The following is a 193742-nucleotide window of genomic DNA, read 5'->3' on the forward strand; positions in this document are numbered from 1 at the left end:
GTGAGCAGCGCGGGTGGCGCGAGACGCCGCGGCTGCGCCGCAGCGGGCGCACCGTTATTCGTCAACCGGCTCCTAGGACTGGTAGTCGCGCAGACCCGACCAGTACTGCTTCGCGCACCAGCGGTCGAACCGCCAGAACCCGAGCGCCACGTTGAAGCACAGCAGCAGGTAGCCCGCGAGCTGGCCGAACGCGTCACCGACGACCGGCACGAGCAGCATCAGCCCGATCAGCAGCGTGGCCCACATCAGGAACCGCCACGGAACACCCCACGTGCGGTTGCGCCGCTCCTTGTCGCCATCGCCGTTTCCCTCGGGAGGTTCCCACCTGGGGTCACTGACGAGGCCAACGAAAGGCATGCGATCGAGGCTACTCGAACGTCCCTTCGCTTACAAGGCGTTAGTTACTGCGACGCAACGAATCATGAGATGTCTAAAGACAGTGGCCGAATCTGGTGGTCTGATGAGCGCTCCGGGCGCATTCCTCGTGGCCTGACTGTTCGTCCTGAGCGGGTGTGGTGGGGCTAGTCCGCCTGTTCGGCGGTTGAGACCTCGAAGACGCCGTCGAGGTCGTCGAGGGCGGCGACCAGCTCCTAACGCGGTCCGGCCCGGCTCCAGCACGTCGGTGAACCCGTACTCGCCGGCCGCGCTCGATCAGGCGCAAGGCGCCACGATCCTCATGGCGCGAGCAGGGCGATCTTCTCCTCGGCGACGCCGGTCATCGCCTCGATGGCGAGCCGCTGCAGCGCACGGACGTCGTCGCCGACGTCGGCCTTCAGGGCTTCGATGTGCGCACGGCGCAGCTCGGCGTTGACGTTGACCTTCACGACCCCGGCGGCGACGGCGCCCAACAGGTCCTCGTCGGGCAGTCCGGACGCGCCGTGCAACACGAGCGGTGCGCTACACACCGCGGCGATCGCGCGCAGCCGGTCGAGATCGAGCCGCACCGGCTCGGGCGTGAAGCCATGGACGTTGCCGACGGCGACCGCGAGGGCGTCGACGCCGGTGCGCTCGACGAACTCCGCCGCCTCTGCCGGGTCGGTCATGCCTTCGGAGGCCGCTTCCCCGGACCGGTCCTCGTCGCCCGCCAGCGCGCCCAGCTCGGCCTCCACCCACGCGCCCGCGGCGTGCGCGCGGGCGACGACCTCCCGCGTGACCGCGACGTTCTCCTCGAACGGCAGGTGCGAGCCGTCGATCATCACCGAGCTGTAGCCGAGCGCCAGACAGGCGTCGATCTCGGCTCGATCGCGGCAGTGGTCGAGGTGGACGCCGACCGGAACGCTCGCGGCGCGGGCCGCGGCCAGAGCAGCGGCGGCGAGCAGCTCCCGCCCGACCGCGGCGTAGGAGCTGACCCCGGCGGACAACAGGACGGGTCGCCGCAACCGTTCGGCGGCGGCGACGATCGCCACCGTCGACTCCAACGTGTAGGTCGTGATCGCGGCGACGGCGCGGCCGCGCTGCAGCACGGAGGTCCCGGTGGCGAGCATGTCAGCGGAACCGTTCCACGATCTCGGCCAGCGTGTGCTCGTCGCCCACGTTGCCGGCGAAGACCACGTACGGGATGCCGACCGCGCGCGGGTCGGCCTCGGTCGGGCGGAACACGGAGATCATGCCCGGCAGCAACTGGCCCAGGACGGTCGCGCGGCGGATGCCGAGCCCGTGCACGGCGACGTCGTGCGAGGTGATGCCACCCTTGGCGATCACCCACCCGGGGCGGGCGTCAAGCGCGATCCGAACCACCTGGGTCACCGCGCGGGAGACCTCGCGGGCGGTCTCGAGCCCGCCGCAGCGCAGCGTCCGGCTGGTGTAGATGAGCACGTCATCGGTCGCGAGCGCCTCGCGCACGCGCGCGCCGATGCCCTCCGGGTCCAAGGCCTCGACGTCGAGCTCGAACTCGCGCAGCCCCGTCGTCGCCTCGACCTGGCGGGTCGTCAGCCCGACGTGCGAGCCGACGACCACGAGCCCGTGCCCGTCACCCGTGGCCACGTCGCGCAGCGGCGGCTTGGCCGGCAGCCCGGCGAGCGCCCGCACGAATGACGGCCCGGAGCGATACAGGAACCGGCGACCGGAGTCGCGGACCGCCCGGACGACCGCCTCGAGGTCCTCGTAACTCTCGGCGTTGACGACGATCCAGCCGCCCGCCGTCAGCGCATCGCAGTCGTCCGCCGAGACGCTGTGCGCGTCCTCGCCGGTCTTCTCGCGCACGAAGTCGATCAGGTTCGAGCTGCGGTAGCCGAAGGTGGCATCACGCGCGAACTCGGTCTCCCCCACCGGCACCTCGCCCGCGTAGTGGACGTCGCCGCGCGTGTACCGACCCGCCTCGAAGAAGGCCGGGACCAGGAGGACGCCGTCGTACGGCTCCGGGCTCGCGCGCCGGATCGCCGCGACCTCGGCCGCGACATGCCCGCGCAGCGTCGAGTCGCTGCGGCTCACGATCTCGACGCCGGGATCGCGCTCGAACAGTGTTCGAGCGACCCGTTCCGTCAGCTCGGCGGCCTCCGGCTCGCCCAGTGAGCGCGTGTTGGTGAGGAAGAACGTCGTCTCGCCGGCGAGATGCAACTCGTCCTCGTCGAGCGCCATGACGATCGCCACGTCATGGACGGTCTGCGACCCGGTCGGGTCGTCATCGAGGACGGCGATCGGCGGCATGGCTCAGGATCCGGCAATACCCGCCCGGACCTCGAGCTCAACGAGACCCTTGAATGTGCGCGGGTCCGATCCCGTCTCGTCGGCGATCCGCTCCAGCCGGTAGCGGACCGTGTTCGGATGCACGTGCAGCGCGGCGGCCGCCCGAGCGATGTTCAGGTCGGCCGCGGCGAAGGCGCGCACGGTCGCGGCGTCCTCGCCCGTCGCGAGCGGCTTGGCGGCGATCACGGCGCGGGTGGTCACGTCCGCTCCGACGAGGAGGCACTCGAACGCCGACAGCTCGGCGAGCGCGACGACGGGGCGCTCAGCGGTCGCGTAGGTCAGCGCCAGCGCGGCTTCGCGGTACGCCTGCGGGATGCCGGCGATCGCGCCGACGGGCAGGCTCACGCCCAAGCGGCCGACGAGACCGGCCGCGTCGGCGGCGATGATCACCACCTCGTCCTCGCGCACCGCCGCCAGCGCGCGCTCGGGCGCCTCGCCGTGCCCGACGGCGACGATGAACGGCGGGCGCGGGAGGCGCACGTGCTCGGCCGGCAGGCCCCGCAGGAGCCGCTCGATCGCGTCGCGCGCGAGCCGGCCGGACTCGGTCCGCAGCCGCGCTTCCTCGCGCAGGTATCCCTCCGCGGCGTGGGTGGTCATCAGGTCCATCGCCTCGAGCGCGGTGCGCGCCAGGTCCAGAGCACCGGCGCGGCTGAGGTGCGCGTGCTCGGCCTCCTCGGCACAGACGTCCCAATAGGCGAACAGCGCGACGCGGTAGGCGTGCAGGAAGCCGTCGAGGCTGACGCCCTGGTGGACGCGGCGGGCCGCCAGCTCGCGGATGACCGCGAGCTCTGCCCGCTCCAGGCGTCCGGCGAAGGCGCGGGCGAGCAGCCCGGCCGTCGCCGTCGCGCCCTGGACGAGATCTTCGATGACATCCTCGGGAGCGCGGGCGTACTCCGGGATCTCGGCGACGACCCGCTGGGCGATCGCGCGGCCGATCTCCTCTTGGCGGGCGGCGAGCGCGGCCTCGATCATTGGCCGATCCTACAAGGATCGGCGCGTACAGTTGGATCTCTCGCCAAGAAGCACGGCGCGGGTTGCGGGACGCTTCTGCCCATGGAACGAGCACTGATCACAGGAGCGACGTCAGGCATCGGCCGCGCCGTCGCCGAGAAACTCGCCGCCGACGGCTACGAGGTCCTCATCCACGGCCGCGACCCGGTGCGGGGCGCCGCGGTCGCGGCGGCGACGGGCGGGACGTTCATCGCCGCCGATCTCGGTGACGCCGACGACGTCCGCCGCCTCGCCGAGCAGGCCGGGGACGTGGACGTCCTCGTCAACAACGCCGGAATCTCCGTCTGGGGCCCGACGAGCGAGTTCGACCTCCCCGCCTACGACGCGATGTTCGCGTCCAACGTGCGCGCGCCGTTCATCCTCGTCGCCGCGCTCGCCCCGGGGATGGCCGAGCGCGGCCACGGCGCCATCGTCAGCGTCTCGAGCATGGCCGCACACGTGGGCATGGCCGGGGGCGCCGCCTACGGCGCGACGAAGGTCGCCCTCGAGGCGCTCACGCGCTCATGGGCGAACGAGTACGGCGAGGCGGGCGTGCGGGTCAACGCGATCGCCCCGGGGCCGGTCTACACACCGACCCCCAGCGGCCCGGCGTTCATCCGCGCGCTCGGTGAGACCACCGCGATGAAGCGCGCCTCGCAGCCCGAGGAGATCGCGGAAGTGGTGAGCTTCCTCGTCTCCCCGGCGGCGAGCTATGTCACGGGCGCGGTCCTGGCCGCGGACGGCGGCCGAACGGCGATCTGAAAGCTAAAGCCCACCTAAGGGGTCTGACCCCTTAGGTGGCGTTTAGGTTCAGACCACGAGACCGTGGCGGACGGTGTTCTCCGTCACCGCGCGGGCCTCGACGAACTGCAGCAGGTAGTCCGGGCCGCCGGCCTTCGGGCCGGTGCCCGAGAGACGCCCGCCGCCGAACGGCTGGCGGCCGACCATCGCGCCGGTGATCTCGCGATTGACGTAGAGGTTGCCGACCGGGGTGCGGTCGCTGACGTACTCGATCGTGCGGGGCGAGCGGCTGAACAGACCGCCGGTCAGCGCGAAGCGCGAGGCGTCGACGACGTCGCAGGCGTGCTCGACGCTCTGCACGGTCTCCAGCGAGAGGACCGGGCCGAAGATCTCCTCGTTGACGACGTCGTGGTCGGCCGGGAGGTCGTGGAAGATCGTCGGCGGGACGTAGAAGCCGTCCTCGCGGGTCTCGGCCTGCGCCAGCGGCGTGGCGGAGGCGATGTAGCGCTGGATCTTCTGCTGGGCGGCGACGTCGATCACCGGCGGGACGTCGGTGGCGAAGTCGGCGGCCGGGCCGACGCGCAGCGTCGTGACGGCGCCCGCCATCCGCTCGGCCAACTCGTCGGCGACCGCGGCGTGGACCAGCGCGCGGCTCGCGGCGCTGCACTTCTGGCCCGCGAACGCGAAGGCGGACTTCAGCAGCGCGGGGACGACGTCGTCGAGATCGGCGTCGGAGTCGACGATGATCGCGTTCTTGCCGCCCATCTCGGCGATGACCTTCTTGATGTGACGCTGGCCCGGGAGGACCTTCGCCGCCTGCTCGATGATCTGCAGGCCGACCGCGCAGGACCCGGTGAAGGCGAGCGTGTGGATGCGCGGGTCGGCGACCAGCGCCTTGCCCGCCTCATCGCCGCCCGGCAGCAGGTGCAGCGCGTTCAGCGGCACGCCGCCCGCGTGCAGGGCATGGACGACGGCCTGGGCGGACGCGGGGGTCTGTTCGGCGGGCTTGAGGACGACGGCGTTGCCCGCGGCCAGCGCGGCGGCGACCATGCCGCAAGCGATCGCGAGCGGGAAGTTCCACGGCGCGATCACGCCGGTGACGCCGCGGCCGACGTAGCGCAGCGCGTTGCGCTCACCCGGCAGCTGGAGCAGCTGACGGCCCTCGGCCAGCGCGAGGGCGCCCATCGCGTAGTACTCGAGGAAGTCGATCGCCTCGCAGACGTCGGCGTCGGCCTCGCCCCACGGCTTGCCGGCCTCGCGGACCGCGAGCGCGGCGAGCTCCAGGCGGCGGTTGCGCAGGACGCCTGCGGCGCGGGAGAGCGCGGCGGCGCGCTCCGCCGCGGACTTCCGCGACCACGCCTTGTGGCCGATCTCGGCGCTCGCGATCGCGTCCTTGACGTGCTGCTCGGTCGCCTCGTGGGCGTGGGCGACGATGCGGGTCGGCTGCGAGGGATCGACGGACGCGAACTTGCGGCCGGTGACCGTCGCGTCGCCGATCAGCATCGGGACCTCGAGCGGGAGCTTGGCGTCCAGCGCGTGGAGCGCTTCAAGCGCCTCACGGCGGACGGACTCGCGGCGCAGCTCGAGGAGGGGCTCGTTGCGGAAGGTGGTCATGGTGCCTCCAGGAGCTCGGCGGTGGTGATGCCGCTGGCGTGGGCGGCGAGGAAGGAGTCGTTGGCGGTGTTCTCGAGCAGGCGGCGCACGAGGTAGGCCATGCCGGCGACGAGGTCGCCGACCGGGCAGTAGCAGCGCACGCGGCGGCCGGTGGCGGCGATCGCGGCCTGCGTGTCATCGCCCAGCCCGCGCAGGATCTGGAACTCGAGCAGGTCGTTGCCGACGTTGCGGGAGTCCGCGTAGGCCGCGGCGGCGGCGATCGAGCGCAGGTTGTGGCTGGCGATCGCGACCTTGACCGGGCCGGCGTTGTCGATCAGGACCTTGGTCAGCTTCTCGAAGTTGCGGTCGCACTCGCGGCGGTCGGTGAAGACCGGCGGCGTCCAGCCGTTCTGGGCGGCCTGGACGACCTCGTGGTCCCAGTACGCGCCCTTGACGAGGCGGATCGTGAAGGGGTGCTTGCGCGGGGTATTGCGCGCCCACGTCAGCAGCTCGTCCAGGTAGTCCGGGGAGTCGACGAGGTAGGCCTGCAGGACGATGCCGGCGGACGGGCCGTTGGCGAACTCCGGCTCGCTGAGGAGATCGAGGGTGAGCCTCGTGATCGCCTCGCGGGTGTCGAAGGACTCCATGTCGACGTGCAGGTGCGCGTTGACGTCGCGGGCGACCTGCATCAGGTGGCGCAGGCGCGGGCGGGCGCCCTCGATGCCACGCTCCGGCGCCATCGGGTTGCGCAGGAGCGGCGTGAGCGCGGAGACCTTCACCGAGAGGTTGACGTCGCGGTTCGGGTACTTCTTCGCGGCGGCCGCCAGCGCGCGGAGCGTCTCCTCGCAGCGGCGCATGTAGGCGTCGGCCTCAGTCTCGGTGACCGTGGCCTCGCCGAGCAGGTCGACGGTGGCATCGACGCCGTTCTTCCACAGGCCGGTGATCGTCGGCAGCGAGTCCTTGGCGTCGGCCCCGACGATGAAGCGCTGCGCCATCTGCTTGACGCCGGTGGCGGCGATCGCGGCGACCGGGCGGGTCGCGAACTTCTTCGCGGTGATACCCGTGGCGCGGTTGGCGAGTTTGGACTCCTCCTCGGCCTCGGCGAGCAGCTCGTGGAGGTGGCGGGTCACGTCCTGCGGCGTCGCGCACGCGGGGCGGACGTCGACGAAGCGGAAGAGCGCCGCGCGCAGCGCGGGGTCGCTCATCAGGAGTTCCTGCATGCGCCGCTCGACCCGGGCCGTCGAGACGGCACGTGGACGCGGCATCTTCGTGGCGAGATCGGTCCCGATCTGGAGGATCGGGCCCTCGAGGTCTTGGGTCAGTGCGGCCATGGCGGAAATCCTCGTTTCCGGGGGCCGCGGGTCCCAGGGGCCGGTCGTCGCGGTTATCGCGGCGGGGGTGCGACAGTTGTCGCGTTCAGCTTGAGGAGTCTCAGGCCCAGGTGCGCGAGCAGGCGGTCGTCGCCTCGTTGCAGGTCGAGTCCGGTGATCTCCTCGACGCGCTCCAGGCGGCGGTAGAGCGTCGCGCGGTGCATGTTCAGGCGCTTGGCGGCCTCGGCGACGTCGCCGCCGTGCTCGAGCAGGCCTTCGAGCGCCTCGAGCAGCTGGTCGCCGCGGCGGTGGGTGGCGAGGAGCTGGATCTGTGTCGGCGTCGCGTGGTGGGTGCGGGTCCAGAGCTCGGCGATCGGCGCCCAGCTGCCGAGCTCGTCGTACGCGGCGACGGGGCCGAGTTGCGCTCTCGCGCACAGCGCGGCGATCTCGGCCTGCTCGCGGGCTTTGGGCGCGTCAGAGAGTTGCGTAAAGGAGGACGAGATCCCGCCGTTCCTTACGTTCAGCGATCCCTTTAGCTGGGCGGGATCACGGACGAGGATGGTCAACGTGTCGCCGTGTTCCAGGTAGGCGACGTCGTGCGCGGCGCGGCTGCGTCTGAGCTTCTCCGCGTCCTGGTCGGTTCCTGCACAGACGACGACCGCGTAGGAGCCAGCGACCGGCCACCGGAGGATGGCGGCGAGGTCGGCGGCGGCGCCGGTCGCGCCGTGGAAGAGCGCCGTCAGGTGCTCGCGGGTGCGGCGCAGGCGCTCGTCGGCGGCGCGATGGCGCGCCCACAGGTTCGCGGCGACCTCCTCCCCACCGCGCTTCAGGCTCTGCTTCTCCGCGTCGGTGAGCGGATGGTCGCCGACGATGACCCAGAGGAACCCGAGCAGCACCTCCCCGTGGCGGATCGGGAGGCAGCCGCGGCGCGTCATGCCGAGCGCGTCGTTGCGCGGGAGGTCCACCAGGTCGCGCGCCCTCTGCAGCCCGAGCCCGTCGAGCCAGGCGATGACGTCCGGCGAGGTCTCGCGGGTCAGGATCGACGACCGCCGGACGGCGTCCGCCTCGTCGGGCTGCGCGCTGTGGGCGAGCAGCCGCCAGCGACGGTCCTCGACCGAGATCGGGCGCCGGATCTCGGCCTCGAGGTCATCGACGATCTCCTGCAGGTCGGCCAAGGCGAAGAATCTACGATGCGCGGATGCGGGTCGCAGTCGTGGGCGCCGGAATCTGCGGGCTGGCCGCGGGTTTCGAGCTGCAGCGCCGCGGCGCGCGCGTGACGGTCTACGAGTCCGTCGGCGTCGGGGCGGGACAGTCGCTCGGGCTCGCCCGGATCTTCCGGATCGCCCACGCGTCGCCGCTGCTGTGCGAGCTCGCGTTGGAGGCGCGGGCGGGCTGGAGAGCGTGGGAGCGCGAGTTCGGCGTGCGCCTGCTGGGCGCGGAGGGGCTCGTCGTGGTGGGCGATGAGGCCGCGGCGGGCGCGGCAGGCGAGCCGGGCGGGTCGCGCGGTGACGCCATGCGGGCGGCCGGCGCCCCCGTCGAGGCCGTCGACGACGCGCGGGCGCGGCTCCCGTTCTTCGGCTACGACTGGGGCGACGGGATCTTCGACCCGCTGGCGGGCTCGCTGCGCATCCGCCGGGCGCTCGACGCGCTCGCGTCGCGTGTTTCGGTCGAGCCGCGCACAGTCACCGACGTCGACGCGCTCGAGGCCGACGCCGTGCTCGTCTGCGCCGGGATCGGGACGCACGCACTCGTGCCGGAGCTCGACTTCCAGCTCACCTACGAGCCCCACATCCGCATCACGTACGAGCTCGGGACGAGCGCGCCGTGCGTCATCTCACCCGAGCTCTACGGCTGTCCGCTCGGCAGCACCGGCCGCTACGCGATCGGGATGCACGACCAGGGGCGACACGCGGCGGTCTCGCTGCCCGCGGTCGGGCGCGTCGAGTGCGTCTCGCCGCACGCACCGTGGCTCGACGCCCACGGCGACGGCTTCCTCGCGCTCCGCCGCGGCCGCGTCACGGCGTTCACCGGCTCGAACCTCATGAAGTTCGGCCCGCTGATCGGCGACCGGCTCGCGGTGTCGGTGCTCAGCGGCGAGATCCACGCGGATCTACGATCCCGCGCCGATTAGCACCGCGCCGGTGACGGCCAGCAGGATGCCGAAGTACTGGACGCCGTTGAGCTTCTCGCCGAGGAAGGCGACCGAGAGCAGCGCGACGATGGCCGGGTACAGGCCGATGATCGGGACGACGGCGCTCGCCTTGCCGTTCTGGAGCGCGAGGTAGAAGGTGATCATCCCGGTGCCTCCCGAGATGGCGCTGATCACGGCGATCCAGAGCGCGCTGGGCGACCAGGAGGTCGTGCGCTGGCCGAGTGCGATCGCGACCAGGCCGACGAGCGTGGTGACGACGCCGAAGACGATCGCCGCCTGGACCGACGTCGTGTGGTCGAGGGCGATCTTGCCGAAGAACGACCACCCGGTCCATAGCGCGACGGTGATCAAGGTGTAGGCGAGCCAGGCCACGGCCGAGCAGTATGAATGGCCAGGCGCGGGGGATCCGCCTCAGGCGGGCGCTGTCGGAGCCGAAGACGTGGGTGTGCGCCTCACGCTCCTGCTCGCATTCGCCGCTCTTGCGCTGCCCGCGACCGCCCGGGCCGATGACGCCATCATCGTCAAGCGCGTGCCCGGCCTGGACCGGGCGGAGCGCGCCGCCGTGCGCGCCGATGCCGACGTCACGCTCGACGCCAAGCTCACGCTGCCGGACACGGAGGTCGTCGTCGCCGAGCCCGGTGAGCTCGACGCGGCGCTCGACGCGTTGAACGCCAATCCGGACGTGCTCTACGCCGAGCCGGACCTGCCGGTCGCGCCCGCGTCCCACGACGCGCTGTTCGGCAACCAGTGGGGCCTGAACAACACGGGGCAGACGATCGGGACGGTCGGGACGCCCGACGCGGACATCGACGCGCCTGAGGCGTGGCTGAAGAGCCGCGGCGCGGGGGCGACCGTGGCGGTCGTCGACACCGGCGCCGAGGTCACCCACCCGGACCTCGCGGGCCAGTGGACCGGCAACCCGGGCGAGCGCGGCGGCGGCAAGGAGACCAACGGCGCCGACGACGACGGCAACGGGTTCGTCGACGACTGGCAGGGCTGGGACTTCGTCCACAACGACAACTCGCAGGAGACCGAGGGGAACTTCCACTCCACGCACGTGTCGGGGACGATCGCGGCGCTGACCGACAACGGCCCCGGCGTCGCGGGCGTGGCGCCGGACGCGAAGGTCGTCCCGATCAAGATCTTCGGGCCGTCCGGCTCGACCGCGTCCTCGAGCATGATCGCGGAGGCCTTCGACTATGCGGGCGACCTGGGCGTGGACGTGGTCAACGCGTCGCTGGGCGGGGCTGGGACGTCGTGGACCGTGACCAGCGCGATGCTGGACCATCCGAACACGCTGTACGTGGTCTCGGCCGGCAATAGCGCCGACGACGCCAACTTCTACATGCCGTGCAACTCGCCGGCGCTGAACCTCGTGTGCGTGGCCTCGAGCGACAACCGCGACCTGCGCTCGGACTTCTCGAACGTGAGCGCGACCGTCGTCGACCTGTTCGCGCCGGGCTCCTACGTCCTCTCGACGGGCCTCAACGGCGGCTACACGTTCGCGAACGGCACCTCGATGGCCGCGCCGCACGTCAGCGGCGTCGCCGCGCTGCTGGCGGCGGACGAGCCGGACGCGACGGTGGCGCAGATCAAGGCCGCGCTGCTGTCGTCGGTGGACGTCAAGGCCGCGTTCAGCGGACTCGCGTCGACCGGCGGGCGCCTGAACGCCGCGGCCGCGCTGAACGCGCTGGAGGCCGCCGTCGCGCCGACCCCGACGCCCACGCCCACCCCCACGGCCACGCCTGAGCCGACGGCGACCTCGACGCCCACGCCGACGCCCACGCCCGAGCCGACGGCGACCTCCACGCCCACGCCGACGCCTGAGCCGACGGCGACCTCGACGCCGACGCCCACGCCGACGTCCACGCCGACGCCCACGCCGACGCCCACGCCCACGGCGAGCCCTTCCCCCACGCCCACCCCGGTCAAGACGCCGACGCCCACGCCGACCGCGACGCCCGTCACGACCCCCGCCCCCACGCCCGCCCCGCCGGTCGCCACGCCCACGCCCGCCCCCACCGCCGGCCCGCCCGCGCCCAGGAAGCCGCGCGTCTCGCGGCCGAAGATCACCGGGACGGTCACCACCAAGCAGGCCGCGAAGGTCACCTACACGCTCACCGAGGACGCGACGGTCACCTACACCATCCGCTGCGCCGGCTCGAAGGCGTGCGCCAGCACCCGCCCGGCCCGCGCGTCGCAGACCGCGAAGGCCGGAAACCGGTCCTTCGAGCTCACGCGCCGGCAGGGCGGGAAGCTCCTGCCCGCGGGCAAGTACACGCTCACGCTGAGCGCCGGAGACTCCTCCGCCGGCGCCGCCTTCACGGTGAAGTAGCCGCCGCGGCGGCTATTTTGGCCGCTGTTGTTGTCTGATCGCCGGACCCTGATCATCGCCCTCGCGGCGCTCGTGTGCGGGGCCGTGTCGGCGTACGTCGGCGCGACCAGCGAGCGCGCCGACAGCCCGATCGCCTGGGCGATCGCCGGCCCGGCGATCGGCCTGAACTTCATCGCCACCGGGCTCTACGCGTGGCGCCGGCTGCCCGACAACCGAACCGGGCTGCTGATGGTCGCGCTCGGGTTCGCGTGGCTGAACTCGACGCTCGCCAACGCGAACGCCGACCTCGTCCACGAGTACGCGGGCGTCACCGGCGGCCTGTGGGGCGCGGTCTTCCTGCACCTCGGGATCGGCTTCCCGCGCGGTCGCGTGACGACGCCGCTGGACAAGGGGATCGTCGCCGCCGGCTACGTGATCTTCCCGCTCGCGTTCCTCCCCGGCCGCGTGGTCGGCGCGGTGCTCTACGCGGCGCTGCTGATCGTCGTGCTGTTCCGCAGCGCGCACAACTGGCGTCACGCGGACATGTTCGAACGCATCCAGCTGGCGCCCGCCTACACGTTCGCGCTGGCCACGTTCGCGCTGGCCACGATCTCCCAGGCCGCCGACAGCGCCGTGCTCGGGTGGGCGACGCTGGCGACGACGTTCCTGATGCCGTTCGCCTTCATCGTCGGGCTCACCCGCAGCCGGATCAGCCACCTGGACGCCGAGTTGCACGTGCGCATGGAGGAGCTGCGGGCGTCCCGGGCGCGGCTCGTGCAGGCGGGCGACGCGGCGCGCCGCAAGCTGGAACGCGACCTGCACGACGGGGCGCAGTCGCGGCTCGTGGCGTTGTCGCTGACGTTGCGGATGGCGCGCAAGCGGGCGGACGACCCGGAGCTGGTCGAGTTGCTGGACCGCGCGCAGGACGAGCTCAAGACGAGCCTGGCGGAGCTGCGCGAGCTGGCGCGCGGCATCCATCCCGCGGTGCTGACGGAGCGGGGCCTCGAGGCCGCGGTGCAGACGCTCGTGCAGCGCGCACCGGTGCCGGTGACGGTCGAGGCGGAGAGCGCCGGACGGCTCCCGGAGCCGGTCGAGAGCGCGGCGTACTTCGTCGTCTCGGAGGGACTGGCGAACGTCGCCAAGTACGCACAAGCCACGCAGGCTTCGGTGGCGGTGCGGCGCGAGGACGGGAGAGTGACGATCGAGGTGGCCGACGACGGCGTCGGCGGAGCCGATACGGCGAACGGCTCAGGTCTGCGAGGGCTGGCCGACCGCGTAGCGGCGCTGGATGGCACCCTCACCCTGGAGAGCCCGGCCGGCCGCGGAACGCAGCTGAGGGCCGAGATCCCTATGTAGTGGGGGGCGGTTCGTCTCCGCTGGCTCGATCCCCGGTGTGGCGGATGCGCTTCATGCCCTCTATGACTGCGGCGCCCCTGGAAACTCATCGGACTTTGACGAGAAATTTCTGGAGCGTCTGCGTGGTGAGCGTCGGGGCGTAGTCCAGCGGCTGCCCTGCGACGGCTTCCAGGCCCGGATGGCGGTCGAGCAGCACGTCCAGCGCGACCCGCGCCTCGAGCCGCGCGAGCGGCGCCCCGAGGCAGAAGTGCGTCCAACGACCGAACGCGAGGTGGTCCTGCTTCGGGCGGTCCAGGTCGAACGCTCGCGGGTCCTCGAAACGCGTCGGGTCGTGATTGGCGGCCGCGAAGAGCACGTGGACGATGTCACCGTCCACAATCGTCTCGCCGCCGAGCTGCACCGACCTCGTCGCCCGGCGGAACAGGCCCTTGCTGGACCCGCGCCGGCGCAGCGTCTCCTCGACGGCGACGGGCACGAGCGAGCGGTCCGCCCGCACGCGTTCCCACCGTGAGCGGTCCTGCAGCAGGTAGCCGACCATGTGGGCGATCAGGTTCGCGGTCGTGTCGTTGCCGGCGATCACCAGCTCGAGCGCGAGGGTGATCGCGTCGTCGTCGGCGAGGTCGAGCGCCGCGAGCGCGGAGATGACATCGTCGCGCGGCGTCGCCCGGCGCTCCTCGATCAGCGCGCGGGTGCGGTCCATGACGGCGTGCATGCGGGCGATCCGCTCCGGGTCTCCCCCGTCCTCGTCCCCCGCCGGGGTCGCGAGGACGAGGAAGTCCTCCGTCCATTGCCGCAGCGCCGGGCCCTCGTGGGGCTCGAACCCGAGGATCTTCGTGATCACCCGCAACGGCAGCGCGTTGGCGTACTCGGCCATCAGGTCCGTTTGCAACGCGTTTGCCAATTCCGCGCACGTTTGCGCGATGAATGGCTCCATTTCAGCCACTCTTCGCGGCGTGAATGCTCGTTGCATGCGTTTGCGCAGCGCGGTGTGCTCGGGTGGGTCCTTGGCGACGAGCATCCGCGGGCGCGGGAAGCCGCGCAGGGCGAACGCGTCGGCCGAGGAGAACGTCGCGGTGTCGCGCAGCACGGCGAGCACCTCGTCGTAGCCGGTGACCGACCACATGCCGAGCCGGTCGTCATAGAAGACCGGCGGGCGCTCGGCCCAAGCCGGGTACGGGTCGCGGAGCTGCTCCGGCGAGAGCGGCTCGTAGGGGCAGGCGGTCATGGCTTGCGCGAGAGCCGGGCGAGCGTCACCGCGATCAGCAGCGCCGCGCCGTTGAACACCTGCTGCACGAACGGCTGCGCGCCTTCCTGCTGCAGCCCCGTGATGCCAGTCGCGACGAGGTAGACCGCGATCAGCGTGCCGATCGCGTTGAAGCGGCCTGGGCGGATCGACGTCGCGCCGAGGAACGCACCGGCGAACGCGGGCAGCAGCGAGCCGAGCCCGACGGTCGGCGACGACGCGCCGAGGATCATCACGCTCAGGCAGCCGGAGAGCGCGGCCAGGAGCGCGGCGAAGACGAACGCCTGGACCGTCCGCCGCTCCGTCCGCACGCCGGCGAGCAGCGCGGCGCGCTCGTTGCCGCCGGTGGCGTAGCACTCGCGACCCCACGGCGTGTACTCGAGCGCGAGCCACAGCACCGCGGTGGCCGCCAGCACGTAGACGAACGGGAGCGGGACGCCGAGGATCGCGTTGCGGCCGAGGTCCGTGAACAGGGCCGGCAACGCGCCCGTGATCGTCACGTCCTTGGTCAGCGACTGCGTGAGGCCGAGCACGAGGATGCCGACCCCGAGCGTCGCCACGAACGAGTTCAGCTTGACCTTGGCCACGAGCACGCCGTTGACGAGGCCGACGAGCGCGCCCGCGGCGAGCACGACGACGATGGCGAGCACCGGCGCCACGCCTTCGTTGACGATCAGGTGCGCGCAGAGACCCTGCGCCAACCCGAACTGGTAGCCGACCGAGATGTCGAACTGGCCGACGACCAGCGGCAGCATCGCGGCCAGCGCGAGCAGCGCGACCGTGGCCTGCGTGGACGCGATCGTCTGCGCGTTCGCGCCGGTCGCGAAGACGGCGGGGTTGAGCACGCTGAACAGCGCGACGATCGCCGCGAACACCACGATCAACGCGTACTTCTGGCCCGCGGCGCGGCTGACGCGCCGCCAGCGCCCGGTCTCGGGCCGAACGAGAATGGCCGTGCTCACGGCGTGACCTCCGATCCATAGGCGGCGCGCGCGAGGCGCTCCGCGGTGAGTTGCTCGCGCGAGAGCTCGTCGGCGACCCGCCCGTGACGCATGACGAGCGCGCGATCCGCGACCGCGGCGATCTCCTCGAAGTCCGTCGAGGCCAGCACGACCGCCGCCCCGTCCCCCGCGCACTCGCGCAGGAAGCCGTGCAGCTGCAGCCGCGACCCGACATCCACGCCCGCGGTCGGGTCGTCGAGCACGAGCAGCCGCGGCTTGCCGCGCAGCGCCCGCGCGAAGATCACCTTCTGCTGGTTGCCGCCGCTCAGCGCGGAGAGCGGCTGCTCGACGGCGCCGCGCGGGCGCACGTCGAAACGCTTCGACAGCGTCTCGGCCTGCGCGTGCTCGCCTCGCCAGGGCCGCCGGGCGAGGAACAGGTTCTCGCGCACGGACAGATCCGCGACCGCACCCTCGCGGACGCGGTCGCCGGGGACGTAGGCGACGCCCGCCCGGGAGAGGGCGAACGGATCGCCGAGGGGGAGCGGGCGGCCGAACAGGGCCGCGGTGGGCGGCGGGGCGGCGCGGGTGGGCAACGAGGCCGCGGCGGCGGCGACCGGCGCGGCGGCGGCGAGCGCCGGCGGGGCCGCCGGCGCGGCGGCGGCGACCGGCGCGGCGGCGGCGAGCGCCGGCGGGGCCGCGGGGCGCGTGGCGCGTAGCGGCTTCGTTGCTCCGCCCAGGAGGCGGGCGACGTCGCGGGAGCCCGAGCCGATCAGGCCGCAGATGCCGAGGATCTCGCCCGCGCGGACGTCGAACGCCACCGGGCCCGACACCCGCAGCGCGACGTCGCCCAACGGGCGCGCCTCGGTCGGCGGGGTCTCGAGCGCGTCGCCGAGGATCCAGCCGACGAGCTCGTCGTGTGACGTCGACGCGACGTCGGCCGTGGCCACGCGGCGGCCGTCGCGCAGGACGGTCACGCGGTCGGCCAGGTCGAAGACCTCTTCCAGCCGGTGGGTGACGTAGATGTAGGCGACGCCGGTGTTGCGGGCCGCGCGCAGCGACGCCGCGAGCCGCGCCATCTCCGGGGCGGGCAGCGAGGAGGAGACCTCGTCGAGGACGATCGCGCCCGCGCCGGCGCTCACCGCCCGCGTGACGGCGACCATGACCTTCTGATCCTGCGCGAGCGTGCCGACCAGTGCGTCGGACGAGACATCGACGCCGACGTCGGCCAGCAACGCGGCCACGCGGCGGCGGGTCGCGCTGAACGAGATCAGCCCGTGGCGGCGCTCGTAGCCCAGCTCCAGAGCGATGTTCTCGGCCACGCTGAGCTCGTCGATCAGGCCGAGGTCCTGGTGGACGAACGCCAGGCCGGCGTGCGCGTCGACCGAGCCGGCGTCGCGGGCGACGACGCCCGCGAGCACCTTGATCAGCGTCGACTTGCCCGCGCCGTTCTCGCCCAGCAGCGCGTGGATCTCCCCGCGCCGCAGGGTCAGCGAGACGTCGTCCAGGGCCCGCGCGCCGCCGAAGGACTTCGACAGCCCGCGGATCTCCAGCGCGGTGGTCACCGCCCCCAGAGCTCCTTGTAGGCGGCCTGGTAGTCGACGTCGCCCGTCCAGCCCTTGCCCGACGGCACGTTGGACTTGTCGAAGAGCCGCTGCGGGAGCACCGCGTTCTCGACCGGCGAGCCGGCCATGTGGCGGACGAGCAGGTCGACCGCCGCCCAGCCGCCCCACGGCGGGACCGTGGCGAGGTCGACGGCCTGGCCGCCGTTCTGGACGCCCTCGATGCCGTTCGGGTCACCCTCGGCGCCGACCATCTTCACCCGCCCCGACGCGCCCGCCGACCGGATGCCCTGGCCCGCGAAGATGCCACTCGAGTCGAACGGCGCGACGACGTAGGTCACGTCCGGATGCCGTTGGAGCGCCGAGGTCACCGCGCCCGCCAGCTGCGACGCCATCGTGCCGATGTTGAAGTCGACGGTGTCGACGACCGTGCAGCCGGAGCAGGCGGCCTTGAGCTCGTCCGTCAGCGCGGCGTTGCGCTTGACCAGTTCCGGGAACGCCTTCTCCTGCAGCATCAGGACCTTGGCCTTGCCGCCGGAGTCCTTGATGATCCAGTCGGCGAGGATCTTGCCGCCCTCGGCGTGGTCGGTCGACGCGTAGCCGTCGACGGCGGTCGGCCCGAGCTTGGGGATGAACGTCGACACGACCGGGATGCCGGCGGCCTTGGCCTTCGCCAGGGCGCCCGCGACCAGCGCCGGGTCGACGGCGAGCAGCACGATGCCATCCGCCTTGGCGGTCACGGCCTGCTGGATCGCGCTGCTCCACGTGGCGGGGTCGCCCTTGCCGTCGGCGACGGTGACGTTCCAGCCCAGCGCCTTGCCCGCCTCCTGCACCCCGATGCCACCCTGCACGCACCCGTAGCCCTGCGAGCTGCAGGTGATCGCGACGATCTTCTTGCCTGCGGGCGCCCGCACCGCGGCGCCCGGGGCGGCGAACTTCTGTACCGGCGCCATCGCGCCGCTGACGGTGTCCGTGACGGTGGCGCTCGCGCCACCCGCGGCCGGCGCTCCCCCGCCGGACTCCGCCGGCGTCGAGGACCCGCACGCGGCCAGGGTCAGCCCAGCCGCCAGCACGGCGACGAATCCACGCATGATCTCTCTCCTCTGTGTTGCGAGTTAGGCGATGACGGGTGCGCGCAGGCGCGCCGCGAGGTCGTCGACGAGCGCGCCGAGGTCCCCCAGCGACGGCGCGGTGCCGAAGACGTAGAAGTCCGGGCGGGCGATCGAGACCTCGATGCCACGCGCGGCGAAGTGGTCGGCGTACTCCCCGCCGACCTCGGCGAAGACGACCCCGAGCGACTCGAGGAACGCGACCTGACGCGAGCTCAACACGCTCCGCGGATCGCCGGCGGTCGAGAGCACCTGCCAGCGGCCGGCGGCGTCGAACGCGCGGTCGAAGAGCTCGCCGTCGACCCGCCCCTGCAGCGACAGCTCGCCCGCGCCCGCGGTGTCGGCGATGACGCCGTGCCGGACCTGCGGGAACTCAGGGAGCGGCGGCCGGAAGCCCGCGCGGAACCGAGCGTCGCGCTCGGCGGCCGCGACCGGATCGGTGATGCACGGCACGCGACCGGCCTCGAGCGAGATCACGGTCCAGTCCGTCACGTACGGGCGCAACTCCTCTTCGTACGAATCGAGGAGGGCGTCCGCCGCCAGCCCGCGCAGCACGAGGTCGAGCTTCCACACGAGGTTCTTGGCATCGCGCATCCCGCTGCACATGCCCTGGCCCATGAACGGAGGCATCGTGTGCGCGGCGTCGCCGATCAGGAACGTCCGCCCGCGCCGCCACTGCTCGGCGGTGCGCGCCTCGAACGTGTAGACGAGCTGCCGCACGATCTCGACGTCGTCCGGCCCGAGCCCGAGGTCGCCGAGCAACCGCCACGCGGTCTCCGGCCGCTGCATCTCCTCGACCGTCTCCCCCGGCAGCAGCGCCCACTCCCAGCGGCGGTGGCGCTTGCCCAGCGGCAGCACGGTGATCGGCCGCGCGGGATCGCAGATCTGGCCGCAGTCGAAGTCGAAGGTCAAGTCCCGCTTCATCCGCGCGTCGACGTCGAGCCACTGCTCGTTGAAGCCCAGGTCGGTGCGCTCGATGCCGAGCCAGCGGCGGACCGTGGAGGACGCGCCGTCGGCGCCGACCAGGTAGCGCCCGCGGAGCACCCGCTCCTCATCCGTGACCACCGGCCGGGCCTGCCCGGGGACGAGCACGGTCTTGCGCACCACCACCTCGACGTGGTCGTCGTGCTCGGAGAAGGCGATCGCCTCCCAGCCGGCCAGCACCTCGACACGCGGGTCCGAACGCACCCGCGATGCCAGTGCATCCTCGAGCACCGGCTGGTACTGCATGTAGTCGGAGTTGTAGCCGGAGACCGCCTTCGCGCCCCAGTCGAACTCCATCAGGGTCTCGCCGTCCCCGTTCACCCACACGTAGTCGAGCGTGGGGTACGAGTCCGCGAGCACGGGTCCCTCGCAGTCCAGGGACTGCAGGATGCGCACGATCTCGTGGTCGATGTGACCCGCGCGCGGCAGGCCGTACAGCCCGGCATGACGCTCGATCACGGCGACCGAGCGCCCGGCCTGCGCGGTCAGCGCGGCCATCGTCAGGCCGACCGGGCCGAGCCCGACCTGCACGACGTCATAGATCATCGGTCTCTCTCCATTCCAGCCGCTCTCTCAACAGCTCCACCGCCGCGTCCCAGACGCGCCGGGTGTCCTCCTCGGGTCGCTGATACGGCCCGCCTGACGGCCCGTCGCCGAGCAGCGCGCGGACCTCAGCCGGGTCCGAAACGCCCGCGAAGGCGACGACGTCCTTGCGCCCCGCCGGGATCTCCACGCCCGGCAGCCGCACGGCGGCGAAGTTCTCGACCCACGACGCGTGCCCGACGTCGTCGATCCCGCCCGCCAGCCCCCAGATCGCCGGATCGATCAGCCACGAGTGGAAGCGGACCTGCTCGTACTCGGAGGCCAATCGGGCAGCGACGAGGTTCCCGCCGTGCCCGTTGACCAGCAGTATCCGCCCGAAGCCCTGTGCGAGCAGCGACTCGATCACCTCGCGGATCACGGCGAGATAGGTCTCCTCGCGCAGCGTGATCGTGCCCGGGTAGGCCATGAACCCCGGCGTCAGGCCGAACGGCAGCGCCGGCAGGACCGGGATGCCGAGCGGCGCGGCAGCCTCGGCGGCCGCGAGCTCGCAGAGGATCGCGTCCGTGCCGAGCGAGAGCCGCCCGTGCTGCTCGGTCGAGCCGAGCGGGACGAGCACGCGGTCGTCGGTCCGCAGGTACGCCTCGACCTGCTCCCAGTGGGCGTCCCAGAGCCTCATGCCGCCACCCGCGCCATCCGCAGCCGCGCGGTGATCGCGTGGCCGTGCATCTCCTCGGCGTCGCAGATCGCGGCCACGACGGGAGCGATCCGCGCCGTGCCCTCGTCGGTGAGCCGCTGGTAGGTCAGCGTCTTGAGGAACTTGCCGACCCAGAGGCCGCCGGTGTAGCGGGCGGCGCGCTCGGTCGGCAGCACGTGGTTGACCCCGATCGCCTTGTCGCCGTACGCGACCGTGGCGCGTTCGCCGACGAACAGCGAGCCGTAGTTGGTCAGCACCCGCTCGAAGAACGCGTCGTCGCGGGTCTGGACCTCGAGGTGCTCGGGCGCATACCGATCGCTGACGCGTGCCATCTCGGCGTGGTCGGCGCAGATGACGATCTCGCCGCGCGAGTGCCACGCCGCCCCCGCCACGTCAGCGGTCGGCCACGTCTCCAGCCAGCGCTCGACCGCCGCGCGCACGGCGACGCCGAAGTCGCGCGAGTCGGTCACGAGGATCGCGGGCGACGTCGGCCCGTGCTCGGCCTGGCCCAGCAGGTCGGCCGCGACCAGCTCGGGGTCCGCGGAGTCGTCCGCGAGCACAAGGATCTCCGAGGGACCGGCGATCAGGTCGATGCCGACCGGGCCGAACAGCTGGCGCTTGGCCTCGGCCACGTAGGCGTTGCCGGGCCCGACGATCATGTCGACGGGCTCGAGCCCTTCGATCCCGAACGCCAGCGCGGCGAGCGCCTGGACGCCGCCGAAGCACCACACCTCGTCGGCGCCCGACGCGAGCATCGCGTACAGCTGCGGCGGGTGGATGCCGATGCCGTTGCGGGGCGGCGCGCAGGCGACCACACGACGCACGCCCGCGACCTTCGGCACCGCCACGGTCATGATCGACGACCCGATCAGCGGATACTTGCCGCCCGGCGAGTAGGAGCCGACGGCGTTCACCGGCACATGGCGATGCCCGAGCGTGACGCCCGGAAGCGTCTCGACCTCCAGGTCGGTCAGCGTCGCCCGCTGCGCGGCCGCGAAGCCACGGACCTGGGCCAACGCGTCATCGATGTGCTCACGCAGCGTGGCGTCGATCTCGGGGGCGGTGCCGACGCGCAACGACGCGGGCGACCAGCCGTCGAGCCGTTCGCTGTAGCGGCGCACCGCGCGCTCGCCTTCGCGCTCGACCGCGAGCAGGATCTCCGAGACGGTGTCACGCACGTTCTGCGTGACCGCCTCGGGCGCCGGCGCGGCGCGCTTGAGATAGTCCATGTCAACTCCTCACTGAGCGGTGTAGCCGCCGTCGACGACGAGGCTCGTCCCGGTGATCAACGAAGCCGCGGGAGAGCACAGGAACAGGACGGCGCCGGTGACGTCCTCGGGCTCGCCGATGCGGCCGAGCGGGATCGCCGCCTCGGTCGCGCGCTCGAAGGCCCCGTCGGCGAAGAACGGCGCGGTCATCGGCGTCCGGATGTAGGTGGGCGCGACCGCGTTGACACGCACGCCGGCCGGTGCCAGCTCGACCGCCAGCGCCTTCGTCAGCCCTTCGATCGCGTGCTTGGACGCGCAGTAGACGGTGCGGTTCGGCGCGCCGACGTGTCCCATCTGCGAGCTGACGAAGACGATCGAGCCGTGCCGGCGCTCGACCATCCCGCGAGCGACGGCCTGCGCGGTGAAGAACGCCGCGCGCAGGTTGAGCTCCACGACGCGGTCGAACGTGTCGGGCGCGACGTCGAGGAACGGCTCCGGGACGTTCGTGCCGGCGCTGACGACGAGGACGTCGGCATCGGGCAGCGAGGCGAGCGCCGCCCGGTCGGTGACATCGCACGGCAAGCCGCGGCAGCCGTCCAGCGACGCGAGGTCGCTCGCGGTCCGCGCGACCGCGGTGACCTCGGCGCCCGCCGCGGCGAAGGCCGCCGCGATGTCGCGCCCCAGGCCGCGCCCGGCGCCGGTGACGATGGCGCGCGTCATCACACGGGGACCGGGACCGCCAGCGGCGTGAAGGCGTCGACGAACTCGGCCGGCGGCGCCGGGTTGCCCCAGCGGTTGACGGTCAGCGGCTCGTCCGGCCAGACGCGCGGCTCGTAGGCCGCCTCGTCCTCGATCCGCTGGATGCCGGCCGAGCACTCGACCACGGCGCCGTCGCCGTCGCGGTAGTAGCAGAAGTAGTTGTCGCCGATGCCGTGGTGGCCGGGGCCCCAGAGGAACGTGCGACCGTGCTGGAGCAGATGGTCGCCGATGCGCGCGAACGTGCCGAAGGCGTCGAACTGCCACGCGTAGTGGTGCAGGGCGTCGACGTCGGCGCCGATCACGGACACACCGTGGTGCTCGTCGCTCGCGCGCAGCCAGGACACGGCGTCATCGGCGCGATCCGACAGGCGCAGTCCGAGGACGTCGACGAGGCACGCTTCGAGCTCGTCCTTGCGGGTCGACTTGACCGTGACGTGCTCGAACTTGAGCGGCCGCGGCGCGACGCTGTCGTAGTGCCGCGGCTGGTCGTGCGCCATGCCGTGCAGGACCTCGATCACGTGCCCGCCGGGCGCCACGAACCGGAAGGCGTCGGCGACACCCGCCGAGCCGCGCTCCACCACATCGACGCGCGCCTCGATCGCGGCGAACGACGAAGCGTCGACCTCGAACGCGATGTGGTCCAGCGCGGCCGCGCCACCCGCGTGCAGCGAGAGCTCGTGGTGGCGCTCGTTGCAGGTCAGGTACGCGATGTCATCGGCACGCTCGGACACCCGCAGGCCGAGGATCCGCTCTGCGAACGCGACGCTCGCGTCCAGGTCCGGCACCTGCAGGCCGACGTGGGCGACGCGCAGCATCACGCCTCCACGGCGACGAGCGCCGCGACCGGGTTGCGCAAGGTCCCGAGACCCTCGATCTCGATCTCGACCACGTCGCCGTCCTGCAGGAGGACCTGCGGCGAACGGGAGATCCCGACGCCCGCGGGCGTGCCGGTGGCGATGATGTCGCCGACCTCGAGCGTCATCAGGCTGGAGACGAACGCGATCGTCTCGGCGACCCCGAAGATCATCTGGCTCGTGTGGCCGTCCTGGACGGTGACGCCGTTCACGCGAGCGCGGATCGCGAGGTCCTGCAGGTCGCCGGCCTCATCCAACGTGACCAGTGCGGGCCCGCAGGGCGCGAACGTGTCGATCGCCTTGCCCGCCGTCCACTGCGACGTCGCGTGCTGGACGTCGCGCGCGGTCACGTCGTTGAAGACCATCGCGCCCGCGATGTGCTCCAGGGCGTCCGATTCGGCGATGTCCTTGCCACGCCGCCCGATCACGACCGCCAGCTCGGCCTCGTAGTCGATCAGCTCGCCGCGCGACGGCAGCACGATCGGGGCTGTCGGACCGGTCAAGGAGTTGCGGAACTTCGCGAACAGCAGCGGCGCCTTCGGCAGCGCCAGGCCGGACTCGGCGGCGTGATCGCGGTAGTTCAGCCCGAGGCAGATGATCTTGTCGGGGTCGGTGACGGGAGCCAGCAGCTCGACCTCGTCCACCGCGCCCACCCGCTCGCGCGGCGCGATCGACCCGGCTTCCAACGCCGCCCGGGTCGTCGCGAACCCCGTGTCGTAGACGTCGGCGCCCACGACGATCCCAGAGCGGCCAAGGCCGTTCCTCTGGTACGTGACCAGTCGCATCTCTCTCCTTCGTCAGGGCCGGCGAGGAAGGTGCCGGCGACAGGAAACAGCTTCGCGGCGCAACGCACCGAAGTCCAAGACCTTTGCCGCGCCGATCAATACGATCGCGACATGGATGCTGAGCCGACCGGCCAGCTCGACCTCGATCTGCGCAAGCTCCGCTACTTCGTCGCGGTCGCCGAGGAGCTGCACTTCGGGCGTGCGGCCGAGAGGCTCTTCCTCGCCCAGCCGGTCCTGAGCCGCCAGATCCAGAAGCTCGAGCAGGAGCTCGGCGTGACGCTGTTCGAGCGCACCAGCCGCAACGTCGCGCTGACCAGCGCCGGCCGCCAGCTCGTCGACGAGGCGCGCCCGCTGCTCGCGGCGGGCGAGGCCGCGCGCCGCCGTGTGCGCCAGGCGGCCGAGGCGCGCCCGACGCTCACCGTGGGCTTCTTCATCGGCGACGCCACCGTCACCCGCGCGATCCGCCGGTTCCGCGAGCGCCGTCCCGACGTCACCACCCAGGTCCGGCGGATCTACTGGTCAGACCAGGCGCAGGTGCTGATCGACGGCGCCGCCGACGTCGCCTTCGTGCACCTCCCGATCGACGAGCGCGGGCTCGAGCTGGTGCCGCTCTACGCCGAGGAGCGCGTCGCGCTGCTGCCCTCCGATCACCCGCTCGCCCGGAGCAAGTGGGTCGAGATCGCCCAGCTGGCCGACGACCCGGTCGTCCTGCACCGCGGTGCCAGCGACGACTGGGAGGCGTTCCACAACCAGAACCCGCGCCCGGACGGCCACGTCGCGCCCGAGGGGCCGACGGTGAGCAACCTCGAGGAGAAGCTCGAGGTCGTCGCGTCCGGCGCGGCGATCAGCTTCGTCCCACGGTCCGTCGCCGCCGCGGCGCAACACCAGCCCGGCGTGGCGATCGTGCCGGTGCGCGACATCCCACCCACCCAGGTCTGCCTGGCGTGGAACAGCACGCGGGTCTCCCCGCTCGTGCACGGCTTCTGCGAAGCCGCCCGAGAGCCAACCTAAAGGGGTCAGGCCCCTTTAGGTTGTGGCGAGCTCGCGGGCGCCCGGGCCCGGCTGGCGCTCGAGCTCTTCGACGGGCACCTCGTGGCCGGCGTCGCACATGATCTTCGCGTGCACCTGCGCGCCGCAGCCGGCGTGGGTGATGAGCGACTGCGGGCCCTCGGGGCCGACGAGGTACTTGTCGCCCCACTGACGCAACGCGGTCAGCACCGGGTACAGGTCGGCTCCCTTCTCGGTCAGGTGGTACTCGAAGCGCTTGCGCTGGCCGGGCTCCCGATACTCGCGACGCTCCAGCACGCCGTGCGTCACCAAGTGGTCCAGGCGGTCGCTGAGGACCGACTTGGACACGTTCATGTGGGCCTGCATGTCGCTGAACCGGCGGACGCCCCAGACGACCTCCCGCAGGATCAGGACGACCCACGGCTGCCCCACGAGATCGACTGCCCGGCCGAGCGAGCAGTTCTCGGTGTCGGTGTGGAGGTAGTCCATGCGCCTCATCATAGCTGGGTTTGACATCAGAACCTAGCCTGCTACTCTCCACCCCATGCTGAGTACGCAAATCGAACCCAGGACCGGCCGCCGCACGCTCTCGCCCCGCGTCGCTTACGCGCATGTCGCGGCGGTGATCGGCCTCGCGCTGTTCGCGTCCGGCACGCCTTCTCCCCTCTACGGCACCTACCGCGAGCTCTGGGGCTTCTCGCCGGTCGTGCTGACGCTGATCTACGCGACGTACGCGTTCGGCGTGCTCGCCTCGCTGCTGTTCGCGGGCCGGCTCTCGGACGAGATCGGCCGCCGCCCGGTCCTGCTCGCCTCGCTCGCCACGTTGATGGCCACGAGCGTGCTCTTCGCGCTCGCCGACTCGACCGTGTGGCTGTTCGTCGCCCGCGGCATCCAGGGCCTCGCCACCGGCCTCGCCCTCGGCGCCGCCGCGGCCGCGCTGCTGGACCTGCATCCGACGCGCAACCCGGCGTCGGTCGGCCTCACCAACGGCGTCGTCAGCGCCGGTGGCATGGGCCTCGGCATCGCGATCTCCTCACTGCTCGTCGAGCTCGCACCCGCTCCGCGCGTGCTCCCCTACGTCGTGCTCTTCGCCCTGTTCGCGATCGCGTTCTACGGCGCGCTGCGGATGCCCGAGCCCGTCGAGGCCACCGGCCGCGTCCAACTGACCCCGCAGAGGCCGAACATCCCCCCGGTGGTGCGCCGCCCGTTCTTCCTCGCCGCGATGGCCGTGACCGCCAGCTGGGCGATCGGCGGCCTGTTCATCTCACTCGGCCCGGCGCTCTCGGCGCAGCTGCTCGGCACGACCAACCACATCGTCACCGGCCTGGGCGTCTTCTCCCTCGCCGCATCCGGCGCCGCCGCCCAGCTCGCGTTCGGCCGCACCGCGCCGTGGGCCGGGACCTCCGGTGGCTCGCTCGCGCTGGCGATCGGCATGATCGCGATCGTGCTCGCCGCCTCGACGGAGACCACCGCGCTGTTCTGGTTCGGGACGGTCGTCGGCGGCGCCGGCTTCGGGGTCGCGTTCCTCGGCGGCCTCCGCGCCCTGTCGGCGGCGATCCCGCCCCAGCACCGCGCCGAGGTCATGTCCGCGTTCTACGTCGTCGCGTACCTCGCGATCTCCGTGCCCGCCGTGATCGCGGGCGTGCTCGTCACGCCGCTCGGTCTCGAGACGACCTTCGAGATCTTCGGCTCGGTCGTCGCCGCGCTCGCCCTCGCGGTCGCCTTCGAGGCCTACCGCACGCGCCCCACTCAGGCGCGGGTCGCGGTCGAGATGGCCTGAGCCGCCCGCTGCTCGCCGACCCACGCGTCGAGCCGCTTCCACCAGTCGAACAGCCACTCGATGCGGGCCTCCGTGCCGGCCGGGATCTCCCCGGCCGGCACGTGCCACATCTGGACCAGGATCGGCGTCCGCTCGGGGAGCTCGCGCCAGGCCTGGCCGAAGCCGTCGGGGAAGCCATGGTGGGCGAGGAAGACGACGTCGGCGTCCGGCGCGCTCTCCAGCGCGGCGAGCGCGCCGCCCGGGCGCGGCGCCGAGATGTTCGTCATCGCCTCGGCCTGCGCCGCCTGATGGTGATGGCCGCGCTTGAGCAGGCGCTGGATGCTCGCGATCCGCCGCTCCGGGGTGAAGTTGCCGCCCTCCGGGAAGATCAGGACCGCGTCGGCGGCGCCGAGGTCGCGGCTCATCGCGGCGATCTCGACCTCGATGTCGCCGCCGCGCGGGTCGATGAACCGGTTCGGCAGGCGGTTGCCGAGCATGTCGATCAGCGGGTCCAGCGCAAGCGCCTGGTGCATGACGATCCGCGGGTTGCGGTGGTGGCGGCGCAGGAGCAGGTCCAGGACGAGCAGCGAGTCGCCCTCGCCGGAGTGGATGCTGAGCGCCAGGACCGGCGTCTCGCGCGCGGAGAGCACGGCCTCGGCCGCCGCCGAGTCGCGGACCTCGACCCGCACGCGGGCGACCCGCAGCGCGGTGCGCGCGACCGACCCGACGAACCAGCGCATGACGCCGTAGTGCTCACGGTGCCCCGCCCCGGCGAGGACGACGCAGGCGCCGACGCTGGCGATGTGGGTGCTCGCCCACGCCAGGGCGAGCGCCAGCACCCGGATCGGGCGGCGCCCGCCGAAGATCAGCGACAACACCGCGGACGCCGCCGCGAGGAACGGGGCGAAGACGAGCACCCCGAACTCGACCGCGAGGATCAGCGGCGCGACCAGCGCCCGCCGGAGCATCGGCGACCTCACAGCTCGCGCTCCGCCAGGTACGTCGACGAGGCCTCGTACGCGCGGTCGATGCTCTCCCCCACGCCCGCCTGGACGCGGTAGCGCAGCGCCGAGAGGTCGTTGTACTTCGGCGGCTCCGGCTGGCCGGTCGGCAGCACGTGGATCTCGACGTTCTCAGGCAGCGACGCGAGGTCGCCGAGGAAGCGGTGCCGGCGCGCGATCTCGAACGCCACCAGCGCGACCTCCCACGGCCAGCGCGGCGGCTCCAGCGGGCGGTCGAGCCGGCCGACGTGCATGACGAAGATGCGCGTCGCGCCGAGCTGCACGGCCCGATCGACCGGGATGCTGTTGACGATCCCGCCGTCGATGTAGTGCTCGCCGCGCACCTCGACCGGCGGCAGGATGCCGGGCACCGCGGCGCTGGCGAGGACCGCGTCCACCACCGGGCCGTCGATGAACCAGTGCTCGGCGGCGCGCTCGATCGAGGCCGCGACGCACTGGAAGCGCACCGGCAGATCCTGGATCAGCGCGATCGGGAGCGCCTCGGTGATCGTGGCCCGCAACGCGTCGTTGCCGTGCAGGTGGGTGCCGGTGCGGGCGAGCGTGGCGAGGCGGTTGAAGAACGAGCCGGCGAAGACGTCCGAGCGCTCGATGTCCGACCAGGTGGCCTGCAGCCGCGCGACCATCGCGGTCGTCGGCTCCGACGCCACGGCGGCGCCGTTGATCGCCCCCACGCTGGTCCCGACCACGAGGTCGGGCGTGATCCCCCGCTCGAGCAGCGCGCGCAGCATCCCCACCTCGCTTGCCCCGAGCTGCCCTCCGCCGCCGAGCACGAACGCGTCCATGAGCCCGAACCTACCGGGTGGACGGATGGACGGGTTCGGCGGGCGGCCCGCAGTTCGTACGGTTGCGCACCGAAATGCTCGAGGTGCACATCGCGTACCCGCAGGACCCGCTCGCCGAGCACGCCCGCGCGCTCGAGCCGACGGCGTTCGAGGACGGATACGAGCGCGCTTCGCTGTTCTTCGTCGCGGTCGAGGACGGGCGCGTGGTCGGGATGATCCGCGTGATCGGAGACTCGCCCGCTGGGCTGAAGACCCTCAACGAGGTCGGTCCGGTGCCCGGATTGGACCCGTTCTTCACCTGGGACATGGCCTCGTCCGTGTCCGAGGACGCGGTGGTTCGCCATGCGCTGTACTCGGCGTTCCTGCGTGAAGGCCTCCGTCAGGGGGTCTACGCGGCGGTCGCGAAGATCGACGGCCAGGCCGTGGTGACGCGGCTGCGGCAGGTCCCCGCGATCCTCGCCGGGGACCCGCCGCTCTATGACCGCATCGTCCTGGGGACGGGCTTCGCGCGCCCGGTCAGGTTCCCCGCCCGACGCGAGCTCGCGCCGGCGCTCCGCTGACGCCGTTCTCCAGCACCGCCTTGACGCTGACCGTGCCGGTCGTGGCGCGCTTGACGCCGCCGACGGTCAGCGTGCGCTTGCGCGTGTGACGGACGATCCGGCGGCCGTCGGCGAGGCGGATCGTCGCCTCGTGCGTCCCGCGGTCCTTCCACGCGACGCGCACCCGCGTCCCGCGGTGGGTGACCCTCAGCCCGCGGGTCCTCCCCGGCCGCGCCGCCGCCGGCGCCGTGTAGCGGGCGACCTCGTACTCGCCACGGCCCTCGACGAGCGCGACGATCGTGCGCTCCTCGGCCGCGCCCGCCGCCGGGTGAAACGTCAGCTTGCCCTTGCCGTTCACGGTGCCGAGCGTGTTGCCGGTGCTCGCGCCGCGCTCGATGAACGTGACGCGCTGATCGGTCGCATACGTCAGCGCGCGCGTCTGGCCGCGGCCGGTGACCTTGGCCTGGAGCTTCGGCGGCTGCAGGCCCTCGGCGGACTTCAACGATCTCAGCGGTGCCGAGCCGGGCTCGACCACGACGCGCCAGCGGCCGGCGGACGGCTTGGCGATGACGAACTGCGTCAGGTCCGCGCGCGGGTCTTTGAGGATCAGGAACGGCGCCTGCTCGACAGGCTTGAGACCGTCCGGAGCGGTGATCCGCTCGCCCTTCGGGCCGATCAGCGTGACCTTGGGCGGCGCGCCCTGACCTTGCGCGACGATCGTGGCGCCGGGGAGCCCGGCCGGGAAGTCGATCGCCCGCTCGGTCTCGATCTGCGCCGAGTGCGCGTTGATGTGCTCCTTGTACGAGCCGACGTCACAGCCGGCGAAGTACAGGGTCGGCAGCGGGTCGCCCCACGCGTAGCCGAAGCCGGGGTGCCAGTCGTCGAAGATGAGGTCGATCTTCAGGCAGACGGCGACGCCCTTGGAGGACACGAGCGCCTTCCCGCCCGCGCACCAGTCGACGAACTCCAGGCAGGCGTCGACGTAGGCGGTCGCGTTGAACTTCGGCGCGAGCATCTCGAACGACAGCCCGCCCTTGAGCGTCGCCAGGTCCTCGATCCCCCAGTCGAACCGCGCGTGCATGCGGGTGTAGCCGTTGGTGTGGACCTCCATCTCGGCCTTGGCAAGCGGGATCTCGACGAGGCTGACGTCGCCGAACGCGCGGAAGACCGTGGGACGGTCGGCGTACGTGGCGACGCCGAGGCCGGCGTCGAGCCGGATCGCGGCCGCGCCGAGCACGGTCGGGCCGGCGGTCAGCCCGACCTCGCCGCACAGCGCGAACGTCGGGATGCCGTGGTCGATGCGCAGGTCGTCGACGTCGAACCAGCGGCCCGTGATGTCGTGCAGCATCTTGCGCATGTCGATCGTCTCGATGCCGGTCTTCCCCACGCATTGGCTCTGCTTGGGCTTGAGCTCGACGCGGAACGCGATCCGCTGAAGGAAGATCGGGCCGAGCGGGCCGATGCCCGGCGACGGGAACGTCAGCGAGGCCCCCGCGTGCTCGAAGTCGCCGTTGCGGATGCCGGCGTCGCCGTCGATCCGGGCCGCGATCGGCTCGGGCAGGGCGACGCCCGCGCTGATCGTCCACAGGTCCTCGCCGTCGAACGCGACGTCGAGGTGGTCGAGGCCGATCGGACCGATCTTCGCGTCCCGGACGGAGAAGTGCAGCGGCTCGGACGCGGCCGCGGCGGCCTTGCCGGGGGTGAGGACGATCGGGTCGTCGGAGGTCGGGCCGCCGAACTGGGTCGGGAGCGCGACCCGCACGCCGAGCTTGGAGGAGCTCTTGTCGGCGCTCAGCTCGGCGGTGGCGCCGGTGATCTCCAGGCCGTTGAGGCGACCGGTGGGCTTGACGCCGGTGAGGTGGATGCCGTCGGCGAGGCCCCAGGCGAAGTTCCCGTCGAGCAGCGTGACGGGCGCGCCTTTGGCGGTGAAGGTCACCTTCGCGCCGGTCGAGGAGATGCGGTCCTTGGCGATCGTCACGGTGCGGCCGGCGGCCGGTGTGATCGTCATGCCGTTGACCGTGATCGGGTCCTTGGAGGTCCACTGCTGCTTGCGGTGGCGCATGCAGAGGCCGGTGGCCCTCAGACGTCCGAGCTGGACGGTGGATTCACACGTCGGCTCGAGCAGCCGCAGCGTGATCGAGGTCTCCGCGGTCGCTCCCCTGTCGTCGGTCACCTGCAGGCGGACGGTCCGCTTGCGGTCGTCGACGAGCTCGTGGGGCGTGAAGGTGTGGGTGAGCGTCGGGCCGGCCTCCAGCGTCACGCCCTCGACGGTCCACTCGTAGCGCACGATCGTGCCGTCCGGGTCGTGGCTCGGCGTGCCGTCGAGTGTGTGCGGCCGCTCCTCGCGGGCGTAGAGGCCGGAGCAGACCCCGCCCGGCTGACAGCCGGTGGCGATCTGCGCGACGGGCGGTTGATTGGTCGACGTCGGCTCGGGCGGAGTGGGCGTGGCCGTCGCCGTCGGCGTCGGTGTGGGGGTCGGCGTGGGTGTGGGTGTCGGTGTCGGCGCGGTCGAGGTCGGCTCAGGCGTCGGCGTGCGCGTCTGCCCCTGCGCCGGTGCGGAGACCAGCAGCAGGAGCGCGAGCGCCACCGCCAGGATCAGTTTCGGGTTCATGAACGAGACCGTCTCGAAACGGCCACGTGACGTCATCGGGCATCACCCTGAGCCGAGCACCCTGAGTACGATCGCGGGATGGCCTTCCCTGCGCAGTCGGTCGCCGAGGTGCGGGCCCGCGCGGATGCGGAGCGCGGCGGACGGCCGTTCCTGCTCTACCGCGACGCGGACGGCCGCCAGCAGGTCTTCGTCCTCACCGGCGACGGTGCCCCGGTGCCGATCGGGCGTCGCCCCGACAGCGGGGTCACGCTCGGCTGGGACCGCGAGATCTCACGCGTGCACGCGGTGCTCGAGCCGGTCGGCGGCGCGTGGACGCTCGTGGACGATGGGCTCTCGAGCAACGGCACGTTCGTCAACGGCACGCGGGTCGTCGCGCGGCGCCGGCTCGACGACGGCGACGTGATCGCCTGCGGCAGCGTGCAGCTCACCTTCCGCAGCCCGGACGCGACGCTCGACGACGAGACGCACCGGGTCATGCGCGTGGCTCCGAGTGCGCTCTCACCCGCGCAGCGGCGCGTGCTGGTCGAGCTCTGCCGCCCGCTCCAGGACACGCCCTACGGTCCCCCGGCGACCAACAAGGCGATCGCCGCACAGCTGCATCTGAGCGTCGACGCGGTCAAGACGCATCTGCGACGCGTGGCCGACGTGCTCGAGATCGAGGACCTCCCGCAGAACCAGAAGCGCGCGCAGCTGGCCTGGAAGGCGCTCAACGCCGGGATCGTCACCACGCGCGACTTCCAGGGGTGACGAAAGCGCCACCCACGCCACCCCTGAGGGCGCGCGACTGACCCCCTAGGGCCTCTGGCCGGCAGGCCGCCGTGACGAGATCGTCATCGCGTCCCCCGACCAGGAGTCACGCGAATGTCCCCCAAGCTCCTCTGCCGTGCCGCCGCCGCGGCCCTGCTCGCCGCGGCCGTCGTCGCCGCCCCGGCGCACGCAGCGGCCGGCAAGCCCGCCGCCAAGCCGCGCTACCAGGTCCAGACCGAGACCGGCAAGGCGCCGCTCACGTTCAAGAACAAGGCCACGTTCGAGGCCTACGTGCGCGACACGATGAAGCTCGATCTCTCCAAGGCGCCGCGCAAGGCCACCAAGCCCAAGGCCAAGGCGACGTGGAACGGCGACTACGCCACCTTCTACCAGCACTACGACGGCTACGGCTGGGCGTTCAACATCAACTCCGGCTACGGCGAGAGCGATCTCTACCGGGTCGGCTGCTTCCTCTGGTTCTGCTCGAACTACAACGACGCGATCTCGTCGGTCTACACCCACGGCGTCCCCGCCGTCCTGTACTCCGAGACCGGCTACCGCGGCAGCGTCTTCGTCGTCGGCGCCAATGTGAAGACCAACATCCCGTACTGGTTCAACGACTACGCGTCCTCCGCGTACGTCTACTGGTCCTGAATCAGCCGCACCATCGACGTGATCCCGCTCGCCGCGTTGCGCGCGAGCGCGAGCGCGACGTGCTCGTCCGCCGCGGCCGCATCGCCGGCCGCGGCGGCCAGCAGCGCGAGATAGCGCTCGGCCGAGCCCCAGCAGGTCGCCATGCCCACCATCACGTTGCGCTCGCGGTGCGGCAGGATCAGCGCGTACAGGACACGAGCGCGCTCGGCATCGCCGAGCAGCGCGCAAACCTCGCCCAGCAGGCAGATCGCGCTGAACCACAGGATGTCGCGCGGGACCGCCGCGAACCCGTCGCCGGCCAGGGCCTCGAACTCGCGCCGGCAGCCGTCGCGGTCGCCCGCGCGGCCGAGCGCGAGCGCCAGGGCGGGCCGGTAGAGGACCAGGTGCGGGTTCGCCTCCACCGCCCCGGCGAGCATCGGGGCGAGCCCCGCGATCGCGCCCTGACGGTAGGCGAGCGCGAGCCGCTGCGCCGCGTACTCGGTGTCCGCCTCGGGCGCCAGCGCGCGGCGCCCTAGCTCGTGGACGCGTTCGATCAGCGTGTCCGCCGTCTCCAACTCGTCGGCCATCTGCGCCCACACGAGGTCCCAGCGCAGCGCGTCGTAGGCCAACCGCGGCTGGCGACGCTCCGCCGCGAGCGCGGCGAGCCGGGAGTGCGCGGTCCGCGCCGCGGCGACCTCGCCGCCTTCGATCAGGTCGTACACGCGCCAGTGGAGCGCGAGCCCTTCGAGCTCGCGGTCGGCGATCGACAGCGCCAATTCGAGCAACTCGCTCCCGAGCGCCAGGCGCTCGTCCAGGTGCGAGATGTGAAAGCGCGCACCGTGGCGGCTCTCGATGGCGGCCACGAGCGCGACCGGGTCCCCGCTCGCCTGGGCCGCCGCGAGCGCCCGGGCGCTCAGGTCGTTCACCCGCGCCTCGCCGGCCGCGAAGTGCAGCGCGTTCGCCAGCGCCGCGAGCACGCGCGCCGCCAGGGCGCCCGAGCAGCCGTGCAGCGCCTCTTCGAGCAGCGCAACGGGGCCCGTGTCGATCGACGCGCCCTGCACGCCGCGGCCGGCCAGCCCGAGCGCCGCCTCGGCCAGCCGGTCGCCGTCGCCGGCTTCGCGCGCCAGACCGGCCGCAGCGCGAAACGTCGTCGCCGCCGCCGGGTCGCCCGCCCGCTGCTCGGCCGCGCCCAGCGCCACCAGCAGCGCGGCGTCCTGCCGCTCCGCCGCCGCGACCCGCAGATGCGCGACCGCCTCGTCGTAGGCCAGCGATGCGGTCGCCTGCTCGGCCGCCAGGACCGAGTACCGGACGGCGGCGCCGCCCGTGTCGAGGTGGCGGGCCGCGCGGAAGTGGTGCGCCAGCTCGGCCGCGGGCGCGCGACCCTCGAGCGCGAGCGCGATCCGGTGGTGGGCGCGGACGCGACGGCTCGTGCTCTGGCGCTCGTAGAGCGTCTCGCGCACCAGCGCGTGCACGAACGCGAAGCGGTCGGGCACGTCGGGCAGCTCGCGCACCAGCCCCGCCGCGACGGCGTCCTCGAGCCCCGAGATCAGCTCCTCCTCCGGCGCGTCGACGAGGGCCTCGATCACGTCCAACCCGAACTCGCGGCCGACCACCGAGGCCAGCGTGAGCACCTCCACCGTGGTCGCGTCCAGCCGCGACAGCCGTGAAGCGATCAGCGCCTTCACGCTCTCCGGGACCTCCAGCGCGTCGAGATCACCGCCCGCGTCGGCGAGGCTGCGGAGCGTCTCCTGGATGAAGAAGGGGTTCCCGTCGGTGCGTTCGAGCAGGCTCGCGACATCGTGCTCGGCGCCGACGAGCGCCCGGACCTCGGTCGCGTCGAGCCCGCCCAGCGCGATCCGCTCCCAGTCGCGATAGAGCGCCGCCATCGCCGGCGCGGGCTCGCGCACCGTGCCGATCACGAGCAGGCACGACGGCTCGGCGTCGCGCAGCAGATGCGTGAGCAGCCGGACGGTCGACGCGTCCGCCCACTGCAGGTCGTCGAGCACGAGCACGACCGGCCCGAGCGAGTCGAGCACGCGCGCGACCGCCGCGAACAGCCGGTAGCGACGCATCTCGGGGTCGTCGGCGATCGAGTCGCGGACGCGGTGGCGCAACGCCGGGATCAGCCGCGCCAGCTCCTGCAACTCGGGCTCCAACCCGGTCGGCAGCTCAAGGTCGTTCCCGGCGGCGAAGTGGCGTGAGAGAGCGGTGACGAACGGCTGGTAGGGCACGAGCGAGTCCGCGTCGGAGCGCCCGTGCAGGACGACGGCGCCGGTGCGCCGAGCGGCCTCCAGCGCCAGCCGCGTCTTGCCGATCCCGGGCTCGCCCGCGAGCAGGACGAACTGCCGGCGGCGTTGCGCGACCAGCGCGAACTTGTGCTCGATCCGGTCCAGCGGCCCGGCGCGGCCGACGAACCCGGTCCCCGGCTCGACCGCGGCCAACGCGGCGCAGCCGAGCGCGCCCGCGGTCGCGTAGCGCTCGCCGGGCGCCTTCGCGAGCGCCCTGGCGACCACGGCCGACAGCTGTGCATGGCCGAGTTCGGGTGGCGGCGCCGTCAGGTGGGCGTGCAGCTTCGCGCCGAGGTTCTCGCGCGGGAACGGCACCGAGCCGGTGAGGGCGAAGTAGAGCACCGCGCCGAGCGCGTACACGTCCGTGCGCGCGTCGACCGGGCTCTCCTCGATCTGTTCCGGCGCCATGTAGTCGAAGCTGCCGAGCATCGTTCCCGCCGCCGTGGAGGAACCGTCCGCGCGCGTCGTCAGCCCGAAGTCGGTCAGGATCGCCTGCTCGCCGTCCAGGAGCACGTTCGCGGGCTTGACGTCGCGGTGAACGACTCCGCACGCGTGGGCGGCGTCCAACGCGCCGGCGACCTGGGCCACCACCGCGGCGGCGCGCGCGGGCGGGAGCGGCCCGTCGCGCGCGACGACCGTCGCGAGGTCGACGCCGTCGACGAAGCGCATCGTCACGTAGAGGCGGCCGTCCGCCTCGCCGGCGTGGTGGATCGCGACGACGTTGGGGTGCTGGATCGAGGCGGCGACTTCGGCCTCGCGCCGGAACCGCGCCCGGAACTCCTCGTCGGCCGACAGCGCCGGGGCGATCACCTTCAGCGCGACCTCGCGCTTGAGCGGGATGTGCCGCGCCCGGTAGACGACGCCCATCCCTCCGCGTCCGGCCACCGCCACGATCTCGTGCTCGGCGAAGGTGGAGCCGACCACCAGCTCGGTCATCGGAGCGATCCTCGCCGATCCGCGCCGCGTGGCGCAACCCCTCGGCGGATCAGGCCGCGCCCTCGGAGACCCGAGGGCGCGGTTGTGCCGTCTTTACGGGGTCGTGGTCGACAGCGTGAACGTCAGCGTCTTCGAGTACGTGCCCGTACGGAGCGCGTCGCTCGAGCCGATCGCCTGCTTGAAGGTGATCGGGACGGACTCGTTCGAGGTCGGCGCGGCCCAGGTCTTGATGACGCCGAGGCCCTGCAGCGGCTGCGGCAGGGCGAACGTCCCGTTGACCAGCCGGCCCGGGAACGTGGTGCTCGGATCGGCGACCGACAGGGTCGCGTCGCCCGCGGTGGAGATCACGTTCGCCGTGGTCGAGGCCGTGTACTCCTTGGCGACGCCGGGCGTGAACGGCCCGAAGTTCGCCGGGGCGCCCATCGTCAGCGCGAGCGTGGCCGGCACCGAGCCGCCCACCGGGGCGGTCGGGGCCACGACCGACGTCAGGTCGGCGTCGGAGACATCGAAGAAGATGTTCCCGACCGCCGCGACCTTGACGCGGGCGTGGGTGCCGGCGACGTTCGGCCAGGTGCCGGTCCACGTGCCCGTGTTGGGCACGTTGTCGGCGATCACGGTCTCACCCTGGTCGGAGATCAGGCTGATCTTCACGTTGGCCGTGTTGATCGGCGAGACGTCCGTGCCGGCGACGTCCCACGTGATCGTCTGCGCGATCGTGCCGTAGAGGACCTGCGAGACCGCCTGCGAGGTGACGCGGAACGGGCCGGCGAGCGGCGCGATCGTCACCTTGGTCTGGGCGAACCCGATCGACCCGCCGCCCGGCTTGCTGTCGCGCGCCGTCAGGCGGAAGTTCAGCGTGCGGTCGCCGAGGAAGCCGACGTACTCGCTCGTCGGCAGGTACTCCGAGAAGCAGTCGCGGGCGTCCTGCGAGGCCGTGGCCGTGACCGGCGTCCAGGTCGGGCACGTGCCCGTGGCCGCGTTCGTGTTGCCCGACATGATCTGCGCCAGGTCCGGGAACGTGCGGCTCGGGTTGCTGTTGACGGCGTTCTCGCCCGGCGAGTGGTACTTGAGCGTGTCGGTCGCCGAGACCTCGGCCGACGTCCCGAACTGGCGGAACAGCGGGCCGTTGGTCTTCGGCTGCGCGACCAGGCCGGTGCCCGCGGTCGAGCCGCCGTTGGGCAGGCCGCCGCGGTCGTTCTGCTCCCACATGTAGGTCAGCGGGTCGCCGTCGGAGTCGGTCGCCGAGCCGGTCAGCGTGAACGGCGTCCGCGGCGGGATCGTGAACCCGGCCGGCACGGTCACGTCCGGCGAGTGGTTGCCGGTGTCGGTGACGATGTTGCCGTTGTTGCCGGGCGGGCCGCCGTGGGCGGTCTCGCCCACGAAGCCGGTGCCGCCGGTGACGGTCAGGTCCAGCGACGGCTGATCCAGGCCGGCGAGCGTGCCGCCGAACGTCACCTGGAACCCGGTGTCGTCGAACGTGCCGGCGCCGAAGCCGGCGACGGTCGCCGTACCGCCCGCACCCACGATCCCGGGCGTGCCCTTGGTCGTCTCGACCACGGCTCCGGTCGCGCCGGTCGCGTTGGAGACGCTCAGCGGGTCGACGTCGACGCCGGCCAGCGTGCCGCCGAAGAGCAGGTTGTAGCCCGCGTCGGTGATCGTGCCGACCGTGACGGTGGCGCCCGCCGGCCACGTCGCGAGCGCCGGGCTGCCCTTCACGTTCTCGCGCACGGATGAGGTGCACGTACCGGTGCAGTTGACGATCGAGAGCGCCGCGATGTCGGTGTTGGCCGCGGTGCCGCCGAACGTCACGGTGAAGCCCGTGTTGCCGGCGCCGGTGACGGTCGCGGTGCCGACCCCGGTGATCGCGCTGATCGCGGTCTGCAGGTTGGTCGCGTTGACCGCCACGCCGCCGAGGCCGAAGACCGTCGGCGACGTGGTCGCGCCGACCGCGAGCTGGAACGACTGGGTGGTGGCGTTGAAGGAGCCGAGCGTGACGGCCTGGGACTCGCTCCCGCCCATCAGCGCGGCGGTGATGCCCGCTGCGGTGTTGTTCTGACCGCGGACGATCGGCACCGAGGTCGCGCCCTTGTAGGTGAGCGCGTACGAGTCGCCGTTCGCGTCATAGCCGGTCAGGACGACGTTCTGGACCTCCTGGCCGTTCAGCGCGCCCTGGATGTCGGCCGCGGTGTAGTTGGTGCCGCGGACGAACGGGCCGACGGTCGTGCCCTTGAAGCCGAGGGTCAGGGAGTCCGTGCCGTCGAAGCCGCGCAGCGAGATCGTCTGGACCTCGTTGACGTTCGGGCGCACGCCCGTCACCAGCGCCGTGATCTCGTCGTAGCTGCGCTGCGACCAGTACGGGTCCGAGTGCGGCTGCAGGTTGTCGGACTGGCAGATGCCGGCGTAGGCCATGATCGAGGAGCCCGAGCCCGGCTCGACGGACGTGCCCGCGTTGCGGTTGCCGGCCGAGCAGTTGGACTGCACGCCGTTGAAGGTGTGATTGCCGGCGAACTGGTGGCCCATCTCGTGCGCCACGTAGTCGACGGCCATGAAGTCGCCGACCGGGGTCGGCAGGCCGGTGCAGCCCTGGGCCTTCCCGTTCTGACCGATCACGCCGAGGCTGGCCACGCCGCCGCCGTTGCGGCCGAGCATGATGTGGCCGACGTCGTAGTTGGCGGCGCCGATGATCTGACCGAGCACGATCCGGTTGCGGCCGAGCGTGCCGCTGCCGCAGGTCGACAGCTGCGCCGTCGTGTAGCACGCGGCGGCGCCGCACGGCCCGTTCGGGTCGGTGGCGAGCGCGGCCGTGTCGAGGTTGGTCTTGTCGGTGTCGTTGATCAGCACGAGCCGGATCGCGGTCTCGTCCTCGTAGATCTGGTCGACCCGGTTCATCAGCGTGACCTTGGCCGGGGTCACATTGGCCGACCCGCCGAAGTAGGTGGCGTAGGTCGGGTCGGTGATCAGCGCCAGCCGGTAGGTGCGCAGCTGGACCGATGGCCCCGCGGCGGACTTGGTCTTGAACGGGCCGGCGCCGAGCGCGAACGGGTCGGCGTCGCCCTCGCGCTCCACGAACTGCGTGTCGTCAGGCGCGACGTCCTTGGCGAAGTAGCTGATGTAGACGCTGTCGTCGTTGCGGTAGTACGGGTCGATGTACCAGGCGCCGTCCGACGAGCGGACGCTGGCGTGGAAGCCGAGCGCGTTCGACGTGTCGGCGCGGATCGTGGACGTCGGGTCGTCGATCCCGCGGCCGGCGTAGGTCTTGATGTCCGGGTGCGCCGCGGCGAGCTTGGGCTCCATGATCGGTGCCTCGTAGACCTCGAAGCGCTCGAAGCCGCCCTTCGGGGACGGCAGCGTCAGCAACGTGGACCCGCTCGGCGCCGCCGAGCGCAGCCCCGCCTTCGGGGCCGCCTTCAGCCCGGCCTTCAGGCCGGCCTGGTCGAGCGTGAACGCCCGGTAGGAGGACGGTCTGATGTCCGCCGGTGAACCTCCCTTCGTGGCGGGGAGACTCCCCGACACCGCGTCCCAGACGCTGCTCCGTGCCTGCGCTGCGGCCACCGCGGGCGCAGCCGCGATCACCGCGAGTCCCAAGCTCAACGTCGCCGCGACCCGCATCCCTCTCGCCATCCTCGACCCCCCAGAGTCGTCCTTAACCTGCCCCTCCGCGGAGCATCCTTTCGGGTGCGAATCGTCAGGTCAAGTGGTCGGGATATCCAGAGCCAGCACGGCGGTGTCGTCGGCTTGATCGCCCTTCTGGAACGCGTTGAGCGCATTGTCGATCGCGGCGACGGCGCGGGCCGCTCCGGTGACGTCGCGCAGCGCCTCCAGCAGCCGTTCCTCGCCGAAGCGGCCGTCCGCGCCGACCGTGTCGGTGACGCCGTCGCTGAAGGCCACGAGCGTGTCGCCCGGCCGCAGGTCGATGCGCTCCGCGGTCCACTGGGCGTCGGCCCAGGCACCGAGCATCGCGCCGAAGCGGCCGACCGGGCGCACGTCGCCGTCGCGCAGGAGCAGCGGCTGCGGGTGCCCGGCGCAGAGGATCTCGGCGCTGCGCGCGTCGGGGGCGACGTGGATCAGCGCGACCGTGCACGGGGTCAGCTCGGCACGGTCGGCCAGGGCCCGGTTGAGCCGCTCGAACGCCGCCGCGGGATCGCCCAGGAGCATCCCGGCCGTGCGGAGCGTGTGGCGCGCCTGACCGGTCAGCGCGGCGGCCTCGGCGCCACGGCCGGTCACGTCGCCGACGAGGAGCATCCAGCCGGTCGGCGTCTCGAACGCGTCGTAGAAGTCGCCGCCGACGAGGTTCTCCTCCCCCGCCGGGCGGTACAGCGAGGCGACCTGGAGGCCGGGGATCGCGGGCAGCTCGTCGGGCAGCAGGCCGCGCTGGAGCGTGGCGGCGATGTGCGAGCGCTCCTGGTAGAGGCGGGCGTTCTCGACCGCGGTTCCCGCGCGGCGGCCGAGCTCCTCGGCGAGCTCGAGGTCGGCCGTGGTGAAGCGCCGGCCGGACTCTGAGCTGACGAAGCTGATCACGCCGATGATCCGCGGGCCGGCGACCATCGGCACGACCATCACCCAGCGCAGCCGGAGGCTCTCCAGAGCGGCGCGCTGCACGGGGTCGGCGATCGCCTGCTTGAGCAAGGCGTCGTCGATCGGCCCGATCAACTGGCTCGACCCGTCGCGCAGGACCTGGGGCGCGCCGATCGGCCCGTCGACCGGTGACGGGTAGTGGCGGTCGTACTCCGCGGCGAACTCGCGCTTGGCCGGGTCGACGTGCGCGACCGCGACGGTGCGCAGCCAGTCGCCGGCGGGGACCGTCACCGAGCACCAGTCCGCGAGCCCGGGCACGGCGAGGTCGGCGATCGCGGCGAGGGTCTGCTCGTGGTCGAGGCCGGAGGCGAGGACCGCGCCGGCCTCGGCCAGGAACCGCTGACCGAGCTCGGCGCGCTTGACGTCGGTCACGTCCTCGATCACGTTGACCGCCAGGCGCGGGTCCCCCTCGACGGCGGAGGCCTTCACCAGCCGCCAGCGCTCCTCGCCCGTCTCGCGGCTGATCGACCGGATCAGCCGCGGCTCCGGCGTCTCGCCCGCCAGCGCCTTGCGGCCGGGCAGGTCGTTCAAGTCCAGCGGCGTGCCGTCCTCGTTGAAGGAGATGAAGTCGGCGGGGATGTCCTGCGTGTTCCCGAACGCGGCGCGCGCGGCCTGGTTGAGGTAGATCGTCTTGAAGTCCGTGTCCTGGATCGTCACGGCCTCGGCGAGCGTGTCGAGCGCGGTGGTCAGGCGCAGCTGCAGCGACTCGAGCTCGGCGAACAGGCCGGCGTTGTCGAGCGCGAGGCCGATGCGGCCGGCGATCAGCTGGGCGAGCTCGAGGTCCACCGGGCCGTAGGAGCGGTGCACGCCGAGCAGCGCGAGCGTGCCGACGTTGCGCCCGCGGCTGCGCAGCGGGACGTTGATGTGCGAGCGCTCGTTGAGCGAGCGCAGGAAGCGATAGTCGTCCTCGTCGTGGGCGTTGGCGCGCAGGAACGCCTCGTCGACGTGCTCCTTGAGCACCGGCCGGACGAGCGCGGTGGCCTCGATCGTCGCCGGGCCGCGGGCTCTGAGCCGCTGCTCGACGTAGGCGGCGTCCGGCTCGCTGGAGATCACGCCGATGCGTTCGACGTGGTCGCCGCTGCGCACGTCGATCACGCAGATGTCGGCGAACGCGGGCACGAGCAGCTCGCCGACGCGCTCCACCACCTCGGGGATGGTGTTCGCGGTGTCGGCGAGCTCGGCGGCGCCCTTGAGCAGCGCGAAGCGGTGCTGGTCGGCGGTCAGGCGGCGCATCGCGTGGGCGGCGAGGATCGCGAACGCGCCGCCGGCGATCGTCGCGCCGAGCCGAACGAAGTAGTCTCTCGACCCGTAGTTGTCGTTGTAGCCGCCGCTGAGGATCGCGCTGAGGACCGCGAAGGCCGCCACCAGCGCGGTGTTGCGGACGCTGGCGAAGATCGCCGTCAGGAACGGGCCGATCACGACCGTCGCCGCGATCACCGTCCCCTCCCACGCCGCGTCGAGGTAGGCGAGCGCGAAGATCAGGACGACGCCTGCGACGGTGGCGTCGAAACGCTTCACGCGCCAGGCGGCGGCTCGTCGAGCATGTCGAGGCGCTCGTCGAGTCCGACGAGCCCGAACACCCGCTGGACCTCGCGCGGGCCGCGGACCACGCTGAACGGGGCGGCCTTGCGCGAGGTCTCCAGCACCAGGCGTAAGCCCGCGGAGTCGATGAAGGTCACGTCGCGCAGGTCGAGGACCAGCGCCGGCGTCTCGTCGATCGCGGCGGCGATCTCGGCCTCGACCACGGGGACGGTGGCGAGATCGATCTCGCCCACCGGGGCGACGACGATGGCGTCGCCGGCACGGCGGCGCGAGACCGAGAACTCGTCCACGGGCGCGATCTTCTCACGCCCATCGGGCGTCTAACTTGCCACGGCGATCATCCGGTACTCACCGAGGCGGTATTCCTGGGCGCCGTCGGGGCCCTTGAGCTCGACCGTTTCGAACCCGGCGTGGTGCAGCATCCGCACCACCTCGCCGGTCGTGTGGACGTGGTGGGCGCCGCTCGCGCACTCGGTGCGGCCGTCCTCGTCCGTGAACACCCACTCGCTCTCGAGCCGGCTCTTGCGCGGGTTGTAGGTGTTGGTCGCGGACATCGTGATGCCGCCGAACGTGTAGTCGGCGGTCGGGGCCAGCTCACGCGTGAGGAAGCCCTCCGCGACCGTCAGCGACTCGAGGATCAGGCGACCGCCCGGGTTGAGCCGGCGCTTGAACCCGTCGAGCGACCGCTGGGTCTCTTCGGGGGTGGTGTAGCCGAAGCTGTTGCCCCAGCTCAGGACGGCGTCGAACGTGCCGAGGCCGTCGGGCAGCGCGCGCAGGTCCCCCTGCACGAAGCGCGGGTCCTGTTGGACGATGTCCACACCGGTGACGTCGTAGCCCGCGTGCTGGAGCGGGTCGGCGATGCGCCCGTCGCCGCAGGGCACGTCCAGGACGCGCGCGGGCGGGGCGGGCAGGAGCTGCGTGATCACTGCGAGGTCGGCCTGCGCCATCGTGGCCCCCGCGGCGCGCCAGAAGCGCGCTGCCAGGCCCGTGTGGAAGCCGACGTACCACTCGTCTTGAAGCAATTCGGGTTCTCCGGAACGGGGCGCGGTGTCGCGCCCGTCATTGACTAGGACGGTGAGGTACTGCCGGTCCTAGCCGGCGGCGATGCTGTTCCGGTGGATGCGCAGAGGCGTCGAGACGGCATGCTAGGGCGCGTGAGTGTCCTCATCAACCACGCGATCCTCGGCGCGACCGACAAGCTCGAGTCCGCCCGCTTCCTCTGCGACCTCTTCGACCTGGCCGAGCCCGAGGAGGCCGGCCCCTTCGCCGTCGTCCGGTTGTCGAGCGGCGAACTGGTGCAGTTCGCGGTGCCGCCGGGCGGCGAGGTGGCGCCGATCCACCTCGCCTTCCTCGTCGACGACGCCACGTTCGACCACCTCGTCGCGCGACTGGAGGCGCTCGGCCTCGACCACTGGGCCGACCCGCGACGCTCGCAGGCGGGCATCAACCACAACCACGGCGGGCGCGGCGTCTACTTCCTCGACCCCGCCGGCAACTACTTCGAGGCGATCACGGCGCCGTATTCCGGCTAGCCGGTGATCACCATGCGCGCGACCTTGCCGCCGGGCGCGAGCGTGAACGTGAAGGCGCCGCCGCCGTTGTACCCGTCGCCCGAGACGGTGACGCCGACCTTGATCGCGTCGCCGTCGCGGGTGACCTCGCCCGGCTCGATGTGGGCGTTCACGCCGATGTTCTCGTTGGCGTTCCAGCCCGCGATCGCCTCGTGACCGGTGAAGGTGCGGCCCCAGTCGTCGATCGTGCCGTCGGCGGCGAAAGCGTCCACGAACGCGTCGGAGTCGGCGCGGTTGGTGGCGTCGAAGACCTGCTGGATCGCGGGCTCGAGGGTCATGGACTCGGATTCAAGCGCGCCGTCCGCATGCCCGTGTAGCGGACCGGGGCGCCGCGGCGGGCGGCGTGCAGCGTGAAGGTGCCGCCTCGCGCGTGCTTGCCGCGGATCGCGATGAAGAACGCCCCGCTGCGTTTGGCCGGGCGCAGGACGAAGGCGCCGGAGGCGACCGTGGAGCGCTCGACCAAGACGTAGCTGATCCGGTCGCGGTCGACGAAGCCCTCGAGAATCACGTCGCCGGACGGAAGGCGGGTGGCGTGGACGATGAAGCGCTCGGCCTTGAGCTTGGCGTCGGCGACGCAGAAGCGATGGGCGGACCCGCCCGCGCGCAGGCGCTTCTCGCTGTCGATCAGCAGGCAGCGGCGGCCGCCGTTGCGGGTGGTCGCGCCCGCGAGCAGCGGACCGGAGTCCTCGGGTTGCCAGCGGCTCGTGGTGAGCTCCAGCCGGGCGCCGCCGGGGAGCTCGGCGGGCGGCTCCAACCGTTGGCCGAGGCTCTGCTTCGACGGCGGTTCGCACGGCTCGTCGAGGTGGCGTGTCGTGCGCGGGTCGATCGCGTACTCGAGCGGCTTGGCCGTCGTGGTCGACGTGATGTGGGCGGGCAGGCCGGCGGGCGAGTCCGGGCGGTCGCGCTCGACGGCGACGAGGTTGTCGGTGGGCGCCGCCTGGATGATCCCGCCGTCGCGGGCGGTCACGGTGACCTGCGCGGCGCCGTCGGGAACGATCCCGGAGATCGTGATCCGGTTGCGCATCGGCCCGGTGCAGCCCTGGATGGTGAACGCGCGGCCGGCGACGATGTCGTCGGTCGACCAGGGATGCGCGGGTTGCCCGCCGGCGCTGACCAGCACGACGCCCTCGACCTGGGTGGGGTCGCGCAGCGAGGCGAGGACCTGCCGGCGCTGCTCGGGCGCCATCGAGCGCAGGCAGGTGTCCGAGGGCACGGGGTGGGCCGTCACGCTCTCGACCGGGACGATCCAGCCCCCTGCGACCCGGCGCGCGGAGCCGAGCATCACGCCGCCGACGAACGGCGCGTCGCGGAAGGCGTCAGCCGGCGGCGTGTCCTGGGCGGTCTTCGGGCGGCGCAGCACGCCGAGCGCCATCTGCAGGCGGGGGCTCGGGAACGCGGTCGACGGCGGCGGCGCCGGCGGCAGCTTCGAGCAGGCCTTGCTCAGCTGGGGCGATGTCGTGATCGGTCTCGGCGGTGCGGCGACCTGGGTCTCGGCGCCGCAGCCGGCGAGCGCCAGCACGGCGAGGGCGAGGATTCGCTTCATCGGCACAGCTCCTGGTCACAGCGCATCGTCGGGTGGCCGTCGGCGTCGGTGCCGACGACGGTGATCAGCCGCACGTCACCGCGCAGGCGCGCGACGTACACGGCGGTCCGTGGGTCGTCGACGGCCCGCGCCGTGATGCGCTGCAGGCGGGTCTTCCGGGTCGCGATGTCCAGCACCAGCGCGTCGACGTGCGTGGTCGCGGGCGGCGCCGCCCCGAACAGCAGGCCGGGCTCGACGAGCAGCGTCGGCGGCGGCACGACGCCCCGCGCGACCGCCGGCGACAGCGCATTGCACCGCCACCCCGCCCCACTCGTCGCGGTCGTGAGGAAGACCGCGACCGTCGTCCGGCCGCCGAACCGGCACGCCGACGCGCTCAGCCGCCAATCGCGGCCCGAGGCGACGTAGACGGGCCGCGACGCGGCGTCCGGCACCGGCGCGCCCTGAGGCCGCGCGGTCACGGAGACGCGGGGCGACGGCGCCCACAAGGAGCTCGTCGCGGCGGCGGTGGCGCCGCCCCCGGCGAGCAGGACCGCGGCGATCGCGAGCACGCGCCGCCACCGCCGTCGCCGCGGCACCTGCGCGCGCCGCAGGTCGCGCCCGAAGTCGGCGAGCACTTCCTCGGGAGTCCGGCCGCCGCTCATGCCGCGTCCCTCCGCGCCGCGCCGCGCGGGCGCGAGCTCCTTGCGCGCTCGCGGGTCACGTCGCCGGCTCCTGTTCCAGCGCGGCGGCCAATCGGCGCAGCCCTCGCGACACGCGGGCACGGGCGGTCGGCTCGGACACGCCGAGGTGGCGGGCGACCGACGGGTAGTCGAGCTCGTCGACGACGCGCAGGCGTAGCGCCTCACGCTGGTCGGCGGCGAGCGCGGCGAGGGCATCGGCGACGGCGACGCGCAAGGTCTCGACGCCCGCGAGCTGCTCGATGCGCTCGATCTCGTCGGAGGTCATCGCCGGGGGCTCCAGGCCGAGCCGGCGCAGCGCGCGCCGCTCGACCCGCCCGCGCTTGAAGAACTCGCCGAGGACGTTGCGGGCGATGCCCCAGATCCAGGCGGCGGCCTCGCCGTCGCTGTTGCCGCGGAAGCGCGACCGCGCCTCGAGCGCCCGCGCGAAGGTCTCGGCGGTCAGGTCGAGCGCGACCTCGCCGTCGTAGGTGCGGCGCGTGAAGAACACGAGCACCGACTGCGACATCGAGTCATAGAGATCGGCGACATCCACGCTCCGGTAGTAGCCGAAGGTGCGCAGACTGTGACCGGATAGTGCATGCTCCGAACGACGACGACGTCAGCGTCGGAGAGGAGGAGCGTATGTATGAACGTGTCCTGAACGTTGCTGCCCTAACGGCGGTGGCGCTCGCTGTCGGGTCGGCGCCCGCTCTGGCGGCGCCCGCGACGGACGGTCCGGGGGCGATGTCGCACTTCGACCTGGCCCGCAAGGACTGCGTCGGAACGGCGCTCACGGACCGCTCGAAGGTCTGGTTCACGGTCGCCGACGGCGTGCTGAGCGACGTCTACTACCCGACCAACGACAACACCAACAACGAGACGCTGCAGTACATCGTCACCGACGGGTCGACGTTCACGGACCTGCAGACCCGCGACATGACTTACACGGTCCAGGCGCTCGACAAGCGAGCGCTGACGTGCCGAGTCGTCGCGACCGCGAAGAGCCGCAAGTACCGCATCACGACCGACTTCCTGACGGACTCCAACCGCCCCGCGGTGATCCTGCACAGCCGCTTCGAGGCGCTGAAGGGCCGCGCGAGCGACTACAGGGTCTACGCGCGCTTCGACCCGACCCTCAACGGCAACGGCGGCGGCGGCTCCGGCAACGGCGGCCCCGACACCGGCGCCACCCAGGGCAACGTGCTCGTCGGCTCGGACACGGTCACGGCGACCAACGCCGCCAACCGCGACTACGCGCAGCCCGTCTTCTCCGCCCTCGACGGCGGCTTCACCGAGGTCTCCAACGGCTACGCGGGCGCCGCCAGCGACGGCCTCAAGCAGCTCGACACGAGCCGCAAGCTCACCAACCTCTACACCGACGCCGCGCCCGGCAACCTGACCCAGACCGGCAAGGTCGCGCTCGGCCACGACGGGACGTTCACGCTCGCGCTGGCGTTCGGCTCGACCGCCGCGCAGGCGGTCGGCACGGCCAAGGCCATCCTGCACACGCCGCTGTGGTTCACCGCGCTGCAGTACCTGCTCGGCTGGCACCGCTACGACAACTCCTTGGTCGAGCCCAAGCGCCCCAAGAAGGTCGACCACGACGAGTGGGAGAACCTGCTCGACACGTACTACGTCAGCGCGAACTACGTCAAGGCCGCCACGGACAAGACGTTCCCGGGCGCGACCTCGGCCGCGATGGCGTCCCCGTGGGGCCAGGCGATCGCCGCCGGCGATCCCGCCAACACGTACTTCGGCTCCTATCGCGAGGTCTTCGCCCGCGACCTCTACGAGGCGTGGACGGCGGCCTACCTCGACGGGGATCGCAAGCTCGCGACGGACATGACCCGGTTCCTGTTCGAGCGCCAGCAGCTGCCCGACGGCTCGATGCCGCGCAACAGCCTGACCAACGGCAAGCAGGCGCCGGACAGCTTCAACACCCAGCTCGACGAGTGCGCCTACCCGCTGGTGATGGCGCTCGCCGTGGGCCTCACGGGCAAGGACTACTACTCCGCCCACATCAAGCCCGCGGCGAACTTCGTCGCCACGCACGGGCCGAGCTTCGGGCCTGAGCGCTGGGAGGAGCAGGACGGCTACTCGCCTTCGACGATCAGCGCCGAGATCGCGGGCCTGGTCGCCGCGGCCAGGATCGCGGACATGAACGGCGACAAGGACTCCGCAGCGGTCTGGCGCGGCGTCGCCGACGAGTTCCAGCGCAACCTGAAGACGTGGACGCTGACGACCAACGGCCCGGCGAGCCCGCAGCCGTACTTCATCCGGCTCTCCAAGACCGGTGACCCGAACGCGGCGATCACGTACAACGTCGGCAACGGCGGCCCCACGCTCGACCAGCGCGCGGTCATCGACGCCGGCTTCCTCGAGTACGCGCGGCTCGGCCTGATGAAGGCCAACGACCCGGACATCGTCCGCTCGCTGAAGGTCGTCGACGCGACGATCAAGCGCTCGACCGTCAACGGCGACGGCTTCTACCGCTACAACGGCGACGGGTACGGCGACGGCTCGACCGACGGCCACCCGTGGGCGCCCTCGAACAAGGGCAACGGCCACCTGTGGCCGGTCCTGTCGGGTGAGCGCGGGCAGTGGGAGGTCAGCCAGGGCGACACCGGCGACGCGCTCAAGCGGGCGAAGGCGATGGCCGCGATGGCGTACGGCGTCGGGCTGATCCCCGAGCAGGCGTGGGAGCTGCCGGACCTCGCGCGCTCCCCGTTCGGCACCGACCCGACGATCGCGTCGATCGGCTTCACCAACGGCGAGTCGGTCGGCTCGGCGGCGGCGCTGACATGGTCCGCCGCCCAGTTCGTGCGGCTGATGCTGGTCATCGGCTCGGGCGATCCGCTCGACCGCCCGGCCGAGACGTACGACCGCTACGTCAAGCACACCCAGGGCACGACCGCGCTGACCGTCACCGGCCCGCCGGACAAGTCCCCCGCGACAGGCTCGACGACGGTCACGGGCACGAGCACGCCCGGCAACACGATCACCGTCAGCGCCGTCAATCAGGACGATCACACGTCGCTGACCCGCACCGCGACGGTGCCCAGCAGCGGCGCGTTCAGCATCCCGATCCCGCTCACCGGCGGGACCACGGTGCTCAACATCGTCGCCACGAGCAAGAGCGGCGGCACCGCGCGTGCGATCCGAACCGTCGTGTTCGACTTCGCGCCCGGCACGCTGCTGTTCTCCAAGGACGACCCGGACGGCGACGACAACGGCCCGGGCAACTTCGCCTATCCGACGTCGTCGAACTTCAAGCCGGGTGCGTATGACCTGCAGCGCTTCGAGGTCTATGACGCGGGCGACCGGATCATCTTCCGCGTCCGCACGCGTGACCTGTCGCCGACGTTCGGCTCGCCGCTCGGCGCGCAGTTGGTCGACGTCTACGTGAGCATCCCCGGCGCCTCGCCCACCTCGACGAGCGCCGCGTTCACGAGCCGCAACTACACGCTCGCGACTCCCTGGGCCAAGCGGATCGAGGTCCAGGGCTTCGGCCAGCAGTACGTCGACGCGAGCGGTGCGACGCTCGGCCAGGTCAACATCACCGGCAACGAGGTCAGCCGCTACATCACGTTCAGCGTGACCAAGGCGAGCCTCGGGACGCCGGCTTCCGGCTGGGGCTTCGCCGTCGTGCTGACCGGCCAGGACGGCTTCAGCTCCGACCAGGCCCGCGGGTTCCAGTCGACGCCGCAGGACTTCCAGTTCGGCGTCTGCGCCACGGCCAGTTCCGACCCGCACTGCACGGTGAACCCGGGCACGGTCCCGAAGGCGATGGACACGTTCACGCCCCCGGCCGAGCTCGACTACACGCTGCACCCGGTCGTCCTGACCCCGGTGACGATCCCGTAGCACGTTGCATACCGCTGGTATACCGGGGCCAGACCCCGGTATACCGTTGGTATCCACCTTGCATACCGGGGTCTGGCACCGGTGTGCAAGTCGTATGCATCAGCCGATGCGAGCCTTGCCCTTGCAGAAGGCGATGTAGTCCACGAGCGCGTCGGGGACGCTGTCGCCGGTCGTCAGCAGCACGCCGACCGAGCACTTGAGCAGGTACGCGCACGGCGGGAGGCTGGTGAACGTCCAGCCGTTCGGGTTGGCGGTACCGAACTGGTTGTCCGGCGTCGCGGCGCCGTCCGGCACGAGCGTGAACGCGTACGGGCCGCCCGGGCCTTCGAGCCACACGCTGACCGCGCCGAGGTGCGGGTGCGCGGCGGTGTACTTGACGGTGAGGCTGTTGGCCAGGGTCGAGCACGGCGTGCTCTCGAGCTCGGCGATCCCGATCGAGTCCACCGCGAGCTCATCGCTCGCCCCGAACAGGCCACCGGGCCAGTACGGGTGGTGCGAGATGTGGTCGTAGTGGGTGTTGTTGATCGCGATGTGCGAGCAGGTCCCGGCGTCGGTGCCGGAGCCGGACGTGCCCTGGTCGCGGATCCGCATGCGGACGCCGTAGTTGACGTCGCTCGCCGGCACGTTGGCCGCGTCGCCGGCGTCCACCCCGGTCTCGTCGACCGACGCCGTGAACGGAAGCAGCGCGCGCGTGTTGAGGTTGATCAGGTCCGAGCCGGGCACGAAGCGCCAGCCGGAGCCGGGGACCATCGGCGGGACCGGGAACAGCGGCGGGACCTGGATCCAGCCGTCCGGGTCGGGCGTGATGTTGAAGACGCCCGAGGCCGGGTTGTTGACCCACACCGGGATGACCTCGATGAACGGCGGGCCGACGATCGGCCGGATGAACGCGCCGATGTTCGTCGCCACGATCTTGCCGCCGTCGACCTTCGTCCAACTGCCCATGGGGTTGCCGGCCGCGTCGGTCGCGATCGTCTCGAAGCGATACTCGATCAGCGGCGCGCCGTCGACCACCGAGAGGCCGCCGTTGAGCCGCAGCGTCGAGAAGAACGCCCGCGAGTCGGCGACCGTCAGGCCGCTGCCGCCGACGCCGCTGTCGACATCCGTCGCGTAGAAGAGCCCGCCGATCTTCGTGAACACGCCGATCGTCCGCGGCGGGCAGACGCACACGCAGAACAGCTGGCACCGCAGGAAGCAGACCCAGTGGCAGAACTGGACGCAGAAGCGCTCGAACTGCAGCTCCTTGGCCAGCGACTGCACGAGCTCCGTGTCCTCGCGCAGGAACGCGGCGGTGAGCCGCTCGAGCGAGGGCTTCTCCAGCGCCCCGCCGGCGAGCGCGAACTCGCGCATCTCATCCAGCGGCGAAGCGAGCTTCTCCAGCGGGTAGATCCGGCACAGCCGCAGGCAGACGAGCATGCAGCGCCAGCTGCAGAACCACTCGCACAGGAAGAAGCAGAACCGCCCGAACCCGCCGCCCTCCAGCACGGAGCCGAGCTGTTCGCAGCTGCCCGCGAGCACGGCCTTGGTCGCCTCGGTGAACGTCTTCTCGTCGCGTGCGAGCTCGCTCAGCGCCGCGCCCGCCGCGACGAGCTCGGGCCCGAGGTGCGGCCGCTGGACGAGAATCGGCGAGCAGACGACCTCGCAGACCAGCCGGTAGTGCACGGTGCAGACCCAGTGGCACAGCAGATGGCTGAACCGCTCGATCCCGTTCTTGTCGATCAATGCCCGCCAGGACGAGATGTCGCGGTCCTCGACGGCGTCGACCATCAGCCGCACCATCGCCTCGTCGGCGGTCAACTTCGCCACCAGCTCCGCGAACTCGCGCGGGTCCGGCGGCTCGAGGTCGGGCAGCGGCGGGCCGGCGAGCTCCAGACAGAGGATCACCGCCTCCTTGCTGCGCAGCCAGTGACACACGACCTCGCAGCGCTCGGCGAGCTGATGGCGCTCCAGCAGCTTCGCCATCGACTCGCCGTCGTACGCCCGGAACGCGTCGACGGCGGCGCGGAACACTTCCTCGTCCCGCGCCAGCGCCGCCATCGCGTCCGCACCGGCGACTACCTCATCGAGCAGCGCTCGATCTTGTTCAGCCATGGCCGAACCTCCACTCTGGGATAGGGCTTCAATGCCTCCCGAGTACGAGCGAGCGTACGCCTGCCTGATACGTCGGCCGATGAGAGCGTGTTGATGTGAGTTACAGCACCTACGGTGTGGTGGTCGACAACGTGAACGTCAGCGTCTTCGAGTAGGCGCCCGTGCGCAGCGCGTCGCCCGCGCTCACGTGCTGCTTGAACGCGATCGTCACCTGGTCGTGGCTGACCGGCGCCGTCCAGGCCGCCTTGCTGAGCTCGACCTGCAGTGGCGACGGTAGGGCGAAGGTCCCGTTCATCAGCTTGCCCGGGTCGCTGAAGCTCAGCGCCGCGTCGCCGGCGCTCGACACGACGTCGGCCGTGGTCTGCGCGGTGTAGTCCTTGTCGACGCCGGGCGTGAACGCACCGAACGACGCCGGCGCGCCGAGCGTCAGCGAGAGGGTGGCGGGGACGTTGCCCGCCACCGCGCCCTGGCCGACCGCGGCGAACGGCGCCTGCGCCTCAGGCGTCGAGTCGTCCGACCAGGCCTTGTCGACGTACCAGCGCCCGTCGACCGACGAGACCTGGATCGCGGACTTGCCGGCGCGGAAGATCCGCGTGCCGAACGCGCTCGCGGTGGACCCGTTCACGAGCGCCTCGCTGAGGACGCGACCGTCCAGCGGCTCACCCGTCGCCGGGATGCCGGCCAGCGCGAGCACCGTCGGCGCGATGTCGGCATTGCCCGCCGGCACGTCGGAGACCGCGCCGCGCTTGATGTCCGGACCCCACGCCAGCAGCGTGTTGTGGACGTCCCACGGCGAGAACGAGCCGTGCTCGGAGCCGGGACCCGTCACGGGGCCGGTCGCGCCGCCGCCCGCGTAGGCCGCGCGGCCGGGCACGCCGTAGGCGTTGGGCTGCGAGGACCACGGGAACGTGACGATCACGTCGGCGCCGCGCTCCGGGTTGGAGTGATGGATCAGCTCGAGCGAGAACGTGCCGGGCACGAAGCCGTACGGCTTGACCGTGGCGGCGTTGTCGTCGCCGGGCGACTTCACGTACGCGCCGCCGGCGGGCGCCTCGGCCGCGGTGTAGACGCCGGCCGCCCACGGCTGGGTCTTGAGGAACTCGGCGATCGCGCGGATCTTGGCCGCGTCGCGGTTCTTGACGTGGACGAGCGCGGGACCGGTGTTGGAGACGATCACGTCGTCGGAGTTCGCCGACGTCTTCAGGCCCGCGTCGATCAGCGCCTGGGTGACGTTGACGTTGTAGTCGCGCAGCGAGAAGCCGTGATCGGAGGCGACGATCACGTTGGTGCGGCGGCCGAGCGCCTTCGCGCGGTCGATGACCAGGCCGAGCTCCTTGTCGGAGTTGCGGATCCCGCTCAGCGCCTGCTCGGCGCCGACGCCGTAGGAGTGCTGCGACCCGTCGGGCTCCGTGATCCAGTTCAGGACCACGTCCGGCCCGTCGGCGGTGAGCAGGCCCTCGCGGAGGACCTTCTCGGCGTACGTGACGCGGACGTTCGCGTTCGGCTGGCCGGACGTCGACGGCGGCTCGCCGAACTGGGCCTTGATCTGGTCGCCGAGCGCGGCCGGGTAGGCGAACGGCGCGGCGGCGTCGCCCGTGTTGACCATCTGGCCGACGCCCTTGGGGGCGCGCGGGTTGAGCAGCAGCGTCGCGCCCGACGTGCCGGAGCCCAGCGCGAGCACCTTCATGCCCGCGGCCTGGACGCGCTCGCCGAGCGTCTGGACGAGGACCATCTTGCCGCCGGTGACCTCGTCGAGCTTGGTCAGCTGGTTGGCGTCGCCGGTGCTGAAGGAGCCGGTCGGGTTCACGCCCGGCCAGTACATCGCGTTGCCGAGGATGCCGCTGCGCGCCGGGTAGGCGCCGGAGCCGATCGCGGTCGCGTTGCCGCGGGTGACCGTCGGCACGACCGAGTGGCTGTTGGAGAAGCGCGTGCCCTCCTGCGCCATCCGGTACAGGTTGGGGGTGTCGGTGGCGTTGATCGAGTCAGGCCGCAGGCCGTCGACGACGAAGACGATCGTCAGCGGCTTGGGCGTCTGTGCAGCGGCCGGTGCGGCAAGGGCCGCGGAGGCGAGCAGCGCGAGGAGCCCGCCTCGTACGGGGCGTAGTTGCATGCCGCGAAGCCAATGAGACCCGGGCGTCCGCGGTGTGAAGAAGTGGTCAGCGCGACGCGGTGACGTCTTCGATGATGTTGACCGCGAGCAGCTCGCCGCCGTCGTCGAGCAGCGTCGCCTTGGTCAGCAGCCACAGCTCGCGGCCGCTCTCGCGATGCACCGAGCGCGTCAGCAAGGGCGGCGCGTCGAGGCCGGCGAGCAGGCGCAGCGCCGGGAGGTCGGCGAAGTCGACGCGCCCGCCCTCGGCGTCGAACATGTCGAAGCGGGCGGTCAGCACCTCGGCCGGCGTCGCGAGCAGCTCCTCAGGAGTCGCGCAGCCGACGAGCCGGGCCGCGGCCGTGTTCGCGTAGACCATCCGCCCGGACGCGTCCTGCACGGTGACCGCCTCGCCCAGCACCTCGAGGATGCGCTGGAAGCGCTCGCGGGTGCGGCGCAGGTCCGAGATCAGCTGGGTGGTGATCAGCGCGCGGGCGGCGCGGTCGCCGACGGCGCGGTAGAGCTCGAGCAGCGGCATCGGCGGCGCCCCGCGGGAGGGGCGCAGCCCGAAGTGCAGCAGCCCGAGCCGGCGCCCGTCGGCGGCGAGCGGCACCACGATCCACCAGTGGATGCCGGTGGCGGCCATCTGCTCGGCGTCCTCGCCGGAGTTGGTGATGCGGGCGATGTGCTCGCGGGTGAGCTCGACGATGTGCAGCGCGCCATCGTCCATCGCCTGGCGGGCGGCGGACTGCGGGGCGTCGGTGCGCGGCTTCAGCGCGGCGAGCCACAGCGACTGCGCGGCGCCGTCCGGGCCGTCGATGCGGCCGGCGAACCGCTGCGGGCGCCCGGCCGCGTCCATCACGTCGAGCGCGCAGGCGTCGGCGAGCTCGGGGACGAGCAGGTCGACGAGCCGCTCGACCCCCTCCCCCGGCCACGTCCCCCCGACGATCCGCCCCACGGCTTCGAGCAGCTCGGCCTCGCGCGCCGCGGGGCGCGGGGGGCCTTTGACGCCGGGAGCCGCGAAGGTCATCGTGATCACGGTCCCGCCGCCCGGCGGGGCGTGCATGTCCATCGCCGTCGTCAGCGAGGCGATCGTCGGCAGCCCGAGCCCGAGCCCAGGAGAGTCCGCCCGCGGCTGCATCCCGCGCCCGTTGTCGGTCACGGTCACCACGAGCTCGTCCGCGCCGGCCTGGATCTGCGTGCGCACGAGCCCCGGGTCGCGGTCGATGAACGCGTGCACTACCGAGTTCGTGACCGCTTCGGTGACCGCCAGCGCGAGGTCGATGAGCAGCGCGTCCGTGGCGCCGTGCTCGCGGGCGAACTCGCGCACGCCGCCGCGGATCGCACCGACGCTGCCAGGCGCGGCCGGCAGCTCCCACTCGGCACGCGGCTCAGGTGCGCTGGGGGAATTCACCGCGTCACCGTCGCACACCGTGCCTGACATCTGGGCGACGAGTCTACGACCAGTCCTGATTGAAACCACCCATGTGCGGGTGCCACATCTCGTCGCCCGCGTGCTGGGTGAACTCGACCTTCACGTACGCGAGGCCGAGCACGGCAGCGCACGCCGCGGTCAGCCGCCGTGCGAGCTCGGCGCGCTGCTCGGCCGGCCGGCCGCGGCGCACGTCGCACATCAGCAAGGCGGACGGCGCGCCGTCGCGCCACACCGCGGCCTCGCGGATGACCACGGTGACGATCTCCGGCGGCGCCTCCATCACCTCGGCGTAGATCGCCGTCAGCTCCCCCGCGAGCGCGCGTCCCGTCTCGCCGTCGGGCGCCGTCGGGACGTCGAGCTGCAGCGACGGCATGGGCTACGGAACGGTCTCGGGGCCCTTGTCGACGTAGACCTTGCGGAACGCGCGGAGCGCGTCGAAGACCTTGTCGTTGAACTTCGGGCAGCCGAGCAGGTGACCCCAGGCGGTCGCGGCCACCTCGTACGGCATCTTGGTCGCGTTCTCGAACAGCAGCAGGTGGTAGCCGCTGTCCATCTCGTCGACGAGCTTCTCGAGCTGACCGACCGTGTCGGGCGACGTGCCCGGCTTGTACTGGATCTCGATCCGGCCGTGCTCGAGCGAGTGCACGAGCCGGCCGAGCTCCGGGGTGTCGCCCGGCGCGTACACGCCGTCCTCGTACCAGGTCGGGAAGTGCGTCCCGGACGTCGGCGGGTTGGAGTTGTAGTCGGCCTCGGTGAACTCGCGCGCCTCGTGCGCGACGCCCTGGAGCGGCGGGCTCTGGAGGGTGCAGCCGGCGGCCTTGGCGGCGGCCGGGAGCGACCGGATCTTCACCGCCGGCAGGTCCGGCACCGCGGACGGCGTCGGCGTGGCGGACTGCGCGGCGCCGGCGGGCGGCGCGGCGGCGGTGCTCGGCGTCGACGCGGGCGCCGGGGACGGCTCGTACGTCGCCAGATAGACGCCCAGCCCGATGATCCCCGCGACGAACAGGACGGAGAACATTCCGGCGAACATGGACCGCAGCACGGCGGCTTAGCGTAGCCGCGCCGCGCCCATGCCCGCCGTGGAGGTCTCTACTCGGTGGCGGTCACCGCGCTGGCGGTGACGGTGCCGTTGGCGTTGGTCTCCCCCTGGACGACGACGTTGTCGCCGGGCTCGACCGCGTCGCCGTCGGCGGCCGCGGTGCGGGTGACGTCGCTGCTCGACTTGAGCTTGACCTTGATCGTGTTCCCGTCGCTGTCCTTGACGTAAAGGACGTTTCCCTTGGTGTACTCGACCGTGCCCGTCGTGGCGGCGTCGGAGGTGGCGGCGCCGCCGGGCGGGCCGCCGCCCTGGATGCCGGCCGGGAGCTGCCCGCCGGGGAACGACGGCGTCGAGGTCGTGGCCTGGCTCTTCTGCAGCTGGACGCCGCCGATGAAGCCGCCCGCGGCGAGGATCACCGCCGCCAGCCCGCCGGTGACCGGGGTGAACGCCCGCCGCCGGGGTCGCCGCGGGGCGGGGTTGTCGATCGCGATGCTCATGGGTCTCCTTACTCGAAGCGGAGCGCCTGGACCGGGCGCATTCGTGCGGCGCGCGCCGCGGGATAGGTGCCGAAGAACAGGCCGCACAGGACGGCGGCGCCGAAGGCGAGCGCCACCGTGGAGGCGGCCACGGCGGGCTGGACGCCCGCGATCTCGAAATGGCTCGCGCCGAGCCCGACGGCGACGCCGAGCGCCCCGCCGATCACCGAGACGAGGATCGCCTCGACCAGGAACTGCTGCAGGACGTCGGCGCGGCGCGCGCCGATCGCCTTGCGGATGCCGATCTCACGCGTGCGCTCGGTGACCGAGACGAGCATGATGTTCATCACGCCGATCCCGCCGACCAGCAGCGAGATCGCCGCCACCGCGCCGAGCAGCGTGGTGAAGACGTCGGTGGACGCGCTGCTGGCCTCCCGCACCGACCCCTGGTTGATCACCCGGAAGCCGGGGTTCGACGTGTCGGTGACGTCCTTGCGCTCGTAGAGGATCGACTGGACCTCGGCCTGGGCGGCGTCCAGCGTGCTCGCCGACGTCGCCTGGACCGTGATCGAGGACAGGCCGCCATAGCCGGTCAGCGTGTCCTGGACGGCGGTCAGCGGCGCGAGCACGATGTCGTCCTGGTCGGTCGTGCCATTGGAGCCCTTGCTCGCGGTCACGCCGATGACGGTGAAGCTCGTGCCGTTGACGCGGATCGTCTGACCCACGGGATCGGACCCGCTGAAGAGGTTCTCGGCCACGGTCGGGCCGATCACGACCTTGCGGGCGTGGTCGGTCACGTCCGCGGACGTGAACAGCGCGCCCTCGGAGACCTCGATGTTCTTGGTCGTCGCGTAGGTCGGCGTGGTGCCGACGAACGAGCTCGGCGAGTAGCTGGTCGAGCCGGCGGTCAGCGTCGTGCTCTGCGCCGTCACCGCGGGCGCGACGCTCTTGACGTCCGGGGCGTCGAACGTGTCCGCCAGCGCGGTCACGTCCTTGGTGTCGAACGTGACGCTCGCGCCACTGCCGCCCGGCCCGAAGCGGCCAGGATTGGCCTGCACGACGAGCACGTTGGAGCCGAGCGCGTCGATCGAGGCCTGGACCTGCTTCTTGGACCCGTTGCCGACCGCGACGAGCGCGATCACCGCGGCCACGCCGATGCACAGGCCGAGCATCGTCAGCCCGGCGCGCAGCTTGTTGGCCGCGATCGCGCCGAGCGCGGTGCGGACCGTCTCGACCCCGTTCACGCGAGGACCGGGTGCTCGAGGATCTTCCCGTCCGCCATGCGAACGACCCGCTGCGCGCGGCGGGCGACCTCGTCCTCGTGGGTGATCAGCACGATCGTCCGGCCCTCCGCGTGCAGGGCGTCGAAGATGTCGAGCACCTCGGCGGTCGAGCGGGAGTCGAGGTTGCCGGTCGGCTCGTCGGCGAGGATCAGCGCGGGGTTGGTGACGATCGCGCGGGCGACCGCGACGCGCTGCTGCTGGCCGCCGGACAGCTCGGACGGCAGGTGGTCGAGCCGTTCGCTCATCCCCACGGCGGCGAGCGCCGCCTCCGCCCGCCAGCGACGCTCCTTGCGGCGCACGCCGGCGTAGGCCAGCGGGAGCTCCACCTGGGCCACGGCGCTCATCCGCGGGACGAGGTTGAACGCCTGGAAGACGAACCCGATCTTGGCGTTGCGCACGTCGGAGAGCTCGTCGTCCTCGTAGTCGCGGACGTCGACGCCGTCCAGCAGGTAGGTGCCCGCGGTCGGCGCGTCGAGGCAGCCGAGGATGTTCATCAGCGTGCTCTTGCCGGAGCCTGACGCGCCCATGATCGCGACGTGCTCGCCGCGTTCGATCAGCAGCGAGACGCCGTCGAGCGCCCGCACCGCGATCTCCTCGGTGACCTGGTACACGCGCTCGGCGTCCTGGACGTCGATGACGGGTCTCATCGGCCGATCCCCGCAGGCGGTGCGCCGCCGGCCGGTGGGCCGCCGGTGCCGCCGCCGAAGCCGCCGGCCCCGAAGCCACCGTTCTGGACCTGCGATGGCTGCTGGGTCGCGCTGTCGCTTCCGGTCGCGCCGGCGCCCGCGGCCGCACTCGTGGAGGTCACCACGACCTTGTCGCCCGCCTTGACGCCGCTGACGATCTCCGTCGTCGAGTCGCCCTTGACGCCGGTCTGCACCCGCGCCGTCGCGCCGGTCGAGAGCGTCAGGGTGTTGCCGCGCAGCGCCTGCGTGGGGACGGTCAGGCCGGTCGCCTGTGAGGTGACGATGTCCGCGCTCGCGGTCATGCCCAGCTTGAGGTCCTTGCCGGTCTGGGTCAGCCGCAGCGTCACGGGGTAGGCGACCGCACTCGAGGACGAGGACGACGTGGCGCCGCTGTCGGACGACGACGAGGACGACAGCACGCCGACGTCGATCACCTTGGCCGCCAGCTCCTCACCCGTGGCGCTGACCGTGACGGTCGCCAGCTGACCCGTCTTGACCTTGCCGATGTCGGACTCCGAGAGCGAGACCTGCAGGTCGTACTTGGAGAGCTTGGCCAGGGTGACCTGGGCGGTGGAGTCCGTCGAACCCGAGCCGGAGACGATGTCGCCCTTCGCCACGCCGAGGCTCGCGACCGTGCCGCTGAACGGCGCCCGGATCCAGGTCACGCCCTGGGTCTCGTCCGTCGGCTGCAGGCGCAGCAGCGCCTCGCCCGCGTCGACGTGCTCGCCTTCGGAGACGTAGACCCGCGTGATCTCGCCGGCCTGGTCGAACGAGAGGTCGGACTGCTTGACCGCCTCGAGGTTGCCGCTGCCGGACACGGTCTCCTGCACGACGCCGCGCTTGACGGTCACCGTGCGCGAGGTGGTCGTCGCGGCGCTGGAACTGCCGCCGCCGACGACGGTGGCCGCGCCGCCTACAGCCACGGCCGCGACCGCGGCCATGGCGACATTCATCGCCCTCAAAGAGTGCTCCTTCACAAAGTCGGGGGAGCCCTCAAGGTGCTGCCCGACCCTGCGAGAACCCTCCGTTGAGCCTCAGAGCTTCCTGAGAAATCTAAAGGGGTCAGGCCCCTTTAGGCTTCAGCGCGGCGGTCGCGGGCCGTCCGGCACGATGTCGCGCCCGGTCGGCGTGTAGCTCTCGTCCAGCTCGAGCTGCCAGAAGTAGCGCGTGAAGGTGAAGCCCGAACGGAACTCGCCGACGTGCGGCTCGACCGTCTCGCCCTGCGCCATCCGCACGATCAGCTCGGGGTAGCTGCGGCCGGGGTGCGCGGCGTACATCGGGCAGGCGAACGCGCCGCCGAAGCGGGCGTTGATGTCGGTCACGCGCAGCCCGAGCTCGGAGTCGCGGAACATCTGGACGGTGGCCGGCCCGCGCAGCGGCAGCGCCTCGGCGACGGCGCGGCCGAGGTCGATCAGCTCCGGGTCGGCGATCGCCTGGCCCTTGATCGACTCGCCGCCACGCGACTCGAGCATCGTCCGCGGGATCGCGTTCAGGCACACGCCGTCGCGGTTGCAGAGCAGGTCGACCGAGAACTCCGGGCCGTCCATCCTGCGCTGGACCATCACCGGCTCCTTCACGTAGCCGGCGAAGAAGTCGGCCTCGCGGGCATCGGCGCACGGGTGGATGGAACGCGAGCCCGAGCCCTTGCGCGGCTTGACGACGGCGGGGAACGCCGCGGCCTCCTCCCCCGGCAGCCATGTCGGCGGCGACGGGAGGCCGTGCTGTTCGAGCAGCTGGTGCGCGAGGTACTTGTCGAACGTTGCCTTGCAGACGTCGGCGTCGGGCACGAACGCCGGGAGGTCGCTGCGCGCCAGGACCTCGAGGTCGAGGTCGGTCAGCGGGATCACGGCGATGACACCGTGCTCGTCGCACAGCTCGGTCAGGAACGGGATGTACGCCGGGTCGTCCGCCCGCGGTGGGGCGACTCTGACGTCGGCCGCGTACTGGGCGGGCGCGAGCGGGCTCGGGTCCGCGGCGACGACGAACGCGTGCCGCGCGAAGGAGCTGACGATGTCGTAGCGCTTGCCGACGCCCGTGAGCAGGACGGCGGGACGGTCGCTCACCGCGCCACAACCGGGATGCCCGGAACCGCACGGCCGAGGCCGCGGCAGCCGGTTGCCGGGCTCGTCATGCGTGGAAGCGGGTCAAGGTGTCCGAGCGCAGGCCGAGCCGGAGGCTCTCGACGCCGATCAGGTCGTGCGGCAGGATGTTCCCGAGGCCGACGTTGGAGCCGAAGTGGCGCACCAGCCAGGCCTGCTGCGAGCGTCGCGGCGCCTCGAAGATCAGCCGGTCGAGCCCCGCCTCGCGGACGAGCGCGTCGACGAGCTCGTCGCGGATCGAGCCGTCGGGCCAGTACAGCCCGGCGTCCCCTGACACGCGCCCCTCGCAGATGATCGCGTGCGCCCCCGCGTCCAGCGCCTCGCTCGCCTGGCGTACCCACAACTCGCTCGCGGGCGCCAGGCGCCCGTCCTTGGAGCCGACCTCGACGAACACCGTGAAGTCCTCGTCGAGGCTCTGCACCAGCCGCCGCTTGTCGTCGACCGGCAGGTCGAGCGTGCCCTCGGAGACCTCGACGTGGCGGATGCCCAGCCGCAGCAGCGCGTCGCGCAGCTGCTCGATCCGCCCGTGCCGCCACGCCAGCTCGGTCAGCGTCCCGCCCAGCATCGGCGAGACGCCGTGGTCGAGGTACGTAGCGAGCTTGGCCTCCAGCGCCTGCGTGACCATGGCCGAGCCCCAGCCCAGCCGGATCACGTCGACGTGATTGGACGCGACCTCCATCAGGCCGGCGGCCTCGACGCACGTCAGACCGGGGTCGACGACGTGGGTGACGCCGGTCAGGCGCGGCTTCTCTGCCCGCTCGGGCAGCGGGATCAGGCCCTCGAGCCCCGCCGCCGTGGGTTGTTGGATGCGCTCCACGGGACTACATGATGGCGGCCCACGTGGTCGGAGCGTCACGATCTCGACATGAGGATCGCCGTGTTGCATCCCGGAGAGATGGGCGCCGCGGTGGCGGCGTGCCTGCCCGAACCCGCGATCTGGGTGCCCGAGGGGCGATCGGCGGCGACCGCCGAGCGCGCTCGAGACCTGGAGCCGGGCGACCCGCTGAGCGCCGACGTGATCCTGTCGATCTGCCCGCCGCACGCGGCGCGCGAGGTCGCCGCGTCGGTGGCGGACTTCGCCGGGATCTACGTCGACGCGAACGCGATCTCGCCCGCGCGCTCGCGAGAGGTGCGGGCATTGGTGCCGCGTGCGGACTTCGTCGACGGCGGCATCATCGGTCCACCCCCGACCTTCGAGGGGTCGACACGCCTGTACCTGAGCGGAGAGAGTGCGCACGTGGTCGCCGCCCTGTTCGAGGACACGATCGTCGAGGCGCGCGTCGTCGCGGATGCGAGCGCGCTGAAGCTGGCCTACGCCGCCTGGAGCAAGGGCAGCGCGGCGCTCTTGCTGGCCGCCCACGCGGTCGCCGAGGCCTACGGGGTCGGCGACGCGCTCGACGGCGAGTGGGGCGACCTGCGCGGACGATACGAGCGGGCGCAGACCGCCAAGGCGCAGAAGGGCTGGCGTTGGGTCGGCGAGATGGAGGAGATCGCCGACGCGTTCGCCGCGGTCGGCCAGCCGGAGGGCTTCCACCGGGCGGCCGCCGAGGTCTACCGCGGATGACGCTCCCCGAGCGCGAGCTCCACGGTCTGCTCGAGCTGCTCGGCGAGGTCCACCACGCCGAGAACGTCGCCGGCTTCCGCACGGCGCTACTCGACGTCCTGCCGCGGGTCATCCCCGCCGCCTACACGTCCTACAACGAGGTCAGCGGCGAGGGGAACCCGCTGGTGACGCTGGTCAGACCCCAAGCGCCGCAGCGGGTGATGGCGCAGTGGGGCCGCTACGGCCACCAGAACCCGCTCGTGCAGCACCACCTGGCCACGCGCGACCCGCGCGCCCACCGGCTCTCGGACGTCACGTCGATGGCCTCGTTCCGGGAGCTCGAGCTCTACCACGAGGTCTTCGTCCCGCTCGGCGTCGAGCACCAGCTCGCGGTCACGCTGCCCGCGCCACCGCGGCTGCTGATCGGGCTCGTGTTCGCCGACGCCGACGATTTCACCGACCCCCAGCGGCGGCTCCTCGACCTCGCCCGCCCGCACCTGATCCAGGCGCACGCCAACGCGACCCTGCGCGAGCGCATGCACGACGTGCTCAAAGCGGTCGAGGCCGGGCTCGACGACGTCGGCGAGGCGATCGTCGTCACCGACGCGAGCAACCGGATCGCGTTCGCCACCGAGGCGGGCCGCGCGGCGCTCGAGCTCGTCGACCACGACGCCGCGCACGATCGGCTGCCGGACCGGCTGCGCGACACGCCCGGCCCGGCGCACAGCGTCGTCCCGGTCACCGGGGGCACGCCGCTGATCGTGCGCACGCTCGCCCCGAAGGGCGGCGCGACCGTGCGCCTGTTCGAGCGCGGCTCGCGCGGCGCGCCGCGGTCGCTGCTCACCTCGCTCGGGCTCTCCCCGCGCGAGGCCGAGGTCCTGCAGGCGATGATGCGCGGCAACTCGACCGCCGCGATCGCCACCCAGCTCAAGGTGACGCCGAAGACCGTCTACAAGCACGCCGAGCGGATCTACGCGAAGCTCGGCGTCAACGACCGGATCGCGGCCGTGAGCGCGGCCTGGGCGGCCCTGGACTCAGGTGCGGAAGAGCCCCGGCCGAACGGCTAGGGGTACGCAATTCTCCGAATTGATCGGTGATGAGAGCGCGGAGACACTCGCGCCTCCATGGTCGCCGCTCTCCGCTCGCTGCTCGTCGCGACGGCGCTCCTCGCCGTCCTCGCCCCCACCGCCGCCGCGCAGGATCCACCCTGCGACAGAACCTGGAACGGAACCTCGGGCAACTGGAACGACGGGAGCAGATGGAGCGGCGGCGCGGCGCCGAACACGATCGAGCGCGCGTGCCTCCCGGCCGGCAGCTACACGGTCACGGTCACCGGCGGCACCTCGCCGAAGGGGGTGACGGTCGGCGCGGGCGTCACCGCCGTCATCAAGGAGTCCCAGTACATCGACGGCCGCGCCGCGAACGTCATCAACCACGGCACGATCCGCCTGGAGCAGAACGCGACCCTTTACGGCTCGCTCCTCAATGACGGCACCGTCGAGGACACGGGCACGATCCCGGCCGGCAACAACCGGCCGGTCCTCACCGGCGGCCCGATCACCAGCTCCGGCACGATCCGCGCCAACCAGGGCCTGAACATCAACCGTGAGGCCAACACGTTCGAGAGCACGGGCAAGCTCGAGACGGCCAACGCGAGCGCGTTGCTGAACGCCACGGGCTACGGCGACGCCGCGATCACGCTCTCCGGCACGATCGCGAACCCGGGCACGATGCAGTTCCAGGGCGGGACGATGCGGGTGCGGGCGATCACCTCGCAGACGGGCGTCCCGTTCAAGACCTACGACGCCAAGCTCGACCTCACGGGCGCGGGCGCCTCGACCGTGGAGACCAACAACACGGTCGACCTGGTGTCGAACATCCCGGCGGGCGTGACCGTGCGCGTCACGGGCCGCACCAACGACGGCTACCTGCGCATGGACGGCGACCGCACCAACAGCGGCACGCTCGTCTTCGACAGCTCCGATCAGTTCCACGGGACGTACCTGACCAACATCAGCGCCGCGGCTCGGTTGACCAACGCGGGCACGCTGCGGGTCACGGGCGTCGCGGGGACGGACCGCAACTTCCGGATCCCGATCACCAACACGGGCACGGTCACGGTCGACGCGGGTACCCGGATGGTCTTCCAGAACGACGCCGGCGAGACGATCACCTCGGGCGCCTGGAACGCCAACGGCAACGTCTGGGTCCAGGGCGGCGGCAGCAGCCCGGCCCAGATCACGCAGACCGGCGGCGCGATCACGGTCGCCGCCGGCGTCACGCTGTTCGTCACCAACGGCGGCCGCTACGTCCACCAGGGCGGCACGACCTCCGGTGAGCTGCAGTTCCAGAACGGCTCCACGCTCGACGCCTCGGGACCGGGCGCGGCGACGTACCACGTCGTGGGCTACGTGAACCTCGGTGGCGACATCAACGCCGCCGCCACGGTCAACCTCGACGCCAACGGCGGCCAACCGGCGAACCTCACGCTGGCCGCGCCGCGCACGCTCGCCGGCCGGATGACCTTCACCACCACCGGCGCCAACGCCCAGGACACCGAGCTCAACGGCGGCCAACGGCTGACGGTCACCGGCCGCATCGACGTCCAGCGCGGCGTGGGCGGCACGCGCCACTTCAAGGTGCCGCTGACGATCGCCGCCGGCGGCCAGCTCAACGTCGAGGCCCTGGCCACGGCGGTCATGGACACCGGCGGCACGACCGACAACCAGCTCGCCGGCACGGTGAACATCGCCGGCGGCGGCTACCTCGGCGTGCGGTCGGGCAACCAGACGGTGACCCAGACCGGTGGCACGATCCCCGGCGCGGGCACGTTCGGCTTCGAGAACGGCAACACGTTCGTCCACTCCGGCGGGACGGTGACCGGCGAGGTGCAGTTCTATAACGGCTCCTCGCTCGACGCGTCCGGACCCGGCGCGGCGACCTACCACGTCCTCGGCTACGCGAACCTGGCGGGCGACGTCAACGCCGCCGCCACGGTCAACCTCGACGCCAACGGCGGCCAGCCCGCGAACCTCACGCTGGCCGCGCCGCGCACGGTCGCCGGCCGCATGACCTTCACCACCACCGGCGCCAACGCGCAGGACACGGAACTCAACGGCGGACAGCGGCTGACGGTCACCGGCCGCATCGACGTCACCAAGGGCTCGGGCGGCAACCGCTGGTTCAGAGTGCCGGTGACCATCGCCGCCGCGGGGCAGTTCAACGTCAATGCGGACGCGAGGGCGTACCTGGGCAACGGCGCCGTGACCGATCACCAGTTCGCGGGGACCGTCAATGTGGCCGCCGGCGCGTACTTCGGGGTGCAATCCGGCACCCAGACCGTGACCCAGACCGCCGGCTCGATCACCGGGCCGGGCACGTTCAGCATCGAGAACTTCGGCACCTACGTGCACCAAGGCGGCACCGTCCCGGGCGAGCTGCAACTCCAGAACGGGGCCGCGCTCGATCCGTCCGGCCCGGGCGCGGCGACCTACCACGTCGTCGGCGTCGTCAAGCTCGTCGGCGACGTCAACGCCGCCGCGACGATCAACGCCGACAGCAGCAACAGCAGCACGGCGCAGCTCACCCTCACCGCGCCCCGCACCGTCGCCGGGCGGGTCAATCTCACGAGCACCGCCGCCAACGACACCACGATCAACGGCCTCGACGGCGCGTCGCACCGCCTGACCGTCACGGGCCGTCTCGAGGCCCAGAAGGGCGTCGGCGGCATCCGCAACCTCACGACGATCCCGCTGACGATCGCGGCGGGCGGCCAGTTCAACGTCGAGCCCGACACGCGCGTGTACGTCAACAGCGACGGCCGCACGCTCGACCACCAGCTCGCAGGCAACGTCACCGTCGGCGCCAACGGGCTGCTGCTGTGGCGGGTAGCGAGCCAGACGGTCACGCAGACGGCAGGCACGATCACCGCGACGGGCTCGTTCAACGTCGAAGGCAACACCTTCAAGCACCAGGGCGGCAGCGCGATCGGCCTCGTCACGATCTCCAGCGGCGGCCTGCGCGGGCAGCTGGACCCGTCGGGCCCCGGCACGATGGCCTACAAGATCGCCAACGGCGTCAACCTCACCGCCGACATCAGCGCCGACGCCTCCGTGCAGATCGGCGACGCGACCACCGGCGGTCAGCTCTTCGTGCGCGACCGCGACGTGACCAACAACGGCGCGATCCAGGTCGGCCCCGACGGCGCGGTCCCGGGCGCCCAGCTCAACGATGACGGCCAGCCGTACAAGCTGACCAACGCGGGCTCGATCGTCGTCGGCACGGGCGGCGGCCGCGAGCTCCACCTCGCGGTCATCAACACCGGCACGATGAACGTCAAGACCGACTTCGGTTCCGGCTTCCTCGGCTCGGCCATCCCGAGCCAGCCGCTGATCACCAACCAGGGCGGCACGGTCACGCTCGACCACGCCGGCGTGTCGGTCATGGGCGGCTACACGCAGACCAGCGGCACCACCGACATGACCGAGTCCTCGTTGAGCAGCTGGCGCGCGGCCCCGATCGCCGACATCAAGATCCTCGGCGGACGCCTGCGCGGCACCGGCGTCCTGACCGGGCCGGTGACCAACGCCGGCACGATCGAGGTCGGGCGCGCCGGGACCTACGGCAAGCTCCAGATCAAGGACGTGTTCGACCAGATCGTGCGCGTCGCCGCGTCCTACACGCAGACCCCCACCGGGAGGCTGGCGATCGACGTCGGCGGCAAGGTCGCCGGGACCAGCTACGACCAGCTCACGGTCGACGGCCCCGCGGCGCTCGACGGCGCGCTCGACGTGACCACCGCCGCGGGCTACACGCCGACCCCGAACACCGACACCTACCGGCCCGTGCTCTCGGAGACCCGCACCGGCGTCTTCGCCAACCTCACCGGTGGGCGCTTCTACACGCTCTCGCACGACGCGACCGGCGCGGTCCTGACCGGGCGCGTCCCGCCGCCGCCCACCGGCGAGCTGACGATCGGCGACGCCTCGATCCTCGAGGGCGCCGGGCCGCTGACCTTCACGGTGACGATGTCCAAGGCTTCGACGGACCCGGTCACCGTCGACTGGGCGACCGAGGACGACACCGCGACCGCGGGCGCCGACTACGTCGCCGGCTCGGGCACGCTCACGTTCCCGCCGGGCACGACGACCCGGACCGTCACGGTCGCGGTCGTCAACGACCAGGTGGTGGAGGGCGTCAAGCGGTTCCTGCTGCGGCTCAAGCGCCCGGTCAACGCGACGCTCGACGTCGCCACGGGCGTCGGCCGCATCGACCCGGACGACGTCGGGATCACCAACGCCGCCCCGACGAGCCTGGGCATCGCCGGCAACGCGACGGTCGTCGTCTCCGGCGGCGGTTTCGGGCCCGGCACGAAGGCCAAGCTCACCCGCGCCGGCCTCCCCGATCGCGTCGGCACGATCACCTCCGGCCCCGAGAACGGCTCGAAGTTCTCCGCCCGCTTCGACATGCGCGGCGCCGCCCAGGGCCAGTGGCTGCTCGTCGTGACGACGCCGTCCGGCACCGCGAACACGCCGATCACGGTCCAGGCCGGGTCGTCGGCGCTGTACGCCTCGCTCAGCGTGCCGGCGTCGCTGCGCTACGGCTGGGTCGGCCAGGCGCTCCTGTCGATCCGCAACGCGGGCAGCAACGACGTGCAGCTCGACGGCGTGCGCTTCACCGGCACCGACCTCGAGCTGCGGGCCGTCGGCGCGACCGACTTCGCCAAGCGGCTGATGGTCGCGGACACGCAGCTCGGCGACGCGCAGGTCATCCCCGCGCTCTCGACGCGCACCGTGATCGTCGAGGTGCGCTCGACCACCCTCGTCGGGCACGCGTTCATGAAGGTCGACGCGGAGCTCTACCCGACCGGCTACGCGCCCGTGGAGGGCTCCGATCCCGACCCGGGCAACGGATCGATCGCCGGCACGGTGACGTCCGCGGCGGGTACGCCCGTTCGCGGCCTGCGCGTCACCGCGTTCGACGGGGCGCACTCCGCCTCGGCGCTCACCGACGGGTCCGGCAACTACGTCCTGAAGCCGCTCAAGCCGGGGACGTACCGGGTCGAGGCGGGCGGCGCGAAGGGCAGCGCGGCCGTGAACGAGAACGCCCGCACGGTCGACCTCGTCACGGGCGTGACCGAGCTCTCCGGCTCCGTCGGCAAGGGCGACGCGACCGTCCTGCTGCTGCGCGACGGCTCGGAGGTCGCCCGCGTCGCCGCCGACGCGACCGGCGGCTTCCGGTTCCGGGTCACGCAGCCGGGCGCCTACACGCTGGTCGCCGACTCGCCCACGGGCGGGCGCGCGAGCCGCGCCGTGACGGTCGTGGCGGGCGTCGATCAGCCGGGCCTTGCGCTGACGCTCGGCACGCGCACGCTGACGGTGACGACGACCGCGGGCGCCCAGGTGCGCGTCTGGCCCGCGGGCGAGGAGGGCGCTCCGTCGGTGCGGACCGCGACAGGCACCACCGTGACGCTTCCCGGCATGCCCGCGGGCCTGCTGACGGTCGAGGCGCGCGCCGCCGGCAAGGCGTCCGCGCGAGCGACCACGAGCGCCAACGCGGTGACGGTCACGCCCACCGCCGGGTCACCGATCGGCGGCCGGGTGACCCAGGCCGGCACGCCGGTCGAGGGAGCGCTCGTCGTCGCCGACCATCGCCTGGCGACCACCGGCGCCGACGGGCGCTACTCGATCGCGGGCCTGACCGGGAGCCAGGACGTGTGGGTCCTGGCTCCCGGCGCGGCGCCACTGGTCAAGCGCGCGGTGGCCGCGGGCTCGACGACCGCCGACGCTGCCGTGGTGACGACGGGCGGCACGCTCGACGTCAAGGTCGGCGCGGGCGCGGTCGGGCGTCTGGTGGAGGTCGTCGACCCGGCGACCGGCGTGACGATCGCCGCCGCCGGCACCGTCGGACCGGACGCGGTCGCGCACTTCGGGCCGCTCCCCGCCGGGACGTTCGAGGTCCGCGGGGCGGGCGCTGGCACGCGCACGGTCACGGTCGGGTCGTCCGCCAAGGCCGTGCGGGCGGCCGCGCCGCGGGAGACGATCACGCTGGACGACGACGGGTACCCGGTCGTCGCCGACCCCGAGCACGATCCCGCCTACGACGAGTACACCTCCCCGTTCAGCGGGCTCAAGGCGCCGCAGCTCAACGAGAAGGACAAGGCCGGGTGGGATCAGGTGATCGCCGACTACCCCGGCCCGTGCCCGACCGCCGACCGGCTGATCGACACGATCCGCCTCAAGCAGCGGGCCAAGCTGGCCGCGTTCTCGGCGTGGGTCGAGGCGTGGGACGCGGTCGACACCCAGAACCGCGCCGACATCGAGAAGTTGATGACGATGTCCGCGCAGTTCACCGCCAACTCGTTCCTGGCGCTGGCGACGATGGCCGAGCTGCCGCCCAACGTGTCCCCGGCCTTGTCCCAGGCGCTGGGCAACCTGGCCAACTACGTGGGCACGCTCACGACGCAGGGCCAGGGGCTCCTCGACCCGCTCACGGCCGTCGACTACACGCAGTACTTCAAGGACATGGTCGACACGCTGGCGTCCTTCGCGGTCGAGTACGGCGCCGAGGGCGGCGAGCTGGCGAACTTCTCGAGCCTGATCAACATCCTCAAGGGTCTGATCGACATCAGCAGCGCGGCGGAGGAGTTCCCGAACGAGGTCGCGGCACGCGCCAACGGCTACCTCGAGGCGCAGGGCCGCTACGAGCAGATGCTCCGCGAGATCAACGACCTGCTCAACCAGTACAACGAGGCCAAGAAGCGCTGCCCGGAGCCGCTCGACCGCGGCCCCAAGCCGCCGGTCTCCAGCGGCGGGCAGATCGAGAACATCACCTCCAACGACCCGAACGAGATCCTCGGGCCGGCGGGCGTGGGCGCGCAGAAGTGGATCCCGCGCGCGCAGACGCTCGGGTACTCGATCCGCTTCGAGAACCTCGGCCCGGGCTCGGTCATCCCGCCCGGCCAGCAGCCCGCGAGCGCGCCCGCGACCGTCGTCAAGGTCGTCACGACGCTCTCGCCGTCGGTCGACGTCGACCAGGTCACGCTCGGCGGCGTCGGCTGGGGCAAGGTGGAGCTCGCCGTGCCGGCCGGGCTGACGACCTACCACAAGGACGTCCCACAGGACGACGGCGACATCGTCCGGGTCGACGGTGCGGTCAACGCCGGTGCGCGATCGATCACATGGACGTTGAAGACGATCGATCCGAACACGGGTGAGATCGACGGGTCCCCGACCGCGGGCTTCCTCCCGCCCGAGGACGGGACACGCCGCGGCCAGGGCCACGTCGACTACCGCGCGGGCACACCGGACAGCGTCGCTCAGGGCACGGCGATCGCGGCCAAGGCGACGATCACGTTCGACGTCAACGCGCCGATCGAGACCAACACGCACACGAACACGGTCGACGGCGCGGCGCCCGCGGCGACGCTGACGCTCGGCACCGCCACCTGCGAGGGCAAGCTACCGGTGTCCTGGAACGGCACCGACACCGGCTCCGGCGTCGTCAGCTACGACGTCGAGGTCTCCAAGGACGGCGGGCTGACGTGGAGCAAGTGGCTGGCGGACACGGCGACGACCTCCGGGACGTACCCGGGCACGCCCGGAAAGGCCTACGCGTTCCGGGTCATGGCGCGCGACGCGGTCGGCAACCAGGAGACCGCGCCGGGGACGCCCGACGCGACCGTCACGCTCGCGCCCTGCGACCTGACCCCGCCGCGGACGACGGCGACACTGCCGGGTGGCGCCGTGGGCGGCTGGTACGGCGGGCCGGTCGACGTGAAGCTGGACGCGGTCGACGCGCCCGGCGGATCGGGCGTGAAGACGCTGCGCTACGCGGGCAAGCAGGTCTCGGCCGCCACCGTGACGGAGCGGGTCGGCGCGGAGGGCGTGACCGACTTCGTGTTCTCGGCGGTCGACGCCAAGGGCAACGCGGAGGCCGACGCGCATCTGCCGGTCCGGATCGACACGACGGCGCCGGCGATCACGGGCACCGACGGCGTGGCGTACGCGCTCGGCCAGGCGGCCGTCCCGGACGCGACGTGTGCCGACGCGGGCTCGGGCATCGCGAGCTGCGACGTCCCCGCCGCGCTCGACACCTCGGCCGCGGGCACCTTCAGCTACACGGTGGGCGCCGCGGACAAGCTCGGCCACACCGCGACGCGGACGTTCACCTACACGGTGGCCGCGCCGCAGCCGGCGCCGTCCGCCACGCCGACGCCGACGCCCTCCCCCGGGCCGGCGTTCGGTGCCACGCCGGTCACGGTCAAGCTCGGCAAGGTCACCCGTACCAGCGCGGTCGTGACGCTCACGAGCAAGGAGGCATTCGCCTTCACCGGCAAGGCGACGCTGCTGACGGCCGCGAAGAAGCCCAAGGCGCAGTCCAAGATCGCGTCGTTCTCGCTGCTGGCCAAGGGCAAGAGCGCGAAGGTCACGCTCAAGCTCAAGCCGGCTCTGAAGACGGGCAAGGCGGTCAAGCTCGTGCTGCGTCTCGAGCTGAGATCGGGGAACGCGACGAAGGTGGTCGACGTGAAGGTCACGCTGCGGGCGCGGTAGCGTCCGCGGCGATGACCCTCCAAGGCAAGACGCTGTTCATCTCGGGCGGCTCGCGCGGCATCGGCCTCGCGATCGCGCTGCGTGCCGCTCGAGATGGCGCGAACATCGCGCTGATCGCCAAGACCGCCGAGCCGCACCCGAAGCTCGAGGGCACCGTGTACACCGCCGCCGAAGCGATCGAGACGGCGGGCGGGACCGCGCTGCCGTTCGTCGGCGACATCCGCGACGAGGGCTCGGTGGGCGAGGCGGTGGCCGCCGCGGTCGCGAAGTTCGGCGGCATCGACGTCGTCGTCAACAACGCCTCGGCGATCGACCTGCGCGGGACCGAGGCGCTCGACATGAAGCGCTACGACCTGATGCAGGACATCAACACCCGCGGCACGTTCGTCGTCACCAAGGCCTGCGTCCCCCACCTCCGCGAGGCGGCGAACCCGCACATCCTCACGCTCTCGCCGCCGATCGGCCTCAAGCCGCAGTGGCTGGGCCCGCACATCGCCTACACGATCGCCAAGTACGGCATGTCGCTGTGCGCACTCGGCTGGGCCGAGGAGTTCCGCGAGGCCGGCATCGGCTCCAACGCGCTGTGGCCGCGCACGCTGGTCGCGACCGCCGCGGTCCAGAACCTGCTCGGCGGCGACGCGGCGATGGCCCGCGCCCGCAAGCCCGAGGTCTACGCCGACGCCGCCTACGCGATCCTGACTCGCCCCAGCCGCGAGTGCACGGGCAACACCTACCTGTGCGAGGACGTCCTCGCGGAGGAAGGGATCACGGACCTCAGCCCCTACGCCTACGTGGACGGTGCCGAGTTGCAGGTCGACCTGTTCGTCGACCACGTGTAGGCAGTCGAACGACGTAAGCGAAGGCGCAGCGCGACGCGGCACGATCCCGCGCATGAACATCGTCCTCGTACATGGCGCATGGGCGGACGGCTCCTGCTGGAGCGCGGTCATCCCGGCCCTGCAGAACGACGGCCACCGCGTCACCGCGGTCCAGCTGCCCGAGACGTCGACCACCGCCGACGTCGCCCGCGTGCGCCACGTGCTCAGCCTGCAGGACGGCCCCACCGTCCTCGTCGGACACAGCTACGGCGGCCAGGTCCTGACGGCGCTCGGCGAGGACGCGCCGAACGTCGCCGCGCTCGTCTACATCGCCGCGTTCGGCCTCGACGAGGGCGAGTCGCTCGGCGCGCTGCTCGGCGGCGGCCCGCCGACGCCGGCGCTCGAGCACCTGTTCGTCGACGACCAGCAGCTCGCCTGGATCCCGGAGGACGACTTCGTCACCCGCTTCGCGTCCGGCGTGGACCCGGAGAAAGCGCGGGTGCTCTTCGCCACGCAGCAGCCGATCTCGCTGAGCACGTTCGAGGACGTCATCGGGACCCCGACCTGGAAGCTGCACCCGTCCTGGTACATGGTGGCCAAGGCCGACCAGGCGATCCCGCCCGACGCCGAGCGCCAGTTCGCGGCCCGCATGGGCGCGACCACCGTCGAGGTCGACTCCGGCCACGTGCCGATGGTCAGCCACCCCGACGAGGTGACCGACCTGATCCGCGCGGCGGTTAAAGGGGCCTGACCCCTTTAGATAAAGGGGTCAGGCCCCTTTAGGTTGCGGTGGGGAAGTGCATGTGCGCCTGGTCGAGCGACTCGGGCCACCGGGTCGTGACGACCTTGGCGCGCGTGTAGAACTTCACGCCCTCTGGGCCGTGCATGTGGTGGTCGCCGAACAGCGACTGCTTCCAGCCGCCGAAGCTGTAGAAGCTCATCGGGACCGGGATCGGCACGTTGACGCCGATCATGCCGACCTGGATCTTGCGCTGGAAGGTGCGGGCGGCCTGGCCTGAGGCGGTGAAGATCGCGACGCCGTTGGCGAAGGAGTTGCGGTTGATCAGCTCGATCGCCTCGTCGAGCGTCCCGACGCGGGTGACGACCAGGACCGGGCCGAAGATCTCGTCGGTGTAGACCGACATGTCGGTGGAGACGTTGTCGATCAGGGTCGGGCCGACCCAGAACCCGTCGCCCTCGATCTGGAGCTCGCGCCCGTCGACGACGAGGTCGCCTTCGCCGCGCCCGATGTAGTCGACGATCCGGTCGCGGGCGGCGGCGGTGACGACCGGGCCCATCTCCGAGCCGGGCTCGAGCCCCGGGCCGACCTTCACGGCCAGCGCCTTCTCGCGCAGCTTCTCGACCAGCTCGTCGGCCGCGTCGCCCACCGCGACCGCGACGCTGATCGCCATGCAGCGCTGACCGGCCGAGCCGTAGCCGGCGGCGGTCAGGTGGTTGGCGGCGAAGTCGAGGTCCGCGTCGGGCATCACGATCGCGTGGTTCTTCGCCCCGCCCAGCGCCTGCACGCGCTTGCCCCGCGCGCTCGCCCGCTCGTGGATGTACTTCGCGATCGGGGTCGAGCCGACGAAGGACACCGCGGCGATGTCCGGGTGGTCGAGGATCGCGTCGACCGCCTCCTTGTCGCCGTGGACGACGTTGAACACGCCGTCCGGGAGCCCGGCCTGCTTGTAGAGGTCGGCCACGAAGTTGCTCACGGAGGGATCGCGCTCGGAGGGCTTGAGCACGAACGTGTTCCCGGTCGCGATCGCGACCGGGTGCATCCACATCGGGACCATGATCGGGAAGTTGAACGGCGTGATCCCCGCGCACACGCCCAGCGGCTGCCGGAACGAGTGCAGGTCGACGTCGGTGGAGACCTGGTCGGAGAACTCGCCCTTCGTCAGCTCCGCGATGCCGCACGCGTACTCGACGACCTCCATGCCGCGGATGACCTCGCCCTTGGCGTCCTCGAAGGTCTTGCCGTGCTCGGCGGAGATGATGCGCGCGAGCTCGTCCGTGTGCTGCACGACGAGCTCGCGGAACGCGAACATCACCCGCGCGCGGCGCACCACCGACGTGTCGCTCCAGGAGGCGAACGCGGCCTTGGCGGCCTGCACGGCGGCGTCCACGTCGGCGGCGCTGCCAAGGCGGACCTGGCGCTGCTCTGTACCGGTGGACGGGTCGAAGACGGGGGCGGTGCGGGACGAGGCGCCCGCGGTCGGCGCTCCACCGATCACATGGTCGATGGTCTCGAGCTGGACGGTGCTCACGGAGGGTTCCTCACGGTCTCTCTGGTTTCGTCGCTCCCACGGTAGCGGCGGCCGTGTCGACGGCCTTCGCCACGTCGTCGTCGTCTGGATACAGCAAAGAACGCCCGATGACCAGCCCCCGCACAGGCGGGAGCGAGAGCGCGTGCGCCCACGCGTCGTACGCCGCCGGCCCGCCACCGCCCAGGATCAGCGACGGCAACGTGGTCGCCGCCATCACCCGCTCCATGTCGGCCACGATCGGGACCTTCAGCCACGTGTAGGCCGAGGTCGTCCCGAGCGCGGACGCGATCGAGATCGCCCGCATCGCGCCTTCCGGCGAGCTGTCGGACCAGAACGGCTCGACCATCGCGATCCGCCGTCGCGCGGCCAGGTCGGAGACCGCGCGGGCGGAGGCCTCGAGCGTGCGCGGCGTGCGCTCGTCGTCCGGGTCGATGCGCAACAGCAGCTTGCCGCCCTCGAAGTCGAAGGCCTCGATCGCCGCCGCGTCGTAGGCCGTGAAGCGATCGTCGATCGTCCACCGCGCGCCCGCGATCCCGCCGCGGTTCATCGACCCGAAGACGACCTTGCCGTCGAGCGCCCCGAGCAGCAGCAGGTCCTCGATGATGTCCGGCGTCCCGAGCACGCCGTTGACGCCGGGCCGGGCGAGCGCGACGACGAGCCGGTCGAGCAGGTCGCCGCGGTCGGTCATCGGCTTCCCGCCCGCCTCGATCATCCCGCGCGCGGTGTGGTCGGCGGCGATCACCAACAGCTTCGCCGGCGGCCACGTCGGCCGTTCGCGGGCGGCCGCGGCCTCGGCGATCGCCTCCGGGTGCTGCAGGCGGGTCTCGACCAGGTACGAGAGGTCGGGCAAACGCTCAGCTCGCGGCGCGCAGCGCGAGCTCGACGTCGGCGCGCGCCGGGTGATCGGCGGGCATCTCCTCGGTCGCGTGCCCGAGCAGGAGGCGGCCGTCCTCCAGATCCTGCGGCCGTCCGGAGAGCTCGTGGCGCGCGAGCAGCGCGCGGCCGAGGTTCGCCGCCGCCAGCGCGCCGGCGTCGGTGCCCAGCAGCATCGTCCAGATCGCGATCGCCTCGTCGAGGTCCGCCGGGTCGCGATCGGCGTGGAAGCGCAACATCAGCCACGCGGCCGTCGACATCCGCACCTGGAGGTCCGCAAACGAACCCGGCCGGGCGTGGGTGCGTGCGAACTCGAGCGCGCGGCGGGCCAGCGCGAGGTCCTTCGCCGTCTGACGCACCTCAAAGCGGCGGGCGTAGAGCATCGATGCGGCGAGGTGGGCGTCGACGAGCTCGGCGGGCTCGCAATCCCCCAGCCCGCCGTCCTCTACGAGGCTCTCCCACACGGCGATCCCCGCGTGGACGTCGCGGGCATCCTGAGTGCGCGCGAAGCGACGATCGGCCGCCGCCGCCGCGAGCACGAAGTGACGAAGGAACTCGTCCAGGCGCATCCCCGCGGCATGATCGCCCGGAGCGGCCGCATTCGCAAGGGTTCCCTCATCGGGCTCTCCGCGTGGCCCGTTTCGCCCGTTGCAGTCCGATCGCGCCCACCGGCGCCGTCTCTGCGCTCGTCGATCCGGCCGCGCCGTCGGCGTTGCCGGCGATCACCGTCACCCGCAGGCGACGACCGAGATCGGGGGCGCCCGGCGTGTAGCGCTGTCGCGTCGCGCCGGCGATCGCGCGCCACCCGCGCGCGGTCAGGCGCTCCCACTGGAAGCCGAAGGTCGTCGGGCGGTTCAGCCAGCGTCCGTTGCTGACGCTCAGCGCCGTTCCGCGGCGCGGGGTGCCGATGACGACGGGCCCGTCGGTCGCCGCCGGCGGCGACGGGACCCACAGCTCGCCGCCGCCGCAGCCAGGCGCGAGCTCGGCGCAGTCCGCGAAGAACGCCGAGTCGTAGGTGTTCCAGTGCGTCGCCAGGTAGCTGTCGGGCGGCGGCGCCGGGTTGAAGTAGTCGTCGCGCCCGCAGTCGTAGCTCTGCGGGATCATCCCGTCCAGGCGCGGGCAATCGGTGACCAGCTCGTGCGCGGCGCTCGAGTCCTCCGTGTAACACATGACGTCGGCGCCCTGCCAGCAGTGGCCGTAGCGGGGATCGCTGCCGCCGGCGGGCTGGGTCGAGTGCGGAGCGCTCCACTGCACGGCGCCGAGCGTGTGCGTGATCTCGTGCAGGAAGCCCTCGGGCCACCACCCGCGCGCGCCCGGCCCCGGCGCGGGAGCGCCGTCGCGGCTGAAGAGGATCGCCGACAGCCCGCCGCGGTTGTGCGGGTTCTCCGGCCCGGGCCGCTCGCCCGCCGCCCCCATGAACGTCTCCCCCAGCCCGTACTCGACCGCCCCGCCGGCCAGGCCGTCGGCGAGGATGACCGCGTTGCGCGCGGTCCCGTCGTCGCCGATCGCGGTCCGCACCGCGCTCGCCAGGGCGCCGAAGTCGTCGGCGTACTGCGCGCGCGGTCCGGGCAGCGCGACCGTCTGGATGTCGGCGAACGTCGGCCCGCAGCTCGTTCCCATGTCGAAGCGCAGCGCCTTGCGCCCGCCGGTCTGCGCGCTGAGGAAGCGCTGGGTGATCGCCACGTCGGCCTGCAGGGCGTCCGCCCATTCGGCGAACCGGTTCGGCCGGTCGGCGGCGAACGCGTAGACGACCTTGATCCGCGCGCCGGCGGTGGCGGCGTGCGCCACGTCGTCGTCGCCGCGCGGCTCCCCGCACCAGGCGACGGGCAGGCCGTCCGCGCCGCCCGCCTGCTCCTGCGCGGTCGCGACGGCCACCGCGAGGTTGATGTCGGCCAGCTCCGCGCGCGTGTCCCGATGGATCGACACCGCGGCGGGGCGCGACGTCGCCGACAGCGACGTCGCGACGAGCACCGACAGTCCGAACAGCCCGGCGCGGACCATGGTCATGACCGGACGCCGAAGTCGATCGTGTAGGTGGCGCCCACGCCCGCGTCCTGCGGGACCCCCAACCGGATGCCGACGCCGATGTCGCGGTAGGCCTTCTTGAGCAGGTTCGCGCGGTGCGCCGACGAGCGCATCCACGCGTCCACGACACCGCGCGCCGTCGACAGGTTGCCGGTCCCCCAGGCGAGGTTCTCGCCCAGCGAGTAGCCGTCGTTGCGCGCGACGTAGCGCGCGGCGAGGATCCGGTCGACGAAGTCCGAGCCGTCGGCCGAGTCGTGCGCGAAGTAGGACTCCTCGACCATCTCGTCCGAGTGTCCGGCGGCCGCGCGCCGCAGCCGGGTGTCCGCGCGCAGGGAACGGAGCCCGCGCTCGGCGCGCTCCTCGTTGTGCAGGCACACGACGGCGCTGCGCACCCGGTCGAGGTTGTCGGGAGCCGGGTACAGGTCCGCGTCAGCGCAATCCGCGCGAGCGATGGTGGGTGTGGCGAGCACGCAGCCCGCAGCGAGCGCGGCGCAGAGCGCCCCGCGAGGGGTGGGGAGGATCGACATGACTCACTCTCTGGACGCTCTCGCTTGCTTTCTTAAAGCGTCCAGATGTAAGGACGTGTTGCTCGCGTCAAACTTGCGGTAAACCACCGGAGCGCGCCCAAGATAGGGAACGGTTCCCGATGCGCTCCCTATATGGACGCCCGTAGCTTCGGTCCATGGCTTCAATCACTGATTCCGACCGAGAGCTCAAGGAGCGCCACCGCACGATGTGGGCCTCCGGCGACTACCCGGAGATGGTCGAGACCTTCCTGCTGCCGCTCGGCCCCCGCCTCGTCGAGGCGTGCCGCATCGGCGCGGGCGTGAGCGTGCTCGACGTCGGCGCGGGGACCGGCAACGCCGCGATCCCGGCCGCCCAGCGCGGCGCCCACGTCACCGCGTCCGACCTCACCCCCGAGCTGCTGCAGGCCGGCTCGCGCGTGGCCGAGGCGTCCGCGACCGAGCTCGAGTGGGTGACCGCCGACGCCGAGCACCTCCCGTTCGAGGACGAGTCCTACGACATCGTCATGTCCTCGATCGGCGTCATGTTCGCCCCCCACCACCAGCAGGCCGCCGACGAGCTCGTCCGCGTCTGCCGCGCCGGCGGGACGATCGGCCTCCTCAGCTGGACCCCCGAGGGCATGCTCGGCGCGCTGTTCCGCATGATGGGCCAGTTCGCGCCGCCGCCGCCCGCTGGTGCCTCCCCGCCTCCGCTCTGGGGCTCCGAGACCCACCTCAAGGGCCTGATGGGCGACGCCGTCGAGTGGCGTTCGATGGAGCGTCAGGTCCTCGACATCACCGCCTTCAAGCACCCGCTGGCCTACGGCGAGTTCTTCAAGGCCCGCTACGGCCCGACGATCGGCATCCGCGCCAACGCCGCCCGCAACGGGCGCGCCGAGGAGTTCGACGCCGCGCTGGACGACTTCTGCCGCGAGTGGAACGTCGGCACCGAGACCGAGGCCCGCTTCGAGATGGAGTACCTGCTCGCGGTCGGCACGCGCGTCTAGGCGATACCGAGGCGCTCCAACGCGGCGCCGGCTTCACGCCGCGAGGAGACGCCGAGCTTGCCCAGCACGGCCGAGACGTGGTGATCGACCGTCTTGGGCGCGATGACCAGCGCCTGGGCGATCTCCACGTTGGTGGCGCCGCGCACGATCAGGTCCAGGACCTCGGTCTCGCGCGGCGTCAACCCGGCCGGTCCGGACTTGGACGCGGCCCGCGGCCCGCGCGGGATCCGGCGCACGCCGTCGGCCCGCAGCCGCCGCCTGAGCCGCAGCGCCGCACGTTCGGCGCCGAACGCGTCGAACGTGGTCAGCGCTTCTAGGCGCGCCTGCTCATCGTCGCCCTCCGAGAGCGCCTCCGCGCGCTCGTACGGGTAGCCGATGTCGGCCCACGCGGCCGCCGCCGCGCGCCAGTCGCCCGCGATCGCCGCCGCGTACGGGACGGGATCGTCCTCGCGCGGCGGCGCCGGCGCTCCCGCGCGCCAGAGCCAGAACCCGAGCTCCGCCCTCGCCCACCGGTCGTTGAGCTCGTCGGCCAGCGCGTACGCGGGCCGCGCGATCGCGATCGTCGCCTCGAGGTCGCCTTCCAGCCATGCGTGCTCCGCGCGCGCCGCCGCGGCGGGCCCGAGGCGCTGGAGCTCCTGCGTCTCGACCGCGAGCTCCCATGCCTCGTCGAGGATCGCGCCCGCGGACGGGTCACCGCGCCGCGCCGCCAGGCGGCCGAGCACGATCAGCGACGGGCACTGGCTGACCCCGAACTGCTTGCCCATCGCGATCGAGTCGTGCGCGTCGACCTCGGCCGCGCGCCACTCGCCGCGCCGCACCCGCAGCGTCGCGCGCATCCCGAGCGCGTACTGGTAGTAGCCGTCGAGCTCGCGCTCGCGCGCGAACCGCAGCGCGCGCTCGATGTCCTCGTCCACGCGGCGGTCATCGCGGCGGCGCATCAGCGTGCCGGTGGCGAGGTTCACGAGCGCGCGCACCGCGTGCTCGTCGTGGCCGATCCCGGCCGCCAGCACGAACCCCTCCTCGATCAGCGCCCGGCCGCGGTCCCCGCCGGGGCCGAAGAACGTCGCCGTGCCGAGGTTCGTGAGGGCGTGGGAGATGATCTCGGCGTCGTCGAGCGCGCGCGCCAGCGTGACGGCGCGCACGCCGAGCTCGATCGCGTACTGCGCGTCCTCGGAGAGCATCGCGAGCTGCGAGCGGGCGCTGATCGCCATCGCCAGCTCGCGACTGTCGGGGAAGGCTTCGAGGACCTCGATCGCCTCGTCGCCGCGGTTGCGGGCCTCCTCCCCCTGTCCCGACCACCAGAGCACGCGCGAGAGCCAGCGCAACGCGTCGCCCTGCTTGAGCGGGTCGTGCTGGTGGTGGGCGAGCAGCGCGCGGGCGGACTGGACGGCGACGTCGAGGCGGCCGCAGAGGTAGGCCTCGCTGGTGATGCCCTCGAGCGCCTCGGGGTCCTCGCCGCCGGCGGCCGCGTTCGCCGCCTCCCAGTGGGCGAGCGCCTGCCGGTGGCCCGATGCGGCGCTCGCCGCCTTCGCGGCCTCGGGGGCGAGGCGGCGGATCGCGTCGACGTCGCCCGCCCGGCGCGCGTGATGGACGAGCCGGGCGAGGTCGGCGTCGCCTGAGTCCTCCAGGGCGCGCAGCACCTTCTGGTCGAGCTCGCGGCGGCGGACGGGCGAGATCGCCTCCTCCACGGCGAGCCGCGCGAGGTCGTGGCGGAAGGCGAGCGTCTCGCCCCGCAGCTGCAGCAGGCCGGCGTCGATGCAGGCGTCGATCGCCGCGGCCGGGCCGGGGATCAGCTTCAGCTCGGTCGCGCCCGGCACGACCGCGCACAGCTCGACGACCTCGCGCGCGGCGGCGTCGAGCATGGTGAGGCGGAAGGAGACCGCGTCGCGGACGCTCGCGGGGAGCTGGCCGGGGGGCGTGGCCAGCGCCTCGGTGACGAAGAAGGGGTTGCCGCCCGTGACCGTGTAGAGGTCGGCGGCGTCGCGACCCGCTTCGCGCGCGAGTTGCGCGACGGCGTCGGCGGACAGCGGGTCGGGCTCGATCCGGCGCACGCACTCCCGCGGCAGCGCGCTGAGGACGCGGCGGACCTCGGGCAGCGCCTCGTTGCGGCTCGTGATGATCAGGCAGCCCGGCGAGCGGACCAGCCGGCGGCCGAGCAGCGCGACGAGGTCCAGCGTCGCGTCGTCGGCCCAGTGCAGGTCCTCGATCACCAGGACGGCCGCGTCGGCGAGCTCGTCCAGGGCCGCGGTGAGCACGGGCTCGCGGCCGGCGTCGATCACCGCGGCGAGGCGGCCGCCCGCCTCGCGCGCGACGTCGCGCAGCGGGCCGAGCGGGCGCGGGGTGATCAGCGGGTCGCACGCGCCCCAGAGGACGCGGCGGTCGGTCAGGCTCGCCGTCACGGATGTGACCAGCGCGGTCTTGCCGATCCCGGCCTCGCCGAGCACGAGCGCGACCCGCCCGGCCTCGCGCGACTCCGCCAGCGCCGCGGTCAGGCTGCTCCGGTCGCGTTCACGCTCGAGAAGCTCCAACGTGGGCGGAGCCTAACCCGCGTTCGCATGAGGACGCAATGAGCGACTCGTACTAAATCCTGGAGCGCGCCGGCCGATAAGGGAACCAAACGCTCGGAAGGCAACTCCATGAACCCGCTGAACCTGCCTGCCGCGCTGATGGCGCGGCTGACCTACGCGCGGAAGTTCGCGCTGCTGGGCCTCGTCCTGCTCGCGCCGGCGGCCTTCGCGCTGCACGCGTACTGGAACGTCCAGGGCGACACACTCGCGTTCGCCGACTCCGAGCGGGTCGGCGTCCGGTACCTCGCGCCCGCGAACGAGCTGGCGCTGCGGGTCATCGCGGCGCGCAGCCTCGCGGTGCGGGCACAGACGGGTGACGCCGCCGCGGGCTCGGGGTTGCCGGACGCGCTGAAGGGCGTCGAGTCCGCCGTCGCCGCCGTCGACGCCACCGACAAGGCCGACGGCGCCGCCATCAACATGAACAAGGCTTGGGCGGACGCGCGCGAGACGATCCTCGCGGGCAAGGACGCGAAGTCGCTCGACGCCGCCGCGGCCGCCGCGGTCGGCCTGATCGTCTCCGTCGGCGACGGCTCCAAGCTGATCCTCGACCCCGACCTCGACTCCTACTACGTGATGGACACGCTCATCACGAAGCTGCCGGGGATGGCCGACAACGCCGGCCGCGCGGGTGACCTGCAGGTGGTCGTGACGGCCAAGGACACGCTCGATCAGCGGATCGCCCTCGCGGGTGCGCAGGGCGCGCTGCGGGCGACGACGGCCGCGATGGGCTCCGGCCTTCAGACCGCGTTCAAGAACACCGCGGACGCGGGACTCAAGCCCGCGCTGAGCGACGGGCTGGGAGCCGCGTCCGGCGCCGCCGAGCAGGTCGCCGCGGGTGTCGATCCCACCGGCTCCGGCAAGGTCGCGTCCGACAACGTCGCGCGTGGCGAGGCCGCCCTGGCGGCGATTGCCGCGCTGCAGAAGACCGCGGCGCCGCGCCTGGACTCGCTGCTCGTCGCGCGCATGGACAAGTTCTCCGCCGCGCGCAACCGGGTCGCGTTGATCGTCGTGATCGCCGCGGTGTTGGCCGGCTTCCTCTTCCTCGGGTTCTTCGTCTCGACCCGCCGCACGGTGGCGGACATCTCCGAGCGCCTGACCGACCTGCGCGACCACGACTCGCGCGATCTCTCGGCCGCGCTCGACGCGCTGGCCGCCGGCGACCTGACGGTCGAGCTGGAGCCGCGCACGCAGCCGATCACGGTCGCCACGCGCGATGAGCTGGGCCAGATCGCGGTCGCCGCCAACGAGATCATGGACGCCACGCACGCCTCGATCGATGGCTACAACCGCATGCGCGGTGAGCTCGCTTCGCTGATCGGCACCGTCTCGGCCAACGCCGGCACCGTGTCTGCCGCCTCGCAGCAGATGGTCGCCTCCTCGGAGGAGACCGGCCGCGCCGTCAACGAGATCGTGCGCGCGGTCAACGAGGTGGCGTCCGGCGCGGAGCGTCAGGTGCGGCTCGTCGAGTCCACGCGCACAGCGGTCGAAGAGGCCGCCCGCGCCGCCGCGTCCTCCGCCGGGATCGCCGTCGCGACCAACGAGGCCGCCGACAGCGCCCGTCGCGCCGCCGCCGACGGCGCCCGCACCGCCGAGGACGCGACCGACAGCATCCGCCGCATCGCCGACTCCAGCGCCGCCGTCGAGGCCGCGATGGACGAGTTCTCCGCCCGCTCGCGCACGATCGGCGGGATCGTCGACACGATCACCTCGATCGCCGAGCAGACCAACCTGCTGGCGCTCAACGCCGCGATCGAGGCCGCCCGCGCGGGCGAGGCGGGCAAGGGCTTCGCCGTCGTCGCCGAGGAGGTCCGCGGCCTCGCCGAGGAGTCCCGCGCCGCCGCCGCCCAGATCACCGGCATCGTCGAGGCGATCCAGGTCGAGACCGGCCACGTCGTCGAGGCCGTCGCCGAGGGCCACCGCCACACCGAGCACGGCGTCGCGACCGTCGCCCAGTCCCGCCAGGCCTTCGAGGAGATCGGCGTCACCATCGAGGAGATGGCCTCGCGCGTCTCCGACATCTCCGCCGCCGTCGAGCAGATCACCGCCGAGGCCGAACGCGCCTCCGGCGAGGTCTCCGACGTCGCCGCCGTCGCCGAGCAGTCCTCCGCCGCGGCCCAGGAGGTCTCGGCCTCCACGTCCCAGACGGGCGACTCCGCCTCTGAGATCGCGGTGTCCGCCCAGGGCCTCGCGACGACGGCCGCTGAGCTCAACGAGCTCGTGGGCCGCTTCGTTTTGACGCGTTAGACGCCGTGGCATCGGTGGGCGCCGCGGCATTGCGGCGCCGTGCCGACTCGCCGCGCGTGCAGGGAGACCGTCAAGGTACGGGCCACGGAGACAGTGCGAGGAGCGGTTGTGGTCGCTTTCGGCGGCTGCGGCGCTTCTCGACCACAATCGGACTGTTCGAGCTGGCGCGTTGATGGGGGTGCGGACGCTAAGTGCGGTCTGACCGCACTGGGCGTCCACACCCCCCTCGCCCAACCCGCCCGGGGACCGAAAAGCGATCACGCGCCCTCGGCGAGAGGCGCCGCTGCCGATCGGGGTCATCCGCCATCCTCGCTCTGTCTCCGTGGCCCGTAACTTGACGGTCTCCCTGCACGGCGCGGCGAGTCACCGTGGCCAGGCGCCACGGCGGACGGCGGCACGACCGGCGGGGCCGGGGCGCAGCAGCGTCCCCCCTCCCTCGGTGCTAGGCCGTTCCCGAAGACCGGTACGCCCCCGCAACAAGGCGGCGCCCACCGATGCCACGGCCCCTTAAACGACGAAGGCCCGCCACAACGGGCGGGCCTTCGAACGACGCAACAGGGAGTGCTTAGGCGAGCGCCTTCGCGACCGCCTCCTGCACGCGGGCCGGCTGGAAGGGCTTGACGACGAAGTCACGCGCGCCGAGCTTGATCGACTCGAGGACCTTGGACTCCTGGCCGAGCGCGGAGCACATGATCACGCGGGCGGTGGGGTCGAGGGTCATGATCTCGCCGAGGGCCTGGAGGCCGTCCTTCTCGGGCATCGTGATGTCGAGCGTGGTGAGCTCGGGCTTGAGCGCGCGGAAGGACTCGACGGCCTCCGCACCGTTGCAGGCCTCGCCGATCACTTCATGACCGGCCTTCGAAAGGGCGTCGGACACCATCTTGCGCATGAACGCGGCGTCGTCGACGACAAGAACGCGGGCCATGGTTAGGCCACCTCCTGAAGGGTTCGTGTGGGGAGCTTGTTGGAAGTTGAGGGGAAGAGTTGGCCGTCCTTGCCGCCGGCCTCGCGGACCAGGACGATGCCGGTCTTCGGGTCGACGCGGACGGTGCGGCCGCGCGAGCCGCCGGTGGCGGACGCGTGGACGCGGATGCGGGCGCTGGCGAGCTGGGCCTTGACGGCGGCCTCGTTGCGGGCGCCGACCTCCATCGAGCCGCCGATCGCGGCGAACATGCTCGCGCCGCCGACCAGCACGGCCTCGAGCATCGGGCGACGGGCACCCAGCGCGCAGACGCGGTTGATCAGCTCGGGCACGGCGTGGTCCGCGAACTTGAAGCGGTTGACTTCGGTGTGGCCGCCCGAATCGGGCAGGACGACATGGGCCAGGCCGCCGACGCCCATCCGGCGATCGAGCAGCACCAGGCCGATGCACGAGCCGAGGCCGAGCGTGACCAGCGTGTCACCAGGCGTTTTGGATGCGGCGAGTTCGCCCATCCGGACCATCGTGTCGCTCATGACACGCCCAAGCGGCTCAGCAGCTCACCGGCACCACCGTGGTCGGGAGACAGCAGGAAGACGATCGAACAGCCTTCGCCTTCGACGATCATGCTGGAGTCGAGCAGGAGCGCTTCGTCGCTGACCGCCGCGCGGGTGGCGAGGACGGTCTCCACGAGCGAGCCGAGCATGTCGGTCGCGGTCGCGGGCGGCGTCGGCTCGAGCGCGAGACCGGTCATGCCGGCGAGCGCGTTCAGGTACGAGGTGCCGACGACGTTGCCGATCTCGCCCAGCGCCGACTCGGCGTACTCCGAGTCCGGCTCCAGGCCGAGCAGGCCGCAGACAGCAGCGGCGTCCGCGGGTGTGAGGAGCATGAGCACGATCGACGGCATGTCGCCCTCGACGCCGAGCGCGATGCCCGTGACCTCGGACTCGGGCGCGCCCATCTCCTCGACGGCCTGTCCCATCGGGACGACACGGGCGTCGGGGACGGTGAGGTCGACCGGGCGGCCGAGCATGCCCGAGAGGGCGGTCGACGCGTTGCCCGCGCCGATGTTCGCGAGCTCGCGTAGAGCGTCGAGTTGGATGTCGTTGTAGGTCGCGCTCACGCGGCCACTACTCCTCGGGGTTGTGTGGCTTCCGCGACTGCGTCGCAGTCGACGATCAGGGCGATCTGCCCGTCTGAGAGCACGGCGGCTCCCGAAAGCGCAGATCCTTCGGAGACTTCCGGCGGCAGCGGGCGCGTCACCAACTCGCGCTGCCCGTCGAGGACGCTGACCGCGAACGCGAGCCGCTCGCCGTTGCCGCGCACCACGACCGCGTACGCGGCGTCGGTCGCGGGCGAGCCGCCGAACTGCTCGGCGGCGTCGACCAGCGGCAGGACACCGTCGTTGAGGACGAGCATCTGCCGCCCCGCGACGCTGCGGATCGGCAGGTCCGAGGTGCGGACGGTGCGCTCGATGCGATCGAGCGGGATCGCGAACGGGCGGCCGTCGGCCTGCACGATGAGCGCCGTCATGATCGCCAGCGTGAGCGGCAGGCGGATCTCGGCGGTCGTGCCCTTGCCGAGCTCGGAGAGCAGCGTGACCTCGCCGCCGAGCTCGCGGATCGCGACGCGGACGGCGTCCATCCCGACGCCACGGCCGGAGATGTCCGAGGTGGTGTCGGCGGTCGAGAAGCCCGGGTGGAAGAGCAGCTCGGCGGCGCGGGCCATGTCGATCTGCTCGTCGCCGATCAGGCCGCGCTCGCGCGCCTTGCGGGCGACGCGCTCGGGGTCGATGCCGCGGCCGTTGTCGCTGACCGAGATGAGCACGTTGCCGCCGGCGTGGCGGGCCTCGATCGTCACCTTGCCGGTCGGCTCCTTGCCCGCCGCCTCACGCTCTGCCGGCCCCTCGAGGCCGTGGTCGAGCGCGTTGCGGATCAGGTGCACGAGCGGGTCGCCGAGCGAGTCGACCACGGAGCGGTCGAGCTCCGTGTCCTTGCCGATGAGCTCGAGCTCGACCTGCTTGGAGAGCTTGACCGAGAGGTCGCGCACGAGCCGCGGGAAGCGCAGCAGCACGGCCTCGACCGGGATCATCCGCACCTGCATGACCATCGCCTGCAGCGCGTGCGACGTGCGGGTCAGGCCCTGGATCGCCTGCTGCAGGCCGGGGACCTCGGCGTGCGCCGCGAGAACCTCGACCTGGGTGCGGTTGAGGACCAGCTCGCCCATGGCGTGCATCAGCTGATCGAGCCGCTCGGCGTCGACGCGGACCGTGGAGGAGCCATGGTGCGGGCGGTTGGTCGTCTCGGCGCGGGCGGCCGGCGTGGCGGCGGCCGCCGCGGCGGTCTCGACCTCTTCGACGCCGTCGACGGCGGCGTCGGCGACGGCCTCGGTGACCTCGGCCTCGGCGACGTCAGGGATGCGGGAGACCGCGGCGTGCAACTCGCCGTCGGTGTTCTCGCTGACGAGCCAGGCGACGATCTCGCGGCCGTTGAAGGTGTCGACGTCGGCGGGCGCGGGCACGCAGGCGAGCGTCTCCCCCAGCTTCGCGGCGGCGGCGAGGACCATGTAGGCGCGCACGGACGGCATGTCGACGTCGTCGCGCAGCGTGGCCGTGATCTGGACGACGCGGCGGCCCTGAGCCATCTCGCTCAGGTCGCTCGGCGCCTCGATCTCGCTCGGCGCGTCCCCGTCGGCCGTCTCGCCCCCGTCCTCGCGGACGAGCGCTTTGAGCCGCTGGATGAGCGGGTCGGGGGCAATAGCCTCGGCGCCGGTGTCGTCGATCGCGTCCACGGCGGCCTCGAGCATGTCGAGACACTCGAGACAGACGTCGATCTCCTCACGCGAGAGACCATTCTTCCGCTGACGGAGAAGTTCGAAGACGTTCTCCATCTCGTGGGTGAGCGCCGCCATCCCGGCGAAGCCCATAGTCGCGCTCATGCCCTTCAGCGAGTGCGCGATCCGGAAGATCTCGTCGACCGTCTCGCGGTCGTCCGGGGTCTCCTCGATTCGCACGACCGCGAGGTTGAGCTCCTGAAGGTGCTCCCGGCCCTCGGCCAGGAACATCGGTAGGTACTCAGATACTTGATCCACGAGTGATCAATCGGCCGCAGCGCGAAAGACTGGAACGCAAAGCTTCCATTTGGGGCAGGGAACTGAGCGATCCGCCAGTTGGAACGGTTGCGCCGGCAACATAAGATCGCCCGCAGCTTGCCGCTCCGCCGTGCCCGACCGCCTCGCCTCAGCGTCCTCGAACCCGGACGCCGCCGCGCGCCACGGCGCCTCACACCAGCGCTTTTGACCGCCGCGCTCGTCGTCGCCGGCATCGCGGTCGCGGTCGTACTCGCGCTGTAACCGTCATCATTGCCGGGAAACCCGGGTCCTGGAGGGGTTCCCACATGATTGTTCGTCCTGGCGCGTTGCCCGCATTGCTGTTCGCTGTTCTCACCCTGCTCGTCGCCGGCTGCGGAGGTGATGACGAGAAGACCGCCTCAGCGACGCCCGCCGCGACCGAGACGCCGGCGTCGACGTCCACGCCGGAGTCCGAGGCCGAGACCGAGGAGGCCGAGGGCGAGGACGGCGACTCCGAGGCGGAGCGTGAGCGCGAGGAGCAGGAGGCCGAGGGCGCCAGCAGCAAGGACTGTGCCGAGGCCGGCGACCTCGACGGCGATCCGAAGGTCAAGCCGCCCGCCGATCTCTCCGTCCCAGCGTACGCGCACGTCTACAAGTCCGAGGGCCCGTTCGGCAAGACGACGCGCTTCTACGCCGTGCTCGACGGCACGCCCGACGATCTCGCGTCGCGGCGGGATGACGCCCAGAACGAGCTCGTCCAGAACCAGAGCTACCAGTCGCTGAGCACCGACCAGGAAGAGGGGGCCGAGGCCGAGGCGCACCTGAAGGGCCCGGAGCACACGGTGGACATCCAGGTCGCTCCGCTCTGCGAGGGCAAGATCCGGATCCGCTACACGGTCTCGTAGTTGAGCGGGCCGGTCGCGGTCCAGGCGCTCGTGACCGGTCTGGCCACGGGCGCCGCCTACGGGCTGATCGCGCTCGGCTTCGCGCTGGTCCAGCGGCTCACGGGCGTCCTGGCGCTCGCGCACGGCGACGTCGTCATCGGCGCCGTGTTCGTCGCCGTGCTGGCCGTGATCGGGACGACCCCGGTCGCGACGTCGCTCGGCGTCGGGTCGGTCGTCGCGCTGGCCGTGGTCGCGCTGGTCGCCGGCGCGCTGCTGTCGATGGCGATGTATGTGGTGGCGGTGCGGCCGTTCCGCGGTGACGTCCTCGGCTGGGTGGCGGGCGGTCTGGCCGCGGGGCTGCTCGTGCGCGAGTTGGTCGCGCTGCCGTTCGCGCAGCAGGCGTACGCGCTGCCGGACCCGCTGGGGTCGCCGGGAACGATCGCGCTCGGCGGCGGCGTCACCGTGCCGGTGCGCGCGCTCGAGGTGCTCGCGCTGGGCGTCGCCGTGGGCGTGGCGATCGAGCGCACCCTCGCGCTCACGGGCGCGGGCGCGGTCATGCGCGCGGTCGCCGACGACGCCCGCGCGGCGGCCCTGCTCGGCGTTCCCACGGAGCGGGTGGTGCTCGTCGCGTTCGCGCTGGCGGGCGCGCTGGCCGGCTTCGCGGGGCTCCTGATCGCCCCGCAGGCGCCGATCGGCCTCCAGGACGGGGTCCTGCTGGGCCTGAAGGGCATGACGGCCGCGCTGCTCTTCCGCCTCGGCTCGCTCCGGCTCGCTCTGGCCGGCGGGCTCGTCGTCGGCGCGGTCGAGGGGCTGATCCTGGCGTGGCCGGGCCTCGGCGCCCGCTGGGCGGACACGGCCGTGCTCGCCGCGCTCGTGCTGCTGGCGGCGACGAAGCCGCGCGGGCTCCTGGAGCGATGACCGAGCTCGCCCGCGACCTCTACCTCCTCGTCGCCGTGTTCGGGCTCGCGCCGGCGGTGCGGCTTGCGGGGTTGCCTGTGCTGGCGGCGAGCGCGTTCGCGGCTGTCGGCGGGGTCGGGGCGTTGCAGCTCGAGCGGGCGGGGTTGCCGATCGGCGGCGCCGTGCTGCTCGCGGTCGTTCTCGGCGCCGTCGCCGGCGCGGCGACCGGGGCGCTGGTGGCGCGGGCCGAGCCGGCGTTCGTCGCGCTCACGACGTGGGCGCTGGCCTGGCTGGCGTACGTCGTGCTGCTCGGGTTCCCATCGTTGTCGGGCGGCGGCGAAGGGCTGACGCGCCCCGCGCTGGACACGGTCGAGACGCCGCTCGGGTTGACACTGACGCTGACGCCGCGGGTGCACGTCATCGCGGCGGCGATCCTCTGCGTCCTCGCATACGGCGCAAGCGTGCGGTTCGGCCGGTCGCCGGCAGGGCTCGGCGCGCTCGCCGGCCGGGACGACGCGCAGCTCGCGCGCTCGCTGGGGATCGAGGCACGGCGGGTCGAGGCGCTCGCGCTCGCGGGCGCCTGCGCGGCCGCGGCGGGCGCGGGCGTCGCCGTGCTGCTCGGCGTGGCCGCCCCGGCGGACGTCTCGCCGCTGCTCGCGCTCCAGCTCTTCGCCGCGGCCCTCGCGGCGACCCGCAACCCGCTGCTGGGCATCGCCGTGATCGTCGCCCTCCCCCACCTCCCCGACTGGCTGACCGCGCTGGTCCTGCTCGCCGCCGCGGTGGCCCGCGCCCAGCGTTCCTCGCCGCCGGGCGTCATGGAACCCGGCGTCGCGCCGCTCCCGTCGACGCGTGGCGAGCTGAAGGTCCGCGACCTGCACGTGACCCTCGGCGGCCGCGAGATCCTCCGCGGCCTCGACCTCGACCTGCGCGCCGGCGAGATCCACGCGCTGATCGGCCCGAACGGCAGCGGCAAGACCACCGCGATCGGCGCCCTCGGCGTGGCCCGGACGTTCCAGCGCGATGCCGGCTTCGCCGCCCTGACCCCGCTGCAACAGCTCTCGCTGCTGGACGAGGACCGTGCCGTCACCTATCTGAAGTTGGTGGGACTCGATGACCGACGGGACCTGGAGCCGGCGGAGCGGCGACTGCTCGCGGTCGCGCTGGCGGCGGCGACAGGCGAGGGCGTGCTCGCGTTCGACGAGCCCGCCGCCGGGCTGACGAACGCCCAGCGCGAGACGTTGACGAGCGCGTTGCGCAAGCTCGCCGACAGCGGTCGCGCGATCCTCGTCGTCGAGCACGACCTGCGGCTCGTCTCGGCACTCGCGGACGTCGTCACCGTGCTCGACGAGGGCGGCGCGATCGCGCACGGCACGCCCGCCGAGGTGATCGCCGACGCGACGGTGCAACGCGTGTACCTGGGGGCCGCGGCGTGACGCGCGGGGGCGGCGCCGTCCCGGCGGGGCCTGGCGCGACGCGCGCGGGCGGCGCGGTGCCGGCCGGGCCCCGCGCGACGCGCGCGGGCGGCGCGATGCCGGCGGAGCCCCGCGCGACGCGCGGGGGCGGCGGGGTGCCGGCGGAGGCGCGCGCGTGATCGCGGTCGCGCCGGGCGAGCTCCTCGCGGTCGTCGGGCACGACGGCGCGCCGGTGCGCGCCGCCTCGCGTGTCGCCGCCGCGTACCGCGAGCGGCTCGGGCACGTACCCGCCGGGCGGCCGGTCTTCCCGTCGCTGACCGTCGCGGAGAACCTCGCGGTGGGCGCCTATCGCGACCGGCGCGACAAGGCCGCGGTCCAGGAGCGTCTCGCGCGCGTGCGCGAGCGCTTCCCGCGACTCGCCGAGCGCGAGGCGCAGCAGGCGGGGACGCTGTCGGGCGGCGAGCAGCAGCTGCTGGTGATCGCGCGGGCGCTGATGGGCGCGCCGGACCTGCTGATCCTCGAGGAGCCGAGCGCCGGGCTCGCGCCGCCGGCGGTGCAGGCGGTCGCCGCTGCCCTCGAAGGACTGACCGTGCTGATCGCGGACGAGCAGCTCGCGCTCGCCCGCCACGCCCACCGGATCGTGCTCGTCCAAGACGACGAGGTCGTGCTCGACGCACCGCGCGCCCAGGCGCTCGCGGACGAGCGCCTGGGCGTCGGCTACATCACGGGTTCGTCGTCGAGAGCGTGAACGTCAGCGTCTTCGAGTAGCTGCCGGTCCGCAGCGCGTCGGTGGCGCCGATGTGCTGCTTGAACGAGATCGTCACCGGGTCGTGCGACACCGGCGCGGTCCACGCCGACTTCGAGAACGCGACCTCGAGCGGGGACGGGAGCGCGAACGTCCCGTTCATCAGGTGGCCGGGATCGCTCACGGAGAGCGTCGCGTCGCCCGCCGTCGAGACGACGTCGGCGGTCGTCGACGCCGTGTAGTCCTTGTCGACCCCAGGCGTGAACGCCCCGAAGGACGCGCCCGGAGCGACCGTCAGCCCGAGCGTCGCCGGCACCGCCCCGCCGGTCCCGCCGCCGTCGGTCGCGTCGACCGAGAGCGGCAGCTTCCAGACGCTGCGGCCGAACGTCGCCGCGAACAGGTACTTGCCGTCGCCGCTCAGCTTCACGTCGAGCACCGGCACGGTCGGCAGCCCGATGCTGACCTTGTACCAGGCCACGTCGCCGTCCTTGTGGTCGAAGACGCCGACGTCGGTGGCCGCGAACAGCACGTCGTGCGCGGCGTCGTAGGTGATCATCTCGACCGGCCCGTTCGGCAGGTTCTGCGAGATGTTCGCCCACGTCGCGCCGCCGTCGTGGGACTCGTAGACGTTGGCCGCATCGCTTCCCTCGCGGTAGCCCGAGAACGCGGCGTAGACGTGGTTGGCGTCGGCCGGGTCGACGACGATCGCGTTCACCCAGCGCTCCGGCACCCCGGTCAGGCGCGTCCAGGTCGCGCCCGCGTCCGTCGTCTTCCACACGCGGCCGGTGTCGGTGCCGACGTAGAGCGTCTGCGCGTACGGGACCGTGCCGGCCGACTTCGCGGGCGCGATCGACGTGATCGTCGCGTACTCGTTCGCGTAGAACGGCCCGAGGTCGTTCTCGTCGGGCGGCACCGGGCCGGGCAGCGAGTTCGCGTCGTCGGCGGGCGAGATCATCGTGAACGCGCCGCCGCGGTTGACCGAGCGCCCGAGCACGGTTCCGCCGAGGTAGATCACGGCGTCGTTGTTCGGGTCGACGACGATCGGCGTGTCGGTCGTCCAGCGCTGGTTCGCCGGCCAGCCGTTGTTGGAGATCGTCAGCGACTGGGTCGCCGTCGCGGTGTCGTGGAACCCGCCGCACGAGTGCCGCGGCGGCGAGGGCTGGAAGCACTCGTAGTAGTAGCTCTGGTCGACGGGGTCGATCACGTTCCAGTGCCCGTCACCGCCGCCGTACGAGTTCCAGTTCGTCAGCGCCGGGTCGGTCGGCGACGGCGCCGCGGCCGTCCACGTCCGGACCGAGCCGTTGTCCTGCAGACCCGTCGTCAGCCGCTGCGAGTTCTGCTGCGAGATCGCGAGGTGGTAGCTCTGGTTCCACGGCTCGTTGGTCGCCTTCACCCACGAGCCGTTCACGCCGTTGGCGTCAGAGCGGTACATGCCGCCGTCGTTGCCGAGGTAGACGCGGCCCGGCTGGTGCGGGTCCCAGTCCATCCCGTGCTGGTCGGAGTGCGGGGCGTTGATCGCCGTCCACGTCTTGCCGCCGTCCGTCGACGTCCGCAGCGCGACGTCCGCGTTGAAGATGTGGTTCTTGTCCAGCGGGTCGACCCACAGGCGCCCGAACCACCACTGGTAGCCGGAGGACGACTGGTAGGCGCGGCCGCCGACATGGAAGCTGTCGCCGCCGTCGTCGGAGTAGTAGAAGCCCTTGTCCGGCCCGTACGGGGAGCCGGAGACGACGTAGATGCGGCTCGGGTCTGACGGCGCGATCGTCACGCCGATCCGCCCGAGGCTCGCGTCCTGCTTGAGCCCGGTCTGCGTCTGGTCGTACGCCGGCAGCGGATCGACGATGTTCTGCAGGCGCTCCCAGGTGTCGCCGCCGTCCTTTGACCGGAACAGCCCGGAGCCGACGCCGCCGTACACGCGCGCGCCGTTGTTGCGCTTGTGGTCCCACATCGCCGCGTAGACGATCTTCGGGTTCTGCGGGTTGATCGCGACGTCGATGGCGCCGGTCGTGTCGGTGGTCGGCGCGAGCACGAGCTGCCAGCTCTTGCCGCCGTCGGTCGTGCGGTACAGGCCGCGCTGCGCGGCGGAGCGGGCGACGTGGCCCGCGGCGGCCGCGAAGACCGTGTCCGGGTTGGACGGATCGATCGCGATCCGACCGATCGAGGCGGATTCGCGCAGGCCCACGTTGGTCCAGTGCGCGCCGCCGTCGGTCGACTTGTAGACGCCGTCGCCGAAGTAGGTCAGGCCGCCGCCGGGCGGGTTCGCCTCACCGGTGCCCGCCCACAGCGTGCCGTTCGCGTCCTGCGCCAGCGCGCCCATCGTCTGGGTCTGGTCGTTGGGCCACACGGGCGTCCAGTTCGCGCCCGCGTCGGCGCTGTGCCACACGCCGCCGCCCGAGACCGCCGCGTAGACGCCGTTGGCGTTGATCTTGTCCGCCTGGACGTCGACCACGCGCCCGCCCACGTTGTACGGCCCGAGCTGCTGCCACGCGAGCCCCGTCGCCGCCGCCGGCACGTCCGCCGCCTGCGCCTGGGCCTGCTTGACCTGCGCTTCGCTCACCGGACTCGCCGAGCTCTGCTTGAGGTCCAGGTACTCATCCGGGTCGGGCTGGCCGGCCGCGATCGACTCGACTTCGGGCGGCACCACCAACCCGGCGACGCCCGTGGCGGCGTCGTGGGTCGTCGACCGCGTGAACGCGACCACGTTCAGCAGGGCGAGCGCACCCAGCGCGAGCACCAGCATCCGCAGCTTCGACCGTCTCTTGCTACGCAAAACGAACCCCCTCGTTTTAGGCCGCCGCTGATCTTCCATAAGCCGGATGAGAGGACGAGGGATGTACCGTCCGGTTGACGATGCTCCAACACGTCACGCTCGAGGTCACGCCCGCCCAGGTCCGCGCCTGCGTCGCCTTCTGGGAACTGCTCGGCTTCACCGAGATGGAGCCGCCGCCGATGCTGCGCGACCGGTTCACGTGGGTCGAGCGCGAGGGCACGCAGATCCATCTCGTCCCGGTGGACGACCCGATCGCGGCGCGGGAGGGCCACGTCGCCGTGATCGCCGACGACTACGAGGCGACGCTCGAGCGCCTCGCGGCGAACGGCTTCACGGTGCGCGAGGGCTCCAACGCGTGGAACGCGCCGCGCGTCTTCACCACCGACCCGGGCGGGCACCGCATCGAGGTCATGTCCAAGCCCCCGCACCCACGCTCCTGGTGAGGGGTCAGCGCCCGCGTGGCCGAGTCGGTCAATGACGAGGGGTCAGCTCGTTCTTCGGGAAAGCCGTTCGCAGTAGGCGGGGACGGGTTTGGTTCGGCACGCGGGCGCACCACGTACCTTTCCTCGGATCGACCACGTCCAAACGGTCGACGCATTCGGGGGCGCCAAAACGTCATCTCGCGGACAGTCTGGTCGCCGCGCGCTGGATGTCGAGGGCCTGGAGACCGAGCGCGAGCTGCGCTTGGCCGAGCGGTGTGAGCGGGTCGTGGCCGGTCAGCGCGCGCACGCGATCCAGGCGGCTGGCGACCGTGTGGCGGTGCGCGTAGATCGTCGCCGCGGTCGCGTTCATGTTCGCGCCGTGGGCGAGGTACGCGCGCACGGTCTCGCTCAGCTCGCCCGCAGGGCCGATGGTCGAGTCGACCAGCGCCTGCCGCGCCGCCGCGTCGCTGGCCAGCAGGAGCCGCTGGCTGCCGCGCAGCAGGTCGTCGAGGTCGGCGTCCAGCTCCGCCGAGAGCTCGGCGACGTGCAGTGCGCGGCCGAGCGCGGCGGGATCGGGCTCGAACGGCGACAAGCCCGTGGTCCCCAGCCGGCGCGCGAGCCGTCGCGCGGCAGGGTCGTCGCCGGGCAGCAGCGCCTCGACCCGATCGCCTCGCGGCGCGGCCAGCGCGCCCGGGAAGTCCTGGGCGATCGTGGCCAGGATTCGCTCGTTGTGGCCGCGTGCGCTGAGCGCGCTCGCGCCGTGCGAGAGGTCGGCGCCGAGCCGGCGTGCGCGGGCGACGATCTCGGTCGCGGGCAGCTGGGCGCGCAGGTCGTCGAGGAAGTCGGCGGTCGCCCGGCGCTGGGTGATGTTGGCGTCGCGCAGCGTGACCGCCGTCAGCGCGGCGATCGCCGCCAGCTCGAGCACGTCGTGGTCGGCCTCGGCGTCGTAGAGCGCGACGTGCCCGAGCACCTCCTCGCCCGAGCGCACCGGGACCTCGGCGCTGCGCCGCCGGCCGCGCTCGCCCGCGGTGAGGTCGCCGAGCACGATCTTGACGGGCCCGCCGAGATGCTCGGCCGCGATCGCGGCGACCGGCTCGACGCCGCCGCCCGCGAGCACGGCGTCGATCATCTCGAGGTGGATCTTCCTTACGTCGGCGACCGCGCGGTCGGCGAGCGCGGACATGAAGGCTCCGATGGCATGGATCGAAACCTATCAAACAGGATCAGGTTTATGACATATTTCCCGTTCGACCCGGCCGCGTTCCGGTGGGAAGGCGTGGCCGACCGCGCGTACAAGGACGACCCCGGGACGGGGCGCGGCATGGCGTGGCGCGGCGTCTCGCGCACCACGCTCGCCCGCAGGTCGTTCGAGGTGCGCTACTTCGAGATCGCGCCCGGCGGGTTCTCCTCGCTGGAGCGCCACGCGCACGAGCACGCGGTCGTCTGCGTGCGCGGTGCCGGTCGCGCGCTCGTCGGCGCCGAGGTCCATGCGCTGCGGCCGTTCGACCTCGTCCGCAGCGGACCGTGGCAGCCGCACCGGTGGGTGAACGCGGGCGACGAGCCGTTCGGCTTCCTGTGCACGGTCGACTCCGACCGCGACCGGCCGACACAGGTGAGCGATGAGGAGTGGACGGCGCTGCTCGCGAACCCGCTCACAGCGCCGTACGTGTACTAGTCGCCGCGCACGGCCGCCTGGGCCGCGCCGACGCCCTGGCCGTTGGCCGCGCCCTCGGTCGTCGCCGCGCGGGTGGCGGCGGTGGTCACCGGCAGCGGCGTGCTCGGCGCCCACATGCCCTCGTCGAAGACGGTCCCGGTGTGCGGCTTGCCGATCGCGAAGACCGTGGCCGCCGTGCCCACCCCGTTGAACGACGTCGAGATGTAGTCGCCGACCATCGGGCCCTGCGACGTGTCGGCGATGTCCGTCAGGGACATCGGGCCGGCGAGGGTCGTCGGCGCGCCCCAGTGCGCTCCGCCGTCGGGCGAGGAAGTGAAGCCGACGTCCATCTGGCACGTCGCCTCGGTGCAGGCGGCGTTGCGGTACGAGTAGTACGTCAGCGCCAGGCGTCCCGTCGTGGCGGGGTCGACCGCGAGACCGGGGATGAAGTGGTCCGCCCCGCTGCCCACGTCGTCGATCGGGATCCGGCTGACCGCTCTCCAGTCGAGGCCGTCGGCCGAGCTCGAGAGGACGATGTCATTGGCGGTGCAGCGCGGCTGGAAGCGGCAGTCCTCCCACGCGACGTAGGTGCGCCCGGCGGCGTCGATCTCGGCACTCGGCAGCGGGCTCGTCCGCAGGTCGCCGGCCACCGGGTGGAAGTTGATCTTCGAGATGATCGTCTCCTTCGTCCAACTGGCGCCGCCGTCGGTGGAGCGGAAGGCGGAGATCGTGCCCTTCAGGCTCTCGAACGGCACGACGACCGTCCCGTCCGGGCGGACGACCGGCTGGCCGCCGAGGCCCTTGGGCTTGCCCTGGGGCGAGACCGGAACGCTCCACGTGGCGCCGCCGTCTCTCGACGTGCTCATGTACTCGAGGTCGCCCTCGCCGAAGCTGTCGAACTCCGTGTAGCAGTTGCCGTAGAAGGGGCTCGCGGCGTGGTTGTCGCACACGGTCCAGTTCTTGTCGAGGTCGACCTTCTTCGAGGTCGGTGGGATCGACACGGGCGGCCCGAACGTGGCGCCGTTGTCGGTCGAGCGGTTGACGAAGATCGTCGGCACGGCGGTGTTCGGCAGGAGCGGGATCGAGGAGATCAGCCACGTGGCGTGCTTGGCGTCGTAGGCGACGCTCGCGTCGCTGACGCGCTCGTACGGGACCGCCGCCCCGGAGCTGAACGTCATCCCGGGCAGGAAGCCCGGCGCGCCCCAGGTCGCGCCGCCGTTCAGCGAGCGCGAGAACCCGACGTCCGTGGCGCCGCCGTCGAAGAAGCGGCCCACCTGGTAGGCGGCCACGACGGTCTGGCCGAAGGCGAACGTGTCGGGCTCGACCTCGGTCGCGTGCTGGCTCGTCGCGTTGGTGAACGGGTCCGCGCTGACGCGCGTGAGCGGGACGTTCGCCGACGCCGGGGAGGCGGCGGCGAGCAGAGCGGCCGCCACCGCGGCCACGGCTGTGATGGTCATTCCCGGCGCTCTACTCCTGCCCCCCGCGATGAGCACGTCATGAGCGTGGGCGACCGCGACGGCGCGCGGTTCGTCGCACGGCCTCATTAGTGCGTGTCAATACCGGGCGACACCGCGTACTTCATGGGCTGCGGGTCGTGCAGGCGGCCGGCGAGTGCCGCCGGAAGCTGCTCGAGCGTGATCGTCGGGCCGAGCAGCTCGCCCCAGGGGTGCCTTCGCGCCGCGAGCGTCTCCAGAGCGCGGGCGATGTAGCGCGGCGCGTGGTGATACGTGCCGGTGAGCGTGACCTCCTCGTAGTGCACGCGCGCCGTGGGCACGGTGAACGTGCTGTCGCGGGCGCAGCCGCCGAACAGGCTCACCGTGCCCCCGGGCTCGGCCATCTGGACGGCGAGCTCCCACGCCTCCGGACGTCCGATCGCCTCGATGACGAGGTCGGGGCGGTGCTCGCGCGCGGCGGCGACGTCCGCCGGTCCGCGCGTGGCGACGATCGTGTGCGCGGCGCCGAAGCGCGCGGCCGCTTCGAGCCGCTCGCGGTGCGGGTCGAGCACGACCGGCTGACCGCCGCGGTCGGCGACCAGCGCCGTCAGCATCAGCCCGAGCGAGCCGGCGCCGAGGATCGCCACGGGACCGTCAACGGTGAGACCGTCCAGCGCGTGGACCGCGCAGGCCAGGGGCTCGGCGAGCGGGGCGAGCGCGAGCGGTACGCCGTCCGGCAGCGGGTGCAGGTTCTTGGCGACGACACGCGCCGGGACGAGCAGCTTCTCGGCGAACCCGCCGAGCACGTAGAGCAGGTCCTCGCACAGGCTCTCGCGGCCTCGCGCGCACTGCCGGCAGGCGCCGCAGGGCGCGGAGTTGGCGCAGAAGACGACGTCACCGGGCCGGACGTTGGTCACGCCGTCGCCAACGCTCTCGATCGTGCCCGCGAACTCGTGCCCGAGCCGCGCCGGGTATGGACCGAGCGAGGGGTGCCCGCGCTTGACGGACTTCACGTCGGTGCCGCAGCTCGCGGCGGCGCCGATCGCGAGGACGACCTCGCCGGGTCCGGCCGTCGGCTCCGGGACGTCCTCGATCCGCAGGTCGCCGGGCGCGTGCAGCAGCGCGGCCCTCACGGGGTGACGATCACCTTGATGCCCTCGCGGCTGCGTGCCATCTCGAGCGCCGCGGCGGTCTCCGCGAGCGGGAAGCGATGCGTGATCAGCGGCTGCGTGCGGACCTGGCCGGAGGCGATCAGCTCGAGCGCGGCGCGAGTGTCGCGCGGGCCGGCCGAGTAGCTCGCCTGGATCTCGAGCTCGTCGAAGAACAGCGCGTTGACGTCGAACTTTGCGTACTGCCCGAGCTTTCCGGGGGCGAAGAACTGGATCACCGCGCCCTTGTCCGCCGCGGAGAGCGCGAGATCCCAGGCGGCGGGCGCGCTGGTGGCGAGCATGACGACGGTCCGGTCCTGCGGGGCGTCCTCGGGCCCGACCGCGCGGGCACCGAGCGCGGTCGCGAGCTCACGGCGCGCGGGGAGCGGCTCCGCCACGGTCACGTCCGCGCCGCGGGCGAGCGCCGCCTGCGCGAGGAGCAGCCCCATCTGGCCGCCTCCCACCACGAGCAGGCGAGTGCCGGCGTCCACCCGCGCACGGTCCAGAGCGCGGACGCAGCAGGCGAGCGGCTCGATCAGCGTCGCGGCCTCGTCGCTCACCGCGTCCGGGAGCGGGAGCAGATCCAGCGCCGCGTTGAGCGCCGGCACGAGGATCAGCTCCGAGAAGCCGCCGGGCTCGATCCGCGTCGCCTTGAACTGCGCGCAGAGCGTCTCGTGGCCGCGCCGGCACGCGTCGCAGTCGCCGCAGGGGACGTGATGATGGATGAACACCCGCGTTCCCGCCGCGATGACATCCGACTCTACGACGACGCCCGCGGGCTCGTGCCCGAGCACCGCCGGCGCCTTCTGATCGACGTACCAGTCCAGGAGGTCGGAGCCGCAGATGCCGCACGCGCGCATCGCGACCAGCACCTCGCCCGGCCCGGGCCGCGGGACGGGGCGTTCCTCGATGCGCACCTCGCCGCCGCGGAGATAAACGGCCGCCCTCACAGCACGCCCGCGATAGCGGGGCCGAACGGCGGCCGCAGCACGCCGGCGTCGGTGATCAGGCCGGTGATGAGCTCCGCCGGGGTCACGTCGAAGGCAGGGTTCCAGACCGCCGTTCCCGCGTCGAGGCCGGCGATCGCGCGGACCTCCTCCCCGTCGCGCTGCTCGATCTCGATCTCCGCGCCGGTCGGGGTCGCCGGGTCGAGCGTCGAGCGCGGCCCGGCGACATAGAACGGCACGCCGTGGCGGTGGGCGGCGATCGCGAGCGAGTACGTGCCGATCTTGTTGGCGACGTCCCCGTTGGCGGCCACGCGGTCGCAGCCGACGATCACCGCGTCCACCGCCCCTCGCGCGAGCAGCGACGGCGCGGCGCCGTCGGGAAGCACGGTGACCGGCACGCCCGCCTCCCGCAGCTCCCACGCCGTCAGCCGCGCGCCTTGGAGCAGCGGTCGCGTCTCGCAGGCGAAGACCTCGATCGCCTCGCCCGCCTCGGCCTTCGCGTAGACCGGCGCGAGCGCGGTGCCGATCCCGGCGGTCGCGAGCCGCCCCGCGTTGCAGACCGTGAGCACCCGGGCGGCGCCGGCGAGCTCGGTGCGCCCGTGCTCGCCGATCGCGCGACACGCATCGACGTCCTCGGCGAGGATCGCGAGCGCCTCGGCGTGCCAGTCCGCGGACGCCAGCACCCGCTCGACCGCCCACCGGAGGTTGACCGCGGTCGGCCGTGCCGCCGCGATCCGCTCCGCCGCCGCCTGGTCCCCGTGCGTGAGCAGCACGCCGAGCGCGCCCGTCACCCCGATGGCGGGCGCGCCGCGAACGGCCAGGCGCTGGATGGCGTCGACGACGTCGTCGACGGTGCGCAACTCGATGACCCGCAGCTCGGCGGGCAACAGCGTCTGATCGATGATCTCGATCGCGTCGCCGGTCCACCTCAGGGTCGGTTGCACCCGGACATGGTTACGCGGGGACGGCCAGCCTGCGCTCCACGGGGGTCGCGTTGACGAAGAGGTCGAGCACCGGGCAGTGCGCGTCGACGGCGTCGGCCAGCTCGCGGTAGCGCTCCGGGCTTTCCGGGCCGGACGGCGTCACGTCGAGGCGGATGCCGGTGAAGCCCGCGCGGGTGCTGTCGTCGAGGCCGAAGAACCCGTGCAGGTCGAGGTCCCCCTCGACGGCGACCTCGAGCCCGTCGAGCGCGATGCCCAGCTTCGCCGCCCAGAACCGGTACGTGATCGCCTGGCACGACGCGAGCGAGGCCAGCGCGTACTCGACCGGGTTGGCGTTGCGGTCGGCGCCCGCCAGGACGTTCGGCTCGTCGACCTCGATCCGGTGGCCGCGGCTGGTGAGCGTGACGTGGGTCGGGCCGTCGAGCGCGCCCTGGGTGGAGAACACGACCCGGGCGCGCGCGCCGTCCTCGGCGATCGCGGCTTCGTTGGCCTCGATGGCTGCGGTGACCGACATGTGACCTCCTGCAAGGGGATGCGGGAGGTCAACGTATCAAAGCCGATCGGATTTACGCAATTACGAGTTGGCTGACCGAGAACACCGCGCCCTGCGGGTCCTGGATCACCGCGTTGCGGAAACCGGGCGTGTCGAACGGCGGGGCGATCAGCGTCCCGCCCTGCGCGGTCGCGGCCTCGGCGGTCAGGTCGACGTCGGAGACCTGGAGGTTGACGTTCCAGTGCGGCGGGACGCTGAGCTCGCGCGGGGCCATCACCGCGACGACGTCCTGCGGGATCGGCTGGCGCGAACGCCCGCCGACGTAGCCCGGCAGGCGGAAGAGCGTGGCGCCGCCGAACTCCTGGATCTCCCAGCCGAACAGGGCTTGGTAGAACGCCGCGGCCGCCTCGGGCTCGTGGGTGTGCAGCGAGCTCATCTGCCAGGTGCCGGGCTCGTTGATCAGCTGGGCGCCCTCACGGTCGACCGCCTCCCAGAGCGCGAACACGGCCTGCGTGGGATCGGCGATCACCGCGATCCGCCCTGCCGGCAGCACGTCGAACGGCGCGACCAGCACCGTCCCGCCGTCCTCGGTCGCCCGCTCGCTCGCCGCTTCGACGCTCTCGACGCGGATGTAGGTGTTCCACGACGGCATGGCCGACGTGAGGGTGCCGAGGCCGGCGACGTCGAGGCCGCGGATGCGGGCGACGCGATAGCCGTTCTCGGTCGGCTCCGTGAAGTCCCACCCGAACACGTCGCCGTAGAAGTCCTCGGCCGCGCCGGGATCGGGCACCAGGACGTCGGCCCAACACGGAACGCCGGCGGGGTACTCGTGTCGCTCGCTCATGGCTCGGCACGTTACGCTCGGCGGCGATGACGCGGGGCGAGGTCGGCGCGACGATGCCAGGCGGCGCTGCGGCCCGTTCGTTCGTCGTCACCGGCGGGGCGCGCGGGGTGGGCGCGGCGATTGCGGCGCGGCTCGCTGCCGAGGGGCGCGTGGTCGTCGTCGACCTGTCCGGTGGGGACGTCGTGGGCGACGCGGCCGACGACGCGGTGCTCGAGCGGGCGGTGGCGATGGCGAGCGATGGCGCCGTGTTGAGTGGGTGGGTCAACAACGCCGCGGTGTTCCGCGATGCCGCGCTGCACGACGTCCCGTCGCGCGACCTCGTGGCGCTGATCGCGGCCAACCTCGCACCGGCGGTCGCGGGCGCTCGGGCGGCGGTCCGGCGCTTCGTCGCCGACGGCACCGCGGGCGCGATCGTCAACGTCTCCTCCCACCAGGCGCAGCGCGCCGTGCCGGGCGCGCTCCCGTACGCCACGGCCAAGGCCGCGATCGAAGGCCTCACGCGGGCGCTGGCGGTCGACTACGGCCCGCGCGGGATCCGCACCAACGCCGTCGCGCTCGGCTCGATCGTCACCGAGCGCTACGACGCGTCCTTGGACGAAGCACTCGCGCGCGTGCACCCGCTCGGGCGGGCGGGCGCGGCGGAAGAGGTGGCCGAGGTCGTGGCGCACCTGCTCTCCCCCGCGGCGTCGTTCGTCAACGGCGCGGTCGTCCCGGTCGACGGCGGGCGGGCGGCGCTCGGGATCGACCCCGAGGCCAGGTCGGTTTCGTAAGAGCTCCGTAAGACGACGCGGACGTGGGCGTCGCCCGCCGCGTCTATGCGATGAACCCCACCCGCTCCCAAGGAGAGCCCATGGTCCATCGCTTCCCCCGCGCCGTCCTGGGCGCCGTACTCGCCGCCGCGCTGCTGGCCGCGCCCGCGCACGCGTCGACGTCGTCGCGCATCGACGTCAAGCTGCGCGCCGCCGACCGCGCGCTCGACCGCGCGAGCGCCGGCGAGGACGTCGCGACCTCGCTGGCCACGGTGCGCCGGAACGTCGCCTCGGCCCGCAAGACCGCGCTGCGCAAGCCGACGCCGGAGTCGCTGGGGCGGGTCGCGCGGTTCGACGGCGTCGTCGTCTCGACGACGGTCGCTTTGTTCGACGGGCAGACCGGCGCGGACGTCACGGCGACCGCGACGACGCTGAAGGCCTCGCTCGACGGCCGCGACGCGATCGTCGCCGCGATCAATGCACTGTCGGACAAGTCGGACTACGCGCGGGTGCTCGCCGCGATCAACGGCGACGCGACCGGCGAGGCGGATGACATCGCCGACGCGCTCGCCGACGACGAGCTGACCGACGAGGCCAAGACGGCGCTCAACGCCGCCGCCACCCAGGCCGCCGCGACCGCCGCGACCGCACCCGCGGCGAGCGGTGACGACGCGGACTATCCGGGTGATGGCGACCGCGCCGATTGCGCGGACCGCGGTCAGCGCGGTGACGACGACGCGGACTCCCCCGCGTCGACGCCCGCCGGCGCTCGTCCGGGCCGCGGCTTCGGCGGCGGCCGGAGCTGAGCGTGGCGACCGGCACCGCCGCGGCTGGTCCCCGCGGCGGTGCCCGCGCTCTTCATGAGTTCTTCGACGAGCAGCGGGTGAGCGCCCGATCCTTGCCCTGATGCGCCTCGCCGACGACGAACGGCTCGCCTCGCTGGCGGCCGGTGGGGACGAGCGTGCCTTCGGCCTGCTCGCGGCGCGTCACGAGGCGCGTCTGTTGAGCGTGTCGCGCTCGGTGCTGCGCAGCGACGACGACGCCGGCGACGCGGTGCAGAACGCGCTGCTGAAGGCGTTCCGGGCGCTGCAGGCGGGCCAGCTGCGCGGGGAGCCGCGGCCGTGGCTGGCGCGGATCGCCCACAACGAGGCGCGCTCGCTCGCCCGCGGGCGGCGTGAGTTCGCTCCGCTGCTCGCGGACACCCTGGGCGTGTCGGGCGACCCGCACGAGTTGCTCGTGGTGCGGGAGCGCTGGGCCGCGCTGGTCGACGACGTCGCCGCGCTCCCGGAGCGGCTGCGCCGCCCGCTGCTCCTGCGCGCGGAGGCGGGTCTGCCGTACGCGGCGATCGCGCGCGAGCTCGACGTCACCGAGCTCGCCGCCCGCCGCGCCGTCAGCGACGCCCGCGCGCTGCTCGAGGCCGCCGCCGATGCCCGCGACGCCGACTGCGCCGAGATCCGCTCGATCCTGCGCGGAACCGACCGCCGGCGTCACCGCTCGCGGCGGGTCCGGGGCCACCTGCGCACGTGCGCTTCCTGCCGCGCGTGGCGTCCGCAGCGCCGCCAGCTCCTGCTCGCCCCGTTCGGGTTCCTGGTCAGCGCGACCGAGTGGCTCAGCTCGTTCTTCGCCGCGGGCGGCGCCACCGCGCTGCGTTCCACGGCGGTCGTCGCCGCGGTCGCGTCGGGCTCCCTCGCGGTCGTGTCCGATGCTCCTCGACGCCTGCCGCCAAAGGTCGCGGTCGCCAAGCAGGAGCCGAAGCGCACGGTCGAGGTCGCCCGGGTCGCGACCCCGACGTCGACGACCGAGCGCAAGGTGACCGCGCGGGTGGTCGCCGTCGCGGACCAGCACCCGCGCCGCGGCGCGACACCTGCTCCCGACGACGGATCGCCGCGCGGCCGCACGTCGCGCTCCGCCGACACGCGCACACCGTCTGACGACGCGCCGACACGCCGCGACGGCGCCCGTCCCGATGGCGCCCGCCCGGACACGGACCTCGGAACGGATGCGTTCCGCGCGGAGACGTGGCGCGGCGGCGACCGCCCGACGCGCGACACGGCGGCCACGCGTAGCGGCGGCATGCCGCGTGACGCGCGCCGCGGCGGCGGCTCCGGCCCGGGCGGGTGGCGCGGGCTGGCCGGCTCGCGCGGCGGGGCGACGACGGGCGGCGGCGCCGGGTGAGCCGGTTTCGTCAGGTTTTCCGCGACGAAACCGGCGCACCTCACCGTCAACTGACGTAAGCCCCGAGGCCGCGCGCGTGCGACGGTTCAGCGCATGGACATGCATCTCACGGGCAAGCAGGCGATCGTCACCGGCGCGAGCAAGGGGATCGGCCTGGCGATCGTCGAGGCATTGCTCGACGAGGGCGTCGCGGTCGTCGCCGCCGCGCGCCACGTCGAGGGCCTGCCCGGCGAGGTGCACGGCGTCGCCGTCGACCTCTCGTCGGAGCAGGGCGCCACGGAACTGGTCGCGGCGGCCAAGCAGGTCTTCGACGGCGGATTGGACGTGCTCGTCAACAACGTCGGCGGCGTCGCGCCGCGCCTCGGCGGCTTCCGCAGCGTCAGCGACGAGGAGTGGATCGCGACGCTGGCGCTGGACTTCCTCTCCGCCGTGCGCGTGACCCGCGGAGCGCTCGACCTCCTGGAGGCGCGCGGCGGCGGCACGATCGTGTCGGTCAACTCGGTCAATGCGACCCTCGCGGACCCGCTCGTGATCGACTACTGCTCGGCGAAGGCCGCCCTGGCGAGCTTCTCGAAGTCGCTGGCGAAGGAGGTCGCGCCGCTCGGCATCCGGGTGAACACGGTCTCCCCCGGGCCGGTCGCGACCGACCTCTGGCTCGGTGCCGGCGGGGTCGCGGCCACGGTCGCGCAGGGCGGGGACGCCTCGGCGGTCGCGGCGGGCGCCGCGGCCCAGTCGCCGACGGGCCGCTTCACCGAACCCGCGGAGGTCGCCGATCTCGTCGTGCTGCTGGCGAGCGGGCGCGCCGGCAACGTCACCGGCGCGGACTTCGTGATCGACGGCGGACTGATTCCCACACACTGATCGCGCCCCGGTACCGTCAAGACGTGATCCGACGACGGGCCGAGGACAAGGACGAGCCGCAGCGTGCCGAGCCGACCCCGGCGGCGCCGGTGCACATGATCGCCCGCCTGCAGCAGACCGCCGGCAACCGGGCGGTCACCGCGATGCTGGCGCGCGAACCGCTCGAGTACGTCACCGAGCCGCACGAGGGCGGCGACGCCCGCGGACTGCTCGACGTGCTCGCGCCCGAGCAGGAGGCGCCGCTGCTCGCGGAGGCCGAGGTCTCCGACACCGCCACGCCGACGCCGGCGCCGACCACCGACCCGATCGCCGAGTGGAGCGCCAAAGCACCCACGACCAACGCCGAGTACGCACAGTGGGTCATCGACGGTGTGCCGCACGGCTTCGTCATCTGGTCCCCCGGCATGGGCGCCCAGAAGCAGATGGAGGACCTCGCCGCGGGCAAGACGGTCAAGGGCACCGATCCCACCAAGCCCGCGATCCTCGGCGGCCTGAAGACGATCAAGACCCTGGTCGGCGCGCGGGTGACCAAGTGGCGGGCCGACGAGACCAAGCCGAAGGACCCGCTCAGCGTCGGCAGCTTCCTCCGCGGCCCCGGCGCGCACGGCGGACGCGCGATCGACATCAACGGGTTCGACTGGACCGGCGCCAACGGGCCGGTTCAGGTCGAGGAGGCGCTGCGGGCCCTGCCGGCGGACTCCTACGGCATCGGCCTGCCGTTCCAGGGCCAGTTCTTCCCCAAGAGCGAGTGGCTCCAGGAGCGCAAGGCGGCCGCCGGCGACCCGCCCAAGGACATCACCGAGCCGTCATTGGAGAAGTTCGTCGGCACCCGGTACACGTCGACCTTCAAGGACGGCGCGTGGGAGGACAAGAAGGCGGGCGGGCAGGCGATCGACCGGCTCAAGAGCTCGACCTTGAAGGCCGCGATCGCCGACCTCAACGGCAAGGGCTACAAGATCTACGTCTTCCCGGACAACGACAACCACATCCACATCCAGAACCCCTAGCGACGCAGCCCGCGTCCGATGGCCGAGCCGACCAGGACGCCGAGGGCAATCGCCACGATGACCGCGATCGCGCCCGCCGCGGTCACGAACCCGTCGCCCGTGTGGGTGGCGATCTGCGCCGTCCCGATCAACCCGAGGCTGCCGGGCACGAGCAGCCAGAACGACGGCAGGAAGACCACGAGGCTGGGCGGCCCGCCGCGCCAGTGGACGATCGCGGCGCCGAGCGCGGCCGTCAGGCCGCCCGCGAACGCGCCGAACGCCGCACCGTAGGCCTCCTGCCCACCCGACTGCGCGAGGAAGGTGAGCGCGAGCAGGCCGAGGATGTACGGCAGGACCGCGGCGGGAGCGCTCAGGTTCAGGCAGACGCCGATCCCGAGCAGCAAGAGCCCGACCCAGGGCGCCCAGGCGCCCAGTTCATCCACGCGCACGTTGGCGAGCGCCTCCTGCGCCGGGAGGCCGATCACCCGCGCCGCCGCCAGCACGCCCGCCGAGAACAACAGCAGCTGGACCGTCCCGAACACCAACCGCGACGTGCCGGCGACCATCGCGCCCGCCGCGAGCTCCGACATCCCGGTGACGATCAGCGCGCCCGGAAGCAGCACCGCGAGCGGTGGGAGCAGGGTGCGCAGCGGCCCGTCGAGCAGGTCATGGTCGGCGGCGAGGAAGACCGCGCAGCCGACGAGGAACGCCGCGGTCACCGGCAGCAGCGTCAGCGCGAGCCGCGACCGCGCCGCGACTTCGATCAGCACGGCCACGAGCACGCTGCAGAGCACGCCCGCCAGCAGGTTCTCGGGTGCGGGCTGGAGGATCAGGCCGATTCCCGCCGAGACCGGGATGAGCCCCGCGGCGACCGCCCAGCGCGGCAGCAGCGGCGACGAAGCGAGCACGGCGTCGAGACGTTGCACGGCTTCGTCGGGGTCGCACGTTCCGGCCAGGACCGCGTCGACGATGCGCGAAACCGCGCCCGACTGGTCGAACCGCAGCGGCGGCCCGACCGCGCGGAACCCGGTCGCGTCCTCCCCGTCGAGGGAGACGAACAGCCCCGTCGGCGTCGCCGCGCACTGGACCTCGTCCTCCCCCAGCGCGCGGCCCATCCGCCGCAGCTCCTCCTCGACCTCGTCGACAGGGCGCCCCGCGGCGAGCCCGGCGGTGCCGAGCGCCAGCAGGCAGCGCCGCGTCAAGATCGTCGAGTCCTGGCCGACCAAGTGGGTGATGATGAACGCCCTGGCCCGCACCGTGAAGATGATCTTCGCCGCGGTCTTCCTGGCCGCCGGTCTCGCCCTCGGAGGCGAGCTGGCCGCGGTCGGCGCCCTCATGGCCGCCGCCTGCTTCCTCGGCGCCGTCGCGTAGCGTGCGATGAATTCCGGCCGCGCGGCCGGTCTTGCCTTCCCATGAGCGTTCTAGTGCACCGGACGATGTCCCTGGACGGCTACATCGCCGGACCGAACCACGAGATGGAGTGGATGTTCGGCCACCCCGCGCCGGAGTGGGGCGACGAGATCATGCGCGCGACCGGCGCGATCGTCACCGGCCGCGGCGCCTACGGCGTCAACGAGCGCGCCCAGAGCGTGGTGACCGCGCGCCCATACGGTGGTGCCTGGAGCGGCCCGGTCTTCATGGCCACCCACCATGACCTCGACCTCCCCGACTGGATCACGCCGGTCCGCGGCGACGTCCGCGACATCATCGCCACCGCCGAGGGCGCCGCGGGCGGGAAGACCGTCGAGGTGTTCGGCGGGAACCTGGCCGCGCAGTGTTTCGCCGCCGGGCTGGTGGACGAGGTCGTCGTCCACATCGTGCCGGTCGTTCTCGGCGAGGGGATCGCGTTCTCACCCGGAGCGGGCCACGTCGCCCTCGAGTTGGTCGACACGTCGATCAGGGGCGGGACGACGTCGCTGCGCTATCGCGTGCGCCGCGACGCGTCATCATGACCTGACGACGTTCGACCGGCACGAGCTCTCGCTGCACGGGCAGTCGGTGACCTATCGGACCGCGGGCAGCGGTCCGGTGCTCCTGCTCCTGCACGGCATCACCAACTCCTCGCAGACGTGGGAGCCGGCTGTCGACGCCCTGGCGCAGGACTTCTACGTCGTCGCCCCGGACCTCCTCGGACACGGCCACTCGGCGACGCCGCGCGGCGACTACTCGCTCGGTGCGCACGCCAGCGGGGTCCGGGACCTGCTGAGCGCCCTCGACATCCCCCGGGCCACCGTGGTCGGTCATTCGCTCGGTGGCGGGATCGCGATGCAGTTCGCCTACCAGTTCCCGGAGCGCTGCGAGCGGCTCGTCCTCGTCTCCAGCGGCGGGCTGGGCAAGGAGGTGCATCTCCTGCTGCGCGCCGCCGCCTTGCCCGGCGCCGACTGGGTGCTGCCGATGCTGACCTCCCGCGGCGTGCGCGGTCTCGGGCAGGGCATCGCGGCGACGCTGCGCCTGGGGCGGATCGCGCCGAGCGGGGACATCGGCGTGCTGGCGTCCGGGTTCGCGTCACTGGACACGGCCGGCTCCCGGTCGGCGTTCCTGCACACGGTGCGCTCCGTCATCGACACCCAGGGTCAGCGGGTGAGCGCCGTCGACCGCCTGCACCTCGCGGCCGTGCTGCCGACGCTGATCGTCTGGGGCGAGCAGGACTCGATCATCCCGGCCGAGCACGGGCATGCCGCCCACGAAGCCATGCCCGGCAGCCGGCTCGAGCTGTTCGAAGGCGCGGGACACATGCCCCATCACCAGGACCCGGAGCGCTTCGCCGCCGTCCTGGCGGACTTCTGCGCGAGCACGAAGTCAGCCAGCCTCACGGCCGATCATTGGCGCCCCTAGGGGTTCGCTGGAGAATGGTCGGTCCGACCGATGTGGTGCAGGCTCGGGCCGCACGCGCTCGCGATGCGGCCCTCCGGGCCGTGAGCAGCGGGGGTGGCGCGAGACGCTGCGGATGTGCCGCAGCGGGCGAACCGTGATTCTCCAGCGGGCCCCTCAGTCGAGCCGGCTGAGCGACTTCTTCATCACCTGCTCGGCCTTCGCGCCGGAGTCGGCGCGCTCACCGCTGTTCTTGATCTGCGCGAACCCCGCGTACAGGATCGCGTTGTCCTTGTGCAGGACGACGGTCACCAGGTCGTCATAGGTGTCCGGGTTCACGTCGGCCGGCGAGTTGTGGGCGAGCTGCTGGGAGAAGCCCTTCCACCCGTTGAGCTCGAGCGGGCGGCTGGTGACGGTGTACGTGCCCAGGATCTGGGGCGGTCCCCCGAGGATGCTGAACGTGCCCGGGCACTTCGCCGCCGCGGCGTTGACCTGCTTCATCCCGGCGTCGGCGAGCTGGGCGCTCTGGAACACCACCGCGCCCTGGGTGACGACCGGTGGCGCGCCCCGCTTCGGCTGGTTCGGCCCGACGATCCAGCGGCCCGTCGAGTTGCCGCCCTGCAGCTGGACGGCCGCGGTCGTTCCCTGCGGGGCGTCGTCGGCGCGCTGGGCGTACGGGCACGTCGGCACGGAGTCCTCGGGCGTGTAGATGATGTGACCCGCCACGCCGTCGTCCTGGAACTCGATGATGCCGCTGCCGCCGAGGTCGGCGGGCTTGACGAACCCGGTCCGGATCGAGCTCTGTGTGAACTTCGACGAGTCGCCGCCCCCACCGCAGCCCGCGATGGCGATGACCACGACCGCCGCCAGTGTGCTCGATGCCTTCTTACCCATGAATCCCTTCCAGTCCTTCACCGCGGGGCGGCGCCGGAGTGGCGCCGCCCCGCGATGCGCTCACGGCGTCGTCGTCGACAGCGTGAACGTCAGCGTCTTGCCGTACGCACCCGTGCGCAGCGCCTCGTTGGCGCCGATGTCCTGCTTGAACCCGAGCGTAACCGGGTCGTTCGAGACCGGGCCGTTGTAGGTGAGCAGGTTCAGCGGCGCGCCGGAGACGGTGCCCTCGGGCGCGGCGGTCCCGGCCGGGCTCGAGGCCGAGGCCTTCAGCGGAGCCGCCAGCGAGAACGTCCCGTTGACCAGGCGGCCCGGAACGTTCGTGCTCGGGTCGGCGACGCTCAGCAGCGCGTCACCGGCGCTGGAGACCACGTTGGCCGTCCCCGCCGCGGTGTACGTCTTGGCGATGCCCGGCGTGAACGCGCCGAAGCTCGGAGCGGACGCGCCGAGCGAGAGGCTCAGCGTCGCCGGCACGCTGCCGCCGGCGGTGCCGTCGGCCGTCCCGGTGTAGGTGACCTTCGAGCCGTCGCAGCCGCCCCAGCAGACGCCGTCCTGCGGCGTGCCGGTGATCTGGCCGTCGAAGCGCAGGACGTCGATGCCGCGGTTGTAGTCGGCGACGTAGACGAGGCCCTTGTGCCAGTAGGTCGCCGAAGCGGAGCCGGACGTCACGCCGGTCGTGCCGGACGGAACGCGGAAGTAGCCGACCTGGTTCGGGTTCGCCGGGTCCGACATGTCGAGGAACCGGGTGCCCTGGCCGTACCACGCCTGGACGAGCGTGTTGCCGTTGACCGTGAACCAGTGCGCGGAGCAGCTGCCGGTCGTCGCCGAGCCGGGCTTGCCCCACGGCGTCCAGTGGCCGACGAGGTTCAGGCGGAACGGGTTCTGCGGCGTCGAGTTCCAGCCCTGACCGTCATAGCTGCCGGCGAGCGAGACCACCTTCAGCTCACCGGCCAGCGAGCAGGTGACGATGTTCTCGTTGGTGACGTACAGCAGGTCGCCAGAGGGGTAGTTGCCGACCTTCTGGGTGATGTGCTGCGCGTTGTGGTCGAAGTAGCCGAAGAAGTCGTCCTGCGTCGGGTTGACCAGCGGCGTGGTGCCGCCCGCGTAGGGGATCGGGTCGAACGCGGTGGCGACGCGGGTGACCTTCTTGACGGGGTCGTAGTGCGTGCCGACGGTGTAGTAGCCGCGGACGCCGCCCTCGCCGGAGGCCCAGGCGATGCCGTTGCGGTCGACGTCGACCGAGTGGACGTAGCCGGTCTGGCCGTCGAAGCGCGCGGTGTCCAGCGGCGTCGGGTACGTGTACGGGTGCGTCGGGTCGGAGATGTCGGTGACCCAGATCGGCACGCCGCCGCGCTTCTGCGAGTACGCCGGCTGCGGGAACCAGTCCGGGTTGTTGCCCGGCGTGCCCGTGCCGTAGGGGCCGACCGACCAGAGGTACTGGCAGTCGTTGATGCAGGTCGCCGTGTGGCCGGCCGGCACGGACTGGAAGGTGACGATCTTCGGCTTGTACGGATCCTTGACATCGATGATGTAGAAGCCGGTCTTGCCGGTCGTCAGCGCGCCGCCGAAGCCGCGTGGGTCGCGGCTGAGGAACACGAGCTTGCGCTTCGCGTCGACCGTCATGTTCTCGCCCTCGTAGAAGCGATCCTGCGTGTCACCGGGCTGGCGCAGCTGCGCCGGGGTGACATTCGCGACGTACACGGGGTGCGCCGGATCCTTGAGCGACCAGATCGAGAGGCCGCCGGTGCCGTCGCCGAACATGAAGTCGCCGAGCTCGCCGCCGTAGTCGATGAAGTTCGCCGCGGCCATGTTCCCGTTCGTGCCGCGCGTGTTGTCGAGCCACGTGACGTTGCTCGTGACCGCATTGGTCGGGTTGTTGTGCGTGTCGGGCAGCGGCGTCTGCGCCTGGGCGACGCCCGCTCCGAGCACCAACGCACCAGCGGTCAGGCATGCCCCCGTGAGCGCCCTGACCCGCCGTGACGTGCGGTTCCCTCCGTACACCAGTCCCCCTCTCGTTGCGACTCTCGCGCGTTCGTGCGCGAGCAGACCCTCGTCGGCGATCTTACCGGCGGATCCGGGCCATCACGTCCGCATACGTGTCGAGACGTCTCCACGCCAAAAGCGACGGATGTCGGAGCTTTATCGGCGCTCGTACAGTGTCCGCGCATGATCGCGCGCATCGTGCTGCTCGCGCTGCTGCTCGGCGCGCTCATGCCCGCCTCAGCACAGGCCCACGCGACGATCGTGCGGACTTCACCGGCCGATCAGCAGGTGCTCAAGACGCAACCGCGGGTGGTGTCGCTGGAGTGGAGCGAGGCGGTCGATCTCGGCGAGCATTCGGTCCGGCTGCTCGACAGTGCGGGCGAGGAGGTCAAGACCGCGCCGGCGAAGCACGGGCCGGGCGGCGCGGCCACCGCGGTGCTCGAACTGCCGCCCGGCTTGGCCGATGGCACCTACGTCGTCGCGTGGCGGGTCGTCTCTTCCGACTCGCACCCGGTGTCGGGCGCGTTCTCGTTCAGCATCGGCACACCGAGCCAGGTCGTCTTCGACACGGGCTCCTCGTCGAGCGCGGCCGTCCGGACGCTGGACGCGATCGGTCGTGGCATCGCGTTCGCCGGCCTCGCGCTCGCGCTTGGCGCAGCGTTCGTGCTGTTCGCGCTCGACGGACCCGCGCGTGCGCGGAGGCTGCTGTGGGGCGGTGTCGGCGCGCTGGTGTTCGGGAGCCTGGTCGTGCTGCTGATGCAGGGCCCGTACGCGTCCGGTGGCTCGGTGTTGGATGCCTTCGACCCGTCGTCGTTGTCGTTCAGCCTCGGCACGCGCTTCGGCCAGGCGGTCCTGGCGAGGATCGTGCTCACGGTGGCGTTCGCCGTGCTGCTCGCCCGTGGGCTGCGGGTCCCGGCGGCGCTGTGTGGCATCGCGCTGATCTTCACGTGGACGCTGGTCGACCACTCCCGCACCGGCGTGCAGACGTGGCTCGGCGTGCCGGCCGCGAGCCTGCACCTGCTGGCGATGGCGCTGTGGTTCGGCGGGCTGATCGTCGTCCTGGTGTGCGGCGAGGACGCGCCCCTCGCCCGCTTCTCGCGGGTCGCGCTCGTGTGCTTCGTCGTGCTCGGCGTCACCGGCGTCTACCTGGCGTACCGCCAGTCGGGTGAGCTCGGCGCGCTGCCGAACACGGTCTTCGGCCGGCTGCTGCTCTTCAAGACGGCGGCGGTGCTGGGGATCATCGCCCTCGCGTACTTCTCGCGCCGGGCGGTGCAGCGCCGGAGCACGCCGCGGCGGACCGTGGCGGGCGAGGCGTTCCTCGGCGTCGCCGTGCTGGCACTGACGGCGGTGCTGGTCAACACCGCCCCGGCACGGGTCGCGTACGTCGATCCGATCCATACGACCGTCGCGGGGCCGGGGAGCGGGACGGTCGAGGTCCGGGTCGATCCCGCCAAGCAGGGCGAGAACGTCACCGACATCTACCTCGTGAGCCGCGGCGGGAAGCTGACGGAGGTGCCCGAGCTGACCGCCCGCCTGCGCCCGAAGGACGGCAGCTCGGGCCCGCTCGACGTGCCGCTCCGCCAAGCCGAGCGCGGGCACTTCGTCGCGAGCCCGATGGTGGTGCCGTACCCGGGTGACTGGATCCTGCGCCTGCAGATCCGCACGTCGGAGATCGACGAGTCCGACATCGACGTGCCGCTCAAGATCCGATGAGCGCGAGCTCGTCGGGCGACTCGCGGACGAGCGTCGCGCCCGCGCGCTGAAGCAGCTCGACGGTGCGGGCGTGGTCGCCGCCTTCCGGTGCCCGGCGCGTGCCCTGGACGGCCCAGTCCAGCGTCGTCCCGACCGGGTCGCCCGCGACCGCGTTCGGGTCGGCACCGTGCGCGAGCAGCTTCTCGACCATGTCCGCGTGGCCGTACCACGCGGCGGCGTGCAGCGCGGTCTCGTTGAACTGCTCCGAGCGGACGTCGATGGGGAAGCCGAGCTCGAGCATCAACTCGACCGCGGGCGCGTTCTGGACGACGGCGGCGTGGACGAGCACGTCGTGGTCGGCTTGGGTGAGCGTGAGGCCGGGTCGCAGGTCGAGCGCGGTGTCGCGATCGCCGCGCCTGATCGCGCCGATGAAACGGTCCACGGGCGCGACGTCGCCGGGGTCGCCCAGGAGATCGGCGAGATCGTCGCGGCCGCGCCGGATCGCGAGCGTCGCCGCTTTCGGCGTGGCGGGTGCGCCGTGGGCGAGCAGCAGTTCGATGTGCGCGCGCGACCGTTCGTAGGCCAGCGCGAACTCGATCAGGCCGTCGAGGTCCGCGCCAGGCTCGACGTGCTCGAGCAGCAGCCGGGTGCACTCGAGGTCGTCGTAACAGAGCGAGTTGCCGAGCGCGCCGGAGTTCGCCACCGGCGCGCCCGCGTCCAGCAGCAGCTTCGTGCACGTGTGGTCGCGCGACTCGACCGAGTGATACAGCGACTCACCGTCGTCCGGATTGGCCCCGCGGTCGAGTAGGAGCGCGGTCATCCGCGGCTCGTTGTTGACGCCGGCGGCGCCGTAGAGGGCGCTGAGCGCGCCGAACTCGGGGTGCTGCCAGCTCGCGTTCGGGTCGGCGCCCGCGTCGAGCAGCACTCGCGCGGTCTCGACCAGCGCATCGGTCCGCTCGCTCCCGAGGAACGCGGAGTGGGTGACGTAGACGAGCGGCGCCCAGGCGCGGTGCCCGAAGGGCGCGTCGGGGTCGCGCGCCGCGCCGTCGCCGCCCGCCGCGCCGCCGCCCGCCACGGCGCCGCGGCCGCCCGCCGCCGGTCCGCGCCCGCCGCGCGGCGCGAACGCGCTGCGGGCGCGCTCCGCGTCCCCCACCAGCAGCGCGACGTCGAGGCTCGTCCCCGTCAGCGACGGGTCGAGGTCGAGCAGCGCCTGCGCCCGGTCGCGGCGGCCGTTCGTCGCCCAGTCGACGAAGGTCTCGACCCGCTGGGCGCGGTCGACCGCCTCGGCCTCGGCATGGTGGACGAGCGCCGGCCAACTGGAGAAGCCGAGACCGCGGGCGATCTCCCGCTGCGCGTCGGCGAGCCGGCCCGGCCGGCCGGCGGCGCGCCACGCCTTCGTCAGCTCCTTCGCGCGCTTGCGCGCCTGCTCGATGTCCACCGCGACCACCTCTCGACGCCCGACGGTCCGCGGTTCCCGGGCGAGGCTCGATCGCGAGTGCTCGTGTTGCGTTTGACGGAGGTGGGCTCTGCCCTTTCCCGCGGACCGGGCGCGCCCTCCGGGAGCGCGCCTGGCGGACCTTAACCCTCCCGGTCCAGTCGCGCCACCCCGATCGAGGTGTCGGCCATGCCATAGAAGACGTAGAGCGCGCCCTCGATCTCCTCGATCGCGGTCGGGAAGACGACGTTGGGGACGGTGCCGACGAGCTCCTCGAGCGTCTCGGGCGAGAGCAGCGGCTCGGCCGTGCGGGCCAGCACCCGGGACGGATCGTCGAGGTCGAGCAGCAGTGCTCCCGCACGGTAACGGACGCCCTGCTGCTGGTCGGTGCCGTGGTCCAGCGTCCCCGTGACGCCGTGGTGGATCAGCAGCCAGCCCTCGTCGACGCGCACCGGCGGTGGCCCGGCGCCGATCTTCAGCGCCTCCCACTCGTACTCGCTCATCGCCACGAGCTTGTGGTCGCGCAGGCGGACGAGGTTGCGGATGTCGGCCTCGACCTCCGCCACCGGCACCGAGGAAAGCCAGATCCCGGGCCGGTCGTCCTCGATGCCGGCCGGCAGGAACGTCCCTTGGCCAGGAACGAGCCAGCCGATGTCCCACATCGGCCGGTGCAGCATCAGGTAGGAGCCGTTCACCGGCTCCGGGAACCAGACGCAGTCCTTGTTGGGGAACAGGTTCAGGTCGGTGTCGAGGTCGGGCTGGTAGGCGAAGTGCAGCGGACCGAGGCGGCGCCAGTGCTCCAGGTCCTCGGAGACGGCCTGCGCCGGTTTGGGCCCGAGCGGCCCGTAGGCCACGTAGGTCATCAGGTGCAGGCCGAGCGACGGGACCCACGTGACGCGCGGGTCCTCCACGCCGGCGTGGCCGGTGCCGCGCTCCCAACCCTCGTCGGGCTCGAGGACGACGCCGCGCCGCCGGACGCCCACCGGCACGCCGTCATCGAGCACGACCTCGGCCAGCCCGACGCGGGAGACGTTGCCCGCCGCGACGAGCCGCGGCAGCAGACACAGCGTGCCATCCGGGGTGCGCCCCGACGCCGGGTTGAGCACGCCCTCGGCCTCGTATGGATCGCCGTTGGGCGACATCACGACTCCCGCGCGCGCCAGCGCGAACCCAACCGTCATCCCTTGACCCCCGAGCCGATCTGCGTCGAGACGAAGTGCCGCTGGAACGCGATGAACAGCGCGACGGCGGGCGCGGCCAGCACGCAGGCGCCGGCCAGGATCGCGCCGAACGGATTCGCCGCACGCGCGGACACGGTGCTGATGTAGTTCGCCAACGACACGGCGAGGGGTTGCATCGACTGCTCCTTGGTCACGAGGAAGGGCCAGAGGAACTCGTTCCACGGACCGATGAACGTCAGCAGCACGGCGGTCAGCAGCGCCGGCTTGCACAGCGGGATCGCGATCCGGCGCAGGATCGTCAGCTCGCCCGCGCCGTCGATCCGCGCCGCCTCGAACAGCTCTTTCGGCAACTGCAGGAAGAACTGCCGGAAGACGAACACCGCCGTCGAGTTGATGGCGAACGGCAGGATCATGCCGAGGTAGGTGTCGGCGAGCCCGTAGTCGCGGACGATCAGGACGTAGAGCGGGACGGTCAGCAGCTGGAACGGCACGACCAACACCAGCATCACGGCCGCGAACACCGCGCCCTTGCCGCGGAACTGCAGCACGGCGAGCGCGTAGCCCGCCAACAGCCCGAAGACCACGGTGCACAGCAGGACGCCGCCGGTGAAGATGCCGGAGTTGATCAGCGTGCGACCGAGGTTGATCGCGCCGTCGATCTGCGAGTAGTTGTGCAGGGTGAGGTTGCCCGGGTGCGGGACCACGCCGGAGAGACCGGTGTTGGGCTCGCTCTGGAGCGAGCCGATCAGCATGTAGTAGAAGGGGAACACGAACAGCAGGGCGCCGGCGAACAGCGCCACGAGCCGGAGCGCGTTGCCCTTGCTGCGGGGGTCGGTGCGCACCTCGGGCTGCGGGACCGCGGCTGCGCGCTTCGGAAGGACTTCGGTCGCCATCATGCACGCTCCTCGAGCAGTCGCCGGCTCAGCAGCGAGAGCACGCCCACGCCGAGCACGAGGATGATCCCGATCGCCGCCGCGATGTCCGGCTGGCCCTGCTCGATGCCCTTCTGGTACATCAGCAGCACAGGCGTCGTGGACGCGCCGTCGGGACCGCCGCCACCGGTCAGCAGGTACGGCTCGGTGAAGAGGTTGGCGCCGGTGATCGTGGCCAGGACGACGACCAGCACCGTGGCCGGGCGGACACCCGGCACGGTCACGTTGCGAAACGACTGCCAGCGGCCGGCACCGTCGACGGTCGCCGCGTCATAGAGCTCCTTCGGAACGTTCTGCAACGCCGCGAGGTAGAGCAGGATGAAGAAGCCTGCCTGCTTCCAGGCCACGAACACGGCGATCGTCGGCATCGCCAAGAACGAGTTCACGAGCCAGCTCGGGGCGGGCGCCAGCGGGCCGAGCACGGTGTTCACGAGGCCCTGGCGGCTGAACAGCCACAGCCACACCGCGATCACCGCGACGCTCGCGGTCACGTACGGGATGTAGTAGGCCGCGCGCAGGAACCCGCGGAACGGGATCGCCGCGTTCAGCGCGACCGCCAGGCCGAGCGCGATGATCACCGTCAGGGGGACGTTGATGGCGATGAAGATGCCGACGTGCAGGAACGAGGCGCGCACGTCGGGGTCGCTGAGCACGGTCGAGAAGTTGTGCAGACCGACCCACGGGCGATCGACGATCGCCCCCGGGGCGGCGAAGAAGTAGTCGTGCACCGACATGTAGACGCTGAACGCGAGCGGGTACGCGAAGATCGCGAACAGGAAGACGACGTAGGGCGTGACGAACGCCAGCCCCAGCGGGTGCCGCCCGAGGGGTCTCCTCCTCGGACGGCGGCGGACCGGGGCGACCGTGGCCGCGGTCATGTCATGCCCCTTCCTTGGCCAACTCCTGGACCTTGCCGGAGGCCTGGTCGAGCGCCTGCGCCGGCGCTTGTTTGCCGAAGATGACGGACTTCGAATAGGCGTCGCGGAAGGTCTGCCAGATCGTGACGCTGTTGGCCACGTTCGGCACCTCGACGGTGCGCGCGGCCTGCTCGGCGAACGGCATGTACTCCTTCTTGGACTCGAAGAACTGCGGGTACGTGCCGGTCAGGTCCTCGCGCATCGGCATCTGCCCGCTGGCGGTCAGGAAGGCGCCGTCCTGCTCCTTGGAGGTGGCGAACTTGAGGACGTCCCAGGCGGTCCCGCGGTTCTTGCAGGCGCTGTACATCGCGATCGACTTCTCATCGGAGAACGTCTGGACGTCGCCCGCCGGCTTGGCGTCGGACGTCGGCACGGGCGCGACGCCCCAGTCGACCTTGTCGCCGTAGACCGCGATCGCCCACGGGCCGACGATCGCCATCGCGGCCTTGCCGTCCGCGAACGCGTCGCCGTTGTACTTCTCGTTGGGCGCGAGGTTCTCGCTGTAGAGCGTCTTCCAGAAGTCGGCGACCTGCTGGCCCTCGGGCGAGTCGAACTGCGGCTTGCCGTCCTGCACGAGCTGCTTGCCCGTGGCGGCGATGAAGAGCGGGTAGTAGTCGAACCAGGACTGGTAGAACTCGCTCGTCGGCGCCGGGTAGATCGCTGCCTGCGCCGCCTTGCTCGACACGATCTTGCGGGCGGTGTCGAGGAACTGGCTGTAGGTCGCCAGCGGCGGGTTGTCCGGGTCGATCCCGGCCTTCTTGAAGAGCTTCTTGTTGTAGAAGATCATCACCGGGTTGGACTTCCAGGGCAGCTGGTAGTACTTGCCGTCCGGGCTCGCGTACTGCTTGGCCGCCGCGCCCGTCCTGCTCTCGACGTACTGCTTGCCGCCGGGCATGTCGTCGAGCGCGACCAGGCCCCCCTGCTTCTGGAAGCCGGGCACGGCCGCGGGGCTCGTGTTGAACACCAGGCACGGCGCGTTGCCGGCCGTGATCGCGGCGCCGATGACCTCCTCGGAGCTCTTGCCCGTCGGGATCTCCTGGCCGGTCACCTTCTCGTTCGGATGCGCGGTGTTCCACGCGGTGACCATCGTCTTGGCCCAGGCGACTTCCTCCTGGTTGTTCGAGTACCAGACCTTGATCGGGCCGCGCGCTTGGGCGGCCTCCTTCGTCGAGCTCCCCCCGCCTCCACCGCAGGCCGCGGCGAACACGGTGGTGACGATCAGGGTTCCAACCAGATAGGGCTTCATGTTGAGGGACTCCTCTCGGTCGAGGCCCGCACCACGAGCCGAGCGGGCTCGAGCCCGACATCGGTGGCGCGACCGTCGATCGCGTCCAGCAGGACGCGCGTTGCCGTCCGGCCCCAGGTGACTGGGTCCGAACGGACGGATGTGAGTGGCGGATACACGTGGGCCGCGAGTTCAGAGTCCTCGTAGCCCACGAGCGAGAGGTCGCGCGGCGGGGCCAGGCCCAGCTCGTGCGCGACCGTGAGCCCGGCGATCGCCATCGTGTCGTTCGCGTAGACGATGGCGGTGGGTCGGTCTTCGGCGCCGAGCAGCACGCGCGTGGCGTGCGCCCCGGCGGCGGCGGTGAAGTCGGCGATCGCGACGAGGTCGGTCTTCAGGCCGAGCCTCGTCATGGCCTCGGTCCAGACGGTCTGGCGACGGGCGCCGTGCAGCATGTCGGGCCGGCCGGCGACGTACGCGATGCGGGTGTGGCCGAGCTGCGCGAGGTGCTCGACCGCGCCCGCGACGCCGGGGGCGTCGTCCTGGCAGACCGCCGGGAACGGACTCGGGACGTCGGGGCGGTTGAGGGTGACGGCCTGGAGCTTGAGCTCCTCCAGCAGCGGGATCCGCGGATCGTTGAACCGCAGGTCGGCGACGATCACGCCGTCCACGCGCTCGCTGCGCGCGAGGTGGCGGTAGCGGGCGAGCTCCTGCTCGAGGTCGTCGCCGACCATGTGCAGCAACAGCGACTGGCTCCGGTCGGCCAGCTCGAGCTCGATACCCGCGATGAACGCCGGGAAGAACGGGTCGGCACTGAGCAGGAGCGGATCGCGCGCGATGACCAGGCCGATCGTGTGCTCCTTGCGCCCGCCGAGCGAGCGGGCAGACGCGCTGGGCTCCCAGCCGAGCTCGTCAGCGACCTTGAGGATCCGGTTCCGGGTGGCATCGGCCACGCCCGGACGGCCGTTGAGCGCGAACGAGACCGCCGCGGTCGAGACGCCCGCATGGCGCGCCACATCGACGATCGTCGGCCCCCGCCGGCGTTTGCTCGGTTCCCTCACCGAGGCGTTTATCCCCGTTTATGAAGGGTATAAAACGTTTAAGCTCCAGGGAGGTCGTCCGATGGTCCGTCGTCTGTTGTTCGCGTGCGTGTTCCTATTGCTCATGCCAGGGGTCGCCCGCGCCGCACCGCTGACCAACACCGCACATCTCGACTTCCTGGGTGACACCGTGAGGCCCCCTTCGCAGGCGGGCCACTCCACGTTCGGGAGCGGGCCGATCGGCGTACTGTGGACGTACGCGGACCGCAACGCCGACGGGTCGTATCGCCGCGTCGGCGGCGGGACCTACGACCCGGCCGCGAACACCTACGGTCAGGGCGCGTTCAATGCCGACGACATCGCCCGCGCTGCCGTCGTCTACACGCGGCACTGGCGAGATACGCACTCGTCCGTATCTCGTACGCGCGCATACGCACTCCTACGTGGTCTTGCGTATCTGCAGTCGCCGAACGGCAACGTCGTGCTCTGGATGCAGCCGGACGGGACCCTGAACCCTTCTGCAGAGCCGGTTGAGCTGCCTGACCCGTCCGATTCCGGCCCGTCCTACTGGCTCGCCCGCACCGTGTGGGCGTATGGCGAGGGTTATCGCGCCTTTCGTGACGAGAATCCGCCGTTTGCGCAATTTCTCCGCAATCGCCTCGAGCTCGCGTTGCGCGCGTTGGAGCGCGAAGTGTTGACGAAGTATCCGCAGACGCAGGTCGTCGACGGGCGCCGTGTGCCGTCGTGGCTGATCGTCGACGGAGCCGATGCCACCGCCGAGGCGATGCTCGGTCTCCGCGCCTACCTCGACGCCGGCGGCTCCCCGGCCGCCGCCCGCGCGCTCGACCGCTTCGCGGAGGGCGTCGCGGCGATGGGCACCCCGGCGGGCGACGAATGGCCGTACGGCGCGGTGCTGCCGTGGGCGCAGTCGCGCTCGATCTGGCACGCCTGGGCGTCCCAGATGCCCGCCGCTCTCGCCGCCGCGGCGACCACGGGAGGCGGAGCGCCGCGCGCCGGCCAGCCGGCCGACGGCGACGCCACCGTGGGTGACGGAGCGCCGCGAGCCGGCCAGCCGGCCGATGGCGACGCCACCGTGGGTGACGGAGCGCCGCGAGCCGGCCAGCCGGCCGATGGCGACGCCGGTGCGACCACGGGTGACGGGGCGCCGCGAGCCGGCGAGCCGGCCGACGGCGCGGCCGGTGGGCGAGGCCGCGCGCTCGGCGTCGCGGTCGCGGACGCGGCGTCGTTCACGCCGCATCTCCTCGTCGCGGGCGGCCCGCAGAACGGGTGGAACCCCTCACCGAGCGACGGGACGCAGATCGCCTACGGCGCCGACTCGCGGCTGCAGTCGCTGCTCGCCGTCGCCTCGGCCGCACGGCGGCCGGGTTTGCGACGGCTCGCCGGGGTCGCCGCGTCGTGGTACTTCGGCAACAACCCCGCGGGCGCGGCGATGTACGACCCCGCGACCGGTGTCACCTTCGACGGGGTGTCCGCGGACGGGACGATCAACCGCAACAGCGGCGCGGAGTCCACGATCCACGGGCTGCTGTCGATGCTCGCGATCGACGCGGCGCCGGACGTCGCGGCCGCTGCGAGGATCGCGCAGCCGGTCGCCCGCCACACGTGGAAGCTGCTCGAGGCCGAGTCGGCGACGCTCGCGGGCGGTGCGACCGTTGTGACACCGACCGACAGCTGGACCGGGGAGAGCGGGTGGAGCGGCGGCGCGTACGCCCGGATGCCCGCCGGCGCGAGCGTCGCGTTCGCGGCGCAAGGCGAGCCCGGGCTGGTGGAACCAGTCGCCTTCCGCACGGCCGATCGCACCGGCGGGTTCACGAAGTGGGGCCCGCTCGGCACGCTGTCGCACGTCGACGCGGGCGCGCAGGGCGTGTCGGCGATCCCCGGCCTGCTCGAGATCCAGACGCTTTCGCGGCCGTCGGACGGCAGCGCGTTCGCGGCGACGTCGACCGGCACGACCGCCCTCGACGGGGTCCTGTTCCAGCCGCTCGTCGAGTCGGTGACGCTCGCGGGCGACGGCCGCGGCCAGGCGCTCGCGCGCTCGTTCGCGCCGGGCCGCCAGGTGGCGACGCTGACCGTTCCGGGCGCCGGTCGCATCCGGGCGACGAGCTACGACGCGACCGGCCGCGAGGCCGCGAGCGGCCGCGGGGACGGGGCGACGGTCGCGATCGCGATCCCACCCGGAGGCTTCGCCATCGCTGAACGCTGACCCCTTGGCGTGGCAGACGGAGCGATCGGCTCGTCGGTCTGCGCGAGCTTGGGGGGTGGGTGACAGGAGAGTCCACAGCGGACCTCCACGTCGCCCACCCCCCCACCTCGCGCAGCCGACCGAGGGGCGGCGTGTCGCCCGGGGTGGCTGTGGTACGAATGACGAGTGGAGCCCGGACCGTTCATCCAGACCCTGTCGGGTCGCCGCGTGAACCCCCTCGACGCCGCGCCTGACGACATCGACCCGGCCGACATCGCCAACGCGCTCGCGAACCTGTGCCGGTTCGGCGGACACAGCCGCGGGTTCTACTCGGTCGCGCAGCACTCGGTGATCGTGTGCGACCTGCTCGAGGAGCAAGGCGCCACGCCCGACGAGTTGATGGCCGCGCTGCTGCACGACGCCGCCGAGGCCTATCTCGGCGACCTCCCCCACCCGATCAAGCACCGCAGCGAGCTCGGCGCGAACTTCCGCGCGGCGGAGAAGCAGCTGGAGGCGGTGATCGTCGAGCGTTTCGCCCTGCCCGAGGCCTCCGCGCGCATCAAGCCGCTCGACCGCGCCCTGCTGGCCACCGAGCGCCGCATCTTCAGCACGGTCAGCTGGGAGTGGCCGGAGCTCGACGGCGTCGAGCCGCTCGACCTCGTCATCGAGCCGTGGCTCCCCGACCGCGCCCGCGAGGAGTTCACGCGCCGCTACGACGCCCTCGCCGCTCTGCGGCAGAGCTGAACGGCGAGACGCCGCGCGGGGCGCGGGGCGCGGGCGGCGCGGGGCAGGACGCGGGGCGCGGGCGCGAGGCGCAGGGCGCGGGCGCGCAGGGCACGGGCGCGAAGCGCAGGGCGTGGGCGCGCGGCGCAGGGCGTGGGCGCGCGGCGCAGGGCGTGGGCGCGCGGCGCGAGGGCAGGACGTGGGCGCGCGGCGCGAGGCGCAGGACGTGGGCGCGCGGCGCGAGGCGCGAGGCGCAGGGCGCGGGCGCGCGGCGCGGGGCGCGCGGCCGGGCGCGGGCGCGCGGCGCGGGGCGCAAGGCGCCGCGACGCATCGCGGCGCGCCCTCCCGGAGGAGGGCGCGGCGTGCGGTGGTCAGTCGCGGTCGCGGTTCACGGTGTCCTTGACCTTGTCGGCGGCGTCGCCGACCTTGTCCTTCACCGTGCCCGAGGCGCGGTCGACCTTGCCCTCGCGCTTGAGGCCGTCGTCGCCGGTGAGCGCACCCGCGGCTTCCTTCGTGCGGCCCTTGAGCTCGTCGGTCTTGCCATCGCCCATGAGAGGCTCCTTTCAGAAGAGAGAACGCTTGGCTCTACCCGGAGCGGGCGCGGTTCATCATCGTGTTCATGCATCTGACCGCGGTCGACGCCCGCATCTCGGAGGACACGCCCCGCGACCTGCGTGGGGTCAGGGAGCTGCGCACCCGGCTCGAGGCCGCGTACGGCACGAAGGCGCTCACGATCGAAGGCCGCCAGGGACCGTTCGAGCGCACGCACTGGCGCGATGACCTCGCCGCGTCCGAGGCGGTGCTGCGCGAGGCGGCCGAGCGGGTCCCGGGCGTGATCCTGGCGAGTGACTGCTCGCTCGCGCTCGCCACGCTCCCACGCGCGAACGCCACCGTCCTCTGGCTCGACGCCCACGCCGACTACGACACCCCGTCAACCCAGACCTACGACTTCCTCGGCTGCATGAGCCTCGCGGGCGCGACCGGCGCCTGGGAGAGCCCGTTCGGGGCGATCGATCCGCGGCGGGTCGTCCACGTCGGCGCCCGCTCGCAGCCGGGGGACTTCGACTACGCCGGGCAGGAGCAGGGGCGCGGGGAACTGAAGGCGATGCTCCCGGCCACAGCGACGTTGGACGAGATCGCGGAGGCGCTCGGGCCCGGCCCCGTATACGTCCACTTCGACCCGGACGTGCTCGACCCGTCGATCAACCCGATCCCCTACGGCCGCCCGAACGGGATGACCGAAGCGAACGTCCGCGCGATCGCCGACGCGATCACGCCGGTCGGCCTAGAGCTCTGCGCCTTCCACTCCGCCGACGACGCCGGCACCCGGGACCGGGTGGCCGCCTTGCTCGTCGACCTGGTCACGGCGTTTCTTCCGCCGCCGGAACGCGAAGAAGCCGACGCCCAGGGCTAGCGCGACGACCGCGGCGCCGACGAGCTTCGGCAACGCCGACCCGAAGCTGACCCCGTGCAGCTCGGCCAGCCGCCGCACCGCCACCTCGCCGGCCGCGGCGTAGTCCTGCCCCGGCTTCGCCAGCCCCGCCAAGGCGCGCTGGTCGGCCTTGGACGGCTCCTCCTTCTCGCACGGGTCGACGTAGCCCTCGGCCCGTTTCAAGCCGACGCAGTTGTAGATGCCGTAGCCGTTGGGCATCACGACCAGCACCCAGTCGGAGTTGAACTGGGCGAGCTCCTGCGCGAGGAACTTCGAGTACAGCTGCGGCTGCTTGAACAGCTGCGGGACCGACCCGAGATCGAAGTCGTGGGCGATCATCGCCACCCGCACCGAGTAGCCCTTCGACCGCGCCTTGTCGATCGTCGATTCCAAGGCGGACGTCGACGAGCGGGGCAGCTTGAGCTGGTACGGGTAGAACACCCGCTCCTTGATCAGGACGTCCGAGGCGGGATCGCCGTCGGCCCGCGCGAGCGCGACGGGCCAGACGACGAGCAACGCCGCGACGAGCGCGGCGAGTCTCACCCCAACGAGTCTGTACGCAGTGACCGCTCCCAAGTGAAGGCTCCGTTCTTCACCTTGAGGATGACGCGGTTGTCGTACAAGAGCGTGTGATCGTGGGCGAAGCGCACGACGCCCAGCGAGTTGACGAAGTTCATGTCCAGCGTCGAGATCTGGGAGGCGACCTTCGCCCCGTCGGTCGACTTCGCGCGGGCGACGCCGTGGGCGAGGGTGCGGATCGAGTCGTAGCCCTGCTGGGCGTCGAACCCGGGCGCGCGACCGTAGGCGGCCTTGAACTTGTCGGCCCAGCCCGAGGCCATCGGCGTGTTCTGACCGGTCGCGGTGGCGAGCACGTACGTGCCATCGCCCGCAGCGCCCGCCGCGGAGAGGAACGCGGGGTCCTCGTTGCCCGAGGTCACCGTGAAGGTCCCCTTGTAGCCGGCGTCGCGGAGCGCGGCGATCAGTTCGCCGCCCTTCTCGGGCGCACCGGTCCAGAGGATGAAGTTCGGCTTGGCGGCGACCGCCGCCGCGGCGATCGTGTCCAGCTTGGGCCCGCCCGGCTCGACCGTCTGCAACGACACGAGCTTGGGCGTCTTGTCGATCAGCCCGATCGCCTCGCGGGCGAGCGTCTTGGACTCGGCCGAGTCGTCCTGGACGACCGCGAGCCGGTCGGCCTCCTTGTAGTTCATCCAGAACGTCGAGGAGAGCGCCTGCTGGTAGACCGTCCCGTTCATCTGGAACGTCGATTGCAGGTCCTCACTGACCAGACCGTTCTGGGTGGCCGAGGTGACCAGGAACGGGATCCCGGTCGAGTCGATGACCGGTACCTCGCGCTCGGCGGCGGCGTCGCACATGCCGCCGATCACGCCGGCGGTGGCATCGTCACCGTCGGAGATGAAGGACTTCGCCGCCTCGTAGGCGACGTTGGGATCGCACGCGTCGTCGACGACGCTGAGCGCCACCTTCTTGCCGAGCACGCCGCCGGAGCCATTGAGCTCCTTGACGGCGAGGTTCGCGCCGTCCATCAGGTCCTTGGCGCGGGTGCCGAGCTCTCCCTGGCGCTGCACCGGAGCGAGGACGCCGAACGTCAGCGTCCCGGTCAGCTGCGGCGTCGTGTCCGCCTTCTTGTTGCCGCCGCACCCGCCCGCGACGAGCCCGGTCACCACGAGCGCCGCGACGGCGCCTTTCCGTACCACGATCAAACGTCTCCCTTGCAAAAACACGAGCGGGCCGCCCATCGAGGGCGGCCCGCTCGCCATGTCACTTCGCTACGGCGTCGTCGTCGACAGCGTAAACGTCAGCGTCTTGTTGTAGGCGCCCGTGCGGAGCGCGTCGCCGGCCGAGACGTGCTGGCCGAACGTGATCGACACCGTGTCGTTGCTCGTCGGCCCGGTGTAGGTGAGCAGGCCGGTCGGAGCGGACGAGCCGCCCACGTCCTTGAGCGCGCCACCGGTGCCGGCCGGGCTCGACGCCTTGGCCTGCAGCGAGGACGGCAGCGAGAACGCGCCGTTGACGAGGTGGCCGGTCGCCGTCGCCGACGGGTCGGCCACGGCGAGCGCGCCGTCGCCGGCGGTCGAGATGACGTTGGCCGTCGTCGACGCCGTGTAGTCCTTCGCGATGCCCGGCGTGAACGCGCCGAACGCGGCCGGCGTGCCCATCGTCAGCGCCAGCGTGGCGGGGACGGTGCCGCCGGCCGGGCTCGTGACGTTGGTCGTCTTGGCCGGGGTCTGCGAGTCGTCGCAGGAGTTCCAGCAGACCTTCGGCTGCACGACGCCCTTGATCGGGTCCGTGAAGCGCAGGACGTCGACGCCACGGGAGTAGTCCGCGACGTACACGTAGCCGTTGTGCCAGTACGCGGCCGAGGCGTTGTTGGCGATCTGGGCCGGGTTGCCGCCGGAGGCCGCGACCGCGGGAACGCGGAAGTAGGCCGCCTGCTTGATGTCGGTCGGGTCGGACACGTCGAGGATGCGCGTGCCCTGGGCGTAGAACGCGATCGCGACCATGTCGCCCTGGACCGTGAACCAGTGCGCCGAGCAGCTCGAGCCGTTGACGGAGCCCGGGAGGTCCTTGGGCGTGTAGTCGTCGAGCTTCTCGATGAAGTAGCGCTTGGTCGGATCGGTGGCGACCCACTTCGGGTCCCACGCCTGGCCGTTGTAGCTGCCCGCGAGGTTCGCGGTGACGAAGCGGCCGGAGCCGCCGCCCGAGGTCGACGTGCAGCTGGTGACGTTCTCCTGCGTGACGTACTGCAGGTCGGTCTTGTTGAACGTCCGCCCGCCCGGGGTGGTGATCGTGGCCGGGGACTTGTCCGAGGCCGCCTGGGTGCGGTGGTAGGAGTTGTGCTCGATGCTCACCTGCGCGTACTGCGCGTCGGACTCGAGCGTCGGGACGCCGCCGCCGGCGTACGGGACCGGGTCGGTCGCCGTGGCCCAGCGGTCGGTGTTGGTCGTCGGGTCGTGGTGGAAGCCGTTGGTGTAGTAGCCGCGGACGCCGCCGAAGCCGGACGTCCAGGCGACGCCGTTCTGGTCGACGTCGACCGAGTGCGTGTACGCGGTCGTGTTGTTGTTGCGCTTGGTGTCGACCGGGTTGGCGTACGTGTACGGGTGGACCGGGTCGCGCACGTCGGTCACGAAGGACGGGACGCCCGTCCACTCGGGATGCAGCACGCCCGCGCCGTCCTGCGGCTGGCCGTTGACGGCGGTGCCGTTGTTGGCCGGGCCGACGCTCCAGAGGTAGCGGCAGTCGTTGATGCAGGTGGCCGTGTGACCGGCCGGGACCCAGTGGTAGGAGACGACCTGCGGGTTCCACGGGTTGCTGACATCGATGATGTAGAGGCCCGTGCGGCCGCCCGGGTGGCCGTTGTTGCCGAACGAGCGCGGGTCGCGGGCCAGGAAGGCGAGCTTGCGGCGCGAGTCGACCGTGGGGTTCTCACCCTCGTAGAAGCGGCCGTTGGGCGTGTCGGCCGCGACGTCGCGGTTGCCGAAGTGGCCCGCGGGCTGCTCGAGCTGCTTGGACGTGACGCCGCCGACGAAGAGCGGCTTCTCGGCGTCCTTGAGCGACCAGATCGAAAGGCCGCCGGTGCCATCGCCCAGCAGGAAGTCGTAGCCGAGGTTCTCGAAGTGGATGAAGTTCGCGCCGGCGTAGTTGCCGTTCGCGTTGCTCGGGTTGGCGACCTGGTTGGAGAGGCCGCGCGAGTTCGAGAGCCACTCGATGTTGTCGCTCTTGACCGCGCCGTTGGCCGTCTGGTGCGAGTCTGCCGGAAGCGTCGGGCTCGCCGGCTCGGTCGCGATGCCACCGTTGACCATCGACAGCGACTTCGACTCGGCGTCGGCGTTCGCCGTCTTGGTGGCGCACTTGGCCGCGTCGGCGGCGGCCGTGGCCTGCTTGGCCACGTTGCCCGGATCGGCGGCAGCGGCGGCGGCCGAGGCCGTCGCGGCGTCGCACGCCTGCTTCTTGAGCTCGTTCGCGCGGTCGACCGACGCCTGCGTCGTCTTCGCGATCGTGCCGGGATCGTCGCCGGGACCCTCCGGCGCGCCCTGTGCGAGCGCCGACCCGGCGCCCAATGTGCCCAGCAGGATCGCTGCCGACAGCAGCGAGCCCACAGCCCTACACCTACGACCCTCCATGCAGTTCCCCCTCATGAGACCCAGAGCTACAGGAGGCGAGCTTATGAGGAGCCTAAAGTCCGGTCAATGGAGCGTCGCGTTGAGGAGGCTCAACGCGACGATTGCCGCAACGATCCCTAGACAAACGGCGAGGAGCGAAAGCAGGAAGCGGCGGCGGACGCTCATCCGTTGGCCCTGTCGAGGATCGTCACGGTGAATGGCGCGGCGCCTGGCGGCTCGACGTCGAACGTCAACCCCCAGTGACCGACCATCACCAGCGCGGGCGCGTCGCGGCCGTAGGTGCCGGGCGCGGACTCGTCGAGCGTGTAGGACTGCGTGCCCATCTCCATGTCGAGCATGGCGAAGCCGGCGGTCACCCGCGCGCCTTCGACGGGCTTGCCACCGCGCTTGATGGTGACCTCGAACCGGTTCGGCACCGCGGCACGGTTCGGTGCGACCTCGAGGGCGACCTCGTACCCGTTGTGCCGCACGGTCTCCGCGACCGCGCCCGGGCCGACCTTCGCCGCGGGCTTCCCGAGGTCGGCGACCGCCTTGGCGGGCGGGGCGAGGCTCGTGAGGATCGCGGCGGCGAAGACCGCGCCGATGACCGCGACCGCCTCACCCCCGACCAGGCGCCTGAGCGCGGGCGCCTCGCGTCCAGCGGCGATGCGGGGGCGGCTGCGCAGGAGGTTGACGGCGGCGAGGACGAGCGCCCCGAGCAGCAGCGCGATCTTGACCAGCAGCGACCGTCCATAGCCCGTCTGCCACAGGCTCGAGAGCGTCGGGAGCTGCAGGATCGCGGCGATCGTGCCGGTCACGAGCAGCGCGGCGACGGCGCCGATGGCGACGGTGGAGAACCGCGGCAGCGCGCGGCGGATCTGGGTCCGGCCGATCAGCAGCAGGCCGAGCAGGCCGCCGATCCAGATCGCGCCCGCGCTCAGGTGGACGAGGTCGAGGACCGTCGCGAGGCCGCGGGGCGAGGTCTGGCTCGGGTGGCCGGAGACGCCGGGGATGAGCAGCGTGGCGGCCGCGGCGAGGAGCGCGCCGCTCGTTGCCAGGATCTCGGCGACGGAGCGTCGTGCCCGGTCCGGGCGGTCGATCGCGAGCGCGATCGCGGCGGCGCCGACGAACAGCGCCAGGCACAGCTCGAAGCGCAGGTAGCCGCGGCCGAAGGCGGAGACGTCGAAGAGGGGCGCGAGCGCGGAGACGTCCAACGCGGAGCGCAGCGAGAACTGGGCGGTCGAGAGCAGCAGGTAGGCGGGGGCGGCGAGCAGCGCGATGACACACGCGATTGCGAACGGCTTGATCAGACGCGCCGGCCGCGCGATCAGGATCTGGAAGACGAACAGGCCGATCGCGACCATCGCCGCCAGGATCATGATCCAGCGCGCGGCGACCAGGCGGGGCGTGGCCGCGGTCTCGGACACCGTCGGGACGACGAATTGCGGCGCCGGGCCGGCGTTCGGGCCGACCGCGAACGTGAACGCGCCGCGGACCGGGTGCCCGTCGGCCGAGATCACCCGCCAGTAGACGAGGTACCACCCTTCGGGGACGTCCTTGAGCGGCACCGTGAGCGTCGTCGGGTCCTCGGTGCGGCGGACCGGGTCGCCGGCACGGACCTGCTTGCCGGCCGCGTCCGAGACGGAGACCGCGGCGAACCGCGGCTCGATCGGCTCGCTGAAGGTCAGCACGACCTCCTTGGGCGCCGGCGTGACGGTGCCGGCCGCGCTCGGGGCGGTGCGGACGAGCGCGGCGTGGGCGAACGCGGACGCGGGCGCGACGAGGACCGCGACGAGGGCGCACAGCGCGGCGGCGGCGCGGACGCGCGCGGCGGCGCGGCGCGGCGGCGACGCGGCGACAGCGCGGACTTGCGCGGCTGCGCGGCGCGGCGGCCGCGCGGCGACGGCGCGCCCCGTCACGCCAGCTCTCTCCCCTCGCCCGCCTTGAGCAGCAGCGCGATCGCCGCGCCGACGAAGGCCAGCGTCGCGATCACGAACGCGACCGTCGCGAGCGTCGAGCTGCCGCCGCCGCCCAGGGAGGTCTTCGCCTCGACCTGCGGTGCCGGGGTGTCGGAGCCGGCCGCCCCCGTCCACTCGACGACGCTGCCGTCGGAGTAGGTCTGGCGGACCTTGAAGTCGTAGGTCTTCGCGTCGCCCACGTCGCCCACGAACTGCAGAAGCGCGGCCTCGCCGGTCGGGACCTTGCCGCCCGACCAGGTCACCTTGCGGATCTCGACGTCCTCCCCGCTGCCCGACTGGTCGGTCTTGCGGGTCCAGCCGGGAGCGGCGGCGAACGAGTCGATGCCGAAGCCCGCCGGCGGGGTCAGCTCGATCTGGGTCGTCGTGACGCCCTCCTTCTCGGTGGGCACGGCGAGCGTGAAGACCTGGCTCGTGCGGGCGAGCACGGTCGGTGGGGTGAGCGTGGCGTGCGCGGACGCGCTGTCGGCGAGCGCGAGCGCGGCGATGATCGGCAACAGGGCCGCGAGCCTGCGGGGCAAGGACGTTCCTTTCGAAGAGTGGTCGCGTTCAGGACACGACGAGCGGCGGACCGCGAGCCCCGAAAGGACACGTGCGCGGACGACCCGCGCGATCGAGGTACACGCACCGCGCGGCTGCGCGGCAGGGGCGCTCATGCCGGGAATGCGTACGCGAGCGCGCGGCCGCACAGCACGATCAGCCCGACGGCGACCGCGGTGCGCATCACCGCACGGTCAGCGTGAAGGGCGCGGTCAGCACCTTGCCGCCGACCTTGGTCTGGATGAACAGCCGCCAGGTCCCCGGCACAGGCAGCAGCACGCCGATCTCGAGGTCGCCAGGCGTGGCCGACGTGCCCGTCACCGACGCTCCGCCGAGTTGGCTCGTGCAGCCGGTCGCGCCCGGGGCGCACACGTGCGTGTGGAAGTAGTCCAGCGAGCCTTCCTTGAAGAAGATCGCGTGTGCCAAAGCGCCGTAGTAGGGCGTGAACTCGGCGGGCTTGCCGTCCCGGTCGGTCACCGTGACCTTCAACAGCGACGCCTCGACCGCCTTCAGCTGCGGCGAGCCCTCCATCTTGAACGTGTAGCCGCCGACCTTCTGCGTGGCCGCGAACGGCGGGAGCGGCGCGGTCTTCGCCTGCCCACCCACGTCCATCCAGCGGAACAGCTGGAAGTTCTTCAGCGACCCGGATGCCTTCGGGTAGGCGTCGACGACGACCCGATACCGCCCGGGCTCCTTGAAGGTGACCTTGTCGTCGATCGTGCCGTCGGGCTTGACCGGCGGGTGGCGGTGGATGATCGTCGAGAGGTCGTCGCGGACGAAGAGCAGATGCACGCCGGTGTGCGGCCCGCTGCCCGTCGCGTACTCGGTGAGCGCCTGGCCGCTCGGCTGCTTGATCTCGAACGAGACGTCGGCGGGCGAGCCCGCCTCGGCCGCGTCGCCGGGCTGGAAGTCCGCCAGCTCGAAGGACTTCGCGGGCGCCGCCGCGGGCAGCACGGGCGCGCCGCTCTCCCCGCCGCCACCGCAGGCGGCCAGCAGCACGCCGGCGACCGCAAGAGCGGCCGACCGCTTCGACCAGGACCCCATCGAAAGCAACAATAGCCCCGTGTCGCGCACGCGGACAACGGCCGCCCTCGTCGCCCTGATCCTCTGTACAGGCTGTGGCGAGACGACCGTCACGCCCGAACCGGGGCTCGATCCGGCGGTCGCCGCGCGCGAGGGCGTCCTGCCGACGGCGATCGGCAAAGGCCCCGAGTTCGTCCCCGCGGCGCGCACCGTCGGCGCCTGCGAGCCGGGCGAGATCCAGGGCGCCCACCGCGCCCACCTCGAGCTCTTCGGCCGCCGGCGCGCGGTCGTCATCCCGGCCGGGATCGGGCTGGGAGCGCCGCTGCGGCGCGAGCATCACCGGATCGTCGACGCCGCCTGCCGCGCCGGCGCGCGCACGCTCGAGCCGACCGGCGTGATCGACTTCGACCGCACCGATCTCACCCTCGGCGATCTGTTCGCCACCTGGGGCGAGCCGCTGACGCGAACCCGCATGGCGGACTTCCGCGGTCGCGTGAGCGCGTTCGTCGGCGGGCGCCGCGTGAAGGGCGACCCGGCGAGGATCCCGCTACGCGACGGCGCGCAGATCGTCCTGCAGGTGGGCGGCTATGTCCCGCCGCACCGCACGTTCCTCTTTCCGCCGCGCGGCTGAGGCCCACAAGCGGTCCCCGCCCGCCCAGACGAGGAAGACCAGCGCGCCGGCCGTGCCTGTGGCGGTCATCAGCAGACCCGCGGCAGCGGTGGCGGCGACGCCTTGGGAGCCGAGGATCAGCACCGCCGCAGCGGCGCCGACCGCCGGGCCGACCGGCAGCTGACCGAGCGTCACGACCGCGATCAGCACGGCGATCGCGTCGAAGAACGACGCGTCCACGCCGACCGCGTGCAGCAGCATCCAGTTGCGGAAGATCTGGGAGAAGACGGCGACCAGCACCCAGCCGACCACGCGCGGGCCGCCGCGCGAGCAGCGGATCACGGCCAGGCCGCGCCACAGCTCGCGGCCGCGACACAGCGCGAGCCGCCGCAGCCCGGCGCCGCCCAGGACGATCACCACGAGTGCGAGCAGCGGCGACCACCACGGGAGGCCGAGCGGGCCGATCAGCGTGAAGGACGCCGCGGCCGCCAGCGTCGCCTCGACCGTCAGGATCGGCACCTCGGCGGCGATCAGCGTCGGCACCTTCGGGCAGTGCTCGCAGGTCGAGCGGCGAAGCGTGGCGATCCGCGCCGCCACGCCGAGCTGGCCGTTGAGCAGGCTGCCGAGGCCCTGCATGCTCGAAGCGCGGAAGAGGACCCTGCGCGGGATCTTCCCACCCGCGGCCTCGATCGTCAGATGCCAAGCCTCAGAGCGCGAGACCAGCGCGACCGTCTGCAGCGCCGCGGCCGCCGCGAGGATCCAGAGCGAGGCGCTGGAGAGCGCCGTCTCGAAATCGTCACGTCGCCCTGAGAGGGCGTAGACGAGCGCAGCGATCGTTATGAGCGCGCCGCCGCAAGCGACAGCAACGCGATGTCGGTGACCGAACAGGTCCTTGGACACTACCCAGTCGCGGCACCTTCATGACGCAGCGCGTCGATCAGAGCGGCGGCGCTCGGTGTCCGGTCCGGGCGGGTGACCGCGACCGCGGAGCGGCGGATCGGGATCGGCTCATCCACCTCGATCAACGCCACGCCAGGCGGCAGGACGGACGCGTGCAGCCCCGGGACGACGGCCACACCGAGGCCCGCGGCCACGAGCGCGAGCCGCGCGGTCCAGTCCCGGACGGCGTACGCGACCCGCGGGTCGACGAGACCCGGCCACGCCCCGAACGGCGAGTCCCCGGCCCCGGCGTCGCCCACGATCCACGGCTCGTCCGGCTGGGCGACGCGCAGCCTGGCGACCGCGCGCGGGACCAGCCCCATGAGCGCGGTCGGGTACGCACCGAGCGAGCCGCCCTTCCAGCCGGTCGCTGAGCCCGCCGAGCTCGAGCCGGGCGGCGTCGACGCGCTCGAGGATCGGCGCCGCGTGCCGCAGGAACACGGTCCCGGCTCCCGTCGGGCGCACGCCGCGGGCGTGGCGCTCGAACAAAGGCGCGCCCGCGGCCTGCTCCATCGCCGCGACCTGGCGCGAGATCGCGGACTGCGTGTAGCCGAGCGCATCCGCGGCCGCGGTGAACGAGCCGCGGGTGGCGACCTCCTGCACGACGCGCAGGCCGATGATCGTCAAGTCATGCGTAGTGCCTTCGGCGCGGTGTGGGTCACGCAGGCCGCGCTGCCGGTCCTGCGCGCCCAGCGCTCGGGCCACATCGTGCAGGTCTCGAGCGAGGGCGGCGTGACGGCCTACCCGTCGATCGGCGCCTATCACGCGTCCAAATGGGCGCTCGAAGGGCTCACGCAGTCGCTGATGGGCGAGGTCGAGCCGCTCGGCATCAAGGTCACGCTGATCGAGCCCGGCGGGTTCTCCACCGACTGGGCCGGACCGTCGGCCCTCGCGCTCCTCCGAGCTGCCGGGCTACGACGAGGTGCGTCGCGCGTTGGCGGACTCGTGGGCGCACGAGCCGGGCGACCCGTCCGCGACGCGCGCGGCGATCCTCGAGGTCGTGGACGCCGACGAGCCGCCGCGCCGCGTGTTCTTCGGCAGGTCCTCGCTGCGCACGGTCACCCGCGACTACCTCGCGCGGCTGACGACCTGGAAGGAGTGGGAACCGTTGTCGATCGCGGCGTGGGGCTCACGCCAGTAGCGCAGCGCCGCCGCTAAGACGGTCGCCACCGGCACCGCCAGGAACGCGCCCGGGATGCCCGCCAGGGTTCCGCCGAGTGCGACCGCCATCAGCACCACGATCGGGTGCAGCCGCAACCGCGGGCCGACGACCACCGGGTAGAGGACGTTGCCCTCGAGCTGCTGGATCAGGACGATCGCGGCGAGGACGATCAGCGCCGCCGTCGGCCCGTCGGCCACGAGCGCGACCAGCACGGCGGCCGCGCCGGCGGTCACCGCGCCGATGATCGGGAAGAACGCCGCGACCCACGTCAGCACGATCAGCGGCAGCGCGAGCGGGACGCCGACGATCAGCAGCACGGCGCCGATCAGCACCGCGTCGACGGTGGCCACGAAGACGACGCCGCGCGTGTAGTTGGTCAGCACCCTCCAGGCGCGGTCGCCGATCTCGGCCGCGGCGGCCTGCCGCGACTTCGGCAGCAGGTCGACGATGAATCCCCAGACGCGGTCGCCGTCTTTGACCAGGAAGAACGCGAGGAACACGATCAGCACGAGGCTCCCGAGCGCGCCGGCCGCGGAGGTGACGCCGGCCATCGCGCTTCCGCCCGCACGGTCGCGCAGCCGGTTGACGGCGTTCTGGATCGTCCGGTCGACCTCGGCGTGGGTCATCCCGGCCACCCGGTCGCCGACCTCATAGGCGACGCGGTGCGCGCCCTCCTGCACGCTGGTCCCGAGCTCGCTGAGACGGGCGATGAACGGCGGCAGGACGAGCGAGAGCAGCACCGCGAGGACGACGATCGCCAGCGCCACCGCCACGATCGCGGCGACGGCCGGGCGCATGCCCCGCCGCTCCAGGCCCGCCGCGACCGGGCGCAGCAGCGTGGCGAGCAGGACCGCGATCACGAACGGCAGCACGACCGCCATCAGGCGTCCGACCGCCCAGCCGGCGAGAAGCACGACCGCGGCGATGCCGAGCAGCGACCACGCCGCCGAGCCGGCACGCGTCAAGCGGGTCTGGGGCAGGACCGCGCGCATGGTGCCCGGACCCTTCCCACCTCACAACGGGTTCATTCCCCGGTCGTCAGAGCTCGTTGACACGCATCCCGCAGCGCCGCGGGCAGGTCGGCGCGGGCGATGGCCGACGTCAGCGCGCGGCGGCGGGGAGCGGAGATGTCCGGGGCGGCGTCGTGCAGCGCGGCGATCACCGCCGGCGCGAGCGGGCGGTGGTTCCGTGAGGCGTCCGCCGTGCCCTCCGCGGGGCGCTCGGCGAGCGCCCGGCGGAGCAGGTGGAGAAAGCGGGCCGCCAGCTCGTCGGGACGCTGGGCGGCGAGCCGCAGCGCGACCTCCAGCTCGCCCGCGACGAGCGCCTCCTCGATCAGGGTTCCCCAGGTGCGGGCGCGGATCCTCTCCCACGTGACCGTCACGGGGCCGGTGGCCGTCATCGCCAGCCGCTCGTCGGGGCGGGTCCGGCGGAGCACCGCGAACGCGGTCGCGGTCTGCGGGTAGCGGCGCAGGTACTCGAACGGGTGCAGCCGCTCGCCCGCCCGCTTCCACGCCGCGGGCTCACGCCGGAAGGCCTCGATCACGTCCCCGGGCGGGAACGACTCGAGCGTCTCGAGCACGCGCCGGCGTTCCGAGCGCGGAAGCGACGAGGACCGCTCTTCCAGGCACCGCAGGATGGAGGCGAGGGATGGAGAGCGGACGCACCGCTCGGTCGGCAAAGCACGTCCTGAAGCCATCCCTCGCTCCGTCAGGCTAGCCGCGCGTCTGCGCGCGGAACCACTCGAGGAACTCCGGGTTCTTGCCCAGCGTCGCCGCGTCGAGCTCGACGAAGCGCTCCAGCAGCTCACGATCGGGCGCGCGGTCGAGGATCTGCTCGAGCAGCCCGGGGTCGCCGCCGCGGCGGTGCCACACCCAGTACGGCGCGTCGTGGAGGGCGAGCGTGTCGGCGATCCGGCGCGGGCACCCGTGGCGGTCGGCGAAGCGCTTGGCGAGCAGCGCGTGGTCGGTGTCCGGCGAGTACGGGAGGCCTTCGCGGGCGTCGACCTTGAACGTGTCGTGCAGCAGCGTGAGGAGCCGCAGGTCGGCGCGCAGCGGGTCGCCCGGGTCGATCTCGTCGAGCATCATCGCGACGTGGCGGCCGACCGCGCCCTCGGGATGGCCGTGCCGGGGGCTCCCCCACGCCCACCCGCGCTGGAGCTGCGGGTCCTCCAGCAGCCGCTGCTCCAGGTCGGACTCGGGGTCGAACCACTCGATCACGGCATGGGATTTCAGCGCACCTTGATCTTCGCCACGATGTCGGAGTCGTTGGAGTCGCCGACCGTCTCGTTGGAGACGACCTTCCCGGTGGCGTCGAGGTACTTGCCCGAGCCGCCGATCAGCGTGTTCCCGCGGAAGATCAGCAGCGAGCCGCCGATCGCGACGTGGGCGATGCAGTCGGGCTCCGGGGCCGAGGTGAACGTGCAGACGACGTGCTCGGAGGCGGTCGACTTCTTCGCGTGCCTGGCGTGGTTCCCGGCGAAGTCGGAGGAGTAGATGTCGAGCCGGTCGCCGGCGACGGGCGGGCCGGTCGGGGTGTCGACGACGGTTCCGTCGGCGTGGGTCAGCGTGAGCTTGTCGACCTTCGAGAAGAAGCGCAGGGTCTCGGTCTTGGCCGACGCCGAGGCGGCGGGAACGAGCACGAGCGCGGCGGTCAGGGCGATCGTGCGGAGCGGGTGATTGAGCATGCTGCAGACGCTACGTTTGGCTCTGCAGCGCGGCTACAGGGCTTCCACCGGAATGCGCTGAGGGCTAGCCCTTAAGAACGCGGAGGTAGGCGAGGACGGCGAGCACGCGGCGGTGGTCGTCGTTGTTGAGCGGCAGCCCGAGCTTCATCAGGATCGAGCGCACGTGCGCCTCGACGGTCTTCTCGGTCAGCCACAGGCGCTTGGCGATGCCGGCGTTGGTGCGCCCCTCGGCCATCAGCCCGAGGACCTCGGTCTCGCGCGGGGAGAGCTCGTTCAACGCGCTGACCGGACGCGGCGCGCCGATCAGCGTCGCGACGACCTGCGGGTCCAGCGCCGACCCGCCGTCGGCGACCCGGCGGGCGGCGTCGAGGAAGTCGTCGACGTCGAGGACGCGGTCCTTGAGCAGGTAGCCGAAGCCGCCGCCGGCGGTGACGAGCTCGACGATGTGGCGGGTCTCGATGTGCTGGGAGAGCACCAGCACGGCGGTCTCCGGGTGCGTGGTGCGGATCGTCGCGGCCGCGCGCGTGCCCTCGTCGTCGAACCCCGGCGGCATCCGCACGTCGACGACGGCGAGCTCCGGCTCGTGCTCGGCGACGAGCGCGAGCAGCGTGTCGGCGTCGCCCGCCTTGCCGACGACCTCGTGGCCGGCGTCCTCGAGCAACCCCGCGAGCCCCTCGCGCAACAGCACGGTGTCCTCGGCGATCACGATCCGCATGGCAGCTCCACGGCGATCCGCGTGCCCTCGCCGGGCGGCGAGACGATCGCCAGCGTCCCGCCCTGGGCGGCGACCCGATCCTGCATCCCGGGCACCGCGACCGCGCCGCCGATGCCGTCGTCGGCGATCGTCATCCGCAGCACGCCGTCCGTGCGCAACGTCTCGACGACCACGCGCGACGGCGAGCCGTGCTTGACGGCGTTGGTGAGCGCCTCGCAGGCGACGAAGTACGCGGTCGCCTCGACCTCGGGCGGCGCGCGGTCGGGGGTCGCGGTGACGTCGACGGGGACCGCGGCGCCGCGCGCGAGGTCCGCGAGGGCGGCCGCGAGCCCTTCGTCGAGCCGCGGCGGGCGCACGCCCGCGGCGATCGTGCGCAGGTCGGCGATCGAGGCGGCGACCTCCGCCACGGCGGCGTCCAGCGCGGGAACGAGCATCTGCGCCTCGCGCGGCAGCGAGCGCTGGAGGCGGCGCAGCACGATGCCGAGCGTCACCAGCCGCTGCTGCGCCCCGTCGTGCAGATCGCGCTCGAGCCGGCGGCGCTCCTCGTACCCGGCCTGCGCGATCCGCGCGCGCGAGGACTCCACCTCGGCGAGCTGCAGGCGCAGCTCGACGCGCAGGCGGGCGAGCTCGACCGGCACCGCGGCGGCGCCGAGGACGCCGTGGAGCAGATCCGGCGCGGTGGCCTCGTGCACGAGCACGCCGAGGTCGCGGCCGATCACGGAGCGTTCCCGCCCGTCGTCGGGCAGCTCGACCGCGTGTCCGTTGCGGTCGGCGAACCTGCCGCTCTCGGGGAGCTGGAAGACGAGCGTGGCGTCGCGGTCGTCGAGCGCCAGCGCGATCACGGCGCCGACGTCCTCCGGCTCGGCGTGCCCGTCGCGCACCTCGTCGAGGAAGTCGCGCAGCATCCGGACGGCGTCGAAGCGGCGGCGGGCGAAGCGGCGGTCGACGAGCGTCTGCAGCCGGTCGCGCAGCGGGAGGAAGGCGAGCGCGGCGGCGATCGTCGCCAGCGACGCGGTCAGCTTGGACTCGCCGACGAGCTGGCCGATCAGCAGCGACCCGAGGGCGTAGGTCCCGACCAGCAGCACGGTCAGCGTCGCGTAGACGAGCGTGCGGTTGAAGAGCCGGTCGATCGAGTACAGGCCGTGGCGGGTGATCGCGATCGCCACCGCGACCGCGGGCCATGCCTGCAGCAGCGTGAGCGTGACGATGTCCGTCGCGTCGCTGTGCAGGCCGATCACGCCGAGCAGCGAGGTCCCGCCGAACCAGACGGGGATCAGCAGCGCGCCGTAGGCGAGCCAGAGCACCTGCCGGCGCAGCAGCTCGTCCCCCGCCTTGTAGCGCGCCCGCAGCGCCAGCGCACCGGCGAACAACGAGGCCAGCAGCCCGCCCCAGCACACCCAGAAGAGCGGCTCGAGGCTTGCGGGGAGGTGCGGCAGCGGGTTCGGGACGTCGCGATCGCCGATCAGGTGCGTCGGGGCGAGGATCAGCAGGATCACGATCAGCGCCGAGTTCGCGGACACCGCCCACGCCACCGGCCGCCAGCGCGGCGACGGCAGCCCGCCGTCCGGGAACACGAACGCGAGCGCCAGCGGCCAGAGGAACAGCACCGGCCACGGCGCCGCGACGGTCGCCGCCCACAGGCCGAGCGTCGTCTCGCCCTGCGCCGACGCGACGACGCTTGCGAGCATCACCACGCTGACGCTGAGCGCGCCCAGCTGGAGGATCCACGCGACGACGTTGCCGGGCCGGCGCAACGCTACGAACAACCCGACGGAGGCGGGCGTGAGGAACGCCACCAGCAGGACCGGCCCGAGCGGCGCGTCGTCGTGGTCGCTCGTGAGGCCGACGGCGGCGAGCGCGACCGTCACGAGCACCGTCAACGCTGCGATCACCCGTGGCACGCGTTCGATCCTCTCCGATCCGGCGCGCGACGGCTACGGTGCTAGCCCTGAACCTGCTCCGACATCGCGCGCTGTACGCCGCCTTCGACCGGTTCCCGTCGCGGAAGGGGTCGGCGGTGCACATCGACCGGTTCGCGCGAGCGCTGTTCGAACATGCGGGCGGCGGGCTGCTGTATGTGCTCGGCGGGGACGAGCTGCCGGCGTACCAGCGCGAGGGGACGGTCGAGGTGGTGCGCTATCTGCGCGAGGCCGACCACGTGCTCGAGCGGGCGGCGGGGTACGGCGAGCGGCTGAGCGCGCTGCTGGACCGGTTGCCGGACCTCGAGATCGCGCACTTCCGCGATCCGTGGAGCGGGGTGCCGATCGTCGAGCACCCGGGTCGGCGCTACATGACCGTCTACGAGGTAAACGGGCTGCCGTCGATCGAGCTGCCGTTCCTCTACCCCGCGATCCCGCCGGCGATCCTCGAGCGCATCGGCGGGTTGGAGCGGCGCTGCCTGGAGCAGGCCGACGTCGTGATCACGCCGTCGGAGGTGACCGCGGCGCGCCTCGGCGTCGAGGCGCACGTGATCCGCAACGGAGCCGACCTCCCCGGAGCGGCGGCGCCCCCGGACGACGTCCCGGAGCGCTTCCTCCTGTACTTCGGCGCGCTGCAGGCGTGGCAGGGCGTCGACACGGCGTTGCGCGCGCTCGCGCGGCTCCCCGAGCTGCACCTCGTCGTCTGCGCGTCGGTCCACCAGCGCCGCGCCAAGGCGTACCGCAAGTTCGCGGAGAAGCTCGGCGTCGCCGACCGGGTGCATTGGCACTTCGCGCTGCCCGAGGACGAGCTCGCCCGCTACAAGCAGCACGCGCTGCTCAGCCTGGCGCCGTTGAAGGACTGCAGCCGCAACGTGGTGCAGGGCTGCGCGCCGCTGAAGATCCTCGAGTCGCTGGCGGCGGGGACCCCGGTGATCGCCTCCGACCTGCCCGCGGTGCGGGAGATCATGCGTGACGGCGAGCACGGGAGGCTGGTGGCGCCCGACCGGCCGGGGGAGCTCGCGCGGGCCATCCGGGTCGCGCTCGACTTCCCCGACGAGCTGCGCGCGATGGGCGCGGCCGCCCGCGAGCACGTCGCGCGCGAGCTGACGTGGCAACGCAGCGTTCACGAACTCCAAGCCCTGTACGCCACGCAAGCTGATTGGATTGCGGCGTGAGCGACAACGTCAAGTCCGCCTTCAAGGCGCTCACCCCCGAGCAGCAGGCGCTGGTCAAGGACTGCCGGATCGCCGGCGAGCACAGTCCGGACGAATGGCTGCGGCTGCTGGGCCCGGTGGCCGAGTTCGACCGCCAGTCCGACGCCGTCCGCGAGGGCGGCGGCGGGTTCTGGGCGCGCCGCTACGCGCGCAAGCACGACGTGCCGAACGGACTGCGCTGGTTCGCGGTCCCGCTCACCCTGATCCTGCGCGAGGACCAGGACCCGGAGAAGCCGCTCGCGCTCAAGATCGACTTGTCCGGCCCGATCCAGCCGCAGAAGCTGGTCAACACGAGCGACGCGTACAAGAAGGGCTCGTACTACAAGATCGTCGACTCGTTCTACGAGGACACATGGCTCGAGGGCCACGCCCACTTCGCCGACGGCGCCGACGTGCAGTTCTCCGTGACCGACCGGGTCCGCGCCTCGAACAAGACCAAGCGGTCTGCCTCGGGGAAGACCAAGCGCAAGGTCAAGCGCAAGAAGAAGACCGCGCTGAACGTGACGCTGTCCGTCCCCGCGCGCAACTACACGCCCGCGACGGGCGGCCGCGACGTGCCCAAGCAGACGGTGAACGCGGGCGAGAGCCGGACCACGGTCAAGCTCAGCGGGACGATGGAGCAGCCGACCGTCGATCACGTCGTCCCGATCCGGATGCTGCTCGAGCTGATCTCCGCCGCCTACGAGCGGGTCGAGCCGGCGCGGAGGAAGAAGCTTTGAGCGCCTTCGGAGGCCTCGACCTGTGCTCGTGCAAGCGCGGGTTCTTCACGCTGCGCAACTGCGCGAACGGCGCGGTCACCTCGTGCTCGATGTGCACGCGGCGGATCTGCGAGGAGCACATGGCGCCGGACAACGTCTGCGTCGAGTGCGCGGCCAAGCGCGACGAGGAACGCGACGTCGACCCGGGGCGGATCGATCTCGCCCCCACCCGCTCGGCCGTCCGCTACCGGCGCGGCTGGTACAGCTCCAGCGGCTACGAGCCGATCTGGTGGGCGACCTACGACCCGTACTGGGGCGACACGGACTACCGCTGGTACGACGACCCGAACGCGAGCGACGACTACGACGACGACGGTGGCGGGTTCGACGATTCCTGACGGGCTGCGCGCGCTCTGGCTGACGGAGACCTACCCGCCGTCACGCGGGGGGATGGCGACGTCGTGCGACCGGATCGTCCGCGGGCTGCGCAGGCGCGGCGTGCTCGTGGACGTCCTGCACTTCATGCCGCAGCCGCGGGGGCGCCCGTGGGCGATCGAGACGCAGGCGGGCGGGCGCTACCTCGCCTGCCCGGTCGAGGACGACCCGGCGCATGCCCTCAATCTCGCCTGGAACGCGCTGCAGGCGGATCCCGCGCCGTACACCCACGTCGTCGCGTTCGGCGGCTCGCGGCCGATCATGGCGGGCCCGGTCTTCGCCGCGTGGCTCGGCGTGCCGCTGATCACGCTGATCCGCGGGAACGACTTCGACGCCGCGGTCTTCAGCATCCGCCGCCGCCCGATCCTCGATCAGTGCTTCGAGGCGTCCGCGCTGATCTGCGCGGTCACGCAGGACAAGGTCTCCAAGATCGCGGCGCTGCACCCGCGCGCGGACGTGCGCTGGATCCCCAACGGGATCGACCGCGCCGACTGGGCGCTGGCGCCGAGCGACGTCCGGCAGGCTCAGGAGTGGCGCGCGACGCTGCCCGAGGGCGTCCGCGTCCTGGGGCTGTTCGGCCAGCTGAAGGCCAAGAAGGGCGGGGTGTTCCTGCTCGACGCGCTGCGCCGGTCGGGCGTCGCGGAACGCTTCCACGTGCTGCTCGCCGGTTGGATGGCGCCCGACATGGAGGCGTGGCTCGCGGAGCATCCCGTGGAGCACACCACGCTGCCGTTCCTGGACCGCTTCGAGCTGTTGCCGTGGTACGCGGCGTGCGACTGGCTGGCGATCCCGAGCTTCTACGACGGCCTGCCGAACGTGCTCACGGAAGCGGCCGCGCTGGGTGTGCCGATGATCGCCGCGCGCGCGGGCGGCATGGCGGACGTGCTCGACGACGGCCGCACCGCGTTCCTGTTCGACCCGGGCGACGAGGCCCGCTGCGCCTGGGCGCTCCAGGCCGCCGCGAAGCTCGACGAGGAGCGGCGGCTGGAGATGGGAGCGGCGTGCCTGCGGCTGGCCGAGACGGAGCTCGACGCCGCGCTCGAGCTCGACCGCTACGTCGCCGCGCTGCGCGAGACGCATGCGGGCCGGCTCGCGGCGTGACCGGCGCGGCGGCACGCGGCGCCGGCGCGGCGCGGCCGCGCCTCACCCTCTACTACGCGCTCGGCGGCGGCCTCGGCCATCTCACGCGGGCGCGCAAGGTGCTCGCGGCGCTCGGCATCGATGACGCGGTCCTGCTCACCGCGAGCCGCTTCGGCGGCGACCCGCGCGTCACCGGGCCGCACCGCGCGCTCAAAGTGCCGCGCCGGCTCGGGCATGACCGCGACGCGTTCCGCGCCTGGCTGGAGCCGCTGCTCCGCGACGCCGACGAGATCCTCGTCGACTCCTTCCCGGGCGGCATCCTCGGCGAGCTGTGCGGGCTCACGCTGCCCCGCGCGACCTACATCGCCCGCCGCCTGCGCTGGGACGTCTACGAGCGACGCCTCGACGGCCCGCTCCCCCACTACGACGTCACCTTCGAGGTCGAGCCGCTCGGCGTCGGCGAGCCGCTCGAGCTGCTGCAGTGCGAGATCGGCGAACCGCTGACCGACGAGCCGCACTGGCTCGTCGTCCACGCCGGCCCGCAGCACGAGCTCGACGCGTTGATCGAACACGCGCGCGAGGCCCCGAAGCTGATCGTCGCCGACGTCTACCCCGTCGCGCCCCACCTCGCCCACGCGGAACGCGTCATCACCGCGGGCGGCTTCAACGCCGTCCACGAGAACGCGCGCTGGCGGGAACGGCACACGATCGTGCCGTTCCCGCGCGCGTTGGACGATCAGTTCGCCCGCGCTCAGTGGGCGGTGGGGTGTTCCACCTCGCGCGTATAGGCGGCGGCGCCTGGGTCCTGGGCGCCGGTCATGATCGCCACGACCTCGGTCTGGGTGTGGCTCTTCGGGGTGACGACCGCGATCCGCTTCCCCAGCCGGTGGATGTGGATGCGGTCGGCGACCTCGAAGACGTGCGGCATGTTGTGGCTGATCAGGATCACCGGGATCCCCGAGTCGCGGACGCGCAGGATCAGCTCGAGCACATGCGCGGACTCCTTCACGCCGAGCGCCGCGGTCGGCTCGTCCAGGATGATCACCTTCGAGCCGAACGCCGCCGCGCGTGCGACCGCCACGCCCTGGCGCTGACCGCCCGACAGCGACTCGACCTGCTGCGTGATGTCCTGGATGGTCATGATCCCCAGGTCGGTCATCTGCTGCTTGGCCTCGGCGCGCATCTTGCCGCGGTCGAGCTTGCGGAAGACCGAGCCCAGTATCCCGGGCACGCGCGGCTCGCGGCCGAGGAACAGGTTGTCCGCGATGTCGAGCGCGGGCGAGACCGCGAGCGTCTGGTAGACGGTCTCGATCCCGAGCGCACGGGCGTCGAGCGGCGTCTTCATCTCGACCGGCTGGCCGTCGAGCAGGATCTCGCCCTCGTCGGGCACGACGGCGCCCGACAGGCACTTGATCAGCGAGGACTTCCCGGCGCCGTTGTCGCCGATCACGGCCAGGATCTCGCCCGGCATCAGGTCGAAGTCCGAGCCGCCCAGCGCGGTCACGTGGCCGTAGCGCTTGACCAGGCCGCGGGCTTCCAGGATCGGGGTCGTGGTCGTGGTCGTCATGCTTTCACCTTCCGGATCCACTGGTCGATCGCGACGGCGGCGATGATCAGGATGCCGACGGCGAAGTCCTGCCAGAGGACGTCGACGCCGGCCAGCGTGAGCCCGTTGCGCAACACGCCGACGATCAACGCGCCGAAGAGCGTCCCGACCACCAGCCCGCGCCCGCCGAAGAGCGAGGTGCCGCCGATCACGACGGCGGTGATCGAGTCGAGGTTGGCCGTGCCGCCCGCCTGCGGGCTGGCGGACGCGATGCGCCCGATCAGCATCCAGCCGGCGACGGCGCAGATCAGCCCGGCGACGACGTAGACGCTGAGCAGCACGCGGTCCTTGCGCACGCCGGCCAGGCGCGCGGCCTCGGCGTCGTCGCCGACGGCGTACACGTGCCGGCCCCACGCGGTGTTCTTGAGGACCCAGGCGAAGACGCCGAAGAGCACCACCATCAGGATCGAGCCGTAAGTGATGCGAGTGTCGCCGATGCTCACGGCCTTGCCCGTCCACAGCAGCAGGCTGGGCATGTCGGTGCCGCGGATCGTCTCGCTCTGCGAGTACCACAGGTTGAGTGCGAAGAACACGTACAGTGTGCCGAGCGTGACGATGAACGGCGGCAGCTTCAGCCGCGTGATCAGCAGGCCGTTGATCAGGCCGCAGGCGGTGCCGACGGAGAAGCCCAGGCCGAGCGCCAGCAGGCCCGGAAGGCCCGAGTCGGAGCCCAGCTTGGCCATCACGATCGACGAGAGCACCATGATCGCGCCGACCGAGAGGTCGATGCCCGCGGTGAGGATCACCAGGGTCTGGGCGATGCCCAGCGTGCCGACGACCATCACCTGCTGGACGATCAGCGACAGGTTGCCCGGCGCCAGGAAGCGGTCGGCCGTGATGCTGAAGTAGAGGACCGCGAGGACCAGGACGAACAGCGGCCCCAGCGTCGCGTTCTTGTGCAGGATGTCGTGAATGCGGCCGACGAGGGTCGTCTCGCGCGCGGGTCCGACGACCCCGGCTGTCCCGCCGCCGGCTGAGGCGCCGGCGGTCGCGGGCTTACGGAAGGGATTGGACACGGTGATCTAGCCCCAGCAGTTCTCGAGACCGAACGCGGTGTCCTTGGACTCCACGCCGTCGACCGGCTTGTCGGTGATCAGGGTCACGCCGGTGTCGACGAAGCTCTTGCCGGCGGTCGGCTCGGGCTTCTTGCCGCTCTTGGCGTACTCGGCGATCGCGTCGACGCCCATCTGGGCCATCTTGAGCGGGTACTGCTGCGAGGTCGCGCCGATGACGCCCTTCTTGACGTTCTCCACGCCCGGGCAGCCGCCGTCGACGGAGACGATCGTGACGTCCTTGTCCTTGCCCGCGGCCTTCAGCGCCTCGTAGGCGCCGGCGGCGGCGGGCTCGTTGATCGTGTAGACGAGGTTGATCGACGGGTCCTTCTGGAGCAGGTTCTCCATCGCGGTGCGCCCGCCCTCCTCGGCGCCGTCGGTCACGTCGTGGCCGACGACCTCAGGCAGCTTCTCGTCGCCGATCTTGGTCTTGTCGCCGACGTCGAGCCCGAAGCCCTCGAGGAAGCCCTGGTCGCGCTGCACGTCGACCGACACGCCGTCCGGGTTGAGGTCCAGCATCGCGATCTTCGCCTGCTTGCCGTCCTTGGCGAACGTGCCCTTGGCCCACTTGCCGATCGCCAGGCCCGCGGCGTAGTTGTCGGTCGCGAACGTCGCGTCGGCGGCGTCGGCGGGCTCGATCGGCGTGTCGAGCGCGATCACCAGCAGCCCCGCCTGACGCGCCTTGTCGAGCGACGGCACGATCGCCTTGGAGTCGTTGGCCGTGATCAGGAAGCCCTTCGCCCCGGCCGAGATCAGGCTCTCGACGGCCGACACCTGGGACTCGTTGTCGCCGTCCTTCTTGCCCGCGAAGGACTGAAGGCTGGCGCCGGTCTTCTGCGCCTCGGCGCTCGCGCCGTCCTTCATCTTCACGAAGAACGGGTTGGTCTCGGTCTTCGTGATCAGACCGACCTTCACGCCGTCCTTCGCGCCCGATGTCGAACCGCCGCCGGAGCCGCTGTCGTCACCACCGCACGAAGCCAGACCGGCCACCAGGGCAAGTGTCGACCCTGCGACCGCAAATCGCATTCCCCGCATTGCTCCTACCTCTCCTCCCCCGAACCACCCCGACCCGGGAGACAACGTTTTCAGAAGGCATTGTTAGCGCGCCAGTGCCGCATATGTCAAGCAACTCAGAAAACGAATTCTCGTTCGACACCCTTGACACGGCGCTGTATGGTGCGATCCGTGGGAACGTTTTCTGAGACCGGGCGCCGCCCGACGATGAAGGAAGTGGCGCGCGTCGCCGACGTGTCGCTGGCGACCGTCTCCCGCGTGGTCAACGGCACCGGGGACGTGCGGCCGGACCTCGCCGAGCGCGTCCACGAGGCGGTGCGGCTGCTCGGCTACCGGCGCGATCTCACGGCCAGCACGCTGCGCCGCGCGGACCGGCATTCGGCGAGCATCGGGCTGATCATCGAGGACGTCTCGAACCCGTTCTTCTCGGCCGTGCACCGCGGCGTCGAGGACGTCGCCCGCTCACGCGACGTCCTGACGTTCGTCGGATCGTCGGACGAGGACGCCGACCGTGAGCGAGAGCTCGCCGAGGCGTTCGGCGCCCGCGGCGTCGACGGTCTCGTGATCGTCCCCTGCGCCGGCGATCAGAGCTACCTGATGCGCGACCATCGCGCCGGGACCGCGCTGGTGTTCGTCGACCGGCCGCCGCGGTACATGCCGGGCGACGCGGTCGTCAGCGACAACGCCGGCGGCGCCCGCACCGCGGTGGAGCATCTGCTCGCCGCCGGTCACCGCCGGATCGCGTTCCTCGGCGACCGGTCGTCGGTCTTCACCGCGACCGAGCGGCGCGACGGCTACCGGCAGGCGCTCGCGGGTGCCGGCCTCGCGCCGGACCCCGAGCTCGAGCGCACCGAGCTCGTCGACTCCGACCTCGCGGAGGCCGCCACGCACGAGCTGATGCTGTCGGCGAACCGGCCGACCGCGCTCTTCACCGGCCAGAACCTGATCACGATCGGCGCGATCCGGGCACTGCGCGCGCTCGGCATCCAGCGGCGGGTCGCGTTGGCCGGGTTCGACGACGTCGTGCTCGGCGACCTCGTCGACCCGGGCATCACCGTGATCGCCCAGGATCCGTACGAGCTCGGCCGCCGCGCCGGCGAGCTGCTCTTCGCGCGGCTCGGCGGATTGGAGACCGCGGAGCGGCGCGAGGTCGTCCCCACGCGGCTGATCGCCCGCGGCTCGGGCGAGATCCCGGTCGCGTGACTCAAGCCCCCGGACCCACTGGTCCGCTACGGTCCGCGTCCGATGACCGCTCCGCCTAGAGGCCGTCGACCGACGATGAAGGATGTCGCCGCGGTCGCCGGCGTCAGCCTGAGCACCGTCTCACGTGTGGTCAACGGTCATCCCCCAGTCGCCCCGGAGCTCGCGATCAAGGTCGAGCGGGCGGTCGAGCTGCTCGGCTACCGGCACAACCACACCGCGGGCACGCTGCGCCGGTCCAACGGCATGTCGGCGTCGATCGCGCTGATCTTCGAGGACGTCTCGAACCCGTTCTTCTCCGGGATCCACCGCGGCGTCGAGGACGTCGCCCGTACCCGCGGCGTCGTGACCTTCGCGGGCAGCTCCGACGAGGACCCCGACCGTGAGCTCGAGCTGATCGAGGGCATGTTGTCGCGCCGGGTGGACGGCGTGATCATCGCGCCGACCGCCACCGATCACACCCACCTGCTGCGCGACGTCGCCAACGGCCTCGGCCTCGTCTTCGTCGACCGTCCGTCGCCGACGATCGACGCCGACTGCGTGCTGACCGACAATCGCGGGGCGACCGAGCGCGCGATCGAGCACCTGATCGCCCACGGCCACGAGCGGATCGCCTTCATCGGCTACCCGCCGATCATCCACACCTCGGTCGAGCGCTTCCAGGGCTACAAGGCGGCGATGCACCTCGCCGGCCTGCCCGAGATCACCCGCCACCCCGTCGACCCGGCGGGCGCGTTCGCCGACACGACCGAGCTTCTGAGCGGGCCCGGCGCCCCGACGGCGCTGTTCAGCAGCCAGAACCTGCTGACGATCGAGGTCCTGCGCGCCCTGCACCGGCTGGGCCGCCAGCACGACGTCGCCCACATCGGCTTCGACGACATCCCGCTCGCCGCGGCCGTCGAGCCCGCGGTGACGGTCGTCGCCCAGGACGCCCTCGGCCTCGGCCGCACCGCCGCCGAGCTGCTCTTCTCGCGCCTGGACGGCCACCGCGGCGCGTCGCGCCGGGTGGTGCTCGAAGCCCCGCTGATCGAGCGCGGCAGCGGCGAGCTCCGGCCCTCGCCGCTCTGAAAAGCGGCGTAACGGATCCGACGCGGGCTCAGTCTTCCTTCATCAAACCAGGTACCTTGGTATCCGGCACCCGCCACGGACCCGGCGGTTGTTGCGGAAGGCCTAGACCCTCCTTCCGAACGGAACGCTCGGCCCCGCCCACCCCCTCCCGGGCGGGGCCGAGACCGTCGCGCTAGAGCTCGACCTCGCCGTTGGCGACGAGCCAGCCGAGCGCCTCGTGCAGCGCCTCGAGCGAGCTGTAGCGGGGCGCGTAGCCGAGCACGTCGCGGGCGCGGGCGATCGAGGCGGTGATCGAGCGGACCACGTGGTCGTGGGTGACGCGTGCGTGTCCAGCGCCGACGCGGCGCTCGAACTCGACCCAGTCGACCAGCTCGAGGTTCGGCTCGCGGCCGAACCAGCCGGCGACGCCGTGGGCGAGGCCGCGCAGGGTCATCGCCTGCTCGGCGACGACATGGAAGCTCTCGCCGATCGCGGCCGGCCGATTCAGCGCGCGCTCGAACGCCTGCGCGACGTCGTCGGCGTGGACGTGGTGCAGGACGCCGAGGCCGAGGTCCGGGAGCGGGACCGGGTCGCCGTGGGCGAGCGCGCGCCACACGCCGAGGTCATGGTTGCCGGCGGGCGTGATGACCGACCAGCCGGGGCCGGTGATGTGGCCTGGGTGCAGGATCACGCTCGGGACGCCGCCCGCGAGCGTCTCGCGCTGCAGGAGTAGCTCGATCTCGGCCTTGCCGACGCCGTAGTCGCCGAACGCGGTACGCGGCTCGTCCTCGGTGATCGGGACGCGATGGGCGGGGCCGTGGACCCAGATCGTGCCGCAGTGCAGAAGCAGCGGCTTTGAGGGCCGCAGGGCGTCGACGAGCTGCCGGGCGCTCTGCGCCGTGAAGCAGATCATGTCGATCACGACGTCGGGCGCGAGCGCCGCGATCCGCTCGCCGAACGTCCCCGCGGCGTCCTCCGCATCGCGGTCGGCGCTCACCCGCTCGACGAACGCCCACTCGGCCGACGGCGAGTACGGCTCACGCTCGCCGCGGCTGAGCGCGACGACGTCGTGGCCGGCCCGCACGAGGCGCGGGACGAGGTAGGTACCGACGTGGCCGGTGGCTCCGATGACGACGATGCGGCGGCGCATCGCCGTCACGCTAGCGCTCAGCGGGTCTGCAGCGTCTTGCTCGTGAAGCGCGGGGCGCGGTGGATCCGGTCGTACCGGTCGTGCACGAGCACGGACCGGGCTCCGCGGCGCCAGGCGTCACGCTCGGCGGCGTCCGCGGTGGTGTATGCGGAGAGCTCGGTCTGCTCTTCGTCCTCTTCGACGACGCGCCAGCGACCGCGCGCGTCGGACATAACGTGAAGCGTCGACATCACCTTGGTTTGTACACCCCTGCCAATGCCATTTCCAGCAATCTGAACATCTCGTTACGAACTATTGACACGCCCTCATCAACGCCCATCCCGGGCTTGGCCAGCATCTGGTCAGCGTGCGCACCAACGGCGACGTGCGCGGTGACCTGGGCACTGCGCTCGGTCTCCGCGCAGGAGCCGCCCACGTGGGCGACGACGCCGTGCGCCTGACAGTGGAGGATCGCCTCGACCGTGTGGTGCAGGGCGCCGAGGTCGGGGGTCTTGATCTGGATCACGTCGGCGGCGCCGGCGGCGTTGAAGGCGCGGATGTCGTCGACGGTGTTCGCCCACTCGTCGGCGACGATCTGCACGCGCCCGCCCAGCCGTTCGCGCAGGTCCCGCAGCGCGTGGATCTGGGCTTCGCGCGAGCCCGCGTCGAGGGGGTGCTCGACCCGCAGCGCGAAGGGCTGCGCCGCCTCGGCCATGGCGAGGATCGTGTCGACGTCGGGGCCGAGCAGCCCGTAGACGTCGAAGTGCAGGATCGGCGCGTAGTCCTCGCGCCGTCGCAGGCGCAGCACGCGGTCGCGGACCCAGCGCACGTAGTCGACGATCCCCGCCGCCAACTCAGGGGTGTTGATCAGCCCGTGCGGGAGCGAGTCGACCTCCTTGAGCACCATCTTGTCGACGTTGTCGTGCCGGGCCTCGCCGGTCTGGGCGTAGAGCGGGACGCGCGCGAACGTCGTCGGCAGGTCCCACTCGGCGGCGATCACCTCGGCCATCGTGGTGCCCGCGCGGTGGGCGGCGGCGTCGAGCAGCGCCTGGCTGAGGCCGTAGTCGGCGGCGGCGCCGTAGCCCTCGACCAGCATGTCGCGGAAGCCGGTGACCGGCATGCCCCGCAGCGGGATCTCCTCGCGGATGCGTGTCGCGAGCGTCTCGGCGTGCAAGCGCGGTTCGCGCCCGCCGACGCCGCTGTACTGCACGCTCACGCAATCGCCGTGGGCGACGTAGCCGTCGCTGAGCCGCAACAGGACCGAGACCGCCTCGGCCGGCACGCGCACGTCGCCCGGGTAGGCGAGCCCGTCGCGCACCGCCCCGGCCTTGATCGCGCCCTGGTCGTCGGCGAAGTAGCCGCCGGTGGCGGGGACCGCCAGCACATCTGCAATCGTCAGCGCCGTCATGGAGGCGCCGGACCCTAACGACCTCGCCGCGCTGTCCCGCCGTCGCGCGCTGACCGAGGACGCCGCTCGACCCGACGCGGTCGCGAAGCGGCACGCGGGCGGCGGCCGGACCGCCCGCGAGAACGTCGAGGACCTGATCGACGCCGGCTCCTGGGTCGAGTACGGCCGCTTCGCGATCGCCGCCCAGCGCAAGCGGCGCGACGTCGAGGACCTGATCGCCCGCACGCCCGCCGACGGGCTCGTCGCGGGCACCGCGCGCGTGGGCGGGCGGCCGGTCGCGGTGCTCGCCTACGACTACACGGTGCTGGCCGGGACGCAGGGGATGATCGGCCACGCCAAGAAGGACCGGTTGTTCGAGCTGATCGAGCGGCTGCGGCTGCCGGTCGTCTTCTTCGCCGAGGGCGGCGGCGGGCGCCCCGGCGACACCGACCTCCCGGGCGTCTCCTGGCTGCACACGCGCGCGTTCGCGTCGTGGGCGCGGCTCGCGGGCAAGGTGCCGCGGATCGCGATCGTCCACGGCCGCTGCTTCGCCGGCAACGCCGTGATCGCGGGTTGCAGCGACCTGATCGTCGCCACCCGCGACGCGTCGCTCGGGATGGGCGGGCCGGCGATGATCGCGGGCGGCGGCCTCGGCGACGTCGCGCCCGACGACATCGGCCCGATGGACATACAGGCGCCCAACGGCGTCGTCGACCTCGTCGTCTCCGACGAGGCGGCGGCGGTCGCGGCGGCCAAGCGGCTGCTGCAGGGCCCGGTCGACGACTGGACCGCGCTCGACCAGACGCTGCTGCGCGACGCGCTCCCGGAGAGCGCACGCCGCGCCTACGACGTCGTCCCGGTGATCGAGACGCTCGCGGACCTCGACTCCGTCCTGCTGCTGCGCGAGCGCTACGCGCCCGAGCTCGTGACCGCGTTCGCGCGGATCGAAGGCCGCCCGGTGGGTGTGATCGCCAACAACACCAAGGTGCTCGCCGGTGCGATCACCGCCGCCGCGTCCGACAAGGGCGCCGCGTTCCTGCGGCTGTGCGAGGCGTTCGGGCTGCCGGTCGTGTCCTTGGTCGACACGCCCGGCTTCATGGTCGGCCCGGAGCACGAGGCGACCGGCCTCGTCCGCCGCGCCTCCGGGCTGCTGATCGCCGGCGCCGCGCTGTCGGTCCCGCTCGTCGCGGTGATCCTCCGCCGCGCCTACGGGCTCGGCGCGCAGGCGATGGTCGCCGGCAGCCTGCACGAGCCGCTCCTGACCGTCGCCTGGCCGTCCGCGACGCTCGGGCCGATGGGGTTGGAGGGCGCGATCCGCCTCGCGCTGCGCAAGGAGCTCGAGGCGATCGAGGACGAGGCGGCGCGCGAGCAGCACGTCCGCGACCTCACCGCCGCGGCGCTGGAGAACGCGAAGGCGCTCAACGCCGCGCAGCTGTTCGAGCTCGACGACGTGATCGACCCGGCCGACACGCGACAGCTGATCGCGGCGACGCTGGCCGCCGCCGGCTCAGGTCGGGAGTCGTAGCTCGAGGCGGCCGCCGCGTTGCGGGACCGCGACGACGTCGCCACCCGCCGCGCGCGCCAGTCGCCGCGCCAGGGGCAGGCCGAGGCCCGCGCCGCCGTTGCCGCTCACGCCCGGGGCGAAGATCCGCTCGGCGTCCTCCGGCGCGATTCCCGCCCCGTCGTCGCTGACGGCGATCACCACGCCGCCGTCGGCGCCCGGGGCGACCTCCACCTCGACGTCGTGGGTGGCGTGGCGGACCGCGTTCTCCAACAAGGGATGGAGCGCCCCCGCGATCACGTCCTCGCCGACGCGCACCGTCAGCGGTTCGACCGTGGCACGCAACGCGATCGCGCGCTCGTACGGCTGGACGAGCTGCGTCACGGTACGGGCGACCGCGACCGCGTCCGAGGAGCCGCGGGCGGTGTCGCTGCGCGCGGCGGCCAGGAGCGTCTCGATCACGGCGGCCATGCGGTCGGTGCCGGCGAGCACCGTCTGCAAGGCCGCGCGGCGCTCGGCGTCGGTGCGGCCGTCGCGCAGCGCCAACTCGACCTCGGCGCGCACGCCGGACAGCGGCGTGCGCAGCTCGTGCGCCATCTCCGCCGAGAAGCGCTGCTCGTGGCGCAGCGCGGCGTCGATGCGGCCGAGCAGGCCGTCGAGGGTCGCCGCCAGCGCGGTCAACTCGTCGACCGGCGGACCGAGCGCGAAGCGACGGTGCAGGTCGTTCTCGCTCCACTCGGCGGCGCGCGCGGTCATGTCGGACACCGGTTCGAGCGCGGCGCCGACGGCGCGGCGGGCGACGAGCGCGGACCCGAGCAGCACGAACAGGCAGAGGATCCCCGTTCCCACGACCGCGATCCGCTCGGTGTGGCGGTACGGGTCCATCGAGACGCCCACGATCACCGTCCCGCCGCCGTCGATCGGGCGGGCGAGCAGGCGGACGTGCTCGGTCGGGTCGGTCTCGGTCTCGGTCTGGACGCCCTTCAGCCGCTCGATCGCGGCCGCGAGCTTGCCGGTCGCGGGCGAGCGCTCGACCGCGCGGCCGTCGGCGTCGAACACCCAGGCGTGCTCGTCCAGCGCCGCGTCGTTGGGGACCTCGCGCACCCGCAGGCTCCCGTCGACGGTCTCGAGCGTCGTCAGTTGCGCGTCGGCGCGGTTGCGCAGCAGGCTCGACGCGTCCGCGCTCAGCCGCTCCGCGAGCAGCAGGTTCAGCGCGACCGAGATCACCGCGAGGCCGACACCGAACACGAGAACCGTGCCCAGCGTGACGCGGCCGCGCAGGCTCACCGGAGCGTGTAGCCGACGCCACGCGCGGTGGCGATCTCCTGCTCGGCCTCCACCGCCCGCAGCTTCCGTCGCAGACGGCCGATGTAAGCGTCGAGCGTGTTCGCGTTCACGATCGCGCCATCGGGCCACGCGGCGGACACTAGCTCGCGCCGGCGCAGGACCTCGCCGGGTCGCGAGGCGAGCGCGGCCAGCAGGCGGAACTCGGTCGGGGTCAGCGCCTCCGCGCGCTCCCCCACGCGGACGCCGTGGGCGGCGGGATCGAGCCGCAGCGCGCCGGCGGGCGGGGGCGGCTCGGGCTCGACACCGGCGCGCTTGAGCAGCGCCCGCACCCGCACCACCAGCTCGGCGAGCGCGAACGGCTTGGTCAGGTAGTCGTCGCCGCCGGCGTGAAAGCCGGCCAGCCGGTCGGTGAGCTCGCCGCGGGCGGTGAGGAAGATCACGGGCGAGGTGACGCCGTGGGCGCGCAGCGCCTGGCAGACGTCGCGGCCGTCGGCGTCCGGCAGACCGATGTCGAGCACCAGCAGATCCGGCGGAGAGGCCGAGAACTCCTGGACCGCGAGGCGGCCGCCGGGGACGGTCCGGACCTCGAAGCCCTCGTCGAGCAGCGCACGGGCGAGCACCGATCTCAGGCCCGAGTCGTCCTCGCAGATGCCGATCCGCGTCACGCCCGGCATGGTGGGTCACGCTAGCTGAACGGGACCTGAACAGCACTCCTCGTAGTAAGCACGAGCCAGTGAAAGGTTGCTGACCTTCGCCTCAACTTCGAGTGCCTGTGCGCCGACAAATCGAACGTGTCCTTCCTCCGTCGCTCCGCAGCCCCCGAGCCCGCCGCTGCGCCCGATACCGCCGCTGCCGAGCTGCGTTCACGCCTGCGCAGCCTTCACGACCACTGCCTGACGAACCTCGTCGCCGGTCTGGACGCGATGACGCGAGGCGACCTGACGGTGCGTGTGGACCCCGCGACGAAGCCGATCACCACGCGCGCTGAGAATCCGGAGACGCAGGAGCTCGTCGACCTCTTCAACTCGATGCTGGAGAAGGCACAGACCGCGCTCGCGGGCTACAACAGCGTGCGCGAGACGATGCGCTCGGCGCTCGGGGACAACTCCTGCCTCGACGACCTGCAGACCCGCCTGAACAGCATGTCCGACCACTGCCTCACCGGCCTCGGCGACGGTCTGTCGGCGATGGCGCAGGGCGACCTGACGGTGGTCGTCCACCCCGCGACGACCCCGTTGCAGACCGGCCATGGCAAGCAGCTCGGCTCGCTCGGCGAGACGTTCAACGTCATGCTGGGCAAGGCCCAGGGCGGCCTCGAGGCCTATAACGCCACGCGCACGAGCGTCGCCCACATGATCGAGCACATCACCGAGACCGCCGGCCAGGTCGCGGGCGCGTCGCAGGAGATGTCGGCGACCACGCAGGAGACCGGCGCCGCGATCGAGAACATCGCCCGCCTCTCCTCGGGCGTCGCCGAAGGCGCGAACCGCCAGATCCAGAGCATCGAGTCCGCCCAGGAGATCAACCGCGAGGCCGAGGCGCTCGCCCAGCAGGCCGGCCGCCTGGCCGAGTCCGGCGTCGCGCTCACCAGCCAGATCTCGGCGATCGCCGACCAGACCAACCTGCTCGCGCTCAACGCGGCGATCGAGGCCGCGCGCGCCGGCGAGTCCGGCCGCGGGTTCGCCGTCGTCGCCGACGAGGTCCGCAAGCTCGCCGAGTCCTCGAACGTCACCGTCCGCGAGACCGAGGCGGCGTTCCACGGCCTCGCCGAGAGCATCACGAACGTCTCGGACTGCATCCACCGCATGTCGAGTGCGACCACCGGCGTGGGCGACATCGCCCGCGAGGCCGGCGACGCGACCGCCGACGTGTCCGCCGCCACGCAGCAGTCCTCCGCCGCCACACAGCAGATCGCCGCCTCCAGCGAGGACCTCGCGCAGATGGCGACGGCGCTCCAGACGCTCGTCTCGAATTTCCACACGTAGAACATCCGCCGAGCGCGCGTCGCGCGCGCTCGCGAGCTGCTCACCCGCGGCCGAGTAGGCAGGTATGGGTTCGATCAGCAAGGCGACGTGGATCTCGCTCCTGACGGTGTGGATCGTCGGCGTCGCGATCACGATCACCCTTGCGACGACCCCCGCGGAGCAGCCCGCGCTGCTGCGTGTATCGGACACCCGAGGGCCGAAGCTCAACACCGCGCTGGTCGTCATGCCGCTCGAGCAGGTGCGATGGGAAGGTCGCTGATCGCCGCGGCGGCCGCCGCGCTCGTGCTGGCCGGCTGCGGCGCCCAGGCGGCGCCCACGACGCCGTCGAAGGTGCACGGCACCGTGTACGTCCTCAACCAGGACGTGCTCGTCGACCTCGCCGGCGGTGGCTACGCCACGATCACGGTCGGGCTGCAGGTCGACTCCGGGACCGAGACGGCCGAGTCACAGACGGGCGTCGTCCGCGAGGTGCTCACCAACGACCTGATGGGCATCGATCGCCGCGATCTCCTCGACCGCGAGCGGCGCGACCAGCTCAAGCTCAAGCTGGCGCGCGACATCCGCAAGCACACCGACGTCAAGCTCGACGAGGTGCTGCTGACGGACTTCACACTGCACTGACCGGCACGATCTCGCGCCCGAACGGGTCACTCGGCTTCGGGCGCAGGACGCCGGAGATGAGCACGCCGAGCGAGACCATCGCCGCCGCGGCGGTGAGGGCGCGCAGCGTGCCGACCTCGTGCCCGAGGAAGCCGACGAACGGCGGGCCGGCGAGGAAGGCCAGGTAGCCGATCGAGGAGACGACGCTGACGCGGCCGGCGGCGTGGCGGGCGTCGTCGGCGGCGGCGCTCATCCCCACCGGGAAGCCGAGCGACACGCCCACGCCCCACAGCGCCGCGCCCGCCATCGCGCCGGCGAGCGAGCCGCCGTAGACCACCAGGATCAGGCCGAGCACGGCGGTGACCCCCAGCACGCGGATCACCGGCACGCGGCCGTGGCGGTCCAGCAGCGCCGGGCCGAACCAGCGGCCGAGCGTCATCGCGGCCAGGAAGATCGCGAACGTCAGCGAGCCGAGCGCCGGGTCGACGTGGTAGCCGTCGATGGTCGCCACACCGAGCCAGTCGACGCCGGTTCCCTCCGTGAACGCCATCGTGAAGACGAACAGGCCGATCAGCAGCGTCCGCGGCTCGGTCCAGGCCTTCAGCGGGCTGCGCCGCTCCTCCCCCACGTGGTGCTCCTCGTGGTGGGAGACGGGCAGGAATCCGCGCGCGGCCGGCGTCGCGCTCGCCGCGATGAGGATCGCCACGGCGACCAGGTGGACGGTGACCGAGACGCCGAGCGCGATCATCGCCGAGCCGAGCAGCGCCCCCGCGACCGTGCCGACGCTGAACCCGGCGTGGAAGCGCGACATGATCGAGCGCCCGAGACGACGCTCGACCTCGGCGCCCTCGACGTTCATCGCGACGTCCCAGGTGCCGCTGCCGAGGCCGAGCAGGAACAGGCCCGGCACGACCGGCGCGACGCCGTGCTGATAGCCGATCGCCGCGACGGCGAGCCCGGTCGCGGCGATCAGCGACATCACGCTCACGGTTCTGGCGGCGCCGATCCGCGAGATGACGACGCCGGCGAGCGGCATCGAGATCAGCGAGCCGATCGCGATCGAGAGCAGGACGAGGCCGAGCTTCTGCGGGTTCAGGTGCAGGCCGTCGCGGACCTGCGGGATCCGCGATGCCCAGGAGGCGAACGCGAAGCCGTTGAGGATGAACACGGCGTAGACCGCGTACATCGCCTTGCGGGCGGTCACGCGTACACCAGCTGCATGCCGAGCCGCCCGTACTCGACCGCCATGTGCTCCGGGGCGTCTGTGACGAGCACGTCGAGTTGCTCGACGTCGGCGACGACGTATGGGCCCGCGTTACCCATCTTCATGAACGGCACCAGGCCGATCACACGCCGCGAGCGCTCGATCATCGTCTTGACGACCTCCGCCTCCGCCCGCTCGCGCAACGTCACGCCGAGGTCGAGATCCACCCAGCACGGGCTCACGACGCAGACGTCCGGCCGCACACGCCGCAGCTGCTCGACCGTCTCGCCCCCGGTGAGGGTCTGCGACGCGCGGTCGAGCCGCCCGCCGAGCACGTCGACGGTCACGCCGGGATGGCGGCGGAGCGCGAGGGCGACATCGGGGCTCGACGTGAGCACCGTCGCACGCAGGTCCCGCCGCAGCGCGTGTGCCAGCTCGAGCGCCGTCGTCCCCCCACCGATGACGACCAGCTGATCGTCTTCGATCAACTCGGCGGCGCGGCGACCGACGACCAGCTTCCCGGGATCCTCCTCCTCAAGGCGTTCCAGGAACGCGGGATTGTCGGCCGGCGGCCGGATGGCGCCGCCATGGACGCGCTGCAGCGCACCCGCCGCCTCGAGGTCCTGAAGGTCGCGCCGGATCGAGTCGGGAGAGACCTCGAGCTCCTCGGCGAGCGTCGCCGAGATCACGCGGCCGTCGCGGTCCAGGCGGGCGAGGATCGCGGCTTGTCGTTCCGAGGAGAAATGCACGTGATCCTCACCGTAGCGCAAACGTGCAGAAAACCGCAGAAAACCGCAGACTCGTGCACGAAACCCGCAAAGTGCCTTACACCACGGAGCTCCTCGGCGCGTTTAGGCTCACCGTGCCATGTCGCCCCGCTTCCTTTCCGCCGCCGTCCTACTCGCCCTCCTGCCGGCCGCCACCGCCACCGCGACCGCGACCGCGGACGCCAAGCCGCGCACATGCAAGTCCGCGGACCTGCGCTACCCGTACCAGGAGGGCGGGCCGAAGACGTTCGGCGTCTTCAAGCTCACCATCGAAGGCGGGTCATGCGCCACGGCCCACCGCGTCGCGAAAGCGTGGAAGGACCGCTTCGAGGTGCGTTACAAAGTTCCGCGCAGCGTCGAGGGCTTTACGTTCAAAACCCTCAAACCGACCGAGGCGCAGTCGTACAACGAGCGCGGCCGCAAGGGCGCGACGACGATCCGCTTCGTGTACCGCGTGCCCAACGGCTAGCCGCGCTTGAAGTGCAGCAGCGCGACCTCGGTCGCCGTCACGGCGTCCGAGCCGCGTTGTGCGCTCTCCGCAGCGATCGCGAGCGCCTGCTCATGCGTCTTGGCCAGCAGCTTGTTCAGCTTGCGGTAGCCGCGCTCGTCGAGCTCCAGCGGGGTGCGCTTGACGATCACGTCCTGGTCTTCGAGGCGGCCGGCGTCGGACGATGCCGCGAGGTCGTCGACCAGGCCCTGGATCGTCGAGCCGAGCAGCTCGCCGCGCAGCGTCGTCGGGAGCGTGCGCCACTGGGCCTCGTCGAGGTTCGGGCGCGCGGTCGCCTTGTAGAAGTGCTGCAGCGCGCCGCGGACGGGCTCGGTGCGCACGAGTTCGACGCAGTCGTAGTCGCGCAGCATGCGGACGTGGTAGGAGACGACGCCGAGCGGCTCGCCCAGCTCCACCGCGAGATCGCCGGGACTGGCGACGCGCTCTCCGAGGCGTTGCAGGATGCGGGCGCGCAGCGGGTGCGCAAGTGCCTTGGCGATGCGGGCCTCGGAGGTCTCTCCTCCGTGGCGTGGTCCACCAGTGGACGAGGTCGATGCAGTGCTGGGCATGGTCTACGCAAAGGTAGATGAGAAAAGATGAAGGCGAGATGTGAAACGAAGGGTTCACCTCATCTTTGCGGCCCCCTGAACGCAACCTGAACACGTACTGGAACTCCGGCGAGCTCGCGTTAGGGTCGCCTAAGTGTCCACCACCGTCACCGCCCGCCGGCGCCGCTCGCTGATCTGGATCGCGGCCGCCGCGATCGTCGCCGGCCTCGTCTATCTGATGGCGACCGCGTCGACCGGACCGGTCGACCCGACGGAGGTCACGCACCCGCAGAGCCGCGCGACGATCGTCTTCAACGCCGCGATGATCGTGTTCCGGGAGGGCTTGGAGGCGGTGCTGATCTTCGCCGCGGTCACGGCCAGCTTCCAGGGCGTCAACGCCCGCCGGCGGCGACCGGTCGTCCTCGGTGCGGCGACCGCGTTCGGCGCCGCCGTCGTCACGTGGTTCGTCGTGCAGGCCGTGCTCGACGCGGCTTCCTCTCTCGGCCCACGGCTGGAGGCGATCACGGGCTTCCTCGCGATCGTCGTCCTGCTGCTCGTCCTGAACTGGTTCGTGCACAAGGTGTACTGGTCGGAGTGGATCGGCCGCCACCATCGGCGGCGGCGCACGCTGCTCGCCCGCGCCGGGATCGGGGCGACGGTCGGGCTCGTCGCGCTCGGCTTCACGAGCGTCTACCGGGAGGGCTTCGAGGTCGTGCTCTTCCTGCAGAACCTGCAACTGCAGGACGGGAGCGGGACGGTCCTCGAGGGCGTCGGGGTCGGCCTGGCCGCGACCGCCGTGGTGGGCGTGCTCACGTTCTATCTGCACGCGCGGCTGCCGTACAAGCGGATGCTGGTCCTCACCGGCGTGCTCGTCGGCGTCGTGCTCGTGGTGATGATCGGCGGCACCGCGCTGAGCTTCGTCGAGCTCGGTTGGCTCCCCCGCCACGACACCCCGTTCAGCGTGCCCGAGTGGCTCGGGGCGTGGTTCGAGATCTACCCGGTGTGGGAGACGCTCGCCGCGCAGGCGCTCGCCGCCGCGTTCGTGGTCGGCTCCTACTACGCCGCCAACTACGTCAAGGTCACCCGCCCGCGCCGGCGCGGCGAGGCCGTGACCGCGCAGCGCGCGACCGCCGTGCCCGAAACGCCGTAGCGTCCCGCGGGTGATCGACCGGGCGCTCGGGGCGCTCTACGGGCTCGCGATCGGCGACGCGCTCGGGATGCCGACGCAGACGTTCTCGCGCGAGCGGATCGTCGCCCGCTGGGGCGAGCTGCGCGGGTTCGAGCCGGGCCCGCCCGACAACGAGATCAGCGCGGGAATGGAGGCCGGGCGGGTGACCGACGACACCGACCAGGCGCTGATCGTCGCCCGCGCGCTCGTCCGCGGGGGCGGGACGGTCGACCACCGCGAACTCGCCGACGCGCTGCTCGCGTGGGAGCGGGAGATGGTCGTCCGTGGGTCGCTCGACCTGCTCGGCCCGTCGACGCGCCGGGCGCTGGACCGGTTCGCGGCGGGCGACACGGAAGGAGCGGGGCGCGGCGGGAACACCAACGGGGCGGCGATGCGCATCGCCCCGGTGGGCATCGCGACGCGCTCGCGGGAGCTGCTGCTCGCACGGGTCGCGCAGGTGAGCCGGCTCACGCACGACACGCCGGTCGCGATCGCGGGCGCGTCCGCCGTCGCGGGCGCGGTCAGCGCGGCGATCGAGGGCGCGATGACGCCGGACGCGCTGGCGGCCGGCCGCGAGTGCGTGGGCGGCGACCTCGCGGCGAGCCGCGAGTGCGCGGGCGGCGACCTCGCGGGGCGAATCGAGCGAGCGCTCGCGCTCGTCGCGGCGGGCGTCGGACTGGACGAGGTCGCCGCGCGGGTCGGCACGGGCGTCGCGACCGAGGAATCGGTTCCGGCGGCGTTCGCGGTCGCGGCGGCGCATCCGGCCGATCCGTGGGCGGCGTGCCTGGCTGCCGCGAGCCTCGGCGGCGACACCGACACGATCGCCGCGATGACCGGCGCGATCGTCGGCGCGAGCCGCGGCCTCGAGGCGTTCCCCGCCGAGGCGGTCGAGCGTGTGCGCGACGTCAACGACCTGCATCTCCAAGCGCTGGCCGAGCAGTTGCTGGAGCTGCGCGGATGATCCGGCGGATGGTCGTCGTGGGCGGCGTGCTGGTCGACGTCGTCGTCGGCGTCGACGCGGTCCCCGCCACCGGTGGCGACGTCCTCGCCCGCCACGCGGCGCTGACGGTCGGCGGCGCGTTCAACATCGTCGCCGCCGCGGCGCGGCAGGGCCTGCCGGTGCTGTTCGGCGGGCGCTACGGCGGCGAGCAGTTCGGGCGCATGGTCGGCGAGGCGCTGGCGGCGGAGGGGATCGAGCCGCTGCTCTCCCCCACCCCCGGCGAGGACACCGGGTTCTGCGTCGTGCTGGTGGACGCGGCCGGCGAGCGCACGATGGTCACGACGATGGGCGTCGAGGCGTACCTGCGCGCCGAGGACCTCGAGCGGGTGGCTGTGCGCGAGGACGACCTGGTGCACCTCTCCGGCTACGACCTCGCGTACCCGCACGGCCCACTGCTCGCGCGCTGGCTGCGCGAGAGCGGCGCCGCCGCGATCTTCGACCCCGGCCCGCTCGTCGCCGACCTGCCCGCGGACCTGGTCGAGGACGCGTTGCGCTGCTCGTCGTGGGTCAGCCTGAACGCCCGCGAGGCACGGCTGCTGACCGGCGAGGAGCGCCCCGCGGCGGCGGCGCGGGCGATCGCGGCGCGGAGCGACGCGGGCGTGGTGGTCCGTGAAGGGCCGGCGGGCGCGCTCGTGCTCGCGCGTGGGGAGAGCACGACGGTGGGCGGCGACGGCGCGACGGCGGGTGGCGGCCCTGTGCGGGTCGGCGCCTTCGCGACCGACGTCGTCGACACCACCGGCGCGGGCGACGCGCACGTCGGCGCGTTCGCCGCCGCGCTCGCGCGCGGCCTACCGCCCGCCGAGGCGTGCCGGTGGGCGAACGCGGCCGCGGCGGCGGTCGTCGCGCGCTGGGGCGCCGCGACGGCGCCCCGGGTCGACGAGACCGCTCAGCGCGTCTCGGCCCAGCGGGTCAGCCCGACGTAGTTCTGCTCGAACGGGACGACGAGCTCGTAGCGGCGCTCGAGCTCCGGGCCGAGCTCGCCGAACCGGGCGCGCGTCGTCGTCACGTACTCGTCCGAGCTCATCCCGCCGAGGATCGCCTCGCTGGTGCGGCGCAGCTCCGAGCGGACCGCGTCGAGGTGCGACTCCACATCGGTGACCGCGCCGAAGTGCGGGAGCGCCAAAGTCGCGGGACGCCACGCCGCGACGGCCTCGACCGACGTCGCCCACGCCGCGAGGTCGATGTCCGGCGGCGGCGTCGGCAGCAACACCGGCCCGTCGTCCACCACGCGCACGCCCGCGACGTCGCCGACATAGGCGTGGCCGTCGCGGTCCAGGTAGGAGATGTGGTGCGAGGCATGCCCGGGGGTGGCGACGGTGTCGAAGGCGTCGAGCACCCGCTCTCCCCCGTCGAGCGCGTGCAGGTTCGCCTCCGGGATCGGGTCGAGGTGGCCGAAGCGCTCGTCGAACGCGTCGCCGAAGACCCGCCGCGCGCTCGCCTCCAGCCGCTCAGGCGAGGCCATGTGGCGCGCCCCGCGGCGGTGCACGTAGACCTGGAGATCCGGCCAGCGACCGACCAGCGCGCCGGCGGCGCCGGCGTGGTCGAAGTGGATGTGGGTCAGCAGGAGCGCCCGTGGGCGCCAGTCCCCCAAGGCGGACAGCAGCGTGTCGAGCGTGGTGCGCGGGCCGCAGTCGACGAGCACGTCGCCCACCCGCCACGTCGCGATGCAGCGCGTGCTGCCCATCCAGACCAGGTCGATGACATCCGGCATTTGCCCGATGGTAGTTCCGCGGGTTTTCCGCGCCCGGACCCCCGTTGGACCCGCCGCCCCGGCCTTCACGGCCGGGGCGGCACGCGCTTGTAGCCTTGGCCGCACCCGTGACCCAGTTCACCGACGCCGCCTTCACCCCGGACGCATGCCCGCACGTCGCGATCCTGCTCTCGCGCGCGGATGAGGTCCCGGGCGCGCTCGCGGCGTTCTACTCGCTCGGTGTCAAGCGCTACGGCTGGATGTACCACCGCTCGCTCGCCGGCCACGCCGCCGGCGACCGCGAAGCGCTGACGGCGGCCGGCCTCGACGTCGCCGCGCTCGAGGCCGAGGGCCGGATGAGCTTCTCCGAGATGGACCCGCGGGTCAGCGTCGAGGAGTACGTGCACGGGTCCGACGCGGAGATGGACGCCGCCCTGGCCCGCGGCTACGACGCCGTGTGGTGCTCGCGCTTCCCGGTCGGGCCGGACGCGGCGTTCGTCGAGCGCGCGCTCGCGTTCGACCGCGCGTGGGAGGCCCACGCGCACGACCGCCGCTACGTCTCGCTGTGCATCTATGTCATGGGTGAGGCGGACCGCGATCGGCGGGCGCGCGAGCTGGCCGCGATCCACGACACCGTCATCACTGGTTCGCCGACGAGATCAGCCACAGCGCCAGCGAAGTGAGGCTGACCATGATCGCCAGCATCGTGCGCTGGGTGCGCGCGGCCGACCTGGCGTCGCGCGTGGCGACCAGTGCACGGTCGTGGGCGAGCGCCAGCCCGGCGACGTGGCCGCAGACGACCGCGCCCACCTGGATCGCCCAGATCCCCGTCGACCCGACCAGGGCGTAGTCGATCGACAGCGATGAGGTGCCGAGCCAGTTCGCGCCGTCGCCGAGCGGGTCGGACGCCAGCGAGGCCACGGCCTGTCCCTGGAAGAGCAGCAACGTCGCGTAGTGGGCGATGACGTACGCGAGCACGATCGGCAGCAGCGAGTGCACGAACCGCGCGGAGAGGACCGTCACGGCCTCGTCGTCACGCCTGGTGCGCATCCCCGAGATCCCGAACCGGTAGGCGCCGCCCATCAGCAGCGCGCAGCCGACCAGGCCGAGCGTCGAGACGACCTCCAGCGCGCCGCCCGACTGCAGCGGCCCGACGACCCAGCGCCACGCGGGCCCGGCCGACAGCCCGTCGAACATCGTCACCCCGAGACCGGTGCACACGATCGCCACCGTGCCCGGCATCGGCTCGAGCTCCGCGGCGCCGGCGAGCGGGCGCCGGGTCCACACCGCGCCGTCATGCCACGCGATCGGCGCGAGGCGGGCGAACAGCCCGAAGTAGACCGCGAAGCCGTCACCGCGCCGGCGCCAGGTGTCGATGCCGAACAACGCCATCCCGACCATCTGCGCGAACGCGTACGCGAGGGCCAGGACGGCGAGCGTGCTCGGGTCGTCGCGCCCGCCGAAGACCAGTTCGAGCCACCCGAACGCGAGCACCGTGAGCGCTGCCGGCCACTGCCCCAGCCAGGTGGGGTACGGCAAGCGCGCGCCGGGACGCCGGGCCACCCAGGCGACGCCGCGGGCGGCCGCCAACCACGGGTTGAACGCCCGGAACACATCCCCGAGCACCGCGCTCGCCACCGGCGTCCCCACCCAGAACACCACGAACACCCACGTCGGGAGGATGTTGTCGAGGCTGTCCTGCGCACCGAACAGGCCCGCGTAGACGAGGCCCGCGAACGTCGCGACGCCGACCGCGCCGCACAGCGGATCGAGCGCACGCGGAATCCCGGCGACCCGGCGCTCGCGCGCGTGCTCGAGCTGCGGTCGGCGCCAGAACGCGCCGAGGGCCGCGAAGGACACGACCAGCGCGAGCGCCGCGCCCCACGCGAACAGCCAGCCGGGGATGCCCGGCGACGTCGAACCGCCGAGCCCGTGGGCCTGCGCGGTCGGGGGCGCGGGCAGGCACAGCGCGAGCGCGACGAGCACTGGGGCTGCGCGGCGCCGGGTCACGTGAGCAGGCTACGCGGGCCTCCCTCGACGAAGATGGGTACCGAGGACGGCCAACGACACGGCGAGCGCGGCACTCGCCAGGATCAGTGGGAGCGGCGAGTCGGCGTCCCTCGGCGCCGCCGCGGAGATCGTCGTCACCGCCGCCGGATTGTCGGACTCCGGCGCGCCGATCCAGCGCACGACGCTCCCGTCGTCGTAGGTCTGGATCGCCTTCCAGACGATCTCGCCCTCCTGCTCCGGCGTCGACGCGAGGAAGGCGAAGCGGGCGAAGCCGTCCTCGTCGAGCTTCCCCTTCCACGTCACGGTCGCGATGCTGCCGTCGCGGGCGAGCGTGTTCGTCCGCGTCCAGCCCGGCGATGCCTCGAACGAGAACGGGAGCACGTCCTTGGGCACCTGCACCGTCACCTCGGTGGTGCGCGCGTCACGCTCGCCGGGGACGATGACCTCGAAGAGCACCGGGTCGCCCGGCGCGGCGAGCGCCGGGCGGACCTGGATGTGCGCCGCGGCGGGCTCGGCGAGGACGAGCGCCGCCACAACGGCGATGAGCAGCCGCGCGATCACTTGAGCCTGAAGCTGAACGAGCCGCTCTGCGTGTGCCCGTCGGCGGCCTTCATCGTCCAGCTCGCCTTGTACCTGCCGGCGGGCTTTGCGGCCTTCAACGGCGCCTTGAGCCGCTTGACGTTGCGCGGATCGCGGCCGCCGCTGTCCGCGGTGTACGTCTTCCCGCCCGGCCCGGTGACCTTGATCGTTCTGGACCGGATCGTGCCGGTGAAGGTGACACTGACCGAGCCGATGCTCCGCGCCGGACTTGCCCGGCGAGGTCGACTTCACCTCGGTGTGGGCGAGCGCCGTGGCGGCGGCGATCGCGCTCGTCGCCGCGGCGACGGCCACTGCGGTGAGCAGGCGCACTAGCGGGCCAGCTTGCTGGTGGTGGTCGCGAAGCGGTCGCCGGACTTCGCCTGGACGGTGATCGTGTGCGAGCCCTTGAGCGACTTGGCGGCGGCCTTGGACACCTTCACGGTCACCGACGCGCTGCCGTCGGCGCGGGTCGTCACGGTCTGCTTGCCGAGCACGCTCGATGCCAGCTTGAGCCGGCGGGCCTTCGCCTCCGGGATCGACACGGTGACCGTGACGGTCTTCAGCGGCGCCGCGGTGACACCCACGGCGACCGAGCTGCCCTTGGCCCCGCCGACGGCGAGCTTGATGGGCGTGGCATCGAGCACGAGCGCGGCGATCCGGCTGTTGGCGGTCGCCAGCTCCGCGGTCAGTGACGTCACCTGCGCCGTCAGCGTCGTGTTGGCCGACACCGCCGTCGTGCCCTGGGTCTTGAGTGCCTCGATCTCCTCCTGGAGCGGCTCGGTCACGCCCGCCGACCAGGCGGCGACCGTGCTCTGGACCGTGTCGGCGACGACGTAGGTTCCGCCCTTGCCCTCGCAGGCGGCCTTCGCGCTCGCCGGCGTCGCGAAGTCGGCGGTGGTGAAGCCGGCGGCCAGGAGCGTGGGCAGCCACTCGGCCGGGTCGTCGCCGAGGCCGGCGGACGTGGTCTGGAACGGCACGTAGTTCCAGAACGGCTGTTGGGTGGTCGGCGCGGCCTGCACGCCGCCCTGCCACCCGGCGACCTTCGCCAGCGTGCCCCGCGAGCGCGGCGGCGCCGAGGACGTGCTTCATCGGATGACTCCTGTGTTCGATGTGGACCGCTCGGCGCGATCGCCGCTCGGGATGAAGACGGCCTGGTAGCGGCCGCGCTTGGGGTGGGTGAGGCGGAGCGTGAAGCGGCCGTCGCGCGCCGTGGTGCGAGCGCTCGGGCGGACGTCGTCCGTCCGCAGCCAGAGGATCCGGCCGCTCAGCTTCGGGGAGGTGGTGCCGGTGACGACGGCGCCGCCGGCCTTGGTGCGGCGGACCTTGATCCGCACCTTGGAGAACATGCGGACGGTGAGCGTCTGCGAGCCGAGCCCTTCGGCCTCGGCGCGCACGCGGGTCGTCTCTGACACCGGCAGCGACAGGCTGAACGAGCCGTCCGCGGCCGTGGTGACGCGGCGGGTGACCGCGGCGTGCGCCTGCGCAGTGATCGCCACGTCGACCCCCGCCCGCGCCGGGGTGACCCTGCCGGTGATGGTCGCCGTGCCGCTGCCGGTCAGCTTCGGTGGCGCCGTGAGGACGATCGCGCTCAGCGGCTGCGGGATCGGTGCCGGCGGCGCACAGCCTCCGACGACGTAGTCGGCGCCGAATTCCGTGCCGTCGGGCGTCGTCCCGCCTGGCGCGCGGTCGACCCAATGGCCGTCCCCGTCGTAGGTCAGGACGAACGGGCGCGCGAGCACGCCGGCGGCGCCGGGTACGTCCAGCGTGACCGTGCCGTTGGGCCCGGTCGTGACCGCGCCCGCGGTGACGGCGCTGCTCGCGGAGGCGCCCGCGCTCCACGTGCCGCTGTCATAGGCCGGCGGCGCGCCGCGGGTGACCGTGGCGCGCACGTAGCGCGTCTCCCCGCCCTGCTGGTAGAGCAGCGCGAAGCCTGCGGTGTCGGAGTCCTCGTGCGCCGGTTCCCAGAGCCCGAAGCTGGTCTGGATGACCGCCTGCACGCGACCGTCCGCCTCGGTCAGCCAGGCGGCGACGACGTCCGTATTGGCATGGTGACCGTCCCCCTTGGGGTCGGTGATCTGCGGCGTCCCCGCGCACGCGCCGGCGGAGCGGCACTCGCGGGGGCCGCGGCCACTGCAGCCACGATCGACACGGCGAGCAGTACCCGCATATTCCCTCCTATTGGTGGCATCGGACCCGGGCGCGCGCCCGGTTCCGAAGCCGCGGTCCGCGCCCGCTAGCTGGTGAAGGCGGGCGTGGAGGGAGGTGGCCGCATGGCCAGCGCCGATGCCAGCAGGCGACCGGCGGGCCGGACGACGAGCGGGAGCCGCGGGCGCGGCGCCGGTTGCGCCAGTGCGTTTAGCCGAAAGTCTCCGGAGATCAGCCCAGCGTCGGGATCGCGTGCGCGGTCAGCACGCAGCCGACGACGACGATCAGCGCGGCGGACGCCGCGGGGAGCGCCGTCACGAGCCGGCCGGGCACACGCATGCCCTTGACGATCCGCGAGGCGAACACGACGGCGAGACCGAGCATCGTCAGCGTGGCCGCCAGGCCGGCGCTGAACGCGACGATCAGCAGCATCCCGAGGGCGATCTGGCCCTGCGCGACGGCGCCCAGCAGCACGACGAGCGCGGACGGGCACGGGATGATCCCCGCCGCGGCGCCCATCCCGAGCAGCCCGCGCATGCCCGGTTCCTGCGGGAGGTGGCTGTGACCGTGATCGTGATCATGGTCATGCCCGTGGTGGTGGTGGTGATGGTGATGGTGATGGTCGTGCGTGTGGGCGACCGTGCGCCGCCGCCGCAGATGCGAGCGCAGCACCGTCACGCCGATCCCCACCACGAGCACCCCGGACACGAGGTTCAGCCACGGGTAGAGGGTCTCCGGGAGCACATACTGCGACAGCGCGAGCGTGATGGCACCCAGCGCGAACACGCCGATCGTGTGGGTCAGCGTCACCATGCCGCCGAGGGCGACGGCGTGCCGTGGGCGTCCGCGCGTCCCGACGAGGTAGGCGGCGACCATCGCCTTGCCGTGGCCCGGCGAGAGCGCGTGGACCGCTCCCCAGCCGAACGCCGCCAGCAGCAGCAGGAGCAGCACGCCCTTCCCGGCCGACGCGTCGCCGAAGACCTTGGTGAAGCCGCGATCGGAACGGTTCGACGAGCCGTCGATCTGGTTGGTGCCGTCCGGCGCCGTCAGCGTGCCGGCGCCCGGTGCGCTGTCCAACCGCGCGAAGCGCACGTCCGAAGGGCTCTTCAGGAGGTCCGCCGGATAGACCCGCAGGCCGTTGGTCGGGTCGCCCGCGGGGACGGACGAGCGCACCGCGGTCCCGCGGCCGGGCTGGGCGACGATCGCCTTCCACCCGACGCGTCCCGGGAACGACTCGTCGCGCAGCTCGACCCGCCGCGGGTCCGTCACGCGCGCGGAGAGCGGCAACTCGATCCGCGTCGTGTCCAGCCCGCCCGCGCCCGGAGGGTGCGCGATCGTGGCCCGCCCCGCCGGCCGCAGCGCGAGCCGCTTCCCGTCGACGGTGAGCACGAGCTTGCGCTCGACCTCGGCCTGCTTGCGGACCAGCAGCATGGCGTCGGGGACGTCGCGTTGCTGGAAGGTCGGGATCTCGGCCTCGTCGAGGATGTAGCGCACGTCGACGCGGTCCGACGACACGCTCACGCGCGAGAGGTGGTTGATCGAGAAGTTCCCGAGCGGGTGCGCGGAGGCGACCGCCGGCGCCCCGAGACACACCGCGAGGGCCAGGATCGGGGAGAAGCTCGAAATTCGCATGGTCAGCCAACTCATGCGCAGCACCCCCGCCCGCGGTTCTAAGACTTCTCGCGAGTCGTTCGCAACTACGATCTCTGACACGCGATGACCGTTGCGCCCAAGAGCTCGCCGCTGCAGTTCCGCGACATCGACGACGTCGCGGCCGCGCTGCGTGCCGGGGGTGCCCGCCTGACCACCCCGCGCAGGCTCGTGCTGCAGGCGCTGTTCGCCGCCGAGGACCTCGTCTCCGCCGAGCAGGTCGCCGCCGGCACCCACACCGGGATCACGCTCGACCTGACGTCCGTCTACCGCAATCTGGAACGCCTGGAGGAGCTGGGCGTCGTGCGGCACGTCCACGTGGGCCACGGCCCGAGCGTGTACGGGCTCGTCGGCCAGGGCGAGCGCGAGTTCCTCGTCTGCGAGGGGTGCGGACGGGTGACGTCAGCCGACACCGAGCAGCTGGACCGCGTCCGCGCGGTGATCAAGGCCGAGTTCGGCTACGACGCGCACTTCACCCACTTCCCGATCCACGGCCGCTGCGCGGACTGCGGCTAGGCCGCGGGCACCGCGAGCTCGGCCGCGATCCGCCGCGCCCACGCGCGGATCTCGTCCCAGTCGCGCAGGTCGCGCTGGTCCTCCGGGATCCGCGTCGACAACGAGCGCCCGCCGAACACGACGTGCTCGCGGGCACCGAGCCCGTCGGCGCGCTCGATCGTCCGCGGCGGCTCGGCCCAGTCGTAGTTGATCTTGGCCGGGTCGCCGATCGGCCCGGAGCTGAACACCCACAACGACCGCTCGCGCAGGTCGCCCGCGAAGCGGTCGAGGAACCGGCGGGCCGCGCGGCGCCAGCGGCGCATGTAGACCGCACTGCCGAGGACGACGGCGTCGTAGCCCTCGAGGCTCTCAACCTCCGCCGCCTTCACGCAGTCGACATGAAGGCCGGACTCGCGAAGCGTCGCGGCGATCGCCTCGGCGATCTCCGCCGTCGAACCATGCTTGGAACCGTAGGCGACGAGGACACGTGACATGTCTGCAGCCTCACGCGCGCGGGCCCCGATGTCATCCGGGGAAGTCCGCGCGCGTGGGCGGAGGACTACGGGCGCGGCGGCCTGCCGGCCTCGGCGGCGGGACCTTCACGGCGCCCGCCGCCCCACGACGCGCGGGTCAGCCGTTCCACTTCACGAGCCACGTCGCGCTGCCCCAGCTCGAACGCGTGTCGCGGTCGACGCCTTCGTGCCAGCCCGGGCACACGCAGCCCCAGTTCGAGTTCGTCCAGCCGGCGGCCAGAGGCGTCTCCGGCCGGCCCCAGCTGGAGCGGCCCCAGCTCGAGCGGGTCTCGTCGATGTTGCCGGTGGTGGGGTCGATGAGGTCGTTGGGGACGAGTCCGCTGTTCGCGCCCGACGCGGGCTCCGCGACCGAGATGGCGGCCGAGGCGTTGACCTCGTCGATGGCGCCCGGGACGTCACGGCCGGTGGCCATCAGCGTGGACTTGACCTGATCGGGGGTCCAGTCGGGATGCGCCTGCAGGACCAGCGCCGCGACGCCGGCCACGACGGGCGCGGCCATCGAGGTCCCGCCGATCTGGATGTAGCTGCCGTCGACGATGCACTGCGGGCAGAGCTGCCCGAAGACGCTGCCGGGCGCGAAGGTCGAGACGATGTGCGCGCCCGGGGCGGCGATGTCGGGCTTCGCGAACCCGTCCTGCGTGGTCCCGGCGCTCGACCACGCGGCGTAGGCGTCGTCGCCGCGCGTCGTGGTTCCCTGGTCGTCGACCGCGCCGACCGAGATGACGTACGGGTCGTTGCCCGGCGCGTAGTTGACGGCATCGGCGGCGTGACCCTTGTTGCCGGCGGCGGTGACGACCACGATGCCGTGGAAGTAGGCGGCCTCGACCGCGGCGTCGAGCGGGTCGGTGTGGTAGGACTCGGCCGTCGTCGAGGACACCGACAGGTTGACGACGCGGATGTTGTAGTCCGCCTTGTGATCGACGACGAACTGGAGGCCGTAGATCGCGTCCACGAGCGTGCCTTCGCCGTCGTCGTCGGATGCCTTGATCGCGATCAGGTTCGCGTCCGGCGCGACGCCGACGTAGCGGCCCTTGAGCGGATCGCCGTCCGGGCGCCGGGTGCCGTCGCCGGCGATGATGCCCGCGACGTGGGTGCCGTGGCCGTAGTCGTCGTTGGGCGTCGTGGCCTCCGGGCTCGTCACGACCGAGGCGACCACGCGCGAGTGGCCGTCGGCGTCCGAGAAGTCGACCAGGCCGCCGTTGATGCCCGTGTCGATGACCGCGACGCCGACTCCGGCCCCGGTCGCGCCGGTCGCGCCGTTCCAGACGGTCGGCGCGTACACCGACGCCGGGTAGGCGGTCGCGAGCTGGGTGGGATCGAAGCGGTCGCTCTGCGACTTGAGCGCGGCGTTGGCGCTGATGGACGCGACCCGGGTGTCGTGCGCGAGGCGCTCGCGGGCGCCATCGGTCAGTCGGACGGCCAGGCCGTTGATGATCGGGAGCGTGTCGGCGACATCGCCGTCAACCGCACGTACCGCCGCCTTCCCCGCAGCGAGCGAGACTCCGCTCCGTAGCTGGACGATGTGGGTGGCGGCTGGGGGTGCGGCCTGCGCGGTGCCGGCAAAGATGCCGAACAGGGCGACGACGGCGACGATGAATGTCCTCATGTGCGCGCCGCATCGGCAGCCCCTTATGGCAACTTGAGCCCGATTTCCCGTTAGGTCCCCGTGCTGACCAACTCGTGGTTCAGGGTTGAGAACCGCGCTCGATTCTGGACGAATAAGCGCGGAAGCTGGTGCGTGGATGTTCGCGACGTGAAAACACGGGATTGATGGGCCGTCCGCGCCTTCCCCCGTTTGGGGGAATCGTGCTCTACGGCGCGGTGCTCGCGGCGCTCGCGGTCGCGCTGTTCTTCGGGTTCCTGCACGGCGCCGAGCCGCTGACCGAGCCGCACCTTCCGTGGTGGGCGATCGCGGTCGGCTGGGCCCTCGCCGAGACGTGCGTGGTGCACCTGCATTTCCGCCGCAGCGCGCACTCGTTCTCGCTGGCCGACTTCCCGTTCGTCTTCGGGCTCGCTTTCGCCAGCGGCGACGGATTCCTGCTCGGCGCGCTGCTGGGCGCCGGCGCCGCGTACGCGTTCCGCCGGCTGCCGCCGATCAAGCTGGGCTTCAACCTCGCGCAGCTCGCGCTGGCGGTGTGCGTCGCGTTCGTGATCGTCCGCGCGTTCGCCGAGCCCGCCGACACGCTGGAGCCGGGAACGTGGCTCGCCCTGTACGTCGCCACGCTGGTGACGGGCGCGCTGTCGATCGCCTGCATCGCCGGCGCGATCGCGATCACCGAGGGCGGGATGACGCTCGGCACGCTGCGTCAGATGTTCTCGATGGACCTCGTGTTCACGGCCGCCAACTCCAGCATCGCGATCTCGGCCGCGGTCCTGATCTCCACCGACGCGCGTGCCGCGGTCCTGCTGGTCGTCCCGGCGGCGGTCGTGTTCGGCGTCTATCGCGCGTACGTCACCGAACGCCAGCAGCACGAGAAGCTCGAGTTCCTCTACGAGTCCAACCGGGCCCTCACGCGCTCCCCCGAGGTCGCGGAGGCGATCGACGGCGTGCTGGCGCGCTCGCTCGAGGCGTTCCGCTCGGAGATCGCGGAGGTGGTCCTGTTCAGCGCCGACGGCACGCCGCTGCGGAGCACCTACGGTCCCGGGAGCGAGCGCGTGACGATGGTCGAGGCCGACCGTGGAGCGGCCGAGGAGCTCGCCGCGCTGGTCGACGCCGAGAACCCGGTGGTCTCGCTCACACCTCCGTACGACCCGCCCGGGCTCCGTTCGCATCTGGAGCAGCGCGGGATCCGCAACGCGATGGTCGCGATGCTGCCCGGCGAGAGCCGCCTGATCGGGATCATCATGCTCGCGAACCGCTTCGGGCTCGAGCGCGGGTACGGCGGGGAGGATCGGCGGCTGCTCGAGGTGCTCGCCAACAACGCCAGCGTCGCGCTGCAGTACGACCGGCTGGAGCAGGCCGTGACCACGCTGCGCACCCTCCAGGAGGAGCTCCATCACCAGGCCTACCACGACCCGCTCACCGGTCTGCCGAACCGGCTGATGTTCATGGAGCGACTGCGCGCCGAGCTCGCGGACGAGACCGCCACGCTCGGGGCGCTGTTCATCGACGTCGACGACTTCAAGATCGTCAACGACACGCTCGGGCACGCCGTCGGCGACGCGCTGCTCGTCGCCGTCGCGGGGCGGCTCCGGCATTCCGTGCGCCCCCAGGACATCGTCGCCCGGCTGGGCGGCGACGAGTTCGCGGTCCTGCTGCCGGGCGTCGAGGACCCCGTCGCGGAGCTCGGGGCCGTGGCCACGCGCGTGCTGAGCGGATTCGAGCCGCCGGTGCACGCCGCGGGCGAGCTGGTGCCGGTCCACCTCAGCGTCGGCATCGCCGACAGCCGCGGGACGAGCGATCCCGACGAACTGATCCGCGAGGCCGACCTCGCCATGTACCAGGCCAAGACGTCGGGCAAGGGCCGCTTCGCGTTCTTCGACCCGCCGATGGCCGCCGCGATGCTCCGCCGCCATGACTTGAAGAAGGAGCTCGCCGAGGCGATCGAGCGTCGCGAGATCGTCGTCGAGTACCAGCCGATCGTCGACCTCGAGACCGGGCGCATCAGCGCCGGCGAGGCGCTGGTGCGCTGGGAGCATCCCGTCCGTGGCCGGATCGCCCCCGCGGAGTTCATCCCGCTCGCTGAGGAGTCCGGCCTGATCCGGGCGCTGGGCCGCCACGTGCTCGAGCAGACATGCCGGCAGGCGCAGCGCTGGGAGGCCGTGGCGCCGGACGACCCGCCGCTGCGCCTTCACGTCAACCTGTCAGCGGCCGAGCTGCGCGATCCGAATCTGCTCGCCGACGTCCAGGCGGTGCTCAACGAGTACGGCGTGCGACCCGGTCGCCTCGCGCTGGAGATCACGGAGACCGAGTTGCTCGACGACGCCGTCGCGAGCGCCGCCCGGTTCGGCGAGCTGCGGGCGCTCGGCATCCGCATCGCGCTCGACGACTTCGGCACGGGCTACTCCTCGCTCAGCTACCTGCACTCGCTGCCGCTCGACAGCCTCAAGATCGCGAAGCCGTTCGTCGACGGGCTCGCGGGCGACAGCCACGACGCGAGCTTCATCGGGGTGATCGTGGAGCTCGCGCGCAAGCTGGGACTGGAGGTGATCGCCGAAGGCATCGAGACCCGCGCGCAGCTCGACGCGCTGCGCGACCTCGGCGTCGAGCTCGGCCAAGGCTTCCTGATCGGCCGCCCCGCCGCCGCCGGGACCGGGCGGTTCCGCCGCCAGATGCCGGCCGGGTTCAGCGTCCGCCAGGACGCCGGGCTCACGTAGTGGCATCACGTGATCAGGCGTTGCCGGAACGCGACGGCGACTGAGCCGGCGCGATCCTTCGTCCCGAGCTTGCGGTAGATGTGATCGAAGTGCGACCTGACGGTCGCCACGGCGATCGTCAGGTGCGTGGCGATCTCCGGCGCGGAGAGCCCTTCGGCCGCGAGCTGCAGGATCTCGAGCTCGCGAGGACTCAGGACGCGCCCGACACGTGATCGCATCCCCCGCGGGTGGAACGCGCCGCGCGCTGTCAGGACGCGCGCCGCGCCGCGTGCGACGGCGATCCGGTGCGCGAGCTCGCCGGCCCGGTCCGCCGGCCACGCAAGGACCGTGCGCGGGAGTGGCAGCGCCGGGTCCAGTGGCAGCTTGACGACCTTCGACCCGAGGCTGGCGGCGGGCACGAAGTCAGCCATCGCGATCCCGATGCCCTGGCCCTGCGCGACGGCGGCGATCAGGTCCTCAGGAGCGGTCCCGACGGCGCCGCGCACTTGACGGAACCGGTAGCCGTTGTCGGCGAGTCGCGCGGCCCAGGTGTCGAACGTGGCAGGACCGAGCAGACGCGACGGCATGATCAGCACAGCGTCGGCGACGTCGCCCGGCGTGATCGCTCCGCGCCCTGCCAGCCGAAGGTCCGCGCGCACGAAGGCCATCATCGGCGCCCCGACGGACAGCAGCTCCGACCCGATCCCCGGCTCCGCGTGCGAGACCCGCACCACGCCGAGGTCGAGATGCCCGCCTCGGAGCCGCGCGAGTTGCTCGCCGCTGTGCCCGTGCATGACCTCGATCTCGAGCGTCGGCTCGAGCTCGCGCATCGTCGTCAACAGATCGTGGAGGACCTCGATGCCGAGCGAAGGCAGGAAGCCGAGGCGCACCGAGCGCGGATGCCATGTCGACGACATGTCGGCAACCGGACCACCGAGTGTCATCACATCATTCATTTGCCCTACACGGTACCCCGCATCTTTGCCCACTCCTCTTTAGCCCTCCGCATCGTGGCCCGATGCCGGGGAGCGTCTCCACCAAACCCACAAGGAGGATCTCAATGCGCCTTCCCGTGCGCACGAAGTTGTTCGGCGCCTTTGGCGTCGTGCTGGCCCTGATGGTCGTCGTCGGTGCACTCGGGGTTCAGAGCGTCACCAAGGTCAGCGACAAGTCGGAGGGCATGTATCGAAACTCCGTGACGGCGCTGGCGCATCTCGGGGTGGCGCGCGCGAAGCTCAACGAGAACCGCGCGTTCACCAACAACCACCTGCTCGAGGTGGACGTCTCGGCCAAGACCGAGCTCGAGGCGAAGCTCAAAGCCAACGACGAGCTGATCGCGGCCGAGCTCGCCGCGGTCCGCCCGACGCTCCAGACCGCGGCGGGAAAATCATCGTTTACGTCCCTCCTCGATCACCTGGAGGCGTATCGGGTGGCACGCCAACAGGTGCTCGACATCTCGCGCGGCGGTCGCCGTGACGCCGCGTACGGCGTCAACAAGGAGCGGGTGCTGCCCGCGGTCGGGCTGGTCGTGTCCGACTTCGAGAAGCTCTACGACTCCAAGGTCGACCTGGCCCGCTCCGAACAGGCCGCGATCGAGCAGACGTCGGCGTCGAGTCGCACCACCGCGATCGTGCTCATCCTGATCGCGTTGGGCCTCGGGTTCGGCGTCGCCTTCTGGATCGCCCGGTCGATCACGGGCGGCGTCCTGCAGATGCTGCGCGCGGCGCAAGGGATCGCCGACGGCGACGTCGAACAGGACGTCCGGATCACGAGCCGCGACGAGCTCGGTGACACGGGCGTCGCGTTCGCCCGCATGATCGAGTACCTGAAGGAGATGGCCGGCGTGGCGGACCGCGTCGCCGCCGCGGACCTGACGGTCGAGGTCCGGCCGCGCTCGGACCGGGACCTGCTCGGCAACTCGTTCGCGCGCCTGGTCCGCGACCTCAACGCGATCATCCAGCAGGTCGGGCGCCAGGCCGCCGCGGTGTCGGTGACATCGCAGCAGATGGCGTCGACCTCGGAGGAGACGGGCCGCGCGGTGGGTGAGATCGCGTCCGCGATCTCCGATGTCGCCCAGGGTGCGGAGCGCCAGGTGCGCATGGTCGAGTCGACGCGCGAGGCGGTCCAGGAGGCGGCGCGAGTAGCGGTCGCCAGCGCCGACACCGCGGCGGCGACCACCGCCGCCGCCGAGCAGGCGATGGGCGTTGCGCGCGAAGGCGTCGAGGCGGCGCAGCACGCGTCCGACGCGATCCGGCACGTGGCCGAGTCGTCGGCGCAGGTCGGAGCGGCGATCGAGCATCTCTCGGCCCGGTCCGAGCAGATCGGCGGCATCGTCGGCACGATCACCGGGATCGCCGAGCAGACCAACCTGCTCGCATTGAACGCCGCGATCGAGGCCGCCCGCGCCGGCGAGCAGGGCCGCGGGTTCGCCGTCGTGGCCGAGGAGGTGCGCAAGCTCGCCGAGGACTCCCAGTCCGCCGCGGCCGAGATCGCCGCCCTGATCGGCGACATGCAGAGCGAGACGCAGCGGGTCGTCGGCGTGGTCTCCGACGGCGCGCAACGCACCGCCGACGGGGTCGTGATCGTCGAGCAGACGCGCACGGCGTTCGAGCAGATCGGGGTTGCCGTCGAAGACATGACGACCCGTGTCGCCGAGATCGCGTCGGCCGTCGCGCAGATCAACGTCGATGCCGGCCGCGCCGAGGCCGACATCGTCGAGGTGGCGTCGGTCGCCGAGGAGTCCTCGGCGTCCACCGAGCAGGTGTCGGCCTCCACCCAGCAGACCAGCGCCTCGACGCAGGAGATCGCGGCGTCGGCACAGTCGCTGGCCGGGACGGCGGAGGAGCTCGACCGGCTCGTCGGGCGCTTCACGACCGCGGCGACCGCCTGACGCGCACCTGACATGTCGGCACCATGACATCTATGGGAGAGCGACGCCTGATCGCTCTCCCAGTCGACCGCATTGTGGCGCGAGGGCGCTAGGGTGGCGGTCGTGCGTGGGCCCCTACGCGTCCTGGTTGCGGACGACCATCCCCTCTTCCTCTTCGCGCTCGCCCACAGCGTCTCTCGCCGCGACGAGCTCGAGGTCGTCGCTCGCGCGGCGTCGGGCGGCGAGGCGATCGACGCCCTGCTCGCGCACCGGCCGGACCTCGCCGTGCTCGACGTGCAGATGGCCGACATCGAAGGGCTCGCCGTCCTGCGCGCCGCGACGGCCGCCGGACTGGCCGTCCGCGTGTTGTTCATCTCCGGGGCGATCGAGCCCGCGATCGCCTACGAGCTGCTGGAGGCGGGCGCCGCGGGCATCGTCTCCAAGGCGGCCACGCCCGAGGAGATCGGCGACGCGCTGGTCCGCATCGCGGCGGGTGAGACCGTGCTGGGGTCCGACGTGCAGCACATCGTCGTGAGCGCCATCCGTGGCCGCCGCGACGGCGATCGACCACGGCTCAGCGGCCGCGAGGCCGACGTGTTGCATCGCATCGCCAGGGGGCTCAGCGGCCCGGAGATCGCGGCCGAGCTGCGGCTGAGCCTGTCCACCGTCAAGACCCATCAGCGGCGGCTCTACGAGCGCCTCGGTGTGTCCGACCGCGCCGCGGCCGTCAGCGAGGCCATGCGCCGCGGGCTGATCGAGTAGATGCGATCGGCGGTGTCAGCTCGACGCCGGCGTCTCGATCACCGCGAGCCGGGTGCCGTCCTTGGCGATGACGGCATCGGCGAGCAGCCGGCGCACGACCCGGTACACGGGCGGTGGGTCGAGGCCGAGCGTCCGGCTGAGCTCCGCCACGGTGATGCCGGGCCGCTCGGCGATCAGGGCGATGACACGGTCGCGCCGCTCGGCGCCTGCCGCTCGCGTGCCACCCGGTCTCGCGCGCACGCGCGCCGCGCCCGGCCGCGCAGGATCAGGATGCGGCATGATCGCGGGGACCGGGAGCCCGAGGCGCGTGGCAGTGTCACGCAGCTCCTCGTATTCGGTGATCAGCGGTGCCAGCTCGTCGAGACGGGTAACGATGCGTGCCTCGAACGAGCGCAACTCGTCAAGCGCCGACACGATGGTCCTTTCCATTGATCGGAAACGTCAATGAGTGTTACCACACCTGCGGCGAGACGGACTGACCGAGCGCTTCCGTGGACGCCGTCAAGCTTCGCTCATTCGTTGTCCTGGCCGAGGAACTGCACTTCTCGCGCGCCGCCGCCCGTCTCGGCATCTCCCAGTCAACCCTGAGCCTTCGCCTTCGCAGCCTCGAGACCGAGCTCGACGCCCGCCTGTTCGACCGCTCGACCCGCCGCGTGACGCTGACCGAGGCCGGCTCCCGGCTCCTCGCCGATGCCCCGACCGCGCTGGCGGTGATCGCCGAGACCGCCGCCGCCGTCCACGCGACCGCCGACGAGGGCGACCGCATCCGCCTGGGATGCTCCCCCGCCGCCCGCCAGTCCGTGGTTCGTCACATCGTCCGCCGCTACCGCGGCGACGCGCCCACAGCTCGCGTGCGCCTGTATGAGAGCGCGTCGGGCGAGCTGCTGCGCTGGCTCTGGCAGGGCCGCCTGGACGCGTGCGTGAGCTACTGCACCGTCACGCCGCAAGGACTGCGATCCGAGCCCCTGGCGCAGCTCCAACCGTTGGTCGCGCTCCCCGCGGCCGATCCGCGCGCGCAGCTCGAATCCGTGCTGTTGGCCGACCTGTCGGACCTCCCGCTGGTCCTGTTCGCCGACGCCGACTCGGACGGCTACAACGCCACGGCCGTCGCGGCCTGCGAGGCGGCGGGCTTCACCCCCCGCACGATCGGCATCCCCCGCGCCCGCGCCGCCTTCGAGTTCTGCACGAGCGGCGGCTTCACCTTCGTCCCCTCGGGCGCGCTCCGGGACTGGCCCGACACCATCGCGCTGGTCCCGCTTGCCGGCCCGGCGCCGGTGCTCTCGTTCGATCTCGTCTGGCATGCGTCTCGCGAAGCCGTCGTCGCTCCGCTGCTGGCGGCCGCGCGCGCTGAGCACCGCGACCGCTCGTGAGCGCCGATCTTACCCCGCAGGACGTCAACCCACGGTGACACGTCGCCTGGAGTTCGATGACATGACATCGACTGGTGCCTACGGCCGCTAAGTCAGCGTGTCCCGAACGAGACGTGAGATTTGACTGATGTGAGTTGCTCCTGCTAGAGATGGTCGGTGACCGCCACCTGGATTCCTGCAGATCCCAAGCCTCTCAGCCGGTGGGAGGTCGCGAAGCGGTTCGTATGGCCGACGCTCCGCGTCAACTGGGCACTGGTGCTCGGTCTGCTGGTGCTCAGCGTCGCCTTGAGCGTGGTGCCGGCGCTCAAGACGGAGGTCGAGTCCGCCGTCATCAATGAGATCAACGACAACCTCGGCAAGGGTGGGAGCTTCACCGACGCGCTGCACTCTCCGGTTGAGCAGCTGTCGACGGACGAGGGCGGGATAGAGGGATTCGTCCTGCGCATCGCGTCGACGTTCTTCTCGGACGCGACGCTTTTACAGGCGGCGGTGAGCTACGGGATCATCACCGTCCTCGCGGCATTTCTCGTCTATCTGAGCACGGTATTCCGAGCTCGCCTCGAGCGGGACTTCTTCACGGAGCTGAGGAGTCGAGCGATGGAGACGCTGATGGATCCCTCGGCCTCCGCTTTGCCGCTGCAGGAAGGCGACGAGAAGGGCATCACGGTCCAGCAGGGAGCGGTCAACGTCGCCGGCGCCTACACCGGGATGCTCGAGGTCGTCCAGTACGCGTTCGCCCTTGTCGTGACGACGCTGCTGTTGCTCTCGCGAGATGTACGCCTTGCTGCCGCGATCGTGATCGTCGTGGTGCTGCAGACGCTGCTGACGTACATCAAGACCCGACGCCTGCAAGAGGACCGTCGCCAGTTGGAGCAGGAGCGCGACCTGGTGGTCCGGCGCAGCGACGACATCATCGAGAACCGTGACTTCATCGCGGCTCACGAGCAACGCCAGCGGTTCCATGACGTCCTTCAACAGCTCGCGACGACGTACGGAAAGATCGAGCAGCGCCTCTCTCGGCGCGACCAGGCGTACCGCGGCGTCACCGGCGTTCTGGGCGACGCCGGGCGGCTCGCGATCCTGTTCGTCGCACTCGCGATCGCGACCGGGGCGGTCGGTGATCCTGGCGATGTCAGCAATATCGGCGACGCCTACTTCCTGATCGCCATCTACGTTCGGATGCTCAATCCGACGCAGGGCATTCTCGGCGTCTGGGATGGCTACCGTCGCCAGCGCGACGTCTCGGAGCGCTTCCGCGCGCTGCTGGCGGCTCGCGATGAGCTCCCGCAGTCCCCGCCTGCGCCGAAGCCGGACGTCGAGCCGGTCGCGGCGACGGGACCGGCCGCGCGGTTCGAGGACGTTCGCTACGCGTACCAGACCGCGAACGGGCCCAAGACCGCGCTGGACGGGTGCAGCTTCGAGATCCCGCGAGGGCAGACGACCTTGATCGTCGGCCGCTCGGGCAGCGGGAAGACGACACTCGCGCGGATGCTGCTCGGGTTCCTGCATCCGGATGGCGGTGCTGTCCAGGTCCTCGGGCAGGAACTGGGGGCGTGGAACCACCCGGAGCTGCTCAGGGAGATGAGCTATCTGCCGCAAGCGGACTATGTCATCGAGGACACGGTCAGAGTGAACCTCTTCGCGCCCGACAAGGACGATCACGAGCTCTCGCAGGCATTGAGCACCGTCGAGGTCGACGCGGCGCTCGAGTCCGACGCGACCAGGCTCTCAACCGGCGAGCAACAGCGCGTCGGGCTGGCGCGGCTGCTGCTGGACGACGCCGAGCTCGTGCTCATGGACGAGCCGTTGTCCGGCGTGGACGCGTTCACCTTCGCCGAGCTCAGCTCGAAGCTCGCCGCCTACCTCGCGGATGAGCGCCGGACCTGCGTCGTGATCAGCCACCGGCTCTCGTTCATCTCGCAGGCCGAGCACGTCGTGCTCCTCGAGGCCGGTAGGGTCATCGAAGAAGGGGCGACGGGGGAACTCCTCGCCGATCCGAACAGCCGGCTCTCCGGGCTCCTCGCCGCGGCCCGCAGTGAGCTAGGACGGTAGGGCGCGCCGGCGTTCGGCTCCGCTCATCGCGCAGTGACAGCTGTCACCCGTCGGCGCGCTTGAAGTGCAGCAGGCCCAGTTCGGTCGGGAACACCGAGTCGTCCGAACCCTCATTGCGGCCGGCGCTCTCAGCCGCGATCGCCAACGCCTGATCCAGCGTCTTGGCCATCAACTTGTTCAACTTGCGAAACGCCTTCTCGTCCAGCTCCAACGGCGTCCGCGAGAGCACCACGTCCGGATCGTCGAGCTTGCCCGCATCGGCCGCCGTGCCGAGATCGGCGACCAGATCGGCGATCGTCTCGCCCGCCAACTCACGCCGCAACCCCGACGGGAGCGTGCGCCACTGCCCCTCATCCAGGTTCGGGCGAGCCGTCGCCTTATAGAAATGCTGCAACGCGCCACGGCGCGGCTCCGTCCGGACAAGCTCGACACAGTCGTAGTCGCGCAACATCCGCACGTGATAGGAGACAACCCCCAGCGGAGCGCCCAGCTCCACCGCGAGGTCCCCGGGACTGGCCACACGCTCACCGAGCCGCTGCAAGATACGCGCGCGCAACGGATGAGCGAGAGCCTTCGCGATGCGTGCCTCCGAGGTTTCCCCCGCAGGACGCTGTCCATTACTGGATGAGGTAGGTGAAATGGTGGGCGCGGTCATAACGCAAAGTTACTGGATCGATCGACCAGTCCCTAGCAACTGTTCCGCGACGGCGACGAACTCCGTGATGTCGAACGGCTTGGACACGTAGGTGGCGGCGCCGTGCGCCAGCGCACGGCTCCGGGCTGCGGGGTCCGCCTGACCACTGAGCACGATGATCGGGATGGCGCGGGTCACCGGGTCCGCCTGCAGCGCGATCGTGACCTCCTCGCCGGTCATGTCGGGCGAGCACCTCGTCGCCGCCGATGTCGGGGAGGTGCAGGTCGAGCACGATCACCTCGAGGACCACCGTCTCGCCGGCCGCGAGCTCGATCCAGAACGTGCTGCCGACCCCGGCGCGCTCGCGGCGCCGATCGCGCCATCCATGGCCTCCACCAGGTTGCGCGAGAGCGCGAGTCCGAGCCCGCTGCCCTCGATTCCCGACGCTCCCGCGTCGAGACGTTCGAACGCGACGAACGCGCGGTCCAGATCGGCCGGGTAGATCCCGCGGCCCGTGTCGGCGACGCTCACACGTACGCGCTCGCCCGCGCCCCTGCCGACGGTGATCTCCACCGAACCGCCCGGGTGGTTGTACTTGATCGCATTCCCGTCCGCGACCTTACAGCCAGCATTTGGCTGGTCAAGCCCGCGGGCGGCCGGAATCTGGCACGGCGTAGGCTCGAGTCTGCATGACCGAGCCCCTCGAAGAGATCGTCGAGCGCTTTCGGCGAAGCGAGCGGCGAGCCCAGTTGCTCGCCGACGTGTCGCTGACGCTCAACGCGAGCGTCGACGACCTCGACCGCGCGCTCGAGCTGGCTGCCCAGCAGATCTCGGACGCGATCGGCGACACGTGCTCGATCTACCTGCTCTCCGACGACGGCCAATGGCTCGACTGCGTCGCACAGGCCATCCGCGATCCCGTTCAGCGGTCGCTCGGCGAACGCGTCGGCATCCGTCACCAGCGGTTCCACATCGAGGGGAACCAGCTTGGTGACGTGATCCGCCGCGATGCCACGCACTTCTCGCCGACGATGCCGGGCGACGTCCGCGACATCGTCGGCCCCGAGCACGACGATCTGGTGGTGCTGCGGGCGTTCAGCAACATCATGGCGCCGCTCCGCGCCCGTGCCCGCGTGATCGGGCTGGTGAGCATCACGCGCACCGTCCCGGGCGCGGCCGCCTACACGGAGGAAGACCGCGAGTTCCTCGAGCAGCTCGCGCCACGCGTCGCGGTCGCCATCGACGCCGCCCAGCTCTACCGCACCGCGCAGGACGCGATCGCGGCGCGGACGCTGAGCGAGCAGCGGCTGCGCGCGATGTTCAACTCGACGCGGGTCGGGATCGTCGCGCGCGACGGTGACGGGCGCGTGGTGGAGTGCAACCGCGCCTACGCGGCGATGCTCGGGTACCAGCCCGACGAGCTGATCGGGTCCGACTACGCCGAACTCAGCGACCCCGCGGAGTTCGAGGCGCACCGGCGTCGCTACCGCGAGTCGTTCGCCGCCGGTGACCAGGACCTGGAGTTCGAGCACACCTACGTGCGACGAGACGGCAGCATGTTGCATGCCCGTGTCACCGCGTCGCTCGTCCGCGACATCGAAGGGCGGCCGTTGTACTCCCTCGCGCTGGTCGAGGACGTCAGCGAGCGCCACCGGCTCGAGCAGCAGCTCGTGCAGTCGCAGAAGATGGAGGCCGTCGGCCGGCTCGCCGGCGGCATCGCGCACGATTTCAACAACGTCCTCACGGCGATCCTCGGCTTCAGCGACGTCGTCGCGACGACCATCGGCGCGGAGCACCCGGCGCAGACGGCGACCGCCGAGATCCGCGTCGCCGCCGAGCGGGCCAACGCCCTCACCCGGCAGCTGCTGACGTTCAGCCGCCACCAGGTCCTCGAGCGCGAGGCGATCGAGCCCAACGAGGTCATCGAAGGACTGGCGCCGATGCTGCACCGGCTGCTGGGCGACGATGTCAGCCTCGAGCTCGCGCTCGAGCCCACGGCCGGCACGGTGGTCGCCAACCGCGGCCAGCTGGAGCAGGTGATCGTCAACCTCGCGGTCAATGCGCGCGACGCCATGCCCGGCGGCGGGCGACTCACGATCGCCACGGCATCGATCGACGCCGATTCCGCGCGCGCCCGCTTGGACCTCGAACCTGGCCCGCTGGTCGTGATCGCCGTGACCGACACCGGCCACGGGATGGACGCCGCGACCCAGCAGCGCATCTTCGAGCCGTTCTTCACGACGAAGCCGATCGGCGCCGGGAGCGGACTCGGGCTCGCCGTGGCCTATGGCATCGTCACGCAGAACGACGGCGCGCTCTCGGTCTACTCCGAGCCCGGGCACGGGAGCACCTTCCGGATTCACCTCCCGCGCAGCGCGCCCACCGGCGCCGCCGCGCCGCCCGATCGCGATGCGGCGGTCCGACAGGCCGACGAAGGTGGCAGCGAGACGATCCTGATCGCCGAGGACGACCGGGCCATCCGCACGCTGATCCAGCTGGTGCTCGAAGAGGACGGATACACCGTGCTGAGCGCCGCGACCCCGGCCGACGCGCTCGAGCTCGCGCAACGCCACCCGGTCGCGATCGACCTGATCGTGACCGACATGATCATGCCCGGCATGAGCGGCCCCGAGCTCGCCGAGCGCATCCGCGAGCACCGCCCAGCGATCGGGGTGCTCTTCACGTCGGGCTACAGCAATGCCGAGCTCGTTCGCCGCGGCCTCCCCCACGACGTGCCGTTCATCGAGAAGCCGTTCACTCCGGAAGGACTCAAGCGCACCATCCGCGGCGTCCTGCGTGCCGCACCGACCCGTCGGCAGGAGCCCGGGCTCCCTACTTGACCGTGAAGCGACTGACGAGTCGTTCGAGCTCGCCCGCGGTGCCCGCGAGTTGCTGCGCCGAGGCGGCGATCTCCTCCGCCGAGGCCGACGTCTCCTGCGTCGAGGCCGACACCTGCTCCGCGCTGGCGGACGAACGCTCGGCGACGGCTTCGACCTCTGCGATGGTCGCCTGCATCTCCGCGGAGCCCTCGGAGATGTTGCGCACGGCGACCACGATCCGGTCGACACGCTCGGTCATGTCGTCGATGGAGCGGCCGATCAGCTCGAATGCGTCGCCGGTGCGCTCGACGACGGCGGCGCCGTCGCGCGTGCGCTGCGCACCGTCCTCGACGACGGCGACGGCGTGGGCGGTGTCGCTGCCGATCTCGTGCACGAGCGTCTCGATCGACGCGGCCGCCTGCTGGCTCTCCTCGGCGAGCTTGCGGACCTCCTCGGCGACGACGGCGAAGCCCTTGCCCTGCTCCCCGGCGCGGGCGGCCTCGATCGCGGCATTCAAGGCCAGCAGGTTGGTCTGCTCGGCGATGCCGGTGATCGTCGACACGATTCCGCCGATCTGCTCGGACTTGGCGGCCAGCGCCTGGATCGCGGTGGCGATCGACTCCGCCGAGGCGCGCACGGCGTTCATCGCCTCGCCCGCTTGAGCCGCGGCCTCGACGCCCTGTTGCGCGGTCTCACGCGTCCGCTCGGCGGCCGCGGTCGTCTCGCGGGCGTTGGCGGCGGACTCTTCGACGGCGGCTGCCATCACCTCCGACGCGGCCCGCGCGCTGGCCACGACGCGCACCTGCTGCTCGGAGCCCTGCGCGACGTCGCCGACCGCCTGGGCGATCTCGCCGACCGCGCGGCCGGCCTCGTCGGACGTCGATGCCATCTCGTGCGAGGAGGCCGACAACGACCCGGCCACGGAATCGACCTTGCCCACCAGCTCGCGCAGGTTGGCCACCATCGTCGCGAACGCGTTGCCCAACTGGTCGCGCCCGGATTTCGGCTGCACCTGGACCGTGAGGTCGCCGGCGGCCACGCGGCCGGCGTCACCGGCGATCCCGCGAAGCGAGTCCCTCATCCGCTCGAACGCGCGCGCGGTGTCGCCGAGCTCGTCACGTCCACGCACATCCAGCGGGTGATCGAGGTCGCCCTCGGCGATCGCCTCGGCCGCGCCCAGGATGGCCTTCATCCGCACGACGAGGTTGCGTGCCAGCAGGAACGCGACCGCCGCGGCGATCAGGAGTGACAGGGCGCCGATCAGCAACAGCAGCGTCCTCGCGTCGTCGTGGCTCTTCTTGAACGCCGACCCGGCCGCCTTCTGGTCGGCGATCGCCGCCTCGCGCAGCTTGGACGCGGAATCGAGGGCGCGACCGTAGGGCTCGAGCTCGCCATTGAGCGTGATCTCGATCGCGCCTTCGCTGCGCGCGTCGCCCGCCGCCCGGGTCAGCTCCCACGCGCGCTCGTCGAGCTTCATGAAGTCCGCGACCGCCGCGTTGAGCGTCTCGAGCTGGGCACGCTCCTCCTTCGTGCTGACCTGGGTCCCGAGCTTCTTCAGCGTCTCGCCCAAGCCTGCGCGAGACGCCTCGAAGAGCTTGCGTTGCTCGGCGTGGTTGCCGAGCACGTACGCCGTCTGGAAGCCGTACATGTCGGCCAGGTTGAAGCGGACATCGGCGGCGGTCAGCTGCGTCGGCGTCGTCTGCTGAACGATTCGGTCGTTTCGGCGCGTCATCTCGGTCATCCCGCGCTGCGCGACGAGGCTCCCGACGGCGAGCAAGATGATGAGCACGCCGAAGCCGGCCGTGAGCTTGAGGAGGATCGGGAAGCGTTTCATGTCCAGTTCGGATCGCGGGATCGGTCCTCCGGTCGATCGGCACCCGTGGAACCGACCCGGCGCGATTTCACCCGGGTGAACTTCGGACGTGCGACGGCCGTGTGCTCAGACAGCGGTGCGGCCGCCGTCGGTGGCGAGGATCGCGCCGGTCATGTAGCTCGCCCGCGGTGAGGCGGCGAACGCGATGACGCGGGCGATCTCGGCCGGATCGGCGGCGCGCTGGAGCGGGACCGTCGAGCTGACGCTGCCTATGCCGTCGGCGCCCATGATCGCGGTCGTTCCCTCGGTCGTGGTCGGCCCGGGCGAGACGGCGTTGACACGGATGTTCTGGGCCGCGAACTCGGCCGCCCAGGTTCGGGTGAGCCCGACGACGGCGGCCTTGGAGGCGCCGTAGGCGGCCGCTCCCGGCATGCCGAACTCGGCGGCCATCGTCGTGACGTTGACGATGCTGCCGGACCCGCGCGCGGCCATCCTGGGCGCGAGCGCGGCGGTCAGGAAGAACGTGCCGCGCACGTTGACGTCGAAGAGCGCTTCGAACGTCTCGACGGCCTGGTCAGTCGTCGGGACGAAGTCGAAGATCCCGGCGTTGTTGACGAGGATGTCGGCCTCGGCGGCCTCGGCGGCGAGGTTGCCCACCGAGTCGAGGTCGCCGAGGTCGGCGGCGACGAACCGCGCGCGGCCGCCCTCCGCCTCGATCGCCGCGACGGTCTCGGCGCCGCGGCTCGCGTCGCGGCCGGAGACGATCACGGTCGCCCCGTCGCGGGCGAGCTCCAGCGCCGTCGCGCGGCCGATACCTGACGTGGCGCCTGTGACGAGCGCGGTCTTGCCCTGGAGTTCCATGAACTCTCCTAGATAGAACGGTCGGTCTATAGATGGACCGTAGCAGATAGACCGATCGGTCTACACTGGGTGTTGTGACCGACCGCCCCGCTCCCCGCGATCGCCTCCTCGAGGCCGCAGACGAGCTCTTCTACTCCGAGGGCGTGTGCACGGTCGGCGTCGATCGCGTCCTCAAACAGGCCGACGTCGCGCGCGCCTCGCTCTACACCACGTTCGGGTCCAAGGAGGAGCTCGTCCGCGCCTACCTCCAGCGTCGCAGCGACCGCTGGCAGGCGCTCGTCGCCGAGGTCCTCCCCTCGCGCTGGGACACGCCGCGCGACCGCATCCTCGGCGTCTTCGAGCTGTTGACCGAGTGGTTCGAGGCTCCCGGCTACAACGGCTGCCCGTTCATCAACGCGAGCGCCGAGGCGTCCGCGAGCGCGGCCGTGGAGGAGGTGCGCGACGCCCACCGGGCATGGGTGCGCGAGCTGTTCAGCGGCCTCGGCCGCGAGGCCGGAGCGAAGGATCCGCGCGCGCTGTCCGACCAGCTGGTGCTGCTCTACGACGGCTCGATGGTGGGCGCACAGCTGGATCACAGCGCCGCCCCGGGCATCGCGGCCCGTGCGGCCGCGGGCGCCCTGGTCGACGCGGCGCTGTAGCCGTCACCGCCGTCGCGGACCCTCATTCCGGCACCGAGGAGTGCGGACCAGGGCATCCGACGGGTGCGAGGCAGGGTGGTCGAAGGGACCATATCTCGTTGTACGAACAACGAGACTGCCCGACAGGAGATCCGCCATGACCACCGCGACGACCCATATCGAGGAGCCATCGTCAGCGGCCGCCGCAGTCCCTGGTCGCCCGCCGGACCGTGACGTGAATCGCCCCGATCCACGCCGCTGGAAGGCGCTTGCGGTCGTCCTGGCCGCGGGGTTCATGACCCTCCTGGACGTCTCGATCGTCAACGTCGCGTTGCCGAGCATCGAGCAGAGCCTGCACGCGCAGCAGCACGCGTTGCAGTGGATCGTCGCGGGCTACGCGCTCGCACTGGGGCTGATGCTCGTGCCGGCGGGCCGCTTCGGCGACGCGCACGGCCGCAGGCCCGTGTTCATGGCCGGCGTGGCGCTCTTCGTCGTCGCGAGCGTGGCGTCCGCGTTGGCGCCCACGACGCTGTGGCTCGTGTCGATGCGACTCGTCCAGGGGTTCGCCGGCGGCCTGATCAGCCCGCAGATCTCGGGCCTCATCCAGAGTCTGTTCCGGGGCGAGGAGCGCGGCAAGGCGTTCGGCCTCTTCGGCTCGGTGATCGCCGTGTCGACCGCTGTCGGCCCGCTGGTCGGCGGCGCATTGATCGAGCTGTTCGGCGTTCATGACGGCTGGCGGGCGGTCTTCTTCGTCAATCTGCCGATCGGCGCCGCGATCCTCCTGTCCGCTCGCCGCTACCTGCCGGCGCCGACCACGGCCGAGCGTCAGCCCCAGTCGCTCGACCCGCTCGGCGTGGTCCTGCTGGGCGCCGCGGTCGTGTCCATCCTCGTCCCGTTCATCGAGCAGCGCGCCTGGCACAGCCCGTTCCGCGTCGCCCTGTTGCCGCTGGGTGTCGTCCTGCTGCTTGTGTGGGTGCTGCACGAGCGCCGCTTCGCCCGGACACACGAGCCGCTCGTGTCGCTCGAGCTGTTCCGGATCCGCTCCTACGTGCTCGGCGCGCCGGTGGGCCTCCTGTACTTCGGAGGGTTCATCGCGGTGTTCTTCATCCTCACCCAGTACCTGCAGCTTGGGCTCGGCTACCCGGCGTGGAAGTCGGGCCTGTCCGCCACGCCATTCGCCATCGGCGGCGCGCTCGTCGCCTCCGCGGGCAGCCGCCAGGTGCTGCGCCGCGGCCCGAAGCTCGTGGCCTTCGGCCTGGCAACGTTCCTGGTCGGGATGGCCGGCGTCTGGCTGGCCGTCGGGGCCCATCCCGGGGACGACGTCGCCGTGTGGATGGCGCTGCCGCTGCTGATCGCCGGTCTCGGCGGCGGGCTCGTGATCTCGCCCAACCTGACCCTGACGCTCTCCCGGGTCCCGGTCGAGCGCGCCGGAAGTGCCGGCGGCCTGCTCCAGACCGGTCAGCGAATCGGCTCAGCCGCCGGCATCGCGATCACCGGCAGCATCTTCTACAACCAGCTCGCGTCATCGCACGGCGATTACGCCCTGGCCTTTCGCCACGGCATCATCAGCATCGCTGCGTTCGCCGCGGCCGCGCTCGCGCTCGTCCTGGCGGACGCCGTGACCTATCGCTCCTGAGCGCCACCGCATGCGGTGCTCGGCTCGTTGCCTCCGGCGACTGCGGTCTCAGAGGGCCAGCTTGAAGCGGCTGACGACGCTGTCGAGTTTCTCCACGGTGGCGGCGAGCTCTTGGGCTGAGGCGGCGATCTCCTGGGTGGAGGCGCTGGTCTGTTGCGTGGAGGCCGAGACCTCCTCGGCCGAGGCGGAGGACTGCTCGGCGACCGCCGCGACCTCGGTGATGTCGGACTCGGCGCGGGTGGCCTCGGCGCTGATCTGGTGCACGGCCGTCGCGATCGCGCTGACGCGGTCGGTGACGTCGGCGACCGCGGTGCCGATGGCCTCAAAGGCCTCCCGGGTCTGCTCGACGGTGGCGACACCGTCGGCGGTGCGCTGATTGCCTTCCTCGACGACGGTGACGACGTTCTGGGTCTCGGCCTGGATCTCGCCGATCAGCGACGAGATCTGACTGGCCGCCGACTGGGACTCCTCGGCGAGCTTGCGCACCTCCTCGGCCACGACGGCAAAG

The 193742-nt window shown here is 72.2% G+C and carries 174 protein-coding genes and 1 pseudogene; 64 read left to right on the forward strand and 111 right to left on the reverse strand.

Annotated features, from left to right (window positions below; translation table 11 throughout):
- Positions 1–72: 72 nt before the first annotated feature.
- The 4 genes from G569_RS63580 to G569_RS56600 all read right to left on the reverse strand — a co-directional run bounded on the left by G569_RS63580 (position 73) and on the right by G569_RS56600 (position 3657).
- Positions 73–357, reverse strand: a complete 285-nt coding sequence (locus G569_RS63580) for a hypothetical protein (protein WP_157592715.1) — start codon at positions 355–357, stop codon at positions 73–75.
- Positions 358–674: 317 nt separating this feature from the next.
- On the reverse strand, positions 675–1484 hold the full coding sequence (locus tag G569_RS0143265; RefSeq protein WP_028068025.1) for a class II fructose-bisphosphate aldolase: 810 nt from the start codon (positions 1482–1484) through the stop codon (positions 675–677).
- A 1-nt stretch (position 1485) separates the two neighbouring features.
- On the reverse strand, positions 1486–2646 hold the full coding sequence (locus tag G569_RS0143270) for a four-carbon acid sugar kinase family protein (RefSeq protein WP_028068026.1): 1161 nt from the start codon (positions 2644–2646) through the stop codon (positions 1486–1488).
- A gap of 3 nt (positions 2647–2649) precedes the next feature.
- The gene (locus G569_RS56600) at positions 2650–3657 is read right to left on the reverse strand and encodes an RsbRD N-terminal domain-containing protein (protein WP_037503478.1); all 1008 of its coding nucleotides are present in this window, start codon (positions 3655–3657) and stop codon (positions 2650–2652) included.
- A gap of 81 nt (positions 3658–3738) precedes the next feature.
- Between G569_RS56600 and G569_RS0143280 the strand changes: the two genes are divergently transcribed.
- Entirely contained in the window at positions 3739–4437 is a 699-nt protein-coding gene (locus G569_RS0143280; protein WP_037503481.1) for an SDR family NAD(P)-dependent oxidoreductase, read from the forward strand.
- Between the two features lie 48 nt (positions 4438–4485).
- Here G569_RS0143280 and G569_RS56605 read toward each other — a convergent pair whose 3' ends face one another.
- The 3 genes from G569_RS56605 to G569_RS0143290 are packed head-to-tail and all read right to left on the reverse strand — an operon-like array spanning position 4486 to position 8494.
- Positions 4486–6030, reverse strand: a complete 1545-nt coding sequence (locus tag G569_RS56605) for an aldehyde dehydrogenase family protein (protein WP_037503484.1) — start codon at positions 6028–6030, stop codon at positions 4486–4488.
- Positions 6027–7340 carry a proline dehydrogenase family protein gene (locus G569_RS56610; RefSeq protein WP_037503489.1) on the reverse strand — a complete coding sequence of 438 codons (1314 nt, stop codon included), beginning with the start codon at positions 7338–7340 and terminating at the stop codon, positions 6027–6029. Before G569_RS56610 ends, G569_RS56605 begins: the two co-directional genes overlap by 4 nt.
- Before the next feature lie 53 nt (positions 7341–7393).
- Positions 7394–8494: a PucR family transcriptional regulator gene (locus G569_RS0143290; RefSeq protein WP_028068029.1), complete on the reverse strand. Its 1101-nt coding sequence runs from the start codon at positions 8492–8494 to the stop codon at positions 7394–7396.
- Positions 8495–8517: 23 nt separating this feature from the next.
- Between G569_RS0143290 and G569_RS0143295 the strand changes: the two genes are divergently transcribed.
- Entirely contained in the window at positions 8518–9450 is a 933-nt protein-coding gene (locus tag G569_RS0143295; RefSeq protein ID WP_028068030.1) for an NAD(P)/FAD-dependent oxidoreductase, read from the forward strand.
- Here G569_RS0143295 and G569_RS60335 read toward each other — a convergent pair.
- The gene (locus G569_RS60335) at positions 9430–9843 is read right to left on the reverse strand and encodes an EamA family transporter (protein ID WP_053227855.1); all 414 of its coding nucleotides are present in this window, start codon (positions 9841–9843) and stop codon (positions 9430–9432) included. The genes G569_RS0143295 and G569_RS60335 overlap by 21 nt on opposite strands.
- Positions 9844–9910: 67 nt before the next feature.
- Here G569_RS60335 and G569_RS60340 point away from each other — a divergent pair, with 67 nt between their 5' ends.
- Positions 9911–11806 (forward strand): S8 family peptidase, encoded by a 1896-nt coding sequence (locus G569_RS60340; RefSeq protein WP_157592716.1) that lies wholly within the window; start codon positions 9911–9913, stop codon positions 11804–11806.
- Between the two features lie 27 nt (positions 11807–11833).
- Positions 11834–13141, forward strand: a complete 1308-nt coding sequence (locus G569_RS60345) for a sensor histidine kinase (RefSeq protein WP_157592717.1) — start codon at positions 11834–11836, stop codon at positions 13139–13141.
- A gap of 85 nt (positions 13142–13226) precedes the next feature.
- Here the strand turns inward: G569_RS60345 and G569_RS56630 are convergent, their stop codons facing one another.
- Genes G569_RS56630 through G569_RS0143360 form a run of 10 tightly spaced genes read right to left on the reverse strand, consistent with a single transcriptional unit; the run spans position 13227 to position 23820 of the window.
- Positions 13227–14366, reverse strand: coding sequence for a cytochrome P450 (locus tag G569_RS56630; RefSeq protein ID WP_053227858.1), 1140 nt, complete (start codon positions 14364–14366; stop codon positions 13227–13229).
- Complete coding sequence (locus G569_RS0143320; RefSeq protein WP_053227859.1) at positions 14363–15346, reverse strand: ABC transporter permease; 984 nt, start codon at positions 15344–15346, stop codon at positions 14363–14365. The genes G569_RS56630 and G569_RS0143320 overlap by 4 nt, the downstream gene beginning before the upstream one ends.
- Positions 15343–16887 carry a sugar ABC transporter ATP-binding protein gene (locus tag G569_RS56635; RefSeq protein WP_053227860.1) on the reverse strand — a complete coding sequence of 515 codons (1545 nt, stop codon included), beginning with the start codon at positions 16885–16887 and terminating at the stop codon, positions 15343–15345. Before G569_RS56635 ends, G569_RS0143320 begins: the two co-directional genes overlap by 4 nt.
- Positions 16884–17975 (reverse strand): sugar ABC transporter substrate-binding protein, encoded by a 1092-nt coding sequence (locus G569_RS0143330; protein WP_028068032.1) that lies wholly within the window; start codon positions 17973–17975, stop codon positions 16884–16886. The genes G569_RS56635 and G569_RS0143330 overlap by 4 nt, the downstream gene beginning before the upstream one ends.
- 24 nt (positions 17976–17999) lie before the next feature.
- Positions 18000–19523 (reverse strand): bifunctional 3-(3-hydroxy-phenyl)propionate/3-hydroxycinnamic acid hydroxylase, encoded by a 1524-nt coding sequence (locus G569_RS0143335; RefSeq protein WP_028068033.1) that lies wholly within the window; start codon positions 19521–19523, stop codon positions 18000–18002.
- Complete coding sequence (locus tag G569_RS0143340; protein WP_028068034.1) at positions 19513–20196, reverse strand: creatininase family protein; 684 nt, start codon at positions 20194–20196, stop codon at positions 19513–19515. The genes G569_RS0143335 and G569_RS0143340 overlap by 11 nt, the downstream gene beginning before the upstream one ends.
- Entirely contained in the window at positions 20193–21443 is a 1251-nt protein-coding gene (gene hisD, locus G569_RS0143345; protein WP_028068035.1) for a histidinol dehydrogenase, read from the reverse strand. The genes G569_RS0143340 and hisD overlap by 4 nt, the downstream gene beginning before the upstream one ends.
- A gap of 9 nt (positions 21444–21452) precedes the next feature.
- On the reverse strand, positions 21453–22142 hold the full coding sequence (locus tag G569_RS0143350) for an SDR family NAD(P)-dependent oxidoreductase (RefSeq protein ID WP_037503494.1): 690 nt from the start codon (positions 22140–22142) through the stop codon (positions 21453–21455).
- On the reverse strand, positions 22142–22996 hold the full coding sequence (locus G569_RS0143355) for a VOC family protein (protein WP_028068037.1): 855 nt from the start codon (positions 22994–22996) through the stop codon (positions 22142–22144). The genes G569_RS0143350 and G569_RS0143355 overlap by 1 nt, the downstream gene beginning before the upstream one ends.
- Positions 22996–23820 (reverse strand): fumarylacetoacetate hydrolase family protein, encoded by an 825-nt coding sequence (locus tag G569_RS0143360; protein WP_028068038.1) that lies wholly within the window; start codon positions 23818–23820, stop codon positions 22996–22998. The genes G569_RS0143355 and G569_RS0143360 overlap by 1 nt, the downstream gene beginning before the upstream one ends.
- Positions 23821–23931: 111 nt before the next feature.
- On the opposite strand from G569_RS0143360, the gene G569_RS56640 reads away from it, so the two are divergent.
- Positions 23932–24831, forward strand: a complete 900-nt coding sequence (locus G569_RS56640; RefSeq protein WP_037503499.1) for a LysR family transcriptional regulator — start codon at positions 23932–23934, stop codon at positions 24829–24831.
- A gap of 15 nt (positions 24832–24846) precedes the next feature.
- Here the strand turns inward: G569_RS56640 and G569_RS0143370 are convergent, their stop codons facing one another.
- Entirely contained in the window at positions 24847–25317 is a 471-nt protein-coding gene (locus tag G569_RS0143370; protein WP_028068039.1) for a winged helix-turn-helix transcriptional regulator, read from the reverse strand.
- Positions 25318–25372: 55 nt separating this feature from the next.
- Between G569_RS0143370 and G569_RS56645 the strand changes: the two genes are divergently transcribed.
- Positions 25373–26608: an MFS transporter gene (locus G569_RS56645; protein ID WP_053227861.1), complete on the forward strand. Its 1236-nt coding sequence runs from the start codon at positions 25373–25375 to the stop codon at positions 26606–26608.
- Here the strand turns inward: G569_RS56645 and G569_RS0143380 are convergent.
- The gene (locus G569_RS0143380; protein WP_037503502.1) at positions 26578–27555 is read right to left on the reverse strand and encodes a 1-acyl-sn-glycerol-3-phosphate acyltransferase; all 978 of its coding nucleotides are present in this window, start codon (positions 27553–27555) and stop codon (positions 26578–26580) included. The two genes, G569_RS56645 and G569_RS0143380, sit on opposite strands and share 31 nt — an antisense overlap.
- Positions 27556–27563: 8 nt before the next feature.
- A complete protein-coding gene (locus G569_RS0143385) occupies positions 27564–28391 on the reverse strand; it encodes a patatin-like phospholipase family protein (RefSeq protein ID WP_028068041.1) in 828 nt (275 codons plus the stop codon).
- 74 nt (positions 28392–28465) lie between these two features.
- On the opposite strand from G569_RS0143385, the gene G569_RS0143390 reads away from it, so the two are divergent.
- On the forward strand, positions 28466–28951 hold the full coding sequence (locus tag G569_RS0143390; protein ID WP_028068042.1) for a hypothetical protein: 486 nt from the start codon (positions 28466–28468) through the stop codon (positions 28949–28951).
- On the opposite strand, the gene G569_RS65075 is transcribed toward G569_RS0143390, so the two are convergent.
- Complete coding sequence (locus G569_RS65075) at positions 28908–31541, reverse strand: hypothetical protein (RefSeq protein ID WP_211233268.1); 2634 nt, start codon at positions 31539–31541, stop codon at positions 28908–28910. The two genes, G569_RS0143390 and G569_RS65075, sit on opposite strands and share 44 nt — an antisense overlap.
- A 78-nt stretch (positions 31542–31619) precedes the next feature.
- Here G569_RS65075 and G569_RS0143400 point away from each other — a divergent pair, with 78 nt between their 5' ends.
- Both G569_RS0143400 and G569_RS0143405 read left to right on the forward strand, forming a co-directional pair.
- Entirely contained in the window at positions 31620–32288 is a 669-nt protein-coding gene (locus G569_RS0143400) for an FHA domain-containing protein (protein ID WP_084286355.1), read from the forward strand.
- Between the two features lie 114 nt (positions 32289–32402).
- Positions 32403–32942 (forward strand): hypothetical protein, encoded by a 540-nt coding sequence (locus tag G569_RS0143405; RefSeq protein WP_028068045.1) that lies wholly within the window; start codon positions 32403–32405, stop codon positions 32940–32942.
- Here the strand turns inward: G569_RS0143405 and G569_RS60350 are convergent.
- From G569_RS60350 to G569_RS0143430, 5 genes are all read right to left on the reverse strand, one after another.
- Positions 32930–36145 carry a serine/threonine-protein kinase gene (locus tag G569_RS60350; RefSeq protein ID WP_053227862.1) on the reverse strand — a complete coding sequence of 1072 codons (3216 nt, stop codon included), beginning with the start codon at positions 36143–36145 and terminating at the stop codon, positions 32930–32932. The genes G569_RS0143405 and G569_RS60350 overlap by 13 nt on opposite strands.
- Positions 36146–36238: 93 nt before the next feature.
- Positions 36239–39754: a reprolysin-like metallopeptidase gene (locus G569_RS65080; RefSeq protein ID WP_053227863.1), complete on the reverse strand. Its 3516-nt coding sequence runs from the start codon at positions 39752–39754 to the stop codon at positions 36239–36241.
- Positions 39755–39835: 81 nt separating this feature from the next.
- Entirely contained in the window at positions 39836–42238 is a 2403-nt protein-coding gene (locus G569_RS0143420) for a SpoIIE family protein phosphatase (protein ID WP_028068046.1), read from the reverse strand.
- Complete coding sequence (locus G569_RS56660; protein ID WP_037503506.1) at positions 42235–42552, reverse strand: STAS domain-containing protein; 318 nt, start codon at positions 42550–42552, stop codon at positions 42235–42237. Before G569_RS56660 ends, G569_RS0143420 begins: the two co-directional genes overlap by 4 nt.
- Before the next feature lie 30 nt (positions 42553–42582).
- On the reverse strand, positions 42583–43284 hold the full coding sequence (locus G569_RS0143430) for a class I SAM-dependent methyltransferase (RefSeq protein ID WP_028068047.1): 702 nt from the start codon (positions 43282–43284) through the stop codon (positions 42583–42585).
- 132 nt (positions 43285–43416) lie between these two features.
- Here G569_RS0143430 and G569_RS0143435 point away from each other — a divergent pair, with 132 nt between their 5' ends.
- Positions 43417–43794 carry a VOC family protein gene (locus G569_RS0143435; protein WP_028068048.1) on the forward strand — a complete coding sequence of 126 codons (378 nt, stop codon included), beginning with the start codon at positions 43417–43419 and terminating at the stop codon, positions 43792–43794.
- Here the strand turns inward: G569_RS0143435 and G569_RS0143440 are convergent.
- The 4 genes from G569_RS0143440 to G569_RS56665 are packed head-to-tail and all read right to left on the reverse strand — an operon-like array spanning position 43791 to position 46588.
- The gene (locus G569_RS0143440) at positions 43791–44111 is read right to left on the reverse strand and encodes a nuclear transport factor 2 family protein (protein ID WP_028068049.1); all 321 of its coding nucleotides are present in this window, start codon (positions 44109–44111) and stop codon (positions 43791–43793) included. The genes G569_RS0143435 and G569_RS0143440 overlap by 4 nt on opposite strands.
- Positions 44108–45376 (reverse strand): hypothetical protein, encoded by a 1269-nt coding sequence (locus tag G569_RS0143445; RefSeq protein WP_157592719.1) that lies wholly within the window; start codon positions 45374–45376, stop codon positions 44108–44110. The genes G569_RS0143440 and G569_RS0143445 overlap by 4 nt, the downstream gene beginning before the upstream one ends.
- Positions 45373–46017, reverse strand: coding sequence for a hypothetical protein (locus G569_RS0143450; protein WP_028068051.1), 645 nt, complete (start codon positions 46015–46017; stop codon positions 45373–45375). The genes G569_RS0143445 and G569_RS0143450 overlap by 4 nt, the downstream gene beginning before the upstream one ends.
- Positions 46018–46072: 55 nt before the next feature.
- A complete protein-coding gene (locus tag G569_RS56665; RefSeq protein WP_053227864.1) occupies positions 46073–46588 on the reverse strand; it encodes an RNA polymerase sigma factor in 516 nt (171 codons plus the stop codon).
- A gap of 128 nt (positions 46589–46716) precedes the next feature.
- On the opposite strand from G569_RS56665, the gene G569_RS56670 reads away from it, so the two are divergent.
- The gene (locus G569_RS56670) at positions 46717–49899 is read left to right on the forward strand and encodes a glucodextranase DOMON-like domain-containing protein (protein ID WP_053227865.1); all 3183 of its coding nucleotides are present in this window, start codon (positions 46717–46719) and stop codon (positions 49897–49899) included.
- Positions 49900–49998: 99 nt separating this feature from the next.
- Here the strand turns inward: G569_RS56670 and G569_RS0143465 are convergent, their stop codons facing one another.
- The 11 genes from G569_RS0143465 to G569_RS0143515 all read right to left on the reverse strand — a co-directional run bounded on the left by G569_RS0143465 (position 49999) and on the right by G569_RS0143515 (position 61911).
- Complete coding sequence (locus tag G569_RS0143465; protein WP_157592720.1) at positions 49999–51990, reverse strand: hypothetical protein; 1992 nt, start codon at positions 51988–51990, stop codon at positions 49999–50001.
- A 109-nt stretch (positions 51991–52099) separates the two neighbouring features.
- Positions 52100–54100: an alkaline phosphatase family protein gene (locus G569_RS0143470; RefSeq protein WP_028068053.1), complete on the reverse strand. Its 2001-nt coding sequence runs from the start codon at positions 54098–54100 to the stop codon at positions 52100–52102.
- A 46-nt stretch (positions 54101–54146) separates the two neighbouring features.
- Positions 54147–55490, reverse strand: a complete 1344-nt coding sequence (locus G569_RS0143475) for an ATP-binding protein (protein ID WP_169542385.1) — start codon at positions 55488–55490, stop codon at positions 54147–54149.
- Between the two features lie 43 nt (positions 55491–55533).
- Entirely contained in the window at positions 55534–55884 is a 351-nt protein-coding gene (locus tag G569_RS0143480) for a tautomerase family protein (RefSeq protein ID WP_028068055.1), read from the reverse strand.
- A 3-nt stretch (positions 55885–55887) separates the two neighbouring features.
- Positions 55888–56553: a DUF3105 domain-containing protein gene (locus G569_RS60360; protein ID WP_157592721.1), complete on the reverse strand. Its 666-nt coding sequence runs from the start codon at positions 56551–56553 to the stop codon at positions 55888–55890.
- A 47-nt stretch (positions 56554–56600) separates the two neighbouring features.
- Positions 56601–57047: a hypothetical protein gene (locus G569_RS0143490; RefSeq protein WP_028068056.1), complete on the reverse strand. Its 447-nt coding sequence runs from the start codon at positions 57045–57047 to the stop codon at positions 56601–56603.
- An 8-nt stretch (positions 57048–57055) separates the two neighbouring features.
- Positions 57056–58270 (reverse strand): ABC transporter permease, encoded by a 1215-nt coding sequence (locus G569_RS0143495; protein ID WP_028068057.1) that lies wholly within the window; start codon positions 58268–58270, stop codon positions 57056–57058.
- The gene (locus G569_RS0143500; RefSeq protein WP_028068058.1) at positions 58267–58956 is read right to left on the reverse strand and encodes an ABC transporter ATP-binding protein; all 690 of its coding nucleotides are present in this window, start codon (positions 58954–58956) and stop codon (positions 58267–58269) included. The genes G569_RS0143495 and G569_RS0143500 overlap by 4 nt, the downstream gene beginning before the upstream one ends.
- The gene (locus tag G569_RS0143505) at positions 58953–59948 is read right to left on the reverse strand and encodes an efflux RND transporter periplasmic adaptor subunit (RefSeq protein ID WP_084286358.1); all 996 of its coding nucleotides are present in this window, start codon (positions 59946–59948) and stop codon (positions 58953–58955) included. Before G569_RS0143505 ends, G569_RS0143500 begins: the two co-directional genes overlap by 4 nt.
- Before the next feature lie 126 nt (positions 59949–60074).
- A complete protein-coding gene (locus tag G569_RS0143510) occupies positions 60075–61058 on the reverse strand; it encodes an ATP-grasp domain-containing protein (protein ID WP_028068060.1) in 984 nt (327 codons plus the stop codon).
- Positions 61059–61122: 64 nt separating this feature from the next.
- Positions 61123–61911, reverse strand: a complete 789-nt coding sequence (locus tag G569_RS0143515) for a phosphosulfolactate synthase (protein WP_169542386.1) — start codon at positions 61909–61911, stop codon at positions 61123–61125.
- A 48-nt stretch (positions 61912–61959) separates the two neighbouring features.
- Between G569_RS0143515 and G569_RS56685 the strand changes: the two genes are divergently transcribed.
- From G569_RS56685 to G569_RS56695, 5 genes are read left to right on the forward strand one after another with little or no spacing between them, the layout of a single operon-like run.
- Complete coding sequence (locus tag G569_RS56685; protein WP_037503512.1) at positions 61960–62658, forward strand: DUF1932 domain-containing protein; 699 nt, start codon at positions 61960–61962, stop codon at positions 62656–62658.
- Positions 62655–63704, forward strand: coding sequence for a helix-turn-helix transcriptional regulator (locus tag G569_RS60365; protein ID WP_028068062.1), 1050 nt, complete (start codon positions 62655–62657; stop codon positions 63702–63704). The genes G569_RS56685 and G569_RS60365 overlap by 4 nt, the downstream gene beginning before the upstream one ends.
- 57 nt (positions 63705–63761) lie before the next feature.
- A complete protein-coding gene (locus tag G569_RS0143530; protein WP_028068063.1) occupies positions 63762–72188 on the forward strand; it encodes a carboxypeptidase regulatory-like domain-containing protein in 8427 nt (2808 codons plus the stop codon).
- 11 nt (positions 72189–72199) lie between these two features.
- The gene (locus G569_RS0143535) at positions 72200–73027 is read left to right on the forward strand and encodes an SDR family oxidoreductase (protein WP_028068064.1); all 828 of its coding nucleotides are present in this window, start codon (positions 72200–72202) and stop codon (positions 73025–73027) included.
- A 52-nt stretch (positions 73028–73079) separates the two neighbouring features.
- Positions 73080–73757, forward strand: coding sequence for an alpha/beta fold hydrolase (locus tag G569_RS56695; protein WP_037503515.1), 678 nt, complete (start codon positions 73080–73082; stop codon positions 73755–73757).
- 28 nt (positions 73758–73785) lie between these two features.
- On the opposite strand, the gene G569_RS0143545 is transcribed toward G569_RS56695, so the two are convergent.
- From G569_RS0143545 to G569_RS56700, 5 genes are read right to left on the reverse strand one after another with little or no spacing between them, the layout of a single operon-like run.
- Positions 73786–75276, reverse strand: coding sequence for a CoA-acylating methylmalonate-semialdehyde dehydrogenase (locus tag G569_RS0143545; RefSeq protein WP_028068065.1), 1491 nt, complete (start codon positions 75274–75276; stop codon positions 73786–73788).
- 10 nt (positions 75277–75286) lie between these two features.
- Entirely contained in the window at positions 75287–76126 is an 840-nt protein-coding gene (locus G569_RS0143550; RefSeq protein ID WP_028068066.1) for a Cgl0159 family (beta/alpha)8-fold protein, read from the reverse strand.
- Between the two features lie 4 nt (positions 76127–76130).
- Positions 76131–76718 (reverse strand): hypothetical protein, encoded by a 588-nt coding sequence (locus tag G569_RS0143555; protein WP_028068067.1) that lies wholly within the window; start codon positions 76716–76718, stop codon positions 76131–76133.
- A gap of 46 nt (positions 76719–76764) precedes the next feature.
- Positions 76765–78156 (reverse strand): hypothetical protein, encoded by a 1392-nt coding sequence (locus tag G569_RS0143560; protein WP_028068068.1) that lies wholly within the window; start codon positions 78154–78156, stop codon positions 76765–76767.
- Positions 78153–78701 carry a CAP domain-containing protein gene (locus G569_RS56700; protein WP_053227867.1) on the reverse strand — a complete coding sequence of 183 codons (549 nt, stop codon included), beginning with the start codon at positions 78699–78701 and terminating at the stop codon, positions 78153–78155. The genes G569_RS0143560 and G569_RS56700 overlap by 4 nt, the downstream gene beginning before the upstream one ends.
- Before the next feature lie 155 nt (positions 78702–78856).
- Between G569_RS56700 and G569_RS0143570 the strand changes: the two genes are divergently transcribed.
- A complete protein-coding gene (locus G569_RS0143570) occupies positions 78857–79684 on the forward strand; it encodes a class I SAM-dependent methyltransferase (protein ID WP_028068069.1) in 828 nt (275 codons plus the stop codon).
- Here the strand turns inward: G569_RS0143570 and G569_RS0143575 are convergent.
- On the reverse strand, positions 79681–82212 hold the full coding sequence (locus G569_RS0143575; protein ID WP_028068070.1) for an AAA family ATPase: 2532 nt from the start codon (positions 82210–82212) through the stop codon (positions 79681–79683). The two genes, G569_RS0143570 and G569_RS0143575, sit on opposite strands and share 4 nt — an antisense overlap.
- 108 nt (positions 82213–82320) lie before the next feature.
- Here G569_RS0143575 and G569_RS0143580 point away from each other — a divergent pair, with 108 nt between their 5' ends.
- Entirely contained in the window at positions 82321–84495 is a 2175-nt protein-coding gene (locus G569_RS0143580) for a methyl-accepting chemotaxis protein (RefSeq protein ID WP_028068071.1), read from the forward strand.
- A gap of 565 nt (positions 84496–85060) precedes the next feature.
- Here G569_RS0143580 and G569_RS0143585 read toward each other — a convergent pair.
- Genes G569_RS0143585 through G569_RS0143600 form a run of 4 tightly spaced genes read right to left on the reverse strand, consistent with a single transcriptional unit; the run spans position 85061 to position 88477 of the window.
- Positions 85061–85420: a response regulator gene (locus G569_RS0143585; protein WP_028068072.1), complete on the reverse strand. Its 360-nt coding sequence runs from the start codon at positions 85418–85420 to the stop codon at positions 85061–85063.
- A gap of 2 nt (positions 85421–85422) precedes the next feature.
- Positions 85423–85929 (reverse strand): chemotaxis protein CheD, encoded by a 507-nt coding sequence (locus G569_RS56705; RefSeq protein ID WP_169542387.1) that lies wholly within the window; start codon positions 85927–85929, stop codon positions 85423–85425.
- A gap of 17 nt (positions 85930–85946) precedes the next feature.
- On the reverse strand, positions 85947–86537 hold the full coding sequence (locus G569_RS0143595) for a chemotaxis protein CheC (RefSeq protein WP_028068073.1): 591 nt from the start codon (positions 86535–86537) through the stop codon (positions 85947–85949).
- Entirely contained in the window at positions 86534–88477 is a 1944-nt protein-coding gene (locus G569_RS0143600) for a chemotaxis protein CheA (protein WP_028068074.1), read from the reverse strand. The genes G569_RS0143595 and G569_RS0143600 overlap by 4 nt, the downstream gene beginning before the upstream one ends.
- Positions 88478–88809: 332 nt before the next feature.
- Between G569_RS0143600 and G569_RS0143605 the strand changes: the two genes are divergently transcribed.
- From G569_RS0143605 to G569_RS56710, 4 genes are all read left to right on the forward strand, one after another.
- Positions 88810–89388 (forward strand): hypothetical protein, encoded by a 579-nt coding sequence (locus G569_RS0143605; protein WP_157592722.1) that lies wholly within the window; start codon positions 88810–88812, stop codon positions 89386–89388.
- Positions 89389–90285, forward strand: coding sequence for an ABC transporter permease subunit (locus G569_RS0143610; RefSeq protein WP_028068076.1), 897 nt, complete (start codon positions 89389–89391; stop codon positions 90283–90285).
- Positions 90282–91697 (forward strand): ABC transporter permease subunit, encoded by a 1416-nt coding sequence (locus G569_RS0143615; RefSeq protein ID WP_028068077.1) that lies wholly within the window; start codon positions 90282–90284, stop codon positions 91695–91697. The genes G569_RS0143610 and G569_RS0143615 overlap by 4 nt, the downstream gene beginning before the upstream one ends.
- Positions 91698–91851: 154 nt before the next feature.
- On the forward strand, positions 91852–92424 hold the full coding sequence (locus G569_RS56710; RefSeq protein WP_053227869.1) for an ATP-binding cassette domain-containing protein: 573 nt from the start codon (positions 91852–91854) through the stop codon (positions 92422–92424).
- On the opposite strand, the gene G569_RS56715 is transcribed toward G569_RS56710, so the two are convergent.
- Positions 92399–95191: an exo-alpha-sialidase gene (locus tag G569_RS56715; RefSeq protein ID WP_157592723.1), complete on the reverse strand. Its 2793-nt coding sequence runs from the start codon at positions 95189–95191 to the stop codon at positions 92399–92401. The two genes, G569_RS56710 and G569_RS56715, sit on opposite strands and share 26 nt — an antisense overlap.
- An 80-nt stretch (positions 95192–95271) precedes the next feature.
- On the opposite strand from G569_RS56715, the gene G569_RS56720 reads away from it, so the two are divergent.
- Complete coding sequence (locus G569_RS56720; RefSeq protein WP_157592724.1) at positions 95272–95634, forward strand: VOC family protein; 363 nt, start codon at positions 95272–95274, stop codon at positions 95632–95634.
- A 172-nt stretch (positions 95635–95806) separates the two neighbouring features.
- Here G569_RS56720 and G569_RS0143640 read toward each other — a convergent pair whose 3' ends face one another.
- Positions 95807–96796: a PucR family transcriptional regulator gene (locus G569_RS0143640; protein ID WP_028068078.1), complete on the reverse strand. Its 990-nt coding sequence runs from the start codon at positions 96794–96796 to the stop codon at positions 95807–95809.
- A 48-nt stretch (positions 96797–96844) separates the two neighbouring features.
- Between G569_RS0143640 and G569_RS63595 the strand changes: the two genes are divergently transcribed.
- Positions 96845–97288: a cupin domain-containing protein gene (locus G569_RS63595; RefSeq protein ID WP_028068079.1), complete on the forward strand. Its 444-nt coding sequence runs from the start codon at positions 96845–96847 to the stop codon at positions 97286–97288.
- On the opposite strand, the gene G569_RS0143650 is transcribed toward G569_RS63595, so the two are convergent.
- From G569_RS0143650 to G569_RS0143675, 6 genes are all read right to left on the reverse strand, one after another.
- Positions 97285–98724: a sialidase family protein gene (locus G569_RS0143650; RefSeq protein WP_037503527.1), complete on the reverse strand. Its 1440-nt coding sequence runs from the start codon at positions 98722–98724 to the stop codon at positions 97285–97287. The two genes, G569_RS63595 and G569_RS0143650, sit on opposite strands and share 4 nt — an antisense overlap.
- A gap of 86 nt (positions 98725–98810) precedes the next feature.
- Positions 98811–99833, reverse strand: a complete 1023-nt coding sequence (locus G569_RS0143655) for a zinc-dependent alcohol dehydrogenase (protein WP_028068081.1) — start codon at positions 99831–99833, stop codon at positions 98811–98813.
- Entirely contained in the window at positions 99830–100798 is a 969-nt protein-coding gene (locus G569_RS56725; protein WP_053227871.1) for an alcohol dehydrogenase catalytic domain-containing protein, read from the reverse strand. Before G569_RS56725 ends, G569_RS0143655 begins: the two co-directional genes overlap by 4 nt.
- Positions 100795–101739 carry an S-methyl-5-thioribose-1-phosphate isomerase gene (gene mtnA / locus G569_RS0143665; protein WP_028068082.1) on the reverse strand — a complete coding sequence of 315 codons (945 nt, stop codon included), beginning with the start codon at positions 101737–101739 and terminating at the stop codon, positions 100795–100797. Before mtnA ends, G569_RS56725 begins: the two co-directional genes overlap by 4 nt.
- A gap of 10 nt (positions 101740–101749) precedes the next feature.
- Entirely contained in the window at positions 101750–102250 is a 501-nt protein-coding gene (locus G569_RS0143670; protein WP_028068083.1) for an OsmC family protein, read from the reverse strand.
- A gap of 52 nt (positions 102251–102302) precedes the next feature.
- Positions 102303–103073 carry a VOC family protein gene (locus G569_RS0143675; RefSeq protein ID WP_028068084.1) on the reverse strand — a complete coding sequence of 257 codons (771 nt, stop codon included), beginning with the start codon at positions 103071–103073 and terminating at the stop codon, positions 102303–102305.
- A gap of 26 nt (positions 103074–103099) precedes the next feature.
- Between G569_RS0143675 and G569_RS0143680 the strand changes: the two genes are divergently transcribed.
- The 5 genes from G569_RS0143680 (at position 103100) to G569_RS0143700 (ending at position 107865) form a co-directional block, all read left to right on the forward strand.
- Positions 103100–103843 (forward strand): SDR family NAD(P)-dependent oxidoreductase, encoded by a 744-nt coding sequence (locus G569_RS0143680; protein ID WP_211233270.1) that lies wholly within the window; start codon positions 103100–103102, stop codon positions 103841–103843.
- 80 nt (positions 103844–103923) lie between these two features.
- Complete coding sequence (locus G569_RS0143685) at positions 103924–104628, forward strand: hypothetical protein (RefSeq protein ID WP_028068086.1); 705 nt, start codon at positions 103924–103926, stop codon at positions 104626–104628.
- 100 nt (positions 104629–104728) lie between these two features.
- The gene (locus G569_RS60370) at positions 104729–105997 is read left to right on the forward strand and encodes a sigma-70 family RNA polymerase sigma factor (protein ID WP_028068087.1); all 1269 of its coding nucleotides are present in this window, start codon (positions 104729–104731) and stop codon (positions 105995–105997) included.
- A 93-nt stretch (positions 105998–106090) separates the two neighbouring features.
- A complete protein-coding gene (locus G569_RS0143695; RefSeq protein WP_028068088.1) occupies positions 106091–106858 on the forward strand; it encodes an SDR family oxidoreductase in 768 nt (255 codons plus the stop codon).
- Between the two features lie 23 nt (positions 106859–106881).
- The gene (locus G569_RS0143700; RefSeq protein ID WP_028068089.1) at positions 106882–107865 is read left to right on the forward strand and encodes a hypothetical protein; all 984 of its coding nucleotides are present in this window, start codon (positions 106882–106884) and stop codon (positions 107863–107865) included.
- Here the strand turns inward: G569_RS0143700 and G569_RS56735 are convergent.
- Positions 107862–109070: a threonine/serine exporter family protein gene (locus G569_RS56735; RefSeq protein WP_037503726.1), complete on the reverse strand. Its 1209-nt coding sequence runs from the start codon at positions 109068–109070 to the stop codon at positions 107862–107864. The two genes, G569_RS0143700 and G569_RS56735, sit on opposite strands and share 4 nt — an antisense overlap.
- 7 nt (positions 109071–109077) lie before the next feature.
- On the opposite strand from G569_RS56735, the gene G569_RS65085 reads away from it, so the two are divergent.
- Genes G569_RS65085 through G569_RS0143720 form a run of 3 tightly spaced genes read left to right on the forward strand, consistent with a single transcriptional unit; the run spans position 109078 to position 110679 of the window.
- Positions 109078–109215 carry a hypothetical protein gene (locus G569_RS65085; RefSeq protein ID WP_211233272.1) on the forward strand — a complete coding sequence of 46 codons (138 nt, stop codon included), beginning with the start codon at positions 109078–109080 and terminating at the stop codon, positions 109213–109215.
- A 41-nt stretch (positions 109216–109256) separates the two neighbouring features.
- Positions 109257–109796, forward strand: coding sequence for a dihydrofolate reductase family protein (locus tag G569_RS60680; RefSeq protein ID WP_028068090.1), 540 nt, complete (start codon positions 109257–109259; stop codon positions 109794–109796).
- A gap of 46 nt (positions 109797–109842) precedes the next feature.
- Positions 109843–110679, forward strand: a complete 837-nt coding sequence (locus tag G569_RS0143720; RefSeq protein ID WP_245602799.1) for an alpha/beta fold hydrolase — start codon at positions 109843–109845, stop codon at positions 110677–110679.
- Between the two features lie 153 nt (positions 110680–110832).
- Here G569_RS0143720 and G569_RS0143725 read toward each other — a convergent pair whose 3' ends face one another.
- Together G569_RS0143725 and G569_RS56740 are read right to left on the reverse strand one after the other, a co-directional pair.
- Positions 110833–111549, reverse strand: coding sequence for a hypothetical protein (locus G569_RS0143725; protein ID WP_157592725.1), 717 nt, complete (start codon positions 111547–111549; stop codon positions 110833–110835).
- Positions 111550–111609: 60 nt separating this feature from the next.
- Positions 111610–113478 carry an LVIVD repeat-containing protein gene (locus tag G569_RS56740; RefSeq protein ID WP_053227872.1) on the reverse strand — a complete coding sequence of 623 codons (1869 nt, stop codon included), beginning with the start codon at positions 113476–113478 and terminating at the stop codon, positions 111610–111612.
- Positions 113479–113712: 234 nt separating this feature from the next.
- Here G569_RS56740 and G569_RS0143735 point away from each other — a divergent pair, with 234 nt between their 5' ends.
- Entirely contained in the window at positions 113713–115242 is a 1530-nt protein-coding gene (locus G569_RS0143735) for a copper resistance CopC/CopD family protein (protein WP_028068093.1), read from the forward strand.
- Here the strand turns inward: G569_RS0143735 and G569_RS60375 are convergent.
- The 6 genes from G569_RS60375 to G569_RS0143765 form a co-directional block, all read right to left on the reverse strand.
- A complete protein-coding gene (locus G569_RS60375; protein WP_157592726.1) occupies positions 115229–116659 on the reverse strand; it encodes an ankyrin repeat domain-containing protein in 1431 nt (476 codons plus the stop codon). The genes G569_RS0143735 and G569_RS60375 overlap by 14 nt on opposite strands.
- A 140-nt stretch (positions 116660–116799) precedes the next feature.
- On the reverse strand, positions 116800–117837 hold the full coding sequence (locus tag G569_RS0143745) for a glycoside hydrolase family 130 protein (RefSeq protein ID WP_028068094.1): 1038 nt from the start codon (positions 117835–117837) through the stop codon (positions 116800–116802).
- A complete protein-coding gene (locus G569_RS0143750) occupies positions 117834–118730 on the reverse strand; it encodes a carbohydrate ABC transporter permease (RefSeq protein ID WP_028068095.1) in 897 nt (298 codons plus the stop codon). The genes G569_RS0143745 and G569_RS0143750 overlap by 4 nt, the downstream gene beginning before the upstream one ends.
- On the reverse strand, positions 118730–119647 hold the full coding sequence (locus G569_RS0143755; protein WP_028068096.1) for a carbohydrate ABC transporter permease: 918 nt from the start codon (positions 119645–119647) through the stop codon (positions 118730–118732). The genes G569_RS0143750 and G569_RS0143755 overlap by 1 nt, the downstream gene beginning before the upstream one ends.
- 1 nt (position 119648) lies before the next feature.
- Positions 119649–120932, reverse strand: a complete 1284-nt coding sequence (locus G569_RS0143760; RefSeq protein WP_028068097.1) for an extracellular solute-binding protein — start codon at positions 120930–120932, stop codon at positions 119649–119651.
- Positions 120929–121924, reverse strand: coding sequence for a LacI family DNA-binding transcriptional regulator (locus tag G569_RS0143765; protein WP_211233274.1), 996 nt, complete (start codon positions 121922–121924; stop codon positions 120929–120931). Before G569_RS0143765 ends, G569_RS0143760 begins: the two co-directional genes overlap by 4 nt.
- A 148-nt stretch (positions 121925–122072) precedes the next feature.
- Between G569_RS0143765 and G569_RS65090 the strand changes: the two genes are divergently transcribed.
- Together G569_RS65090 and G569_RS0143775 are read left to right on the forward strand one after the other, a co-directional pair.
- Positions 122073–124172, forward strand: coding sequence for a hypothetical protein (locus tag G569_RS65090; protein ID WP_053227874.1), 2100 nt, complete (start codon positions 122073–122075; stop codon positions 124170–124172).
- 207 nt (positions 124173–124379) lie between these two features.
- The gene (locus tag G569_RS0143775; protein WP_157592727.1) at positions 124380–124895 is read left to right on the forward strand and encodes a YfbR-like 5'-deoxynucleotidase; all 516 of its coding nucleotides are present in this window, start codon (positions 124380–124382) and stop codon (positions 124893–124895) included.
- Between the two features lie 350 nt (positions 124896–125245).
- Here G569_RS0143775 and G569_RS0143780 read toward each other — a convergent pair whose 3' ends face one another.
- Positions 125246–125425 carry a CsbD family protein gene (locus tag G569_RS0143780; protein WP_028068100.1) on the reverse strand — a complete coding sequence of 60 codons (180 nt, stop codon included), beginning with the start codon at positions 125423–125425 and terminating at the stop codon, positions 125246–125248.
- 68 nt (positions 125426–125493) lie between these two features.
- Here G569_RS0143780 and G569_RS56755 point away from each other — a divergent pair, with 68 nt between their 5' ends.
- Positions 125494–126288 carry an arginase family protein gene (locus tag G569_RS56755; RefSeq protein WP_157592728.1) on the forward strand — a complete coding sequence of 265 codons (795 nt, stop codon included), beginning with the start codon at positions 125494–125496 and terminating at the stop codon, positions 126286–126288.
- 557 nt (positions 126289–126845) lie between these two features.
- Here the strand turns inward: G569_RS56755 and G569_RS0143795 are convergent.
- The 5 genes from G569_RS0143795 to G569_RS0143820 form a co-directional block, all read right to left on the reverse strand.
- On the reverse strand, positions 126846–128021 hold the full coding sequence (locus G569_RS0143795) for a branched-chain amino acid ABC transporter substrate-binding protein (protein ID WP_169542388.1): 1176 nt from the start codon (positions 128019–128021) through the stop codon (positions 126846–126848).
- Positions 128022–128093: 72 nt separating this feature from the next.
- Positions 128094–130424 (reverse strand): LVIVD repeat-containing protein, encoded by a 2331-nt coding sequence (locus G569_RS60380; RefSeq protein ID WP_053227876.1) that lies wholly within the window; start codon positions 130422–130424, stop codon positions 128094–128096.
- A 185-nt stretch (positions 130425–130609) separates the two neighbouring features.
- Positions 130610–132346, reverse strand: a complete 1737-nt coding sequence (locus G569_RS0143810) for a copper resistance protein CopC (protein ID WP_028068103.1) — start codon at positions 132344–132346, stop codon at positions 130610–130612.
- On the reverse strand, positions 132343–132924 hold the full coding sequence (locus G569_RS56765) for a DUF1775 domain-containing protein (protein ID WP_169542389.1): 582 nt from the start codon (positions 132922–132924) through the stop codon (positions 132343–132345). Before G569_RS56765 ends, G569_RS0143810 begins: the two co-directional genes overlap by 4 nt.
- A gap of 202 nt (positions 132925–133126) precedes the next feature.
- Positions 133127–133987 (reverse strand): DUF8832 domain-containing protein, encoded by an 861-nt coding sequence (locus tag G569_RS0143820; protein WP_157592729.1) that lies wholly within the window; start codon positions 133985–133987, stop codon positions 133127–133129.
- Between the two features lie 19 nt (positions 133988–134006).
- Here G569_RS0143820 and G569_RS0143825 point away from each other — a divergent pair, with 19 nt between their 5' ends.
- Positions 134007–134597: a hypothetical protein gene (locus G569_RS0143825; protein ID WP_028068105.1), complete on the forward strand. Its 591-nt coding sequence runs from the start codon at positions 134007–134009 to the stop codon at positions 134595–134597.
- Here G569_RS0143825 and G569_RS56770 read toward each other — a convergent pair.
- From G569_RS56770 to G569_RS66645, 3 genes and pseudogenes are all read right to left on the reverse strand, one after another.
- Positions 134514–135476 carry a lysylphosphatidylglycerol synthase domain-containing protein gene (locus tag G569_RS56770; protein ID WP_064750597.1) on the reverse strand — a complete coding sequence of 321 codons (963 nt, stop codon included), beginning with the start codon at positions 135474–135476 and terminating at the stop codon, positions 134514–134516. The genes G569_RS0143825 and G569_RS56770 overlap by 84 nt on opposite strands.
- Positions 135476–135838 carry a LysR substrate-binding domain-containing protein gene (locus G569_RS62135; RefSeq protein WP_053227878.1) on the reverse strand — a complete coding sequence of 121 codons (363 nt, stop codon included), beginning with the start codon at positions 135836–135838 and terminating at the stop codon, positions 135476–135478. The genes G569_RS56770 and G569_RS62135 overlap by 1 nt, the downstream gene beginning before the upstream one ends.
- A 181-nt stretch (positions 135839–136019) precedes the next feature.
- Positions 136020–136220 (reverse strand): annotated as a pseudogene (locus G569_RS66645) (helix-turn-helix domain-containing protein); the annotation flags it as partial.
- On the opposite strand from G569_RS66645, the gene G569_RS66650 reads away from it, so the two are divergent.
- Positions 136146–136673 carry an SDR family NAD(P)-dependent oxidoreductase gene (locus tag G569_RS66650; RefSeq protein ID WP_371683510.1) on the forward strand — a complete coding sequence of 176 codons (528 nt, stop codon included), beginning with the start codon at positions 136146–136148 and terminating at the stop codon, positions 136671–136673. The pseudogene G569_RS66645 and the gene G569_RS66650 sit on opposite strands and share 75 nt — an antisense overlap.
- On the opposite strand, the gene G569_RS56780 is transcribed toward G569_RS66650, so the two are convergent.
- The 6 genes from G569_RS56780 to G569_RS60390 all read right to left on the reverse strand — a co-directional run bounded on the left by G569_RS56780 (position 136584) and on the right by G569_RS60390 (position 141976).
- On the reverse strand, positions 136584–137669 hold the full coding sequence (locus tag G569_RS56780; protein WP_053227879.1) for an AI-2E family transporter: 1086 nt from the start codon (positions 137667–137669) through the stop codon (positions 136584–136586). The genes G569_RS66650 and G569_RS56780 overlap by 90 nt on opposite strands.
- A 32-nt stretch (positions 137670–137701) precedes the next feature.
- On the reverse strand, positions 137702–138256 hold the full coding sequence (locus G569_RS0143850; protein WP_028068107.1) for a hypothetical protein: 555 nt from the start codon (positions 138254–138256) through the stop codon (positions 137702–137704).
- A 133-nt stretch (positions 138257–138389) separates the two neighbouring features.
- On the reverse strand, positions 138390–138893 hold the full coding sequence (locus G569_RS56785) for a hypothetical protein (protein ID WP_053227880.1): 504 nt from the start codon (positions 138891–138893) through the stop codon (positions 138390–138392).
- Positions 138894–138904: 11 nt separating this feature from the next.
- Positions 138905–139360 carry a hypothetical protein gene (locus G569_RS0143860; protein WP_028068108.1) on the reverse strand — a complete coding sequence of 152 codons (456 nt, stop codon included), beginning with the start codon at positions 139358–139360 and terminating at the stop codon, positions 138905–138907.
- Positions 139361–139424: 64 nt separating this feature from the next.
- The gene (locus tag G569_RS56790; protein ID WP_037503538.1) at positions 139425–140075 is read right to left on the reverse strand and encodes a response regulator transcription factor; all 651 of its coding nucleotides are present in this window, start codon (positions 140073–140075) and stop codon (positions 139425–139427) included.
- A complete protein-coding gene (locus tag G569_RS60390; protein WP_157592730.1) occupies positions 140063–141976 on the reverse strand; it encodes a sensor histidine kinase in 1914 nt (637 codons plus the stop codon). The genes G569_RS56790 and G569_RS60390 overlap by 13 nt, the downstream gene beginning before the upstream one ends.
- Positions 141977–142092: 116 nt before the next feature.
- Between G569_RS60390 and G569_RS56800 the strand changes: the two genes are divergently transcribed.
- The 5 genes from G569_RS56800 to G569_RS0143895 are packed head-to-tail and all read left to right on the forward strand — an operon-like array spanning position 142093 to position 146209.
- On the forward strand, positions 142093–143169 hold the full coding sequence (locus tag G569_RS56800; RefSeq protein WP_053227906.1) for a glycosyltransferase family 4 protein: 1077 nt from the start codon (positions 142093–142095) through the stop codon (positions 143167–143169).
- Entirely contained in the window at positions 143166–143927 is a 762-nt protein-coding gene (locus tag G569_RS0143880) for a hypothetical protein (RefSeq protein ID WP_028068110.1), read from the forward strand. The genes G569_RS56800 and G569_RS0143880 overlap by 4 nt, the downstream gene beginning before the upstream one ends.
- The gene (locus G569_RS0143885; protein WP_028068111.1) at positions 143924–144304 is read left to right on the forward strand and encodes a hypothetical protein; all 381 of its coding nucleotides are present in this window, start codon (positions 143924–143926) and stop codon (positions 144302–144304) included. Before G569_RS0143880 ends, G569_RS0143885 begins: the two co-directional genes overlap by 4 nt.
- A complete protein-coding gene (locus G569_RS56805) occupies positions 144282–145442 on the forward strand; it encodes a glycosyltransferase family 4 protein (RefSeq protein WP_157592731.1) in 1161 nt (386 codons plus the stop codon). The genes G569_RS0143885 and G569_RS56805 overlap by 23 nt, the downstream gene beginning before the upstream one ends.
- Entirely contained in the window at positions 145439–146209 is a 771-nt protein-coding gene (locus tag G569_RS0143895) for a hypothetical protein (RefSeq protein WP_028068112.1), read from the forward strand. The genes G569_RS56805 and G569_RS0143895 overlap by 4 nt, the downstream gene beginning before the upstream one ends.
- Here G569_RS0143895 and G569_RS56810 read toward each other — a convergent pair.
- The 3 genes from G569_RS56810 to G569_RS0143910 are packed head-to-tail and all read right to left on the reverse strand — an operon-like array spanning position 146173 to position 149114.
- On the reverse strand, positions 146173–146988 hold the full coding sequence (locus G569_RS56810) for an ATP-binding cassette domain-containing protein (protein WP_053227882.1): 816 nt from the start codon (positions 146986–146988) through the stop codon (positions 146173–146175). The two genes, G569_RS0143895 and G569_RS56810, sit on opposite strands and share 37 nt — an antisense overlap.
- Entirely contained in the window at positions 146985–148043 is a 1059-nt protein-coding gene (locus tag G569_RS56815) for an ABC transporter permease (RefSeq protein WP_084286369.1), read from the reverse strand. Before G569_RS56815 ends, G569_RS56810 begins: the two co-directional genes overlap by 4 nt.
- A gap of 6 nt (positions 148044–148049) precedes the next feature.
- Positions 148050–149114: a substrate-binding domain-containing protein gene (locus tag G569_RS0143910; RefSeq protein ID WP_028068113.1), complete on the reverse strand. Its 1065-nt coding sequence runs from the start codon at positions 149112–149114 to the stop codon at positions 148050–148052.
- Positions 149115–149264: 150 nt separating this feature from the next.
- Between G569_RS0143910 and G569_RS0143915 the strand changes: the two genes are divergently transcribed.
- Together G569_RS0143915 and G569_RS0143920 are read left to right on the forward strand one after the other, a co-directional pair.
- Positions 149265–150296: a LacI family DNA-binding transcriptional regulator gene (locus G569_RS0143915; protein WP_028068114.1), complete on the forward strand. Its 1032-nt coding sequence runs from the start codon at positions 149265–149267 to the stop codon at positions 150294–150296.
- Positions 150297–150371: 75 nt separating this feature from the next.
- On the forward strand, positions 150372–151361 hold the full coding sequence (locus G569_RS0143920) for a LacI family DNA-binding transcriptional regulator (protein WP_053227884.1): 990 nt from the start codon (positions 150372–150374) through the stop codon (positions 151359–151361).
- Positions 151362–151533: 172 nt separating this feature from the next.
- Here the strand turns inward: G569_RS0143920 and G569_RS0143925 are convergent, their stop codons facing one another.
- The 3 genes from G569_RS0143925 to G569_RS0143935 are packed head-to-tail and all read right to left on the reverse strand — an operon-like array spanning position 151534 to position 153877.
- Positions 151534–152490 (reverse strand): NAD-dependent epimerase/dehydratase family protein, encoded by a 957-nt coding sequence (locus tag G569_RS0143925; RefSeq protein WP_037503769.1) that lies wholly within the window; start codon positions 152488–152490, stop codon positions 151534–151536.
- A 17-nt stretch (positions 152491–152507) separates the two neighbouring features.
- Entirely contained in the window at positions 152508–152702 is a 195-nt protein-coding gene (locus G569_RS0143930) for a hypothetical protein (RefSeq protein WP_028068117.1), read from the reverse strand.
- A gap of 17 nt (positions 152703–152719) precedes the next feature.
- Positions 152720–153877, reverse strand: coding sequence for a methylaspartate ammonia-lyase (locus tag G569_RS0143935; protein ID WP_053227885.1), 1158 nt, complete (start codon positions 153875–153877; stop codon positions 152720–152722).
- On the opposite strand from G569_RS0143935, the gene G569_RS0143940 reads away from it, so the two are divergent.
- Positions 153876–155381: an acyl-CoA carboxylase subunit beta gene (locus G569_RS0143940; RefSeq protein ID WP_028068119.1), complete on the forward strand. Its 1506-nt coding sequence runs from the start codon at positions 153876–153878 to the stop codon at positions 155379–155381. The genes G569_RS0143935 and G569_RS0143940 overlap by 2 nt on opposite strands.
- Here the strand turns inward: G569_RS0143940 and G569_RS56820 are convergent.
- Together G569_RS56820 and G569_RS0143950 are read right to left on the reverse strand one after the other, a co-directional pair.
- On the reverse strand, positions 155364–156644 hold the full coding sequence (locus tag G569_RS56820) for an ATP-binding protein (protein ID WP_053227886.1): 1281 nt from the start codon (positions 156642–156644) through the stop codon (positions 155364–155366). The two genes, G569_RS0143940 and G569_RS56820, sit on opposite strands and share 18 nt — an antisense overlap.
- Complete coding sequence (locus tag G569_RS0143950; RefSeq protein WP_037503542.1) at positions 156641–157318, reverse strand: response regulator transcription factor; 678 nt, start codon at positions 157316–157318, stop codon at positions 156641–156643. The genes G569_RS56820 and G569_RS0143950 overlap by 4 nt, the downstream gene beginning before the upstream one ends.
- A 117-nt stretch (positions 157319–157435) precedes the next feature.
- On the opposite strand from G569_RS0143950, the gene G569_RS66255 reads away from it, so the two are divergent.
- The 3 genes from G569_RS66255 to G569_RS0143965 all read left to right on the forward strand — a co-directional run bounded on the left by G569_RS66255 (position 157436) and on the right by G569_RS0143965 (position 159250).
- Positions 157436–158629, forward strand: coding sequence for a methyl-accepting chemotaxis protein (locus G569_RS66255; RefSeq protein WP_037503545.1), 1194 nt, complete (start codon positions 157436–157438; stop codon positions 158627–158629).
- Between the two features lie 64 nt (positions 158630–158693).
- Positions 158694–158888, forward strand: coding sequence for a hypothetical protein (locus tag G569_RS0143960; protein ID WP_028068122.1), 195 nt, complete (start codon positions 158694–158696; stop codon positions 158886–158888).
- A complete protein-coding gene (locus tag G569_RS0143965) occupies positions 158873–159250 on the forward strand; it encodes a flagellar basal body-associated FliL family protein (protein WP_028068123.1) in 378 nt (125 codons plus the stop codon). Before G569_RS0143960 ends, G569_RS0143965 begins: the two co-directional genes overlap by 16 nt.
- Here G569_RS0143965 and G569_RS56825 read toward each other — a convergent pair.
- Together G569_RS56825 and G569_RS0143975 are read right to left on the reverse strand one after the other, a co-directional pair.
- Positions 159237–160433 carry an MFS transporter gene (locus tag G569_RS56825; protein WP_211233280.1) on the reverse strand — a complete coding sequence of 399 codons (1197 nt, stop codon included), beginning with the start codon at positions 160431–160433 and terminating at the stop codon, positions 159237–159239. The genes G569_RS0143965 and G569_RS56825 overlap by 14 nt on opposite strands.
- Positions 160430–161182 carry a DeoR/GlpR family DNA-binding transcription regulator gene (locus G569_RS0143975; protein ID WP_028068124.1) on the reverse strand — a complete coding sequence of 251 codons (753 nt, stop codon included), beginning with the start codon at positions 161180–161182 and terminating at the stop codon, positions 160430–160432. Before G569_RS0143975 ends, G569_RS56825 begins: the two co-directional genes overlap by 4 nt.
- 118 nt (positions 161183–161300) lie before the next feature.
- On the opposite strand from G569_RS0143975, the gene G569_RS0143980 reads away from it, so the two are divergent.
- Positions 161301–161669, forward strand: coding sequence for a hypothetical protein (locus G569_RS0143980; protein WP_028068125.1), 369 nt, complete (start codon positions 161301–161303; stop codon positions 161667–161669).
- Here the strand turns inward: G569_RS0143980 and G569_RS0143985 are convergent.
- Entirely contained in the window at positions 161666–162256 is a 591-nt protein-coding gene (locus tag G569_RS0143985) for an ArsR/SmtB family transcription factor (RefSeq protein WP_084286370.1), read from the reverse strand. The two genes, G569_RS0143980 and G569_RS0143985, sit on opposite strands and share 4 nt — an antisense overlap.
- A gap of 133 nt (positions 162257–162389) precedes the next feature.
- Between G569_RS0143985 and G569_RS0143990 the strand changes: the two genes are divergently transcribed.
- Genes G569_RS0143990 through G569_RS0144000 form a run of 3 tightly spaced genes read left to right on the forward strand, consistent with a single transcriptional unit; the run spans position 162390 to position 165326 of the window.
- Complete coding sequence (locus G569_RS0143990) at positions 162390–163385, forward strand: FTR1 family protein (RefSeq protein ID WP_028068127.1); 996 nt, start codon at positions 162390–162392, stop codon at positions 163383–163385.
- Positions 163386–163395: 10 nt separating this feature from the next.
- The gene (locus tag G569_RS0143995; RefSeq protein ID WP_028068128.1) at positions 163396–164364 is read left to right on the forward strand and encodes an ADP-ribosylglycohydrolase family protein; all 969 of its coding nucleotides are present in this window, start codon (positions 163396–163398) and stop codon (positions 164362–164364) included.
- On the forward strand, positions 164361–165326 hold the full coding sequence (locus tag G569_RS0144000) for a PfkB family carbohydrate kinase (RefSeq protein WP_028068129.1): 966 nt from the start codon (positions 164361–164363) through the stop codon (positions 165324–165326). The genes G569_RS0143995 and G569_RS0144000 overlap by 4 nt, the downstream gene beginning before the upstream one ends.
- Here the strand turns inward: G569_RS0144000 and G569_RS0144005 are convergent.
- Complete coding sequence (locus G569_RS0144005) at positions 165290–166114, reverse strand: MBL fold metallo-hydrolase (RefSeq protein ID WP_037503550.1); 825 nt, start codon at positions 166112–166114, stop codon at positions 165290–165292. The genes G569_RS0144000 and G569_RS0144005 overlap by 37 nt on opposite strands.
- 107 nt (positions 166115–166221) lie before the next feature.
- On the opposite strand from G569_RS0144005, the gene G569_RS0144010 reads away from it, so the two are divergent.
- Positions 166222–166776: a hypothetical protein gene (locus tag G569_RS0144010; RefSeq protein ID WP_028068131.1), complete on the forward strand. Its 555-nt coding sequence runs from the start codon at positions 166222–166224 to the stop codon at positions 166774–166776.
- On the opposite strand, the gene G569_RS0144015 is transcribed toward G569_RS0144010, so the two are convergent.
- Both G569_RS0144015 and G569_RS64360 read right to left on the reverse strand, forming a co-directional pair.
- Positions 166733–168103 (reverse strand): hypothetical protein, encoded by a 1371-nt coding sequence (locus G569_RS0144015; RefSeq protein ID WP_084286371.1) that lies wholly within the window; start codon positions 168101–168103, stop codon positions 166733–166735. The genes G569_RS0144010 and G569_RS0144015 overlap by 44 nt on opposite strands.
- Before the next feature lie 9 nt (positions 168104–168112).
- Entirely contained in the window at positions 168113–168664 is a 552-nt protein-coding gene (locus G569_RS64360) for a DUF1775 domain-containing protein (RefSeq protein WP_053227889.1), read from the reverse strand.
- On the opposite strand from G569_RS64360, the gene G569_RS66720 reads away from it, so the two are divergent.
- Positions 168665–169015, forward strand: a complete 351-nt coding sequence (locus G569_RS66720) for a hypothetical protein (RefSeq protein ID WP_028068133.1) — start codon at positions 168665–168667, stop codon at positions 169013–169015. It begins immediately after the preceding gene.
- Here the strand turns inward: G569_RS66720 and G569_RS0144030 are convergent.
- From G569_RS0144030 to G569_RS0144040, 3 genes are all read right to left on the reverse strand, one after another.
- Positions 169012–169701, reverse strand: coding sequence for a hypothetical protein (locus G569_RS0144030; RefSeq protein ID WP_028068134.1), 690 nt, complete (start codon positions 169699–169701; stop codon positions 169012–169014). The genes G569_RS66720 and G569_RS0144030 overlap by 4 nt on opposite strands.
- 66 nt (positions 169702–169767) lie before the next feature.
- On the reverse strand, positions 169768–170679 hold the full coding sequence (locus tag G569_RS0144035) for a carboxypeptidase-like regulatory domain-containing protein (RefSeq protein WP_028068135.1): 912 nt from the start codon (positions 170677–170679) through the stop codon (positions 169768–169770).
- A gap of 379 nt (positions 170680–171058) precedes the next feature.
- Positions 171059–172474: a nickel/cobalt transporter gene (locus G569_RS0144040; RefSeq protein ID WP_157592732.1), complete on the reverse strand. Its 1416-nt coding sequence runs from the start codon at positions 172472–172474 to the stop codon at positions 171059–171061.
- A 69-nt stretch (positions 172475–172543) separates the two neighbouring features.
- Between G569_RS0144040 and G569_RS0144045 the strand changes: the two genes are divergently transcribed.
- Positions 172544–172993 carry a Fur family transcriptional regulator gene (locus tag G569_RS0144045; RefSeq protein WP_084286373.1) on the forward strand — a complete coding sequence of 150 codons (450 nt, stop codon included), beginning with the start codon at positions 172544–172546 and terminating at the stop codon, positions 172991–172993.
- Here G569_RS0144045 and G569_RS0144050 read toward each other — a convergent pair.
- Complete coding sequence (locus tag G569_RS0144050; RefSeq protein ID WP_028068138.1) at positions 172990–173466, reverse strand: flavodoxin domain-containing protein; 477 nt, start codon at positions 173464–173466, stop codon at positions 172990–172992. The genes G569_RS0144045 and G569_RS0144050 overlap by 4 nt on opposite strands.
- 136 nt (positions 173467–173602) lie before the next feature.
- Positions 173603–175111, reverse strand: coding sequence for a S8 family serine peptidase (locus G569_RS60395; protein WP_053227891.1), 1509 nt, complete (start codon positions 175109–175111; stop codon positions 173603–173605).
- Positions 175112–175311: 200 nt separating this feature from the next.
- On the opposite strand from G569_RS60395, the gene G569_RS60400 reads away from it, so the two are divergent.
- Positions 175312–177822, forward strand: coding sequence for a putative bifunctional diguanylate cyclase/phosphodiesterase (locus tag G569_RS60400; RefSeq protein WP_053227892.1), 2511 nt, complete (start codon positions 175312–175314; stop codon positions 177820–177822).
- Positions 177823–177827: 5 nt separating this feature from the next.
- Here the strand turns inward: G569_RS60400 and G569_RS60405 are convergent, their stop codons facing one another.
- Positions 177828–178718, reverse strand: a complete 891-nt coding sequence (locus G569_RS60405; protein WP_053227893.1) for a LuxR family transcriptional regulator — start codon at positions 178716–178718, stop codon at positions 177828–177830.
- A gap of 143 nt (positions 178719–178861) precedes the next feature.
- Between G569_RS60405 and G569_RS60410 the strand changes: the two genes are divergently transcribed.
- Entirely contained in the window at positions 178862–180691 is a 1830-nt protein-coding gene (locus G569_RS60410) for a methyl-accepting chemotaxis protein (protein WP_157592735.1), read from the forward strand.
- A gap of 102 nt (positions 180692–180793) precedes the next feature.
- On the forward strand, positions 180794–181432 hold the full coding sequence (locus G569_RS0144075; protein WP_037503796.1) for a response regulator: 639 nt from the start codon (positions 180794–180796) through the stop codon (positions 181430–181432).
- Between the two features lie 15 nt (positions 181433–181447).
- Here the strand turns inward: G569_RS0144075 and G569_RS0144080 are convergent, their stop codons facing one another.
- Entirely contained in the window at positions 181448–181861 is a 414-nt protein-coding gene (locus tag G569_RS0144080; RefSeq protein ID WP_084286376.1) for a winged helix-turn-helix domain-containing protein, read from the reverse strand.
- A gap of 62 nt (positions 181862–181923) precedes the next feature.
- Here G569_RS0144080 and G569_RS56855 point away from each other — a divergent pair, with 62 nt between their 5' ends.
- Positions 181924–182802 (forward strand): LysR family transcriptional regulator, encoded by an 879-nt coding sequence (locus G569_RS56855; protein WP_053227895.1) that lies wholly within the window; start codon positions 181924–181926, stop codon positions 182800–182802.
- A gap of 255 nt (positions 182803–183057) precedes the next feature.
- Positions 183058–184854: an ATP-binding cassette domain-containing protein gene (locus G569_RS0144090; protein WP_028068141.1), complete on the forward strand. Its 1797-nt coding sequence runs from the start codon at positions 183058–183060 to the stop codon at positions 184852–184854.
- Positions 184855–184897: 43 nt separating this feature from the next.
- On the opposite strand, the gene G569_RS0144095 is transcribed toward G569_RS0144090, so the two are convergent.
- The 3 genes from G569_RS0144095 to G569_RS0144105 are packed head-to-tail and all read right to left on the reverse strand — an operon-like array spanning position 184898 to position 186151.
- Positions 184898–185509 carry an ArsR/SmtB family transcription factor gene (locus G569_RS0144095; protein ID WP_084286377.1) on the reverse strand — a complete coding sequence of 204 codons (612 nt, stop codon included), beginning with the start codon at positions 185507–185509 and terminating at the stop codon, positions 184898–184900.
- 9 nt (positions 185510–185518) lie between these two features.
- Entirely contained in the window at positions 185519–185728 is a 210-nt protein-coding gene (locus tag G569_RS56860) for a response regulator (RefSeq protein WP_053227896.1), read from the reverse strand.
- A gap of 54 nt (positions 185729–185782) precedes the next feature.
- Positions 185783–186151, reverse strand: coding sequence for a sensor histidine kinase (locus G569_RS0144105; protein ID WP_084286378.1), 369 nt, complete (start codon positions 186149–186151; stop codon positions 185783–185785).
- Between the two features lie 26 nt (positions 186152–186177).
- Between G569_RS0144105 and G569_RS56865 the strand changes: the two genes are divergently transcribed.
- Positions 186178–188328, forward strand: a complete 2151-nt coding sequence (locus tag G569_RS56865; RefSeq protein ID WP_053227897.1) for a PAS domain S-box protein — start codon at positions 186178–186180, stop codon at positions 188326–188328.
- Here G569_RS56865 and G569_RS64370 read toward each other — a convergent pair.
- The gene (locus tag G569_RS64370; RefSeq protein ID WP_053227898.1) at positions 188321–190141 is read right to left on the reverse strand and encodes a methyl-accepting chemotaxis protein; all 1821 of its coding nucleotides are present in this window, start codon (positions 190139–190141) and stop codon (positions 188321–188323) included. The two genes, G569_RS56865 and G569_RS64370, sit on opposite strands and share 8 nt — an antisense overlap.
- Before the next feature lie 105 nt (positions 190142–190246).
- Positions 190247–190981, reverse strand: a complete 735-nt coding sequence (locus G569_RS0144120) for an SDR family NAD(P)-dependent oxidoreductase (protein WP_028068144.1) — start codon at positions 190979–190981, stop codon at positions 190247–190249.
- A 74-nt stretch (positions 190982–191055) separates the two neighbouring features.
- On the opposite strand from G569_RS0144120, the gene G569_RS0144125 reads away from it, so the two are divergent.
- On the forward strand, positions 191056–191619 hold the full coding sequence (locus G569_RS0144125) for a TetR/AcrR family transcriptional regulator (RefSeq protein WP_037503557.1): 564 nt from the start codon (positions 191056–191058) through the stop codon (positions 191617–191619).
- Positions 191620–191833: 214 nt separating this feature from the next.
- Entirely contained in the window at positions 191834–193234 is a 1401-nt protein-coding gene (locus tag G569_RS56875) for an MFS transporter (RefSeq protein ID WP_053227899.1), read from the forward strand.
- A 48-nt stretch (positions 193235–193282) separates the two neighbouring features.
- Here the strand turns inward: G569_RS56875 and G569_RS0144135 are convergent.
- Positions 193283–193742: methyl-accepting chemotaxis protein (locus tag G569_RS0144135; protein ID WP_028068146.1), on the reverse strand; the 460-nt coding region annotated here is incomplete at its 5' end.

It is taken from the genome of Solirubrobacter soli DSM 22325 (assembly GCF_000423665.1).
Lineage (GTDB): Bacteria > Actinomycetota > Thermoleophilia > Solirubrobacterales > Solirubrobacteraceae > Solirubrobacter > Solirubrobacter soli.

Excerpts from the sequence above, each read along its gene's own strand:
- G569_RS0143580 (WP_028068071.1), top strand. The coding sequence starts at position 82,321 with ATGAACCCGCTGAACCTGCCTGCCGCGCTGATGGCGCGGCTGACCTAC.
- G569_RS0143370 (WP_028068039.1), bottom strand. The coding sequence starts at position 25,317 with ATGGACTACCTCCACACCGACACCGAGAACTGCTCGCTCGGCCGGGCA.
- G569_RS0143445 (WP_157592719.1), bottom strand. The coding sequence starts at position 45,376 with ATGAAGCGAATCCTCGCCCTCGCCGTGCTGGCGCTCGCCGGCTGCGGC.
- G569_RS0144040 (WP_157592732.1), bottom strand. The coding sequence starts at position 172,474 with ATGAGTTGGCTGACCATGCGAATTTCGAGCTTCTCCCCGATCCTGGCC.
- G569_RS56780 (WP_053227879.1), bottom strand. The coding sequence starts at position 137,669 with ATGCGCGCGGTCCTGCCCCAGACCCGCTTGACGCGTGCCGGCTCGGCG.
- G569_RS0143640 (WP_028068078.1), bottom strand. The coding sequence starts at position 96,796 with ATGTCCGCGCTCGCCGACCGCGCGGTCGCCGACGTAAGGAAGATCCAC.
- G569_RS60365 (WP_028068062.1), top strand. The coding sequence starts at position 62,655 with ATGACGCTCCCCGAGCGCGAGCTCCACGGTCTGCTCGAGCTGCTCGGC.
- G569_RS56630 (WP_053227858.1), bottom strand. The coding sequence starts at position 14,366 with ATGACCGCCTGCCCCTACGAGCCGCTCTCGCCGGAGCAGCTCCGCGAC.
- G569_RS60410 (WP_157592735.1), top strand. The coding sequence starts at position 178,862 with ATGCGCCTTCCCGTGCGCACGAAGTTGTTCGGCGCCTTTGGCGTCGTG.
- G569_RS0143950 (WP_037503542.1), bottom strand. The coding sequence starts at position 157,318 with ATGCCGGGCGTGACGCGGATCGGCATCTGCGAGGACGACTCGGGCCTG.
- G569_RS56865 (WP_053227897.1), top strand. The coding sequence starts at position 186,178 with ATGACCGAGCCCCTCGAAGAGATCGTCGAGCGCTTTCGGCGAAGCGAG.
- G569_RS0143450 (WP_028068051.1), bottom strand. The coding sequence starts at position 46,017 with ATGAGCGGCGGCCGGACTCCCGAGGAAGTGCTCGCCGACTTCGGGCGC.
- G569_RS66650 (WP_371683510.1), top strand. The coding sequence starts at position 136,146 with ATGCGTAGTGCCTTCGGCGCGGTGTGGGTCACGCAGGCCGCGCTGCCG.
- G569_RS0143380 (WP_037503502.1), bottom strand. The coding sequence starts at position 27,555 with ATGCTCCGGCGGGCGCTGGTCGCGCCGCTGATCCTCGCGGTCGAGTTC.
- G569_RS0143760 (WP_028068097.1), bottom strand. The coding sequence starts at position 120,932 with ATGAAGCCCTATCTGGTTGGAACCCTGATCGTCACCACCGTGTTCGCC.
- G569_RS0143910 (WP_028068113.1), bottom strand. The coding sequence starts at position 149,114 with ATGCGGGGAATGCGATTTGCGGTCGCAGGGTCGACACTTGCCCTGGTG.
- G569_RS0144045 (WP_084286373.1), top strand. The coding sequence starts at position 172,544 with ATGACCGTTGCGCCCAAGAGCTCGCCGCTGCAGTTCCGCGACATCGAC.
- G569_RS0143585 (WP_028068072.1), bottom strand. The coding sequence starts at position 85,420 with ATGGCCCGCGTTCTTGTCGTCGACGACGCCGCGTTCATGCGCAAGATG.
- G569_RS0143330 (WP_028068032.1), bottom strand. The coding sequence starts at position 17,975 with ATGCGTGGATTCGTCGCCGTGCTGGCGGCTGGGCTGACCCTGGCCGCG.
- G569_RS0143985 (WP_084286370.1), bottom strand. The coding sequence starts at position 162,256 with ATGCCCAGCACTGCATCGACCTCGTCCACTGGTGGACCACGCCACGGA.
- G569_RS0143355 (WP_028068037.1), bottom strand. The coding sequence starts at position 22,996 with ATGCTGCGCGTCGCCCACGTCGGCCTGCAGGTGCCGGACCTGGACGCG.
- G569_RS0143280 (WP_037503481.1), top strand. The coding sequence starts at position 3,739 with ATGGAACGAGCACTGATCACAGGAGCGACGTCAGGCATCGGCCGCGCC.
- G569_RS56720 (WP_157592724.1), top strand. The coding sequence starts at position 95,272 with ATGCTCCAACACGTCACGCTCGAGGTCACGCCCGCCCAGGTCCGCGCC.
- G569_RS0143350 (WP_037503494.1), bottom strand. The coding sequence starts at position 22,142 with ATGACGCGCGCCATCGTCACCGGCGCCGGGCGCGGCCTGGGGCGCGAC.
- G569_RS0144050 (WP_028068138.1), bottom strand. The coding sequence starts at position 173,466 with ATGTCACGTGTCCTCGTCGCCTACGGTTCCAAGCATGGTTCGACGGCG.
- G569_RS0143440 (WP_028068049.1), bottom strand. The coding sequence starts at position 44,111 with ATGACCCTCGAGCCCGCGATCCAGCAGGTCTTCGACGCCACCAACCGC.
- G569_RS0143480 (WP_028068055.1), bottom strand. The coding sequence starts at position 55,884 with ATGCCGTCGCTGCAGCTCGACGTCCCGACGGCGCCCGACGGCGAGACG.
- G569_RS56610 (WP_037503489.1), bottom strand. The coding sequence starts at position 7,340 with ATGGCCGCACTGACCCAAGACCTCGAGGGCCCGATCCTCCAGATCGGG.
- G569_RS0143465 (WP_157592720.1), bottom strand. The coding sequence starts at position 51,990 with ATGGCTGAACAAGATCGAGCGCTGCTCGATGAGGTAGTCGCCGGTGCG.
- G569_RS0143530 (WP_028068063.1), top strand. The coding sequence starts at position 63,762 with ATGGTCGCCGCTCTCCGCTCGCTGCTCGTCGCGACGGCGCTCCTCGCC.
- G569_RS56640 (WP_037503499.1), top strand. The coding sequence starts at position 23,932 with ATGGATGCTGAGCCGACCGGCCAGCTCGACCTCGATCTGCGCAAGCTC.
- G569_RS0143965 (WP_028068123.1), top strand. The coding sequence starts at position 158,873 with ATGGGAAGGTCGCTGATCGCCGCGGCGGCCGCCGCGCTCGTGCTGGCC.
- G569_RS0143675 (WP_028068084.1), bottom strand. The coding sequence starts at position 103,073 with ATGAGCGAGCGACACGAGTACCCCGCCGGCGTTCCGTGTTGGGCCGAC.
- G569_RS0143725 (WP_157592725.1), bottom strand. The coding sequence starts at position 111,549 with ATGGGTAAGAAGGCATCGAGCACACTGGCGGCGGTCGTGGTCATCGCC.
- G569_RS0144000 (WP_028068129.1), top strand. The coding sequence starts at position 164,361 with ATGATCCGGCGGATGGTCGTCGTGGGCGGCGTGCTGGTCGACGTCGTC.
- G569_RS0143470 (WP_028068053.1), bottom strand. The coding sequence starts at position 54,100 with ATGCAACTACGCCCCGTACGAGGCGGGCTCCTCGCGCTGCTCGCCTCC.
- hisD (WP_028068035.1), bottom strand. The coding sequence starts at position 21,443 with ATGGACTATCTCAAGCGCGCCGCGCCGGCGCCCGAGGCGGTCACGCAG.
- G569_RS0143570 (WP_028068069.1), top strand. The coding sequence starts at position 78,857 with ATGGCTTCAATCACTGATTCCGACCGAGAGCTCAAGGAGCGCCACCGC.
- G569_RS0143920 (WP_053227884.1), top strand. The coding sequence starts at position 150,372 with ATGAAGGATGTCGCCGCGGTCGCCGGCGTCAGCCTGAGCACCGTCTCA.
- G569_RS65075 (WP_211233268.1), bottom strand. The coding sequence starts at position 31,541 with ATGAACCCGAAACTGATCCTGGCGGTGGCGCTCGCGCTCCTGCTGCTG.
- G569_RS0143490 (WP_028068056.1), bottom strand. The coding sequence starts at position 57,047 with ATGAGCATCGCGATCGACAACCCCGCCCCGCGGCGACCCCGGCGGCGG.
- G569_RS65080 (WP_053227863.1), bottom strand. The coding sequence starts at position 39,754 with ATGCGGGTCGCGGCGACGTTGAGCTTGGGACTCGCGGTGATCGCGGCT.
- G569_RS56605 (WP_037503484.1), bottom strand. The coding sequence starts at position 6,030 with ATGACCACCTTCCGCAACGAGCCCCTCCTCGAGCTGCGCCGCGAGTCC.
- G569_RS0143680 (WP_211233270.1), top strand. The coding sequence starts at position 103,100 with ATGACGCGGGGCGAGGTCGGCGCGACGATGCCAGGCGGCGCTGCGGCC.
- G569_RS0143535 (WP_028068064.1), top strand. The coding sequence starts at position 72,200 with ATGACCCTCCAAGGCAAGACGCTGTTCATCTCGGGCGGCTCGCGCGGC.
- G569_RS0143405 (WP_028068045.1), top strand. The coding sequence starts at position 32,403 with ATGTCCCCCAAGCTCCTCTGCCGTGCCGCCGCCGCGGCCCTGCTCGCC.
- G569_RS0143295 (WP_028068030.1), top strand. The coding sequence starts at position 8,518 with ATGCGGGTCGCAGTCGTGGGCGCCGGAATCTGCGGGCTGGCCGCGGGT.
- G569_RS0144095 (WP_084286377.1), bottom strand. The coding sequence starts at position 185,509 with ATGACCGCGCCCACCATTTCACCTACCTCATCCAGTAATGGACAGCGT.
- G569_RS0143650 (WP_037503527.1), bottom strand. The coding sequence starts at position 98,724 with ATGACCATCACAGCCGTGGCCGCGGTGGCGGCCGCTCTGCTCGCCGCC.
- G569_RS63580 (WP_157592715.1), bottom strand. The coding sequence starts at position 357 with ATGCCTTTCGTTGGCCTCGTCAGTGACCCCAGGTGGGAACCTCCCGAG.
- G569_RS0143685 (WP_028068086.1), top strand. The coding sequence starts at position 103,924 with ATGGTCCATCGCTTCCCCCGCGCCGTCCTGGGCGCCGTACTCGCCGCC.
- G569_RS0143390 (WP_028068042.1), top strand. The coding sequence starts at position 28,466 with ATGCTCGAGGTGCACATCGCGTACCCGCAGGACCCGCTCGCCGAGCAC.
- G569_RS60395 (WP_053227891.1), bottom strand. The coding sequence starts at position 175,111 with ATGAGGACATTCATCGTCGCCGTCGTCGCCCTGTTCGGCATCTTTGCC.
- G569_RS0143340 (WP_028068034.1), bottom strand. The coding sequence starts at position 20,196 with ATGAGGCTCTGGGACGCCCACTGGGAGCAGGTCGAGGCGTACCTGCGG.
- G569_RS0143925 (WP_037503769.1), bottom strand. The coding sequence starts at position 152,490 with ATGCGCCGCCGCATCGTCGTCATCGGAGCCACCGGCCACGTCGGTACC.
- G569_RS60370 (WP_028068087.1), top strand. The coding sequence starts at position 104,729 with ATGCGCCTCGCCGACGACGAACGGCTCGCCTCGCTGGCGGCCGGTGGG.
- G569_RS56645 (WP_053227861.1), top strand. The coding sequence starts at position 25,373 with ATGCTGAGTACGCAAATCGAACCCAGGACCGGCCGCCGCACGCTCTCG.
- G569_RS0143735 (WP_028068093.1), top strand. The coding sequence starts at position 113,713 with ATGATCGCGCGCATCGTGCTGCTCGCGCTGCTGCTCGGCGCGCTCATG.
- G569_RS60350 (WP_053227862.1), bottom strand. The coding sequence starts at position 36,145 with ATGACCGAGCTGGTGGTCGGCTCCACCTTCGCCGAGCACGAGATCGTG.
- G569_RS60680 (WP_028068090.1), top strand. The coding sequence starts at position 109,257 with ATGAGCGTTCTAGTGCACCGGACGATGTCCCTGGACGGCTACATCGCC.
- G569_RS0143265 (WP_028068025.1), bottom strand. The coding sequence starts at position 1,484 with ATGCTCGCCACCGGGACCTCCGTGCTGCAGCGCGGCCGCGCCGTCGCC.
- G569_RS56860 (WP_053227896.1), bottom strand. The coding sequence starts at position 185,728 with ATGACCGGCGAGGAGGTCACGATCGCGCTGCAGGCGGACCCGGTGACC.
- G569_RS0143980 (WP_028068125.1), top strand. The coding sequence starts at position 161,301 with ATGTCGCCCCGCTTCCTTTCCGCCGCCGTCCTACTCGCCCTCCTGCCG.
- G569_RS0143560 (WP_028068068.1), bottom strand. The coding sequence starts at position 78,156 with ATGACCATGGTCCGCGCCGGGCTGTTCGGACTGTCGGTGCTCGTCGCG.
- G569_RS56705 (WP_169542387.1), bottom strand. The coding sequence starts at position 85,929 with ATGGGCGAACTCGCCGCATCCAAAACGCCTGGTGACACGCTGGTCACG.
- G569_RS60405 (WP_053227893.1), bottom strand. The coding sequence starts at position 178,718 with ATGTCGTCGACATGGCATCCGCGCTCGGTGCGCCTCGGCTTCCTGCCT.
- G569_RS0143780 (WP_028068100.1), bottom strand. The coding sequence starts at position 125,425 with ATGGGCGATGGCAAGACCGACGAGCTCAAGGGCCGCACGAAGGAAGCC.
- G569_RS0143360 (WP_028068038.1), bottom strand. The coding sequence starts at position 23,820 with ATGCGACTGGTCACGTACCAGAGGAACGGCCTTGGCCGCTCTGGGATC.
- G569_RS0143935 (WP_053227885.1), bottom strand. The coding sequence starts at position 153,877 with ATGACGGCGCTGACGATTGCAGATGTGCTGGCGGTCCCCGCCACCGGC.
- G569_RS0144005 (WP_037503550.1), bottom strand. The coding sequence starts at position 166,114 with ATGCCGGATGTCATCGACCTGGTCTGGATGGGCAGCACGCGCTGCATC.
- G569_RS0143385 (WP_028068041.1), bottom strand. The coding sequence starts at position 28,391 with ATGGACGCGTTCGTGCTCGGCGGCGGAGGGCAGCTCGGGGCAAGCGAG.
- G569_RS0143270 (WP_028068026.1), bottom strand. The coding sequence starts at position 2,646 with ATGCCGCCGATCGCCGTCCTCGATGACGACCCGACCGGGTCGCAGACC.
- G569_RS0143745 (WP_028068094.1), bottom strand. The coding sequence starts at position 117,837 with ATGACGGTTGGGTTCGCGCTGGCGCGCGCGGGAGTCGTGATGTCGCCC.
- G569_RS0143335 (WP_028068033.1), bottom strand. The coding sequence starts at position 19,523 with ATGATCTATGACGTCGTGCAGGTCGGGCTCGGCCCGGTCGGCCTGACG.
- G569_RS0143555 (WP_028068067.1), bottom strand. The coding sequence starts at position 76,718 with ATGCGCCTGGACGAGTTCCTTCGTCACTTCGTGCTCGCGGCGGCGGCG.
- G569_RS0143500 (WP_028068058.1), bottom strand. The coding sequence starts at position 58,956 with ATGAGACCCGTCATCGACGTCCAGGACGCCGAGCGCGTGTACCAGGTC.
- G569_RS65090 (WP_053227874.1), top strand. The coding sequence starts at position 122,073 with ATGCCAGGGGTCGCCCGCGCCGCACCGCTGACCAACACCGCACATCTC.
- G569_RS65085 (WP_211233272.1), top strand. The coding sequence starts at position 109,078 with ATGATGAACGCCCTGGCCCGCACCGTGAAGATGATCTTCGCCGCGGTC.
- G569_RS64370 (WP_053227898.1), bottom strand. The coding sequence starts at position 190,141 with ATGAAACGCTTCCCGATCCTCCTCAAGCTCACGGCCGGCTTCGGCGTG.
- G569_RS63595 (WP_028068079.1), top strand. The coding sequence starts at position 96,845 with ATGACATATTTCCCGTTCGACCCGGCCGCGTTCCGGTGGGAAGGCGTG.
- G569_RS0143400 (WP_084286355.1), top strand. The coding sequence starts at position 31,620 with ATGGCCTTCCCTGCGCAGTCGGTCGCCGAGGTGCGGGCCCGCGCGGAT.
- G569_RS0143930 (WP_028068117.1), bottom strand. The coding sequence starts at position 152,702 with ATGTCCGACGCGCGCGGTCGCTGGCGCGTCGTCGAAGAGGACGAAGAG.
- G569_RS0143860 (WP_028068108.1), bottom strand. The coding sequence starts at position 139,360 with ATGCTCAATCACCCGCTCCGCACGATCGCCCTGACCGCCGCGCTCGTG.
- G569_RS0143505 (WP_084286358.1), bottom strand. The coding sequence starts at position 59,948 with ATGAATGTCGCCATGGCCGCGGTCGCGGCCGTGGCTGTAGGCGGCGCG.
- G569_RS56810 (WP_053227882.1), bottom strand. The coding sequence starts at position 146,988 with ATGACGACCACGACCACGACCCCGATCCTGGAAGCCCGCGGCCTGGTC.
- G569_RS56755 (WP_157592728.1), top strand. The coding sequence starts at position 125,494 with ATGCATCTGACCGCGGTCGACGCCCGCATCTCGGAGGACACGCCCCGC.
- G569_RS56790 (WP_037503538.1), bottom strand. The coding sequence starts at position 140,075 with ATGCGGATCGTGATCGCCGAGGACACCGTGCTGTTGCGCGAGGGGCTC.
- G569_RS0143600 (WP_028068074.1), bottom strand. The coding sequence starts at position 88,477 with ATGTTCCTGGCCGAGGGCCGGGAGCACCTTCAGGAGCTCAACCTCGCG.
- G569_RS0143820 (WP_157592729.1), bottom strand. The coding sequence starts at position 133,987 with ATGGGGTCCTGGTCGAAGCGGTCGGCCGCTCTTGCGGTCGCCGGCGTG.
- G569_RS62135 (WP_053227878.1), bottom strand. The coding sequence starts at position 135,838 with ATGGGGCTGGTCCCGCGCGCGGTCGCCAGGCTGCGCGTCGCCCAGCCG.
- G569_RS56700 (WP_053227867.1), bottom strand. The coding sequence starts at position 78,701 with ATGTCGATCCTCCCCACCCCTCGCGGGGCGCTCTGCGCCGCGCTCGCT.
- G569_RS0143755 (WP_028068096.1), bottom strand. The coding sequence starts at position 119,647 with ATGACCGCGGCCACGGTCGCCCCGGTCCGCCGCCGTCCGAGGAGGAGA.
- G569_RS0143670 (WP_028068083.1), bottom strand. The coding sequence starts at position 102,250 with ATGTCGGTCACCGCAGCCATCGAGGCCAACGAAGCCGCGATCGCCGAG.
- G569_RS0143605 (WP_157592722.1), top strand. The coding sequence starts at position 88,810 with ATGATTGTTCGTCCTGGCGCGTTGCCCGCATTGCTGTTCGCTGTTCTC.
- G569_RS0143940 (WP_028068119.1), top strand. The coding sequence starts at position 153,876 with ATGGAGGCGCCGGACCCTAACGACCTCGCCGCGCTGTCCCGCCGTCGC.
- G569_RS56600 (WP_037503478.1), bottom strand. The coding sequence starts at position 3,657 with ATGATCGAGGCCGCGCTCGCCGCCCGCCAAGAGGAGATCGGCCGCGCG.
- G569_RS0143750 (WP_028068095.1), bottom strand. The coding sequence starts at position 118,730 with ATGGCGACCGAAGTCCTTCCGAAGCGCGCAGCCGCGGTCCCGCAGCCC.
- G569_RS0144080 (WP_084286376.1), bottom strand. The coding sequence starts at position 181,861 with ATGGAAAGGACCATCGTGTCGGCGCTTGACGAGTTGCGCTCGTTCGAG.
- G569_RS56695 (WP_037503515.1), top strand. The coding sequence starts at position 73,080 with ATGAACATCGTCCTCGTACATGGCGCATGGGCGGACGGCTCCTGCTGG.
- G569_RS0143615 (WP_028068077.1), top strand. The coding sequence starts at position 90,282 with ATGACCGAGCTCGCCCGCGACCTCTACCTCCTCGTCGCCGTGTTCGGG.
- G569_RS0143695 (WP_028068088.1), top strand. The coding sequence starts at position 106,091 with ATGGACATGCATCTCACGGGCAAGCAGGCGATCGTCACCGGCGCGAGC.
- G569_RS0144120 (WP_028068144.1), bottom strand. The coding sequence starts at position 190,981 with ATGGAACTCCAGGGCAAGACCGCGCTCGTCACAGGCGCCACGTCAGGT.
- G569_RS0143960 (WP_028068122.1), top strand. The coding sequence starts at position 158,694 with ATGGGTTCGATCAGCAAGGCGACGTGGATCTCGCTCCTGACGGTGTGG.
- G569_RS56685 (WP_037503512.1), top strand. The coding sequence starts at position 61,960 with ATGAGGATCGCCGTGTTGCATCCCGGAGAGATGGGCGCCGCGGTGGCG.